Origin of the sequence: Dyella sp. GSA-30, from assembly GCF_027924605.1 — a bacterium.
GTDB lineage: Bacteria > Pseudomonadota > Gammaproteobacteria > Xanthomonadales > Rhodanobacteraceae > GSA-30.
Window position 1 is genome coordinate 346029 of sequence record NZ_AP027042.1, and the last position, 228364, is coordinate 574392.

The 228364-nt window shown below is 60.8% G+C and carries 222 protein-coding genes and 2 tRNA genes (2 of these 224 only partly in view); 114 read left to right on the plus strand and 110 right to left on the minus strand.

Going from position 1 to position 228364, the window contains the following annotated elements:
* Positions 1-178, minus strand: the 5' end (the start) of a protein-coding gene (gene ttcA, locus QMG46_RS01545) for a tRNA 2-thiocytidine(32) synthetase TtcA (protein WP_281850678.1). Its footprint begins 686 nt before the window's first position; the window shows 178 of its 864 coding nt (coding positions 1-178); the start codon lies at positions 176-178; its stop codon lies off the left edge, out of view.
* A gap of 106 nt (positions 179-284) precedes the next feature.
* Between ttcA and QMG46_RS01550 the strand changes: the two genes are divergently transcribed.
* Together QMG46_RS01550 and QMG46_RS01555 are read left to right on the plus strand one after the other, a co-directional pair.
* A complete protein-coding gene (locus tag QMG46_RS01550; protein ID WP_281850679.1) occupies positions 285-491 on the plus strand; it encodes a YdcH family protein in 207 nt (68 codons plus the stop codon).
* A 6-nt stretch (positions 492-497) separates the two neighbouring features.
* Positions 498-1100 (plus strand): GNAT family N-acetyltransferase, encoded by a 603-nt coding sequence (locus QMG46_RS01555; RefSeq protein WP_281850680.1) that lies wholly within the window; start codon positions 498-500, stop codon positions 1098-1100.
* 148 nt (positions 1101-1248) lie between these two features.
* Here the strand turns inward: QMG46_RS01555 and QMG46_RS01560 are convergent, their stop codons facing one another.
* The 4 genes from QMG46_RS01560 to QMG46_RS01575 are packed head-to-tail and all read right to left on the minus strand — an operon-like array spanning position 1249 to position 5074.
* A complete protein-coding gene (locus QMG46_RS01560) occupies positions 1249-2241 on the minus strand; it encodes an HlyD family secretion protein (RefSeq protein WP_281850681.1) in 993 nt (330 codons plus the stop codon).
* 10 nt (positions 2242-2251) lie between these two features.
* Positions 2252-2452 (minus strand): DUF1656 domain-containing protein, encoded by a 201-nt coding sequence (locus tag QMG46_RS01565; protein ID WP_281850682.1) that lies wholly within the window; start codon positions 2450-2452, stop codon positions 2252-2254.
* The gene (locus QMG46_RS01570; protein WP_281850683.1) at positions 2442-4574 is read right to left on the minus strand and encodes an FUSC family protein; all 2133 of its coding nucleotides are present in this window, start codon (positions 4572-4574) and stop codon (positions 2442-2444) included. The genes QMG46_RS01565 and QMG46_RS01570 overlap by 11 nt, the downstream gene beginning before the upstream one ends.
* 5 nt (positions 4575-4579) lie before the next feature.
* The gene (locus QMG46_RS01575) at positions 4580-5074 is read right to left on the minus strand and encodes a MarR family transcriptional regulator (RefSeq protein WP_281850684.1); all 495 of its coding nucleotides are present in this window, start codon (positions 5072-5074) and stop codon (positions 4580-4582) included.
* A gap of 222 nt (positions 5075-5296) precedes the next feature.
* On the opposite strand from QMG46_RS01575, the gene QMG46_RS01580 reads away from it, so the two are divergent.
* On the plus strand, positions 5297-5677 hold the full coding sequence (locus QMG46_RS01580; protein WP_281850685.1) for an HU family DNA-binding protein: 381 nt from the start codon (positions 5297-5299) through the stop codon (positions 5675-5677).
* Between the two features lie 89 nt (positions 5678-5766).
* Here the strand turns inward: QMG46_RS01580 and QMG46_RS01585 are convergent, their stop codons facing one another.
* Positions 5767-6183, minus strand: coding sequence for a DUF4156 domain-containing protein (locus tag QMG46_RS01585; protein ID WP_281850686.1), 417 nt, complete (start codon positions 6181-6183; stop codon positions 5767-5769).
* 111 nt (positions 6184-6294) lie between these two features.
* Complete coding sequence (locus tag QMG46_RS01590) at positions 6295-9156, minus strand: M16 family metallopeptidase (RefSeq protein WP_281850687.1); 2862 nt, start codon at positions 9154-9156, stop codon at positions 6295-6297.
* A gap of 275 nt (positions 9157-9431) precedes the next feature.
* On the opposite strand from QMG46_RS01590, the gene QMG46_RS01595 reads away from it, so the two are divergent.
* The 7 genes from QMG46_RS01595 (at position 9432) to QMG46_RS01625 (ending at position 14389) form a co-directional block, all read left to right on the plus strand.
* The gene (locus tag QMG46_RS01595; RefSeq protein ID WP_281850688.1) at positions 9432-9626 is read left to right on the plus strand and encodes a hypothetical protein; all 195 of its coding nucleotides are present in this window, start codon (positions 9432-9434) and stop codon (positions 9624-9626) included.
* A 42-nt stretch (positions 9627-9668) separates the two neighbouring features.
* Positions 9669-10133, plus strand: coding sequence for a tRNA (uridine(34)/cytosine(34)/5-carboxymethylaminomethyluridine(34)-2'-O)-methyltransferase TrmL (trmL, locus tag QMG46_RS01600; protein ID WP_281852789.1), 465 nt, complete (start codon positions 9669-9671; stop codon positions 10131-10133).
* A gap of 28 nt (positions 10134-10161) precedes the next feature.
* Complete coding sequence (locus QMG46_RS01605; protein WP_281850689.1) at positions 10162-10812, plus strand: ubiquinone biosynthesis accessory factor UbiJ; 651 nt, start codon at positions 10162-10164, stop codon at positions 10810-10812.
* Complete coding sequence (gene ubiB, locus QMG46_RS01610) at positions 10809-12461, plus strand: ubiquinone biosynthesis regulatory protein kinase UbiB (protein ID WP_281850690.1); 1653 nt, start codon at positions 10809-10811, stop codon at positions 12459-12461. Before QMG46_RS01605 ends, ubiB begins: the two co-directional genes overlap by 4 nt.
* 191 nt (positions 12462-12652) lie before the next feature.
* Positions 12653-13357, plus strand: coding sequence for a pseudouridine synthase (locus QMG46_RS01615; protein WP_281850691.1), 705 nt, complete (start codon positions 12653-12655; stop codon positions 13355-13357).
* A 10-nt stretch (positions 13358-13367) separates the two neighbouring features.
* Positions 13368-13790 carry an alternative ribosome rescue aminoacyl-tRNA hydrolase ArfB gene (gene arfB / locus QMG46_RS01620; protein ID WP_281850692.1) on the plus strand — a complete coding sequence of 141 codons (423 nt, stop codon included), beginning with the start codon at positions 13368-13370 and terminating at the stop codon, positions 13788-13790.
* Entirely contained in the window at positions 13787-14389 is a 603-nt protein-coding gene (locus tag QMG46_RS01625; RefSeq protein WP_281850693.1) for a 1-acyl-sn-glycerol-3-phosphate acyltransferase, read from the plus strand. Before arfB ends, QMG46_RS01625 begins: the two co-directional genes overlap by 4 nt.
* A 12-nt stretch (positions 14390-14401) precedes the next feature.
* Here QMG46_RS01625 and QMG46_RS01630 read toward each other — a convergent pair whose 3' ends face one another.
* Entirely contained in the window at positions 14402-15433 is a 1032-nt protein-coding gene (locus tag QMG46_RS01630; RefSeq protein WP_281850694.1) for a LysR family transcriptional regulator, read from the minus strand.
* 130 nt (positions 15434-15563) lie between these two features.
* Between QMG46_RS01630 and aceB the strand changes: the two genes are divergently transcribed.
* Positions 15564-17159: a malate synthase A gene (gene aceB, locus QMG46_RS01635; protein ID WP_281850695.1), complete on the plus strand. Its 1596-nt coding sequence runs from the start codon at positions 15564-15566 to the stop codon at positions 17157-17159.
* A 36-nt stretch (positions 17160-17195) separates the two neighbouring features.
* Positions 17196-18500 (plus strand): isocitrate lyase, encoded by a 1305-nt coding sequence (gene aceA, locus QMG46_RS01640; RefSeq protein ID WP_281850696.1) that lies wholly within the window; start codon positions 17196-17198, stop codon positions 18498-18500.
* A gap of 93 nt (positions 18501-18593) precedes the next feature.
* Here the strand turns inward: aceA and QMG46_RS01645 are convergent, their stop codons facing one another.
* The 3 genes from QMG46_RS01645 to QMG46_RS01655 all read right to left on the minus strand — a co-directional run bounded on the left by QMG46_RS01645 (position 18594) and on the right by QMG46_RS01655 (position 22891).
* Positions 18594-20405 (minus strand): cation:proton antiporter, encoded by a 1812-nt coding sequence (locus QMG46_RS01645; protein WP_281850697.1) that lies wholly within the window; start codon positions 20403-20405, stop codon positions 18594-18596.
* Positions 20406-20942: 537 nt separating this feature from the next.
* The gene (locus QMG46_RS01650; RefSeq protein WP_281850698.1) at positions 20943-22442 is read right to left on the minus strand and encodes a YifB family Mg chelatase-like AAA ATPase; all 1500 of its coding nucleotides are present in this window, start codon (positions 22440-22442) and stop codon (positions 20943-20945) included.
* A 200-nt stretch (positions 22443-22642) separates the two neighbouring features.
* Positions 22643-22891, minus strand: a complete 249-nt coding sequence (locus tag QMG46_RS01655) for an accessory factor UbiK family protein (RefSeq protein ID WP_281850699.1) — start codon at positions 22889-22891, stop codon at positions 22643-22645.
* A gap of 172 nt (positions 22892-23063) precedes the next feature.
* Between QMG46_RS01655 and glnK the strand changes: the two genes are divergently transcribed.
* On the plus strand, positions 23064-23402 hold the full coding sequence (glnK, locus tag QMG46_RS01660; protein ID WP_281850700.1) for a P-II family nitrogen regulator: 339 nt from the start codon (positions 23064-23066) through the stop codon (positions 23400-23402).
* On the opposite strand, the gene QMG46_RS01665 is transcribed toward glnK, so the two are convergent.
* Together QMG46_RS01665 and gpmA are read right to left on the minus strand one after the other, a co-directional pair.
* Positions 23399-23950, minus strand: coding sequence for a CcdC protein domain-containing protein (locus QMG46_RS01665; RefSeq protein ID WP_281850701.1), 552 nt, complete (start codon positions 23948-23950; stop codon positions 23399-23401). The two genes, glnK and QMG46_RS01665, sit on opposite strands and share 4 nt — an antisense overlap.
* 182 nt (positions 23951-24132) lie before the next feature.
* Entirely contained in the window at positions 24133-24879 is a 747-nt protein-coding gene (gene gpmA / locus QMG46_RS01670; protein WP_281850702.1) for a 2,3-diphosphoglycerate-dependent phosphoglycerate mutase, read from the minus strand.
* A 189-nt stretch (positions 24880-25068) separates the two neighbouring features.
* Here gpmA and QMG46_RS01675 point away from each other — a divergent pair, with 189 nt between their 5' ends.
* Positions 25069-25716 carry a DUF4097 family beta strand repeat-containing protein gene (locus QMG46_RS01675; RefSeq protein ID WP_281850703.1) on the plus strand — a complete coding sequence of 216 codons (648 nt, stop codon included), beginning with the start codon at positions 25069-25071 and terminating at the stop codon, positions 25714-25716.
* A gap of 40 nt (positions 25717-25756) precedes the next feature.
* Here the strand turns inward: QMG46_RS01675 and hemF are convergent, their stop codons facing one another.
* Positions 25757-26659, minus strand: coding sequence for an oxygen-dependent coproporphyrinogen oxidase (hemF, locus tag QMG46_RS01680; RefSeq protein ID WP_281850704.1), 903 nt, complete (start codon positions 26657-26659; stop codon positions 25757-25759).
* Positions 26660-26848: 189 nt separating this feature from the next.
* Here hemF and QMG46_RS01685 point away from each other — a divergent pair, with 189 nt between their 5' ends.
* Genes QMG46_RS01685 through QMG46_RS01695 form a run of 3 tightly spaced genes read left to right on the plus strand, consistent with a single transcriptional unit; the run spans position 26849 to position 29636 of the window.
* Complete coding sequence (locus QMG46_RS01685; RefSeq protein WP_281850705.1) at positions 26849-28054, plus strand: beta-ketoacyl-[acyl-carrier-protein] synthase family protein; 1206 nt, start codon at positions 26849-26851, stop codon at positions 28052-28054.
* Positions 28051-28851 carry a beta-ketoacyl synthase chain length factor gene (locus tag QMG46_RS01690; protein WP_281850706.1) on the plus strand — a complete coding sequence of 267 codons (801 nt, stop codon included), beginning with the start codon at positions 28051-28053 and terminating at the stop codon, positions 28849-28851. The genes QMG46_RS01685 and QMG46_RS01690 overlap by 4 nt, the downstream gene beginning before the upstream one ends.
* Positions 28848-29636 (plus strand): glycosyltransferase family 2 protein, encoded by a 789-nt coding sequence (locus tag QMG46_RS01695; protein WP_281850707.1) that lies wholly within the window; start codon positions 28848-28850, stop codon positions 29634-29636. The genes QMG46_RS01690 and QMG46_RS01695 overlap by 4 nt, the downstream gene beginning before the upstream one ends.
* Here QMG46_RS01695 and QMG46_RS01700 read toward each other — a convergent pair.
* Genes QMG46_RS01700 through QMG46_RS01715 form a run of 4 tightly spaced genes read right to left on the minus strand, consistent with a single transcriptional unit; the run spans position 29617 to position 31592 of the window.
* Entirely contained in the window at positions 29617-30057 is a 441-nt protein-coding gene (locus tag QMG46_RS01700) for a hotdog family protein (protein ID WP_281850708.1), read from the minus strand. The two genes, QMG46_RS01695 and QMG46_RS01700, sit on opposite strands and share 20 nt — an antisense overlap.
* Entirely contained in the window at positions 30050-31000 is a 951-nt protein-coding gene (locus tag QMG46_RS01705) for a lysophospholipid acyltransferase family protein (protein ID WP_281850709.1), read from the minus strand. The genes QMG46_RS01700 and QMG46_RS01705 overlap by 8 nt, the downstream gene beginning before the upstream one ends.
* Positions 30997-31299 (minus strand): ApeI family dehydratase, encoded by a 303-nt coding sequence (locus QMG46_RS01710; RefSeq protein WP_281850710.1) that lies wholly within the window; start codon positions 31297-31299, stop codon positions 30997-30999. The genes QMG46_RS01705 and QMG46_RS01710 overlap by 4 nt, the downstream gene beginning before the upstream one ends.
* Before the next feature lie 23 nt (positions 31300-31322).
* Entirely contained in the window at positions 31323-31592 is a 270-nt protein-coding gene (locus QMG46_RS01715) for an ApeE family acyl carrier protein (RefSeq protein WP_281850711.1), read from the minus strand.
* A gap of 524 nt (positions 31593-32116) precedes the next feature.
* On the opposite strand from QMG46_RS01715, the gene QMG46_RS01720 reads away from it, so the two are divergent.
* The 7 genes from QMG46_RS01720 (at position 32117) to QMG46_RS01750 (ending at position 48071) form a co-directional block, all read left to right on the plus strand.
* Complete coding sequence (locus QMG46_RS01720; RefSeq protein WP_281850712.1) at positions 32117-39064, plus strand: type I polyketide synthase; 6948 nt, start codon at positions 32117-32119, stop codon at positions 39062-39064.
* A complete protein-coding gene (locus QMG46_RS01725; protein ID WP_281850713.1) occupies positions 39064-43443 on the plus strand; it encodes a beta-ketoacyl synthase N-terminal-like domain-containing protein in 4380 nt (1459 codons plus the stop codon). Before QMG46_RS01720 ends, QMG46_RS01725 begins: the two co-directional genes overlap by 1 nt.
* A gap of 24 nt (positions 43444-43467) precedes the next feature.
* The gene (locus QMG46_RS01730) at positions 43468-43776 is read left to right on the plus strand and encodes a hypothetical protein (RefSeq protein ID WP_281850714.1); all 309 of its coding nucleotides are present in this window, start codon (positions 43468-43470) and stop codon (positions 43774-43776) included.
* Positions 43777-43778: 2 nt separating this feature from the next.
* The gene (locus QMG46_RS01735; protein WP_281850715.1) at positions 43779-44588 is read left to right on the plus strand and encodes an alpha/beta fold hydrolase; all 810 of its coding nucleotides are present in this window, start codon (positions 43779-43781) and stop codon (positions 44586-44588) included.
* The gene (locus QMG46_RS01740) at positions 44585-45772 is read left to right on the plus strand and encodes a glycosyltransferase (RefSeq protein ID WP_281850716.1); all 1188 of its coding nucleotides are present in this window, start codon (positions 44585-44587) and stop codon (positions 45770-45772) included. The genes QMG46_RS01735 and QMG46_RS01740 overlap by 4 nt, the downstream gene beginning before the upstream one ends.
* Positions 45762-46814 carry a class I SAM-dependent methyltransferase gene (locus QMG46_RS01745; RefSeq protein ID WP_281850717.1) on the plus strand — a complete coding sequence of 351 codons (1053 nt, stop codon included), beginning with the start codon at positions 45762-45764 and terminating at the stop codon, positions 46812-46814. The genes QMG46_RS01740 and QMG46_RS01745 overlap by 11 nt, the downstream gene beginning before the upstream one ends.
* A 204-nt stretch (positions 46815-47018) precedes the next feature.
* Positions 47019-48071, plus strand: coding sequence for a class I SAM-dependent methyltransferase (locus QMG46_RS01750; RefSeq protein WP_281850718.1), 1053 nt, complete (start codon positions 47019-47021; stop codon positions 48069-48071).
* A 12-nt stretch (positions 48072-48083) separates the two neighbouring features.
* Here QMG46_RS01750 and glmU read toward each other — a convergent pair whose 3' ends face one another.
* The 13 genes from glmU to queD all read right to left on the minus strand — a co-directional run bounded on the left by glmU (position 48084) and on the right by queD (position 58769).
* On the minus strand, positions 48084-49451 hold the full coding sequence (gene glmU / locus QMG46_RS01755) for a bifunctional UDP-N-acetylglucosamine diphosphorylase/glucosamine-1-phosphate N-acetyltransferase GlmU (protein ID WP_281850719.1): 1368 nt from the start codon (positions 49449-49451) through the stop codon (positions 48084-48086).
* A 49-nt stretch (positions 49452-49500) separates the two neighbouring features.
* Positions 49501-50013 (minus strand): energy transducer TonB, encoded by a 513-nt coding sequence (locus tag QMG46_RS01760; protein WP_281850720.1) that lies wholly within the window; start codon positions 50011-50013, stop codon positions 49501-49503.
* 336 nt (positions 50014-50349) lie between these two features.
* Positions 50350-50775 carry a F0F1 ATP synthase subunit epsilon gene (locus QMG46_RS01765; protein ID WP_281850721.1) on the minus strand — a complete coding sequence of 142 codons (426 nt, stop codon included), beginning with the start codon at positions 50773-50775 and terminating at the stop codon, positions 50350-50352.
* 84 nt (positions 50776-50859) lie between these two features.
* Complete coding sequence (gene atpD, locus QMG46_RS01770; protein ID WP_281850722.1) at positions 50860-52272, minus strand: F0F1 ATP synthase subunit beta; 1413 nt, start codon at positions 52270-52272, stop codon at positions 50860-50862.
* Between the two features lie 97 nt (positions 52273-52369).
* Positions 52370-53299 (minus strand): F0F1 ATP synthase subunit gamma, encoded by a 930-nt coding sequence (gene atpG, locus QMG46_RS01775; RefSeq protein ID WP_281850723.1) that lies wholly within the window; start codon positions 53297-53299, stop codon positions 52370-52372.
* Between the two features lie 105 nt (positions 53300-53404).
* Positions 53405-54955, minus strand: coding sequence for a F0F1 ATP synthase subunit alpha (gene atpA / locus QMG46_RS01780; RefSeq protein WP_281850724.1), 1551 nt, complete (start codon positions 54953-54955; stop codon positions 53405-53407).
* Positions 54956-55013: 58 nt separating this feature from the next.
* Positions 55014-55547 (minus strand): F0F1 ATP synthase subunit delta, encoded by a 534-nt coding sequence (locus tag QMG46_RS01785; RefSeq protein WP_281850725.1) that lies wholly within the window; start codon positions 55545-55547, stop codon positions 55014-55016.
* Positions 55548-55550: 3 nt separating this feature from the next.
* The gene (locus QMG46_RS01790) at positions 55551-56021 is read right to left on the minus strand and encodes a F0F1 ATP synthase subunit B (protein ID WP_281850726.1); all 471 of its coding nucleotides are present in this window, start codon (positions 56019-56021) and stop codon (positions 55551-55553) included.
* Between the two features lie 84 nt (positions 56022-56105).
* Positions 56106-56393 carry a F0F1 ATP synthase subunit C gene (gene atpE / locus QMG46_RS01795; protein WP_281850727.1) on the minus strand — a complete coding sequence of 96 codons (288 nt, stop codon included), beginning with the start codon at positions 56391-56393 and terminating at the stop codon, positions 56106-56108.
* A 61-nt stretch (positions 56394-56454) separates the two neighbouring features.
* Positions 56455-57288, minus strand: a complete 834-nt coding sequence (gene atpB / locus QMG46_RS01800; protein WP_281850728.1) for a F0F1 ATP synthase subunit A — start codon at positions 57286-57288, stop codon at positions 56455-56457.
* Positions 57289-57291: 3 nt separating this feature from the next.
* The gene (locus QMG46_RS01805; protein ID WP_281850729.1) at positions 57292-57657 is read right to left on the minus strand and encodes a hypothetical protein; all 366 of its coding nucleotides are present in this window, start codon (positions 57655-57657) and stop codon (positions 57292-57294) included.
* A 202-nt stretch (positions 57658-57859) separates the two neighbouring features.
* The gene (locus QMG46_RS01810; RefSeq protein ID WP_281850731.1) at positions 57860-58252 is read right to left on the minus strand and encodes a phasin family protein; all 393 of its coding nucleotides are present in this window, start codon (positions 58250-58252) and stop codon (positions 57860-57862) included.
* A gap of 154 nt (positions 58253-58406) precedes the next feature.
* Positions 58407-58769 (minus strand): 6-carboxytetrahydropterin synthase QueD, encoded by a 363-nt coding sequence (queD, locus tag QMG46_RS01815; RefSeq protein WP_281850733.1) that lies wholly within the window; start codon positions 58767-58769, stop codon positions 58407-58409.
* 101 nt (positions 58770-58870) lie between these two features.
* Here queD and QMG46_RS01820 point away from each other — a divergent pair, with 101 nt between their 5' ends.
* A complete protein-coding gene (locus QMG46_RS01820; RefSeq protein WP_281850734.1) occupies positions 58871-59239 on the plus strand; it encodes a DUF1090 domain-containing protein in 369 nt (122 codons plus the stop codon).
* Between the two features lie 66 nt (positions 59240-59305).
* Here the strand turns inward: QMG46_RS01820 and QMG46_RS01825 are convergent.
* Positions 59306-59382 (minus strand) — tRNA-Met (locus QMG46_RS01825).
* 175 nt (positions 59383-59557) lie between these two features.
* Between QMG46_RS01825 and QMG46_RS01830 the strand changes: the two genes are divergently transcribed.
* The 8 genes from QMG46_RS01830 (at position 59558) to ampE (ending at position 64625) form a co-directional block, all read left to right on the plus strand.
* Positions 59558-60121, plus strand: coding sequence for an RNA pyrophosphohydrolase (locus QMG46_RS01830; RefSeq protein WP_281850735.1), 564 nt, complete (start codon positions 59558-59560; stop codon positions 60119-60121).
* A 65-nt stretch (positions 60122-60186) separates the two neighbouring features.
* Positions 60187-60387, plus strand: a complete 201-nt coding sequence (locus QMG46_RS01835) for a (2Fe-2S)-binding protein (protein ID WP_281852790.1) — start codon at positions 60187-60189, stop codon at positions 60385-60387.
* 152 nt (positions 60388-60539) lie between these two features.
* Positions 60540-61010 (plus strand): bacterioferritin, encoded by a 471-nt coding sequence (bfr, locus tag QMG46_RS01840; protein ID WP_281850736.1) that lies wholly within the window; start codon positions 60540-60542, stop codon positions 61008-61010.
* A 117-nt stretch (positions 61011-61127) separates the two neighbouring features.
* On the plus strand, positions 61128-61883 hold the full coding sequence (locus QMG46_RS01845; protein WP_281850737.1) for a DUF6776 family protein: 756 nt from the start codon (positions 61128-61130) through the stop codon (positions 61881-61883).
* On the plus strand, positions 61870-62310 hold the full coding sequence (locus tag QMG46_RS01850; RefSeq protein WP_281850738.1) for a bactofilin family protein: 441 nt from the start codon (positions 61870-61872) through the stop codon (positions 62308-62310). Before QMG46_RS01845 ends, QMG46_RS01850 begins: the two co-directional genes overlap by 14 nt.
* 46 nt (positions 62311-62356) lie before the next feature.
* Positions 62357-62725 carry an iron-sulfur cluster insertion protein ErpA gene (gene erpA / locus QMG46_RS01855; protein ID WP_281852791.1) on the plus strand — a complete coding sequence of 123 codons (369 nt, stop codon included), beginning with the start codon at positions 62357-62359 and terminating at the stop codon, positions 62723-62725.
* A gap of 21 nt (positions 62726-62746) precedes the next feature.
* A complete protein-coding gene (gene nudC / locus QMG46_RS01860; RefSeq protein WP_281850739.1) occupies positions 62747-63691 on the plus strand; it encodes an NAD(+) diphosphatase in 945 nt (314 codons plus the stop codon).
* Positions 63692-63755: 64 nt separating this feature from the next.
* Positions 63756-64625 (plus strand): regulatory signaling modulator protein AmpE, encoded by an 870-nt coding sequence (ampE, locus tag QMG46_RS01865; protein WP_281850740.1) that lies wholly within the window; start codon positions 63756-63758, stop codon positions 64623-64625.
* A gap of 94 nt (positions 64626-64719) precedes the next feature.
* Here ampE and QMG46_RS01870 read toward each other — a convergent pair whose 3' ends face one another.
* From QMG46_RS01870 to QMG46_RS01905, 8 genes are all read right to left on the minus strand, one after another.
* Positions 64720-66582, minus strand: coding sequence for an MFS transporter (locus QMG46_RS01870; protein ID WP_281850741.1), 1863 nt, complete (start codon positions 66580-66582; stop codon positions 64720-64722).
* 79 nt (positions 66583-66661) lie between these two features.
* Positions 66662-67864 carry a lysozyme inhibitor LprI family protein gene (locus tag QMG46_RS01875; protein ID WP_281850742.1) on the minus strand — a complete coding sequence of 401 codons (1203 nt, stop codon included), beginning with the start codon at positions 67862-67864 and terminating at the stop codon, positions 66662-66664.
* 21 nt (positions 67865-67885) lie between these two features.
* The gene (gene purD / locus QMG46_RS01880; RefSeq protein WP_281850743.1) at positions 67886-69169 is read right to left on the minus strand and encodes a phosphoribosylamine--glycine ligase; all 1284 of its coding nucleotides are present in this window, start codon (positions 69167-69169) and stop codon (positions 67886-67888) included.
* A 242-nt stretch (positions 69170-69411) separates the two neighbouring features.
* Positions 69412-70782, minus strand: coding sequence for an AMP-binding protein (locus QMG46_RS01885; RefSeq protein WP_281850744.1), 1371 nt, complete (start codon positions 70780-70782; stop codon positions 69412-69414).
* Positions 70783-70826: 44 nt separating this feature from the next.
* On the minus strand, positions 70827-71399 hold the full coding sequence (locus QMG46_RS01890; protein ID WP_281850745.1) for an L-threonylcarbamoyladenylate synthase type 1 TsaC: 573 nt from the start codon (positions 71397-71399) through the stop codon (positions 70827-70829).
* Positions 71396-73918: a DNA topoisomerase I gene (locus tag QMG46_RS01895; RefSeq protein WP_281850746.1), complete on the minus strand. Its 2523-nt coding sequence runs from the start codon at positions 73916-73918 to the stop codon at positions 71396-71398. The genes QMG46_RS01890 and QMG46_RS01895 overlap by 4 nt, the downstream gene beginning before the upstream one ends.
* A 122-nt stretch (positions 73919-74040) precedes the next feature.
* Entirely contained in the window at positions 74041-75171 is a 1131-nt protein-coding gene (gene dprA, locus QMG46_RS01900) for a DNA-processing protein DprA (RefSeq protein ID WP_281850747.1), read from the minus strand.
* Positions 75172-75249: 78 nt separating this feature from the next.
* Complete coding sequence (locus tag QMG46_RS01905) at positions 75250-76392, minus strand: LysM peptidoglycan-binding domain-containing protein (protein ID WP_281850748.1); 1143 nt, start codon at positions 76390-76392, stop codon at positions 75250-75252.
* A gap of 189 nt (positions 76393-76581) precedes the next feature.
* Between QMG46_RS01905 and def the strand changes: the two genes are divergently transcribed.
* The 5 genes from def to QMG46_RS01930 all read left to right on the plus strand — a co-directional run bounded on the left by def (position 76582) and on the right by QMG46_RS01930 (position 82301).
* Positions 76582-77091 carry a peptide deformylase gene (def, locus tag QMG46_RS01910; protein ID WP_281850749.1) on the plus strand — a complete coding sequence of 170 codons (510 nt, stop codon included), beginning with the start codon at positions 76582-76584 and terminating at the stop codon, positions 77089-77091.
* Positions 77088-78014 (plus strand): methionyl-tRNA formyltransferase, encoded by a 927-nt coding sequence (fmt, locus tag QMG46_RS01915; RefSeq protein WP_281850750.1) that lies wholly within the window; start codon positions 77088-77090, stop codon positions 78012-78014. The genes def and fmt overlap by 4 nt, the downstream gene beginning before the upstream one ends.
* Complete coding sequence (rsmB, locus tag QMG46_RS01920) at positions 78011-79306, plus strand: 16S rRNA (cytosine(967)-C(5))-methyltransferase RsmB (RefSeq protein ID WP_281850751.1); 1296 nt, start codon at positions 78011-78013, stop codon at positions 79304-79306. Before fmt ends, rsmB begins: the two co-directional genes overlap by 4 nt.
* 252 nt (positions 79307-79558) lie before the next feature.
* Complete coding sequence (locus tag QMG46_RS01925) at positions 79559-81295, plus strand: ArnT family glycosyltransferase (protein WP_281850752.1); 1737 nt, start codon at positions 79559-79561, stop codon at positions 81293-81295.
* Positions 81282-82301 carry a glycosyltransferase gene (locus QMG46_RS01930; RefSeq protein WP_281850753.1) on the plus strand — a complete coding sequence of 340 codons (1020 nt, stop codon included), beginning with the start codon at positions 81282-81284 and terminating at the stop codon, positions 82299-82301. The genes QMG46_RS01925 and QMG46_RS01930 overlap by 14 nt, the downstream gene beginning before the upstream one ends.
* Before the next feature lie 81 nt (positions 82302-82382).
* Here the strand turns inward: QMG46_RS01930 and QMG46_RS01935 are convergent, their stop codons facing one another.
* From QMG46_RS01935 to QMG46_RS01950, 4 genes are read right to left on the minus strand one after another with little or no spacing between them, the layout of a single operon-like run.
* Positions 82383-83210 (minus strand): glycosyltransferase family 2 protein, encoded by an 828-nt coding sequence (locus QMG46_RS01935; RefSeq protein ID WP_281850754.1) that lies wholly within the window; start codon positions 83208-83210, stop codon positions 82383-82385.
* A 6-nt stretch (positions 83211-83216) separates the two neighbouring features.
* Positions 83217-84134 carry a glycosyltransferase family 2 protein gene (locus tag QMG46_RS01940; RefSeq protein WP_281850755.1) on the minus strand — a complete coding sequence of 306 codons (918 nt, stop codon included), beginning with the start codon at positions 84132-84134 and terminating at the stop codon, positions 83217-83219.
* A 1-nt stretch (position 84135) separates the two neighbouring features.
* Positions 84136-85074, minus strand: a complete 939-nt coding sequence (locus QMG46_RS01945) for a UDP-glucuronic acid decarboxylase family protein (protein WP_281850756.1) — start codon at positions 85072-85074, stop codon at positions 84136-84138.
* Positions 85075-85122: 48 nt separating this feature from the next.
* The gene (locus tag QMG46_RS01950; protein WP_281850757.1) at positions 85123-86409 is read right to left on the minus strand and encodes an O-antigen ligase family protein; all 1287 of its coding nucleotides are present in this window, start codon (positions 86407-86409) and stop codon (positions 85123-85125) included.
* A 175-nt stretch (positions 86410-86584) separates the two neighbouring features.
* On the opposite strand from QMG46_RS01950, the gene QMG46_RS01955 reads away from it, so the two are divergent.
* From QMG46_RS01955 to QMG46_RS01970, 4 genes are all read left to right on the plus strand, one after another.
* Positions 86585-87400, plus strand: a complete 816-nt coding sequence (locus QMG46_RS01955; protein ID WP_281850758.1) for a glycosyltransferase family 2 protein — start codon at positions 86585-86587, stop codon at positions 87398-87400.
* Positions 87400-88443 (plus strand): CDP-glycerol glycerophosphotransferase family protein, encoded by a 1044-nt coding sequence (locus QMG46_RS01960; protein WP_281850760.1) that lies wholly within the window; start codon positions 87400-87402, stop codon positions 88441-88443. The genes QMG46_RS01955 and QMG46_RS01960 overlap by 1 nt, the downstream gene beginning before the upstream one ends.
* A gap of 161 nt (positions 88444-88604) precedes the next feature.
* Complete coding sequence (locus QMG46_RS01965; RefSeq protein ID WP_281850761.1) at positions 88605-90332, plus strand: ArnT family glycosyltransferase; 1728 nt, start codon at positions 88605-88607, stop codon at positions 90330-90332.
* On the plus strand, positions 90329-90655 hold the full coding sequence (locus QMG46_RS01970; protein ID WP_281850762.1) for a hypothetical protein: 327 nt from the start codon (positions 90329-90331) through the stop codon (positions 90653-90655). Before QMG46_RS01965 ends, QMG46_RS01970 begins: the two co-directional genes overlap by 4 nt.
* A 181-nt stretch (positions 90656-90836) precedes the next feature.
* On the opposite strand, the gene QMG46_RS01975 is transcribed toward QMG46_RS01970, so the two are convergent.
* A complete protein-coding gene (locus QMG46_RS01975) occupies positions 90837-91715 on the minus strand; it encodes an LpxL/LpxP family acyltransferase (RefSeq protein WP_281850763.1) in 879 nt (292 codons plus the stop codon).
* A 96-nt stretch (positions 91716-91811) separates the two neighbouring features.
* Here QMG46_RS01975 and dtd point away from each other — a divergent pair, with 96 nt between their 5' ends.
* Both dtd and rpoD read left to right on the plus strand, forming a co-directional pair.
* The gene (dtd, locus tag QMG46_RS01980) at positions 91812-92252 is read left to right on the plus strand and encodes a D-aminoacyl-tRNA deacylase (protein WP_281850764.1); all 441 of its coding nucleotides are present in this window, start codon (positions 91812-91814) and stop codon (positions 92250-92252) included.
* A 164-nt stretch (positions 92253-92416) separates the two neighbouring features.
* The gene (gene rpoD, locus QMG46_RS01985; RefSeq protein WP_281850765.1) at positions 92417-94276 is read left to right on the plus strand and encodes an RNA polymerase sigma factor RpoD; all 1860 of its coding nucleotides are present in this window, start codon (positions 92417-92419) and stop codon (positions 94274-94276) included.
* Positions 94277-94498: 222 nt separating this feature from the next.
* Here the strand turns inward: rpoD and QMG46_RS01990 are convergent, their stop codons facing one another.
* Both QMG46_RS01990 and QMG46_RS01995 read right to left on the minus strand, forming a co-directional pair.
* Positions 94499-96493 (minus strand): SPFH domain-containing protein, encoded by a 1995-nt coding sequence (locus tag QMG46_RS01990; RefSeq protein ID WP_281850766.1) that lies wholly within the window; start codon positions 96491-96493, stop codon positions 94499-94501.
* Between the two features lie 198 nt (positions 96494-96691).
* The gene (locus tag QMG46_RS01995) at positions 96692-97219 is read right to left on the minus strand and encodes a YjfI family protein (RefSeq protein WP_281850767.1); all 528 of its coding nucleotides are present in this window, start codon (positions 97217-97219) and stop codon (positions 96692-96694) included.
* A 234-nt stretch (positions 97220-97453) separates the two neighbouring features.
* Here QMG46_RS01995 and QMG46_RS02000 point away from each other — a divergent pair, with 234 nt between their 5' ends.
* A complete protein-coding gene (locus QMG46_RS02000; protein ID WP_281850768.1) occupies positions 97454-97951 on the plus strand; it encodes a P-loop nucleotide/nucleoside kinase family protein in 498 nt (165 codons plus the stop codon).
* A 131-nt stretch (positions 97952-98082) separates the two neighbouring features.
* Positions 98083-98658, plus strand: a complete 576-nt coding sequence (locus tag QMG46_RS02005) for a hypothetical protein (RefSeq protein WP_281850769.1) — start codon at positions 98083-98085, stop codon at positions 98656-98658.
* A gap of 49 nt (positions 98659-98707) precedes the next feature.
* Here QMG46_RS02005 and QMG46_RS02010 read toward each other — a convergent pair whose 3' ends face one another.
* Complete coding sequence (locus tag QMG46_RS02010) at positions 98708-98884, minus strand: hypothetical protein (protein WP_281850770.1); 177 nt, start codon at positions 98882-98884, stop codon at positions 98708-98710.
* 43 nt (positions 98885-98927) lie between these two features.
* Positions 98928-99299, minus strand: coding sequence for a SnoaL-like domain-containing protein (locus QMG46_RS02015; RefSeq protein WP_281850771.1), 372 nt, complete (start codon positions 99297-99299; stop codon positions 98928-98930).
* A 140-nt stretch (positions 99300-99439) separates the two neighbouring features.
* On the opposite strand from QMG46_RS02015, the gene QMG46_RS02020 reads away from it, so the two are divergent.
* Positions 99440-99515, plus strand: a tRNA-Ile gene (locus QMG46_RS02020).
* Positions 99516-99624: 109 nt separating this feature from the next.
* A complete protein-coding gene (locus QMG46_RS02025) occupies positions 99625-99903 on the plus strand; it encodes a hypothetical protein (protein WP_281850772.1) in 279 nt (92 codons plus the stop codon).
* A gap of 102 nt (positions 99904-100005) precedes the next feature.
* On the opposite strand, the gene QMG46_RS02030 is transcribed toward QMG46_RS02025, so the two are convergent.
* Complete coding sequence (locus QMG46_RS02030) at positions 100006-101379, minus strand: NAD-dependent succinate-semialdehyde dehydrogenase (protein WP_281850773.1); 1374 nt, start codon at positions 101377-101379, stop codon at positions 100006-100008.
* Positions 101380-101680: 301 nt separating this feature from the next.
* Here QMG46_RS02030 and QMG46_RS02035 point away from each other — a divergent pair, with 301 nt between their 5' ends.
* Positions 101681-102628 (plus strand): GlxA family transcriptional regulator, encoded by a 948-nt coding sequence (locus QMG46_RS02035; RefSeq protein ID WP_281850774.1) that lies wholly within the window; start codon positions 101681-101683, stop codon positions 102626-102628.
* A gap of 69 nt (positions 102629-102697) precedes the next feature.
* On the opposite strand, the gene QMG46_RS02040 is transcribed toward QMG46_RS02035, so the two are convergent.
* On the minus strand, positions 102698-103306 hold the full coding sequence (locus QMG46_RS02040; protein ID WP_281850775.1) for a MarR family winged helix-turn-helix transcriptional regulator: 609 nt from the start codon (positions 103304-103306) through the stop codon (positions 102698-102700).
* Positions 103307-103442: 136 nt separating this feature from the next.
* On the opposite strand from QMG46_RS02040, the gene QMG46_RS02045 reads away from it, so the two are divergent.
* The 5 genes from QMG46_RS02045 to QMG46_RS02065 all read left to right on the plus strand — a co-directional run bounded on the left by QMG46_RS02045 (position 103443) and on the right by QMG46_RS02065 (position 106381).
* The gene (locus QMG46_RS02045; RefSeq protein WP_281850776.1) at positions 103443-103706 is read left to right on the plus strand and encodes an NAD(P)-binding domain-containing protein; all 264 of its coding nucleotides are present in this window, start codon (positions 103443-103445) and stop codon (positions 103704-103706) included.
* The gene (locus QMG46_RS02050) at positions 103652-104293 is read left to right on the plus strand and encodes an NAD(P)-dependent oxidoreductase (protein WP_281850777.1); all 642 of its coding nucleotides are present in this window, start codon (positions 103652-103654) and stop codon (positions 104291-104293) included. The genes QMG46_RS02045 and QMG46_RS02050 overlap by 55 nt, the downstream gene beginning before the upstream one ends.
* A gap of 188 nt (positions 104294-104481) precedes the next feature.
* The gene (locus tag QMG46_RS02055) at positions 104482-105234 is read left to right on the plus strand and encodes an SDR family NAD(P)-dependent oxidoreductase (RefSeq protein WP_281852792.1); all 753 of its coding nucleotides are present in this window, start codon (positions 104482-104484) and stop codon (positions 105232-105234) included.
* A gap of 96 nt (positions 105235-105330) precedes the next feature.
* Positions 105331-105771 (plus strand): nuclear transport factor 2 family protein, encoded by a 441-nt coding sequence (locus tag QMG46_RS02060; protein ID WP_281850778.1) that lies wholly within the window; start codon positions 105331-105333, stop codon positions 105769-105771.
* Positions 105772-105922: 151 nt separating this feature from the next.
* Positions 105923-106381 carry a tautomerase family protein gene (locus QMG46_RS02065; RefSeq protein WP_281850779.1) on the plus strand — a complete coding sequence of 153 codons (459 nt, stop codon included), beginning with the start codon at positions 105923-105925 and terminating at the stop codon, positions 106379-106381.
* 202 nt (positions 106382-106583) lie between these two features.
* On the opposite strand, the gene QMG46_RS02070 is transcribed toward QMG46_RS02065, so the two are convergent.
* Both QMG46_RS02070 and QMG46_RS02075 read right to left on the minus strand, forming a co-directional pair.
* Positions 106584-107450 carry a type 1 glutamine amidotransferase domain-containing protein gene (locus QMG46_RS02070; protein WP_281850780.1) on the minus strand — a complete coding sequence of 289 codons (867 nt, stop codon included), beginning with the start codon at positions 107448-107450 and terminating at the stop codon, positions 106584-106586.
* 30 nt (positions 107451-107480) lie between these two features.
* Positions 107481-108290 carry an SDR family NAD(P)-dependent oxidoreductase gene (locus QMG46_RS02075; RefSeq protein WP_281850781.1) on the minus strand — a complete coding sequence of 270 codons (810 nt, stop codon included), beginning with the start codon at positions 108288-108290 and terminating at the stop codon, positions 107481-107483.
* 600 nt (positions 108291-108890) lie between these two features.
* Between QMG46_RS02075 and QMG46_RS02080 the strand changes: the two genes are divergently transcribed.
* Positions 108891-109925, plus strand: coding sequence for a sulfite exporter TauE/SafE family protein (locus QMG46_RS02080; RefSeq protein ID WP_281850782.1), 1035 nt, complete (start codon positions 108891-108893; stop codon positions 109923-109925).
* Between the two features lie 19 nt (positions 109926-109944).
* Here the strand turns inward: QMG46_RS02080 and QMG46_RS02085 are convergent, their stop codons facing one another.
* Both QMG46_RS02085 and QMG46_RS02090 read right to left on the minus strand, forming a co-directional pair.
* Positions 109945-111339 (minus strand): PepSY-associated TM helix domain-containing protein, encoded by a 1395-nt coding sequence (locus tag QMG46_RS02085; RefSeq protein WP_281850783.1) that lies wholly within the window; start codon positions 111337-111339, stop codon positions 109945-109947.
* A 232-nt stretch (positions 111340-111571) separates the two neighbouring features.
* Positions 111572-111949 carry a DUF2946 domain-containing protein gene (locus QMG46_RS02090; RefSeq protein ID WP_281850784.1) on the minus strand — a complete coding sequence of 126 codons (378 nt, stop codon included), beginning with the start codon at positions 111947-111949 and terminating at the stop codon, positions 111572-111574.
* Positions 111950-112120: 171 nt separating this feature from the next.
* Here QMG46_RS02090 and QMG46_RS02095 point away from each other — a divergent pair, with 171 nt between their 5' ends.
* Positions 112121-112705 carry a DUF4124 domain-containing protein gene (locus QMG46_RS02095; RefSeq protein ID WP_281850785.1) on the plus strand — a complete coding sequence of 195 codons (585 nt, stop codon included), beginning with the start codon at positions 112121-112123 and terminating at the stop codon, positions 112703-112705.
* A gap of 42 nt (positions 112706-112747) precedes the next feature.
* A complete protein-coding gene (locus tag QMG46_RS02100) occupies positions 112748-113218 on the plus strand; it encodes a methyltransferase family protein (protein ID WP_281850786.1) in 471 nt (156 codons plus the stop codon).
* Between the two features lie 36 nt (positions 113219-113254).
* Here QMG46_RS02100 and QMG46_RS02105 read toward each other — a convergent pair whose 3' ends face one another.
* Positions 113255-114028: an SDR family NAD(P)-dependent oxidoreductase gene (locus QMG46_RS02105; protein ID WP_281850787.1), complete on the minus strand. Its 774-nt coding sequence runs from the start codon at positions 114026-114028 to the stop codon at positions 113255-113257.
* Here QMG46_RS02105 and QMG46_RS02110 point away from each other — a divergent pair.
* Together QMG46_RS02110 and QMG46_RS02115 are read left to right on the plus strand one after the other, a co-directional pair.
* Complete coding sequence (locus tag QMG46_RS02110; RefSeq protein WP_281850788.1) at positions 114019-115056, plus strand: LysR family transcriptional regulator; 1038 nt, start codon at positions 114019-114021, stop codon at positions 115054-115056. The two genes, QMG46_RS02105 and QMG46_RS02110, sit on opposite strands and share 10 nt — an antisense overlap.
* A 151-nt stretch (positions 115057-115207) precedes the next feature.
* Entirely contained in the window at positions 115208-115498 is a 291-nt protein-coding gene (locus QMG46_RS02115; RefSeq protein WP_281850789.1) for a YsaB family lipoprotein, read from the plus strand.
* An 83-nt stretch (positions 115499-115581) separates the two neighbouring features.
* Here QMG46_RS02115 and QMG46_RS02120 read toward each other — a convergent pair whose 3' ends face one another.
* From QMG46_RS02120 to QMG46_RS02135, 4 genes are all read right to left on the minus strand, one after another.
* A complete protein-coding gene (locus QMG46_RS02120; RefSeq protein WP_281850790.1) occupies positions 115582-116724 on the minus strand; it encodes an acyltransferase family protein in 1143 nt (380 codons plus the stop codon).
* 719 nt (positions 116725-117443) lie between these two features.
* Positions 117444-117911: a hypothetical protein gene (locus tag QMG46_RS02125; protein ID WP_281850791.1), complete on the minus strand. Its 468-nt coding sequence runs from the start codon at positions 117909-117911 to the stop codon at positions 117444-117446.
* Positions 117912-118004: 93 nt separating this feature from the next.
* On the minus strand, positions 118005-118538 hold the full coding sequence (locus QMG46_RS02130) for a hypothetical protein (protein WP_281850792.1): 534 nt from the start codon (positions 118536-118538) through the stop codon (positions 118005-118007).
* Positions 118539-118941: 403 nt separating this feature from the next.
* Entirely contained in the window at positions 118942-119508 is a 567-nt protein-coding gene (locus QMG46_RS02135) for a RebB family R body protein (protein WP_281850794.1), read from the minus strand.
* A 478-nt stretch (positions 119509-119986) separates the two neighbouring features.
* Between QMG46_RS02135 and QMG46_RS02140 the strand changes: the two genes are divergently transcribed.
* Positions 119987-120364 (plus strand): hypothetical protein, encoded by a 378-nt coding sequence (locus QMG46_RS02140; RefSeq protein ID WP_281850796.1) that lies wholly within the window; start codon positions 119987-119989, stop codon positions 120362-120364.
* 82 nt (positions 120365-120446) lie between these two features.
* Here QMG46_RS02140 and QMG46_RS02145 read toward each other — a convergent pair whose 3' ends face one another.
* Positions 120447-121616: a lactonase family protein gene (locus QMG46_RS02145; RefSeq protein ID WP_281850797.1), complete on the minus strand. Its 1170-nt coding sequence runs from the start codon at positions 121614-121616 to the stop codon at positions 120447-120449.
* Between the two features lie 319 nt (positions 121617-121935).
* Between QMG46_RS02145 and QMG46_RS02150 the strand changes: the two genes are divergently transcribed.
* Positions 121936-122271, plus strand: a complete 336-nt coding sequence (locus QMG46_RS02150; protein ID WP_281850798.1) for a hypothetical protein — start codon at positions 121936-121938, stop codon at positions 122269-122271.
* 127 nt (positions 122272-122398) lie between these two features.
* Here the strand turns inward: QMG46_RS02150 and QMG46_RS02155 are convergent, their stop codons facing one another.
* Both QMG46_RS02155 and QMG46_RS02160 read right to left on the minus strand, forming a co-directional pair.
* The gene (locus QMG46_RS02155; RefSeq protein ID WP_281850800.1) at positions 122399-122722 is read right to left on the minus strand and encodes an EF-hand domain-containing protein; all 324 of its coding nucleotides are present in this window, start codon (positions 122720-122722) and stop codon (positions 122399-122401) included.
* A 118-nt stretch (positions 122723-122840) separates the two neighbouring features.
* Positions 122841-123188: a hypothetical protein gene (locus tag QMG46_RS02160; RefSeq protein ID WP_281850801.1), complete on the minus strand. Its 348-nt coding sequence runs from the start codon at positions 123186-123188 to the stop codon at positions 122841-122843.
* 141 nt (positions 123189-123329) lie between these two features.
* Between QMG46_RS02160 and QMG46_RS02165 the strand changes: the two genes are divergently transcribed.
* On the plus strand, positions 123330-125324 hold the full coding sequence (locus QMG46_RS02165; protein ID WP_281850802.1) for a beta-L-arabinofuranosidase domain-containing protein: 1995 nt from the start codon (positions 123330-123332) through the stop codon (positions 125322-125324).
* 130 nt (positions 125325-125454) lie between these two features.
* Here the strand turns inward: QMG46_RS02165 and QMG46_RS02170 are convergent, their stop codons facing one another.
* Positions 125455-126324 carry an HNH endonuclease gene (locus QMG46_RS02170; RefSeq protein ID WP_281850803.1) on the minus strand — a complete coding sequence of 290 codons (870 nt, stop codon included), beginning with the start codon at positions 126322-126324 and terminating at the stop codon, positions 125455-125457.
* 294 nt (positions 126325-126618) lie between these two features.
* Between QMG46_RS02170 and QMG46_RS02175 the strand changes: the two genes are divergently transcribed.
* Complete coding sequence (locus QMG46_RS02175) at positions 126619-126873, plus strand: hypothetical protein (RefSeq protein WP_281850804.1); 255 nt, start codon at positions 126619-126621, stop codon at positions 126871-126873.
* A gap of 149 nt (positions 126874-127022) precedes the next feature.
* On the opposite strand, the gene QMG46_RS02180 is transcribed toward QMG46_RS02175, so the two are convergent.
* Together QMG46_RS02180 and QMG46_RS02185 are read right to left on the minus strand one after the other, a co-directional pair.
* Positions 127023-128516, minus strand: a complete 1494-nt coding sequence (locus QMG46_RS02180) for a glycosyl hydrolase family 28-related protein (protein WP_281850805.1) — start codon at positions 128514-128516, stop codon at positions 127023-127025.
* 210 nt (positions 128517-128726) lie between these two features.
* On the minus strand, positions 128727-129803 hold the full coding sequence (locus QMG46_RS02185) for a LacI family DNA-binding transcriptional regulator (protein ID WP_281850806.1): 1077 nt from the start codon (positions 129801-129803) through the stop codon (positions 128727-128729).
* Between the two features lie 342 nt (positions 129804-130145).
* Here QMG46_RS02185 and QMG46_RS02190 point away from each other — a divergent pair, with 342 nt between their 5' ends.
* From QMG46_RS02190 to QMG46_RS02225, 8 genes are read left to right on the plus strand one after another with little or no spacing between them, the layout of a single operon-like run.
* Positions 130146-131342 (plus strand): Gfo/Idh/MocA family protein, encoded by a 1197-nt coding sequence (locus QMG46_RS02190; RefSeq protein ID WP_281850807.1) that lies wholly within the window; start codon positions 130146-130148, stop codon positions 131340-131342.
* Positions 131339-132556 carry a nucleoside permease gene (locus tag QMG46_RS02195; RefSeq protein WP_281850808.1) on the plus strand — a complete coding sequence of 406 codons (1218 nt, stop codon included), beginning with the start codon at positions 131339-131341 and terminating at the stop codon, positions 132554-132556. Before QMG46_RS02190 ends, QMG46_RS02195 begins: the two co-directional genes overlap by 4 nt.
* A gap of 37 nt (positions 132557-132593) precedes the next feature.
* Complete coding sequence (locus QMG46_RS02200; RefSeq protein WP_281850809.1) at positions 132594-133481, plus strand: sugar phosphate isomerase/epimerase family protein; 888 nt, start codon at positions 132594-132596, stop codon at positions 133479-133481.
* Positions 133482-133500: 19 nt separating this feature from the next.
* Complete coding sequence (locus QMG46_RS02205; RefSeq protein ID WP_281850810.1) at positions 133501-135192, plus strand: GMC oxidoreductase; 1692 nt, start codon at positions 133501-133503, stop codon at positions 135190-135192.
* Positions 135193-135204: 12 nt separating this feature from the next.
* Positions 135205-135795: a gluconate 2-dehydrogenase subunit 3 family protein gene (locus tag QMG46_RS02210; RefSeq protein ID WP_281850811.1), complete on the plus strand. Its 591-nt coding sequence runs from the start codon at positions 135205-135207 to the stop codon at positions 135793-135795.
* A complete protein-coding gene (locus tag QMG46_RS02215; protein ID WP_281850812.1) occupies positions 135792-136847 on the plus strand; it encodes a sugar phosphate isomerase/epimerase family protein in 1056 nt (351 codons plus the stop codon). The genes QMG46_RS02210 and QMG46_RS02215 overlap by 4 nt, the downstream gene beginning before the upstream one ends.
* A 2-nt stretch (positions 136848-136849) precedes the next feature.
* Complete coding sequence (locus QMG46_RS02220; protein WP_281850813.1) at positions 136850-137755, plus strand: hydroxypyruvate isomerase family protein; 906 nt, start codon at positions 136850-136852, stop codon at positions 137753-137755.
* A 20-nt stretch (positions 137756-137775) separates the two neighbouring features.
* Positions 137776-138540, plus strand: a complete 765-nt coding sequence (locus QMG46_RS02225; protein ID WP_281850814.1) for a 3-keto-disaccharide hydrolase — start codon at positions 137776-137778, stop codon at positions 138538-138540.
* 214 nt (positions 138541-138754) lie between these two features.
* On the opposite strand, the gene QMG46_RS02230 is transcribed toward QMG46_RS02225, so the two are convergent.
* The 5 genes from QMG46_RS02230 to QMG46_RS02250 form a co-directional block, all read right to left on the minus strand.
* The gene (locus QMG46_RS02230; RefSeq protein ID WP_281850815.1) at positions 138755-141640 is read right to left on the minus strand and encodes a glycoside hydrolase family 38 N-terminal domain-containing protein; all 2886 of its coding nucleotides are present in this window, start codon (positions 141638-141640) and stop codon (positions 138755-138757) included.
* 124 nt (positions 141641-141764) lie between these two features.
* The gene (locus tag QMG46_RS02235) at positions 141765-143336 is read right to left on the minus strand and encodes a glycoside hydrolase family 30 protein (RefSeq protein WP_281850816.1); all 1572 of its coding nucleotides are present in this window, start codon (positions 143334-143336) and stop codon (positions 141765-141767) included.
* Between the two features lie 199 nt (positions 143337-143535).
* On the minus strand, positions 143536-144003 hold the full coding sequence (locus QMG46_RS02240) for a GNAT family N-acetyltransferase (protein WP_281850817.1): 468 nt from the start codon (positions 144001-144003) through the stop codon (positions 143536-143538).
* 80 nt (positions 144004-144083) lie between these two features.
* Positions 144084-144602 carry a cytochrome P460 family protein gene (locus QMG46_RS02245; RefSeq protein ID WP_281850818.1) on the minus strand — a complete coding sequence of 173 codons (519 nt, stop codon included), beginning with the start codon at positions 144600-144602 and terminating at the stop codon, positions 144084-144086.
* Positions 144603-144627: 25 nt separating this feature from the next.
* Positions 144628-145233, minus strand: a complete 606-nt coding sequence (locus QMG46_RS02250) for a TetR/AcrR family transcriptional regulator (RefSeq protein ID WP_281850819.1) — start codon at positions 145231-145233, stop codon at positions 144628-144630.
* 137 nt (positions 145234-145370) lie between these two features.
* Between QMG46_RS02250 and QMG46_RS02255 the strand changes: the two genes are divergently transcribed.
* Positions 145371-145907 carry a hypothetical protein gene (locus QMG46_RS02255; RefSeq protein ID WP_281850820.1) on the plus strand — a complete coding sequence of 179 codons (537 nt, stop codon included), beginning with the start codon at positions 145371-145373 and terminating at the stop codon, positions 145905-145907.
* A 257-nt stretch (positions 145908-146164) separates the two neighbouring features.
* Entirely contained in the window at positions 146165-146515 is a 351-nt protein-coding gene (locus tag QMG46_RS02260; protein WP_281850821.1) for a VOC family protein, read from the plus strand.
* Here QMG46_RS02260 and QMG46_RS02265 read toward each other — a convergent pair.
* The gene (locus QMG46_RS02265) at positions 146485-147420 is read right to left on the minus strand and encodes an alpha/beta fold hydrolase (RefSeq protein WP_281850822.1); all 936 of its coding nucleotides are present in this window, start codon (positions 147418-147420) and stop codon (positions 146485-146487) included. The two genes, QMG46_RS02260 and QMG46_RS02265, sit on opposite strands and share 31 nt — an antisense overlap.
* Positions 147421-147454: 34 nt before the next feature.
* Here QMG46_RS02265 and QMG46_RS02270 point away from each other — a divergent pair, with 34 nt between their 5' ends.
* The gene (locus QMG46_RS02270; RefSeq protein WP_281850823.1) at positions 147455-148021 is read left to right on the plus strand and encodes a DUF922 domain-containing protein; all 567 of its coding nucleotides are present in this window, start codon (positions 147455-147457) and stop codon (positions 148019-148021) included.
* Between the two features lie 96 nt (positions 148022-148117).
* On the opposite strand, the gene QMG46_RS02275 is transcribed toward QMG46_RS02270, so the two are convergent.
* Entirely contained in the window at positions 148118-149050 is a 933-nt protein-coding gene (locus QMG46_RS02275; RefSeq protein ID WP_281850824.1) for a bifunctional helix-turn-helix transcriptional regulator/GNAT family N-acetyltransferase, read from the minus strand.
* Between the two features lie 91 nt (positions 149051-149141).
* On the minus strand, positions 149142-150137 hold the full coding sequence (locus QMG46_RS02280; RefSeq protein WP_281850825.1) for an aldo/keto reductase: 996 nt from the start codon (positions 150135-150137) through the stop codon (positions 149142-149144).
* A 125-nt stretch (positions 150138-150262) separates the two neighbouring features.
* Here QMG46_RS02280 and QMG46_RS02285 point away from each other — a divergent pair, with 125 nt between their 5' ends.
* Complete coding sequence (locus QMG46_RS02285) at positions 150263-150844, plus strand: TetR/AcrR family transcriptional regulator (protein ID WP_281850826.1); 582 nt, start codon at positions 150263-150265, stop codon at positions 150842-150844.
* Here QMG46_RS02285 and QMG46_RS02290 read toward each other — a convergent pair.
* Positions 150841-151170, minus strand: a complete 330-nt coding sequence (locus QMG46_RS02290) for a zeta toxin family protein (protein WP_345781783.1) — start codon at positions 151168-151170, stop codon at positions 150841-150843. The two genes, QMG46_RS02285 and QMG46_RS02290, sit on opposite strands and share 4 nt — an antisense overlap.
* A gap of 170 nt (positions 151171-151340) precedes the next feature.
* Here QMG46_RS02290 and QMG46_RS02295 point away from each other — a divergent pair, with 170 nt between their 5' ends.
* The 9 genes from QMG46_RS02295 to QMG46_RS02335 all read left to right on the plus strand — a co-directional run bounded on the left by QMG46_RS02295 (position 151341) and on the right by QMG46_RS02335 (position 159966).
* Positions 151341-151757 carry a lysozyme inhibitor LprI family protein gene (locus QMG46_RS02295; protein ID WP_281850827.1) on the plus strand — a complete coding sequence of 139 codons (417 nt, stop codon included), beginning with the start codon at positions 151341-151343 and terminating at the stop codon, positions 151755-151757.
* A 143-nt stretch (positions 151758-151900) separates the two neighbouring features.
* Positions 151901-152233, plus strand: a complete 333-nt coding sequence (locus tag QMG46_RS02300; protein WP_281850828.1) for an autorepressor SdpR family transcription factor — start codon at positions 151901-151903, stop codon at positions 152231-152233.
* Complete coding sequence (locus QMG46_RS02305) at positions 152230-152658, plus strand: hypothetical protein (protein WP_281850829.1); 429 nt, start codon at positions 152230-152232, stop codon at positions 152656-152658. The genes QMG46_RS02300 and QMG46_RS02305 overlap by 4 nt, the downstream gene beginning before the upstream one ends.
* A 44-nt stretch (positions 152659-152702) precedes the next feature.
* Positions 152703-153131 (plus strand): HD domain-containing protein, encoded by a 429-nt coding sequence (locus QMG46_RS02310; RefSeq protein ID WP_281850830.1) that lies wholly within the window; start codon positions 152703-152705, stop codon positions 153129-153131.
* Between the two features lie 239 nt (positions 153132-153370).
* Complete coding sequence (locus tag QMG46_RS02315; RefSeq protein WP_281850831.1) at positions 153371-154792, plus strand: serine hydrolase domain-containing protein; 1422 nt, start codon at positions 153371-153373, stop codon at positions 154790-154792.
* Positions 154793-154864: 72 nt separating this feature from the next.
* Complete coding sequence (locus QMG46_RS02320; protein ID WP_281850832.1) at positions 154865-155233, plus strand: DUF6249 domain-containing protein; 369 nt, start codon at positions 154865-154867, stop codon at positions 155231-155233.
* Positions 155226-155798: an RNA polymerase sigma factor gene (locus tag QMG46_RS02325; RefSeq protein ID WP_281850833.1), complete on the plus strand. Its 573-nt coding sequence runs from the start codon at positions 155226-155228 to the stop codon at positions 155796-155798. The genes QMG46_RS02320 and QMG46_RS02325 overlap by 8 nt, the downstream gene beginning before the upstream one ends.
* Positions 155795-156118 carry a DUF5056 domain-containing protein gene (locus QMG46_RS02330; protein WP_281850834.1) on the plus strand — a complete coding sequence of 108 codons (324 nt, stop codon included), beginning with the start codon at positions 155795-155797 and terminating at the stop codon, positions 156116-156118. The genes QMG46_RS02325 and QMG46_RS02330 overlap by 4 nt, the downstream gene beginning before the upstream one ends.
* A 950-nt stretch (positions 156119-157068) precedes the next feature.
* Positions 157069-159966 carry an autotransporter domain-containing protein gene (locus QMG46_RS02335; RefSeq protein ID WP_281850835.1) on the plus strand — a complete coding sequence of 966 codons (2898 nt, stop codon included), beginning with the start codon at positions 157069-157071 and terminating at the stop codon, positions 159964-159966.
* Between the two features lie 79 nt (positions 159967-160045).
* On the opposite strand, the gene QMG46_RS02340 is transcribed toward QMG46_RS02335, so the two are convergent.
* Positions 160046-161206 (minus strand): 3-keto-alpha-glucoside-1,2-lyase-like domain-containing protein, encoded by a 1161-nt coding sequence (locus QMG46_RS02340; protein WP_281850836.1) that lies wholly within the window; start codon positions 161204-161206, stop codon positions 160046-160048.
* Between the two features lie 278 nt (positions 161207-161484).
* Here QMG46_RS02340 and QMG46_RS02345 point away from each other — a divergent pair, with 278 nt between their 5' ends.
* The 4 genes from QMG46_RS02345 to QMG46_RS02360 all read left to right on the plus strand — a co-directional run bounded on the left by QMG46_RS02345 (position 161485) and on the right by QMG46_RS02360 (position 165210).
* Entirely contained in the window at positions 161485-162021 is a 537-nt protein-coding gene (locus tag QMG46_RS02345) for a Cif family virulence factor (protein ID WP_281850837.1), read from the plus strand.
* 158 nt (positions 162022-162179) lie between these two features.
* Entirely contained in the window at positions 162180-163238 is a 1059-nt protein-coding gene (locus QMG46_RS02350) for a sensor histidine kinase (RefSeq protein ID WP_281850838.1), read from the plus strand.
* Positions 163231-164010 (plus strand): LytR/AlgR family response regulator transcription factor, encoded by a 780-nt coding sequence (locus tag QMG46_RS02355; RefSeq protein WP_281850839.1) that lies wholly within the window; start codon positions 163231-163233, stop codon positions 164008-164010. Before QMG46_RS02350 ends, QMG46_RS02355 begins: the two co-directional genes overlap by 8 nt.
* 150 nt (positions 164011-164160) lie before the next feature.
* The gene (locus QMG46_RS02360; RefSeq protein WP_281850840.1) at positions 164161-165210 is read left to right on the plus strand and encodes an alpha/beta fold hydrolase; all 1050 of its coding nucleotides are present in this window, start codon (positions 164161-164163) and stop codon (positions 165208-165210) included.
* Here the strand turns inward: QMG46_RS02360 and QMG46_RS02365 are convergent.
* Together QMG46_RS02365 and QMG46_RS02370 are read right to left on the minus strand one after the other, a co-directional pair.
* The gene (locus QMG46_RS02365) at positions 165201-166601 is read right to left on the minus strand and encodes a heavy metal sensor histidine kinase (RefSeq protein ID WP_281850841.1); all 1401 of its coding nucleotides are present in this window, start codon (positions 166599-166601) and stop codon (positions 165201-165203) included. The two genes, QMG46_RS02360 and QMG46_RS02365, sit on opposite strands and share 10 nt — an antisense overlap.
* A complete protein-coding gene (locus QMG46_RS02370) occupies positions 166601-167281 on the minus strand; it encodes a heavy metal response regulator transcription factor (RefSeq protein ID WP_281850842.1) in 681 nt (226 codons plus the stop codon). Before QMG46_RS02370 ends, QMG46_RS02365 begins: the two co-directional genes overlap by 1 nt.
* A gap of 146 nt (positions 167282-167427) precedes the next feature.
* Here QMG46_RS02370 and QMG46_RS02375 point away from each other — a divergent pair, with 146 nt between their 5' ends.
* The 4 genes from QMG46_RS02375 to QMG46_RS02390 all read left to right on the plus strand — a co-directional run bounded on the left by QMG46_RS02375 (position 167428) and on the right by QMG46_RS02390 (position 175813).
* Positions 167428-170622, plus strand: coding sequence for an efflux RND transporter permease subunit (locus QMG46_RS02375; RefSeq protein ID WP_281850843.1), 3195 nt, complete (start codon positions 167428-167430; stop codon positions 170620-170622).
* 13 nt (positions 170623-170635) lie between these two features.
* Complete coding sequence (locus QMG46_RS02380; RefSeq protein WP_281850845.1) at positions 170636-171799, plus strand: efflux RND transporter periplasmic adaptor subunit; 1164 nt, start codon at positions 170636-170638, stop codon at positions 171797-171799.
* Positions 171800-171816: 17 nt separating this feature from the next.
* A complete protein-coding gene (locus QMG46_RS02385; RefSeq protein WP_281850847.1) occupies positions 171817-173337 on the plus strand; it encodes an efflux transporter outer membrane subunit in 1521 nt (506 codons plus the stop codon).
* 100 nt (positions 173338-173437) lie between these two features.
* Complete coding sequence (locus tag QMG46_RS02390; RefSeq protein WP_281850848.1) at positions 173438-175813, plus strand: DNA polymerase II; 2376 nt, start codon at positions 173438-173440, stop codon at positions 175811-175813.
* Between the two features lie 25 nt (positions 175814-175838).
* Here the strand turns inward: QMG46_RS02390 and QMG46_RS02395 are convergent, their stop codons facing one another.
* Genes QMG46_RS02395 through kaiC form a run of 4 tightly spaced genes read right to left on the minus strand, consistent with a single transcriptional unit; the run spans position 175839 to position 180315 of the window.
* Positions 175839-177899, minus strand: coding sequence for a hybrid sensor histidine kinase/response regulator (locus tag QMG46_RS02395; protein ID WP_281850849.1), 2061 nt, complete (start codon positions 177897-177899; stop codon positions 175839-175841).
* Between the two features lie 39 nt (positions 177900-177938).
* The gene (locus tag QMG46_RS02400; protein WP_281850850.1) at positions 177939-178256 is read right to left on the minus strand and encodes a circadian clock KaiB family protein; all 318 of its coding nucleotides are present in this window, start codon (positions 178254-178256) and stop codon (positions 177939-177941) included.
* Positions 178253-178615, minus strand: coding sequence for a circadian clock KaiB family protein (locus tag QMG46_RS02405; RefSeq protein ID WP_281850851.1), 363 nt, complete (start codon positions 178613-178615; stop codon positions 178253-178255). Before QMG46_RS02405 ends, QMG46_RS02400 begins: the two co-directional genes overlap by 4 nt.
* Positions 178612-180315: a circadian clock protein KaiC gene (gene kaiC / locus QMG46_RS02410; protein ID WP_281850852.1), complete on the minus strand. Its 1704-nt coding sequence runs from the start codon at positions 180313-180315 to the stop codon at positions 178612-178614. The genes QMG46_RS02405 and kaiC overlap by 4 nt, the downstream gene beginning before the upstream one ends.
* A gap of 372 nt (positions 180316-180687) precedes the next feature.
* Between kaiC and QMG46_RS02415 the strand changes: the two genes are divergently transcribed.
* Positions 180688-183348, plus strand: coding sequence for an alpha-L-rhamnosidase (locus QMG46_RS02415; RefSeq protein WP_281850853.1), 2661 nt, complete (start codon positions 180688-180690; stop codon positions 183346-183348).
* 179 nt (positions 183349-183527) lie between these two features.
* Here the strand turns inward: QMG46_RS02415 and QMG46_RS02420 are convergent, their stop codons facing one another.
* Entirely contained in the window at positions 183528-184808 is a 1281-nt protein-coding gene (locus QMG46_RS02420; RefSeq protein WP_281850854.1) for an amino acid permease, read from the minus strand.
* On the minus strand, positions 184805-185929 hold the full coding sequence (locus QMG46_RS02425; RefSeq protein WP_281850855.1) for an aromatic ring-hydroxylating oxygenase subunit alpha: 1125 nt from the start codon (positions 185927-185929) through the stop codon (positions 184805-184807). The genes QMG46_RS02420 and QMG46_RS02425 overlap by 4 nt, the downstream gene beginning before the upstream one ends.
* 122 nt (positions 185930-186051) lie before the next feature.
* On the opposite strand from QMG46_RS02425, the gene QMG46_RS02430 reads away from it, so the two are divergent.
* Together QMG46_RS02430 and QMG46_RS02435 are read left to right on the plus strand one after the other, a co-directional pair.
* Complete coding sequence (locus QMG46_RS02430) at positions 186052-186612, plus strand: carboxymuconolactone decarboxylase family protein (RefSeq protein WP_281850856.1); 561 nt, start codon at positions 186052-186054, stop codon at positions 186610-186612.
* A 55-nt stretch (positions 186613-186667) separates the two neighbouring features.
* Positions 186668-187402: a helix-turn-helix domain-containing protein gene (locus QMG46_RS02435; RefSeq protein ID WP_281850857.1), complete on the plus strand. Its 735-nt coding sequence runs from the start codon at positions 186668-186670 to the stop codon at positions 187400-187402.
* A 243-nt stretch (positions 187403-187645) separates the two neighbouring features.
* On the opposite strand, the gene QMG46_RS02440 is transcribed toward QMG46_RS02435, so the two are convergent.
* Positions 187646-187936 carry a YciI family protein gene (locus QMG46_RS02440; protein WP_281850858.1) on the minus strand — a complete coding sequence of 97 codons (291 nt, stop codon included), beginning with the start codon at positions 187934-187936 and terminating at the stop codon, positions 187646-187648.
* A gap of 110 nt (positions 187937-188046) precedes the next feature.
* Between QMG46_RS02440 and QMG46_RS02445 the strand changes: the two genes are divergently transcribed.
* Positions 188047-189012: a GlxA family transcriptional regulator gene (locus QMG46_RS02445; RefSeq protein ID WP_281850859.1), complete on the plus strand. Its 966-nt coding sequence runs from the start codon at positions 188047-188049 to the stop codon at positions 189010-189012.
* 78 nt (positions 189013-189090) lie between these two features.
* A complete protein-coding gene (locus QMG46_RS02450) occupies positions 189091-189531 on the plus strand; it encodes an SRPBCC family protein (RefSeq protein ID WP_281850860.1) in 441 nt (146 codons plus the stop codon).
* Between the two features lie 73 nt (positions 189532-189604).
* On the opposite strand, the gene QMG46_RS02455 is transcribed toward QMG46_RS02450, so the two are convergent.
* Positions 189605-191842, minus strand: coding sequence for a CocE/NonD family hydrolase (locus QMG46_RS02455; RefSeq protein WP_281850862.1), 2238 nt, complete (start codon positions 191840-191842; stop codon positions 189605-189607).
* A 125-nt stretch (positions 191843-191967) separates the two neighbouring features.
* Entirely contained in the window at positions 191968-192849 is an 882-nt protein-coding gene (locus tag QMG46_RS02460; protein WP_281850863.1) for a LytR/AlgR family response regulator transcription factor, read from the minus strand.
* 176 nt (positions 192850-193025) lie between these two features.
* On the opposite strand from QMG46_RS02460, the gene QMG46_RS02465 reads away from it, so the two are divergent.
* Positions 193026-194984, plus strand: a complete 1959-nt coding sequence (locus tag QMG46_RS02465; RefSeq protein WP_281850864.1) for a M61 family metallopeptidase — start codon at positions 193026-193028, stop codon at positions 194982-194984.
* A gap of 165 nt (positions 194985-195149) precedes the next feature.
* Here QMG46_RS02465 and QMG46_RS02470 read toward each other — a convergent pair whose 3' ends face one another.
* Positions 195150-196751: a DUF4034 domain-containing protein gene (locus tag QMG46_RS02470; RefSeq protein ID WP_281850865.1), complete on the minus strand. Its 1602-nt coding sequence runs from the start codon at positions 196749-196751 to the stop codon at positions 195150-195152.
* Between the two features lie 173 nt (positions 196752-196924).
* On the opposite strand from QMG46_RS02470, the gene QMG46_RS02475 reads away from it, so the two are divergent.
* From QMG46_RS02475 to QMG46_RS02485, 3 genes are read left to right on the plus strand one after another with little or no spacing between them, the layout of a single operon-like run.
* Positions 196925-197710 (plus strand): DUF4349 domain-containing protein, encoded by a 786-nt coding sequence (locus QMG46_RS02475; protein ID WP_281850866.1) that lies wholly within the window; start codon positions 196925-196927, stop codon positions 197708-197710.
* A gap of 4 nt (positions 197711-197714) precedes the next feature.
* Positions 197715-198164 (plus strand): helix-turn-helix transcriptional regulator, encoded by a 450-nt coding sequence (locus QMG46_RS02480; protein ID WP_281850867.1) that lies wholly within the window; start codon positions 197715-197717, stop codon positions 198162-198164.
* A 35-nt stretch (positions 198165-198199) separates the two neighbouring features.
* Positions 198200-198610, plus strand: a complete 411-nt coding sequence (locus QMG46_RS02485) for a VOC family protein (RefSeq protein ID WP_281850868.1) — start codon at positions 198200-198202, stop codon at positions 198608-198610.
* 34 nt (positions 198611-198644) lie between these two features.
* Here the strand turns inward: QMG46_RS02485 and QMG46_RS02490 are convergent, their stop codons facing one another.
* The gene (locus tag QMG46_RS02490; RefSeq protein ID WP_281850869.1) at positions 198645-199388 is read right to left on the minus strand and encodes an SDR family oxidoreductase; all 744 of its coding nucleotides are present in this window, start codon (positions 199386-199388) and stop codon (positions 198645-198647) included.
* Positions 199389-199488: 100 nt separating this feature from the next.
* On the opposite strand from QMG46_RS02490, the gene QMG46_RS02495 reads away from it, so the two are divergent.
* The 3 genes from QMG46_RS02495 (at position 199489) to QMG46_RS02505 (ending at position 201522) form a co-directional block, all read left to right on the plus strand.
* Positions 199489-200397, plus strand: coding sequence for an AraC family transcriptional regulator (locus QMG46_RS02495; RefSeq protein ID WP_281850870.1), 909 nt, complete (start codon positions 199489-199491; stop codon positions 200395-200397).
* Positions 200398-200464: 67 nt separating this feature from the next.
* A complete protein-coding gene (locus QMG46_RS02500) occupies positions 200465-200968 on the plus strand; it encodes a hypothetical protein (RefSeq protein ID WP_281850871.1) in 504 nt (167 codons plus the stop codon).
* A 59-nt stretch (positions 200969-201027) separates the two neighbouring features.
* Complete coding sequence (locus tag QMG46_RS02505) at positions 201028-201522, plus strand: YcxB family protein (protein WP_281850872.1); 495 nt, start codon at positions 201028-201030, stop codon at positions 201520-201522.
* Positions 201523-201630: 108 nt separating this feature from the next.
* On the opposite strand, the gene QMG46_RS02510 is transcribed toward QMG46_RS02505, so the two are convergent.
* A complete protein-coding gene (locus QMG46_RS02510; protein WP_281850873.1) occupies positions 201631-201960 on the minus strand; it encodes a winged helix-turn-helix transcriptional regulator in 330 nt (109 codons plus the stop codon).
* 89 nt (positions 201961-202049) lie between these two features.
* Between QMG46_RS02510 and QMG46_RS02515 the strand changes: the two genes are divergently transcribed.
* Positions 202050-202358 (plus strand): antibiotic biosynthesis monooxygenase family protein, encoded by a 309-nt coding sequence (locus QMG46_RS02515; RefSeq protein WP_281850874.1) that lies wholly within the window; start codon positions 202050-202052, stop codon positions 202356-202358.
* A 156-nt stretch (positions 202359-202514) separates the two neighbouring features.
* Here QMG46_RS02515 and QMG46_RS02520 read toward each other — a convergent pair whose 3' ends face one another.
* The 4 genes from QMG46_RS02520 to QMG46_RS02535 are packed head-to-tail and all read right to left on the minus strand — an operon-like array spanning position 202515 to position 206520.
* Entirely contained in the window at positions 202515-203108 is a 594-nt protein-coding gene (locus QMG46_RS02520) for a DUF2894 domain-containing protein (RefSeq protein ID WP_281850876.1), read from the minus strand.
* A complete protein-coding gene (locus QMG46_RS02525) occupies positions 203101-203748 on the minus strand; it encodes an OmpA family protein (protein WP_281850877.1) in 648 nt (215 codons plus the stop codon). The genes QMG46_RS02520 and QMG46_RS02525 overlap by 8 nt, the downstream gene beginning before the upstream one ends.
* Positions 203745-205841: a DUF802 domain-containing protein gene (locus tag QMG46_RS02530; protein ID WP_281850878.1), complete on the minus strand. Its 2097-nt coding sequence runs from the start codon at positions 205839-205841 to the stop codon at positions 203745-203747. Before QMG46_RS02530 ends, QMG46_RS02525 begins: the two co-directional genes overlap by 4 nt.
* 10 nt (positions 205842-205851) lie before the next feature.
* Entirely contained in the window at positions 205852-206520 is a 669-nt protein-coding gene (locus tag QMG46_RS02535) for a DUF3348 domain-containing protein (protein WP_281852793.1), read from the minus strand.
* Positions 206521-206814: 294 nt separating this feature from the next.
* On the opposite strand from QMG46_RS02535, the gene QMG46_RS02540 reads away from it, so the two are divergent.
* Positions 206815-207282, plus strand: a complete 468-nt coding sequence (locus tag QMG46_RS02540) for a hypothetical protein (RefSeq protein ID WP_281850879.1) — start codon at positions 206815-206817, stop codon at positions 207280-207282.
* On the opposite strand, the gene QMG46_RS02545 is transcribed toward QMG46_RS02540, so the two are convergent.
* On the minus strand, positions 207269-208933 hold the full coding sequence (locus tag QMG46_RS02545; protein ID WP_281850880.1) for an MASE1 domain-containing protein: 1665 nt from the start codon (positions 208931-208933) through the stop codon (positions 207269-207271). The two genes, QMG46_RS02540 and QMG46_RS02545, sit on opposite strands and share 14 nt — an antisense overlap.
* A 236-nt stretch (positions 208934-209169) precedes the next feature.
* On the opposite strand from QMG46_RS02545, the gene mgrA reads away from it, so the two are divergent.
* Complete coding sequence (mgrA, locus tag QMG46_RS02550; RefSeq protein WP_281850881.1) at positions 209170-210201, plus strand: L-glyceraldehyde 3-phosphate reductase; 1032 nt, start codon at positions 209170-209172, stop codon at positions 210199-210201.
* A gap of 276 nt (positions 210202-210477) precedes the next feature.
* Here the strand turns inward: mgrA and QMG46_RS02555 are convergent, their stop codons facing one another.
* Positions 210478-211950, minus strand: coding sequence for an MFS transporter (locus QMG46_RS02555; protein ID WP_281850882.1), 1473 nt, complete (start codon positions 211948-211950; stop codon positions 210478-210480).
* Between the two features lie 63 nt (positions 211951-212013).
* Between QMG46_RS02555 and soxR the strand changes: the two genes are divergently transcribed.
* Positions 212014-212457 carry a redox-sensitive transcriptional activator SoxR gene (gene soxR / locus QMG46_RS02560; RefSeq protein ID WP_281850883.1) on the plus strand — a complete coding sequence of 148 codons (444 nt, stop codon included), beginning with the start codon at positions 212014-212016 and terminating at the stop codon, positions 212455-212457.
* 20 nt (positions 212458-212477) lie between these two features.
* Here soxR and QMG46_RS02565 read toward each other — a convergent pair whose 3' ends face one another.
* The 4 genes from QMG46_RS02565 to QMG46_RS02580 all read right to left on the minus strand — a co-directional run bounded on the left by QMG46_RS02565 (position 212478) and on the right by QMG46_RS02580 (position 214713).
* Positions 212478-213335 (minus strand): class I SAM-dependent methyltransferase, encoded by an 858-nt coding sequence (locus tag QMG46_RS02565; RefSeq protein WP_281850884.1) that lies wholly within the window; start codon positions 213333-213335, stop codon positions 212478-212480.
* 37 nt (positions 213336-213372) lie between these two features.
* Positions 213373-213726, minus strand: a complete 354-nt coding sequence (locus QMG46_RS02570; protein ID WP_281850885.1) for a hypothetical protein — start codon at positions 213724-213726, stop codon at positions 213373-213375.
* Between the two features lies 1 nt (position 213727).
* Positions 213728-213883: an RH3 domain-containing protein gene (locus QMG46_RS02575; protein WP_281850886.1), complete on the minus strand. Its 156-nt coding sequence runs from the start codon at positions 213881-213883 to the stop codon at positions 213728-213730.
* Between the two features lie 158 nt (positions 213884-214041).
* Positions 214042-214713: a glutathione S-transferase family protein gene (locus tag QMG46_RS02580; RefSeq protein ID WP_281850887.1), complete on the minus strand. Its 672-nt coding sequence runs from the start codon at positions 214711-214713 to the stop codon at positions 214042-214044.
* Positions 214714-214841: 128 nt separating this feature from the next.
* Here QMG46_RS02580 and QMG46_RS02585 point away from each other — a divergent pair, with 128 nt between their 5' ends.
* Complete coding sequence (locus QMG46_RS02585; protein WP_281850888.1) at positions 214842-215315, plus strand: Lrp/AsnC family transcriptional regulator; 474 nt, start codon at positions 214842-214844, stop codon at positions 215313-215315.
* A 54-nt stretch (positions 215316-215369) separates the two neighbouring features.
* Here the strand turns inward: QMG46_RS02585 and QMG46_RS02590 are convergent, their stop codons facing one another.
* The 4 genes from QMG46_RS02590 to QMG46_RS02605 form a co-directional block, all read right to left on the minus strand.
* Positions 215370-216080: an SDR family NAD(P)-dependent oxidoreductase gene (locus QMG46_RS02590; protein ID WP_281850889.1), complete on the minus strand. Its 711-nt coding sequence runs from the start codon at positions 216078-216080 to the stop codon at positions 215370-215372.
* 86 nt (positions 216081-216166) lie between these two features.
* Positions 216167-217138, minus strand: coding sequence for a LysR substrate-binding domain-containing protein (locus QMG46_RS02595; protein ID WP_281850890.1), 972 nt, complete (start codon positions 217136-217138; stop codon positions 216167-216169).
* A gap of 99 nt (positions 217139-217237) precedes the next feature.
* The gene (locus QMG46_RS02600) at positions 217238-217657 is read right to left on the minus strand and encodes a DUF1801 domain-containing protein (RefSeq protein WP_281850891.1); all 420 of its coding nucleotides are present in this window, start codon (positions 217655-217657) and stop codon (positions 217238-217240) included.
* 87 nt (positions 217658-217744) lie between these two features.
* Entirely contained in the window at positions 217745-218719 is a 975-nt protein-coding gene (locus tag QMG46_RS02605; protein ID WP_281850892.1) for an alpha/beta fold hydrolase, read from the minus strand.
* A gap of 133 nt (positions 218720-218852) precedes the next feature.
* Between QMG46_RS02605 and QMG46_RS02610 the strand changes: the two genes are divergently transcribed.
* Positions 218853-219716 (plus strand): AraC family transcriptional regulator, encoded by an 864-nt coding sequence (locus QMG46_RS02610; protein WP_281850893.1) that lies wholly within the window; start codon positions 218853-218855, stop codon positions 219714-219716.
* A 139-nt stretch (positions 219717-219855) separates the two neighbouring features.
* Here the strand turns inward: QMG46_RS02610 and QMG46_RS02615 are convergent, their stop codons facing one another.
* A complete protein-coding gene (locus QMG46_RS02615) occupies positions 219856-220473 on the minus strand; it encodes a CGNR zinc finger domain-containing protein (protein ID WP_281850894.1) in 618 nt (205 codons plus the stop codon).
* A gap of 156 nt (positions 220474-220629) precedes the next feature.
* Between QMG46_RS02615 and QMG46_RS02620 the strand changes: the two genes are divergently transcribed.
* The 3 genes from QMG46_RS02620 to QMG46_RS02630 all read left to right on the plus strand — a co-directional run bounded on the left by QMG46_RS02620 (position 220630) and on the right by QMG46_RS02630 (position 223070).
* Positions 220630-221322 (plus strand): alpha/beta fold hydrolase, encoded by a 693-nt coding sequence (locus tag QMG46_RS02620; RefSeq protein ID WP_281850895.1) that lies wholly within the window; start codon positions 220630-220632, stop codon positions 221320-221322.
* 101 nt (positions 221323-221423) lie between these two features.
* Complete coding sequence (locus QMG46_RS02625) at positions 221424-222278, plus strand: alpha/beta fold hydrolase (protein WP_281850897.1); 855 nt, start codon at positions 221424-221426, stop codon at positions 222276-222278.
* A gap of 21 nt (positions 222279-222299) precedes the next feature.
* Positions 222300-223070, plus strand: a complete 771-nt coding sequence (locus QMG46_RS02630; RefSeq protein ID WP_281850898.1) for an SDR family oxidoreductase — start codon at positions 222300-222302, stop codon at positions 223068-223070.
* An 11-nt stretch (positions 223071-223081) separates the two neighbouring features.
* Here the strand turns inward: QMG46_RS02630 and QMG46_RS02635 are convergent, their stop codons facing one another.
* From QMG46_RS02635 to QMG46_RS02655, 5 genes are all read right to left on the minus strand, one after another.
* Entirely contained in the window at positions 223082-224137 is a 1056-nt protein-coding gene (locus QMG46_RS02635) for an alpha/beta fold hydrolase (RefSeq protein ID WP_281850899.1), read from the minus strand.
* A 140-nt stretch (positions 224138-224277) separates the two neighbouring features.
* On the minus strand, positions 224278-225060 hold the full coding sequence (locus QMG46_RS02640; RefSeq protein WP_281850900.1) for a glutaminyl-peptide cyclotransferase: 783 nt from the start codon (positions 225058-225060) through the stop codon (positions 224278-224280).
* Between the two features lie 131 nt (positions 225061-225191).
* Positions 225192-225659, minus strand: coding sequence for an HPP family protein (locus QMG46_RS02645; protein WP_281850901.1), 468 nt, complete (start codon positions 225657-225659; stop codon positions 225192-225194).
* 66 nt (positions 225660-225725) lie between these two features.
* Complete coding sequence (locus QMG46_RS02650) at positions 225726-226886, minus strand: NAD-dependent formate dehydrogenase (RefSeq protein WP_281850902.1); 1161 nt, start codon at positions 226884-226886, stop codon at positions 225726-225728.
* Positions 226887-227030: 144 nt separating this feature from the next.
* Positions 227031-227960, minus strand: coding sequence for a LysR family transcriptional regulator (locus tag QMG46_RS02655; RefSeq protein WP_281850903.1), 930 nt, complete (start codon positions 227958-227960; stop codon positions 227031-227033).
* Between the two features lie 178 nt (positions 227961-228138).
* On the opposite strand from QMG46_RS02655, the gene QMG46_RS02660 reads away from it, so the two are divergent.
* On the plus strand, positions 228139-228364 hold the 5' portion of the coding sequence (locus QMG46_RS02660) for a GFA family protein (protein ID WP_281850904.1). It continues 200 nt past the right edge of the window; 226 of the gene's 426 nt are visible here — the first part of the coding sequence; the start codon lies at positions 228139-228141; its stop codon lies off the right edge, out of view.

The following is a 228364-nucleotide window of genomic DNA, read 5'->3' on the forward strand; positions in this document are numbered from 1 at the left end:
GCAGCAGGTCGAGCATCGTGTAGGAGTCCTTGCCACCGGACAGGCACACCATCACCTTGTCGCCGGCCTCGATCATGTTGAAGTCGGCGATCGCCTGGCCGACCTGATGACGCAGGCGCTTGGCGAGCTTGCCGGCCTCGTAGGCCTGCTTGCGAGAGGGTTCGGGCTGGGCGGACATGAAGGGAGGGAAGAGAAGGGACCTGCGGCTATTGTAACCGCCCCGGGGCCAGCCGGCTGGCGTACACTTGGGGTTCCGCCGCCGTTCCTTTAAGTGCCAAGTGCTCATGCCGGTTCAAGATCCCGCCCAAATCGCCCATCTCCTGGCCGAGCTGCGGATCGAGCACCGCGACCTGGACGCCGCCATCGAGCATATGGCCGCGGCCATCGGCCGCGACGAGCTGCAGCTGACGCGAATGAAAAAGCGCAAACTCTTGCTCAAGGACGCGATCGCGCGCCTGGAAAGCAAGCTCATTCCTGATCTGGACGCCTGAACCGGCATGCCCCTGCCCCTAGCCGTGCTGGAAGACGACCACGTCGCCCTCGAGCCGCTGCAACACGATCACATTCCGGGCCTGGAAGCGGCTGCTGCCGATGGCGAACTCTGGAACCTGTGGTTCACCAGTGCACCAGCACCCGGCAAGATGGGCCAATACGTAGACAAGGCCCTGGCCGGTCATCAGGCGGGATTGATGCTGCCGTTCGCGGTTCGCGAAAAGCGCAGCGGTGAAATCGTTGGCACCACGCGTTTCTATGACTATGTGGACGATCCGCGTCGCGTGGCCATCGGCTATACCTGGTATGCGAAACGTTGGCAGAAAAGCCACGTCAACACCGCCTGCAAACGCCTGTTGCTTAAGCACGCATTCGAAACGCTCGGCTGCGTGGCAGTGGAATTTCACACCGATCATCGCAACCAGGATTCGCAGCGCGCGATCGAACGGCTGGGCGCCGTGCGCGAAGGCGTGCTGCGCAACCACAAGCGCCGGCCTGATGGCTCACTACGCGATACGGTTTGCTACAGCATTCTCGATCGCGAATGGGCGGATGTGGAGAAGTGGCTGGGTTTGCGGCTTGGGCGGTTGATTGGCACGCGGCCTTAAAAGCCAAAAGCCCCCCTCACCCCAGCCCTCTCCCCCGGCAAAGCCAGGGGAGAGGGAGCAGGTTGCGCAAGTACGAAATACTGAAGTTCACCTCAGTCAACCCCCTCTCCCCTGGCTTTGCCGGGGGTGAGGGGGCTAGCAACTACCACTACCGCGGCTGCACCTCGATCGTCGCCGTCATCCCCGCCGCCAGCAATGTTCCTTCAGGCATGTGATCCGTATCGATCGCAATACGCACCGGAACGCGCTGCGCCAGACGCACCCAGTTAAATGTCGGATTGACCTTGGCCAGCAGATCGGTACCCGTGGGATTGTCCGCATCGGTGATGCCGCGGGCGACGCCGATGATCTTGCCATCCAGGCGCGTGCCACCGCTCATCAGCCGAATCTTCACCGGGTCGCCGATACGCAGGTGCGGAATCTTGGTTTCCTCGAAATAGCCGTAGATGTAATAACTGTGGCTATCGATAAGCGCCATGCGCGGACTGCCAGTGGCGGCGTAATCGCCGACGCGCACGTCCAGGTTGGTGACATAGCCATCGACCGGCGCGCGCACGGCGGTGCGCTCCAGGTTCAACGTAGCCAGATCCAGCGATACTTGCGCCTGCTCCACCGCCGCCTGCGCCTGCGCACGCGCCGCATTCGCCTGATTGCCACCGGCCTGCGCCTGCTGCCAGCTGGCCAGGGCGGAGTTGGCGGTAGATGCCGCATCGGCGCGGTCTTCCTTAGCGATCAGCTCGCCCAGTTTTTCGCGGCGATCGGATTGCTCCCGGCGCATCTGGAACTCCGCCTTGCGTGCCGCAGCAGCAGCGAGCGCCGCGTTGATATTGGCGCCGGCCGCACGCGCATTGGCTTCGGCCGACGCGAGGTTGGCCTGCGCCAGCGACACCGCATTGCGGTAACGCTCCTGGTCGATTTCCATCAGCAGGTCGCCCTTGTGTACGAAATCGTTGTCGTACACCGGCACCTTGGTCACCAGCCCCGACACATCGGGCGCGATCCGTACCACTTCCGCGCGCACGCGCCCGTCGCGCGTCCACGGCGAGTAGATGTAGTGCCGCCACAAGGCGTGACCGAGAAAGGCCGCCATGACGACCACCAGGGCCGTGATCGCAACGCGAAGTATGGATTGACTCTTCATGACACGCTCTTTAGGGAAGCAGCAAAAGGCCGGCAACGCCGAACAGGCAAACGAACAGGGCAACGCGAAACAGGGGTGGGTGCCAGACGTAGCGATAGAGACCGAAGCGACCGACGATCGCATCGATGATCCAAAGCAGCAGCAGACAACCGAGAAAGATTGGGAGCAGGCCGGGAATCAGCGCACCGCCGATAGCGATTTCACGAGGCATCGGGCATCTCCTTGGGCGTGATGTACACCGCCAATGCGGTTTCGTCGTCGCGCAGCGCGCCGCGCAATATATGCAGTTGCGCCAGGATGGCCGGGCAGCGGCTTTGTGCGGAGGATGGCACCTGCATGCCAGCATCGATCGCAAGCTCGACAGCGCGTTCGGCGCGACTCCACCGCGAAGCATCGGGTGCCAGATAAAGTTCGGCCACCCGCGCGACCGCGTCATCGACCGCGCTCTCCACGCGCTCGGGCAGATCGCCCTGCGCGGCAGCCTGGCGCAATTCGATCACCGCGCGCCCGCATTCGTGCACCGAAAAAGCCCACGCCAGCAGCTGACGCGATTCGTCCGAGCCGGGGCCGGTGTGCACGGTGATCTGCTGGAAAAGATCGCGATTGATGCTTTCGAAGCGATACAACAGGCCGTCCACGGGTGCGGTGGCGGCCAACACGACCTGACGGCGCAACTGCTGCAGCTGGCGACGGCGCTGCCACAGGCTGCCGGTTACCGCCGGCACGAATATGAAGGCAACGCCGGTCAAGCCCAGGCCCACCAGCTGCGAGATGCCATCGTTGATGAAACGCTCCGGGTCGTAGACCATCGGATTCTTCAACGCCAGGATGTAGACGAAGCCGAGCGTATAGCCCACACCCGTGCCCGGCAGCGTGTTGCGGGTCATCAGATAGGGGCCGATCAGCAACAACGGCGCGCTGGCTGCGATCAGCATCACAAAGCCGTCGCTGCCCGGCAGCAACCAGAAGGTCATGAAGAACGCGGCCAGCAGGCCCAACGCATAACCCACCCAGGTATACGACGTGGCCGCCAGCGGGTGCGCCGACGTTGCGTACAGTCCACTGAAGATCGTTGCCAGCAACATCGCCCCGGCACCGTACGTCCAACCGCTGATGATCCACATCGCGCTCAACGCGATCATGGTAAGAAACGTACGCAACACCGCCACCGAGGCGCCGGCATAGTCGTTGCCGCGATGAAATCCGGCGCGCTCGACGCTGCCGCGCTGGCGCTGCTCGCGCATCGAGGCATACAGCGCGCTGAACTCGCGCAGCTCTTCGGCGAAACGACGCAGCAGCAACTGTCCGGTATCGAATTCGAGCAGTGAAGTGGCGTCTTCGAAACGCGTACGCAACTGGGCCGCCAGCGGCGGAATGCGCGTTACGCTCGCCTGCAGGCGCGTGGCCAGAATCTCCGGCTGATGACGATCGCGTACTTCCGGCGACAACGCTTCGCCGATGGGCGCGTACAGCTCGATCAAAGCCTCGGCGACCGGCTGACGCCCATGACGCAGCATGCGGTTGATCAGGTGATGCAACGACTGAAAGCTGGTCGCCGCCGCCATGTAGCGCTGGTTGAGCAACTGCATGCGACCGCTGCGGGCGCGCGCTTCGGGATCTTCGAAGATCACGCTGGAACGCAGGTCCTCCAGTTCCACGGCCGCCCGAACGAAGCGCAGATGCGCGCGCTCCATGTCTTCGCGCGCGATCCCGCCAACCAGGCTGTCGCGTGCAAAATCGATGAAATGCGCAAAGTGTTCGGCAAGACGCTGGCGCAGGACGTTACGCAGACTACCCGGCCAGACGACGTCGCTGACCACGCCGGCCACGATGATCCCGAGCATCACCTCGCTCACGCGCATCACGGCCGAGTCGAATACCGTCAGCGGCGCATTGATCGCCGGCAGAGCGACGATCGCCGCCGTATAGCCAGCCAGCACGAAGCCATAGGACATGAAGTTGCGGTACAGCATGGCGCCACCGGCGCACAGGCCCACCCATAGCGAGAGGCTGAGCAGGAACAGTTCGCGCTGCTGCGGAAACAACCCCATCAAGACCAGACCGAACGTGCTGCCTGCGAGCGTACCGATCGCCCGATAGAAGCTTTTCGCCAGCACCATGCCGCTGTGCGGATGGATCACCAGCACCACGGTAATCATCGAGGTGGCCGGCGCCTCCAACTGCAGCCACATCGCCAGCCATGCGGCCAGATACATCGCCAGCAGCGCCTTGAACACGAACGCCCACGAACTGCGCTCGCCGGCAAGGAACTCCGGCAGCCATGGCCAGCGCCGGGTCCAGGCCGAGAGGTTTTCCTTGATGACCGCTGACATCCCGTTCAATCCCGTTCGAGCTGGACGAGGAATTTCTTCAGCAGACGCTCGAGCTGCGCCAGGTCGCGCGACTGCAAGCCCGTGGTCTGGCGTTCGAGCAGGGCGCAGATATCGGGCAAAAAGCTCTCGATCATCGCTACACCTTCGGCAGTCAGGGTCAGGGTGATCTTGCGGCGGTCTTCATCGCTGGCCGTGCGCTCGATCAGTCCCTTGTCGCAAAGTTCGTTGGTCAACCGTGTGATGTTGGCCGACTTCTCCCCGGCGGCATCGGCCAACTGTGATGGATTTAAGGTATACCCTTCCGTGCCGTACATCATCATCAGGATGTTGTATTCCGGATGGTTGATGCCCCAGGGACGCAGCACGGCATTGGCGTCGTCGTGAATGCGTTTGTGCAAATGCTTGATCAGGCGTACTACTACCGCAGGCTCGCGCGGAAAGGCCGGATGACGGCGGCAAGTAATGGCCAGGCGTTGTTCGGTTGCTTCGAAACTGCTCATCTGCGCATGCTCGATCAGGGCGTTTGGACGGCTAAAATTGTTACATATGTGTATTATCTATATATGAATGATATGCCCCCTCGGGCACTGCCGCAAGACCGTTCTCGGAAAAACGCCTTAACGTCGTGCAAAAAAGGGGTTTCTCAATACGCAAACTTCCCCTACATTTCGCACTGCCAACCGGCAAAACTGGTAACTACACAAACCACCACGGGGATATCCATGGCGAAGAAAGCAGCAACCAAGAAAGCGGCCCCGAAGGCCGCGGCCAAAGCTCCGGCCGCTCCGAAGCCGATCAAAGAAACCCTGAGCAAGTCGGGCCTGGTCGCCCACCTGGTCGAAGCCACCGGCGTTGTCTCCAAAGACGTGCGCGCCGTCCTGGCCGCGCTGGAAGGCGCCGTTGCAGGTTCCGTGCACAAGAAGGGCGCTGGCTCCTTCACCCTGCCGGGCCTGCTGAAGATCACCGCCATCAGCGTTCCGGCCAAGCCGAAGCGCAAGGGCATCAACCCGTTCACCAAGGAAGAGCAGTGGTTCGCCGCCAAGCCGGCCACCGTGAAGGTGAAGATCCGTCCGCTGAAGAAGCTCAAGGACGCAGCGGTCTAAGTCTTACGTCGCGCGCCTCTTCCTGGCGCGTGGCAACAAAAAAGGCGGCCTGAGGGCCGCCTTTTTTGTGTGTCGGATCGACGAACGACCTAACCGCCTTTCACCGGAAACGTCTGTGCCCCGCCCGCCGAGCCCGGCTGCTGCGGCTGACTCGCACCGGCGTCGCGACGACGCTCCTCGCCGACGGGACGCGCACCGCACGAATACGCACCCCAGGCCTGCGAACCATCCACCGGTTCGGCCAACGGCTTGATCGTGTCCGCATGCATGGTGGCCGCTTCGTTGCGTGCCAGCACTTCCAGCTCGTCACGTACCTTGATGTCATTGCGATTGACCGGACCGACATGGTCCTGCACCGACACCGTGACCTTGCCCAGATCGCGGCAGGAGGACACATCGCCGTGCCAGGCCGTGTGGACGTTCTTGGCCTCATCGGTCAGCGTGATGCCCCAGGTACAGGCACTGAGCGCAATGGTGGGAACGAGCAACAACAGGGTCTTGCGCATGGATAGCTCCGCGGTATCTGCCATGAAAAAAGCCGGGTAGTCGCCTACCCGGCCATCATCGTAGCGTGAGATGGTCCGTTCAGCCCAAGCGCGGCTGAACGGCACGCACGTTTACTTGCCCGCCACCGGCTTGCCGTCGGCGTCGATCACCTGCACGTCGCCCAGCTTCAGCGCGCGTACCGGCTGCTCGATCTTCTTCAGGTCGCCCACGATCACCCAGGTGATCGCCTGCGGCGTGACGATCTCCTTGATCGCCGCCTGGGCGGCCGGCTGGTGCACGGCTTCGATGTGCTGCTTGAGCGTCTGCACATAGTCGTCCGGACGATCGAACTGCACGATCTCCTCGACCGCACCCAGCACCGCACTGGTGGTTTCGAAGCTGCCCGGCAGGCCGCGGATGTCCGAGGACTTGATCTTGTCGACTTCCTCTTCGGTCAGCGGCTTGGCGCCGATGACCGCCACGGCTTCCTTGTAGACCTCGTTGGCCGACTCGGCGGTCTTGTCGGTCTGCACCGGGGCATACATCAGGAAGGGGCGCTGACCCACGGCATCCTGCATGAAGCTGAAAGCGCCATAGGCCCAACGCTTGTCTTCGCGCAGATTCATGTTCAGGCGTGAGGTGAAGCTGCCGCCGAACGCACCATTGGCCGTTTCGATCGCCTGGTTGTTCGCCGCCTTGGTCGACGGCGCCAGCAGACCGGCCAGGATGAGCGACTGCGGCGCATCCGGGCGATCGATCAGGAACACGCGTGGCTTGGCCTGCGCGGCGACGTGAGCGAGGTTCTTGGTCGGCTTGGCCGTGGCTGCCGGGGTCCAATCGCCGAATGCGGCATCGAGTTCCGGGATGATCTTGTCCAGCGTGGTGTCGCCGGCCACGATGATCTTCACGTTGTCCGGGCGCAGCCAGTTGCTGTGGAAGGCCTGCAGGTCCGCGCCCTGCATGGCGCCGATCGACGCCTCGGTGCCCGAGCCGGTAAACGGCACGCCGTACGGGTTGTCCGCGCCGTACAGCAGCGGCGGCAGGCTACGCAGGGCCAGGCCGGTCGGCTGGGTCTTTTCCTGCGCGATGCGCGCGAGCCACTGGCCACGAATGCGCTCGACGTCCTCGGCCTTGAACGCGGGATTGCGCACGATGTCGGCAAACAGCGACAGCGACGGCGTCAGCTGATCGTTCAAGGCATTGAGCGTGGCCGTGCAGGCATCGAGGCTGCAACCGACACCGGTCAATGCACCCAGGCGCTGCTTGCGCTTGGAGATTTCGACCGAGTCGAGATCCTTGGTGCTTTCGGCCATCAAGGCCGCGGTAAAAGCCGCCGTGCCGAGCTTGTTGCCGTGGTCGGCCGCGTAACCCGCGTCGAACAGCAATTCGATCTGGGTCACCGGAATCGTGTGCCGCTGGGCCAGGATCACTTCGATACCGTTCTTGAGCTTGCCGCGCTCCAGCTTGGGGAAGCTCAGGTCGGGGAACTGCTCGACCTGCGGCACGCCCTTGCTGCGATCGAGCTGGGTCTTGGCGACGGTGTATTCATGCTTGGCCGGCAGTTTCGCTTCCGGACGACCTGGAGCCGCTGCCAATTTGGAGACCTTGGCGTCCTCCTGATCGGGATTGAAGTCCTTGCCGGCGGGAAGCACGGTCAGATCGTAGTTGCCCTTGTTCAACCAATGATCCGCTGCTGTCTTGACGCTGGCGACGGTGGCATCGGCTACGCGCTGCAGATCTTTCTTGTAGGCGCCCGGGTCGCCGCGATACACCTGACCTTCGGCCAGGATCACCGCCTTGCCACCAAAGCCACCGACTTTTTCCAGGCCGCGCACGAAGCCCGCGCGTCCGGCCACCTTGGCGCGATCGAGTTCATCCTGGGTCGGACCTTCGGCGAGGAACTGCTTGAGCACCTCGTCGATCACCGCTTCGACCTTGGCCGGATCCACGCCCTGCTTCACGTCGGCCTGGATCTGGAACTGACTGCCCAGCGCAAACGCCGACACGTCCGCGGAAACACTGTCGACCAGCTTGTCCTGATAGACCAGGCGCTGGTACAGACGCGAGGTCTTGCCGCCACCCAAGGCGGCTGCGGCCAGATCGAGCTGGATCGCATCGTCCGTACCGAGCTGCGGCACTACCCAGGTGCGATAGATGCGCGGCTGCGCGACATGATCGTGCTGAATGCCATGCGTGCTCTTTTCCAGCGGCGTGATCCACGCCTGCTGACGCGGCACCGGCGGGCCAGCCGGAATATCGCCGAAATACTTCTCGGCCTTTTCCTTCGCCTGCGCCACCGTAATGTCGCCGGCCAGCACCAGGGTGGTATTGGCCGCGCCATAGTAATCGTGGAACCACTGCTTCACGTCACCGAGTGAGGCAGCGTTCAAATCATCCATCGAGCCGATCGTATCGTGGTGATACGGATGGTTGGCCGGATAGGTGTTGTAGAGAATGTTCTGATCGACACGGCCATACGGGCGGTTTTCGCCCTGGCGCTTTTCGTTCTGTACGACGCCGCGCTGCGTATCGAGCTCTTTCTGGCCGATCGCACCGAGCAGATGGCCCATGCGGTCGGACTCCATCCACAAGGCCATGTCCAGCGCCGTGGTCGGCACCGTCTCGAAATAATTGGTGCGGTCGAACCAGGTGGTGCCGTTCTGGTCGGTGGCACCGGCCAGCTCGAACGGCTGGAAGTAGGTGCCCTTGTGGTTTTCCGAGCCTGAGAACATCAGGTGCTCGAACAAATGCGCAAAACCGGTCTTGCCCTTGGGCTCGTCGCCCGAACCGACGTGATACCACACGCTCACTGCCACCACCGGCGCCTTGTGGTCTTCATGCACCACGACGGTCAGGCCATTGGGCAGGGTGAAACGGGTAAACGCGATATCGGGAATGGCCTGGCCGGCCGGGGCGGCTTGCAGCGGCGGCATCGCGCCCACGCCCAGCACCATCATTGCTCCCGCAGCCAGCAGGGCGAAAGGTCTTGCCATGACGAACCTCCTTTTCACTGAAGTGATTCCGTCGAGGCTAGTGGCGGGCCTGACGCCGTGCAAATGACCAATGGCAGGGTTGTCCGCCGCACGCTTTGAGTGTCCGCGCGGTTGTCCGGGCAAGACCGTCCGCTGTCCGCGGACAACTTGGGCGCAACCAGGTGACGCAGAAATAGTCCATTTAATCAACGATATAACTTCAATTTTCGGCTTGGCACGGCACTTGCCATATACCTCGTGCAAGACCTCATAACTTCAGCGAAGGAAGCAATGCCATGAAATTCGAAGCCTTGATGATGCGTAGCCTGTTCGTCGCTTGCATGCTGGTATGTGCCCTGGTGATGGGCGCGATGGTCAACGCCTCGCCCGACGCCGTGCGCCTGGCCGCCAATGGCAGCAACAAGCTGATCGCCCCGGCGGTGTGTGCCGTACACGATGGCGTGATTTGCCCGCTTGCCAGCAACGGCTGAGAAACTCAGCCGTTCGCGCGGCCGATGACCGATAATGGCCGCATGCTGCATGTCATTCTTTTCCGCCCTGAGATTCCACCCAACACCGGCAATGTGATTCGGCTGTGCGCCAACACCGGCGCCGCACTGCATCTGATCCGCCCGCTGGGCTTCGAACTCGATGATGCCCGCCTCAAGCGCGCCGGCCTGGACTATCACGAGTACGCGCAGCTGGCGGTGCACGACGACCTCGCCAGCTGCCTGCAAGCGATAGGCTCGCCCAGAGTGTTCGCCTTCTCCACGCGCGGCCGGGTTGCGCACGTCGAGGCAAACTATGCCGACGGCGATGCCTTCCTGTTCGGCTGTGAAACTGCCGGCCTGCCCGCCGACGTACTGGATGCAATCCCCGCCGAGCAACGCTTGCGCCTGCCGATGCGCCCCGATAGCCGCAGCCTCAATCTTTCCAATACCGTCGCTGTAGCGGTGTATGAGGCATGGCGCCAACTGGGGTTTGCCGGCGCAGGCTAAAGGCTCCCCTCGCCGCTACAATGGTCAAATGACCGATACCGCCCCACGCCCCTTGCTGCCGCGACCGCTGCGCGTACTCGCCGGCCGCGCGCTCGAAACGGCGCTCAACCACAGCTTGTCGCTCGATCCGGACAGCATGCAGCGACTGGCCGCGCTCGACGGCCGCAGCGTGCAGATCCATCTACGCGGCCCCGAACTGGCCATGACCGTCACCGTCGAGGGCGACCGCCTCAAGGTCGGGCCGGCGCGCGAAGACAGCCAGCTACGCGTGGCTGCGTCGCCCGGCAGCCTGCTTGCGATGGCATTGCGCCGCGGTGAAGACGGTATCGCACCGGGCAAGGTGGACATCGCCGGCGATGCCGATCTGGCGCGTCGACTGGAGAAACTCGCCAGCCAGTTCGCACCCGATTTCGAAGAAGCCTTCGCGCGTACTTTCGGCGACGTGCTCGGCGTGCCGCTGGCCAAGGCCGTCCGCAAGGGGTTGAGCCACGCGCGCATCAGCGCCAAACACCTCACCGAAGATGGCGCCGACTGGCTGCGTGACGAAACGCGCCTGGCCGTAGCGCCGGGTGAGGCGGAAGGTTTTCTCGACGGCGTCGATCTATTGCGCGAACGCAGCGAACGCCTGGAATCGCGGCTTGCACGCCTGGAACAAAAATTGAAAGGAACGCGCGCGTGACGCCTCTGAAAGTCGTACCGGGGCTGCTGCGCGTCGCCTCCGTGCTCTTGGCCTATCGACTGGACGAACTGGTCGACGCGGCACACCTGTTCCGCCCGCTGAAACTGCTACGACCCTTCGTCGGACGTCCACGTGTCGACGTGTCCAAGCTCCCGCGCGGCGAACGTTTGCGCCTGGCCATGACCGAGCTGGGCCCGATCTTCGTCAAGGCCGGCCAGGTATTGTCGACACGGCGCGATCTCGTTCCGGCCGACATCGCCGACGAACTGGCGCTGCTGCAGGACCAGGTACCGCCCTTCCCGGGCGGCGAAGCGCGCGCCATCGTCGAGCGCGAGCTGAAAGCTTCGGTCACGACGTTGTACAGCAGCTTCGACGAAACCGCACTGGCATCCGCGTCGATCGCGCAGGTGCACGCGGCGACCTTGCATGACGGTCGCGCGGTGGTGGTCAAGGTGCTGCGTCCCGGCATCGAGAAGAAAATCGCCCGTGACATCTCGTTGCTGCATTCGCTGGGCGAGCTGGCGCAGCGCTGGCACCCCAATGCGGACAAGATTCGCCCGCTCGACGTGGTCGCCGAAGTCGAAAAAATGCTGGCAAACGAGCTGGACCTGCAGCGCGAAGGCGCCAGCGCGAGCCTGCTGCGACGCAATTTTCAGAGCGGCGTGGACCTTTACGTCCCCGAGGTGCACTGGGATCTGACGACCTCCGGCGTATTGACGCTGGAGCGCGTGTACGGCGTCAGCGCGGACGACGTTGCCGCCATCGAAGCGGCCGGCATCGACCGTAAGGCACTCGCGGCCAAGGGCGTGCGCGTGTTTTACGAGCAGGTCTTCCGGGATAATTTTTTCCACGCCGATGCGCATCCCGGCAATATCTGGGTCGACGTGCAGCGCGTCGACGAGCCGCGCTTTATCGCGCTGGATTTCGGCATCATGGGTTCGTTGCCCGAAGCCGATCAGTATTGGCTGGCACAGAACTTCATTGCACTGTTCGAGCGCGATTACGCGCGTATCGCGCAGTTGCACGTCGATGCTGGCTGGATGCCCACCAGCGTGCGCCTGGACGAACTGGAAGCAGCTGTGCGCACGGTATGCGAGCCCTATTTCACCCGCCCGCTGTCGCAGATCTCGCTGGCCGAACTGGTCGTCAAATTGTTCCAGACCGCGCGCCGCTTCGAGCTCACCTTGCAGCCGCAGCTGATCCTGCTGCAAAAGACCCTGCTCAATATCGAAGGCGTCGGCCGCACGCTCGACCCGGATATCGATATCTGGTCCGTAGCGCATCCAGTGCTCAAGCGCATCCTGCGCCAGCGCTACAGCCCGTTGCGCACCTTACGCGATGTGCGCAAGCGCCTGCCCGAGTGGTTCCATGCCGCACCGCAATTCCCGGAGCTGATTCGCGATGCGCTGCGTCAGGTGGCGCGCGGTGATCAACAGCAGCGCGTCGATCCGCTGATGCTGACGCAGCAGGAGTTCGCTGCACGGATGCAGCGACGCACCGTGGCAAGCGCCATGCTCGGCGGCAGCCTGCTGATCGTTGCCTCGCTGCTTGCGCTTGGGGTTGGCGTCTATGGCATCTGGCCCGCCATCATCACCGGCATCGCTGGCATCGCCGCATTCATCGCAAGCTGGCCCCGCAAACAGCGATAACCTCTCGTCCCGTCGTCCCGGCGCAGGCCGGGACCCATTCCTCTGCCCTCGCTTGTCAGATAACTTTTGGCAAGCGGCCACATTGAGGAATGGATTCCGGCCTGCGCCGGAATGACGCATAGGAGATGAATTCTGAACCTTGCGCCTTACCACTCACTCCTCACTCCTCTTCACTCACAACTAAGACGCCCTTGCTCCAGATTCTCCACCAGGACGACGCCATCATCGCGGTCAACAAGCCCGCGGGCATGGCCGTGCATCGTTCGAAAATGGTCGGCAATGCCGATGTCTTTCTGATCGACGAACTGCGCGAGCAAGTCGGTGGCACGGTCTACCTGGCCCATCGCCTCGATCGCGCCACCAGCGGCGTGCTGCTGATTGCGCGCAGCAGCGAGGTCGCAGCCGCCCTAGGCGAGCAGTTCATGGGCCGCGATGTGCACAAGCAGTACCTGACCGTGGTCCGCGGCTGGCCCGAGCCCGAGCAAGGTATCGTCGACTATCCCCTGCCCGGCTCGCGCGACACCGGCCCGCGCCGCGATGCGCGCACGCGCTACCAGCGGCTGGCGACCACCGAGCAGGCCATCGCGCTTGGCCGCTATCCGCAGCAGCGCTACGCCCTGTTGCTGGCCGAGCCCGAGACCGGCCGCTTCCGGCAGATCCGCAAGCATCTGGCGCATATCCACCACCCGGTGATCGGCGACTGCCAGCACGGGCGCAGCGACCATAATCGCCTTTACAAGCAATATTTCAGCTGCCACCGGATGCTGCTGCACGCTTGGCGGTTGAGCTTTCGCCACCCCGTCAGCGGCGAGGCGATGCGGATCGACGCACCGCTGGATGCCGCCTTCGAGGGGCTGCTCGCGCGCTTCGGATGGGTTTTGCCAGCCTTAGGCTAAACTGCGCGTCATGCTTACCGTCAGCCGTTCCATCGTGCTGCCCGAAGCGGAGCTGGTCGAGCGCTTTTTGCGCGCCGACGGCCCCGGCGGCCAACACGTCAATCGCACGGAGAGCGCGGTGGAACTGCGCTTCGATGTGCAATCGTCCCCTTCGTTGCCCGACGAGGTCCGAGAGCGTCTGCTCGCACGCAACGATCGTCGCCTGACCTCCGAGGGTGTGCTGGTGATCCAGGCGCGCCGATTCCGCGACCAGGCCCGCAACCGCGACGATGCGCGCGAACGCCTGGTCGAAATCATTCGCGGCGTGCTGGTGCCGCCAAAAAAGCGCATTGCCACCAAGCCTAGCCGCGCCGCCAAGGAACGTCGCCTTGTCGGCAAACAGCAGCGCGGCAAGATCAAACAAACGCGTTCGCGCGATTGGAGTCGCGAATGAGTTCGTTGAACCTGCCCAAGCTGCCGCCGAACGCACCGCCGGTCAACAGCCGTTTCTGGCCGGCGGTAGCGCGCGGCATCTTGCGCCTTTCCGGCTGGCGACTGCACGGCGAACTGCCGGACCTGCCCAAGCTGATCGTCATCGGCGCGCCGCATTCGTCGTACTGGGATGGCTTCTGGGGCCTGGTGATGAAGATCGCCGCCGGCGTGAACATCGGCATCATGATCAAGCGCGAAGTCGTCGAAGGCCCGCTTGGCGTGATTCTCCGCCCGATCGGCATGATCCCGATCAACCGTGGCGCCGCCACCGACGTGGTCGGACAGATGGTCGAGCGCTTCGCCGCGCATGAAAAGATGTGGCTGGGCATTACGCCCGAGGGTACGCGCAAGCCGGTGAAGCGCTGGAAGAGCGGATTCATGCGCATCGCTCAGGATGCCCAGGTGCCCATCCTGCCGTTGTTCATCGACTATCCGAGCAAGAGCTTCACGCTCGGCACGCCGTTCTACACCACCGGCGACGCCGACGCCGATATGGCCGCGATCCAGGCGCAGTTCGCGCCCTACAAGGGCAAGTACCGCACGGCAGCTTTGGTGAAATAAACGGCCCTCCGCCTATCGTTCTGAATGCCCCGATTCATCGTAGTCGCGATGCGTCAGCAGACCGGGCCGGATGAGATCGATAAACGCACGCGCTTCGCCGCTCAGGTATTTGCCTTTGCGCATCACGACGCCATAGCTGCGCTGCGGAAAGTATTCGCGCATGTTGCGCACGGCTAGGCGGCTGCGATCGGCATCGGTGATGCAGATGCCGGTCACGATGGAAATGCCCAGGCCCATCGCGACGTATTCCTTGATCACTTCCCAACCGCCGACTTCGATGGCGACGTGGTACGGCACCTGCCGTTGCTGGAACACCAGATCGACCAGCCGATAGGTGGAAAGCCGCTGCGGCGGCAGGATCAGGCCGAACGGCGAGAGATCCTCCACGGTCACCCGCGACTTTTGCGCGAGCGGATGATCCAGCGGCGTAATCAGCATGGGGTCGTAGTGGTAGACCGGCGCCCAAGCGATATCGTGCGGTACATCGAGCATCGAGCCCACGGCAAAATCCGCTTCGTCAGCGCGCAGTAAAGCCATGCCGTCCTTGCCCGTGACGTTGGCCAGCTGCAGCTGCACGCCGGGGAACTGCTCCCGATAACGACGTACCCATTCCGGCAACAGGTATTGGATGGTCGAGCTGCCGGCGGCAATCGTAAGGCGCCCGGCGCCCAGGCCTTTGACCTTGGCCTGGAATTCCCGATCGAGATTCTCCCAGCCCTCGACCAGCGGGCGCGCCAGCTCGTAGAGCGCCTCACCGGCATCAGTCAGGTTGATACGACGACGGCTGCGTTCGAGTAGACGCGTGCCCAATTCGCGTTCCAGCGCCTGAAGTTGGAGGCTCACCGTGGGTTGAGACAGATAGAGCGCCTCCGCCGCGCGGGTCAGGGTGCCGAGCTTTACGGTGTAGACAAAGGCCCGCAGCTGCTTCTGCCGGTTGCCCTTGTAGTAGTACCGACCCGAGTCCTCGCTCTCGCGCGACGCGGCCTTTTCCGACCGCGGTAACCGTTTTGTAGCCTTGTTCAGCTTTTTTCGGACTGATTTCATGGATTAAATTCAGCCACTTGCAAGATACATTAAGAATCATAATAGCAAAAATTGAAACATTTGCTTTGTCAAAGCATGAGCGACTGACCTAGCTTGGGCCGCAACAGCAACCCAAGCGTGGAGACAGCTCATGGCAGTACCGAAGGAGCGCGTAGTGATCGAGGCGGCCCAGGTGGTGGGTCATATCCGGCCCGAACACGAGGCGATACTGACCCCGGCCGCCCTGGCCTTTCTGAGCCTGCTGCACCGCCGCTTCGATGCGCGCCGCCAGTACCTGCTGGCGCAGCGTCGCGAGCGTCAGGCGCGCTACGACGCGGGCCAGCTGCCGGATTTTCGCGACGACACCCGCACGATCCGTGAATCGAGCTGGCGCGTCGCCGCGATTCCGGCCGCGTTGCGCGACCGCCGGGTCGAAATCACCGGTCCGGTCGAGCGCAAGATGATCATCAATGCGCTCAACTCTGGCGCCAAGGTGTTCATGGCCGACTTCGAAGACTCGTCGGCACCGACCCTCGCCAACCAGCTCGATGGCCAGATCAACCTGCGCGACGCCGTTCGCAGCTCGATCGAGTTCACCTCACCCGACGGCAAGCTTTACCGCCTCAACGACAATCCCGCCGTCCTGATCGTGCGCCCGCGTGGCTGGCATCTGCCCGAGCGTCATCTGATCGTCGATGGCGTGCCGATGTCGGGCGCACTGGTGGACTTTGGCCTGTTCGCCTTCCACAACGCCCAGGAGCTCCACAAGCGCGAGCGCGGCCCGTATTTCTATCTGCCCAAGCTCGAAGCGATGGAAGAAGCGGCGCTCTGGAACGACGTGATGAGCCTGGCCGAGCAGGAGCTCGACCTGCCGGCGGACAGCATCAAGGCAACGGTGCTGATCGAAACCCTGCCTGCCGTATTCCAGATGCATGAAATCCTGCATGCGCTGCGTGGCCGCGCGGTCGGCCTCAATTGCGGGCGCTGGGATTACATCTTTTCCTACCTGAAGACATTCCGTGCCCACCGCGATCGCCTGCTGCCTGAGCGCGGACAAGTGCAGATGACGGTGCCCTTCTTGAAAGCGTATTCGGAACTGCTGATCCAGACTTGCCACCGCCGCGGCGCCTTCGCGATGGGTGGCATGGCGGCGCAGATTCCGATCAAGGGCGACGAAGCGGCCAATAACGCTGCCATGGAAAAGGTGCGCGCAGACAAGCTGCGCGAAGTACAGGCCGGCCACGACGGCACCTGGGTCGCACATCCCGCTCTCGTCGCCGTGGCGCAGGAGATTTTCGACAAGTACATGCCCTCGCCTAATCAGCTCAATGTCGAGCGGACCGATGTGAGCGTCACGCGCGACCAGCTTATCGCCCCCTGCGCCGGCTCGATCAGCCGCGCCGGTTTCGACAACAACGTGGACGTAGCCTTGCGCTATACCGCGGCATGGCTGGAAGGCCTCGGTTGCGTGCCGATCCATCATTTGATGGAAGACGCAGCCACTGCGGAAATCGCCCGCTCGCAGCTGTGGCAATGGCTGCACCACGGTGGCGTCGAATTCACCGATCACGCACCGATCAATTTTGTGCTGTTCGACCAGGCACTCGCTGCCCACACGCACAAATTGCGCGATAGCGACCTGCCCGGCGCACGACGCGCCGACGATGCGGCACGCCTGCTCACGGAACTGACTCATGCCGAGCAACTCGGCGACTTTCTCACCCTGCCCGCGTATGCGCAGCTGTAAGCGCATACGACCGACCTATCACCCGCGGAGTCCATCATGAAGACGCAACTGCCGACCGCCGATCAACTCTCGCTCGAATGGAAGAACAACCCGCGTTGGGCCGGTGTCCAGCGTCAATACAGTGCCGAGGATGTGGTGCGCCTGCGCGGTACCGTCGGCGTCGAGCATTCGCTCGCTCGCCGTGGCGCCGAGCGCCTTTGGAAATCACTGCATACGGAAGATTTCGTCAATGCGCTGGGTGCGCTGACCGGCAACCAGGCCATGCAGCAGGTGAAAGCCGGCTTGCAGGCGATCTATCTCAGCGGCTGGCAGGTGGCTGCCGATGCAAACGTCGCGGGTGAAATGTATCCCGACCAGTCGCTCTACCCGGCCAACTCCGTGCCGCTGGTGGTCAAGCGCATCAACAACACGCTGTTGCGCGCCGACCAGCTGCATCACGCCGAAGGCCTGGACGATACCGATTGGCTGGTGCCGATCGTGGCCGATGCCGAAGCCGGCTTCGGCGGCGTGCTCAACGCATTCGAGTTGATGAAGGCCATGATCGAAGCCGGCGCCGCCGGCGTGCACTTCGAAGATCAGCTCGCCTCGGTGAAGAAGTGCGGCCACATGGGCGGCAAGGTGCTGGTACCGACGCGCGAAGCGGTCGACAAGTTGAACGCGGCACGCCTGGCCGCCGATGTCTGCGGCGTGCCGACCCTGCTGGTCGCGCGTACCGATGCCGACGCGGCGGATCTGTTGACCTCCGATGTGGACGACAACGACAAGGCGTTCCTGACCGGCGAGCGCACGGTCGAGGGCTTCTTCCGCGTCAAGCCCGGCCTCGATCAGGCAATCAGCCGCGGTCTCGCGTACGCGCCTTATGCCGATCTGATCTGGTGCGAGACCAGCAAGCCGAACCTCGAAGAAGCCAGGAAGTTTGCCGAAGCGATTCATGCCAGGTATCCCGGCAAGATGCTGGCCTACAACTGCTCGCCGAGTTTCAACTGGAAGAAGAATCTGGACGACGCCACCATCGCCAAGTTCCAGAAGGAACTCGGCGCGATGGGCTACAAGTTCCAATTCATCACCCTGGCCGGCTTCCATAGTCTGAACTACGGCATGTTCGATCTGGCGCACGGCTATGCGCGCCGTCAGATGAGCGCTTTCGTCGAACTGCAGGAAAAGGAGTTCGCCGCCGCCGATCGTGGGTTCACCGCAGTCAAGCATCAACGCGAAGTGGGGACCGGGTATTTCGACGCGGTGACGCAAGCGATCCAGCAAGGCCAGTCGTCGACCACAGCATTGAAGGGCTCTACCGAAGAGGCGCAGTTCCAGGCACAGCGCCGCGCATCGGCAGCGTGAAGCATCATGGCTCCCTCTCCCCTGGCTCCGCCGGGGGAGAGGGCTGGGGTGAGGGGGCCGGGTGCTCGCGAAAACCTCACCTATGCATCCGAACTACACCGCGTCATCAGCAGCAGCGACAGCTTCCACCGGCGGCACCAGCGTAATCACCGTCCACCCTGCCTTCGGCTCAACCGGCCGCGACGCCGACGCAATACGCAAATCGCCCTTTTCGTCGACGCCAAACAGCGGCATCGTCTGCCCACCGTACTGCGCCACAAAATGCGACCAACCAAACGTCGCCGTGATCTTGGTCGACTTGGTACGCCATCCTTGTTGCAAGAGTTCGTCGAGCTTCCCGTGCGTCATCGCATCGGAGATCAACGCCGTTGCCACCGTCGCTTCGGCAGTCGCCGCTCGCCCGGCCGATTCTTCGTCACTCAGGTTCCGCAGCAAGAACACCTTGCTATGCCCGAACTCCTGTCGATAGTGCACGCTCACCAGCGAATTGCGCTCGCTATGCGTGGACATCGCCAGCAGGTGACCGATACCGGAAAGATCCAGATTGCGCTCGGCGTAGTGCGACGCCGGATTGCCATAGAAAGTGCTCAGCCCTTCCATCCGCGCGATGCGCACGTTGTTCCATTGATCGTCGGCAATCACCACGCGAAAACCCGCATCGGCCAGTGCCTTGGCAAGCACCCGCGCCACCCGGTCGGAACCGAATACGAGCACGCCACGCGGCTCGGGCTCGACCACCTTGAGCCACATGCCGAGCGTGCGTGATGTCGCACTCTGCAACACTACCGTGCCGATGATCAGGATAAACACCAGCGGCACCAGCGCATCGGCACCGGACATGTTGTCCAACTTGCTCAGACGCAATGCAAACAGCGCCGATACCGAGGCCGCCACGATGCCGCGAGGCGCCACCCAGGCAATCAACGCCCGCTCGCGCCAGGTCAACGAACTGCCCAGACTGGCAACAAAGACGGTCACCGGGCGCACGATCAGCTGCGCGATCAGGAATACAACGAAGCCGGCCCACAACATGCTCAATGACGGCCATTGCAAGCGCGCGGCCAACAGGATGAACAAGGTCGACACCAACAGCGTGGTGAGGTGTTCCTTGAAATCGAGAATGTCATCGATATGCACATGGCGCATATTGCCCAGCGCGATACCCATGATCGTCACCGCGAGCAGTCCCGATTCATGTGCGATCGCATTGGAGATGCTGAAAGCGAGCAGCACGGCAGCCAGAGCGCCGTAATTCTGCAGATATTCGGGAATCAGCTGACGACGCAGCAGCGTACCCAGTCCCCATGCAGCGAGCGCACCCAAGGCGGCACCGCAGATCACCGTGAAGAGGAAGACCCCGATCGTATGGCCCTGGCGATGCGAAACGATCGCCTCGTAGGCCAACACCGCAAACAACGCACCGAGCGGATCGATCACGATCCCTTCCCAGCGCAGCACGTTGGCGATACGCGAGTTCGGACGCACTGTGCGCAGCATCGGCGCAATCACGGTCGGCCCAGTGACGCAGGTCAGCGCACCGAACAGCAGCGAAATCTCCCAGCTCAAACCGGCGACGTAGTGGGCTGCGGCCGCAAGCATCAACAGGGCGACGATGGCGCCGTAACTGACCAAGCCACGCACCACGTGGCCGATGTCCGGCAATTCATGGAAGCGCAAGCTCAGACTGCCTTCGAACAGAATCAGCGCCACCGATAACGAGACGATCGGAAACAGCAGATCGCCCAGCAGCTTGTCCGGCTCCAACATGCCCGTCAGCGGGCCCAGAACGATACCCGCCAGCAATAGAAACAGAATCGCCGGGAGTTTGACGCGCCACGCCAACCATTGCGCGAGAAAGCCAATGCCAAGCATGCCCGCCAGCATCAAGCCGAGTTCGAGTGTCATTCGCGGTCCTTCACCACATCGAAACGAAGGGTTATCGGAGCACAGAACGACAGCATCGTGCCAACTATCTTGTCAGCCGCACTTGTTGTCTTTTAAGGATTGGGTCTTAAGGGGAAGGCCAATCCCCGGTATCGGGCGGGGGAGGGGGTTCCGATACCGGGGTGGCGGGGGCGATAGTCCATTAGAGAACTAGCCGGTGCAGATAATAGACCTCTAACCGGCGAAGTCAATACTCTCCGGTACATAAATTGATTAAGGAGTGATCAGGACCTGCTCGGGCTTCAGGCTACCCCTCAAAATTCAGGACGCCTCGCCCTTCCCTGGTCGTCATCCCGGCGCAGGCCGGGACCCAGTGACTGGGTGATGGGTTATCGCCAAAGCCAAAGAAGGCTCCACTCGATCGCGAAAACCGGAAATCGAAGCCACTGGGTCCCGGCCTGCGCCGGGATGACGATAGGGAAAGCCGAGATTACTCGGAGCTTCGTGACGTCACTGCCACCCAGCAAAGCCAGCCTGCCGCATGATCCAGCTACCAGCTTAAAACCGCCGGTACTGGAGCGCCTCGGCCAGATGACTGCGATCGAGCGCCGCCGCACCACCGTCCAGGTCGGCGATCGTGCGAGCGACCCGCAGGGTGCGATGGTAGGCGCGGGCCGACAGGCCCAGGCGCTCCAGCGCCGCATCGAACCAGCGCCTTTCGGCGGGCCCCAGGGCGCAGTCGCGCTCGAGTTCGCGGGTGCTTATTTCGGCATTCGGGCGCCCTGCCCGCATCAGCGCCTGATGCCGGGCCTTGAGAACACGTGCACGAACGGTCGCCGAGTCTTCGTCCTGCGCCGCACGCGGCGCACCGATCTCCGACACGGGCACGCGCGGCACCTCCACGGACAGGTCGATGCGGTCGAGCAGCGGACCGGAAACACGGTTGCGATAGCGCTGGATCTGATCCGGCGTACAGCGGCAGCGCTGGCGTGGATCGCCGGCATAGCCGCAGGGACAGGGATTCATCGCGGCGATCAGCTGAAACTGCGCCGGGAACGCCGACTGGCGTGATGCCCGGGAAATCATGATCTGTCCCGACTCCAGCGGCTCACGCAAGACATCGAGGACGTGCCGGGTAAATTCAGGCAGCTCGTCGAGGAACAGCACCCCGTTGTGAGCCAGCGAAATCTCTCCGGGACGCGGCTCCGAGCCGCCACCCACCAGTGCCACGGCCGATGCCGTATGGTGCGGCGAACGAAACGGCCGCCGGCGCCAGAATTTCGGATCGACCTGCTGCCCGGCTACCGAAAGTACCGCACAGGTTTCCAGCGCCTCCGACTCGGTCAGCGGCGGCAGAATGCTGGGTAAGCGCTCGGCGAGCATGGTCTTGCCGGTACCGGGAGGCCCGACCAGCAACAGGTGATGCCCACCCGTGGCGGTAATTTCCAATGCCCGGCGAGCCTGCAATTGCCCACGTACATCGGACAAGTCTGGCCCCAGATCGTCGCTGCCCCATTCCATCGCAGTGCTGGGCGTCGACAAGTCCTGTGCGCCATGCAGCCAGCCGCATACCTCGGCGAGCGTATCGGCAACGCGTACGTCGACTTCAGGGATGAGAGCAGCCTCGGAAGCATTGGCGCGCGGAACCACCACGCGACGGCCACGCGCCCGTGCCCGCAGCAGCGCCGGCAGCACACCCGATACCGCGCGCAAGTCGCCGGACAGGGCCAGCTCACCAAGAAATTCGCAGTCGTCCAGCTTCTCGCGCGGCACCTGTCCGCCAGCGGCCAGAATGCCCAGCGCAATGGCCAGGTCAAAACGGCCACCGTCCTTGGGTAACTCGGCCGGAGCCAGGTTTACCGTGACCCGTCGATTGGGATACTCAAAGGCCGCGCTCTGGATCGCCACACGCACGCGATCACGCGCCTCGCGTACGGCAGCCTCGGGCAAACCCACGATATGCGTTCCCGGCAGGCCGGCGGAAAGATGCACTTCGACCATCACCTGCGGCGCTGCAACCCCTTCCTGGGCGCGGCTCAATGTGACGGCAAGGCTCATGACGTGCGGGCGATCCCCGAAAGGCGTCGTAGCTCAGGGGACGACTTCGCTGCACCGTTTTGGCTGCGATCGCGCGACATCCCTGTAGCTCCTTCGCAACCTAGATAAAACAGCCGCCCCCGACCATTCTCGGGGTGAGGGTGACGATCGGGGGCGGCTCCCGGAAAGTGGGCTACCGCTCAAAGGACCCGATCAACGGATCACCCCTGGGCGCTAGCCTCCAATGCTGCAACGCGGCGTTCGAGCTCTTCCACCTTGGCACGTGTACGTGCCAATACCTGGCTTTGAACCTCAAACTCCTCGCGTGTGACTAGATCGAGGCGGCGCAATCCTTGTGCCAGGACATCGCTGAAATTGGCGCGCAAATCCTTATGCGCCTCTGCCAGTCCTGGCGGAACCAACGAAACAAGTCGCAGGGCAAGTAGGTCGATATCCCGCCTATCCATCATGGTAGGCACCTCGAGCTTGTCGACGAAAAGTGTAGGTGATCCTTAAAATGCCGCGCCATCAGCCCGCTCCGCTAGAAAATGTAGGAATTCTCCTACACAGTGCTGTCCAAGGCGACAATCGCCCTTCCGAAGGGCAAAATGCCCTGTTGTTGTCGATATCCGGGGAATACTCATGAAGCTGGTCGTGGCGGTCATCAAACCTTTCAAGCTGGACGATGTGCGCGAAGCGCTTGCCGAAGTCGGCGTGCAGGGCATCACCGTGACGGAGGTGAAAGGGTTTGGCCGACAGAAGGGCCATACCGAGCTCTACCGCGGTGCGGAGTACGTGGTGGACTTCCTGCCCAAGATCAAGCTCGAAGTGGCGGTCAGCGACGATCAGGTCGAGCGTGTAGTGGAGGCCATCCAGAACGCCGCGCGCACCGGCAAGATCGGCGACGGCAAGATCTTCGTCAGCGCCCTGGAGCAGGTGATCCGTATCCGTACCGGCGAGCTGGACAACGACGCCCTTTAGGATCCGGCGCCGTCCTGGGGTTTAATGCCTCGCGCTACCTGCTCCTGTTCGAAGCGCCGGTGATGGATCAGCAGGCCGGTGTAATACGCAATGTAGTAGCCGATCATCAGGCCGAACACGAGCAGGGTCAGCGGACTGTCGCCGAACTGCGGCGCATGAGGCGCCGCCGCGGCACCGGCCTGCGTGCCCAGTACCGTAAAGCGCCAGATCAGACGCCCCAGCAACAGCACGGTCAGCAACCCGCCAATCCAGGGATTGGGGATATACACATCCGCACCCGCCGCGTTGCGCTCGAAACGTGTCAGATTGAGGCCTAGCAAGCCCAATGCCGCACCTATCGCCACGCCGCCGAGCAGCCCTTCCAGCAAACGCAGATTGAGTGCGCCGAGCGCGGCGATCAATACGCCAGCCAGGGCAAGAAAGCCGATGCGCGCCGCCATCCGCTTGCGCTGGATCGGCTGCGGTCCAAAGGTCCGGCGTACTCGGCGCCACACCGCGAACACCATCAGCGGAGCCATGATCAGTGGCATTACCAGTTGCGGGGCCATCTTGGATCCTGCTTACGGAGTTAGAAGTGAGTGAAGAGGACTGAGGAGTGAGAGTTGAGCTGGTGAACGCTCGATCTCACACCCGGTGCACAGCCTAGGACCGAATCCAGCCTTGCGCCACTGACGTAAGACCTGGCCCGTACATGACGGCTGTCAGCCCACTCACTCCGCTCCACTCGCTCCTACGCCTTTGCCTTGCCCTGGTTGGCCACGGCGGCCATCTTGGCCTCGATCGCTGCGGCGTCGCCCAGGTAATAGTGCTTGATCGGCTTCAGCTCGGCGTCGAATTCATACACCAGCGGCACCCCGTTAGGGATGTTCAGCTCGACGATGTCGTCGTCGGAGATGTTGTCCAGGTATTTCACCAGCGCACGCAGCGAATTGCCGTGCGCGGCCACCACGACCTGCTTGCCCGCGCGGATCGTCGGCGCCAGCAGCTCATGCCAATACGGCAGCACGCGGGCGACCGTGTCCTTCAGGCATTCGGTATCTGGGATGTCTTTCGGATCGAGCGCAGCATAACGCGGGTCATGCACCGATTCGTTCTTTGCGCGCTCAAGCGGAGGCGGCGGGATATCGTAGCTGCGACGCCAGATCTTGACTTGGTCCTCTCCGTACTTCGCTGCTGTCTCGGCCTTGTTCAAACCGGTCAGGCCACCGTAGTGACGCTCGTTGAGGCGCCAGTCCGTCACGACCGGGATCCACATCTGATCCATCGCGTCCTGCACATGCCACAGCGTGCGTACCGCGCGCTTGAGCACTGAGGTGTGGGCGATATCGAAGCTGAAACCCGCCTCCTTGAGCAGCTTGCCGGCCTCTTGCGCCTCGGCAATACCCTGGGCAGTGAGATCGACATCGGCCCAACCGCTGAAGCGATTGTCTAGATTCCACTGGGATTGGCCGTGCCGGATGAGTACGAGTTTGTGCATGGGATGGGTCCGTAAGGTCGACGGCTCATGCCGTCCTTAAAGAGTGAAGGGTAAAGCGGAACGCCCCCAACGCACACCCCTGTTCCCTGTTCCCTGTTCCCCAGCCATCCATGTCATAGGTCATGCTAAACCCCGAGCCCGCAAGCGGCATCCTATGACTACCTCAAGACGCCGAAACCGGAGTTCATCATGCGCCGCACCCTGCTTGCCCTCGCCCTCTCTCTGTCCCTGGTCGCCACCGCCTATGCCGGCGACGACATCGACAAGGTCAATGGCTCGGTCAACGTTTCCTCGGGCCAACATGCCGGCAACGTCAGCACCGTCAACGGTGCGGTGAATATCGCCTCCGGCGCGACAGTCGAAAAGGCCAGTACGGTCAATGGCTCCATCGAGCTGGACGACCGGGCCACGGCCAACAAGGTCAGCACGGTCAATGGCGGCATCACCCTTGGCGCCGGGGTCAAGGTCTCCGGCGTGGTCGAAGCCACCAATGGCGCGATCGAACTGGGCAAGGGCGCCGAGGTGCTCGGTGGTGCCACCAACGTCAATGGCACGATCTCGCTCGACAAGTCGCACGTCGCCGGCGGTATCGAAACCGTCAATGGCGACATCACCGTGGGCGCCGATTCGCGCGTGGAAGGCGGCATCCTGGTGGACAAGCCCAGCGGCTGGCACTCCAACAGCAACCGCCGGCCGCATATCGTGATCGGCCCGCATGCCGTGGTGCAAGGCACGCTGGAATTTCGCCGCGAAGTCGAGCTCTATGTGAGCGACTCGGCGCAGATCGGCGCGGTCAAGGGCGCGACGCCGCAGAAGTTCAGCGGCGCCAATCCGTAAACAGCGAGGCCGGCATGCCAGGCATGCCGGCTTTACCGGATCAGACCCATTCGCGCGGCTTGAGATACTCGGCAAGCCGCGCTTCGGCCGAACCGGGCTCCGGCTGGTATGCATACTCGTAGCGGACACGTGGCGGCAGGCTCATCAGAATCGATTCGGTGCGACCGCCCGATTGCAGCCCGAACAAGGTTCCGCGGTCGTAGACCAGGTTGAACTCGACATAACGGCCACGGCGATATAGCTGAAATTCGCGTTCGCGTTCGCCATAGACCGTATCTCGACGGCGTTCGGCAATCGGGCTGTACGCATCAAGAAAGCCCTGGCCGACATCACGGATGAAAGCAAAACAGCGCTCGAAACCGCCTTCATTGAGATCGTCGAAAAACAGACCACCCACGCCGCGCGTCTCGTTGCGGTGCTTCAGGTAGAAGTATTCGTCGCACCAGCTCTTGTAGCGCGGGTAGACATCGTCGCCATAACGCGCGCACACATCCCGCGCCACGGTATGCCAATGCATCACGTCTTCATCGAAGGGATAGAACGGCGTCAGGTCGAAGCCGCCACCGAACCACCATACCGGCTCGACGCCCGGCTTGCTCGCCTCGAAGTAGCGCACATTGGCATGCGTTGTCGGCACATAGGGATTGCGCGGGTGCAGCACCAGCGATACCCCGGTGGCGATAAAACTGCCGCCGGCCAACTCGGGCCGGTGCGCGGTCGCGCTGGGCGGGAGCTTGTCGCCATGAACCCGCGAAAAATTGACGCCGGCCTGCTCGAACAGGGTGCCCTCGCGCAGCACGCGGGTACGTCCGCCACCGCCGGCCTCGCGCTTCCAGGCATCTTCGACAAAACGTTGGCCGCCATCGAGCTGCTCGACTGCCGCACAGATGCGGTCCTGCAGCTCGCGCAAAAAGGATTCGGCAAGGTCGGCTTGCTGACTCATGTCTGGCCTTAAGTCGTGGGGATCGGAAGGGAAGCTTAACAAGCCGCCCCCTGCCCGCCGATGCGGCGCGGCGTCGCGAGATGAAGCCGCATGCTGCCTGCCGTTCACGGTTTCTGAGCGAGGATACATGCAGGCTCAGCCATGTCACATAACCGACACACAAGCAGTCAAAGCACGCAGGCTTGCGTCATGCCCAACCCGATCCCTTCCCTCGCCGTCACCGCCTTCACTGTCACCTCGGCATTGGGACAAGGCCTGGAGGCGCATCGTGTTGCGCTTGGGGCAGGACGTAGCGGCCTGAAACCCAATGACTTCAGCAGCGAGCCGCTGGCCTGCTGGATCGGTCGGGTGGAGGGCATCGAGGCCACCGCCCTGCCCGAGCCATTGGCCGCCTGGGACTGTCGGAACAACCGACTTGCCTGGCTCGGCCTGAACCAGGACGACTTCACCGGCGCCGTACACGCCGCCCGGGAACGCTATGGCTCGGACCGGATCGCGCTGATCCTGGGCACCTCGACCGCCAGCATCGGCGCTACCGAGGAGGCCTACCGCCGACTCGATGCCCAGGGGCGCATTCCGGCCGATCTGCGTCGGCGCGAGATACATGTCCCGCATTCGTTAACCGGCTTTGTCGCCGCGGTCCTGGAGCTCAACGGCCCTACCCTGACGGTATCGACAGCCTGCTCGTCCAGCGCCAAGGCGTTCGCTCATGCCGAACGCATGATCCGCCTTGGCCTGGTCGACGCGGCGGTCGTCGGTGGGGTGGACACGTTGTGCGACAGCACGCTGTTCGGCTTCAACGCGCTGGAACTGATTTCGCCCGAACCATGCAAGCCTTTCGACCGCGCTCGGCGCGGCATCTCCATCGGCGAAGCGGCAGGTTTTGCATTACTGGAGCGCAGCGAAGCGGCCTCCGATGCGCCACGGCTGCTCGGCTATGGCGAGTCCAGCGACGCCCACCACATGTCGTCACCGCATCCGCAAGGACTGGGTGCCGAACTGGCGATGCGTGACGCCCTCGCGCGTGCAGGACTGGAGCCCACCCAGGTCGACTACATCAATCTGCATGGCACCGCCTCGATGAAGAACGATGAAGTCGAGGCACAGCTGGTTACACGCAGCTTCCCATCGACGACACGCGCCAGCTCGACCAAGGCGCTGACCGGACACACCCTGGGTGCGGCCGGAATTGTCGAAGCGGCCATCGCCTTGCTGGCGATGGCCGACGGTGCCGTGCCAGGCAATGCCGGCTGCGACGAGCCCGACGTGCATTGCGGCCCACAGTGGGCGCTACGCAATGAAAGGCAGCGCATCGATGTCGCGCTGAGCAACTCGTTCGGCTTTGGCGGCAATAACATCTGCCTGGCATTTGCCCGTGCGGAGCGCGCGCCGTGAGTGCGCTCCGCGTGCATGTCGATGGCGTAGGGCTTTGGGCCGCTCACTGGCCGCACTTCCACGCCTTGCGAGAACAACTCGCGGGGCAAACCGTTTCACCCGCCGAACGAACCCGGCCACCGGCTGAGCGTTTGCCAGCCAACGAACGGCGACGCGCACCCGAAAGCGTACTGCTGGCGATCGAAGTCGCCGGACAGGCCATCGACATGAGTGGTGCCGACCAGACGCAACTGGCCTGCGTTTTTGCATCGGCACACGGCGACCACGTCATCACCGATTACATGTGCTCCACCCTTGCGCGGGCACCGACCGAACTTTCACCGACACGCTTCCATAATTCCGTGCACAACGCCCCGGTCGGTTACTGGACGATCGCTATCGGCTGCCATGCGCCCTCTACAGCGATCTGTGCAGGCCACACCAGCTTTGGTGCCGCGTTGCTGGAGGCGGCCACACAGGTGCAGGCCGACCAGCGTCCGGCATTACTTGTATGCAGCGACATTGCCGGCAGTGGTGCATTGAACGAACTTACCGGCTGCCGACAGTCGTTTGGCTGCGCGCTGGTGCTGTCGCCGGAAAAAGGTAACCGCAGCGTCGCCAGTCTTCAGTTGCGCGTGACTGCCGGCGAAACGCCCGTCACGACAAGCCCTTCGGCCACTCTGCCGGAGTGGTATACCGATAACGCGAGCGCGCGTGCCTTGCCGCTTCTGACGCTTTTGGCCAGGGATGGCGGCCGCGCCGCGCTGGCGTTGGCGCCTGCTATGCATTTGGACGTCCATACGGAGATTATCCAATGAACGCTTCCGCTTCCCGTTGGTGCGTGCTGATTCCTTGCCTGAATGAAGAAGCCGCTATCGCCCGGGTCATCAACTCCGTGCTGGCTCTCAATTTGTCAGTGATCGTAGTGGACGACGGCTCCACCGATCGCACGATCGAGATCGTGCAACAACTGCCCGTCACGCTGTTGCGCCACACCCAACGCATGGGCAAGGGCGAAGCGCTGCGCACGGGCTTCCGCGAGGCATTGCGCCAAGGTTTCGAGGCCGTCGTCACCATGGATGGCGACGGCCAGCACCTGGCCGCGGATATCCCGCGCATCGTGAGGGCAGCCCAACGCTACCCGAACCATATCGTGGTCGGCGCACGCATGCTCGACCGCGAGCAGCAGCCCAAAGGACGCCGGTTTGCCAATGCCTTTGCCGACTGGGGTATTTCGTGGGCCTGCGCGCAACCGGTTGCCGACACGCAAAGCGGGCAGCGCTGGTATCCGCGCGCAGCGCTCGATCTCGTCGACCTGCCAGCGGAAAACTTTGTGTTCGAAGCGGCCATCCTGATCGCCGCTTCACGCCAGGAGCACCTGGGCGTCGTTTCCGTGCCGATCGCCTCGCGTTACGAAGGCGAGTTTCGACTCAGCCATTTCAGCCCGGTGCGCGACGTTACGCGCATCACGGTCTATACGGTGAAGCAGATACTTCACTACGGTGGCGTTCGCCGTGCCTACCGGCGCTCGCGCGAGACCCCGGTGATCGTGGGCGACGTGCCCAATGCGGTCTTTGGCAACGCTAAGGCTGCGGGTGGATAATCGCGACGCGACCGCTGGCCAGCTGTGCGCCGGCATGCTCGATAGAAAAACTGTATTGGGCGCCGCTTTCATCGGCGTATAGGCATTGCGCGGCGATATCCAGCATGCCGCCCAGCTCATCCAGGGTTTCGACGTTAAGCACAAACTCGCGCAGACTCACCAGACGCCCTGGCTTGACCGTTTCGATGCCACGCAAGCGCGCCAGCAGCGCACCGTGCACGGCTGTCGCCTGCGCACCATACTCAGCCAGATGCACCGCATGCAGCCCATGGATACCGCGCAGCGGATGATCTGCGTGCAGGTGACTGCTGCTGACTGCATGGATCGTGCTGTCGTCGAAGTGGCGCACCGCATCAAGCAGGCACATGCTGCCGGTATGCGGGATCAAATGTGCCCAATCGCTTTTCGCCAGGTCAGGCATCGGCATGTTCCGGGCGAGCGACCGAGATCATGGGCTCGTCGGCCACATCGTTTTGCCAGAAGTCGTGGAAGTTGAACCAGTTGTACGGCTCGGTCAACGCATAGTGTTCCAGCCGTGCGGCATAGCGAGCCATGAACGAGTCCAGTGCCTGTCCACGGCGGTCGCGCGGAATGTCGACGACATCGGCAAACTGCTCGAAGATCAGCTTGTAACGATTGCCGCCCTCATAGATCCCGAAACAAAGCACGACCGGCACTTTCAGCGTATGCGCCAGCAGCCAGGGGCCGATCGGAAAACCTGCCAGCTCACCCATGAAAGGGATGCGTCGCAACGTTTCGTTTTCACGCCCCCGGTCGGCCAACAAGGCCACCAGCGCTCCATCCCGGCAAGCCTCAGACGCAGCCAGTGTCACGGACGTACCGCCACGTGACGCGTCGATGACGCAGGCGCCGACCTGTGGCGCCAACTCTTCGAGCAGTTGCGTCATCTCCGGCGTCTTCTGCTTGTCGAGTACGACTCGCAGGGACAGACCGGGACGACGGGAGCTCAATGCGCGCAAGGCCTCGAAGCTCCCCTGATGCGAACCGATCAGAAGCACACCCCGCCCCTGGTCGATGTAGCTCTCCAACATGGAAACACCTTCGACCCGGATGTCGAACTCACGTTCGCCACGAGCAAGGAAAAAAATCCGGTCCAGCTGCGTAGCGCCGTAGTAACGCATGTGCCTGAACACTTCGGCAAACGTGGCCCGACGCTTGAATACCCGTGCCAGAAAATCGCGTGACGCCCGGCGTTCGGGGCCGCGGCGAAGCATGAAATAAAATGTAATCGGCCAGAGCAGCGCATGCACAAACGCTCGCCCACCGTGCAGTGCAACTGTGCGAATCAGCTTAAGGGCGGCCCTGCTACCGCCTTCAGGCCGGCTCTGCCAATGTTCGGTCATGCCACACCCTCGATAAGGCCACGTACGAGCGCCTGATCATCCAGGGTAACCACGAAACGAAACCGGGACGCGCCGCTTTCGCTAAGCGTCAACTCAGCTTGCTGGCTGGGCAACAAGGGCGCAACGAATTTGGCCTCGACCACTCGGGCAATGCGCATGCCGCGCCAGCTCTTCAATTCTTCGGCAACGCGTTCAAGAATGATCACGCCAGGCACAATCGGATGACCAGGAAAGTGCCCCGGCAAGCTCGGATGATCTTCGCCGACATGCAATGCTGCGCTATGGCTGACTGAATTCATGGCCTCACCGCCTCAGCGACTCGTCACGCGGTCCGATGCTGCTCGATATAATCGGACAAGTTGCGCAAGCTGGAGAAAATTCGGCCATTGTCCGGATTGTCCGAACGCAACTGAAACCCATAGCGCTTGGATACGGCCAGCGCTATTTCGAGCGCATCGATCGAGTCGAGCCCCAAATGGCCGCTGAACAGCGGAGCGTCCAGCTCGATCTGTTCAGGCGCCACCGACTCCAGGTTCAGGGCGTTGACGATCAAGGCGGCCAACTCATGCTGCGTCACATTTTGTCCGGTCATAGGTTACGCACCAAAGTCTGTTTTCCCCAGTCAAATTGACCGCCAAGTATATCGTGTCAACCGCCGCCGCAGGCGCGGGATGCGTAGGCATTATCCGCTGGGCAGGCTGAACCGTGGTAGGAAATTCGGCCACGGCAAACAGCTTGTGTTTAACCATGGCTATGGCGCTTTTCGCAGTACATGGTGAATGCGGTGCATACAAAAAGCACACGCCTTCTTGCTGTGGTTTTGCTCTTTTCTGCCGCCTTTCGAAAGCCATCCCCGGCAGGGCAAACTCCTTCCCACCCTTCCGCCAATGATTCGATCGCCTGGATGGGAGGCCTCCTCAACGACTGCCGAAGCACATCCGTGCCAACAGCGTTCGAGCGCCTTGCGCCTGCATCATGCCGCTTTCTCATACACAACAAACGAAAATATCCGCCAATTCAGCCGAGCCCGACACCTCCCTCGGCGCTAGTCCGCTACGCCCCATTTCCCGCACCGCTTAATGTGCTTTTCTACCCGCGGCATCAAGAAATGGAATCATGAGCACGGAAAACCGCTTTCAAGGACGAAGCGACATCGTTATCGGACTGACTCCGCTTGAGCAGCCCGACACTAATCTGACGTTGGCAATCTGCCGCACGGGCGCGATCGGCGTACTGGACCTGGGCACCGACCCCGCTGTCGCGGAAAAGGCCTTGATCGAACTACGTGACAACGCGACATCTGCCTTTGGCATACGCATCGGTAGAAACTTCCCACCAGCTGCCTATGACAGCCTGCTCGACACGCTGCCGCCAGATACGCTGGTTTTATTATCGGCAGATGCAGACACGGGCGTAAACATAGCCCGAAGTCGTAACCTTGCATTCGCGTGCGAAGTACGCGGTCTGCAGGAAGCGTTGAATGCGCAAGGTAGCGGCGCCATCGCGCTGATCGCACGCGGCGACGAATCCGGTGGCTGCAGTAGTCAATTGTCGACTTTTATCCTGCTGCAAACACTCGTTTCCAACGCAGACATCCACCTTCCAATCTGGGCGTGCGGCGGCATCGGTCTGCGCACGGCGGCAGCGGCCCTTGTGGCTGGTGCGGCGGGTGTCGTTCTGGACATCCAGCTCGCATTGCTCGAAGAGAGCCATGTCCCGCTCACTACCCGGCATTTGCTGGATCGCATCGATGGTGCGGAAACCACTCGCGAAGGTGAGTATCGGCTCATCAGGCCAAAGCGATCGACGTCCGGCACCTCCCTGATCGCCGGGCAAGACGCATATCTGGCAAGAATATTCGCGAGGCGTTTCGGCAACGTTCCACGAACGTTCGCCGCCTTCAGGAATATCAGGAGGCAGCTGCAGCTCGCCGAGCCGGGCAGGCCTTCCGGATTGTGCGAAACCCTTGGGACGCGGATTCCCGTTCTACAGGGCCCAATGACTCGAGTTAGCGATCAAGCCGCGTTCGCCTCGTCGGTCGCCGCAGCGGGAGCACTGCCTTTCGTCGCATTAGCCCTGCTGGACGGACCGGCGTCGCTCGAATTGTTGCGTCAGTGCCAGCAGCAGTTGGGCGATCAGCCATGGGGCGTGGGCATACTCGGTTTTGCCGACGAGGCGATACGCCAGGCTCAGTTGGACGCCATCGTACAGATTCGCCCCTCGCACGCCATTATTGCCGGCGGCAGGCCGGCACAAGCGCTCGCACTGGAGGCGCTTGGCATTACCACGTTCGTGCACGTTCCTTCCCCCGGTCTCCTTACCCAATTTCTCGACGCCGGCGTACGGCGATTCATCTTCGAAGGCGCCGAATGTGGCGGACATATCGGGCCTCGCAACAGTTTCCCGTTGTGGGAGTCGCAGCTCGACATCGTCGAGTCCCAACTTGCGCAAGAGCAAGGCAAGATCTCTGCGCCGATCGAACTGGTATTTGCGGGCGGGATCCACGACGCCGCTTCCGCATCAGCGGTGATGGCCATGACCGCCGGCATGGCAAACCAGCTCATACGCACCGGCATTCTCATGGGCACGGCATATCTTTTCACCGAGGAAGCCGTTCGCCATGGCGCGATTGGACAGCTATTTCAACAGCAGTTGCTGCTGGCGACAGGGACGCGACTGCTCGAAACCGCACCAGGACACGCTACGCGTTGTCTTTCGACCCCCTTTGTGGATGAATTTCAACGCTGCAAAAACACATGGCTCAAAGAAGGCAAGAACGAGCGCGACATCTGGAGCGCACTGGAGCAGCTCAATCTTGGACGCCTACGTCTGGCTAGTAAGGGGCTTCGACGTGAAGGAGGCTCATTGAAGCAGGCCGATGACGCTGCCCAACTCAGTGACGGCATGTTTATGGCAGGTGACATATCGCTGCTGCGAAGCAAAACCTCGACTCTTCACCAGCTTCACGAAGAAGTCACACGTCGCGCCACCGAATGGTTTTCGCAAAACATCGAACGCATGCGAGAGCCGGCGGTCGAGCATGCATCCGCCCCTGAGCCTTATAGGGTCGCCATTGTCGGCATCGCCTGCGCATTCGCGGGGAGCGAGAATGTAGGCGCGTTCTGGCAACGAATCATTGACGCGTCGCCCTCGTTCACCGATATACCTTCGTCGCGCTGGAACGCCGATCGCTACCATGGCAATCATGCCATATCGAGCGATCGCGTCGCCTCCAGGCGTGGCGCCTTCATCGATCCTGTTGAATTCGATGCGCTCAGCTATGGCATCCCGCCAGCCTCGATGGCAACGATCGAACCCATACAGCTCCTGAGCCTGGAAATGGCGCAGCGTGCGCTTGCCCATGCCGGCTATGGAAAAGGTGGCTTCGACCGGTCGCGCACCGCCGTGATATTCGGTGCCGAAGCCGGCAGCGAACTACGTGATGCACTCACACTGCGCGCGGTACTTCCCACCTATATCGACAGCGTGCCCGACCTTCTGCAGGAACAGTTGCCTCGATTCACCGAGGACACTTTCCCCGGAATGCTGTCAAACGTCATTGCAGGCCGGATCGCCAGCAGGTTGGATCTGGGTGGCGGGAACTTCACTGTGGATGCTGCCTGCGCCTCGTCGCTCGCCGCTCTCGACATGGCCTGCAAGGAACTGCGCCTCGGACATAGTGACATGGTCCTGTGCGGCGGCGCGGATCTTCATAACGGCATCAGCGATTACATGATGTTCAATTCGGCTGGCGCGCTCTCGCCCAGCGGCCGCTCCCTGCCTTTCGACGCCCATAGCGATGGCATCGTGCTCGGGGAAGGTATCGCCTGTCTCGTACTCAAGCGTGTAGAGGACGCTCAACGTGACGGTGACCGCATATACAGCGTCATTGAAGCGATTGGGTCGGCCAGCGATGGCAGAGGCAAAGGACTGACCGCTCCGCGGCCGGAAGGGCAACAAGCGGCACTACGTCGCGCCTATGCCCAGGCACAACGCAGCCCCGCTGAAGTCGGCCTTGTCGAAGCCCATGGCACCGGCACCGCCGTAGGTGATCGCACTGAATTGTCTTCACTATCACGGGTGCTCGATGACGCTTCCGCGGCGCCCGGTCACTGCGTACTCGGCTCGGTCAAATCCCTCATTGGGCACACCAAATGCGCAGCCGGCCTCGCTGGCATCATCAAGGCTTCACTGGCACTGCACACCGGCATCCGGCCACCAACGACTCATATCACCACCCCTAGCGCCGCATGGCCAAGTGAAGGTGCTCTACGTCTTCAAACTGTAGCGCAGCCGTGGCTGACCGGCGGCAAACAACGCGTTGCCGGCGTCAGTGCCTTTGGGTTCGGCGGCACGAACTTCCACACCGTGCTATCTAACGACGCTGTGATGGACGTCGACCCCTCGCTTGCGCATAGGCCATGCGAACTCATCCTGATCCGTGGCGCCTCACGGAACACGGCCAACAGCGTGATCGACCGATTGCTGGAGATGTTTGCAACGCAAGCACCGCTACCGGCGCTACACCAGGTCACCTCCGATGTGTTCGCTCAATCGGATCAATCTCAACCCGCACACTTTGCTTTCGTTGCAAGAGACATCCAGCACTTCACCTCACTATTGCGATCGGCGCGGGAAGGCCTTCCCATTGCCGGTGAGCTCTACATCCGCAATGAGAACGAGGCAGCGCCAGAAAAACTGGCATTCCTGTTTCCCGGCCAAGGTAGCCAGCGCCCCAATATGTTGCGCGAGCTGCCGACATTCATCCCCGGTCTTCGCAGATACCTGGCATCTGAGCCCGACATCGCAGATGCCTGGTTCACAGGCCACCCCTTCGATGACGATGCTCGGGCCAGACAGATCAACAGGCTCAAGGACACACGTGTAGCACAACCTGCGCTTGGCATCGCATCAATGATGGCAGCCAGAGCGCTTGAGGGGCTTGGCGTAACGCCCGATATGGCTGCCGGTCACTCCTACGGTGAGCTGGTGGCATTCTGGTCTGCGGGCGCCATCGACGAACACACCCTGCTCACCCTCAGCAAGCAACGTGCCCAATGCATCCATGACGCCATAGAAAGCGACCCGGGTGCCATGGCCGCCGTCGCTGCCTCCCCGGCAATCATCCTGCCGCTGCTTGCTGTGAGCGAAGCCACGTCAGATATCGTTTGCGCCAATCACAACGCCCCTGATCAGACGGTGATATCAGGGCCGACAACGGCCATCTCGGCTGCATGTGCGCTACTCAAAGCACAGGGCGTCGGCGTCAGGCCCCTTGCCGTTGCCTGTGCATTCCACAGTCCGATCGTCGCGAGCGCGAGTGCACCGTTTCGCGACCTCCTCGCCAAAGTTGCGTTCTCGCCGCTGCGTCACCAAGTCTGGTCGAATCGCCTCGCGACGCCCCATGCCATGGATGCATCCACGGCCGGGCAAGAGCTGGCTGCGCAAATTGCGCATCCCGTTCGCTTCGTGGACCAGATCCTTGCCATGCATGACGCTGGCGCACGGACCTTCATCGAAGTAGGCCCCGGAAATGTGCTTTGCGGCCTCACCCGCGCGATCCTCGGAGGTCGCAAATATCGTGCGTTGTCCATTGATCCGCATGGCGACGGAACACTGGCCGGCCTGCTGCAAACCGTGGCCGCGTTGGCCGTGGCTGGCGTTGCCATCAACGAAAGCTGGTTGCTTCAGGGCAGGACCTGTTCGCGGACACCTGAACGCGCTGGGTGTGACGCAAAATGGTTAGTCGATGGACATTTTGTTCGTACAGCCGACGGTATGCCGCTAGCCGGAGGGCTCAAGCCTACGGCCCCCATTCCAAGCCTGTGTTCCCCGGCGTCGCCGCGCACACAAGAGCTCTCGACAGATGTAGCGCTCATCGAGCAATTCATCCAAAGCACGAGCGATGCGATTGCATCGCAACGCGACGTGCTGCTTCAGCATCTTGGGAGCCGCCCCGAGGCCCCCAGGTCGGCGACGATCGACCAACCGATCGAGGCGGCGAGCGCAGGCCTGGCGCATGCGAAAAATACTCCCGAGAACGCTCTCGCAAAGCCCGTTCGAGCGGACACGTCCACGGATTCAATAGCAGAGATGATCACGCGCATCATCGCGGAGCGCACCGGCTATCCCACCGATGTTCTGACCAATGATCTCGATCTAGAAAGCGATCTCAGTATTGACTCGATAAAACGAGCGGAAATCGTCGGCCATGTTCTTCAGTCGCTCAAAGGCAGAGGAATGGCACAAGCAAATGACGTACATGTTGCCGATGCACTCGCTCAGGCGCGAACGATATCGGCAATGTGCGAAATAATTGCCATCGGTGATGATGCAAATACGATATCAATAGAAGAGCCTGTCGACATATCGCAGGCTGATGTACTCGAAACCGTCATTCAAGCCATCTGCGAAAGAACCGGTTACCCCTCTCATGCAGTGACCGCCGATCTTGATATCGAATCGGACCTCAGTATCGATTCCATCAAGCGAGCGGAAATCGCAGGCCATCTCGCCCAGGCATTTTCGATCACAACCGATACCGCGCGAGTCGATGCACTGACCGCTGCGCGCACACCATCGGCCATGGCTTCGGTACTCCAGCAAGGCGCGACACCGCAGCACACAGCAACAGATAAGACAGGCGCCTCGACTTTAGAAGGCATAGCACCAACCAGACTGATCGAGCGACTCGAGGCGATACCGGCGCTCGCTTCGGATGGTCGCCTTCACTGGCGCAATATGTATGTCGTATCGTCGCCTACCACTCTTCTGGAGGCCATTGCGCGCAGGACCAATGACGCAACGGTCTGCCTGGTACCGAACCCGCTCGCCACCGTCACGGCTGCGCATACCGCTGACTGGATCATCGATACAGGCTCACTTGCTCCGTCGGAATTCCCCGCACAATACGATACCTGGAAAGGGTATCTTGCCGCCGAGCCTCGGCGGCTGATAGCCATCTGTCGTAGTGACGATGCCGTACTTTGCGCCAGCCTTCGTGGATTTTTCCGCTGCGCCGCCAGGGAGTATCCCTCAACAACTATTCGTCTCGTCGAACTCGATGCCCAGGCTTCAGACGACTACGCAGCTAGCATAGCCTTGGCCGAATTATGCGATGACTCCGCGTTGCCGGTTGTCGTATATCAGGATAGCAGCCGGTTGACGCCCGTATTGGCCGAGAGTGCCCTTCCTCAAGGAGCCGGCGTATCCGAATCCAGAAACTCGACATGGTTGCTGATTGGCGGCGCCCGAGGCATTACCGGCCTGATGGCAAAACGCTTGGCGGCTGGCGTCTGCCGTATTGTGTTGGTTGGCAGAACTGACGACTGCGCCATCGAAGAAGACGAAAGCCTCATCAACTTCTCAAGCATCAACGCGCTACGCGGCGCAATTCTTGCGCACAAAATGGCCAACAATCCGCCAGAAGCTACCCGCATGGCCAAGGACATTCTAGCGCGTAGGGAGGTGCGTCAAACCATCGATGCTATCGAAGCTCTTGGCTGTCGTGTGAGTTACCACAAGCTGGATATCACTGAAGATGCCGGTATTGATACGTTGCTGGCTGATGTAGAACGCTTGCACGGCCCCATTCATGGAATCGTTCATGCTGCCGGTATCATCGAAGACCGCCTCATCGCCGACAAGGACAACGACTCCTTCAAACGCGTGTGGTCTGCCAAGATGGACGGTGCCAGGAAGCTGATACGCGCCTGCGAGAGACTGAAGCAAACACCCGATGTTCTGGTCATGTTCGGCAGCATTGCAGCCATGTTCGGCAATCGCGGCCAAAGCGACTACGCCGCGGCCAACAGCGCATTGGATGCTCTGACAAGGGAGTGCAGTCCACGTGTTGCCGCTCGCGTAATAACCATGCATTGGGGGCCCTGGGCCCCGCTCGGAGAGGGGCAAGGAGGCATGGTTTCTCCGGAACTGGCGAAACAATTTGCCGCGCAGGACATTGCGATGATCCAACCCGACGCCGGAGTGGATGCGTTCTTCGCAGAGATCAACATCTCTACAGAATGCAGATACTCGGTCGTCTATAGCGCAGGTAGCTGGTGATGCAAGCCCGGCCTCACGATCGTGACGTCGCCATTACGGGGATGGCGGCGCTATTTCCCGGTGCAAGCGATCTCTCCGAATTCTGGAGCAACATCGTCAACGGCGTCGACTCAACCGGCCCGGTTCCACCCGGGCGCTGGCTGCGTGGCGCCACAGATCTGGATGACACGCTGCTTGAGCTACCTCGATGCAGGCGGGGAGGCTTTATCTCCCCCATTCATATCGACCCGATCGTCTATGGGATAGCACCCAATGATCTCGACTATATCGAGCCCGACCAACTTATCGCCCTAAAATTGGCCGCTGACGCATTGATGGATGCCGGGCTCCCCCAGCAACGAACAGGCTCAGACCGTATCGGCGTCATTCTTGGGCGTGGCGGCTATCTTGCTCCCGGAGCAACTCGTTACGAACAAAAAGTCAAAAGTTCCCAACAGATAGTGCACGCTCTGCGAACATTTGCACCGGGTCTACCAGACTCAACTCTTATGCAGATGCGTGAAACCTTTCTCAGTGAGCTTGGGCATAGCGCCAGCGGATCCGTGATTGGCCTGGTTCCCAACCTGGCGGCCTCGCGCATCGCAAACCGCCTCAATCTGCACGGCCCCGCATATACGGTAGATGCGGCTTGCGCATCATCTCTGGTCGCTATCGACCAGGCAATCCGGCTTCTGCGAGAAAACACCTGCGATGTCGTCATCGCTGGCGGCATCCATCATTGTCATGATCTTTCCTTCTGGAAAATATTTGAAACGCTGGGCGCCCTGTCTTCCGCTCAAAGTATTCGGCCCTTTGATGCTCAAGCGGACGGCTTGCTCATTGGCGAGGGAACGGGCGTCATCGTACTGAGGCGCGCCATCGACGCCGCCAAGGAAGGCGACCGGATCTATGCAGTCATAAAAGGGAGCGCCGTATCCAGCGATGGCCGGGGTGCCAGCCTCATGAGCCCGCAACCCCAGGGCCAAATACGAGCCCTACGATCAGCCTGGTCCGATGCAGGCTGGGACCCACTCAACGAAGACAGTGTGGACCTTATCGAAGCTCACGGTACCGCCACACCATCTGGCGATGAGGCAGAACTGAGAACTCTGGCCGCGATCTTCGGACCTGCAGCAAACTCGCATGCGGTCCTGGGTTCGATCAAGTCCATGATCGGCCATGCCATGCCCGCAGCGGGTGTCGCCGCCGTCATCAAAACGGCACTTGCACTGTACTACGGAGTGTTCCCTCCCAGCCTTCACTGCCGGAAGCCAAATAAGCTGCTTTCGGAAACGCGATTCAAGGTGATCGAACAACAAATGCCCTGGATCGTGCACGGTAACCGGCAACATCGGCGGGCAGGTGTGAATGCATTTGGTTTTGGTGGAATAAACGCTCACCTGGTCATGCAATCGTGGGAATCCATTTGCACCGACACGCCTTTGGCACACCAACCCACCAGGGCCGCACCATCCAGGGTAACGATCTTTCAGGCCGCCACCAGGGAAAAACTTGAAGCAGCCCTGCAACAAGCATTGCACGGCGACATTCCACCGCCCGCTCCCCAAGGCAATGCCAGAGTTGCCATACTCGATCCTACGACCGAGCGCATTCGCGATGCTCTGGACGCCGTCATCCAGGGACGAACATGCCGTGGGCAGCAGAATGTCTGGCACTCGCCTGTGTCGCTGGCAGACGGGAACGGGCGACTCAAGACAGCATTCATTTTTCCTGGCCTGGATACTCATCTGCCAGTGAGCCCTGATGAAGTCGCTGCGTACTTCCGCTTGAATGCACCCGACATGACCGGTGTCGAGGCCAGCGATGTCTTGGCCCATGCACGCGTTGTCCTGGATACAGGTTTGCTCTTCAATGCCGCACTTCAGCGGCTGGATGTGCGCGCCGATGCAGTGGCGGGACACAGCATCGGAGAGCTCACCGCATTCACCGCCAGTGGCGGCCTATCAGACATAGAGGTGACACGGCGACTCTACTGCACTCGCAGCTTTACATTCCCATCGCTTGCCTATGTCGCGGTCAGCATGAGCATCGACGCGGTCAGGACCATGCTTGAGAGCGGTTCATGGGGAAATCTAGTCATATCCCACGAAAACGCCTCCAAGCAAACAACCGTATGCGGAACACGTGACGTCGCCGAGCTTTTTATCCGGGAGGTAAAAAAGCTTGGATATTTTGCGCAGATTCTTCCTTTTGTCTCGGGCCTGCACACTCCCATGTTCGAGTCACATGCCACAGCGTTTCTTGAAGGAATCGACAATTCGCAGATCAGAAAGACGCGATGCCCCATCTGGTCGGCAACAACAACAGCACGCTACCCTGACCGGCCCAAGGACATCATCGCTCTGATGCGGCAGCATCTTGTAGAGCCGGTGAGATTCTCCACCATGATTCGCGCCATGCACGAGGACGGATTCAGGGCTTTCGTGCAGGTTGGCATGGGGCAGCTTGCCGCACTCGTTGATGACACGCTTCGCGGCCTTCCACATATGACGACGTCTGCGGCAAGCCGTCGATACGGCGGCTTGGAACAATTGCAGCGTTTGCTTCTGGATATGTGGTCAAACGGGGCGCAGGTGAATCCGCTGGCATTCAACGTGCCTGATGCAGCGACACCGTCGTCGCTTCCTCTCGATCTCGATTCGGGTCTGATAAGCATCCATTCAAAGCCGGATTCTGCGGTGTATTCCGCCTTGAGCTCCGCCCAGGGTAATGGGATATCTCCCTTGACGCTCACAGCACCGGCGAAGGCGTTTGCGCAGATGCTCGATCGTGCAAAAGATGACCTGGCACAAGTAATAAGGGCGAATGAGCGATCCAACACTCGTAAGGCCGCTCCTCCTACGAGCATCCACGTTTCCATGGATGCCTTGCCCTTCCTGCGTGATCACTCTCTGGTAAAGCAAAGCGATGCCTGCTCTGAAGACGCAGAGCGATGGCCGGTCGTGCCTGGCACCTTGCTTATCGAATGGATGTGGCAGCACGCGGCAGTTATGCGAAATACCGAAAAAGTCATCGCTATCGAGGATATCCAGTTCAATCGATGGATGGAGGCCATTCCGTCCAAAGATATTCCTGTCGACGTCCAACACACATCGGCTGGCAAGGTCGCCGTCAAGCTCGGCGACTACTGCCAGGCTGTCTTCGTATTCGGCCATTCCTATATCGAGGCGCCGCAGTCACCCAGGCTTGCACAATGCGATCCCTGTGAGATGCCGGCAGCCGCGATATACGAAGATCGCTGGATGTTTCACGGCCCTTCCTTCAGAGGTATAGATCAGCTGGTTCACTGTGGCAATGACCATATCCTCGGAAGAATCCGGGTGCTCCCATTGCCCGGCGCGACGCTTGACAACATGGGCCAACTGCTTGGCTACCTCATCATGCTTCGCCTTGAAGATCGATCGTTGGCATTCCCTCACCGCATCGCGAAGATTGAGATACATAGTGATGCGCCATCTATCGGGTCGTTCGTCGACTGTCTGGTGCACTCGCTCACAGCCGACAAGTCGTCGGTGTATGCGGATATTCATGCAAGCGTCGGCACCGCACCATGGCTCACCATAAAGCGATGGACGGATCACCGCTTCAGTCTTGATTCGAAGCTCCGATCAAGCACCTATTTTCCTGAGCTTTATCCTGTTGCCACCATAAACGACGACGGCTGGTCCTGGCTGTCGGAGCACGGGTCGGATGCATCCAGTCGTGAAGTCCTGTCGCATTATCAGCTCGCAAAATCAGAGCGCGAGTACTACACGACACTGAAGACTCACCGTCAAAGACAATGGCTACTCGGCCGCATCGCAGCAAAGGATGCAGTCCGCGACCTGCTGTGGAAAGGCGGCGAACGCGATATCTATCCCGCGGAAATCATCATCAAGAATGATAGCGAAGGCGCGCCATTCCCCAAAGGCCAACATGGGCGGGTACTTCCGCCTCTACACCTCTCCATAGCCCATGTCGAAGGCCTTGCCGTCGCCCTATGCCGTACCCGGGAGTTCGCGCCTGGCGGTGTCGGTATCGATGTCGAGAAACTCAGGCCGGTCGATCAGGGGCTTGTAGCGTCAAGCCTGACCCCAACGGAGGCCGACATGATACGGCAATTGGCGAAGACCCCGGCTGATGCCGACCTTATGTTCTGGCGATTCTGGACGGCCAAGGAGGCCGTATCGAAGCTCGATGGACTTGGGCTTCGCTACCAATCTGGAGAGATCGTTGTGACGTCTTTCGACGAGACGATGCTTCAGCTATCACGCCGCAGGTCCCAAGGAATAGAGACTCGGCATTCCGTTGCACACCGTCTGCTTAGGTCAGATGAATCCAGCGATGCAGCGTTTGTCGTTTCCTGGACGATCGATACCGAAAATCTCCGAACTTCATAACGCACATCAAGGAGGATGAATCGCATGACAAAGACGTTCCAGCTTACCGCGAACGAGGAAGCGGTCTTCGCAGAGGTAGTAGACATATTGACGATGGTAACTTCCGACTACTGCGTGGACATTCCGCTTTTACCTGAAACAACCATTCAATCCGACCTGGATCTTGAGAGTTTCGATATCGTTCGCTTCGGCCTGGCCTTGAGCGATCGCTATGGCGAGAGCGTCAATATGGCGACTTATCTCTCGGAGACGGAGTTCGAACTTCTCCCAAAACTCACTCTTGGTGACATTACGCAGTACGTGGTACGGCAGATCCATTCGAAGGAAAGCTGACCATGCGAACTACCATCAATGGCTTAGGTATTAATGTTCTCGTATGTGATGCGGCTGGCGAGCGCGAAAAGGTCGCGAGCCATGCTCCTGTGGCCTTGGTGCTGCACGGCGGTTTGTCCGACAACCTGAGCTCCTACTATACGACCATAGCCTCGACGCTTATCGAGCTCGGCATGAATGTCGTTCTTTACGATCGCGCTGGGTATGGCCGCAGTGAATATCGCCCTGGCTGCTACAACCTCGAACGTATTTTTCTCGACATCGACGCCATTCTTGATGCTGTAGGCGTCGATAGAAAGGTACATGTCATAGGAAGCTCATATGGCGCTGGGCTGGCCGCGAGCTACGTTGCTCTTCGGCCAGAGAGGTCTGCTAGCCTGGCCCTCCTCGAAGGACAACCGATGACACCGGGATCGAGGGAAAGCTTCGCCAACTTTCTGCGCAATATGAGGCAGAACATTGACAAGGTCGTCGCTCACTACGAAGAGAACTCGGATCTTTCCAATAAGGTCATCGCTCGGATGCGTAGCATGCTCATGGATCGAACATACCTTGCCGATATTGAAGCAAGCGAATTACCGACACTGGGCCAGCTGCACGCCATTTCCGTGCCGACTCTGGGTATCTATGGCGCAGAAAGCACGCATGGTGCCTACGAAGGCACCATGGAATCGATCGGTCACCTACAGAATCTTCGGGTGGAAGTCATACCTCACGCCTCGCATTTCCTGTTGTATGAGGCATTACCCGCGCTGAAATCTCATCTTCGTGATTTTTATAAGGAGCCGAATGTTCTGGACTACGCGTCATGAACAAGCTGCTTTTTGTAGGCCCTCCCTTCGTCGGCCATCTCAGCCCGGCGCTCAGTCTGGCCATGGAACTGGCGGCCCGCGGCCATGAAATTAGATGGGTCGGCGACGAGAAACTGCTGAAAAAGCTAGGTTCGAAGTCGATGACTGTGTATGGATGCACGCTCGATTGGGTTGTCGACCGAGCGAATGAGCGCCTGGGTGAATTGCGTGGATCGGATGCGATCCTCTCGCTTTGGAAAACGTACCTGAGCATGGCCCAAGCCATGTATCCGCTTACCGTCGAAGCACTCGATGCCTTTCGGCCGGACCTCGTGCTTTCTGATCAGCAGACTTTCGCCGGCTCTCTGGCCGCTCGTGAAGCAGGCTATCGCTGGCTCACCCTGGCAACGACATCAGGAGAGATTGATCCAGGGCCACAAAGCCAGGCGAGCTTTCATCGATGGTTGATGAATGCGTTGGCGGAATTTGGAGCGGAACTGGGGCTTCGAGATGCCTCGGACCCACGCTTCTCTCCTTTCGGGACGCTGCTTTTCAGCAGTTGCGCCTTGACCGGGGCCCTGCCCACCCATCCGCAGATTGCGGGTGTCGGCTGTTCCATCAAACATCGTTCCGAGACAGCAGCATTTCCCTGGGAGAAACTGGATAGGCGGCGCAAGGTGCTGGTCTCACTGGGCACGCTTAACGACCTTGCTGGGAAATCCTTCCTGGAGGAAGCGTGGCTGGCTTGCCATGAGCGGCGAGAGACTATCCAAACGATATTGCTGGATCCGTCGGACAGCATGGAGCGCGTATCGGATGACGACATACTTGTCCTCAGGCGCGTTCCGCAGCTGGCGCTTCTGGAACACCTGGACGCAATCGTATGCCATGGCGGGCAGAACACGATATCGGAAGCGATCAGCCATGGCGTGCCGCTCGTCGTAGCTCCCATTCGTGATGATCAACCCATGAATGCTGCGCAGGTGGTCGACGCAGGGGTGGGGGTGCGTGTGCGCTTTGGCCGCCCCAGGGCCGCCGCCATAGGCGCGGCGATCGATCGGGTCCTTGGTGATCCGGCTTATCGTGCCGCCGCATTGGATATCCAGCCATCGATGGCCAACGGAACGGACCGGGCTGCAGATGCGGTCGAGCACTTCTTGCGATCAGGTGCCTTGCATAATGGAATGGATTCGCATGACTCGTGACATCGAACTGGCCCAACGCTATTACAAACAGTTTCGCTACGACGATCCTGCGCTCTTTCTGGAAGAGCGCAACGACTGCCCCTGGTGCAACAGCCTCGATATCACACGACACCTCGATTCCGTCGACCTGATCAAGCAAAAGCAGGGACGATTTGTATTGGATCGATGCCGCCATTGCCTGCATATTTTCCAGAACCCTCGCCTCAGCGAAGCCGGCCTGGGCTACTACTACCGCGACTTTTATGACGGCCTGGGCGCCACGAAGATGCGCAAGACATTTGCCGGAAGGCGTGGCACCTATCGGCGACGTGCTCGTGCCATTGCCGCTGTCGACCCGCATCCGGCGTTCTGGCTCGATGTAGGAACGGGCTATGGACATTTTTGTGAAACGGCACGTACCGTCTTTCCAGATACCCGTTTCCATGGCATCGACGCTTCTGAAGGTATCGACGACGGCTTGAAGACCGGCCGCATCCATGCAGCCTTCAAGGAATCGTTGGCCGTAATGAGTGCGCGATACCCGGAGTGCTACGACGTTATCAGCATGTATCACTATCTCGAGCACACAACGGATCCCAAGGCACAACTTCGACACGCGGCGGACCTCTTGAAGCCTGGGGGCCTTCTGGTCATCGAAGTTCCCAACACGCACTCACCGATGTCGCGTTGGCTGGGCCGTTACTGGCTGCCTTGGCTACAACCTCAGCACCTGCACTTCGTGCCCTCGCCCAATCTGGCAAGAGAAATGATCGCGTTGGGTCTCAGCATCGAGCACTGCGACAGTGGCGATCCTCACGACCCGCTCGACCTTACCGGAGCCCTCTTGCTGGCACTTCATGCGAAGCTGCCGAGGGAGAATGCTCCCTGGAGCTCGACATCCGCCGGCCGGATATCACTTTGTGTGCGGGCTGCAGCCTGGTTGCTGGCATTGCCCTTTCTGGCCATCGCCAGAGTCGTCGATCTTGTGTTGCTTGGCCCACTGTTGCGACTGAGCCAACGGGGAAACGCCTATCGACTGATAGCACGCAAACCCAAGGGGTAATGTCGTACCCGACAACTTGTTCTTCGTGGGTCGCATCCAACTCGATAACAAGATTTTCCTAGCACGCTGGAGGGTCAGCGCATCGGGGATACATCTCTGGCTATCACGGGTCCGGCACCGATCATCGCCTTTTCGCCCACTGTTACCGGTGCCATCAAGGCACTATTTTCTTGAGTGCGGGTCGCTTCCGCCGAAGGAGTCACTGTGACCGGATCGTCAACCAACAAAGCGCACGACAAACCATCGGCTGCCATGCCGCTATCGACGTTCTTTCTCCCCCGGCGCAACGACTGCCCCTGGTGCGCAAGCGTCGCACTGGCCGACCGCCTTCAGACGGCAGATCTTTTTCAGCGTAAAGACGGCTGTTTCATGCTCAGTTGCTGCAAGGTATGCGGGCATGTTTTTCAGAACCCGCAACTGTCTGGTCAAGGCCTGAGTCATTACTATCGCGACTTCTACGACGGAAATGGCGCAGATCGCATGCGCAAAATATTTGCGCGCAATGGAAAAATCTATCGCCATCGCGCACGCGCTGTCGCTTCCATCCAGGCTGGCCCAGCACTATGGCTTGATGTAGGTGCGGGTTATGGCCACTTCTGCGAAACAGCGCGCGAAGTTTTTTCGGACACGGAATTCCATGGTACGGATATGTCTTCGGGAATCGACGAGGCGTTTGAGGCTGGTCGAGTTCAGCGAGGTTTTCGTGAACCGCTGTCCGATTTAAGCCAGCGCGCAACCGGTAGCTACGATGTGGTCAGCATGTTCCATTATCTGGAACACACCACCGACCCCAAAGATGATCTTCGACAGGCAGCCAACCTGCTGAAGCGCGATGGCATTCTTGTCGTTGAAGTTCCCAATATACGTTGCCCGCTGTCCCGCTGGCTCGGTCGGTATTGGGTGGCATGGCTGCAGCCACAACACCTTCATTTCATCCCCGCGGACAACATGGTCAAAGAGCTCTCGCTCATGGGATTTCAAATTGAGCACTGCGACAGTTGCTCGCCTCATGATCCCGTCAATTTATCCGCCGCACTGCTTCTGTGGCTCAATCATCGGCTTCCCAACGATGGCGCACCGTGGCGCCAGACTCGTCCATCTCTGCTTTTCAGGCCTGTTCGCCAGATAACATTTCTGGTCGCAGCACCTTTGCTGGTGCTGGCCCGATGCTTGGACATATGGGTGGTCGAGCCGTTACTTAAGGCGACTGGGCAGAATATTGCCTACCGGGTGATTGCGCGAAAGGTAAGCCGATAACTAAAGAGACGCCTATTTCTTGACCGGTCGCGTCCAGCCCGCAAGTGTCGTCTGCCTCGCGCGTGCCAGGGTCAAACTGTCGGCGGGAGCGTCTCTCGTGATGGTCGAACCCGCGCCAATGGTCGCCATGGTTCCAATCGTCACCGGAGCGACCAACGCGCTGTTGGAGCCGATAAAGGCTCCATCTTCGATCCGCGTGACGAACTTGTTGATACCGTCGTAGTTACAGGTAATCGTGCCGGCACCGACGTTGACGCCGCGACCGATGATCGTGTCGCCGATATAGCTCAGATGATTGGCCTTGCTGTTTTCGCCGATGCTGGACTTCTTCACCTCGACAAAGTTGCCGACGTGGACGCCGGATGCCAGTTCGGTGCCAGGGCGCAAGCGCGCAAACGGACCGATCGTGCATGGCCCATGCGTCACCACACCCTCGATGTCGCAATGGGCCTGCACCACCGTACCGGCGGCGAGCTGCACGTTCTTGAGACGACAGAACGGGCCGACGCGGACGTTGTCGCCGAACTGGATGCTGCCTTCCAGTACGACATCGATATCCAGTTCCACGTCGCGGCCGGCGGTTACCGTGCCGCGTATATCCAACCGCATAGGATCGGCCATGCGTACGCCGTCTTCAGCCAGTGCACGTGCGGCGCGACGACGGTAGTGTGCTTCGAGCTCGGCCAACTGCCAGGGATTGTTGGCACCTGCCGCCTCAACCGGGTCATCACATTCCAGGCTGAATGCTGGCCGGTTCTCCCCTGCCGCCATGGCAAAGATATCGGTAAGGTAATACTCGCCCTGGGCGTTGTTGCGATCGAGCTTGTCGATCCAACGCTTGAGCGCAGCCGCCTCGACCGCGAGGATGCCTGTGTTGATCAGATTGACCGCGCGCTGGGTGTCATCGGCGTCCTTCTCCTCGACTACCGCACGCACCAGCCCATTCCCGTCGCGCAGCACGCGACCGTAGCCCTGCGGCTCAGTCAGCCGTGTAGTAAGCAGGCATAGCGTTTCGTTCGATTGCGCCAGGCGACGCAGCGTTTCGACGCGAGTCAACGGCACATCGCCATAGAGCACCAGCACGCGCGCAGCGTCCGGGATATCACGCAGCGCTTGCGCCACCGCATGGCCGGTGCCCAGGCGCTCAGCCTGCAAGGCCCAACGCAGATCGGGCTGGCTGTCGAATGCTCCACGCACCTGGTCGCCATTGTGGCCGTAGACGATGTGGATGGCGTTCGGCTGAAGCGCTCGTGCAGCCTCGATCACATGAGCCAGCAAAGGTCGCCCGGCCAGTGGCATCAGCACCTTGGCCAGCTTCGACTTCATCCGCTTGCCTTCGCCGGCGGCGAGGATAACGACATGCAGCGGGGCGTTGTTCATGGCGCTGACCTTGGCACGTTGCTGAGAGGGAGATAATGATAACGGACGATCATGCCTGCGCCGGGCGATCGGCCGTATGGGTTATGGCACGGCCGTCACGGCATTCGAAATGAAACGTATAACGTAGGCTGAAGGGCCTGGTTTCGCTGCCGGTTTCATGTTGCTCGCCGTTCGCATCGGCCGTCCAGTAGCGGATGGTCAGCGGATTGAACTGCCACTGTTTCGCCGCTTCGCGTGTCGCGGAGATAAACAATTTGTGCGCGGCGTCCGCCTGCGTTTCATCTGCTACGCGTACTTCGTCGACTTTGCCGTCGGTGTCGACGATCAACAGGGCGTCGACATCTACCGGCAGCATGCAACGTGGCAACAAGCTGGGCGGGTAAATCGGATCGACGCGCTGGAAGGGAGAACCTCCGCTGGCTACCTGCCCCATGGCGAGCTGGTAGTGGCGCGTGTCGTTGCTGCCGTTATTGATAGGCGCGCTGACGGACCTGTTCGGCGTTTGTGCGCAGGCACCTAGTAGCAGGGCGATGGCTGCGGCAAGAAGGGCCCTTGTTGTCACAGTGCTCTCTGTGGGGCGGGCGATCAGGATGCATGCGAGCCAGTGAGACTTGCAAGGCGCCCCCTCACCCCAGCCCTCTCCCCCGGCAGAGCCAGGGGAGAGGGAGCCAACTGAGTAGATCTTCGATGCTTCGGATTTCCCAAACCTGCCCCTTCTTCCCCGGCATAGCCAGGAGAGAGAGGGGCAACTGAGTAGATCCTCGATGTTTCGAATTTCCCAAACCTGCTCCCTCTCCCCTGGCTTCGCCGGGGGAGAGGGTTGGGGTGAGGGGGCGCTCTAAAAGCAAAACGCCGACACAAAGGCCGGCGTCTCGCAGACATCCATCGAACGACGCGCTCAGTGCTTGAGGTTCTTGCGCAGACGCTCCAGCGCCTGCAGCTGCGCCAACGCCAATGCCAGCTTGGCCTGGGCCTCGGCAATGTCTTCGGCATCCGTGCGGTTGGCCAGGGCGTCCTCGGCTTCTTTCTTGGCACGCTGGGCAGCGGCTTCGTCCAGATCGGAAGCGCGCACAGCGGTATCGGCCAGGACGGTCACGACCTGCGGTTGCACTTCCAGAATGCCGCCGGATACCCAGAACTGCTGGCGCTCGCCGTTGGTCAGCACCACATCGACGTGGCCCGGCTTCAGGCGCGTGATCAGCGGGGCGTGGCGGGGCGCGATACCCAGCTCACCCATTTCGCCGGTAGCGACGACCAGGGTCGCGTCACCGTGAAAGATCTCGGCTTCGGCGCTGACGATGTCGACTCGCAGGGTATGGCTCATGACGGTGTTCCAATACGTTCGATAAAGCGGCGGTGACGGTAAACCCGCTGATTCTTGATCAACGGGTCCAATCGCTCACCTCGATCAGGCTGCCTTCTTGGCGCCCATCTCTTCGGCTTTCTTGATCGCCTCGTCGATGCCGCCGACCATGTAGAACGCCTGCTCCGGCAGATGGTCCACGTCGCCGTCGACGATCATCTTGAAGCCGCGAATGGTTTCCTTCAGCGACACGTACTTGCCCGGCGAACCGGTGAACACTTCGGCCACATGGAAGGGCTGCGAGAAGAAACGCTCGCACTTACGTGCGCGCGCCACCACCTGGCGGTCTTCCTGCGACAGCTCGTCCATGCCCAGAATCGCGATGATGTCCTTGAGCTCCTTGTAACGCTGCAAGGTGCCCTGCACACGACGAGCAACGTCGTAATGCTCGTTGCCGATCACCAGCGGGTCGAGCTGGCGGCTGGTCGAAGCGAGCGGATCGACGGCCGGGTAGATACCCAGGCTGGCGATATCGCGCGACAGCGCCACGGTCGAATCCAGGTGAACGAAGGTGGTAGCGGGCGACGGATCGGTGTAATCGTCCGCCGGCACGTATACGGCCTGGATCGAAGTGATCGAACCGGTCTTGGTCGAGGTGATGCGCTCCTGCAGCACGCCCATTTCCTCGGCCAGCGTCGGCTGGTAACCCACCGCCGACGGCATACGGCCGAGCAGCGCGGATACTTCGGTACCGGCCAGCGTGTAGCGGTAGATGTTGTCGACGAACAGCAGCACGTCCTTGCCCTTGCCGCTCTCGTCCTTCTCGTCGCGGAAGTATTCGGCCATGGTCAGGCCGGTCAGCGCGACGCGCAGGCGGTTGCCCGGCGGCTCGTTCATCTGGCCGTAGACCATCGCGACCTTGTCCAGGACGTTGGAGTCCTTCATCTCGTGATAGAAGTCGTTACCTTCACGAGTACGCTCACCCACGCCGGCGAACACGGACAGACCCGAGTGCGCCTTGGCGATGTTATTGATGAGCTCCATCATGTTCACGGTCTTGCCCACGCCGGCGCCGCCGAACAGGCCGACCTTACCGCCCTTGGCGAACGGGCAAACGAGGTCGATGACCTTGATGCCGGTTTCCAGCAGATCGGTAGCCGCAGCCTGGTCAGCGTAGCTCGGCGCTTCGCGATGGATCACCCAGCGGTCCTGCTCGCCGATCGGGCCGGCTTCGTCGATCGGGTTGCCGAGCACGTCCATGATGCGGCCGAGCGTCGCCTTGCCGACCGGCACCTTGATTCCTTCGCCGGTGTTGCGCGCCACGAGGCCGCGCTTCAGGCCGTCGGTCGAGCCGAGCGCAATGGTACGCACGACGCCGTCGCCGAGGACCTGCTGGACTTCCAGCGTGATCGCCGTACCGTCGATCTTCAGCGCGTCGTAAACCTGCGGCACCTGATCGCGTGCGAATTCCACGTCGATAACCGCGCCGATGATCTGTACAACTTTGCCCTGACTCATGGATATGCTCCGAATGGATCTTTAAGGTTCTTTACAGCGCCACCGAGGCGTCGCTTGTTTAATGAATACGCGCGGCCACGTCCGTGGCCGCCCGTGGTTATACCGCCGCTGCGCCGCCGACGATTTCCGAAATTTCCTGGGTGATCGCGGCCTGGCGCGCCTTGTTGTAAATCAGCGTCAGTTCGCCGATCACCTTGTTCGCGTTGTCCGATGCGCTCTTCATCGCCACCATGCGCGCAGCGTGTTCGCTGGCGAGGTTTTCTAACACGCCCTGGTACACCACCGACTCGATGTAGCGACCCAGAACGTATTCCAGCACCGTGGCGGCATCTGGCTCGTAGATGTAGTCCCAGTCGTGCGACTGTTCGAGCTTGAGACCGGCCACCGGCCAGTTCGGCGTGTTCTGCTTGTCGCCTTCGGCAGCCTGCATTTCCGCAGCCACCAGCGGCAACGGAAGCAACGCGTCGACCGTCGGCTTCTGCGTCATGGTGTTGATGAAGTCGTTGTAGGCCAGGAAGACACGGTCGAGCTTGCCGTCCGTATAAGCGTCCAGCACCACCTTGATCACACCGATCAGCTGCTCCAGCTTGGGCTTGTCGCCCAGGTGGGTCACGCTGCCAATCAGATTGACGCCCTTGATGCGGCGGAAGAACTGCACTGCCTTCTGGCCGATCGCGAGCACATCGACTTCGACGCCCTTGGCCTGCCACTCGCGGATCGACGGGATCATGCGACGGAACAGGTTGGAGTTCAGGCCACCGCACAGGCCGCGATCGGTGGTGATCACCACATAAGCGACGCGCGCGGTCTTCTCGCGCTGCACCAGGAACGGATGGGTGAAGTCGGTGCTGGCCTGCGCAACGTGCGCAATCACCTTGCGCATCTGCCGCGCATAGGGCCGCGACGCCTTCATCATGTCCTGCGCCTTGCGGATCTTCGAGGCCGAGACCATTTCGAGCGCGCGCGTCACCTTGCGCATGTTCTGCGTGCTCTTGATCTTGGTTTTGATTTCGCGTCCGCTTGCCATTCTTTTCGCTCGCTATGCTCGCTTGGGAACAGGGATCGGAAAACGGGGAAAGGGGTAGCGCGCGGCGCTCTTGTTCCCCGTTCCCTGTTTCCTAATTCCCTGCTATTACCAACTACCGGTCTTCTTGTACTCGTCCAGCGAGGCCTTGAAGACACCTTCGATCTCGCCGTTCCAGTCACCCGTAGCGACGATCTTCTTCATCAGCTCTTCGTGGTTCTGGTGCATGAACGAGTGCAGGCCCTTTTCGAAGGGCAGCACCTTGTTCACCGGCAGGTCGTCGAGGTAGCCCTTTTCTGCGGCGTACACCGACAGCGCCAGTTCGGCGATCGACAGCGGCGCATACTGCGACTGCTTCATCAGCTCGGTCACGCGCTGGCCGCGATCCAGCTGGGCGCGGGTGGCCGGGTCCAGATCCGAGGCGAACTGCGCGAACGCAGCCAGCTCGCGGAACTGCGCCAGGGCCAGCTTCACGCCGCCGGAGAGCTTCTTGACGATCTTGGTCTGGGCGGCGCCACCGACGCGCGACACCGAGATACCGGCGTTCACGGCCGGACGGATGCCGGCGTTGAACAGGTCGGTTTCCAGGAAGATCTGACCGTCGGTGATCGAGATCACGTTGGTCGGCACGAATGCGGACACGTCACCGGCCTGCGTTTCGATGATCGGCAGCGCGGTCAGCGAACCGGTCTTGCCCTTTACCTCACCGTTGGTGAACTTCTCGACGTACTCCTCGGAGACGCGCGATGCGCGCTCGAGCAGACGCGAGTGGAGATAGAACACGTCGCCCGGATAGGCTTCGCGGCCCGGCGGACGCTTGAGCAGCAGCGAGATCTGGCGGTAGGCCACAGCCTGTTTGGACAGATCGTCATAGATGATCAGCGCGTCCTGGCCGCGGTCGCGGAAGTACTCGCCCATCGCGCAACCCGAATACGGTGCGATGTACTGCAGCGCGGCCGACTCGGACGCCGAAGCGACCACCACGATGGTGTTGGCCAGCGCGCCGTTCTCTTCGAGCTTGCGCACGACGGCAGCGATCGACGAACGCTTCTGGCCGATCGCGACGTAGATGCACTTAATGCCGGAATCTTTCTGGTTGATGATCGCGTCGATCGCCAGCGCGGTCTTGCCGGTCTGACGGTCGCCGATGATCAGCTCGCGCTGACCGCGGCCGATCGGGATCATCGAGTCGACCGACTTGTAACCGGTCTGCACCGGCTCGTCGACCGACTTACGCCAGATCACGCCCGGCGCGACTTTTTCGATCGCCGAGCTGAGCTTGGCGTTGAGCGGGCCCTTGCCGTCGATCGGGTTGCCGAGCGAATCGACCACGCGGCCGAGCAGTTCCGGACCGACCGGCACTTCGAGAATGCGGCCGGTGGTCTTGGCGGTGTCGCCTTCGCGCAGATGCTGGTATTCGCCCAGCACCACCGCGCCGACGGAGTCGCGCTCGAGGTTCAAAGCCAATGCAAACGAGTTGCCCGGCAGTTCGATCATTTCGCCCTGCATCACATCGGCCAGGCCGTGGATGCGCACGATGCCGTCGGACACGCTGATGATGGTGCCTTCGTTGCGGGCTTCCGCGCCGAGCTTGAACTGCTCGATACGGCTCTTGATCAGTTCACTGATCTCGGACGGGTTCAACGTAGTGCTGGACATAGGTCGTTATCCTTGGGTTCGCGCCGCTTTAACGGCACCCGATGATTTGAATCTGGTGTCAGTGCGCCAGCGCGCTGGCGAGCCGCTCAAGGCGGCCGCGCGCGGAGCCATCGATCACTTCGCTGCCGGTGTCGATCACCACGCCACCCAGCAGCGAGGCGTCGACCTGGGTTTCCAGTTCGATCTCGCGCTTGAAGCGGCGCTTCAGCGAGGTTTTCAGCTGTTCGGTCTGCGCGGTATCCAGGGCCATGGCGCTGGTGACTTTCACCAGCAGCTGCGACTCGGCTTCACGCTTGTAGGTCTCGTACAGTGCAGCCACTTCCGGCAACAACGACAGACGGCCGTTTTCGGCGAGTTCGCCGATAAACACGGCGAACGGCTTGTCGTTGCCCATGCCCTTTGGCAAGTGCAACTCAACCAGCTGCGCCGGCAGCACGCGCGGATCGTTGACGAGCTGGACCACGCGAGGGTCCTTTGCCACTTCAGCAGCAAAGGCCAACGCGTGCGACCACTCGTTGAACGCACCCGCCGACTGAGCGACTTCGAACGCGGCGCGTGCATACGGACGAGCTAGAGTGATTGCCTGGGCCATGGCTTAGATCTCGGCGGCGAGCTGGTCGAGCATCGCCTTGTGGGCCGACGGATCGATTTCGCGCTGCACGATCTTTTCCGCGCCCTGGATCGCCAGACGACCCACCCAGCCACGCAGCTCTTCGCGAGCACGCTGCTGCATGCTGACGATCTCGTCGGCGGCGGCAGCCTTCACGCGAGCGGCTTCGGCCAATGCATCGGCACGCGCCTTGTCGACGATCTGGTTGGCCTGCTGGGTTGCCTTGTCGACGATCTCGGATGCCTGCTGGCGAGCCTGCTTGATCTCCACCGCCGCTTTCGCGTCGGCATCCTTCAATTCGGCGCGCGCGCGCTCGGCAGCCGCCAGACCTTCGGCGACCTTCTTCTGACGCTCTTCAATCGCATGATTGAGCTGCGGCCAGATGAACTTGGTGGTGAACCAGACCAGGATGGCGAACGACACCATCTGGCCCAGGAAAGTCAGATTGATATTCATGACCTTTCCGATAACTCCGTAACGCGTGGGACCGCCGATCGTCGCGGCTCAATGCCGCGACGACAATTCGCGCCGACTAATGGATTAGTGGGCGAAATTGGCAATGACCTGGGCGGTCAGCGGGTTCGAGAAAGCGAACAGCAGCGCCACGGCCAGACCGATAATGAACGCAGCGTCGATCAGACCGGCGAGCAGGAACATACGGCCCTGCAGCAGCGGAACCAGTTCCGGCTGACGTGCGGCGGACTCGAGGAACTTCGAACCCATGATGGCGATGCCCAAGCAGGCACCCAGGGCGCCCAGACCGATGATGACGCCGATGGCGATCGCGGTCATGCCCTGCACATGGGAAATGAGTTCGGCGAGGTTCATAGTGTTCTCCTGATGAATCGGGGTTTTAGTTGAAGTTAGAGATGAAGCGAAAACGTGAGTCTTAGTGATGCTCGCGGGCAGTCGCGATGTAGACGATGGTGAGCATCATGAAAATAAAGGCCTGCAGCAGGATGATCAGGATATGGAAGATCGCCCATGCCGTGTTGAACAGCACGCCCGGCAGGAAACTGATCCAGCCGGCGAACAGACCGGCGATCAGCATGAACACCAGCTCGCCGCCGTACATGTTGCCGAACAGTCGCATCGCGAGCGACACCGGCTTAGACAGGTATTCGATCACGTTGAGCGCCAGGTTGAACGGCACCAGGATGATCTTGACCGCCAGGCTTTCCGCATGGAACGGCGCGGTGATCAGCTCCTTGCCGAAACCTAGCGTACCCTTGGCCTTCATTCCGTGCGCCAGCACGATGAAAAACACGCACAGGGCCAGACCCATGGTGGTGTTGATATCGGCCGTCGGCACCCAGCGGAAGAACGTGTGATGGGCCACTTCGGCACCGGCCACGGTCTGCACGGCAACACCCGGCAGGTCGAGCGGCAGCAGGTCCATCGTGTTCAGGAACACGACCCACATGAAGATCGACAAGGCCAGCGGGGTCACCGTACGGCGATCGCCGTGGAAGGTGTCCTTCACCTGGGTGTCGACGAACTCGACGATGATCTCGACGAAGGCCTGGCCCTTGGACGGCACGCCCGAGGTCGCCTTACGGGCCTTCAGCCAGAACCACAGGCAGAACACCGCGCCGAGCACGAAGGACACCACCAGCGAATCGAGGTGGATCTTCATGAACGCGCCATCACCCAGGCTCACCACGTTGTGGTGCAGGTGATGCTGGATGTATTCGGTTAGACCACCTTGCGGCTCGCTCGCCATCTCTTAACCCTTGAACCTGAACGCCAGCAGATTTATTGCGTACGCAGCCACCAGCCCCGTGATGGCGGCCAGTGGCGGCAGTTTGTATTGACCCAGGATGATGATCAGTCCCCCGATGATCGCCATCCATTTCAAAACCATGCCTACCAACAGGCGTCCCATCGTCATGCCGCCGCCACCCAATCCAGCGAAGGTCCGCGCTGCCAGCAGCGCAGTCCCCAGCGCCACGATGGCGGCGCCCGCAGCGCCCGCTATTGCATCGCGAAGCCCCTGCGTCAGGAAGGCGATTCCCACGAGAGCCGCCACGGCAAGCTGCAGCAAGACAATGCGCAGCGCGAGACGACGTCCGGAGGCAAGACTGTTGAGCACGTGTGTTTCCCGTACGGTTTCGCTGTAAGCGGCACCGCTCCGGCTATCGGGGCACGGTCCAATCCCAAAAAGTATATCAGCCGGGTCTTCAAACCGACAAGCCAAACCGGGTCGGAACTTATGTGCAAACGCAAGAAAAAACCGGACCCTTTGTCAGGGTCCGGTTTCTTGTATTGCCGGCTCGGAGCGCGTTGCGCCCGACTTACTTGCCGGCGGCAGCCTTCTTGACGGCAGCGACCGGAGCGGCCACGGCGTCATTGGCAGCCTGCTGCTGTTCCTGCACCAGCGCGTTCAGCGACTCGGCGGTCTTCTGCGTGACGGCGAAGATTTCCTGCGTCACGGCGACAGCGCGCTCGGCGTTCTGACGGCTCAGGTTGGCGCCCTTTTCCCACAGGGTGCGCAGGCCATCGGCGTCACGGGTTTCGAACACGTCGCTGAAGAACTCGGTAGTAGCCTGGGCGTGCTTTTCGAACGCGGCCAGCTGCAGCTCGGCGACCTTCTCCAGCCCCTTGAGGGCCAGCGACTGCGCCTTGAACGCGCTATCGGCCAGCTGCTTGGTGTAGGCAAAAATCTGGGTATTGAGTTGCTGCGTCATGACTTGAGTCCCTCGGCGGGAATTTGGGTAGTGATGCAAAGGCTAGCAACTGTTTTTGTGCAATGCAATATAATTTTTGTGAAGACGAGGGCTTTCAACGATTTGTACTACTATTTCAATAGCTTGACAATCGCTGAAACAATTTTGCAACGCGTCAAAAACTAGCCCTGCTGCAGCTCGCGCCCGACGTGCAGGTCTCATGGACCACCACCTTGTCCAGGCCTGGCAGCACCACCGACAGGCGCTGGAAGATCCAGCGCGCCAGCATCTCGCTGGTGGGATTTTCCAGACCCTCGATGTCGTTGAGGTAGTGATGATCGAGCTGGTCGTACAAAGGCGCGAAGGCCGATTTCACGTCCGCGAAATCCATCACCCAGCCCAGTCTGGGATCGGGCTCGCCCACGACGTGGATCTCGACCTTGAACGAATGGCCGTGCAGACGCGCGCACTTGTGCCCTTCGGGCACGTTCGGCAGACGGTGCGCCGCCTCGATGTGGAAGACTTTGAAGATATGCATCGCACTATTCTAACGCGCCCCGCCGGTATTGATCCGCTGCCGCTATGCTCGGGCAGCCGCCCAAGGCATGCGGGCGGCACAGACCATGGAGGCTCAAAAGCATGAAATACCTTCTTGTCCTGCCCCTCACCGTCCTGGCCTTTTCCGCTTTCGCGCAGTCGTCGCTGTGCGAGCAGAAACAGCAGGATATCCAGCGTCAGATCGACTATGCCCGCCAGCACGGCAACACGGCGCGTGTCGCCGGTCTCGAGAAGGCCGAGGCCGAAGTCGGCAGCGGCTGTACGGACGACAAGCTAAAAGCATCGCATGCAGCCAAGATCAGGGATCAACAGCATCAGGTCGACGAGCGCCAACGGGAACTCGATCAAGCGCGTCACAACGGCGAGAGCAGCAAGAAGATCGCCAAGCGGCAACGAAAGCTCGACGACGCGCAGCGCGAACTGAAAGAGCTGCAGTCAACGGCCTATTGATTCAGCCCGAATCCCGAACCGCAATAGCGGAAGGGAGTGGCATGCCGCGAGGTATTGCAGGGTAAATGGTGGCTAGAGGCGGGATCGAACCGCCGACCTCAGCATTATGAGTGCCGCGCTCTGACCAGCTGAGCTACCTAGCCACTGTACCTTGCGAGAGGCCGAATCTGGGCGATCCGGCCGGGGCGCGGCAGTTTAGTCGGATTGAACCCCTGGTTCAACCCTGTTGCTTGCCGCCGCTTCGGATGCTGTGGTTGAATCGACCACGGGTCAGACGCCATATATAAGTCACCGGCGCTCCGTACCCAAGGAGACGACATGATTGACGTTGATGGCTACCGCCCGAATGTGGGGATCGTTCTGCTCAATGCAGACGGCCGCCTGTTCTGGGCGCGCCGTGTCAATCGGGACGGCTGGCAATTCCCGCAAGGCGGCATGCGCAGCGACGAAACGCCGCTGGAAGCGATGTATCGCGAGCTTGAAGAAGAAACCGGCCTGACGCCTCAGCACGTCGAAGTACTGGGCAGCACACGCGGCTGGCTGCGCTACAAGCTGCCCCATCGCTACGTACGCCATCACCAGCACCCCACCTGCATCGGCCAGAAACAGGTCTGGTTCCTGCTGCGCCTGGTCGCCAGTGAAGAATCGCTGTGCCTCAATGCCTGCGAGAAGCCCGAGTTCGATATCTGGCGCTGGGTCGATTTCTGGTATCCGGCCGCCCACGTGGTGAACTTCAAGCGCCAGGTCTATGAGCGCGCCCTGCGCCAGTTCGCGCCGGTGGTGGAGACCCTGCTCAGCATCCACATCGGCAATCAGCCCCAGCAAGCCGAAGGGGACGAACTACCCTGCAACGAACCCAAGGGCGGACACGCCGCTGCCTGAACGGCCTCGACCGGCCGTCGATGAGTTTGTTGACAATCATTCGCATTCGCGTTCTTATACGCGTCATGTATATCTGTCTATGCAATGCCGTCACCGACCATGACATCCGCCGCGCCGCGGCCGATGGCGTGCAGAGTTTCGCCCAGTTGCAGGCCCGCACGGGCTGCTCGGATTGCTGCGGCTGCTGCGAGCAGGAAGCGCGCGCCACGCTGGACCGCGCCGTAGAGCAAGTGATGAACCAGCTGCCGATCGTCGCGATCGCCTGACGCTCTGCTTTGCTTCGTCAACAAGGCCGCGCCCAGAGCGCGGCCTTTGTGTTTTTGCGGCAGAAAACCATTTCCATTTGCGTTCCGCCATCGTCATACGCTTGTGCGTATAGTCCCCGGCTGTACCCGCTACCCCCGCTAGGAGACGTGCCATGAAAGGCGACGCCAAGGTCATCGAATTCCTCAATAAGGTGCTCTACAACGAGCTGACCGCGATCAACCAGTATTTCCTGCATTACCGCATGTTCAAGGACTGGGGTTACAGCGAGCTGGCCGAGCACGAGTACAAGGAATCGATCGAGGAAATGAAGCACGCCGATCATCTGATCGAGCGCATCCTGTTCCTCGACGGCCTGCCGAACCTGCAGCATCTGGGCAAGCTGCGCATTGGTGAAAACGCGCTGGAATGCATCCAGGGCGATCTGGATCTGGAAATCGCCGCGGTGAAGGATCTGCGCGAAGCGATTGCCTACAGCGAAGGCATTGCCGACTACGTCAGCCGCGACCTGTTCAAAGGCATCCTGCACGACGAAGAAGAGCATATCGACTGGCTTGAGACGCAACAGAGCCTGGTCAAGGACATCGGCGCCGAGCGCTACCTGCAGAGCAAGATCAGCAGCTGATCGAGGCATAGCCCTCAGGTGTGGACGGGCGCACAGCCCGTCCACAAACCGCCCCCTTTTTCTTGACGCTGGCATCACGTGGGGGCTATACCGGGTTTTTGCCCGGAACCATCCCGCATGGGTTCAAGACCGCCACCGCGCTTCGTGGTGCGACAGCACGACGACGCTTATCACCGTCGGCGCCTGCTGTGGCTGGCCGGTGGCTGGGCGGCAAGCCTCCTTGCAACCGGGCTGATCGTTGGCGCTTTGGCCAGCCGCAGTACGCCCGCTGCCGTCGACAAGCGCCAGGTGCGCGAACTGACCGCACAGAACGAAGACCTCAAGCAGCAGTTGGCCAATGCGCAGCGCGCACAGCAGGTCAACGACATCGCCGCGAAATCCGTGCAGGGCACCCTGGCCGAGCGCGAGGAAGAGATCAACGGCCTGCGCGCCGATCTCGGCTTTTATTCGCGCCTGATCGGCGGCGATGCGCAGCGTCAGGGGCTCAAGGTGCAGGAGCTGAAGGTCAAGCCGATGGCCGACTCGCCGCGCGCCTGGAACATCAACCTCAGCCTCACCCAAAGCGCCAAGCGCGGCGATGAGGTGACCGGCAAGCTGCTGATCAGCGTGGACGGCCTGCGCGGCGACAAGGTCGTCCAGCTCGACTGGCCCGCGCTGGGCGATGCCGCGCAAAAAGACGGCATGCCGTTCCGCTTCAAATATTTTCAACAATTGCATGCCACCGTAGTGCTGCCGGCCGACTTCAAGCCAACGCGTCTGCACGTAAAAGTTCAGCCCGATGACGATACCGCCATCAGCCGGGCCGTCAGCTGGACCGACGCGCTGGCCGGCAATCTGACTTCAGTACAGGGAGACAAAGATGCTCAACCGTAATAAGCGCAATGAGCGCCCCGCCCACACGCCCAGCAGCGATACCAGCCTGATTGCCCGCGGCACGGTCATTCGCGGCGACCTGCGCTTCAGCGGCGCGCTCCATCTGGATGGGCGTATCGAAGGCTCGGTGCTGGCCGAAAATGCGGAGGCGGTGTTCACCCTGAGCGAGCACGGCCAGGTACAAGGCGAAATCCGCGTGGCGCATGCGGTCATCAACGGCCACGTGCAGGGCGATATCCACGTGAGCGACCGCCTGGAGCTGGCGCCGGAGGCCCGCATCGTCGGCGACGTGCACTACCAGACGCTGGAAATGGCTGCCGGCGCCCAGGTGAACGGCCGCATCAGCCATCAGGGCACGGCCGAAGTCCGCCATCAGCTGTCCGCGCCCCAGAAAGAACACAAAGAAGAGGAACCGGCGCTGGCCTGATCGCGGTATGCTTGCCAAAGCCCCGCTTCAGCCCCATATCCAGCGCATGGAAACCCTCGTCTCTATTCCCGACTACCGCCAGGCGGTTGCCCCGTTGGTATTTACCGACGCGGCTGCGCGCAAGGTGCACGAGCTGATCCTCGAAGAAGGCAACCCGGAGCTCAAGCTCAGGGTGTACATCACCGGTGGGGGCTGTTCGGGCTTCCAGTACGGTTTTACCTTCGACGAAGCCCAGGCCGAAGACGACTTTGCGCTGGCTCGCGAGGGTGTGACCCTGCTGGTCGACCCGCTGTCGCTGCAATATCTCACCGGTGCCGAGATCGACTACTCCGAGAGTCTCAGCGGCTCGCAGTTCGTGATCCGCAACCCGAACGCCAAGACCACCTGCGGCTGCGGCTCGTCCTTCTCCACCTGATTGGGCCCGGCAAGGACTCCCATGACCCTGCCGCGTACCAACACCTTCGCCGGCCTCAGCCTGATCCTGGACCGTCTCGCCGAACGGCGCGACGAGCTTGACTGGGTGGCCGAACAGGCCGGCTCCGAGCACGCGCGTTACCTGTTGCTGGATGCACTCGGCGAAACCTATCTGTTGCCGGGCAACGAAGCCTTGCGCTGGCTCAACGCCGAGGAACGCAAACTGCTGGCCAACGTGCCGGCGAGCTTTCTCGGCTTCGCCCAGGATCGCCCGCATTTTCTGTTGACCGTCGAAGACGCCGATCTCGCCCGCGAGCTGGAAACACACCTCGGCGCGCGCCGACTGGGACTACGAGAAGCTGGCCTGCTGCTGCCATCGGACGAAGCAGGCTTGTTTGCCTACGCCAAAGGCCTGGCCCATTGGCAGCGTGAAACGCGCTTTTGTGCGTATTGCGGCTCGCCACTGGTCCTGGTTTCGTCCGGGCACCGCGCCCAATGCAGCAACGCTGCCTGCGGACGCATGCATTTCCCGCGCACCGACGCCGCGATCATCGTGATCGTCGAGCACGAGGGCGCGTGCCTGCTCGGCCGTCAGGTCGGCTGGCCAAAGGGGCGCTATTCGACCCTGGCCGGCTTTATCGAACCGGGCGAATCGCTCGAAGACGCCGTGCGCCGCGAAGTGGCCGAAGAATCGGGCGTCATTGTCGGCGAAGTGCACTACCACTCCTCGCAGCCGTGGCCGATGCCCGCTTCGCTGATGGTCGGCTTCACCGCCAAGGCGATCGATCCGACCATTCACCTGCGTGATCGCGAGCTGGAAGACGCGCGCTGGTTCACGCCGCAGCAGATCGTCGACGGCCTTGCCGATGGCAGCTTCGGCGTGCCGTCGCGCCTGTCCGTGTCGTATCAATTGCTGGCCAGCTGGCTGCGTCTGCGCGCCAATCTGGAACTGGACGCACTCATCTAAGCTCCGTGCCGCTTCAATGCGGCTGCGGCCTCGCTACAATGCGGCCAACAACGGAGAGTCATCGATGGCCGTCAGTTTGCTCACTGCCCTTCTCGCGCTTGGTCTGCTGCACTTCCTGCCGCAGCTGGCGCATTGGCGCGGCGCCGGCGGCCTACGCCGCTGGGTAACGCAGTTGAGCGACACCAGTGGTGCAGGTCGCATCATCATCACGTTGCTGGTTCCCCTGGTCGCCTGCCTGCTGATCCAGTGGCTGCTCAGCCTGCTGCCGTTCGGCGGTGTGCTGCGCCTGCTGTTTGCGCTGGTGGTGCTGCTGTACTGCATGGGACCCAATGCGTTCGAAGCGGATCTCGAAGCCATCCTGCGCGCGCCGGATCGTCCCAGCCGCGAGGCGGCCGCCCAGGTGCTCAGCGACGATGGCGACCCGGTCGCATGGAATGCCCCGGCGCTTGGCGAGGCGGTGGTTTACGCCGCGCTGCGTCGTCGCTTCGGCGTGCTGCTGTGGTTCTTTCTGCTCGGGCCAACCGGCGCCTTGCTTTATCACCTGGCCCAGACGTTGGGCCGCAATCGTTCGCTCGGCCTGGACGCCGATGCGCAGACCACCGCCTTTTCGCTCTCCAACGTACTCGACTGGCTGCCTGCGCAGCTGCTGGTGTTCACACTCGCCCTGGTGGGCCACTGGGATGCCGTGATCGGCGCGTGGAAGCGCTGGCATAACCAAGCCGCACCGGCGAGCTGGTATCGCGAAGGACCTGGGTTCCTGGGTGCCGCCGCGCGCGCGGATATCCTGATCGACATCGTCGCCGGGGATGGCTATGCGGAAGACCGCAGCGATCCGATTACCGAGCTGCTCCGATTGCGCGGTGCGCTGCTGCGTGCGTTGCTGGCATGGCTGAGCGTGGTGGCGTTGATCGTGTTGGCTGGGTGGATCAGCTAAGGCTCGCTTCGCATCGCTTCTTGCTTCCCCCTCACCCCAGCCCTCTCCCCTGGCTTTGCCGGGGGAGAGGGCTGGGGTGAGGGGGCGCTCTCGCTTACGCCATATCCCCACGCAATTCCCGCACTCGCGCTTCCAGCGCCGCCGCACTCGACTGCTCCGGCGAACGCACCGCATCGACCACCAGCTCGACGCGCGCACGAAACCGACGTGGCAGGCGCAGCTTGCGTCGACGACTCCACATGCTGCCCCACAATCCACGTAACGCCATCGGCACCACTGGTACGGGCCGACGCGCGAGAATCTTCTCCACGCCCGGCCGGAAGGTAGCGATCTGTCCATCACGGGTCAGGCCACCCTCGGGAAAGATGCACACCACTTCGCCATCGGCCAGGGCCGCATCGATCGCCTCGTAGGCCGCGTCGAGCACCGCCGGATCTTCCTTATAGCCGGCGATCGGAATCGCCTTGGCCGTGCGAAACACAAAGCGCAGCACCGGGATATTGAAGATCTTGTAATACATCACGAAACGCACCGGCCGACGCACGCTGCCCATCAGGATCAACGGATCCATGAAACTGATGTGGTTGCACACCAACAGCACCGCGCCTTCATCGGGGATCTTTTCCGCACCGTCGACGCGTGTGCGATACAAGGTGTTGGTCAGCGCCCAGGTGATGAAGCGCATGATGAATTCGGGAACCAGGGTAAAGATGTACACCGCCACGGCGATGTTCAGTAGCGCGGCCGCGAGGAAAATCTGCGGCGCCTCCAACCCCAGCATCGACAAGCCCAGACCAAACCCCGAGGCGATGCAGATCAATAGAGCATTGATGATGTTGTTGCCGGCAATGACCCGCGAGAGCTGTGCGCGTGGCGTGCGCGCCTGCACGAAGGCAAACAGCGGCACTACGTAGAAACCGGAAAACACCCCCAGCAAAGCAAGATCGAGCATGACCCGCCAATTGCCGGCGCCATGCATGAAGACCTGCCAGGTCAGGTTCTGCACCGGACTGATGCCATGCCGCGCGAAATAAAGATCGACGCCGAACACGGTCAGACCAAAAGCGCCGACCGGCACCAGACCGATCTCCACACGCTTGCCGGATAGGTGCTCGCACAACAGCGAGCCGATGCCGGTACCCAGCGAGAACAGCGTCAGAATCAGCGTATTGACCGAGCCGTCGCCGCCTAGCGTGTAATGCGTGTAGTTCGGTAGCTGTGCCACCAGCACGGTGCCGAAAAACCAGAACCAGGAAATGCCCAGCACCGCATTGAACACCGCACGATCGGCATGCGTGAGCTTGAGCACGCGCGCGGTTTCCGTCCATGGATTCCAGCTGAACTTCAACTCCGGTGCCGTGGCCGGTGCGGCCGGAATGCTGCGGCTGATCGTATAGCCGATCACCGCCACGCCAACCGTCAGCGCCGATGCGGCGATCGGTCCGTAGCCTGCAATCAGCATCAAGGCGCTACCGGCGATCATGCCGACCAGGATGGCCAGCTGCGTACCCATCTCGACCAGGCCGTTACCGCCGACCAGTTCTTCAGGCTTTAAAGCCTGCGGCAGGATCGCGTATTTGATCGGCCCGAACATGGTCGAATGCAGGCCCATCAGGAACAACACCACCAGCAACAGGCTGGTGTGATGGGTATAGAAGCCGAACGCCGCCAGCGCCATCGCGCCGATCTCGAACAGCTTGACGTAGCGGATGATGCGCGTCTTCTCGTACTTTTCCGCCAGTTGCCCAGCCATCGCGGAAAACAGGAAGAACGGCAGGATAAACAGCGCCGGCGCAAGGTTCGTATAGAGCCCGACCGTGTGCTCGTCCAGTCCCATCTGGAACGCCACCAGCATGACCATCGCATTGCGGAACGCGTTGTCGTTGAACGCCCCCAACGCCTGGGTCCAGAAGAACGGGGCAAAACGACGGCGGCCAAGCAGGGAGAACTGACTCATGCGGATCCTGGCGTGAGGCGGTGACGGTAGCCTAGCGTGAAAATGCTAAGAACGGATTTGCGATTCGTTATCTTTGCCGTCAATCGCCATTGTCGATGTTGTCGTCGATAAAGCTGGTGCGCTCGCCGACCCAGGCCTGGACGATGTTGTGCGCGGCCTTGTCGGCATCCGTGGCCGAAAAACCGCGCTGCGCAACCAGCCACTTTGCCGTTGCCTGGCGGGCCGGCCCCATGGCCGCCACGACTTCCGCACGCTCACTACTTGGCCACTGCTTGTCTTCGTACTGGCCCATCAACTCTTTTTCCGCATCGCCCGCTTCGTCCTTCGCCAGCGGCTTGAGAAAATCGCGCGGCGTGGTCGTCGCACGCAAATCCAGCACGCTCCAATTGACATAGCTGGCGTAGCGAATGGTGCCGGCGCCTTTATTGGCGCGCATCAGTGCCGATTCCATGGCTTTATCCATGCGCTTCCATGCCGCTTGATCGAACAGGCCGGCAGCGGGTTGGCAAACCGGCGCAAAGCTGTCGCGCGTCGATCCGTAAAGCGACCCGAAGGCCTTGTAGGCTGCATCGCCCCATCGTGCAAAAAGAAAGCAATGCACATAGGGGCGTTCGACATTCTGATCGTAGCCTTCACGTTCGATGATCATGCGCAACAAGGTCAACGAGGGTTTACCCCCTGCGGGATCCTTATCGTGCTCGACGTCCATGTAAACGCTTTTGGCAAACTCATCGTCGGAGAGGCCGGCCAAGGCAGCGTCGCGTCGGGTACGGGCCTCGCTGTCAGTGACGACAGCCTTGGGCTCGTAATCGTGCAGATACACCAGCCACGCCGATGCCAACGGGCCGTTGTACTGGCGCAGTTGCGTGGCCGCTGTCGCCGGATCGGCGGGAATGCCCGCAATGATGCGGTCCAGCGTGGCATTGGCCGCGTCACCAGAGGCATCGAGCTCTTTGTCGCGAGCGGCCAGCTTGGCCTGTAGACAGACCTTCAAACCTTCCGCAGCGCCTTTGCACCCATCACGACCGGCAAGCCATGTCCGTTGTGCCGCGCGAATATCGGCCACCTTCGAGGCGGCGCTTTCCGATAGCAAATGGCGATAGTGACCACTGATCTGCTCGTCGAGCACATTGAGCTTGGGGTCGTCGCAAATCGCATGCTCGACGTCGGTCGATGCTTTCTTGCAATCGAACGATGCGGCACGGGCGCCAGAGGTGATACCTAGCATCAGGCAAACAGCAACGATCGCCGTCCAGTGACGAGCCTGTTTCAACGCACGCATCCCTCCCCCCTGGTTGATTGATCAGTGTCGATGCAAGGCCCGATGCGCGATGTCGCGTCGAAAGAACGCACCATCGAAGCGGATTTTCGATGCTGCTGCATACGCATTTTCGCGTGCGGCAGCAATGTCCTTGCCCAGTGCGCAAACGGTAAGCACACGTCCGCCTGCGGTTACCGGCTGTCCCTTGTCATCGAGTTTGGTACCAGCGTGGAACACCTTGGTTTCCGGGCCGAACTCGGCACCGGCACCTTCGATCACATCGCCGCTATGTACCTTGCCCGGATAGCCACCGGCAGCCATCACGACGCCGAGCGACGGGCGCGGATCCCACTGCGCCTTGACGTCGTTCAGACGTCCATCCAGCGCCGCCTCGATCAGTTCGACGAAGTCGGACTTCAGCCGCAACATGATCGGCTGGGTTTCCGGGTCGCCGAAGCGCACGTTGAATTCGATGACCTTGGGTGCGCCGCTCTTGTCGATCATCAGGCCGGCATAGAGAAAACCCATGAATGGCGCGCCTTCGGACGCCATGCCACGCAGGGTCGGCTCGATCACTTCCTTGAGGATGCGCTTCTCGACCTCGGGCGTGACCACCGGCGCGGGCGAATACGCGCCCATGCCGCCGGTATTGGGGCCCAGGTCGCCGTCGTCGCGGCGCTTGTGGTCCTGGCTGCTGGCCATCGGCAACGCGTTCACGCCATCGCTCATCACGATGTAGCTGGCTTCTTCGCCTTCGAGGAATTCCTCGATCACCACGCGAGCCGAGGCATCGCCAAACGCGTGCGCGCCAAGCATGTCATGCAAGGCCAGCTCGGCATCGGCCAGCGTCAACGCAACTACCACGCCCTTGCCCGCCGCCAGGCCGTCGGCCTTGATGACGATCGGCGCGCCGTGCTGGCGCACATAGGCGAGCGCCGGATTGAGCTCGGTGAATACGGCGTAGCGCGCGGTGGGAATGTTGTGACGGAGCAGGAAATCCTTGGCGAAGGCCTTGCTGCCTTCCAGCTGCGCCGCGATGGCCCGCGGCCCGAAGATGCGCAGATTCGCCTTGCGGAAGCGATCGACCACGCCCGCCACGAGCGGTACTTCCGGACCGACCACGGTGAGCGCGATCTTTTCGTCCTTGGCCAGCTTGAGCAGACCGTCCAGATCGGTCACGGCCACGTCGGCATTGCGCAGGCCACGCTCGCGTGCCGTGCCGGCGTTGCCCGGGGCGACGATCACCTCGCTTACTCGCGGCGACTGCTTGAGCTTCCAAGCCAGCGCGTGTTCGCGCCCGCCGCTGCCGATGACGAGGATTTTCATGGGTGCTCCGGAACCTGGGGATTGCTGGGAATCGCCTATTGTAAAGGCTAGTGCTGGTCTGGGGCCTAAAAGCCCCCCTCACCCCAACCCTCTCCCCCGGCGAAGCCAGGGGAGAGGGGGCCGACCGAGGAAGTCCTCAGTGTTTCGTTTTTCCGCAACCTGCTCCCTCTCCCCTGGCTTCGCCGGGGGAGAGGGTTGGGGTGAGGGGGAAACAAGAGGCGAAGCGAAGCGAGCCTGCCGCTCTAATGCCCAAGCAACGCCAGCAACTCAGCCCGTGGCAACTTGCCCGTCTCATTGCGCGGCAACGCATCCACCAGCCGCAGCGGCCGCGGCAGAAACACCGGATCGACCGCACGGCGCAGCACATCGACAATCGCGTGCTCATCCAGCCCCGGCGCCACCGCCAGCGCAGCAATACGCCGCACACCGATCGCATCGGCCTCATCGAGCTGAAACACCACCCCATCGCGTACGCCCGGAATGGCCAGCAGGCGGCGAGTGAGATCACCTAGCGAAGCACGCTTGCCGGCGATTTCCAGCATGTCGGCATGACGCCCGCGCAGGCGGAAACGGCGGCCGTGATCCTCCAGCGCCACGATATCGGCCAGCGTCATCGGTTGATCCAGCTGGGGTGCCTCGACCTGGGTACCGTCGGGCTGGGGATGCAGCACGATGCCGTCGTAGAGACTCCACGCTTCATCCAGCGCAGCCCGGCGGGTCGCCAGGACGCAGGTTTCAGTGGAGCCGAAAACTTCACGCAGCGGGGCACCGAAGCTTTGTTCCGCGCGCGCGGCCAGCTCCGGCGGCATCGGTGCCGTGGCCGAGACGATAGCCGCCAGCTCCGGCAGCACCACACCGGATTCGACCAGGGCGCGCAGGTGCACCGGCGTGGTGATCAGCACGCGCGGCGCAGGTATCTCGCTCAGGGCCCGTGCCACGTCCAGCGGGAAAAAGGGCCTGCCCGCATGCACGGCGACATCGCCGAACAGCGGCAGCAGCACCGACATCTCCAGGCCATACATATGTTGCGGCGGTACGGTCGCGACCACGCCGAACCTCTCGCCAACCTGCTCCCGATACATCCGCAGGTTACCGCCGGTACTCGCATGGAACTGGCGCCAGGTCTTGGCATTCGCCTTGGGCGTGCCAGTCGAACCGGAGGTGTAATTGATCGCCACCACCTGCGCCACCGGAATGGCCGGTACGTCGAAAACCGAATCGACCGTTTCAACGTCTTCGAGCGCTGGCAACAACACATAGCCCTGCGGTGCCGGATCGAGCGCCTGCTCGCCCAGCGCATAACAGCCGGGATGGGCCGCCATCACGTCTTCTACCGCCTGGGGCGCACGCGACGACGGCAGCAGGTTGGTCTGGCCGCGTAGCACGATGGCGCAAAAGGCCACCAGAAACGCGTAACGGTCTTCGCAGAGATTGACTGCCGCTGTCGCCTCTGGAAGCGATCCCGCGACACGACGTACAGCGGCCAGAAAATGCGCTGCATCCACCGCCACGCCGTCATGCCAGGCCACGATGCGCAGCGCGTCGGCGACCGCCAGCAAGGGCAGCGTGGACGCAGCGTTTTCCTGCAAATAGGCGTCGTGGACGAGGGACAAGCGATGCTCCTGGTTTTCGGTCTGCGCGCCGAACGCCGCGCCCGTCAGGGCCGAATGATAACGCCACTCACCGCATCGCGAATAAGCGTAGGCGAGGCCTGACCGCCGACCGGAGCATCGACCAGCCCATCGAGCGCTTCGCCAAAATAGGCCTCGGCCTCGGCCGCCGTGCGTGCCGGCGGATGGCCATGCGGATTGGCGCTGGTCGAGACCAGTGCGCCGCCGAAAGCACGGCACAGCGCCGCGGTCGGCTCGTGCGCGGTCACGCGCAGGGCAATACCGGCATGGCCGCCGGCGATCCAGGCCGGTACCGCCGGGCTGCGCGGGAACACCCAGGTATAAGGACCCGGCCACTCGCCGCGAATACGATCGAGCGTGTCTTCGCAGATCTCGGCATTGTCGATGTAGTGTGCGATTTGCCGGAAATCCGCGGCGATCAACAAGACGCCCTGCGTCGCCGGCCGTTGCTTCAGGGCAAACAGCCGCTCGAACGCAGCGCGATCATGCGGATCGCAGCCCAGGCCATAAACCGCCTCGGTCGGATAGGCAATGACGCCGCCGCGACGCAATAGCGCCGCGGCCGCATCGACCTCATCGCGAGCGAAACGTGTGGTCACGCGTCGCTACGCACCGCGCTCTTCTTGGCCGCGGCCTTCTTGGTGGACGTTTTCTTGGCAGCTGTTTTCTTGCTTGCCGCGCTCTTGGAAGCCGTCTTCTTGGCAGCCGTTTTCTTGACTGTGGCCTTCTTGGCCGCCGGCTCCTTGGCCACCGCTTTCTTGGCTGCGGCTTTCTTTGCCGGCGCCTTCTTGGCCGCCTTCTTGGTGGCACCACGGCCCTTCTTTACCGGCGCCGCAGCGAGCAATTCGATGCATTGCGCTTCGGTCAGGTCCTTGGGCTCCTGATCCTTCGGTATGCGTGCGTTCTTTTCGCCGTCGGTGATGTAGGGGCCGTACCGACCATTGAGCACCTGTACGCCGTTGCCGAAATCCTTGATCACGCGGTTGGCGAGCATCTCCAGCTTTTCCTGCACGATCTGCAGCGCGCGCGGCAATTCGATGGTGTACGGATCGTCCTCGACTTTCAGCGAGGCATACGTGTTGCCCTGCTTTACGAAGGGTCCGAAACGGCCCACGCCCACGCTTACTTCATCGCCATTCTCGGCCTGCCCCAGCTTACGCGGCAGCTTGAACAGCTCGATCGCCTCTTCCAGCGAAATCGTGTGCATGCTCTGGCCGGGACGCAGGCTGGCGAACTGCAGCTTTTCGTCGGTGTCCTTGTCGCCGATCTGCGCATACGGTCCGTAGCGGCCCAGACGCACCGACACCGGCTTGCCGCTCTTGGGATCGTTGCCCAGCTCGCGCGCACCCGTAGCTTCGCTGCGATCGACCGACTCGGTCTTCTCGTCGACCTGCTGCTTGAACGGCTGCCAGAAGCGCTCCATCAGCGGCACCCAGGCTTCTTCGCCGCGACTTACCGCATCGAGCTCGTCTTCCAGGCGCGCGGTGAATTCGTAATCGACGTACTGGGTGAAATGCTGAGTCAGGAACTTGCCGACCGCGCGACCCACATCGCTGGGCTTGAAGCGACGGCTGTCCAGGAACACGTACTCGCGATTGAGCAGCACCTGGATGATGTTGGCGTAGGTCGACGGACGGCCGATGCCGTATTCCTCCAGCGCCTTGACCAGGCTCGCTTCGGAATAGCGCGGCGGCGGCTCGGTGAAATGCTGGTCGGCCAGGATGTCCTGCACCGCAATCTTTTCGCCCACCTTCAGCTTGGGCAGACGACGGCCTTCGTCTTCGTCCTCGGCGCTCTTCTGGTCGCGCCCTTCCTCGTACACGGCAAGGAAGCCCGGATCGATCACGGTCGTACCGGTGGAGCGGAACGAGGCGTCTTTTCCGGCGACGTTGGCGAGTGCGAACTCCACCGACACCGTGTTCAAGGTGGCATGGATCATCTGGCAGGCGACGGTGCGCTTCCAGATCAGTTCGTACAGCTTGCGCTGGTCGTCGTTCAAGAACGAAGACACCTCGCGCGGCGTGCGCATGGCCGAGGTCGGGCGAATGGCTTCATGCGCTTCCTGCGCGTTCTTGGACTTGGTCTTGTAGACCTGCACACCGTCTGGCAAGGCCTTGTTACCGAAGTCGCGCGCGATCAGCTGGCGCAGCTCGCCGGTCGCGTCGTCCGACAAGGCAGTGGAGTCGGTACGCATGTAGGTGATCAGACCGACATTGCCTTCGCTGCCGATCGACACGCCTTCGTACAGGCCCTGCGCGATCTTCATCGTGCGGCTGGTGGAGAAACCGAGCTTGCGCGCGGCTTCCTGTTGCAGCGTCGAGGTGGTGAACGGCGGCGCGGGACGGCGCTTGCGTTCCTTCGAGCCGATGTCGCTGACCGTCAGGTGGCCGGCGGCGGCCTGCTTCAACGCGTCGCGCGCGGCCAGCGCGTCGGCTTCGTTGGTCAGGTCGAACTGTTCGAATTTCTTGCCGTACAGCTTGGTCAGTTTGGCACTGAAATCGCCATCGGGATGGCGCAGACCGGCCTCGATGGTCCAGTACTCGCGCGCAATGAACGCTTCGATCTCTTCCTCGCGCTCGACGATCATGCGCAGCGCCGGGCTCTGCACGCGGCCGGCGGAGAGGCCGCGTTGCACCTTGCGCCACAACACCGGCGACAGGTTGAAGCCGACCAGGTAGTCGAGCGCACGACGCGCTTGCTGCGCATCGACCATGTCGTGCGACAGCTGGCGCGGCTGGGCCACGGCGGCCTTGATCGCCTTCGGGGTGATTTCGGAGAACACCACCCGATGCAGGTGCTTGCCCTTGGTCAGGCCGCGCTCTTTGAGGATCTCGCTGATATGCCAGGAGATCGCCTCGCCTTCGCGATCCAAGTCGGTCGCCAGATAGATGTCGTCGGCCAGCTTGGCGGCCTTGGCGATGGCGTCGACGTGTTTCTCGTTGCGCTCGATCACCTCGTAGGCCATGGCGAAGCCGTTGTCGGTGTCGACGGCGCCCTCCTTGGGTTTCAGGTCACGCACGTGACCGTAGGAGGCCAGGACCTGAAAGTCCTTGCCGAGATATTTGTTGATCGTCTTGGCCTTGGCGGGCGACTCGACGATAAGCAGGTTTTTCGCCATGTAACGGGTTTTCCGGAAACGGGCCACCGCCGTCCTGGACGGCGGGCTCTATATCTAGTGAGACCACGTCCGCTCGATGGCTGTCAAGCTGGATCGTGTGAAACCCCGGTAGGCGGTCACATTCAGCCAGCCTCGGGTAACCGCTGAAAGCGGTTACCGGCAAGGCTTTCGACCAAACCTTCCAGTTCGAGCATCAGCAACATGGATGACAGGGCGCTGGCGCTCTGTCCCGTGCGTCCGACCAGATCGTCCATGTCTGTCGGGTCGTACCCCAGCGCCTGCAGCAGCGCGCCGTAAGCCGGGTCGCCCCGCCAGCCGCTGACTACCACAGGTGAGCTGCCAGCTCGCTCCAGCCGTTCGTTCAGCTCCAGACCCAGCGCGCGGGCGGCTGGAGTCAGTATCTGAGTCACCTCGGTGGGCGTCTCAACCAGGCGTGCGCCATCGCGGATCAGCTTGTGGCAGCCTCGGGCGAGCGGATTATGAATGGAACCGGGGACGGCGAATACCTCCCGGGCCTGCTCGGCTGCCAGTCGGGCGGTAATCAGCGATCCCGAGCACAGGTCGGCTTCGATCACCAACGTGCCCAGCGAAAGCCCTGAAATGATGCGATTTCGTTGCGGGAAGTGCTCCGCCCGGGCGCTGGTACCGAGCGGAAACTCGCTCACGACAGCCCCTTGTGCGGCGATTTGGCACGCCAGCTCCCGGTGCTTTCGAGGATAGACCACGTCCAGGCCCGTACCGACGACCGCTACGGTCGGCAGATCGGCCGCCAGCGCCGCCGCATGGGCCGCGCCATCGACGCCGTCGGCCATGCCGCTGGTGATCACGAACCCGGCGCTACCGAGCGTCTGAGCGAAACGGCGTGCCGTGGCCAGACCGGCCGAGGTGGCGTTGCGCGACCCGACAATGGCCACCTGCGGATGCAGCAGCAGTTCGACGCGCCCTGCCACGAACAGTGCCGCCGGCGGCTTGTCGATGGTTTCCAGTTGCGGCGGAAAGTCCGCGTCGTCACAGCACAGCAAGCGATGGCCGGGCTCCGCCAGCCAGGCGCGATCGGACGCCAGCAAGGACGTATCGGGCTGCCGCAGCCAGGCTCGTGCCCGTGCGGCACCACGACCGCTCGCTTGCTGCTTCGCCTGCGCGAGCGCCGCCTGGATATCGCCACCGGCCGCCGTCAGCCATTCGCGTACAGCGGCCTGCCCGAAGCCCGGTGTACGCAGCAAAGTCAGCCATGCATCGATGTTGTCGCCCATCGCTGCAGTGTATGGGCGCCGCCCAAAAGACAACGGCGCGGGATGACCGCGCCGTTGTGTCGGAACAGACCGAAATCGTTATTGCGGCGCGACGAGGTGGTCGCGGATATGCACCGGCCGCAGCCCGTCCATGATCAGGCCGTAGCTGACGCGGTCGAACGTGCGGAACACCATCACGTGGCCGACGAACTCTTCCGGCAGGTCGACGCGATGGCCGGTACCACGGTCCCAGCTGTCGCTGCGCACGTCGTCGGCAATCGTTTCGCCCGGCTGGAAGATCGAGAAAGTCTGGCCGTTTTCCACGCCGTCCTTCGCACCGATCGACAAGGCCACGACCTGCGTCGGACCGGCGGCGTCGAGTGCATCGGCGCCGGAGAAGGCCAGGACGTGGGCGTTTTCAGGCACCGACTTGGGTGCATGCGGGTAGTAGTAGGCGTCGTACGGCTTGTCGTCGACCGGCATCAGGCGATCGCCCTTGCGGATTTCCTCGGTCGAGTTGAGCAGCAGCACGGTATCGGCATCGTGGCCCTTGCGCAGCACCTCGACTTCGCCGATCACGCTGACTTCGACACCCAGGTCCTTGCCGCGGCCGTAGTGGCCATCGTTGCGGAAGTCCTCGTGCCACGGGCCCTTGAACATGCTGACATCGCTGTCGATCACGTGGCTGACCATGTCGTCATCGTGGTTGTCGACCTTCTTGTCGGAACCGAAGTCGCGATAGACGTGGGTCGGACGCACGACCGCCCAATGCTGGCCGGGCTCGCTGTTGAGCTTGCGCACGTAGATGTTCTGGCCGACGGTGCCACGCAGGCGGGCTTCTTCGAAGCCGACCACGTAAGGCGCATCGTTGACCGCGTTGGAATCCATCACGCGCATGTCTTTCAGGAACGTCTGCAGCTGCGACAGCGGGATCGCCGGTACGGCGTCCTGCTCGGTGCGCACGCGCGGCTGAAGACTCAGACGCGGGCCATTGTTCATGAAGGACAGATTGAGCACGTCACCCGGGTAGATCAGGTGCGGGTTCTGAACCTGCGGATTGGCTTGCCAGATCTCCGGCCAGAGCCAGGGCTTGGACAGGAAGCGAGCGGAAATGGCCCACAGCGTGTCGCCACGGCGCACCGTATAGGTGTCCGGGTGATCGGCACGCAACTGCGCCCCCGCAGCGTACACGGCTACCGTGACCAGCATGCCGGCCAGCAGCCCAACGGACTTTCTTATCATAAACGGGAATCCCCCATCCCCCGATGCTCGGGCGAGTGTAACCGAACAACTTATGTCCGCAACTGGCACCAGTTGGCAAAATGGTCTGCCAGCCACGGGGTTATGGCCTTACAATGAGGCACATTCTAGATCGCGCGCAGGCTTGGTTTTCACCAATTCGCCCGCATTTTTGCGCGCAAAGGTGACCTTATGACGACGCTGACCATCCTTGAATTCCCCGACCCGCGGCTGCGCACCGTCGCCACGCCGGTCACCGTGTTCGACGCCGAGCTCAAGCAGTTCGTGGCCGACATGTTCGAAACCATGTACGCCGCCAACGGCGTGGGCCTGGCCGCTACCCAGGTCAACGTGCACCAGCGCGTGCTGGTGGCCGACATGAGCGACGACCGCAACGAGCCCATGGTACTGATCAACCCGGAAATCCTGGAAAAGGACGGCTCGCAGGTCTATCAGGAGGGCTGCCTGTCGTTCCCCGGCATCTATGCCGACGTGACCCGCGCGCTCAAGGTCAAGGTCAAGGCCAACGATGTCGACGGCAAAGAGGTGGTCATCGAGGTCGAAGGCCCGCTGGCCGTGTGCATCCAGCACGAAATGGACCATCTGGCCGGCAAGGTCTTCGTCGACTATCTCTCGCCGCTGAAGCGCTCGATGCTGCTCAAGCGGATGGACAAGCAGCGCAAGCAGGCAGCCAGCGCTTGAGGCTCGTTTTCGCTGGCACCCCCGAATTCTCCGTCCCCTGCCTTGAAGCCTGCCGCGCCAGCGGCGCCGACGTGGTGGCCGTCTACACCCAGCCGGACCGCCCGGCCGGCCGCGGCCGCAAGCTGACGCCCAGCCCGGTCAAAGAGGCCGCGCTGGCCGCCGGCATTCCGGTCGAGCAGCCCGAGTCGCTCAAATCCGCCGAGGTCCAGCAGACGCTGGCCGCCTATCGCGCTGATCTGATGGTGGTGGTGGCCTACGGCCTGATCCTGCCGCGCAAGGTTTTGGCCCTGCCGCGCCTGGGTTGCTGGAACGTGCACGCCAGCCTGCTGCCGCGCTGGCGTGGCGCCGCGCCGATCCAGCGCGCGATTCTTGCCGGCGACAGCGAAAGCGGCGTCGGCCTGATGCAGATGGAAGCCGGCCTCGACACCGGTCCCGTGCTGCTGGAGCGGCGCACGCCGATCGAGCGCCAGGACACCGGCGGCAGCCTGCATGATCGGCTTTCCACGTTGGGCGCTGACGTGCTGGCCGAAGGCCTGCGGCGTGTCATCGCCGGCGAAGCGCTGGTCGCTCGTGCGCAACCCGACGAAGGCGTGACCTACGCGCACAAGCTGGACAAGGCCGAGGCCCGGCTCGATTTCAGCCGCACCGCGCAGGAGCTCGAATATCAGGTCCGCGCCTTCGACCCCTGGCCGGTGGCCGAGGGCGAGATGGCCGGCGAGACGTTGCGCATCTGGTCGGCGCACGCCGTGGAGCAGGCGCATGACGCCATGCCCGGTACCGTGGTCGCTGCCGGTCGCGAAGGCATCGACATCGCGTGCGGCCAGAACATCCTGCGTGTCACTGCCGTGCAGCGTGCCGGCGGCAAGCGTATTACTGCCACCGACTATCTCAATGCGCGGCCCGAACTGCGCGGGACACGATGAACGACACACGCGCTCTTGCCGCCCAGGCGCTGGCCGATGTCGCCTTGCGCGGCGTCTCGCTGCGCGAAGTGATGGAACGCCAGGCGCCACGCCTGCCCGATTCGCGCGACCGCGCCCTGCTGATGGCGCTGGTGAGCGACGGCGCGCGCTGGTGGCTGCGTTTCGACGCGGCGCTCGATCGCCTGCTGGAGCGTTCGCTGCGCGAGAAAGAACCGCGCATCCACGCCCTGCTCGTGTTGGGGCTGGTGCAGCTGGAAATTCTGCAATTGCCGGCTTACGCCGCCGTTGCCGCCACCGTGCAAGCTGCCCGCGAGCTCAAGCGCCCGCAGCTGGCCGGCCTGGTCAATGCCGTATTGCGCCGCTGGCAGCGCGAACGCGAGCAACATCTGGCCGCACTCGATGCCCAGCCGCGCACGCGCCATGCGCATCCGGCGTGGCTTGCCAAGGCGATCGTCAACGACTGGCCGGACCAGGCCGACGCCGTCATGGCTGCCGACAACCGCGAGCCGCCGCTGATGCTTCGCGTCAACGCACGCCGCGCCACGCGCGATGCATTGATCGAACGCCTCCAGGCCGCCGGCTACGAAGCCCAAGCACACGATTGGCTGCGTGACGGCATCGTGCTGCCGCACAGCAGCGATGTGACGCGTATGCCGGGCTTTACCGAAGGCCTGTTTGCCGTACAAGACGGCTCGGCGCAAGTTGCCGCCGATCTGCTGGATGCGCGGAACGGCCAGCGCGTGCTCGATGCCTGCGCAGCACCGGGCGGCAAGGCCTGCCATGTGCTCGAACGTGCCGATGTCACGCTGACCGCGTTGGAGTTCGACGCGCATCGCGCCGAACGCATCACGCAGAACCTGGATCGCCTCGGCCTTTCCGCCCAGCTGGTCATCGGTGACGCCGGCAAGCCGGATGCGTGGTGGGACGGCCAGCCTTATGACCGCATCCTGATCGATGCGCCGTGCTCGGCGACTGGCGTGTTGCGCCGCCGGCCCGATGTACGGCTGCATCGTCGCGATACCGATATCGCTGCGTTGACCGCCCAGCAGCGGCGGATTCTCGATGGGTTGTGGCCGACGCTCGCCGTCGGTGGGCGATTGGTCTATGTCACCTGCTCGCTGTTGCGGGCGGAGAACGAAGCGGTGATCGAGGCGTGGCTCGGCGCACAGAAAGATGCGCATGTGGTGGCGTTCGAGTTACCGGTCGGGCAGCGGGCCGCGATCGGTTGGCAGGTGTTGGCGGGTGATGGCGATCTTGATGGGATGTATTACGCGGCGATCGAGAAGCGCTAGGCCTCGACTCGAAAACCTCAGTTTTTCCTATCGTCATCCCGGCGCAGGCCGGGATCTACTCCTCAGTCTTCGCCTGTCAGGAAACATATGGCAAGCATCCGCGCTTGAGGAGTGGATTCCGGCCTTCGCCGGAATGACGAGTAGGAGGTGGTTTTAGGGGCTCCCTGAAGTTGCTCAGCCCTAAGCCTCCACAAAGAGCTCCCCAGGCGCCTCCATGTACTATGCCGGCCTGAGACTCTCACGATCTTTCGCATGTACTCATCCACGCCAGCCACCTCCAACGATCGCCGCACCTTCTGGCTGATGCTGCTGTTCGCCATCGTCGTGATCGGTGCCGGAATCGGCTTGCGCGATCCCTGGCCGTCGGACGAACCGCGCTTCACGCTGGTCGCCAAGCACATGGTCGAGAGCGGCGACTGGCTGTTCCCGCATCGCGGCTCGGAGCTCTACTCCGACAAACCGCCGATGCTGATGTGGCTGGAAGCGGCCAGCTACCTGGTCGTGCGCAGCTGGCGTGTCGCCTTCCTGCTGCCGTCCCTGCTCGCCGCGCTGGGCAGCATGCTGCTGATCTACGACCTGGGTCGCCGTCTGTGGAACCGTCGCGTCGGCATGTATGCCGGCATGGCGCTGCTGATGTGTTTCCAGCTTGTCTACCAAGTCAAACGCGCGCAGATCGACCCCCTGGTGGTGTTCTTTATCACCGCGGCGAACTACGGCCTGCTGCGGCACATGCTGCTGGGACCGAACTGGCGCATGTACTGGTTCGGTTGTTTCTGCGCAGGGCTGGGCGTCATCACCAAGGGCGTCGGCGTGATCGCGCTACTCATGCTGATTCCCTATGCAGTGGCCGCGCGCTGGCGCTGGAGCGGCATGCCCGCGATGGGACCCGGCGCATGGTGGCGCTGGCTGCTCGGCCTGCTCGCGGTGTTGATTGCCATCGCGTTATGGCTGGTACCCATGCTGGTGACCGCGTACACGCGCGGCGGAGCCAATCCGGAGTATCTGGCGTACGTCAACGACATCCTGTTCCGCCAGACCGCGGGCCGCTATGCACATGCCTGGCATCACGTGCATTCGCCGGTCTATTACATCCCGATCCTGCTCTTGAGCTGGCTGCCTTTGTCGCTGACCTACCCCGGTACATGGCCGCGCTGGTGGCGCGCGCTCAAAGCCAAAGACGCGCGCATTCTGCTGCCGCTGGGATGGATCGTCTTGATGCTGCTGTTCTTCAGCGCATCGCCGGGCAAGCGCGACGTCTATATTCTTCCCGCTGTGCCGATGCTCGCGCTGATTACCGCGCCGTATCTAGACGAACTGCTGGCAACACGTTGGCTGCGCAGCCTGGGCTTGGCGTTTATCGGCCTGCTTGGCGCCGCCATGCTGCTGCTCGGCATCTACGCGCTGGCGGCGCACCCCAAGTTTGCGGTCGCCCTTGCGACATCGCGCGGTTTCGACGAAGGCGAAAATTCACTGTGGTGGATGTGCATCACCATCGGCGTGCTGCAGCTGTTGCTAGTGGCGATCTTCCGGCTCAAGCGTGCCGTCTGGGCCGTGATCGGCGGTGTTGCCGTACTGTGGCTGGTGTGGGGTTTCTGGGCGTCGCCGCTGCTCAACGATTCGAGTTCGTCCGCCGGCCTGATGCGCGATGTACGCAGCAAGCTCGGCCCGCAAGATGAGATCGGCCTGGTCGACTGGACCGAGCAGAACCTGCTGATGCTCGAACGCCCCGCCGTCGATTTCGGATTCAAGCAACCCACGCGCAAGCAATACAGCGCTGGTGTGCAGTGGCAGGCGCAGGCGCCGGCGACGCGCTGGCTGTTCGCGCAGGACGGCGCACTGGGCGACTGCGTGCTGCGCGACAAGGCGATCGATCTGGGCCACGCCAACCGTCGCCAGTGGTGGCTGTTCAAGGCCGACGCCGTGGTGCCGGGCTGCGTGCCGAGCCAGGACGATAATCTGCAGGTAGACCCGGACAATGCCGAGCAATAAGCGTTGCCAGCTGATCGCTCGCGACAATGGCGCAGGGCTCAGCCGTGACCTGCAGCGGCTCGCCGAAGCGCTGCGCGAAACCGGCCATACCGCGGACATGCTGGGATTACCGCATCGTGGCCGCTTCGCCGAATGGCTGACGCGCCTGAAACTGAAAGGCAAAAAACCGGCTTTCGACGTCAACGTGATGCTCGAACGCATCCGCCCCGAATTCATTCCTGCCGCCACATGCAACGTCGTCATACCCAACCCCGAATACTTCCGGCCGGAAGACCGTGCGGCGCTGGGCGCGATGGACGAGGTGTGGGTCAAGACGCGCCATGCCGCGCGCCTGTTCGATGCACTCGGTGCGAGGACACGCTTTATCGGCTTTGACAGCGAAGATCGCCTGCTGCCCGATGCACCAAAAAAGCAGGCGTTCTTTCACGGCCCGGGCAGAAGCGGCAACAAGGGCACAGCAGCCTTGCTGCAGCTTTGGGCGCGTCATCCCGAATGGCCGACGCTTACCGTGGTCTGGCGTCGCAAACGCGTGGACACCAGCGATATGCCGGCGAACGTCAGGCTGGTGCGCGAGCATCTGGACGATGAGGCCTATCGTCGGCTGCAGAACGAGCATCGCTTCCATTTATGTCCATCGCAGACCGAAGGCTATGGCCACTACATCGCCGAAGCGATGAGCTGTGGCGCCGTCGTGGTGACGCTGGATGCGGAGCCGATGAATGAGCTGGTGACCGATGAGCGTGGCGTGCTGGTTGCCGCGCATGCGGCGGGGGCACAGGATCTGGCGACGTTGTATGCGTTCGATGACGTGGCGATGGAGGCGGCGATCGAGCGGTGTCTTGGTATGGATGAGGTTGCGGTGGCTGCCTTGGGACAGGCTGCGCGGCGATGGTTCGAGGAGAATCGGGCTGGGTTTCCGGTGCGCTTGAATGAGGCGTTGTCCAAGCTCCAGAGCCCCCCTCACCCTAGCCCTCTCCCCCGGCAAAGCCAGGGGAGAGGGGACTGACTGAAGTAGCTTCAGAGTTTCGCGCTGTCGCTCCCTCTCCCCTGGCTCTGCTGGGGGAGAGGGCTGGGGTGAGGGGGGCTTTTACGCCCCAAACTCCCCAATGTGCCCATCCATCCCGCGCTCACAACGCGTAATCTTCTGCTCCACCGTTGCACGAAACAGCCGGTTGTTCGGCAGACTCATATCGTCCACATCCGGCTGTGCACGCGACGGATGCTCCAGATGCAACGCCAGCGCGCCCCACTTCAACTGTCGCCGCTTTACCCCGGCATTGCCCAGGCGTGCGGCCAACTCGCGATCTTCCGCGCCGTAACCTTCCATGCGCTCGTCAAAGCCGTTGACGCGCAATAGATCCTCGCGCCAGAAACTCATATTGCAGCTCATCACGCGGCCGCCATTGCGACCACGCGCCTTCCAGCGCGCCAGCGCCGGCTGACGAAACGCATACAGACGCTTGATGCCATCGAAGACATGGAAATCCGCCGGCGTCCACGGCGCAAACACCGGCTTGCCGCCGCCGAGCAAACGCGCTGTTTCCCGTTCGGTAGTCTTGATCCGGCCGCCCTGCAGAAAATAGCCCGGCTCGGCCAGCATCAGATGATCGGCGACAAAGTCGCGATGCAGCACCATGTCGCCATCGATCAGGATGATGTACTCGCCTTGCGAGGCGACGAATCCGCGATTGCGCGCCCGCGCCGCGCGAAAGCCCAGATCGTCTTGCCATACGTGACGTAGCGGCACGGGAAACGTCGCCGCAAACCCCGCGACGAGTTCCGCCGTTTCCGTGGTGGACCCGTCATCGGCGACGATGACTTCGCTCGGCAGCGTACGTTGCGCTGCAATGCTTTCCAGCACCCGTCGCAATGCCGCCGGCCAGTTATAGGTAAGTACGACGAGACTGGTCTTCATACGCGGTTATTTTTGCTTGCTGCGTGCGCCGCGCGACAAAATCGCGATCGCTCGCTCCAGCCGCTTCCACCACACCGCGGGGCCACGCAGTGCGATATCCGCATACATGCAGGCCTCCTTCCAGGTCGGCTGGCTGCGCGACTTGAACTCGTGCTTGACCAGGTCCAGGGCATGAATGTCCAGCTGCATGCGCTGCGCGTAGTAGTTGATCAGGCAGCGCGAGCGGAACTGGGCCAGGAATTCGCGTGCCTTCTTTTGATCGTGCCACCAGCCGTTGCGGCCGTGAATGCGGTAATCCACCTGCCCCGTCGGCAGAAAATATTTCTTCGCCCCCAGCACGCTGGCCCCAAACACCAGGCAGTTGTCGGCCGAGATACGCCACTGCGCGACAAACTCGGGCGGCAGGTCCAACACTCGCTCGGCCAGCCGGCGACGCAAGGCCAAGGCCGAGGTCGGTGCGCCATACCAGTGCGCGCGCACCCAGGTGCCCAGCACGGTGTAGCCAAGATCGGTGGCCCGTTCGGCGTAACCTTGCCGGCCGGATTCGTTGCCGATCAGTTGGACGTCGGAGAAGACGAAATCGATATCGTTGCGTGCGTCGAAAACCTCGCCGACCTGGCGCAGGTAATCCGGCCCCCAGCGATCGTCCGCATCGAGAAAGCACACGATGTCGCCCTTCGCCTTGGCCAACCCACGCTGGAAGGCGGTGAGCTGGCCGCCGTTCGGCCCAACCACCAGATTTACTCGCGCATCGTCGCCATAGTGCGCCTGCAGCAGGTCCACCGACTCGTCGGTGGAACCGTCATCCACGACGATCACTTCCAGCGGCGCGCGACTCTGCGCCAGCGCACCGTCGACCGCTTCGAGTACGAACTCGCGATAGTTGTAGTTGGTGACGACGACGGAGAACGTCAGCGCGGCCATGTTACTGGCCCAGCAATTGGCGGAAATAATTGATCGTTTCGCGCAGGCCGTCGTCGATATGCACCTTCGGTTCCCAGCCGAGCTTTTCCTTGGCCAGGGAAATATCCGGCTGGCGCTGGCGCGGATCATCCGACGGCAGCGGCTTGAAGATCAGCTTGGACTTGCCGCCGACCATCGCGATGACTTTTTCCGCCAGCTCGCGGATGGTGTGCTCGTGCGGATTGCCGATATTCACCGGGCCGACGAAATCGGGGCCCGTTTCCATCGTGCGAACCATTGCCTCGATCAGGTCGTCGACATAGCAGAAGCTGCGCGTCTGCTGGCCATCGCCGTAGATGGTGATGTCCTCGCCCTTGAGCGCCTGCACGATGAAGTTGCTCACCACGCGGCCGTCGTTGGGATGCATGCGCGGGCCGTAGGTGTTGAAGATACGCACCACCTTGATCTCCAGCGCATGCTGGCGGTGATAATCGAAGAACAGCGTTTCGGCGCAGCGCTTGCCTTCGTCGTAGCAGCTGCGGATGCCGATCGGATTGACCCGGCCCCAGTATTCTTCGCGCTGCGGGTGCACTTCCGGGTCGCCATAGACTTCGCTGGTCGACGCCTGAAGAATCCGCGCGCGCAGCCGCTTGGCCAGACCCAGCATGTTGATTGCGCCGTGCACGCTGGTCTTGGTGGTCTGCACCGGGTCGTGCTGGTAGTGCACCGGCGAGGCCGGGCAGGCCAGGTTGAAGATGCGGTCCACTTCCACATAGAGCGGAAAGGTGACGTCGTGGCGCATCAGCTCGAAGTAGCGATGGTCGAGCAGATGAACGATGTTCTGCTTGCTGCCCGTATAGAAATTGTCCAGGCACAGGACATCATGGCCATCGCGGATCAGTCGATCGCACAGATGCGATCCGAGAAAACCCGCACCACCGGTCACCAACACTCTGCTCATTCACCGTCCCCGTCGCCGCGCATCAGGCGCAGCGGGTTGTCGTTAGGTTCAACGGTGAATGATATCCGCCCTGCCTTCAGCGCGCTTGCGTAGCTCCAGGGCGATGGCCAGGGAGAACGGCAGCCAGACCAGGATCCAGCCTGGACGCGGACTATCGAGCAGCTGCGGCATATCGAGCTGCAGCACCACCGACGCGTAGATCCACAGGCCCAGCAGAATGCGCCCGCGCATCGTGTGCCGGAAGCGCCAGCCCTGCCAGCCGACCATCAACCACATCGCCACCGTCAGCAGCAGTCCGGGCAAGCCCAGCTCCAGCGTCACCTGGGTCAGCAAATTATGGCTGTGCGTATACGCCAGCCCGGCGACCCACAGCGTGATCGGCGTCCCTTGGCCCAGACCCAGCCAGGGCCGCTGTGCAATCTGTTGCAACGACGCTTCCAGCAGCTGCGGACGCAGCGACATGCCGCGCTCGGTCAGCAGATGCAAGGGCGCCGCGATGGCCAGCACGACCAGCAGGCCGGCCATGACCATCAACCACCGGCGCAGTCGCAGCGACTGCCAAAGCGGCGCCAGCACGACACAGATGCCCAGCGCCAGCCATACGCCTCGCGTATGCGTCAGACCGACAAAGGCCAGCAGCAGCGCGATCGCCACCCAGCGCAGGATCGACAGATGACGCGTACGCAGACGCAGCTGGGTCATCCAGATCGATACCGCACCCATCAAGGCGGCGGCGTAGTTGGTCGCGGCAATCGTGCCCTCGCCGGCAATGCGGTCGGACGAATCGGGTTGCAGCAGAAAAAGCACGCAATAAAAACCGGCGCATAGCGCCACGCCGATGCCGCCGATGAACAGCAGCATGCTTACGTAGTCCTCGGTATCGGAATCCCACAACTGCCAGGCCAGCACAAAGGTCATGACGCTGAGCAGACGCCCAAACTCGTCCCCCACATGCCTTAAGTGAGCCCAGGCCAACGACAACGTGGCCCAGGCCAGCATCACCAGGAACAGGCGAAACAGGGGCAGCGGCCATAGTTCGCGCCAAAGGCGGCCGCGCTGGGTGCAGGCCAGGCACAACGCCGGGAGATACATCAGCAGGATCAGGCTGCCCTGATAGATCTTGCCGGGGTTGAACGAAGCACCCGCCGGCATGACCACCATGCCAAGCAGCATCCACAGGATGCCCAGGCCCAGGAGGTAACGCCAGCTCTCACGCTGAGTTACAGCGGCCCGCCAGGACGCGAGCACCGAGGAACCACGCGAGGCCTCCAGACCGGCCCGCGCTTCCATCAACTCGCGCTGGCTTCCTTGCGGCGAAAGGACTTGCTCGCTCATTCCTGCAGACATTCCTGGCACCGGACCCCTGGCCGTTAAGTATCTCATTCAAGACGGTTAATTCGCAGCGAATACTGCGCGAGGAGACCTGAAAATCAGCCGACCGCGAAATCTTGCCATGCCGATTTAACGCACCAAATCACAAATTGGGTGACCTGCGGCTAGAATTCACGCCATGCCGAAGCTCCCGCTCACCCTCGTCGTCATTACCCACAACGAGGCAGAAAACATTGCCCGCTGCCTGGATAGCGTGCCATTTGCGGCCGAGAAACTCATTGTCGACAGCGGTAGCGAGGACGATACGGTCGCCGTCGCCCAGGCCCATGGCGCCCGGGTGGTGCATCAGGACTGGCTGGGATTCGGCCCCCAGCGCAACGCAGCGGCCACCCATAGCACTCACGACTGGATCCTCGCACTGGACGCCGACGAGTACCTTTCGCCGGAGCTGGCCGCCGAGCTGGCCGCGCAGCTACCCGGGATCATGGCCGGCGACAGCCCGGCCGTGGTCCTGCGCCGCAGCACCATCTACATGGGCCGGCCGATGCGCTGGTATCGCCCGGCCATGGGCGAAAAGATGGCACGGATCTACCACCGCGACCGCGCGCGCTGGGCTGATGTACGGGTGCACGAATCGCTGCGCTACGAAGGCCAGGCCCCGGTCATGCAGGCGCCGTTCAATCACGCCAACAATCCGACCCTGGTGCACAAGCAGCTCAAGGTGCTGCGCTACTCGGAGCTCAAATGCCTGGACTGGCTGGACAAGGGCAAACCCGTGCGCATGTGGCAGGCGCCGTTTGTTTTCTTCCTGGCCTTTATCAAGGACTATCTGCTCCGACTGGCCTTTCTCGATGGTTGGCGCGGTTTCATGATCGCGCAGACCGCCGCCAGCTATGCGCTTTATAAACGCATGCGCTACTACGAAATGCGGCATAACCCGGACTCCGTGCGCATGGCCAAGGCCGCCCTCACCCGCCACAAGATCGACCGCTGATGCCGGACTCCCAAAAAAAGCACTACTTGCTGTACGGCTCGGAGCGCTACGCGCTGGCGATCCTGCGCCCGATCCAGGAAGCGATCCGCGCACGCGGACACGAGGCTGCCTGGTTCTTCGACGGCCCGGGCGCCGAGGACCTGGTCGAGGGCGAGCGCCTGCTGACTGTGCAAGAGGTCCGCGCGTGGAGGCCGATCGCCTGCATCACCTCGTCCAACCATCTGCCGCACTTTTTCCCGGGCGTGAAGGTGGAAACCTTTCATGGCTTCGATGCCGGCAAGCCGCGACATATCTATATCCGTGGCTTTTTCGACCTGTACTGCACGACCGGCCCGCGCGACACCGCGCAGTTTCAGGCACTGGCCGACAAGCTCGGCCATTTCAGCGTGATCGAGACCGGCTGGCCCAAGATCGACCCTTTCATGAAAGAGATCGCCGGTGCCTTGCCGCCCGTGCGCCGGCCCCCGGTGATTCTCTATCACTCCACTTTTTCGCCGTCGTGGAGCGCCGCGGAAATCCTATATGACGAGGTCAAGCGCCTTTCGCGCGATGGCCTCTGGCGCTGGATCGTCACCTTCCATCCGAAGATGAACCCCGAAACCCGGGCGCGCTACAAGGCACTGCAGAACGAATACCTTCAGTTTGCCGAGAACGACAACATCCTCGAACTGTTCCCGCAGGTCGACATGATGTGCTCCGATACGTCCTCGGCGCTGAGCGAATTCCTGTTGACCGGCAAACCGGTGGTCACCTTCAAGAATCGCCGCCCCGGCCCGCAGTTGATCGATATCGACGATCCCGCGCAGTTCGAGCCGGCGATCGAGCGCGCGCTGGCACGTCCGCCGGAACTGATGCAGGCCATCGCCGATTTCGCCAACGCGATCCATCCCTACCGCGACGGGCATTCGAGCGAACGGGTGCTCGATGCCATCGATACGTTCATTGCCCGCGGCGGGCGCAATCGCCGGCGCAAGCCGGGGAACTGGTGGCGCAAGCTCAAATTGCGGCGCCGGATCGGGTATTGGGGACGCGCGGGCTATTGAAGGCCCGGTCACCCCAACCCGAACCCCACCCAAACAAAAAGCGCGCAAACACGCGCTAACTCACTGATCCCTTCACTCAACCTGCACGCTTCATCGCGCGTTGCAGGTATAACCCTCTCCGCTAGGGTTAAAATCCCGTCATCTCCAGGAAGAGTCTTACCGTGTCATCAAGCGCCTACAGTCGTACCGAACACCTGCGGGCCCTATGGCCCTGGCTGCCGCTATGGATTGTTATCGCGCTCATTGCCATGTTTTCACATGGCCCGATGCCGCTCTACTCCACCCGTACGCTGGCCGTCGCCTGGGAAATGTGGAACCAGCACCACTGGCTGGTGCCGCATATCAATGGCGCCCCGTACAGCGAGAAAGTGCCGCTGCTGTTCTGGATGATCCACGCCGGCTGGTTCGTGTTCGGCGTCAATGACGTATGGCCGCGTGTGCTCGAAGTGGCCTTCGGCGCGATCGAACTGATGCTGCTGGCCACGATGGCCCGCCGCCTGTTCCCGAACCGCGCCTGGGTGGCCAAGGCCGCGCCGTGGATGCTGATGGCGCTGAGCTACGCCTTCCTGTTCGGCCTGCAGATCATGTACGACGTGCTGCTTGCCGTATGGGCCTTGGCCGCACTGCTTTGCCTCACGCCCAAGGGCACACGACAGGAGCCGCGCTGGCTGCTGTTCGGCCTGTGCATCGGCCTGGGGCTGCTCACCAAGGGCCCGGTGATGCTGGTGCATGTCGTGTTCCCGTGGCTGCTCGGCCCGCTGTGGAGTACCTGGGCGAACGAAAACCGTAGCCGCTGGTATGGCCGTGGCGTGCTGTCGATTCTGCTTGGCGGCGTGATTCTGCTCGCCTGGGCGTTACCGGCCGGCTTCAGCGGCGGCGATGCCTATCGCCAGAGGCTGTTCTTTACCCAGACCGCCGGCCGCGTGGTCAACGGCCTGCAGCATGCCGAGCCGCTGCAGAGTCATGCGCGACCGGTGTGGTGGTATCTGCAGTGGATTCCGGTATTGATGTTCCCGCTCGCCGCATGGCCGCGTGCACTGGTTGCCCTGGGCGCGTTGCGCAAGCCACTGGAGCCGGGCCTGCGTTTCGCGCTGTGCTGGCTGATCCCGACCTTCATCGTGTTCTCGCTGATCAGCGGCAAGCAGTTGTACTACCCGCTGCCCGAGCTGGCCTGCGGCGCCCTGCTGCTTGCCGGCGCGATCGCCGTGCTGCGTGAAAAACATCCCGCACTGGCCACCAACGCCTGGCTGGGCACCTGGATTCTCGGCGTCGGCGGCCTGCTGCTGGCGGTGTTCCTGTTCGTGCTGCCCAACCTGGTCGCCAGCGATCGTCTGCATGGCGAGTGGTTCGATGGCGCCGCATCGCATAGCCGCGTCTTCAGCGTGGCCTTTGTGCTGCTTGGCGCCTTGCTGCTGCTTCGCGGTCGAGGCGAAACCCGTCGCCTCGCGGTCGCCGGCCTGATCGGCACGCTCGCGCTCAATTCGCTGTTTACGCTGACGCTGTGGCACAAGTACGACCTGCGCCCCGTGGCGCATCTGCTGGCGGCGGCCGATGCCGAGCATCGCGCCATCGCCTACGTCGGCAATTACGAAGGCCAGTTCCACTTCGAAGGTCGCCTGACCCAGCCCGTCCAGGAGCTGAAGGACGACACCGAAATACAGGCCTTTGCCACAGCCCATCCCGACGGCTTGATCGTCGTGCCGGTGGGCACGTTGAGCAGCAACGACCTGCGTTACCCGCTGCTGGTCCAGCCGTTCCGCTCGTCATGGCTGGTCACCTGGCCGGCCACGTCGCTGGCCGCGTTGCGTGCGGGCCATGCACCGACAGAGCCCAGCCAGCCGACCCAGGTCTACCAGGTCAACGATTGGCGCAACCGCACCCTGCCGTGAACGACACCCTGATCGCCAACCTGCGCACGCAGTGCGGCGGCCCGCGCGACGGTGCGCTACTGCGGTTTGCCTTGGGCAATGCGTTGTTGACCGCGGGCGATGCGGCGACGGCTGCCGAGGAACTGCACCGCGCCGTCGAGTTCGACGCCGGGTATACGGCTGCGTGGAAATTGCTTGGGAAGGCGGCGGCGGCGTTGGGTGATGCGGCCACTGCGGCAGACGCGTGGAAGCGAGGGATCGAGGCGGCGCAGAAGCACGGCGACAAGCAGGCCGAGAAGGAAATGACGGTGTTTCTGCGACGGCTGGATAAGCCGCAAGCCTGACGTGCGCGCCCTCCCCTAACTCGTCATTCCGGCGCAGGCCGGAACCCAGTGGGCTCAGTAATCGGTTTTCGCCGCTTCGTACAAAAAGCGTTTCGTGTGTCGCGATAAGCGATGCGCATCGCCACTAGATTCCGGCCTTCGCCGGAATGACGGGTAGGAAGGGTGTCGGTCGTAGTGGTGGTCAATAAGGACTAGGCCGATCACTCCGCGTATAGCGCTTGTAATGCCACTGATACTGCGTAAACGCCAACTCCACGCACTGCTCCACACCGCGGTTAAGCGCCGTGCAAGCCACCGCCAGGTCGCTATCGACCAACCCGTCCGGCGCAGGCACCAGGTGAATACGAAAACCCTCGCCACGCGGCAACCGCTCGGCAAACGCAAACAGCACCGTCGCACCGGTACGCGCAGCCAGACGCGGCAGCAACACCATCGTCTCCGCATCACGACCGAAGAACGGCGCCAGCTGACCCTCGCCTTCGCGCGGCTTCTGGTCCGGCAGGATTCCCACGGTGCCACCGGCCGCCAGACGTTTGTACAAAGTGCGCACGCCCGCGCCTTCGGCACGCACCTGCTCGGGCGCCAGCGCACCGCGTGCCTTGCGCAACAAGCCTTCGACCGCCTCGATGCGCGGCGGCCGATACAGGATCGCCATCGGCGTCTTGCGGCATAGCCAGTAATTGAGCAGTTCCCAGCAACCCAGGTGCGGTGCGGCGATGATCACGCCCTTGCCGCTGGCGAGCGCCGCGTCGAACACATCCTCGCCACGCACTTCGCGCACCAGTGCCAGCGCACGCATGGGGTCGCTGCCCCAGATCTTGGCGATCTCGGTCACCGATTTGCCGCTTTCGATCATCACATCGCGCAACAACGCTGCCCGCGCCTCGGCGCCAAGCTCGGGCCGCACGATGCGCAGGTTGGTCGCCGTATGCCGCACCATCCGCGCCTGCCGCCACATCGACACGTTGCCGATCCAGCCGCCGATGGCATGCAAGGTGCGCAGCGGCAGCAGGCCGAACAGGCGTAGCAGGAGGTAGAGAAGGTAGATATCGGGACGCATGCTTTATTCGAGAGGGGTTAACAGCGAGGAGCAAAGGCCAGATAGTACGCGACATGGCAATCCGATCGCCGCCCAACCCCCGCCTCTGAATTCAAAATGATTTCACTGATCCAACGCGTCCAATCCGCCCGCGTCGATGTCGAAGGCCGCACCTTCGGCGCCATCGGCCCCGGCCTGCTCGCACTTGTCGCCGTCCAGCCCGACGATGGCGAGGCACAAACCCGGCGCATGCTCGAACGCCTGCTTGGCTATCGCGTGTTCTCCGATGAGCAAGGCCGGATGAATCGCAGCCTCGCCGACACCGGCGGTGGTTTGTTGCTGGTCAGCCAGTTCACCCTGGCCGCCGACACGCGTTCGGGCATGCGGCCCAGCTTCACCAGCGCCGCATCGCCCGAGCATGGCCGCCGCTGGTTCGATCGACTGGTCGAATTGGCCCGCGTTGCGCATCCGGGGGTGGAAATCGGGCAGTTCGGTGCCCATATGGAAGTACATCTGGTCAACGACGGCCCGGTCACTTTCTGGCTCGATGTGCCTTAGCGACCCGCCGCTCCCAGACATCTCCCGGTTTCGACGAATTCAGCCGCAAGCGCTTGTTTGGCGCGATTTTTGCGTGCGGTCGTCGGGCGAACTTTCACTTGAAAACTGGTCAAAAAAGCGCCACATGGGTATACTGATCGGTTCCTGCATACGCGGCGGTGGGTATGAATAGTAAAGCTCCTGAGCAACAGTCTGAAATTAAAGCGCTGATCTCCAAAGGTCTGGAGCAGGGCTATCTGACTTACGCTGAGATCAACGATCACCTGCCTGACGACGTCGTCGATCCGGAGCAGATCGAAGACATCATGGCGGTGCTCAAGGGCGTTGGCATTGAAGTGCACGACGCCGCTCCGGATACCGACCCGCTCGCCGACAACGGCAGCAGCGCGACCGACGACGAAGCCGCCGCTGAAGAAGCGGTTGCGTTGCTGTCGGCTGTCGATTCGGAAGTGGGCCGCACCACCGACCCGGTGCGCATGTATATGCGCGAAATGGGTACGGTCGAGCTGCTGACCCGCGAAGGCGAAATCGCCATCGCCAAGCGCATCGAAGAAGGCCTGGGCCAGGTGCAGACCGCGCTGGCCAGCTTCCCGCTGACCATCCAGCTGCTGCTGGAAGAGTACGACCAGCATCTGGACGGCAAGCGCCGCCTCAGCGAAATCCTGGCCGGCTTTGCCGACCTGGAAGAAGCCGCCGATGCCGCGCAGGCCGCGGCCGCTGAAGAAGTGTCCGATGCCGACGTCGAGGTCGAAGACGAAGAAGACGACGCCACCGGTGCGACCGAGGACGAGGAAGCCGGCCCGACCGGTCCGGATCCGGAAGAGGTCAAGCGCCGCATGGAATTGCTGCGCGACTACTACGGCAAGTTCCAGAAGGCGGCCCCCAAGGCCACCGACATCACCGACAAGAAGATCGTCAAGCTGCGCGACCAGATGGCTGAGGAATTCCTCAAGCTGAAACTGCCGTCCGCGCTGATCGACGGTTTCGTGCGCAAGCTGCGCGAAGTGGTGGGCGACATCCGCCATCACGAGCGCGTGCTGATGGACATCTTCGTCAAGCACGTCAAGATGCCCAAGGCCGAGTTCATCAAGACCTTCCCCAGCAACGAGGGCAACCTCGAGTGGGCGAACGAGCTGGGCCGCAAGCGCCAGAAGTGGTCGCCGAACATCAAGACGCACAAAGAGGCGATCGACGCCGAGCAGGAAAAGCTCGCCTCGATCGAGCGTCAGCTGTTCCTGCCGCTGACCGACATCAAGGAAATCAACCGCACGATGTCCGTCGGTGAGGCCAAGGCCCGCCGCGCCAAGAAGGAAATGGTCGAGGCCAACCTGCGCCTGGTCATCTCGATCGCCAAGAAGTACACCAACCGCGGCCTGCAGTTCCTCGACCTGATCCAGGAAGGCAACATCGGCCTGATGAAGGCGGTGGACAAGTTCGAATACCGTCGCGGCTACAAGTTCTCGACCTATGCGACGTGGTGGATTCGTCAGGCCATCACCCGCTCGATCGCCGATCAGGCGCGCACCATCCGTATCCCGGTGCACATGATCGAAACGATCAACAAGTTGAACCGCATTTCCCGCCAGATGCTGCAGCAGTTCGGCCGTGAGCCGACGCCTGAAGAGCTGGCCAAGGAAATGGAGATGCCCGAGGACAAGATCCGCAAGGTGCTCAAGATCGCGAAGGAGCCGATCTCGATGGAAACCCCCATCGGCGACGACGAAGATTCGCACTTGGGCGATTTCATCGAGGACACCAACGCCAGCTCGCCAGTCGAGTCGGCCACGGAAACCGGCCTGATGGAAACCGTGCGCGACGTGCTCGCCGGCCTTACCCCGCGGGAAGCAAAGGTGCTGCGCATGCGCTTCGGTATCGACATGAACACTGATCACACGCTGGAAGAAGTCGGCAAGCAGTTCGACGTCACCCGCGAGCGCATCCGCCAGATCGAAGCCAAGGCCCTGCGCAAGCTGCGTCACCCGAGCCGCTCGGAACAGCTGCGTTCGTTCCTTGATATCGATTGATTGCGGTAACGCATCGAGATGTAGAAAAGCCCCGCTTTGGCGGGGCTTTTTTTATGGATCGGATCAAGAGCGCCCCTCACCCCAGCCCTCTCCCCCGGTAAAACCAGGGGAGAGGGAGCCTACCGAGGGAGCCTCAATGTCTCGCACTTGCCGTAACTTGCCCCCTCTCCCCTGGCTCCGCCGGGGGAGAGGGTTGGGGTGAGGGGGGCTCTTTAAGTCACCTCACCCCTGCGAACTCTGCAACGCCTTCGACCCATCAGCCATTCCCGCATCAGCCCGCTCAGCCAACAACGAACTAGCCAACTGAATCAGCGACGACAACCCATTCCCTGAAGCATCGCCACCACCCAGCGAGATCTTCGGCACGATAGCAATCTGCCCATCGCGAATCGCCTCGGCAAACTGCGCACCCAGCGTATTGATCAACTGCAACCGGGCACCCTCGCCCGTCAACGCCTGCGACTTTGCCTGAATGGCTTCGGCCTCGGCCTTACCCACCGCCGCAATCGCCGACGCACGACCATCACCCTCCGCAGTAAGACGACGACGCTCGGCATCCGCATCGATACCAATCACGTTCGCACGCTTGCTCGCTTCCACCACGTTCGCATCACCGACGTTCTTCTTGATCTCGATGTGGATCATCGAATTGGTCAGCTCGGCCTGGATATCCGTCTTGGCACGCGCCTCGCGCAACGAGCGTTCCTTCACCGCCGACTGCTCCTGCAACTCGAAGGTGGCCACCTGCTCGATCGCCACCTGACGATCGCGCAACTGATTCAACAACGTGTCGATACGCGCACCCGAGGCATTGCCGGCGCTTCCATGCGGCGTGCCGATCAGCACTTCCTGCAGCTCCAGGTTATACGCGGCAAAGCGTTCCATCATCTCCACGCTGGCCACCTGCTGGATATCCGCGCGGTTCTGGATCAACTGGATCAGCGTTTTCGTCTGGCCGATGTTCTTGAAGTACGCACTGACCATCGGATCGAGCGTCTGGTCGACCAAGCGTTTGATATCGCCGAAGCGCTGCACCACCAGCGGCGCCTTGCGGTAGTCGATATGCACTACCACCGACAGCGGCAGCAGCGGCTCGAACGCGTCCTTGGTAATCAACGACACCTCGGTCAGGTTCTCGTCGAACTTGTGCATGTTGGTTACTTCCGGCGTCCACTTCAGAATGAAGTTGGTCGTCGGCACCATCTGGATCTTGCCCGCATAGGTATTGAAGGCATACTTGCCCGGTAGCAACGGCTCCTTCCACACGCCGCGGCAAGCACTGTCGACCAGCTCACCGTGCGAATAACCCTCGCCCGAGCGGTCCGTGCCGGCCTTGCCGATATACGAAACCACCACGCCGACAAAGCCGACCGGCACCACCGTCTTGGGAATAAAGTCCACCGTCGCAAACAGGCGGTTGATGTAATACGTGCCCTCCACCAGCACCTGATGCTGACGACCGCGGTTACCGCCGGCACGCAGGAAGGCGTCGATGTTCTGGAAGTTGTTGTGGAAGGTCGCCTTGTCGGCCGGATCCTGGCCAACGCGCGGCGCGACGATTTCATCCGGCGGCAATACCGGGCCATCATGGACCGTCACGACGCCGAGCATGTCGTTGGCCGTGTCATCCGCATCCGCAGAAGCCTTTTCACGGCGTCCACCGATAATCACCGGCGAGAAACCACCGCGCTCTTTCAACACGCTGCCCATATGGTCGATCGTGCTGCGCTCCTCTTCGGACAACAGCAAACCATGCACACGCGAAGCGGTAATGATGGCGAACTGCGCCACGTTGAACGCATACGTACCTTCGCGAAGAATCGTGCGCTGCGGACCCTTCTGGCCACCCGCGCGCAGGAAAGCTGCAACGTCCTCGATACCGGCCTGTATCGTGCGGCCCAGCGCCTGGCCTTCCTCCAGATCGTGGCCGTCACGCGCAAACACATAACCGATCTCGCCCTGCGGAATGGTCACCAGGTCGACCTTGTGTACCCGATACTGGAACGGGAAAAAGTAATGCAGACCACCGCGCAACACCGTCGGCTGATAACCCACCTCACCATTGAGCGCGATCAATCCACGGCTGACCGACGCCGCACCCCATAACCGCTCGACCACGCCGACGCGGTCATTGGGGATGTAGACAATCACATTGGAAATAGCAACGAGCACGATCAGAACGACAACGGCAACTGCAATTGCAATGAGCCAAGTCATGGCTGAATGTCCTTAAAAATAAAAGGGCCCGGCGCAATACCGGGGAAGTAAAGCGGTGCATCCAAAAAAACTCGACAACGTCCAAATCTTTGTAGGAGCGACTTCAGTCGCGACGGCGGCATCGCAAAGCCGCCGTGCAAACGGTCATCGCCGCCACAGAAAGCAAAAAGGAATAGAGAAGAGGTGGTGTGTTTTTCCCTACCCGATCAGGTAAGAAAGCTCGCCCAACGCATCGATCGCGTTCTGACCCATCACATCGAGCTCCTCGATGATGTTCGCCAGCGGCGAATGCGCCGACAGCTGGCCAAAAAGAATGTACTGCGAGCCCACTAGTCCGACATTCGAGAGTGGCATGTTCGGCCCCAGGCGCAGGCACGCGTCGTTGAATCGCGCCGCATCTTTCACCGCGCGCTGTTCGCATAGCGCCGTCGTCATGCGAATCTCGTAATCGGTCACCACCAGGTGCACCGACTGGTCGCCGTAGCTGGCAAGCGAAAGCTCGATCGCCGCCGGCGTAGCCTGCAAGCGCACCCCGGACAATTGCCCGTGGTTGTTGGCGTGCTCATGCAACGCATCGAACAAGCGTTGCGTCGTCCACTTCTGGCTCATGGCCTGAAAATCCATACCCCCGATCAACTGATCGGTCCGCTCGTTGCGGTGATGCCGCAGGAACGCTTTCACCCGTTCCCGCTCGCCCTCGGTCATGTAGATCCTGGGGATCGTCATGCCCATCCGTGTCATCCGGTCACGAAACGCCTTCTGGCGCTTCGCTCCAGTACTGACTTGCTTCGTGGGTGGCATATTCGGACCTGTTCCGTCGCAGCAACGCCGTTAGGCGTAACGTTACGCGTAACTTACTCCTGGGGCTGGCTGCTACACAATCACATCTCGCGCCGGATAGGCAGCCTCTGGAAAACCATAGAGAATTCGAGCTCTTCCGAATGCGATGGCTCAATTCAGATGGCAAAAATTCACTTGGTCGAAGGCCCGGTTGGCGCCGGCAAGTCCACTTTTGTCGGCGAGCTGCGAAAGCAGTACGCGGCGCCCGGCTTTATTTTGGATGCCTGGTTCGTTCGGCTGTACAGCCCAGACCGTCCCGCTACGAACCTGATGGAATGGTACGTAACCAGGAAAGCGCGTTGCCTGGACCAGATCTGGGAAGCCGCCAAGGAAGTGCTCAACGCGGGCCATGACGTCGTCCTCGAACTCGGGCTGGTAGAGAAAGCCAGTCGCGAGCACTTCTACGCGCGGGTCACGGAAGCCGGTTACGAATTGACCATCTATCTGTTGGATGCTCCTCGGGACATTCGGCGCGAGCGCGTCCGCAGGCGCAATCTGGAAAAGGGCACGACATACGCCATGGACGTCCCTGACGCATTTTTCGAGATGGCTAGCGACCACTGGCAGCCCATGGACGATATCGAGCGTGACATGTACGACGTCCGCGTCATCTCCTGATCCATCGTCGCCCCGGCGAATGCCGGGGCCCAGCGCCCTTGCCGAATCCGGCCTGCCCGGCAGAATGCCACTTCTCCGACACCTCATTGCCCTCTCTCTCGAACAGCCTCTTTCCCATCAAGGGAGGCGGCATGAGGACGATCTTCTTAGGACCGCTCGCCCTGCTGCTGGCGTTATGCGGGGGACTGGTGGCGTATGACAGGCTGTACTTTCAGCCAGCCCTGACTCGCACCCGTACTCTGGTCAGCCAGCACCCGGCAAGCGACAGATCTCCACCGCAACTGTTCGTACAGCTGCTGATATTCACTACGCATGGCGATACGGTTCCTTATGCAACGCGTGTGCTGATGACGTCGGGCGATCCTGACGACAACGCCAAACCAATACAGATGTGGCAGGCTCGCTACGTCACGTGGAGTTTGTTGGTTGCCCTGCACACGTCGGAGTCAGAGCGCAACGCAACGATTGCATCGCTCGGCTTTCGCGCCGAACCGGAGCATGGACTCACCGATGTCGCCCAACATCGCTTCGGGAAGGAACCAGGGCAACTCTCTCGCCTACAAGTGGCCATGCTCGCGAAACTGCTTGTCTTGGGACCCAACGATCTCAATGAAGCCCAACTGGCAAACCACGCCACCCTTCTGCTTGACACTTTTGACCAGTCCACACCCCGCCGCCCCGCCGCACGCCGAGGCCCGACGCCTTGATCCCGGCATAAAAAAAGCCCGCTCAAGGCGGGCTTTTTTTTCGAATCGCTCAGTGGTGAACCACGCGATGATGCACAACGCGGCGATGATGCACCGGGTGATGCACCGGACGATGATGAACCACGCGGTGATGCACCGGATGGTGCACCGGCGGCTGCGCCATGACCGGCGCCGCCATCAAACCCAGACCCAACGCCAGACCCACACCCAATAGCAAACGCTTCATAGCGAACCTCCCTAATGACCCATCGGACCCCGTGCGCAAAAGCTTACTCCATGTCGTAGAAAAACTGCTCGCGATCGACCTTCCCGTTCTTCACGTGGTACAGGCAAATCTCCGCCATCTCCATACGACCGTGACCTTTCATCGTCACATCCATGGTCATCGACAGGGTGAACCAGTTGCCGGCAACGATAGCGTCACTAACCTGGATACCATGCATCTCTTCCACGCCCTCCTGGAAGGCCTCACCCTTCTTGTAGATCGCATCCAGCCCTTTGACATTGCCTAGCGCGCCCGGCGGCGCACCTTCCGGCTCCAGACTTTCCGCATCCTGTGCATAGAGCTCCTTCTGCGCCGCCTCGAACTGCCCGGCCCGACACAACTCCACCAACCGCTTGGCCACCGACTCGGTACTCATCGCCGTCACTCCACAGGTAGGGACCGTGAGCCTACGCCCCGAAAGATGACGAAACGATCAGCCACCCGACCCTCGACGCCCCCGCCCCGCCCCGCTAAGATTCCGGGTTCCCAGCCGCGCAATGCGGCCGCGCAAGCTAAGGGCCTATAGCTCAATGGTTAGAGCAGAGGACTCATAATCCTTTGGTTCCAGGTTCGAGTCCTGGTGGGCCCACCAAGTTTTCTACCAACGAACCTTGTTGTTCTCTAAAGCATAACTTGGCCGTTTTGGCCACTTTATGGTTGAAATAAAGCATAAAGTGGCCGAGCTGGCTCAGGTGGGCCCTATGGCGTTGGCCGCCTGCTCGTTGGGGAAAATAGACGTGGTAGACAGGTTCGCTTTCGACTCAATGTGGACAGCACCAATAGTGGCCGACCGCCGTCGCGGTATTGCCGATGGGATCGCCTTCGTTTTGAAGCGATGGTTGAATCCAATGGAAGCCGCTGAGCTCGCGCGCTATTTCTCTCCTGTCCTGCAAGGCATATCGGTCCAGGCACGCGATGGCGCAAGCCGAGAGCAACTAGAAAAGATTGCCGAACACGCAGTCGCGAGCCTGAGATCCTGATCTATCGGTATCCGCCAAACTATGCTTTCCATGCGCCGTCAATCTATGGTTTCCGCACCACATGGCGCCAGACGCGCCGGCACCATGCTCCCGTTGCTTCAATTACGGCTTTGCGACCAACACGAGTTTCTGGTTTACGAACTCCTTGATGCCGAGCTCGGAAAGCTCTCGACCGTAGCCTGAGCGCTTCACGCCGCCGAAAGGGAGTTCGGGTGCCGTGCTGGCGAAGGTGTTGATCCAGATGGCGCCGGTTTCGATGCGCGAGGCGAGTTTTGCGGCGCGATCAATGTCGCGAGAGAAGACGACGCCGGCCAGGCCGTAGAGCGAGTCGTTGGCGAGTTCAACGATCTCGTCATCGCTCCTGACGACATACACCTGCGCCACGGGGCCGAAGAACTCTTCGAAGTAGGCTGGGTTGTCGCGCGTGACGTTCGTCAAAATCGTCGGCTCAAAGAAGTAACCCGGCCGATCAATAACGGCGCCGCCGTAATGCAAGGTAGCGCCGTGCGATACCGCCGCTTTCACTTGCTTGGCAACGTTATCGCGCGCCGACTGTGAAGAAAGCGGACCAAGCGTGGTCGTTTCATCGAGAGGATCACCGATCGTCACAGCCTTGAACGCCGCCGTGAACTTCTCGAGAAAGGCACTGGCCACGCGTTCGTGCACGATGAAACGCTTCGCGCCAATGCACTCCTGACCTGCCACGTGGAGACGAGAGAACGTGCCAATGTCCACGGCCTTGTCGATATCGGCGTCCTCGAGGATCACGAACACATCGTTGCCGCCCATCTCGAGCGTGGATTTCTTGAGGTGCTTGCCCGCCTGCGCTGCAATCGCACTGCCGGCGCCTTCGGAACCGGTCATGGCGGCACCTTGTACGCGATGGTCCGCGATGATATTGCCGATCTGATCCGACGTCACAAATAAATTTGTCCATGCGCCTCGAGGTGCACCAGCTTCGGTTACGAGCGCTTCGAAGACACTGGCGCAGTGCGGCACGTTGCTGGCGTGTTTTGCAACGATGGGATTGCCCGCAGCCAGATTCGGCGCCAGCACACGCATGAGCTGATAGAGCGGGAAATTCCAGGGCTCAACGGCGACGAGGACGCCAATGGGATGATGTTCGATCCATGCATCGCCCAGTTCGGATGTGATCTTCACCGGCGCAAGGAAACGCGCGGCGTTGTCTGCGTAGTAGCGCGCGATCTGCGCCACCACCTGCACTTCGGCGCGGCTCTCAACGATGAGCTTGCCCATTTCTTCGGTGATGATGCGCGACAACGATTCGCTTCTCGCGTCGATCAGATCGGCGAGCTTGCGAAGCACATTCAGTCGCGGCTGGATGGCGCCTTTGGACCACTCCGATTTGTACAGCCGGTGCGCAGCGGCCAGTGCTTCTTCGATGTGCTGATCGGTGTGGTTGGGCCACGTCTTGATGACGTCGCCCGAGGTTGGGTTGATGGTTTGATAGGCCACGAAATGCTCCAAACGTTAGCGTGAGGGGATCCGCGGCGCGGTGCCGGTGTCGGTGCGCCGAGCGGATTTGCCGGGGGTAGGACGTCATGCCTGACAAAGCATCTCGTCCCAGGGAGGGCGGAACGCTTGATCCAGTAGGGCCATCCTAGAATCGGGCCGATATGGCCTCAATGACACAGATGCAATGATTTATGTCATGGCCAACGGGATCACTTTATCCTTCAGACACGCTTGATATACGGAATGGGCGTCATATTTAATCGGTATTCAATGATTTGAGACATCCCTCGCGGGGAACATCATGCACACCGTCGGCTTAGTCGTTTATCCCCATTTCCAATCGCTCGGCCTCGCTGTTGCGACCGTGTTTGAGTACGCGAACCTCATGCACGGCGAGCCTGCGTACGACCTGAAATTGATCTCGGAGCACGGGGGAGCCGTGATGTCTTCCCAGGGTTTCTCTGTCAATACCGTGCCGCTTGGCGACGGGGAATACGACACGCTGATCGTGACCGGCGACAACGAATGCCGCATGCCCTCGGCAAGCCTGCTTGATTACGTACGAGACGCACCCAATCATTCCCGACGCGTGGCCTCGGTGTGCACCGGTGCGTTCGTACTCGCAGAGGCCGGGCTGCTAGACGGAAAGCGAGCCACAACGCATTGGTTTCATGCGCGCAGTTTTGAAAGGCGCTATCCAAAGGTGCAGCTGGAAGAGGATCGGATTTTCGTTATCGACGGCCAGATATGGACGTCCGCCGGCATGAGCGCCGGCGTAGATCTGGCTCTTGCCATCATCGAGAAAGACATGGGCGTCGAAGTGGCTCGCATGGTGGCGCGCAAGCTGGTCATTTATCAGCGCCGTGGCGGCGGCCAGTCGCAGTTCTCTGCTTTGCTCGAACTCAACGCCAAATCCGATCGCGTGCAGATGGCACTCGCGTACGCGAAGGAAAATTTGGCCAGTGATCTTTCAGTTGAAGCACTCGCTGAAGCGGCGCGTCTGAGTCCACGACAGTTCAGCCGCGTATTTCGCGAAGAAACCGGACAGTCGCCAGCGAAAGCGATTGAGCGCCTGCGCGTGGAAGCGGCACGCATGATGATGGAAACAAGCCGTCTGCCGATCGAAGTGATCGCCCGAGAAACCGGTTTCGGTGACCGCGAACGGATGCGTCAGGCGTTTCTTCGCGCGTTCGGCCAATCGCCGCAATCCATTCAACGGGCGTCGGCCGCAGCTGAATTGGCCATCTAAATGGCTTGCGTCTAGCGGTAGCGAGCACTTGATGCGTATGGCGCGCCGCGGCGGGGAACGCCTGATGGCTTATCGCTTCGAAGCAGGCGTTTTCGCTTTGGCCTTGTTGTAGACGGCAAGAAATTCGTCGGACGCCACATGATCTGCGAGCGACCGCAACGTGGCAGCGGCATCAGTGCCCAGCACATCTTCAACGTGTTGATTCACGACGGACCAACGCGCATGAGCTTCACGCAAGGAGGCGGCACCGGCAGTCGTCAATGCGGCACGCTTCGTTCGTCCGTCCTGCTCGTCATGTTGCAACTCAACCAGCCCGTCGCGGACCAGTGGCCTGAGCGCGTGCGTAAGTGCAGAAATAAGTATGGCCAGTTTGAGCGCAAGCTCCTGCAGCGTGGGCGCTTGGCCGCTATTGGAAGTGGTTAGCCGATCAACCTCTGCCAACAGGCTCACCTGCGTTGCCTTCAAACCAACCGCCGCAAACGCCTCGTCATACAAGCCACCCAGGCGTCGGGAAGCGAGCCTCAGCGCGGTATTGGTGCATGCAGGGCCTTCGAGGAATTCGATCTCGTCCGCATGCGTCTTGCTCGGGGTTTTTCGGTTTACCGGGGGGTGATTCTTTCGCATACCCATAGAATGGTTGAGTGCTCGACTATTGACAAGTGCGGTCGTCCAGAGCATATACTTGAGCCCTCAATTAAATGAACGCGCCTGGGCTGGTGGCTCCCCATTGACCACAGGCGCTTCCCAGGCTCGAGGTCAGCGGCGTGGGCCGCCGTGCCTGTGAGCATCCCGTTTGAACGATGAGGTTCGAATCATGGCGAACGTGTCGGTACTTGGATTGGGCGCGATGGGTTCGCGTATGGCGGCGAATCTGGTCAACGCTGGTCATCAGGTGACGGTGTGGAACCGGAGCCAGCACGCCGTCAGTGGGCTCGTAGAGCATGGCGCGCACGCAGCAGCGACGCCGAAAGAAGCTGCCAGTGGCGCTGACTTCGTTATTGCGATGGTTCGCGACAACGACGCTTGTGGCTGGATCCTGACACCGGCGCGCTGCAGGGTTTGTCATCCGGCACGGTAGCCATCGAGAGTTCCACGTTGATGCCAAGCTGGATTGTCGAGCTGGGACAAGAACTGGCGGAGCGCGGTATCCCTTTTCTCGAAGCTCCCGTCGTTGGAAGCACGCCTCAAGCTGAGGCAGCGCAGCTGATTTATCTCGTGGGTGGCGACGAAGCGACGTTTACGCACACCGAAGCGTTACTCAAAGCCATGGGTTCATCGATTCACCACGTTGGCCAGCTGAGTAGCGGCGCGTTGGCAAAGCTTGCGACCAACACTTTGATGGGCATCCAGGTCACAGCCATCGCGGAGCTCATTGGCATGCTGAAACGCTCAGGCGCGGATGTGGCACGTGTACTGGATGTTGTCGCGTCGACGCCGGCGTGGAGCCCCGTTGCAGGTCGCGTGTCAGGGCTCATGCTGGCGGGAAACGTCACGCCGCAGTTCCCAATTGAACTTATCGAAAAAGATTTCAGCTACATGTTGCAAACCACCAAGGACGGATCAGCGGCGCCGACCATCGCTGCCGCCCGTGGCGTGTTCCGTGAGGCGATCGAACGCGGACACGGCTCGGACAACATGACAGGCGTCGTGAAGCTCTTCACCTAGCGAGCTTTGATGTAAGCGACAGCAGTGGCCGCTTGCTGACGATCAATCTCTCTCATCAATGGCTGAAAGGCGGCCGGGGTTCCGGCTGTTCAAAGAAAGCGTCATTGCGAGCATATAGTTGAGTGCTCAATTTATATTCTTGTCTAGCAAATCCCTTCCCCAAAACCATCGAAATATCGGAGAACACCATGTCACGACTTGCTGGAAAAATTGCCTTGATCACCGGCGGCAGCTCAGGTATCGGCCTCGCTGCTGCCAGAGCCTTTCTTGCTGAAGGCGCCGCCCGGGTTTACATCACGGGACGCCGAAGCGCAGAACTAAATGCGGCGGCCACCGCCCTTGGTGATCGCGTTATCGCCATACAAGGCGACGTGACCAACCAGGCGGATCTTGATCGCGTCATGGATCGTGTGGCATCGCAAGACGGAAAACTCGACATCGTCTTTGCGAACGCGGGTTTCGCTGCGCCTGCCGCGCTGGGCAGCCTGACGGACGATCACATCGACGGGTTGCTTGGCACCAACGTGAAAGGCGTGATCTGGACGGTGCAAAAGGCGTTGCCACTGATGCGTTCGGGCGGCTCGATCATCCTCACCTCGTCCATTGTCGGCAGCAAGGGTTTTGGTACGTGGAGCATCTACAGTGCCACCAAGGCCGCCGTGCGCTCGTTCGCCCGCACCTGGGCATCGGATCTTCGCGGTCAAAACATTCGCGTGAACGCGGTGAGTCCTGGAGTGATCGAAACACCTGCTTACGACAACATGTACGAATCGAAAGATCAGGCGCGTGGCTTCTTTGATTTCGCTGCAAGCATCACGCCGATGGCACGAACCGGTAGCGACGACGAAGTGGCGAAAGTGGTTGCCTTTCTTGCTTCTGATGACAGCAGCTTCGTCAACGCCAGCGAATTGTTCGTCGACGGCGGCATCGCCCAGATCTGATCGCCATTCCATTCTCCGCAACTGTTGCCGGGCTTCACGCCACCTCAGTGAAGAAGCTGGGGTGCGCGTGGCGGGTCCGCCAAAGAAGGTGACTGTATGCTGTCCGCACAAAACCTGCTGGAAGAATTCTTTGATTGCCTGAGCAAGCTCGATACCTCGGTGGATCGCTGCGTTGAGCTCTTTTCCGAGGACGGTGTTTGGGAGCTACCGTATTTTTCCAGCATTGGCATCGATCCTCAGTTTGCTGGGAAGGCGGCCATTCGTGGCGCACTTGAACTGCTGCGCTCGCGCTTCAGCGGGTTTACGTTTTCCAACATCCGTGTCTATGAGTTGAAGAACGACGCCGGCTTGTTCGCTGAATACCATTCCGACGCGTTCATCGACAGCACCACGCGCGTGTATGCGCAGGACTATGTCAGCCGTATCGTGGTGCAAGGTGGCCGTATCACGTTGCTGCGCGAGTATCTCAACATTATCTCCACCGCCCGGCTGCTATTACCCGGTGGGTTGGCTGGCGTCCCGGAGCCTCCGCTCTGACACATCGCCAGTCTGGCCCTATCGGAATGTGTTGCATGCCGCGTGACGACGACCAAGGCACTACCGACTTCACAGATCCGCAGAGACGAACACCCTGTGGGTTTTGCGTTTCTGACCATCTTCTGGCCACCTTTGACAACGAGGTTTCTCCATGCCGACCTATGTTTGTTCCGTGCCGCCCAAGCTCCTCACGCTTGCGCAGAAAAGCCAGATCGCACAGGCCATCAGTCGGCGGCATAGCGAAGCCACCGGCGCACCCTCTTTCTTTGTGCAGGTGGAAATCGAGGAAAGCGACAGCAATGTGCGCTTTCTCGGTGGCGCGCTATCGAACTCGCATATCTGGATACGAGGTGACATCCGCGCGGGGCGACCCGAGGCAACGCGTCGCGCGCTGATGCTTAGCATCATGCAAGATGTCAGCGATATCTCTGGGCTCGCCGCGCAGGATATCTGGATCTACCTGTGCAATCTCGAACCCACCGACATGGTGGAATTTGGTCACGTCTTGCCTTTACCGGGCGAAGAATCGGCGTGGTTCGGGGCGCTGCCCGAATCACTGCAGGCGTACATGATCGGTCTAGGTACGACCGGAAAAACCTTCGCGCTTTGAGATATTGGCACGCCGTAGCTGCCACTCGATATGGCGAATTGCGGCTCGACATCGCCGCGCGTTTGCCTGTCGTGCGGATGAGCGATACGTGATGCTTCATCGACTGCATAAGCAAGAAGTACGCTATCGTCTTGCGTGAAAACAGATGAAAAAAGCCGGGGCAGCACGCCCCGGCTCTTTCGGTCAAACGGTGTTGTGGTTTTTACTTGCGATGCGCCTTCAACTTGGCGACCAGGGTGTCACCAAATTCCGGTGCCGACATGGGTTGCTGGCCGGTGATCAACTCGCGGTCGACGATGACATTGCTGTGCCAGTTGGCGACCGTGTCGACGTGTGCGCCGGCTTCGGCAAGCGCGTTGACAGGATAGAACTGCACCGATCCACCCAAGCCAGCGGGGCCTTCCAGCTGCTGTTCTTCACCCGTGGAGAACACCGTGACGCGGTATCCCGCATACGGCCAGCCCTTGGCGAGCGAGTTGGCCTTGCCGTCGTTGGCGATCATGGAAGCGATGAAGGCATCCGGGTCGTTGAGTGCAGACAGCAGCACGATGGGGCCGTGGCAGATGATGCCGGTCGGGCGACCGGTGTCGTGGAAGCTGGTGAGGATCTTGCCGAGATTCTTGTCCTTCAGCAGGTCCACCATGGGCGCATGGCCGCCCGGAATAAACAGGCCGACGTAGCCGCCAGTACCTTCGGCTACTACCGAGGCGAGCGTCTTGGGATGCTTCAGCTGCGCAATACCTTGGGCGTACTTCAGCGCATCGGCACGAGCGGCATCGTCGCCGCCAAAAAACATCTTGTTGTTGGAGTTGGCATCCATCACCGGCTCATCGCCCCTCGGGTTGGCGATCACCGGCTCGTAGCCCGCTTCCAGCAGCTTGCGGAAGGGCACAACGAATTCGTTGAGGTAATAGCCGGTGGAGTAGCTCTTGCCGTCCTTCAAGTCCAGTTCGTGGGCGCTGGACATCACAACAAGAACCTTGCCTTTGGTTTGTGCCGCGGCGGTGGGTGACACCATGCCGGCTGTAGCGAGCGCGAGCACCGCAGCGCTCCATTTGAAAATGCTCATGATTGATTCCTCGATGGTTAGTTAGTTAATTCAAACGTTGATGTTTGCCGTCAGCGCGTAACGCGGTGCCGGTTTTGCATTGGAGAAACTTGAGGAGATGGCGCGACGCGCCTTTTCCCAGTCGAGCCATTCGTTGTTGTCGTGAAGGCTGGGAATGGTCACCAGCTCACCCATGTCCAGACCGGCCAGTGCGGCGTCGACCAGGTTTTCTGCGGACATGGTGCTTTGCGAGGTTTTCTGCGGCGCGTAGCCGGCCACATCCCAGAACTCGGTAGCCGTGGCCGCCGGCAGTACGGTCTGGATGCGCACGCCCTTGTTGGCAAGGTCACGTTGCAGCGCATGGCCAAAACTCAGCACGTAAGACTTCGATGCGCTGTAAACGCCGTTGAGGTTTTCCACGGCAATGGCAACAGCGGAACTGATGTTGACGATGGTGCCCGTACCCCTTGCGACAAAGCGCGGGGCGATGGCATAGGTGAGCCGAGTCAGCGCCGTGATGTTGAGCGAGATCATCGCCTCCATCTCATCGACGTTGTCCTGCAGCACCGAAGCAACGGAACCTATGCCCGCGTTGTTGACCAGCATGCTGATGCTGTCGTCGTCGCGCAGCGTCTTTTCGACGGCGGACAAACCGGCCTTGTCGTTGAGATCGGCGGCGATCACCTTCACGGCACGACCCGTGGCGGAAGTCAGGCGACCGGCAAGATCGTTGAGACGCTGGGCATTGCGGGCGACCAAAATCAGGTCATACCCCCGCCGGACGAGACGTTCGGCATAAATGGCACCAATGCCGGTGGAGGCGCCCGTGATAAGCGCAGTACCCTTGCTGGAGTGAGTCATGTCGTTTCTCTCAGGTTGGCCCGGCGACATGCCGGTGCTTGGACTGAATTCTGAGAACGACCGGCCATATCATCAATGTCGTACATGCAAGGATTTAGGACATTGGTGTCGGCGCCGGTTTGGGGCTCCCTTCGGGGCGCGGCAGGGCTCACCGCCATTCGACTTGGTCAGCGGGGAGCAGAGAGGACGAAGTTCTACGTCAGCGTGGTTCGGACGCCGAGCGGGGCGCGGGCAAAATCGCGTGCGGGATCTTTGGAGCTGAGAAGGCGCGGCCAGCTAATCTTCTGTAACGTCTGCTTTCGACCCAAAGCGGACCTTTCCACGCAACGATGAGGCCGCGCGATAAGGGGACGGGGGTAGTTAAATTCGCGTCTCTGTGATGCATTCCCGTTTAACTACCTCCTGCCCCTTTGCGCAAACTGCCGGGCAGCTCTTCAATCGAACACCGATGCCGTGAGAGTACCGGCACCACGCAGGCTCGTTACTTCTTACCCCGATCCACATCCGCCACACGAATCGTCATGATCCGAGTTCGGCGTGGTTAACGCCCGAGCCGATGCGATCATTTGATTTTGTAGTTGCTGTGCATGGATAGCGCCTATGGCTTTCTGGCTTCTGTTGTTGTTTCTATCGAGCATCGTCGCATTCACCATCAGCGCCATAAGCGGTGGCGGCGCGGGTTTGATGCTGTTGCCGATACTCCGCTTGGCGCTGCCCGCCGCACAGGTGCCCGCGGCACTGTCGATCGGTAGCACGGTCAGCTCCGCGTCTCGCATTGCGCTGTTCTTCGGCCACATTCATTGGCCCGTGGTGCGCTGGTTCGTCCCCGCGGCCATTCCCTGCGTCTGGCTCGGTGCCTGGTTGCTGACCTATGTGGAGCCGGCTTATCTCGAAGCGGTGCTCGGGCTTTTCCTGTTGGCCAACCTGCCGATGCTGCTGCGCTCCAAAGCAGCTTTGACTGCAACCACCGCATCGAAGCTGCCACGCTGGTTGCTGGCGCCGATCGGCGCCGCAGCGGGCTTTGTTTCCGGGCTGACAGGTGCGGTCGGCCTCATCTTCAATCGCTTTTATTTGCAGTACGGGCTGAGCAAAGAGCAGGTGATCGCCACCCGCGCCGCTAACGAAATCATTCTGCATCTGATCAAGCTGGTGCTGTATGGACTGTTCGGACTGTTGACGCCAGAAGTGTGGGCCATCGGCGGCAGCATCGGCGTGGCGGCCTTGCTCGCCACATGGATGGCGCGAAAGCTGCTGCCTTATCTGAGCGAATCGCTGTTCAAGCGCACCGGCTACGCGGCAATGGTGTTGTCGGGGGTATTGATGTGCGGCAACGCCGGTGCGGCCCTCGCTGATCGTCACCAGATCGCCCTGCAGACCAGCGGTACACGCCATGGTTTCCAGAGTCAGCTGGACTGGCAGGACGCGCGCATGACGCTGGAATTCAAATACAAGAAAGGCTTTGAATTCGAACAGGTCATCCCCTGGACCAGCCTCCCCGACGACCGCAAGGCGATGACCCTGGCCTGGATGGAAGCTGCCGATCGCGTCGTGGTCGAAGAGGTGCGCACCTTCAAAAAGCGCTCTTATGAGCTCTATGTTTATCGCGGCGACCAATTGAGTAAGCACAAGTTTTAACGCTTGAGCGAGACGAGCGCTACGACGATCCTCCTTCGGTGACGGCCAAGCCCAGGAAGTGCCGCGCTCCCGACCAGTGCCGCAACGCCACCCGTTCGACAATCAGCACGGTCAGCATCGAGGCGCCCAATAAGGGCAGGAAGATTCCCAGTAGCACCAAAAGGGCGACGAACACTCGGGGATGGCGGGCATCCGCATGCACCGGCGGGGCGCCAAGCACGCCATGAGGACGGCGGCGCCACCACATCACCACGGCACTAAGGCATGTCGTGATCAGCCCCAATGCCGTGAATGCGCTGAGGACCTGATTGAGTGGTGGGAACAGCGCGCCCTCATGGACGGCCACGCCGTAGCCAATCAAGCGATCTAATAACGGACGCTGGGCAAAATCTACGCGGCGGATGACCAAGCCGGATGACGGATCCAATGTCAGGTCGGCGCGTTGCGATCGATCGGCAGCATCGGAGCGTGCGGACCATTGCGTCTTCTTCATCGAGGGTGGTGCAATCAGCACCGGCGCGGCGATGTGCTGCGCGAGTACCGCCGGCAACACCCGATCCAAGACGGCCAGATCTACCGGGGTCGCATGCATATGCTCCATGCCTGCCATTCCGTGATGCATGGCGTGCTCGTCATCGGGTGGCGTGTTCTCGGCGGCAGCTTGCGCGCGTGCGTCGGCGCTGCCGATCGTCCAATCCTGCACCACGTGAGCATGTGTCCAGCTCTGGCGCGCATCCCGTAACAGACCACCCCAGGATTTCGCCCACGGCAAGCCCGACATCAACAGAAACAGTGCCAACAAGGACACCCACACGGCGGTAACGGCATGCAGGTCGCGCCAGAACACCCGACCGCGTTGGTTCAACCGCGGATAGAACACCCCAGCCAGTCGCCGACCACGCGGCCACCAGAGATAAAGGCCGGTGAGCAACATCAGAATCGTCCAGGAGGCGGCCAGCTCCACAACCATGGATCCGGCGCTGCCGAGCATCAGTTCGCCATGCAGATAGAAGATCACCCGCATAAACCGGTCGTTCTCGCTCACCACATGCAGCACACGCAACGAGGCCGGATCCACGTAGACACGGATGATCTCGCTGCCTCGACCGAGCAGCACCTGCGCAGCGGCCGTCGAAGAGCTGGGCACCTGATAAGCATTGAGCATGGTGCCTGGGACCGCTGCCAGCGCAGCAGCGACCTGAGCCGACGCCGGTTGCGCAGGCGCGTCGGCCACCTGGGCATAACGCTGTTCCAGCAAAGGCTCGATCTGAGGTTTGAACAAATAGATGAGCCCCGTACAGGCCAGCCACAGCACGAAGGGCAAACAGAAGAGACCGGCATAGAAATGCCAACGCCACAGCAGGCGATACCCACTCGACGAGGGGCGCATGGCGGCAAGAGCCGGAGTGTTCATGATCCCCTCCGAAGGGCATCGACTCGCATCGGACGAGAGCATCGCGGGAATACCTTGCACGCGTGTAGCGAAAGAGGAGCAAGGCCAATCAATATCAGCGCGGGAGCATGGCGCGCACGGGGATCAAACATGATCATCAAATCCGGAAGCCAGATGAAAAGCGAACGGCATGCAGCGCCGAAACCTCCGAAAGAGGTTCGACGTGACCGTCAAGGCATGTCAGGCGATGGGATCAGACGACCGGTGGGCCACGCGAGCGTTGGTCGAGCCACTCCGGGGCAGGCGCATGAGCGCCACGGAAGGCGATCGAGAAAGGAGCGGGGGGCAAGGGGAAGACAAGGAACGCCACGCCCGACGCCAGAGGCGGGCTGTGACCCATCAGGGTGCAGTAACTGCAGGCATCGCCGTCTGGCAAAACGGGATGCTCGGGCTCGCCAGGGTGCTGCGCATGAGCCGCGTGCTCGGGACAGTCGCTGACCAGGCCGGCAGCCTCATGGCCCTGCGACCACGCCACCCATGTACGGGAAACGGTGGGCGCAAAAACGATCAGGACCAGCGCGGTGAAGGCCAGCCATTTCACTAGAGCGTGTTGAGCCCGCTTATGGGTCACGACATCCCCGAACGGGCCAACTCTGGACCCAGGTCCAGACATCATGCCACGCCCTCGCCAGGTGGACAAAGCGCACGCCATGGCGAGATGTCACGGCCCGCCTGAGCATCCGCGCTGTGGCGCCGGATTGCTTGCTAGACTTCTTATCACTGCACGTATTGGGGGATGCGCATGCAAGCCAGGTTTTGGTCTCTCGTTCTTTTGGCCTTGATGGCCTCGGATGCGTGCGCGACGGATATCTACAAGTGCACCGGCAAGAACGGAACGGTTTCGTATGGGGATGCGCCCTGCCCTGGGCAGCAAGCGACCCTGTTGCACAAGGAGACGGCGTCAGAAGCCGCCAAAGCGAAACAGGAACGTATCTCCAATGCCCTCAATGGATTGCTCGAAACCGGCCATCTGGATGAAGCCAGATCCTTCGCCGCTGCAAATGGTGCTGACGCTCTCCTGCAAGAACGCATTGAAGCCAGGCGCAAGCGCGAGCAGGAAGAACACCAACAGGAAGTAACCAATGAGGCCGCGGCTCAACGTGCGCGCGCAGCGGCTGTGCAAAACCACGATCAAGTGTTGGCGCAGCAATTCCAGGCAGTGCTGCAGAAACAGGATGCCGAGGGAGAGCGCTATCGCGCCGCGCACTGGCAAGAGATGCGGGAAAAGGATCCTCTCAGGCTGGAGCGCGGCATAAACACGACGTACAACGCCGCCAAAAATCAGTGGTGCATGGTGGCCAATGACGGCTCTACGGTCTGTCATTGAGTTTGATCTGACCCGTTTGTTTTGGACGTACAAAAGGGCGCGATGATCACCGTTATCGCCAAAAGCATTCTGCACAACATCGGCGTTCTGCTGGTGTCGTTCCTGGTTGCCTACCTTGGCAGGGGTGCGGATGGACTCTTGGGCATAGCCTCTTTCTCCTCGACAGCTACGTGCATTGCAGGGTGTGTTCTCCTGGCCCTGGGGTTCTTCGTACGCACCTGGGCTGCGATCCATTTTTACCAGCACGGCTTGCGTGTGGTTTCGCTCGAGCCTCAAGCGATGCTCATCACTACCGGCCCCTACCGGTTTTCCCGAAATCCGCTTTATCTGGGCGGCAATGTATTCATGTTCGTTGGAGCAGCCCTGGCCCTTGGCTCCGTGATGGCCCTGGTCGTCACGGCTCTGCATCTTCCCTTGATAGACCGTTTCATCAGGCGCGAGGAAGTACAGCTGGAGCAAACGTTCGGCGAGGCGTTTGTAAACTACAAAAAGCGCACTCGCCGATGGTTATGAGCATGCTCAACAAGATGCTCTGACTGCTGCGACAAATCAGGCGATCGAATAACCGCCATCAACAAGCAGCCCATGCCCCGAGACAAATGAAGCGTCATCGGAAGCAAGGAATGCAACGACGTTGGCCACTTCCGCAGGAGAGCCAGCGCGACCAGGTACGGTCGATGCAGCAAATGCATCCTTCGCTTCCGCGCTCGGCCAGATGCGATCCTGGAATGGGGTGTCGATGATGCCCGGGTTTACCGCATTCACGCGGATCCCTTGCTTGAACAACTCGATCGACGCGGTCTTGATCAAGCCGAGCACCGCGTGCTTGCTGGCGATGTAGAGACCGGCGTTGGCAAAACCAATCACACCGCCCATCGAGGCGTTGTTGATGATGACGCCGCCGCCCTGCGCCAGCATGGCCTTGGCTTCATGCTTCATCGACCAGAACACACCACGCACATTGGCGTTGAAGATGGTGTCGTAAACCTCGTTGGACTGGTCGACGAAAGGTGTGAACTCGCCTTCGGTACCGGCGTTGTTGAAAGCGATATCGATACGGCCATAAGACTGAATAGTCCTGGCGACCAGGTCGATCACGTCCTCCTCCACGTTGATGTCGGCCACCACGGCAGTGGCTTCGTTTCCCTGGCGCTTGATCTCCTCGGCCAGGGCGTCGATTTCGGATTGGCGGCGGGCGCTCACGATGACCTTGGCGCCACGGCGCGCCAGCTCGATGGCTGCTGCCCGGCCGATTCCAGAACTGGCGCCGGTGACCAAGGCGACCTTTCCCGAGAGGGTTTTGTTTGCGATGGATGCGTTCATGGTTTATCTCCAGAATCAAAGGGTTGATGTCGAAGAACCGAGCCGGGATCAACCAGGCTTCTGTCCTTGGCCGCCATTCTGGTGACTTGAATTGCTGCGATAAAGTAAGCAATATTTCTTACTATGATGAGCTGCATTCACTAATGGAAAACACCGAGCTAAGCGAGCTCGCCGTCTTCGCAGCCGTTGCCCGACATCGAAGTTTTCGTCAGGCGGCGACGGAGCGAGGAACATCGGCGTCCGCCATCAGCCACTCGATTCGAAACCTCGAATCACGCGTGGGCGTGCGTCTCTTTCATCGCACAACGCGCAGCGTTTCGCTCACCGAAGCGGGCGAGATGCTTTTCTCCCGGCTCGAACCCGCATTGACGAATATGCACGCAGCCGTAGATCAGTTGAATTCGTTTCGAGCCACACCCTTTGGAACGATTCGCCTGAATGTTCCCAGCTCGCTCGCGCTCTACATACTTGGCGATGTCATACCGACGCTATTGGCAAACAACCCGGGGTTGAAGCTAGAGGTTGTCGCGACCGACTCGCTGGTGGATATCGTAGAGGGAGGGTTTGATGCGGGCATACGTCTTGGCGAAACGCTTTCCCAAGACATGATCGCCGTTCGTATCACATCGAAGTTTCGATTTACCGTGGTGGGATCGCCAGGCTACTTCCAGAGAAAACCGGCGCCGGTTACTCCGCACGATTTGCAGGAGCACGAATGCATTCGCTATGCCTTTCCTAGTGGAGCCATTTTTCATTGGGAATTCACCAAGGGAAGTGAATCCGTCCGGGTGGAAGTCGATGGTCCACTCACCGTCGATAGCCAGGAATTGATGGTGGCAGCCGCAACGCGTGGCGTCGGCCTTGCTTATGTCTGGGAAGATCGCGCCGCGCCCTATATCGCCGATGGCAGACTTCAATACTGCCTCGAAGATTGGTGCGGCACGGAGGAAAATCTCTTTCTCTATTTCCCCAGTCGAAAGCACCAATCCGCAGGGCTGAGAGCCCTCATCGACATGATGAAGGCCTAGAAACCCATAAAGCGCTGTTTCGTGGCTTAAAGTTATCCGATCCAGGCGCGTGAAACGCCCTATGCACGTGATTCATCCTGCCGCAAGGAATCGAAAGGCACACTCGCGCTGGCAATGATCCCGGCCTCGTGCCTCGTACGGAGATAAACCCATGCGCAACTCTGCCCTGTTCCTTGCTGCCTCCCTTGGGCTTGTCATGGCCTCGCACGCCCTCGCTTCCGATCGGCCCGATCCTGGCAAGCTGACGACCCACTGCCTGGATGCTGCAGCGAAAAAATTCGACGTGAAGAACGACTACATCCAACTCCAGCCGATTCAGGCCGCTGACGCCGGCTATTCGATTGCTGGTGTCGCCGATGCCGGCATGGACGGCAAGAAGAATTTCACCTGCCAGTTCGACAAGAAAGGCAAGTTGGCCAATCTCGTTCCCGAGAGCAAGTAAACCGGGACAGATGGCCGCGCGCACGGCGCGGCCATCTGTCGAGTGGCAGTGCCACAGGATCGCCCTGAGGCTTCAGAACGTTTCTAACTCTTGTACAAAGCGCTACCACGCATCGCCTCGGTTTCCAGCGAATGGGACGAAACGCCTCGCCCCAGAAACCATTGGCCAAACAGTCTCAGCGATGGCTTTTCCAGGAAATGGTAGCTGAGCAAAGCGATGCCCAGAGCGATCGCGATCATGGCTGCGGTGAGCCAAGTCGAACTCACCACGCCCACCCAACCGAGACGCGCAAATATCTCCGCCACCGCGGTGAACACCGCGAAGTGCCACAAGTAAATGGAGAATGACGCGTTGCCCAGGTATTGCAGCATACGGGGCATGATCCATCGCTGGGCAATTTCAAGCGCAATGATCTCGTAGATGAGGACCGCCGCCGGTATGCCCCAGCAGATCACGTGGAGACCATACGTACGCGAGATCGCCACCTGCACTCCCCAGTGCTCGACGCGGAGAGCGAATTCACTGGGCCTCATGAACCACGTGCCGATAGACAGCCAGATGACAGCGCCGACTAATAGCGCCGCATGGAACCGGTGGCCACCGCGTTCGACAAGTATCGCCACGGCGACGCCCAGCAGGAACTCCAGCACGATAGGGGCGAACACAAAATCCAGCGGCTTGCCCCAGGGGGACCACAAGTCCAACAGCGCCGCAGTCCCGACGATAGCGAACCAGATGGCCAGCCCTACCATCGCCCGCCTGGCGAACAAGAGCAGGCTAACCGCCGCTACCGCATAGAAGTAGACCTCGAAGGTCAGTGTCCAGGCGACGGGGACACGGTAGTTCGGCAGATTACCGACGAGCGCGAGCAACAAGGGCAGCCGCTCGGGCGGCGGCGTCATGGGCGCCGCCCACGCCACCCAAAGACACGATGCACCGAAGACGAACCAATAGAGCGGATAGATACGAATGATCCGCTTCATCGCGAAGGCATAGACCACCCGCCCCCTCCCCGCGGTATCCATGCTGGCGATCGATCGCTGCATCACCTGGTAGATGATGAAACCCGAGATCACGAAGAATATGTCCACGCCCATCGGCCCGAGGGACAGGAAGAACGGCCTGGCCCAGTGCGCGCGCATAGGCTCGAGGTTCTGAAAGCTATGGCACGAGATGACCAACAGCGCGGCGATCGCACGCATGCCCTGGATATTGCGGTAGCTCATGCCTCGTGATTTCCCTGGCCGCATGGAATGACTCAGGGTTAATACGGGTTTTCGCTCAGGGCGTTCAAAGTGAAGCTCATCTGTCTACGAATTGGGAGATAACAGGTTGCGAACCGTGTCGCCGCCCGAACAGATGGGGCCGGCCTCATCAACATCGGCCTGACCAATGTTCCAACCAACCCGGCCTCCCCCATGAAGGACTAGTTGCAACCAGTTATCGCCAAACGGGTGAGCTCTTCAACAACGCTGGCGACCACCGGGGCCTTCTCGTCAATCATCGAAATAGGGGTCCCCATCCAGGTAGAAGTCATACTTCTTGCTGAATCTGCGAAGGTTGCTCTCCACCGCGCCAATCGCGAGCTCCAAGGCCTGCAAACTGTCGCCGCCCGTTATTTCGTGCTCCCTTTCCGGGAGACCATGGAAACTCAAGATGCAGCTCGCGATGACCGAACTTTCGGATACCAAATATGGCTCACTGATACAAACTGTGACATCTTTTAGTGTCGAATCACCCTTGACCTTGTAAGTCAGTTGCCGAGTCGCGATTACGCGATGCGATGTTGAGCTCATCTCTAATCCAAACAGTGTTCAAAAAGGCTGCCAGCCGGGATGTCCCGCGCGCGCTCATAGCCGATGCTTTGGCCTCACTGACTGCATCGCCGCTTTTTCCAATCCCATGCCGCTCAAACGGGATTCGCTAGCCATACGATCACTGAGACTCACGATATCTCCAAGATGATCTTTCGCAGCGCCTCTCCATCCTCACTCGAAACCCTCATGGACAATTCAACATCGCCCGTATCCGTTTCCAAGACAACCCTTCTTTTTACATAGTCTCTGGACTTCGCCCTAAAGCGATGTTCTTTGACGACGACATCTGTAATAGATTCACGTTGTACTTTTTTGACATCGCCGAGCTTGAGCGGCCCCAGCATCTTCTGCACAACAACAACTTCAGGGCGCAGAAAGAGCATTTCCTTGGCAACTAGCTGCCAGACTATATATACGCCTCCACCCAAGAAATTCAGCATGAAAAATAAGCCCATGGCTGACGACGATTTCACTTCATGGCCTGGCGTTGGAATTTGCGCTGTGATCAATGTCAGCCAAGCGACCGTCACAGTGATGGAAACCCATCGCTGTGACGGTCGAACGACAACATTAAAGCCGTCATCGGATCGGATCACCCTGATTCCAGATACTCTTCTACCCATTTCCTGGCTGCCCAAGCTCTCGTTGTAAAGCCTTCGGATAGTTGACTGCCGTGGCGTGTGCCTCAATCAGTGAGCTTTGCCGAGACCATGACTGGCAACGTACTCGCACAGCACATCATCTTCGAAGGCGGCATTGCTGTCGCTGGGGACATAGATGACCAGCGGAAAACTCCCGCTGGCCGGCGTCGCCGCCGAGGTCGCGTGTACGGGTTGAGCGGCAATGGCCTGATAGCCGCTAAGCGGATTACTGCCCGCCCATCCATGGAGCTGACCCTCGATGACGCGCGGGATGATTGCTGATTCGTTTACGGGACCATCTTCGCTAGCGAGCAGCGCCAGATAGTCGCTGTACACCATCGGCTTACCGGCGGCACTAGCGGGATACCAAACCAGCACCTGCAAGGGACGCTCGTGCATGGCAGCGACGGAGAGTCCGGTTAGCGGATCGTGGCCATCGCCCCAGCTGCGGCTGCTATCGACCAGATGAACCACCTTGAAGCCGATCGCATGAGGCCCCCATGGCGCATCGAATTGCAATTGTCCTTGAGCGCAGACGCGCGAGGCGAACAGCAGCATGCACAACCATAGCCAGCGTGACATAAGCCTTCCTTGTCGCAGACATCAGAGGCGCGAGCGAACCTTGATCGGTCGAGCAAGCATGGGTCTGCTTCGCTTGCAGTTTGCTTTCCCCGACACATTGGCCGAATTGCGCCGTCCTACTCCGTGAAAAGTCTATCCATCTGTAACTAACTAATCTGTTGCACGAAATGTAAATCTTTGCTGATAGGACGGGACATTCAAGCCCACGTCGGGGGTTTCTCGGAACGCAGTTTTCATTAGCAATGCATCCGACGAGGTGCTTGCAGTACTCGGCCAGACGCTATCGAGACCCGCTCATTCGAGCGGGTTTCTTGCTATCCCAAAACACTTTCCACGCTCAGCCCCACCGCTCAGGTGCAGCCAAGTGTCACTTGAGTCAGCTAAGAGCTGCCCTTACGTTGCGCTAGAGCCCCTGGATCAACCCCAGAATTTTCTGATATTGCTCAAGTTGATCGGGTGCCTTGATCATGGCTGTCAACGCAGCCGCTATGGCTGCCTGCTTCACCATCGCCATGTTGTAATCCTGAGAGGCCATCTGCAATTCGCGTAAGGCGATGGCTACTGTGCTCATTATGATCCGTACCGCTTCAGACCATGAGCCAGCGCTCTCCAATCCGAGCTTGCTTGCCGATTCGACCGCTTGCGCGATGGCACCCATCGTAGCATCAGGCGCAGCTGTTGCCGCGAGCGCATTCGCTACGGCGGATACCTTGTCTCCATCTAACGGCATCGAACCATTCGGGTTGCCCATCGGCAGCAGAAGCATTGTTGCTTGCATTGTTGCCGATTGCGCCAGAATGTAACTCTGCTGCTGGGCATTGACGGCGCTTTGTACGGCGTTGGCCAGGGCATGTGCCACAGCCTGATAAATGGTCCCGAGTGCGTCGGCAGGCGTGTTGCCTGAAGGCTTGGTGTTGGTTGCCGTCACGGCATCGGTAATTTCATTGCTGGCAACTGGCGATATCGTCATAAGAGCCCCTGAGGTTAAGACAGCCGACTAAAATTTGTACCGTAATACACTTTTTCTAACTTATTTTCATCAAATAAGTAAACTACGGTCTTGGCTTTCCGGGCGTACGCTGCCCATGGAGCAGCGCTCATTTCCTGGGCATCCCGGATTCCTGTCATGTGTGTTTCGATCCGAAGCGGGCGCCGAAGCGATCTGACTAGAGGGTAGGTATGGCTGGCAAAGATGACGAGCGTCTTCGGACGGAATTACTACGCCTCAAATTCGGGATACTCGAAAAGTACGAGGGCCCAGACCCAGACTCAAGGAACATCAGGGATCTTCAACCGCCATTCTGCGATTTCTGCGCGAAGGCGCGTAATGAAGTTCAGGGGATGGTAGAAGGTAGAGGTGGGCACCTTCATATGTGCAACGAATGCGTGCTGGTGGCACATAAAATCCTTTTTTTCGACATCGATACCATCGATTCTCAGGAATAGAAATGAAGATATCAAAGATGCTCTTGATCTCCTTGCTCATCGCATCACAGCCAAGCATGGCCAGTGGGACACCTGACCCTGCAGAGCAAGCTGTTATCGTTCACTTTAATTATGGATCGACCGATCTCAAACCGCTCTTCGCACTGGAAGACAAACTCGAATCTGCCATCAAACAAGTCGGCGCTGGGGAGTTCGATGGCGACGAGGTCGCCGCGGATGGTCACGACGGTTATATCTATATGTACGGGCCAAGTGCGGACAAACTGCTCGATGCGATCAAACCTGTCCTTACATCCGCCCCATTTATGAAGAATGCCAAGGTGGTAAAGCGCTATGGGCCACCTGACGGAGCGACAAAGCAGACGGAGATCACTCTTTGATGTGAGATCCGGGCATGCATGAAAGCCCCACGCCATCCACTCGCGTGGCGTGAGGCTTGGCTCAGCTACTGTCTCGCCGGACTCAGAGCGCCAGACCTTGCATGCCGCTTGCTCCGGCGAAGACCGTCGTCTGGCCGACCTTGAATAGCTGACCTTCGGGCAAGATCAGATAGCTGTCCACGTCACCACCCAGGGAGTTGCCGACGTAGAGAAACAGCCCGTCTGGCGATACCTTCAAATCGGTAGGCGCCGCTCCGCTCTCCAACGTGGCTGCAACGCCGTTGCCGATCAGGGTGAGCGCGCCGTTCTCGCCGATGCGATACGCACTGATATCCCCTTTGCCCGCATTGGCGGTGAATGCATAGCGTCCCGACACTGCCAGCCAGCAAGCTGCGGCTTGTCCGTTGGCGATGTCGCTGGAGATCGCATGCAGTTGGCCATCGCGCGTCACGGAGTAAGAACTTGCTGCCGACCCTGCCGCTTCGCTGGTAATCAGGTGGCCACGCGCATCGAACGCAAAGCCAAACGGTTGTGGATCGTTCGATGGCGTGATGGCTGGGTCTTGAGCCAAATCGCCATGACGATCTACGGAAAACAGCTCAAACCAGCCCTTGGCAGAGGCATCCTTGACGGACACCGCCAACCATTGGCCATCGGGCGTCAACTGAAGTTGCGCTGGCGTCATCCCGACATTGGGCTGATTGCCCACCAGCGCCTGGTCCGTACCGATGACGCGGGTTTCGTTGGGCTCAGCCGTCAAATGTCCATTGGCGTTGAGTTCGAACACCGAAACGTTCGACGCGCCGGCCGAGTTCAACACATAAACCCGGTTTCCTCGCTGCGCCACGCTGACGGGATACGTGCCACCCGAGGCCCTTACATCGGTCAGGATCAACTGGCTGCCGCGGATAGCGAACACCGAAACCTGATTGCTGCCCGCGTTGGTGGCAAACAACCATCGACCGTCATCGCTTTTGATCAATGCATTCTGCGAACCAAGCGGATCAGGCGGCGGCGTAGTGGTACCCACACCTACGCCGGCACCACCAGTAGCCACTACCGCAACTTTATCGAGCCCGCCAAAGACGCTGCGCTTGAGCACCGCGACACTGTTGGCGTGAATATCGTTGGACATCACATAGACGTAAGGGGAATCCACACGCGGCAGCGCCGTAAATGATTGCGCATAGGCACTACCAGTCAAGCCGAGCGTGATCGCAACGCTGGCGGTAAGCAGTCGAAGGGATTGCATGGTCAGGTCTCCTTGGGCCAGGGGGGCCACATGAGACTTCGCCAACTATCTCGAGGTAGTTACCTCGCCGCTCCAGAAAGCCAAGAATCTCTGGTGTCGAATGAGTGTTTCCAGATAGAAACACTGTTATGTGACGTAACTCGCATTAAACCGGCCCGCCATAGGCGTGGTCACTTGCTCACGCCATCCGACATTTATGAAATGATGCTCGTTTCAACGGGCGACTTTAGGGGCTCTATCCTTGTCTTCACGCAGGGAATCTTTCGCACTGACTACTCACCGCTACAGGCGGCACCAAGAAATTGCTGGCGGTGGCTTCATGGTTTTTATGCTGACGATACCGGCAGTTTTTCTGCTGGACAAAAAATACATGCCAGCACTCATGATCGTCGCGCTGATAGGTTGGCTCACCGCCCTTGCCGCCGCTTTTACCGCGCCGTCGCTTCAATGCCCTGAATGCAATGAGTACATCAGCCGTACCAACGGCGACCATTGCCCGGCATGCGGCGATCAGCGCTTATCGGAACGCAGCTGGCTACGTGCCCGGGCATGCTCCAGTTGTGGGCAACAGCTGATCTATGGCAAAGGCGGGCGCCGCTTCAAGATCCGCTGCTGTATGCACTGTGGTACGCATCTGGATGCAAGAGGCCTGTAGAGCCGAGGGCTACATCGGGGACGTCCATCATCGATGAGGTCACATCCATTTTCTGAGCACCCGAAGACGCCCTCCACGGGTGCCCCCGATCTCTCCGCTACGCCGTGGACACAGACAGTGCGGCCTTTTAATGCCCAGCCGAAGAACTGGGCGGAGCTGCATGGCCACGCAATAAGTTGCTTTGGATAAAGGCACGTGTGTCTGCCTTGGTGACGTAACCTTTGTGGTCCGTATCGATTTCGTCAAAGTGCTTGGCTATTGCCGGCGTCGCTCCAGATTGCGCTTCTTCCCGGGTCAGCTTGCCATCGTGGTTTTTGTCGGCCACATCGAAGTTCTTCTCGATGCTCCTTACGCTATTGGTAAGTTGAGAAAGACCGGCTTGGGCGATCGACGCTGTGGACACTGCGCCAAGAACGGTACCAGTTACGATTGCGATTGCTAGACGACGCATGATGATCTCTCCGTTGGGAATAATCCCATCAAGGAATGCACGCAAGTGCGACACAGATCAGTTCATATGGCTCGCTTTGAATGTACTGGCTGAAAAGATCATCAGCCGCACTGTCCTGTTACTTGATTTGCTCGCGGACGACCACCCAGGGAGCGGCGATCAATGTGGTCACCAGCACAATGATCGCCAGGCGAAAAAGGCGACCGGAACTCTGTATGTCATAGCGCTTTGTCCACGCCCTGTGAAAGAGATCGACAGCGAACCAGGCACCGATTGCCGTCATCAGGGCGATGCAGATCGCTATCGCATCCGCGAGCCGTCGGCTACCAAAGAACGTGGTGGTGGTCTGCGCCAGCAATGCGCAGGCTGTCGAATAGGTAGCCACGTTTCCGGTGGTGCGCAGGAAATTAATGAACTCCTGCTGGAAATAGACTTTGAGATGGTTCGCTTGAGTGTCGTTTCGCATGGCGCGATCAAACCCCTTTGACCCGTTGGGCTTTTTTACATCAAAGCGCCGAAAAGAGAAACGTCCACATGGGGCCGAGGGGCTATAGTTGGCTATCAGTGACACGCTTCGACGACTAGCCTGGTAAGTGAGGTTTTCCGAATGCATGATTCGACTGCGCCTGGCCGCCGCAACTTTCTTCGAGCATCCGTACTCGGGGCAGTGACGTCATGGTTGCCGATGGAGGTGCTCGGTGCGGCAACGACTCCAGCCGCCGCCGTATTTCCGCCAGCGCCTCTCGCGCCGCAACCGTTTCAGCTGCTTCCCGCCGGCTCGATTCGCCCCTCGGGTTGGTTGCGTCGCCAGTTGGAAGTCCAGGCCGCAGGTCTCGGCGGCCGAGTGGACGAGACCTGGCCGGATCTAGGTCCCAACAGCGGATGGCTCGGCGGCAAGGGCGAGTCGTGGGAACGCGGCCCGTATTTTGTCGACGGCTTGCTGCCCCTGGCGTGGCAGCTCGATTCGCCCTCATTGAAGGCGAAGGCGCAGCGATTCATCGAGTGGACGCTCGAACATCCATGGCCCAACGGCATGTTCGGACCGAAAAGCAATGACGATTGGTGGCCGCGCATGGTCATGCTCAAGGCGCTGACGCAGTATCAGGAGCTGACGGGCGATGCGCGCGTGCTGCCCTTCATGACGCGCTACTTCCACTATCAGCTGGGCGCATTGCCGGAACGCCCGCTGCGCGATTGGGGCCGGATGCGCTGGCAAGACGAAGTGGCCTCCGTGCTCTGGCTGTATGCGCGTACGCAGGATCCAAAACTTCTTGAGCTGGCAGCATTGCTGAAGAAGCAGGGCTACGACTGGCAAGGCATGTACGCTGATTTTCCTTTCCGGGAAAAGACCGACGCGAAGTTGCTCGAAGCCAAGGGCGGCAAGGATGTCTTCATGGAGGACGACGGGCTGCAGGTACACGGCGTCAACGTCGCGCAGGCACTCAAGGCATCGCCGGTGTGGTCGTTGATCTCGCGCGACGCGAACGACCGCGCCGCCATCCATCACCAGCTCGCCATGCTCGACCGCTACCACGGCCTGGCCAATGGCATCTATTCCGCCGACGAGCATCTTGCCGGACGCAACCCATCGCAAGGCACCGAACTGTGCACGGTGGTGGAGGCGCTGTACTCGTTGGAGGTAGCGCTGGCGATCACCGGCGACGCCGCCCTGGGCGACCGGATCGAGCGTATCGCCTATAACGCATTACCGGGCGCCTTTACCGACGACATGTGGGCACACCAGTACGACCAGCAGCCCAACCAGGTGGAATGCAGCCTGCACCGCCGACCGTGGACGACCAACGGCCCCGAGGCAAACCTGTTCGGCCTCGATCCGCACTTTGGCTGCTGCACGGCCAACTTCCACCAAGGCTGGCCAAAGCTGACAGCAAGCTTGTGGATGGCCTGCGCGGACGGCGGCCTCGCCGCGACGGTCTACGCGCCCTGCCGCGTCAAAACGGTGGCGCGCGGAGTGTCCATCGAGATCGAACAAGACACCGACTATCCCTTCCGCAGCGACATCGCCATGACGATGCGGCCAGCATCCCCAGTGACGTTTCCTCTGCGTCTGCGCCTGCCAGCCTGGTGCCGCTCGCCATCATTGCGAATCAACGGCGAGCCGACGAAGGTGAACGCCGGAGAAGGCTTCCTTACGGTAGAACGTCAATGGACTGCGGGCGATACGATCCACTTGTCCTTTCCCGCCGAAGTCGTTACCGAAACGGGCTACAACGACTCGATAAGTTTCAGCCGCGGCCCGCTGGTGTTCTCGTTGCCGATTGGGGAAGCCTGGGTGAAGTGGCGCAAACGCGGTCTTACCAATGACTGGCAGGTGTACCCGACCTCACAGTGGAATTATGCCGTAAGTGCTGGCAGCGCCGTGGAGGAGCATCCGATCGGTGCGCTTCCTTTCGCTGGTGCGACACCGGCGGTGACGCTCACCGTGCAGGGGCGGCTTGTGGCATGGAAGGCGCAAGAGGGAGCCGCCGATCCTGTGCCCTTGAAGCCGGGGGTGGAGGATGAGCCGTACGCCACGTTGCGTCTGGTGCCTTACGCTGGTGCAAAGCTGCGCATCACTTCTTTTCCGGCGCTGACTTCTTGAAGTTGCTCTTGGAAATTTGACATTAGAGCTGTAGACAAAGCGGCGAGTGCGCGTTTGCTGTGCCTCCTAAAGCCCAAGCGTGGTAGCAGAGACATCCATCATTCGCTTGGGTGACATGCTCGACTCCAAACTATGGACGCTTCAAGATATTTGTCCTGTGGAACTTAAGATACTCGCGTTGCTTCTCGTTGAAGTTCGCCTTTTTCAAGGCGGGAAGATCTATACCCATGCGATCCAAAATCTCTTTTGGAAGATCTGAAGAACAAATCAGATTTCCGTTGTTCTCAAAAGAGATCCATCCTTGATCAAACAGATGGTCAACATGAGGAGCCAGCAACAAGCCATTGTTCCCATCCACCCGCTCTTCCCCTTTGTCACAGCGAGACCAGGGCTTGATGTGACTAGCTCGAAGAAATCGCAGATCCTCAATCCCCGTGACTCGACACCGCTTCTCGACACGAAGGACGTTGTCCCGAAAGAGCGATTGCTTCGTACGAACTTCTCTCACGGAAAGCATTGTGGTCATCTCGATGCCAAGATCCATCCACACCCGAGGCTCTGCGGATTGCTGCTCGGCAATTCGCTCATCGTCAGGAACACGATGAAGCAAGAACACGATCGCCTTTCTTAGAGCGCCTCTGGATGTCGAAGGGGCATCAACCGTCTCCGTATCGGCCAAGGCGTACTCGCCCAAATAGCGATAGGGCCGGCTCTTTCCAAGTGATTGAAAAAGCAGAAGGCGCTTTCCATTCTTTATGTGATCGCGTATCGCCAAGTTGCCTCGAACGAACTGCATATCACCGGCTTGACCCTCGCCGTAGAGATGGAAACCTCTCTCGTCTACGAAATCCTCATATCCATGAGCCTTCCCGGCCTCGCCGGTGAAGAGAAAGATGAATTCCGAGCCACTAGGCGTTGAAATACCACCCTGGGTCTGGCCGCCAAACACCTCATGGATGTCTAGTCGCCGGTTATAGAGAGCCCCGATCTCAAACCCCATACCTTTGCCTCAGAGTACCCCTGTACTACTCCGAGTGCCGCGCTAATGGAGATCAATATTGTTGATTTCCAAACACTTCCCTATTTCGCGCAGACTACCCCTAACTCTGAGCCACGAGTCCAAGTGGCCAAGACTTTATACGAATGGTTATGGATTCTACATGCCGCTATAGCTAATGCGATATCTTTCATGAAGGACACTTCAGAGCCGAGCTCATGAACAACGGAGATGAAATGTCGCTCCAGCCAACTCAACGCCCTAGCTACGGAAGCTACGTGATGGATCAGGTATCAGATGATCGATAAGAAACTTCAGCCAGTTGAGTGGGCTGCATTCATGTACGAACTTGAAGACGCCCGTGAGCACCTCGGGAGCTTGATAAAGGACATCGAACAGACCCCAGACTATGACGAAGGTGATCTTCGCATTGACCTTGGCCATGTGTACGCTCATCTCAACAGAGCTTGGCGACGAAGCTCGAATGCGCTAGCCGACGACGCCTGGGAATCGGCATCCCGATTCCCAGATGATCTGACGCCAATTGGTTGACATCCACCTTCGGCTAAAAGCGACTGCTAGAATTCAAGAAGGTCCAATGAACACCTATATACATCGCACAAGGACTCGGATTTGTTAATGATGCGCTTGAATCACCGTTCAAATGGACCAGTCCCCAATGAATTGGTCAGCGCGAATTTTTAGTGCCCGATCCACGTCCACGAAGGACTGGTGGAGTAAGTTACGCTGATCGAGTCGCCCGGCTCGAGATCGATCGCGCCATTTGCAACGCTAGACGGGATGGCCTGCCCATTGATCTGCAGGGCCGTGATGTTGCCTCCAGTCATGTATACGCTACACCGCACACCCAAGTTATTGGTTAGCGTGGCACCAGAGGGCGGCAACGCCGGGGTTCCAACTGCGAATGGATTGAAACCATATACGCCACGGTAGTAGCTGCCAACCGTGTTGTACGCACCGGAATACTTGTTGGTGCAATTGGTCACGCTGCCTCCGCTTATCCGTATGTGGTCGCCTCCGGCAAAAACAAAAGCGGTGCTACAACCATCGACTATGCAGTTGTTGAGCTCAATGTAGGATCCGCCGTTCAGAAAAAATCCAGCGCCACCGGAGAATCCAGACACCGTTGTTGCGTTGAACGTGACGAACTGACCTCCGGGGTACACTACAATAGGGTTCAGATTGGTGAAGCCGCCTCGGGGCGTAATTGTGCCACCGTTGTAAGTTACGTACTTTGCCTCAACAATTTGAATCGCAAGCACAGTGGGCTGGTCGATATCAACGCCGTTGAATTCGATAACCTCGGGGAAAGCAGCCACTCCGCTTCCCTGCTTGATCACGATTCCCTGGGCAGGGTATACCCCAATGCATTGAGAAAATTTGCAGCCCTGACAGTCGTTCTCAATCACAATAAAACTCGCGCTCGCTGCCCCACCATCCGTTAGATCGCCAGCAATGACTTGGCTGAAATAGCTAGTGATGCCCCGTCGCAGGTAGATCGCAGCAGGGTCCATGACAGTCGAAACACCGGTGCCGCTATTGGAAAAAAGCAAGCTATTGACAGTTAAGTGATAGATGTAATCCGTATCCACGGAAGACCAGAAGCGGAACGTGCCCGCAGGATTACTGCTGTATCCGCGACTTACTACATCTAGAATCTGATGGTGTTGTCCCCGATCTATAGTCATGCTCTGCGTACAGCCAGCAAACAGAACTCGCTCCACGCAAGTCATCTCGCAAAGCGTAAAGTGCATCCCAATCACATTGGATTTAGATGTTTGAATGCCAAGGTCACACACTGTGATGTTGGCATACGCAAATGAACTTTGGATGCAAGAGAAGACCGTGATACCGCTGACACCAACAACAATCGTTGCAGAGCCTCGCCCCGATCCTCGAACCGTTACACCAACCGGTATCGTGAATCCCGCGCTGACCAAATATTCCCCATCAGGGAAAAATACACATATCGGGTAAGCCTGCCCCGACGCATATGTGAAAGCCGCCGTGATGGCCGCGGTATCGTCGGCGGTGCCATTTCCAACAGCTCCAAACTGCTTAACGCTTATGTACGTCGATGTCGATTGTGTTTGAGCATTGGCTTTGGTAGATGTAATAGCTAATGTGCCGCCAACGACGAGCGGGAGCGCTCCAACAAATTCTCGTCTTTTCATGATGCCTTCCTCACTGTCAGACGCAACCCATGATTCATATTGGAAGCGCCAATGTTTGCGCGCCTTCAACTCGTACCGCTAGGCACGAAGCACATTTGTATCAATCTTGACTGCGTTCAACCGGCGCCCGACGCACAGATCGAACTCATTAACGACGATTCAAAGGCCGTCACCTCAATGAATCCGCTCCATGGTTACGCTGCTTCGTCATCAGCGCCCACCCGCTCGCGGCGCAGTCGACCCCCGTACCACCAAATCAGCCGACAACACCCGCTTCCGCGGCGGCACCTCCGGATCGTTCAGCAGCTCGATCAACATGGTCATCGCCTCCCGCCCCAGCGCATTCTTCGGCTGAGCGACAGTGGTCAACGGTGGCGAGGTATAGCGCGCAAAGCGAATGTCATCGAAGCCAACTACCGAGACATCCTCAGGCACACGCAGCCCGTGTGAGATCAACGCACGCATCGCACCGATCGCCATCTCGTCGTTGGAACAGAACACCGCACTGAACGACTGCCCCTGCGATAGGAACAGGTCAATGGCGCGCTCGCCCGCTTCGATCGAAAAGTCACCGACGGCAGTCAGTGCTGGGTTCGCGGGAATCTTCGCCCGCTGCAGAGCAAGCTGGTAACCCTGCTCCCGATCCACGCAGATCGGGCTCGACGATGGCCCGGCAATGAAGGCGATATCCCGATGCCCCAGCGTCACGAGATAGTCGACCGCAGCCCCCGCCGCGGCAACGTTGTCGATATAAACGCTGGAGATCTTTTTGTCCTTGACGTACTCGCACGCATTGACCACTGGCAGTCGCCCATCAATGGGGATAGCTGGGACGCGGTGGGACATGGTGATGATGCCGTCAGCTTGGCGGGCGGCGACCATGTCGGCGTAGGCTTGCTCGCGCACCAGGCTGCTCTGCGTTTCGCCCAATAGCACCGAATAGCCGTTCTCGTGCGCCACCTGCTCGATGCCGCGGATGACCTCCGAGAAGAACGGGTTGGCGATGTCGGGTAGCAAGGCGATGATCAGGCGCGTGCGCGCGGTGCGCAGGTTGCGCGCCAGTGCGTTGGGCGTGTAACCCAGGCGCTTGACGACTTCGTGGATGCGCTGGCGGGTCTCCTCGCTGACGATCTCGGGGCGCTGCAAGGCGCGTGAGACGGTTGCAACCGAAACTTTGGCAATGGCGGCAATTTCCTTGACCGTCCGGACACGCGCAGGCTGCGGCGCAGCATTCTTGTCCGCGCCCTTCGCACCTTGCCGTTTACGCTTGGATCCGTCCGTACTCACGCGCTCCTATCCCCTTTGTCGCCATTGTGCCTGGGACGATACCAGCCGGTAGCGTCCGAGAACGAGATGTCCTGGCGGTCACCTCGACCGATATTTGTGCAATGCAATGTAATGGATTACATGAAATCGTTGCGCCTGCCTTTGCGCATCTGTTACATACACTGCCACATTTCAAGCGCTCTACGACGAAATCGCCTGTGGCGCTGAAGCAAAATCCAAACCTGTGAAGCAGCGAACACCAGTGTTTATGCGGATGTAATCGAATACATTTTTGCGACAGCGGTAGCTCGGAGGGGAAATGGCAGGCCAGTCCATAACGACCAGCGCCAGGGTGGGGACCCGATGAAGAAGCTCGGCATGGGGCTCGTCGGCCCTGGCTTTATTGCCGCGCATCACCTCGATGCCGTGCGTCGCCTGGGCGACGTCGAGATCGTCGGTATCGCTGGCTCCAGCCTCGAATCCGCAAAAAAACGCGCGCGCGAACTCAACGCCGGGCGCGGCTACGCGAGTTACCAGGAACTGCTGGCCGACCCCACCGTGCAGGTGGTTCACAACACCACGCCCAACCACTTGCACCGTGAGGTTTCCCTGGCGGCACTACGTGCTGGCAAGCATGTCATCTCCGACAAGCCGCTTGCCAGCAGCACGGGCGAAGCGCGTGAACTGTACGAAGCCGCGCGCCAATCGGGTGTCGCGCACGTGGTCACCTTTAACTATCGCGGCTACCCGCTGGTGCAGCAGGCGCGCGCGATGATCGCCAAGGGCAAGGTCGGCCCGGCGGTGTTCGTGCATGGCTGTTATTTGCAGGATTGGTTGACCGACGAGCGCGCGTATTCGTGGCGTCTGGATCCCAAGCTGGGCGGCGCCAGTTCCGCGCTTGGCGATATCGGCTCGCACTGGTGCGATCTGGCCGAGCACGTGACCGGCGCGCGCATTACGGCCGTGCTGGCCGATCTGCATACGGCGGTGCCGGTTCGCGATGTCCCAGCCGCTTCGCCCAAGGCTTTTGCCGGCGCGGCCAAGTCGGCGCCACGGCGCAAGATCAAGATCACCAGCGAAGATGTGGCCAACGTGCTGCTGCGTTTCGACAACGGCGCGCGCGGTTGCGTCACCGTGGGTCAGGTGCTGCCCGGTCACAAGAACGACCTGCGCCTGGAAGTGAATGGGCGTCTGGCCTCGCTGGCGTGGCGACAGGAGCAGCCCAACGAACTGTGGATCGGCCACCACGCGCAGGCCAATACGGTGCTGACACGGGATCCCGCGCTGCTCGATCCCGCTGCGCGCGGCTATGCGCATCTGCCCGCGGGTCATCCGGAAGCCTGGGCGGATGCGTTCCGCAATCTGCTGGCCGATGCCTATGCGTGGATTCGGCGCGGCGGCACACCTGAAACCAAGCCGGTCGCGCTACCCACGTTCGCCGACGGCTATCGCAACAGCCTGCTGGTCGAGGCGATGCTCAAGAGCCATGCCGCTGGCGGTGTATGGCAGCACGTCGAAGACCTTCTCGAAACACCACGCACCAAGAGGAAACGCGGATGAAATGGCGCCTTAGATTGATGATGCTGTTCGAGTTCGCGATCTGGGGCGCGTGGTACGTCACGGTCGGCACCTGGCTAGGCCAGACGCTGCATTTCAATGGCAAGGAAATCGGCGCGGTCGCGGGCACTACCGCGATCGGCGCGATGATCTCGCCGCTGTTTGTCGGGCTGCTGGCCGACCGGCTGTTCGATACGCGCCGCGTGCTCGCGATATTGCACATCATCGGCGCCGTGCTGCTGGTGGTCGCCGCGCAACAGAGTTCGTTCGCAACCGTTTACGGTGCCCTGCTGGCCTATAGCCTCTGCTACATGCCGACGCTGGCACTGACCACCTCGCTCGCCATGCGGCATATCAAGGATCCGCAGGAAGAGTTCGGCGCGATTCGCGTGTTCGGCACCATCGGCTGGATCATCATGGGGCTGATCGTCGGTGCCTGGGGCGTGGAAGCGACCGCATCGCCCTTGCTCCTGGCCGCCGGGCTGTCGGTGCTGATGACAGTCTATTGCCTCACCCTGCCCGCTACGCCGCCGCTCGCACGCAATACGCGCTTCGAACTGCGTCATGCACTGCCGCTGGAATCCCTGCACCTGCTGCGCGACCGCTCGATGGCGGTGTTTGCGCTCGCCTCGTTCCTGATCTGTATCCCGCTCCAGTTCTACTACGCCTTCACCAACCTGTTCCTCAACGAAATCGGTGTGGTCAACGCCGCCGGCAAGATGACCGGTGGGCAGATGTCGGAGCTGTTCTGCATGCTGCTCATCCCCTGGTTCTTCCGCCGCCTGGGCGTGAAGTACATGCTCGCCGTCGGCATGCTGGCCTGGGTGGTGCGCTATACGATGTTTGCCTACGGTGCTCCCGGCAGTCTGATGTGGATGCTGTGGCTGGGCATCATCCTGCACGGCATCTGCTTCGACTTCTTCTTTGTGGTCGGCCAGATCTATATCGATCGCGAGGCACCTTCCGCCTTGCGCGCGGCAACGCAGGGGCTGATCACTTTTCTGACCTACGGTCTGGGCATGTTCGTCGGCTCGTGGCTGTCCGGCGTGGTGGTCGATACCTATGCGCGCACCAACGCGCAGGGTGCTGCGACACATGATTGGCACGCGATCTGGTTGATTGGTGGCGCTTGCGCGGCCTTCGTTCTGGTCTTGTTCGTGCTGCTATTTAAAGATCGCAAGGCGACGGCGGGGACCCCTGTCACCAGCGCCACGTGATTCGACACTCCACCTGCCCCTCAGGGAGAAACCGTTAATGATGACTCGCAGGCAGTTCCTGGCCCGTTCCGCGCTTTGTGGCACGGCGGCGTGGCTTACCCTTGGCACGCCGGGAAAGATCCTCGCCGCCAGCGCCAAGGGCAAGACGCTCGGCATCCAGCTCTATATGGTGCTGAAGGCTTACCAGGACGACCCCAACGGCACGCTCAAGACGCTCAAGTCGATCGGCTACACCGAGATCGAAGCCATCATCACCAGCACGGCCAAGACGCTGCGCGATCAGTTGAACGAAGCCGGCCTGCGCTGCCCCAGCATGCATTTCGACAGCCTGGGTTTCGACGCCGGCGTCGAAGCCGCGCACGTGCTCGGCACGCAGTACATCGTCAGCAGCATGCTGCCGTCGATCATGCAGAAAGAACTGGCCGCGCAGGGCAAGAGCGCGCCGGAGCCGACCTACTCGCTCGACGAGGCCAAGCGCACCGCGGAGTACGCCAACCGCCTGGGTGAAAAAGCCAAGCAGGCGGGTCTGCAATACGCGTATCACAACCACCATCTCGAATTTACCGACGTGGGCGGTGGGCAGACGTTCTACGACGTGCTGCTCAAGGAAACCGATCACAAGCTCGTGCAGTTCGAGCTCGACTGCGGTTGGGTGCACGCGGGCGGCAAGAACCCTGCCGATTACTTCAAGGCAAATCCTGGCCGCATCCCGCTGATGCACGCCAAGGATTTCCTGCCCGGCGGCGCCAAGGATTATCCGGGCGCGGAACTCGGCCGCGGCACGCTCGATTACAAACCGATCATGGCGGCGGCGGATACCTCTGGACTGAAGCATTGCTTCGTCGAGCAGGAAGGCCCCTTTAGCCGCATGAGCCAGCTCGACGCCGCGCGCGTCGATTACGCCTACCTGCGCCCGCTGCGCTGAACTGTCTTAAGGGAATCGCATGGAAAAGAACACATACGACGCCATCGTTGTCGGCACTGGCGTCAGTGGCGGCTGGGCCGCCAAGGAACTGACCGAGAAAGGGCTCAAGACCCTGGTGCTCGACCGTGGCCCCATGGTCAAGCATGGCGACTACCCCACCGCGATGAAGGCGCCGTGGGAGCTGCCGTACGCCGACGAGCCGACGCAGGAAGACATCGCGCGTCATCCCAAGCACACGCGCCCGTCGTTCTACGGTATTACGCAGTCCACCAAGCACTGGTTCGTCGACGACATCGACAACCCGTATGAAGAAACCCAGCCGTTCGACTGGTTCCGCGGCTATCACGTCGGTGGACGCTCGCTGATGTGGGGCCGGCAAAGCTATCGCTTCAGTGAGATGGACTTCGAGGCGAACGGCAAGGAAGGGGTCGGCGTGGACTGGCCCATCCGCTATAGCGACCTTGCTCCCTGGTACGACTACGTCGAGCATTTCATCGGCGTCAGCGGGTCGACCGAACATCTTGCGCAACTGCCGGACGGCCAGTTCCTCAAGCCCATGGAACTCAACTGCGTCGAGAAGGATTTCAAAGGCAAGCTGGACGACAAGTTCAAGCGCAAGCTCATCATCGGCCGCACCGCCAATCTCTCCGAGCCGCTCAAGCACGACAAGAGTCCGCAGCGTGGGCAATGCGAATATCGCAACCTGTGCATGCGCGGCTGTCCTTTCGGCGGCTATTTCAGCAGCAACTCGTCAACGCTTCCTTCCGCGGAGAGAACCGGCAACATGACGATCGTGACCAACGCGATTGTCTACGAAGTGATCTACGACAACGCCAAGGGCAAGGCGACCGGCGTGCGCGTGCTGGATGCGGAGACCGGTCATCAGACGGAATACTTCGCCCGCGTGATCTTTCTCAACGCGTCCACCTTCGGCACCACGCATATCCTGCTCAACTCGGTGTCGAGCCGCTTCCCGAACGGCTTCGGCAACGACAGCGGCGAAGTGGGCCACAACATCATGGACCATATTTTCGGCAACGGCGCGCGGGCGCTGGTCGAAGGCCATGAAGACCGCTACTACTCCGGGCGCCGGCCCAACGGTTTCTATATTCCACGCTACCGCAACGTCGGCGGTGACAAGCGCAACTACCTGCGCGGCTTCGGCTACCAGGGCGGTGCGAGCCGCAGCGACTGGACGCGGCTGGTCAACACGCCGGCGATCGGCGACGAACTCAAACATGCTGCCGAGAAGCCGGGCCCCTGGTGGGTATCGATGATGGGCTTTGGCGAAATGCTGCCCAATCACAAGAACATGGTGACCCTCGACCACAGCAAGAAGGACAAGTACGGCTTGCCCGTGCTCAACTTCGATGCGATACACAGGGAGAACGAGACCCTGATGACCAAGGAGATGCTCAGCGACGCCGTGGAGATGTTTACCGCTGCCGGCTATCGCGATGTGAGCACCTTCTCGATGCAGGCCAATGTCGGCGCCGGCATCCATGAAATGGGTACCGCACGCATGGGCCGCGACCCGAAGACCTCGGTGCTCAACGCGTGGAACCAGATGCACGCCTGCAAGAACGTCTTCATTACCGACGGCTCGGCCATGGCCTCATCCGCCTGCCAGAACCCCTCCCTGACTTACATGGCGCTGACCGCACGCGCGGCCAGCCACGCCGTGGAAGAACTCAAGCGCGGCAATATCTAAAGGAGACGCGCCATGAACCGTCGTGAATGGTTGAAAAGCATGTCCATGCTAGCCGTCGGCGCCTTTGCCGCGCCGTCGCTGCTGGCCGTGTTCGATGCGCACGCCGCATCGCAGAAACCGGGGGCAGCGCCTCGATTCTTCAGCCCGCCCCAAGGCAGCGTGATCGGCGGAGTGGCCGATATCATCATCCCGCGTACCGATACGCCGGGTGCGATCGATGCGGGCGTGCCGCTGTTTATCGATCAGATGTTCCATGACGTCTATACCAAGGCCGATCAGCAGCGTTATCTCACCGCGCTGGCTGCGTTCGACCAGGCGGGCGGCAAGCCGTTCATGCAGCTCGACGAGGCGAAGCGCAAGGCGCTGGTGACCAAGCTTCATAACGAAGCAATAAGCCATTCGAACCACACCACGTTGGCACCCGCTGCCGACTTCGTGCTGATGACCAAGAAGCTGACCATGCTGGGCTTCTTCATGTCCGAACCCGGCTGCACGCAGGTGCTGCAGTACGTCGCCGTGCCCGGTGGCTACAAGGCAGATATACCGCTGTCCGAAGCCGGCAACGGCAAGGCCTGGGCGGTTGAAACGGAATTGAAGATATGAAAACGCTCAAGGGTCCGGGCATCTTTCTTGCCCAGTACGCGGGAGATGAGGCACCGTTCAACACGCTCCCCGATATCGCGCGTTGGGCAGCGTCGCTCGGCTTTGTCGGCGTGCAGATCCCCAGCAACGATCATCGGATGTTCGATCTGGAGCAGGCAGCGGCGAGCAAGACGTATTGCGACGACATCGCGGGCATGCTGGCCGAACATGGGTTGGCGGTGACCGAGCTGTCCACGCATCTGCAAGGCCAACTAGTAGCCTCGCATCCTGCCTACGACCGCTTGTTCGACGGCTTCGCGCCCGCGGCATTGCGCGGCAACACGTCAGAACGCCAGGCTTGGGCCGTGCAACAGCTCAAGCTTGCAGCGAAGGCTAGCCAGCATCTCGGCCTGACCTCGCATGCCACTTTCTCCGGCGCGCTGGCCTGGCATCTGTTCTATCCGTGGCCGCAACGCCCCGCCGGGTTGATCGAGGAAGCGTTCGCGGAACTCGGCAAACGCTGGCGACCCATCCTCGATGCCTTCGATGAAGCCGGTGTCGATGTCTGTTATGAGCTGCATCCCGGTGAAGACTTGCACGACGGCGCGACCTTCGAGCGTTTTCTCGATGCCGTCGGTCAGCACCCGCGCGCCAACATCCTCTACGACCCCAGCCATATGGTCCTGCAGCAGATGGACTATCTGGAGTTCATCGACTTCTATCACGAGCGCATTCGCGCGTTCCATGTGAAGGATGCTGAGTTCCGCCCCAATGGGCGCGCGGGCGTCTATGGCGGTTACCAGAGCTGGATCGATCGCCCCGGCCGTTTCCGCTCACTGGGCGACGGGCAGATCGATTTCGGTGCGATCTTCAGCAAGATGGCGCAATACAGCTACCCAGGTTGGGCCGTGCTCGAATGGGAGTGCTGCATCAAGGATGCCCAGCAAGGCGCGAAGGAAGGCGCGGTGTTTATCCGCGACCACATCATCAAGGTTACCGAGCGCGCGTTCGACGATTTCGCCGCCACCGGCAGCGACCGCGCGTTCAATCGCGACATCCTGGGACTCACCTGACCATGACAACCACCTCTCCCGGCATCAGCCGCCGCACCGCGCTCGGCCGCATCGCAGCCGCTGCGGCGGCGGTCGGCGCCATGCCGTTGCTTGCTTCCGCCGATACCGTCGCCGGCAAACCCGCTCCCGAGAAAGCTGGGCCCGGTCGCCTCAAGCAGTCGTTGAGCCGCTGGACCTCCAAGGCGCCATTGCCTGAACTGTGCAAGCACCTCAAGTCTCTTGGCTTCGTTGGCGTCGATCTGCTGTATGCGGACGAATGGGCGACGGTGACCGACAATGGTCTGGCGGTAACGATGGGTTATCCCGCCAAGCGCGATAACTTCATCACGATGGGTTTCAACGACCCGGCCAATCACGCCGCGCTGTTGAAGGAACTGGAAGCGACAATTCCGTTGGCCAAGCGCGCCGGCCTGACCAACATGATCACCATGTTCGGCAACCGTAAGGATGGCATCGACGAGCGCCAGGCGATCGACAACTGCGTCGCCGGCCTCTCCAAGATCGAGCCGCTCGCCGCGGAGAACGGCGTCACCCTATGCGTGGAGCTGCTCAACAGCAAGGTCGACCACCACGGCTATCAGGGCGACAGCACGGCATTCGGCGTCGCGGTGATGAAGGGCATCAACTCGCCCAACGTCAAGCTGCTCTACGACATCTATCACATGCAGATCATGGAGGGTGACGTAATCCGCACCATCCGCGACAACATCCAATGGATCGGCCATTTTCACACCGGTGGCGTGCCGGGTCGCCATGAGATCGACGGCACCCAGGAGCTCAACTACCACGCCGTCGCCAAGGCGATCGCGGATCTGAATTTCCAGGGTTACATCGCGCACGAATTCATGCCGTCGCGATCGGACCCGTTCGATTCCTTTGCCGAGGCGTTCAAGATATGCACGGTATGACCTTTCATCGAGGAATGGCCTTGAAACAGAAAAGCGCTGTGGTCCTTACCCTTTTCGTTCTCGCATCGTCCGCATGGGCGCAGACCGATCCCAAGGCGACCGAGCAGTGGGAGCCCGAGCCCAAAGTCATCACGGCGGGCAAGCAGGACAGTGCGCCGCCATCGGACGCCGTCGTGTTGTTCGACGGTCGCGATCTCACGCAATGGGAAACATCCAAGGATCATTCGCCCGCACTGTGGAAAGTGCACGATGGTGTGGTGACTGTCGAGAAAGCCACGGGCAACATCCAGACCAAACAGCACTTCAAGAACTACCAGCTGCATCTGGAATGGCAGGTACCCACGGACATCACTGGCGAAGGCCAAGCGCGCGGCAACAGCGGCGTGTTCCTCGCCTCGACCGGGCCCGGCGACGAGGGCTACGAAGTTCAGATCATGGATTCGTTCAAGAACAAGACCTATGTCAACGGGCAGGCTGCCAGCATCTATAAACAGACCGCTCCCCTGGTTAATGCCATGCGCCCGCCGGGGGAATGGCAAACCTACGACATCGTCTGGACGGCACCGGTATTTGCCGCCGACGGCACGGTGAAGTCGCCGGGCTATGTGACGCTATTCCATAACGGCGTGCTGGTGCAGAACCATACCCAGCTTAGCGGCGAGACCTTTTATATCGGCAAGCCGAAGTACAAGCCGTATACCGACGCGGCGATCAAGCTGCAGGCGCATGGGGATCATTCGCAGCCGATTAGTTTTCGCAATATTTGGGTGCGACCGCTGGATTGATCGCGTCTTTGCATGATTGTGCGTTAAAAGAGCGCCCCCTCACCCCAACCCTCTCCCCCGGCGAAGCCAGGGGAGAGGGGGCCTACTGAGGGAACCTCAATGTTTCGCATTTGCGCAACCTAGCTCCCTCTCCCCTGGCTCTGCCGGGGGAGAGGGTCGGAGTGAGGGGGGCTTTTTTGTTAAGGCGAAAGATCCGCACGCGCGAACATAAACCTCAACCACTGCGCGCCGTCGTTCTCACCGTCACTAGCTCGCTCGCCACCATCGAAAACTCATTCGAAAGCGCTTCGAGCGATTGTTCTGCAAGATTGCTCCGTGTCGTCTTACCTACCCGCGCACCTTGCGACCATGTCATACGCGCGTTCGCCGTCTTGCCCGATGCATTGAATAGACGAACGATCCACGCCTTGCCGTCGTCACTTGGCTTGAACTCCTGAACCAGAATGTCCGAAGGCTCGACCTGCAATAGCGGTTCGTGGGAAATGGCCGTTTCCGTTGCGCCAACCACCACCAGCGGCTGGCTCAGGCCGGTGGCGAACCGGCTTGCTTCGGCAAAATCCGCACCTCGATGCGGCCTTAGTGCATAACGGAAGGTAACGGGACCTTCCTGCCAGGCGCGGTAATTGGTGCCCCAGTGATTGTTCATGACCCACGAAAAGAATGTCTGGGTCGGGTCCAGATGACGCATCCACACTTCAGGATTGGTCTGCGAATTCAGCTTCGTAGCGGTAATGCCGCCGACCTCGATAAGCGGTGCATCGAGTGTTACCCAGGTGACGCCAACGGACGCATTGGAAACATCGACCCAACGGCCTACCGGCATCCAGTTCTTGCACGAGCCCGGGAGTTGATCGAGTTCCGGCCGAACATGGGCGAAGGCGCCATCCACGGTCAGCTGCCCATCCGGTACGGCGAATGGAAAGGCGAACTGCAGGCTTTCCTTCAGGACCGGATGGCGGCCGTTCTTGTCCGCCGTCTTTGCATAGTCGGCACGCTGCTTGTCGACGGTGTTGTAAAGCTCCAGAAAGTCCTGATCGGCGGTAAGACGGATACGTCGTACAAGGCTCTTGCACAGCGGAGCGCTCGATGCCACACGCAAGGTGACAACCAACGGCCCGTGCTCCTCGACGGTAATCGTTGCGGCCCCGCTCTTGCCGAGATGCTGAACATCCTCACCTTGCAGCAGCACGAACTCGTTCAACGCCCATCCGGCCCGGCTGTCGACCAGATTTCCGTTGTCTCCATCCATCGTCAGCTCGGTGATGTCGCCGGAGACGGGATCCATGCGCGCGCGAAGCAAGCTATTGCGTAATTCACCATCTTGAAACACCACGGGTGATGACGGCGCGGCAGGCGATCCCGACGTCACCGTGAAGCGAGATGATCCGAACCCAGCAACCGAAGGAATCAGAACAGCCAGTTCGCCGCTCGACAAACGTTGCGAAGGCAGAGGATGGCCATGCGCATCGACGACACGATCGCCGGCTGTTGAAAGCGCAGGCGAGATCAGCACCACGCCGCCGCGCGTCCAGGAAGAAGTGTTGATGACATCAACGCTTTTCTGCCTCGCGCCGGCCTTCTTGTCCGCGAGCGCAAACAGCGCCTGCGACTTGCGCTCGCCCTCCAGCGCAAACTCACGTTTTACGCTCCATTGGTTGACCGTCATGGCGGCCTCCGGCTGCGTTACGCTCGCAGCCGCACCCCACGTGTGCTCGGAGTAGAGCAACACATCACGCCAGGCATCCTTGAAGGAAGCCGCTTTGTAGGCGTCAGGATGAGTCAGTGCAAGCAAGGTTGCCGCCTGCGTCAGGCGGTCCGCCGTGTTTCGGTTGATGGCCGTCTCAAGCGCGGAAGACGCCGCGCCATCTTCCCAATAAGGCGTCAGGTCGCCTTGCAGCTGCGGCAACTGCCCACCGTAGCGCCGTTCGAACGCCGCGAACGCTGTGCTCGTCGATGCGATCGTGAACTTTGGCCATTCATAGGTCTCGTTCCACGTGCGGACAAATTCCGCGATGCCGGGATCGGGTTCAGCGTTGTCGCCGTGTCCAGCCCAGCGGACGTAAGAGATATCGTAGGGAAAGCGGACCTCGTCCATGCGTTCCTGGTACGTGCCGACCCATTCGTCGTTCGCCGCCATGACATGCGACATGGCGTACCCGGTCCATGGGATCCAGAACAGCACTTTGTCCTTTCCGGATTTCGAGACCCACCAGAATGGCTTGTCCTGCAACGTGTCCATAAAGCGACCGATGCGATCGAAGTAGTTTGGCGCCGCGGAGAAATAGCGGATGCCCGCCTGGGCCATCGCGTCGACAGTGCCCCAGGTATAGCCGGGCACGTCGCTCATCATCGCCGAGTCGATCTTTATGCCGGTAGCATCGGACAGCTCGGTGCCATAGCGGAACAACTGCAACAGTTCCTCGGGCCGGCACAATCCTGTCAGCTCGTTTGCATACGACCCGTTGAGCGCGATCCACCCCTTGCGGACTGCATCAAGAAACTCGGCCTTCTCCGTCGCGGATTTGCGCTTCATATACAGGTCCGCGCCCCAGAGCACTTCGAGATTCCACACGAAGCGCGACCCTTCGGGATAGCCGGCTGTCTTGCGCGCCAGGTCGATGCCCAGCGCGATATTGCGCATCTGCCTTTCCTCGACATCGGCCTGCATCTCGGTATAACCCAGGTCATGATGAGAATGAGGCAGCACATAGACCTGCATCTTGCGAACGGGCCGCAACGCAACCGACTCATTGAGAACGGCACGGCCCAGACGGACAGAAACGGAGACGTTTGCAGGCTGAGACACGGGATCGACAAAAACGTCGAACGTCTGCTTGCCTGCGGCCAGCGATCGTCGATCCACCTCGACACCATCGATCGACGTGATCACCGCATCGTGCGCGGCGTCGGATTCGAGTGTGAGACGGATCGGTTGCCGTAGGCTCCCGGCGACACGCCGAAGGCCTCTGATGGGCTGGGCGATTTTCGCGACAGTCTTGTCAGAAGCTGCAGCTTCAGCGGCCGCCGAAATGAATGGCCGTCCAAACGCTACCGCACCGGAGAGCAGGGACATACCCTTGAGCAAGTCGCGACGATTCATACCGATTCCACCTCGCAAGGACATCGGAGTATCCCAACGAGGAGCGCATTTGTCACGATCTAAACCGGGCTTTTTTGGCATTCGTGCCAAAAGATTCCCGTCATGGCGCAACCAGCAGATGCGTCTAGTTCACTCCGTCGGCATCATCTGGCCGCTGCCTGCCCTTCAGCCACCAAAGCGCGCGCCGTATCACTCCGATGCCCTGATCCGGACTCCACACGAAGGTCACCACGCTTTGCGCTGGCACCGTGTACTCGAAGCGGTAGTTGTCGTCCGCGACAGACATGGGGTGCGCTTCCTTGTTGCTGTTCACCAGCACCAGCACGATCGAACCATCGACCGTATTCTGGAATGCCACATTGGCGATGCCCTTGTCGGTTTCGGTGGACCTCACTCGCAGGGCGCCGGGTAAAACAAAGCGGCTGAAATGCGCTATCGCGTAATAATAGTCGTTGCGGCTCACCGCTCCGGTACGCGAGTCGATGGTAACCATGCCTTTACAGGTGGCGCAGCCGCCAAAATGCGGACCGTAATTCTCGTCGAGCGCCAAGTTCCAGTAGATAACGCCACGGGCCCACTGCCTGATTCCGGCGATCAACAGATCGCGCGAAAACCACAGCAGCTCGCCGTGAACGCTCGACGCCCAATCGCCGCCGGAACACTCGGTGATATAGGTATCTTTTTGAGGAAACGCACGATGCAGTCGGCTCTGGGCATAGGGGCTGCCCTCATAGCAATGCCAGGCGACGCTGTCGATGTAACGCGCGGCATCCGGGTCGGACAACACGCTCGATGGCTGCTCGGGGTGGCTCCAGTTGTGGTCCCATTCCATGATGCGTGTCGCCGGCTTGCGGCTTGCCAGCCTGGGGCCGACGTATTGCGCGATCAGACGCGTCCGCTGCTCCGCCGTCATGCCCATGCCTGGATAGGTGAGCGGCACGAAGGCGGGTTCGTTCTGCAAGGTCAGCGCAAAGATCGGAATCCCATGGCTACGGTAAGCGTCGATGTACTTGACGAGGTAGTCCGCATAGACGCTTTCGTACTGTTCCAGCAGTGAGCCGCCAATAAGGTTCTCGTTGCTCTTCATCCATGCCGGTGCGCTCCATGATGTCGCGACGATGTGCAGCTGCGGGTCGATGGAAAGCACCTGGCGCACTGTCGGTATCACGTCGAGCAAGTTCGGCGCGACATTGAAATGCTCGAGCTGCAGGTCGGTCTGACCGGCGGGGACATCGTCCAGGGTGTAAGGCTGCAGCGAGAAATCCGAGGCGCCGATGGTCAGGCGCATCATGTTCAGGTCGATATTGGGCGGACGCCCATACAGCTCGTGCAGCAGCGCATCGCGCTGGAATGCATTGAGCTTGTTCTGGATCAGCCACGCTGACGAATCCGTCATCGCCGCTCCAAACCCCACCATGGCCTGATACGTCTTGTGGACATCGATAACCACGTCAGCGTCCGACGAGCCGCGTGCGCTCATTTCGATGTCGGGCTGCTGCATCAGTTTCAATCGGCGATCGGCCGTGCTCACCCACAGCTCGACCGTAGGCATTATGGGCCGGGCCGGTAGGGCGACCTTGGGCGCTGCCGCCAGCTGCCTGGAAGGCAAGGGGTAGAGTGCCGCCAAGGTGACCAGCACAAGGCCGGCGATAAGCGCGATGGTGATCCGACTGGAACCCGCCTCCTGTTCATCCATGGCGCGTGCGAAGCTCTTTGTCCATGAGGCGGTTCACTTGGATCACAACGTTCCTTGGCTCGTCAGAACGGATAACGGTGTCGATTTTCGAAGCAGGCCAGGCTCGCTCTTCCCGCCCCTGGGCGCGACCACGGCGCCACGGTTGCAGCATAGCGAACTTGACTCCGCTTCGGCCTTGATGGAAGCCTCGAATAGCCGTTCAGGGCAGGGGCGGTAGCGTCAGATGAAAGAACTGGTTGAAGTCACTGGCAACGTAGTCGCCGAAGGCATCGCCCTTGGCGAAACCAAAGCGCCGATACATGGCGATCGCAGGATCAAACGCTTCGCCAGAGCCGGTCTCCAGGCTGAGCCGCTCATAACCGCGCCGTGTCGCGATAGCGAGCACATGGTCAAGCAGCGCGGCAGCGACGCCCCTGCGCAAATGCTGCGGCGCCGTACGCATCGACTTGATCTCGCCATGGGCCGGAGAAAGCTCCCGCAGCGCGCCGCAGCCAAGCAGCTGTTCGCCGTCCCATGCGGTGAAAAACGAAATGTCCGGGCGCTTCAGGCCGGACAGATCCAGCGCATAGACGCTTCCCGGCGGGGAGTTTCCCTGCATGCTTCGAAGATGGAAGCCAAGCAGGTCAATGACGCGCAGGTCGTCCAGGTCGCCATCGGAAATGATCATGCGCAAGGCCTCGTGGCAGGCCGCACGTTTTTCGGTAAAGGATGCATCGGCAAGATCCGCTCGTCAGCGATGGCAATTCTTCAAGGCGAATAACGCGTAAAGAGAAAGTCGCGATCCTTCACCGGCACATGGCAGCCATAGCAAGCCTGGACATCCACATGCGTGGACTTGCCACCGCTGAACTGCGTGTAGCCCCAGCCACCGGTCGACGCATAGTCGTGCGAATTCTTGACCATGAACTGGACGTTCGTGGGGGTGCCCGCGACGAATGACTGGGCGCGGCCAAAGGCGCGATTATTTTCCTCCGACGGCACATAGCTCCATGCGATGCGGGCAATGATGGCGCCGTCCGGGAAGGGCAGTTTTCCTTCGCGATAGGCTTTGACGGCAATGTCGTTGCCGAGAATGGCGCGGATGTCGTTGAGCTTGCCTTCTTCGTGAGCTACGGAGATCAGCTTCCAGTCGCGATATCCGGAGGGGAGATTGCCTCCGAAGACCGAGGTGCTGTCGTAACTTTCGTCTGCTGCCCACGAGAGCATGGCGCCGCCGAGGCTTATCACGGCGGTGGCGGTCACAACGATGGCCTGGATAAGTTTCATGAACTGCCCTTCCCCTTGATCGATATCATCGACGTGCGCGAGATGCACCGCTTTTGTTCTTACCCGACGGCGCGAGCCTGTTCAACCCGTTCGCAACAATGTCGGCAAAGACTTGCGGATCGCCATAGGCACGCGCGGCGAGCATGGCGCCGTAGACCATCGCCATAAATACTTCTGCCTCCTGACGAGCCGAGCCTTGCAGCTCGAAGCGGCCCATCTGCGCGCCCCGCGTGAAGACGATTTCCAACCAGTTCGACAGGTCGCGGAAGTGCGCGCGCACATCGTTGGCAAGCTCGCTGGGCAACGTGGGCAGTTCGCTGGCGAGCATGCCCGCCACGCAGAACGGTGCCGACGCATCCGCGATGCACTTTTCCCAGTAGCCGGTGTACATGCGCAATTGCTCATCCGGATCGAAGGCGCCGCCCGCCAGCATGCGCGTCTGCTCGACGATCACCGCGCGGGACTGTTCGATCACCGCATGAGCCAGGTCGGACTTCGCCGGGAAGTGATGATGGATGCTGGCCTTGCGTACCTGTACCTCTTCGGCGACATCGGCATAGCTGAAGCCGTTGTAGCCCCGGGTCTGGATGAGGTGCCTGGCCGAGTCGATGAGTTTTTGCTGGGTCGTCATGGGTGCAATCCTACCACTTGGTAGGTAGTGGTGCAGGGGCCCTTCTCGGTCCGTTAATTCTGAGGTGTCAGTAGGATTTAGTTGACACGAGTATCTACCTACTAGTAGGTTGATGCCACTCTTACGGATACCTCCCCATGAACTCACTTCGAAACTTCTACTTTCTGCGCGCCGGTGTCGCCTTCGTCTGGGTCGCGCTCGCCTTCCTGTCTGCTTCCGCGCCGATGCCCGTCGCGGGCGTCTTGCTGGTGCTTTACCCGCTGTGGGATGCCGTAGCCAACGTCATCGACGCTCGACGCAACGGCGGTCTTCAAGCCAACCCCGGGCAGAAATTCAATGCGCTCACGAGCGTGATCACCGCAGTGTGCATGGCGATAGCCGTTACCCTGCGCGGCAACGCAGGAGGCGTGCTGGTGTTCGGTATCTGGGCGCTGCTGGCGGGGCTCTTTCAGCTGGCGGTGGGCATTCGGCGCCGCAAGCTCGGCGGCCAGGTTTTCATGATGATCAGCGGCGCACAGTCGGCCTTGGCCGGTGTCGTGTTCTGCATCCAGGCTTTTCATGTCGCGCCAGGTATCGCTCAGCTTGCACCGTATGCGGCGTTCGGTGGCGTGTATTTCCTGTTGTCGGGGCTTTGGCTTACTTTCAAGAAAAGCAGTGTTGCGCCTGCTCAGTGAGTAAACGAGTGGCTCGCGGCTGAAGCCTTGAGAACCTCACCGTTATCGTCATCCCGGCGCAGGCCGGGATCCATTCCTCAGTCCTCGCATGTCAGGCAGCAGGTGGCGAGCATCGGCGTTGAGGAATGGATTCCGGCCTGCGCCGGAATGACGGATAGGAAAGGTGTCAGATATCTCCTGAAGAATCATGGAGCACAGCATGCACCGCGCCGTGCAATAGATAACAATGACGCCTCGCCTCTCTTCCCGAGCCCGTCATGTCCCGCGCCGATCAACATCACCGCATCGATTACCTCGAGTTTGCCGTCGCTTCCATCGAGGCCGCAAAAGCCTTTTATGGCCAAGCGTTCAACTGGACATTCCAGGATTACGGCCCCGATTACTGCGAGTTTCGCGACGGCCGACTCACGGGTGGCTTTTACCATGGCACACCGCAGCCAGGTGGCGCGCTCGTCGTCCTGTACTCGAACGATCTCGATTCAACGCAAGCTGGCATCGAAGCCGCCGGTGGCCGCATCGTCCGTCCCACCTTCGACTTCCCGGGTGGACGACGCTTCCATTTCACAGATGCCGATGGCTACGAACTGGCGGTCTGGTCCGAGGCTTGAGCAAGCACCGATCGAAGGAACGATCTGACCACCCTTTCAAAACGCTCGGGTTGGTCATAAACAAGCCCATGGCCAGCATCTCGTATCTGCTCGACCTTGACGCGCGGGTTCAGGTCCTGCAGTTCTCTTGCCGTTTCCATGGACACAACGGCGCCGTTATCCCCAACGATCAGCAGGATCGGGACACTCAAGCTGCTCATTAACTGACGGTACTCAGGGTTGGGTGGCGTAAGCACGTCAAATGCGGCGATTCGAGTTTTCAATCTCGCCTCGACAACAAGTTCGACGACGTCGGGCGGGCGCCGCGGATGTCGAGCCCGCGCTTGCGCCAGTACATCGGCCTTGTCCGAACCCAGAAGTCGGCGATGCTGCTCGACGACATCGCTCGCATGGACTTCGCGCTGGCGCTCAGGGTGCAGAAACGTAGGGTCGGCAAGGACGACACCGCGAGTGGCCACTGTGCTTTGGCTCGCCACGACGGTCGCGGTCATACCGCCCATCGAATGTCCCAGCAAAAACGGATCGGCTAGTCCTAGCCCATGAATAAGCCCGACGACGTCGCTCGCATAGTCTTCGTAGCGATAGCCATGGAGCGGTGTGCTTGAACTCCCATGCCCCCTGGCGTCGGGCATCACAACGTCGTACTCATCTTCGAGCGCCCACGCCAAACGGCTCCAGCAAGCGCCGTCGCCGGTCAATCCATGGAGCAAAACCAAAGGAGGCTTCGACCCGCCGGTTCTCACGTAATGGATATCGACGCCGTTTGTTTTGCAAATGCCGGTCATCCAGCTCGTCACTGAAGAGCTCCACTCGAAGATGGTCTGTATCGTCAGGCCAGACAAGCTGATGACTGTAACCAATCCGGCATGGCCCGTCTCGTTGCTGTCGACCAGATTTGCGGGCAAGCTGGCTAGGTAGGCTTTTGATCCGGGGGATAGCTTGCGTAAAGCAATGTTTATGGCGGCAGCGATTTTCTGTTCGGGCTTGCACGCCACGGACGCGACAGAACCATTGACGATCCATACCTATGATGTACACGGGTCGACGGTAAACGAGATTGCGCGCGACCTGGACAGGAACAGTCCGCTCATTCTGCAGGGCCGTCGGATGCAAGGCGTAACCGAATGGAAGATTCAGACCGCCTATCGCTGGCGAATCGATGGAAGCCGCTGCGTGCTCGAGCAGTTCGACGCAACGCTGAAAGTCGACATGACGTTGCCCCACTGGGTTCAGCCCAAACGCCCTTCACCACAGCTCGTGCAGCAATGGGAGCGCTATATCGCTGCGCTAAGAACCCATGAGAATGGGCACTTTGAAATAGGCGAAGACGCACAACAGGAGATGTTGGCTCGCGCGAAATCCCTTGGCCCTGCAGCCGACTGCCAGATACTGGCCCAGCAGATCAACGATCTTATCGCTGCGGTCATCGATGCTCATCACAGGCTGGAGCTCGAGTACGACGACAAGACGAATCATGGCGAAACGCAAGGCGCGCATTTCCCTTAGATGCGGGGCTTATGTCGCTGATGCCCACCGTAAAAAGAGCCACCGCCAGCGTCCTCCCGCTCGTCCCTCCAGACAAAGCCATTGACCGAGGTCTGGTTAGAGATCCCGCATCCAGATCTGACCCACCAGATCGTGGCCAAAACTATGATGACGCTCCTCTTTGGCAAGCGTAAAGCCAGCCGCTTCGTAGATGCGACGCGCCGATGTCAGCACATCGTTGGTCCACAACATCATCTTGGCGTAACCGGCGGCCTTCGCGAATGCCAGGCATTCGTCGACAAGGCGTTTGCCGACGCCCAGGCCGCGGCCCTTCGGATCGACAAGCAGGCAACGTAGTTGAGCGACGGTGGGGTCGTCAGTATTGCGAACGATGAATACGCAACCTACTCGCTCGCCGTCCACTTCGGCGATCCAGCAACGTTCCGTTGCAGGATCGTGCCTGGTCGCAAACTGGGCGAACAGCGTGGCGACCAAGGCTTCGAAGTCTTCGTTCCAGCCGAATTGTTCGGTGTAGATCTGGCCGTGGCGTTCGATAGCCCAGCCGATGTCACCGGCGCGGTGCTGTCGGATGGTCACGCTGCCATGGCCGACTTCAGGCGACAGTGTGCGCTGGACGCCCTGCATCAGCAGCAACAGCCGCTCGCGTTGCGCCGGCGACAGCTTGGACAGTTGTTCGGCCGTGACCGCATGAGATTTTCGATCGAGTTGCCGAAAAGCTTTCTTCCCTTCCGGGGTGAGTGACAGAACGATCTGCCGGCCATCCTGGGCGGATGGCTCGCGATGAATGAGGCCCTGCGTGACGAAGTTCTGCACCATGCGGCTCAAATAACCCGCATCCAGGCCCAGGGTGTCGCCGATCTCGCGCGCCGTCACAGCCTTGCGGGTACCTAGCTCGAACAGGACGCGAGCCTGCGTCAACGAGAACGGGCTGGCCAGAAGACCTTCATCGAGAACCCCGATCTGCCGGGTATAAAACCGATTGAAGCTGCGAACGGCTTCAGCCTGGTCGCTCAGTAAATTTCCGGTCATGGCGCACCTCACGGGAGAGGCCCTATCTCACTCCATATAGTTGACTTAGTCAACTATATGGTAGCCGTGACCGGATCCCGCATCTCATCCTCTATTTGCCCGCGTCACCGCGGCGGTACTCGATGGTGACCTCGTCGAATTCGGCTTTGACCGATGCCGGCAAGGCATAGTCGGCGGCGGTCAATGTGTCGCGCAGTTGCTCCGCACGACTCGCGCCCAGAATGACCGAGGTGATCGCGGGGTTGGCGAGGTTCCAGGCGATCGCCAGTCTAGCCAGCGGTTCGCCGGTTTGAGCGGCGATATCGCGCAGCTTTGCGATGCTCTCGAACTCCCGCTGATGCCAATAGCGTTGCTGATACATGGCTCCGAACTGTCCGAGCTCGGCCGAAAAACGCCCTGTCTCGGGGCTGTCCTGCAACTGGTAGCGATCGGTCAGCAACCCACCCGCGAGCGGGTTGAATGGAATCACTGCAAGATGCTCTTCGGTAGCCAGCGGCAGCAGTTCGCGCTCGATCTCGCGAAACAGCAGGTTGTAACGGGGCTGCACCGAGACGTAACGCGCCAGTCGCAGCGCATCCTGGCGGCCAAGCGCACGCGCCAGCCGATAAGCCAGGAAATTCGATACGCCGATATAGCGCACCTTGCCGGAACGCACGATCGCATCGAGTGCTTCGATGGTTTCGTCGAGCGGCGTCGCTGCATCGTCCATGTGCAGTTGATAGAGGTCGATGTAATCGACCGCCAATCGCCGCAACGAGGCATCCACCGCGTCGAGCAGATGCTTGCGTGACGTGCCTTGATCCCAAGGCAATGGCCCCATGCCGCCGCCTGCCTTGGAGGCGAGAATGAAGCGGTTACGCTTACCCTTGAGCCAGCGCCCGGTGAACTCCTCGGAGCGGCCGCGCTCATCGAAACCGACGCCCGCCGGATACATGTCCGCGGTGTCGATGAAATTCACGCCCGCCTCGGCGGCCATGTCGAAGATCCGGAAGGACTCGGCCTCATCGGTCTGTTTGCCGAAGGTTCCTGTGCCCAGGCAAAGGCGCGAGACAGTCAGGCCGGTGCGGCCGAAGGATGTGTATTGCATGGCGGCTCTCAGGTGGGAATGGCGGGTCGTTGTCTTTATGTAACGATCGCTATATTAGGCCCGACCGGGCGACGTTGTATAGTGCTCACTATATTTATCAGACGGCAGCATTCCGGAGGCCGTATATGGCGCGAGAGCGGGTATTCGATATCGATCAGGCCACGGATGTGGCCATGCGGCTGTTCTGGCGCAACGGCTACGAGCTGACGTCGCTCGCCGATTTGACCCAGGCCATGGGCATAACGCCGCCGAGCTTCTACTTTGCGTTCAAGAGCAAGGAAGGTTTGTTCGAGCGCGTGCTGGATCACTACTGGAAGACCCGGCTGCTGTATGCCGAAGAAGCACTGACGCAACCGACGATACGCGGCGCCGTCGAGATGATGTTGTACCGGCTTGCCGATCTCTACACCGACCCGGACTATCCCGCGGGTTGTCTGGCAATGAACTGCGCGCTGCCGTGTGCCGACAGTGCCGTGCCGATCCGGCAAAAACTTTCCACGTTACGCGCCGGCCGACGCGCCAGGTTGCTCAAGCGGTTGGAACAGGCGCAGGCCGCGGGAGACCTGCGCGCCGATGAGGATGTCGACGCGCTAAGTCGCTTTGTATTGGCGATGGGCTGGGGTCTCGCGGTAGATGCGCAATCGGGCGCCAGCCGCGATGATCTCTACAGAACGGTGTCCACTGCACTGCGGGGATGGCCCAATTAGGTTGATACGGTACCCGACCTTATCAACTGATCGGGTAAGCGTTCGTCGACACCTAGCTCGCTTTCCAGGCGATGCGCTGCCATGGCGCGAACTTCGACGTCATAGCCATTCGCCTGGAGATGGTTGATAAGCGCGACAGCATGATCGCCGTTAGCCAGCGTGGTATCGACGATCAAATTTTTCTTTTGTTCTATTGCCGCCTCGCGCAGCTCTCCGGCCCACTGACTTGCGTCGGGATGTGTATGACCCGACCACGTGAGAGGATATTCGCTGCGAAGGCGCTTTGGCTCGTGTTGTCTCTGGAATTTTACTGCCAGCTGGCTCAAATAGCCTTGATCGCTTGTCGACAGCGTCCATGTGGAAACGCCCGGGAACGGGACATCCAGTATTCAATGGGGGGCACCCATTCTTAGGTGTCCTAAATCTCCTGCTCCCGAGCCGATGCAGGCACAATCTGCAACAGTTCGGTCACGCCTCAACGGCTCAGGGAGTGTCAGTGTTGTTTGCTACCGCTTTGCTGCTTTTAGCGTCGGAAGGTTCGATCCTGTCCAGGGATTCCGTTGTCTCGGTCATCAATGATTGCTGGAAGGGTCACGGCCACGCTGGCATGAGCGCTTGCGTTGAAGTCCGAGCCAGGGTGGCGCAGGCAAACCTGGGGCAGGCAGAAAAAGCAGCGAGCGAGGCTATCCGCGCATCCGCTGACGAGCGGAGCTTTCCGGAGTATCCGACAGAGGCGATGACGGCACTCCATCGCGCGTCCAGCGCTTTCTCGAAATACGTAGCCAGCGAATGCAGCTATGAAGCGGCCCTGGCCGCCAAAGGGAATGGCTCTGAGGATGTTCGGTCGGCATGTGTCGCGGTGCTCGACGAGGAGCGCGCCCAACTGATCAGGGCCGCTCTTAGTGTTCACTAGATATGATCGAATCTGCCGCGGACGCCCCAGAAGCACACGTGAACTCAGCCCTCAACGCCATGAAATCTTCGCACAGACAACGACTTAATCGATCGGCGAGATTTTACTTGACTCTAATTTAGATGTTTAGCTAAATATCAACAATGAACGCCGTCTTCAAAGCCCTGGCCGACCCTACCCGCCGCAGAGTGCTGGAGTTGCTGCGCCAGCGTCCGATGAGCGCGGGAGAGCTATCGGAGCATTTCGCGGTGTCGCGGCCAACCATGTCGGCGCATTTTGCGGTGCTGCGCGAGGCCGACCTGATCGAGGCCAACAAGATCGGCACGACCATCATTTATCAGTTGAAGTTGTCGGTGCTCGAAGACGCACTGCTGGGCTTTACCCAGCTGTTCGGCATCGGCACGGGAGAGCGCACGTCATCGGATGCCGCTGGCGTGGCCCAACCCAAACGAACCCGAAAAGGAGCCGACCCATGAGCGAGAAACTCCATCCGCGTGTCAGACAGGACATCCTCCTGGGTCTCAAACTCGGGGCGATCATGATTGGCGCTTCGCTGTTGCTCGCGCTGGCCCGCAGGCAAGGATGGATCGACGCCGCGCTGGTGATGCGTGGGTACAACGTCATCCTTGGTCTGGCCATGGCGGCCTACTGCAACCTCATCCCGAAGATGTATGGACCACCGCCCCGCTCTCTCCACCACGCGACATTGGCGCAGGCGGTGAGGCGCGTGAGCAGTTGGGCCATGACGCTGGCGTTTCTGGCATGGGCCGCGCTATGGGCCTTCGCGCCGCAGGAGTTCGCAAGGATTGCCTCCATGACTGCGGTCGGCGCAAGTATTGTTGTCTCGCTCGGCTATACGGTGTGGAAGTCCGCTGCATGCCGCGCGTCGAGGGGCCATTGAGACCCTTAGAGACAGGGTCACCTATTTGATTCAACGGAGAACACATGGCGACTCTTGAACGAGCCATAGCCATCGCTGCGGAAGCTCATGCTGGCCAGGTCGATAAAGCGGGGCAACCCTATATTCTTCACCCGCTTCGAGTGATGTTCCGAATGAACTCGACGACGGAGAGAATGGCCGCCGTGCTCCACGACGTGGTCGAGGACTCCGCCGTGACGCTGGAAGCCCTCAGGGCGGAGGGCTTCCAGCCGGAAGTCGTCTCGGCTGTCGATGCATTGACCAAGCGCCAGGGCGAATCCCGGCTCGATGCGGCACATCGGGCAAAGCTGGATCCCATGGCGCGCCTGGTAAAGCTTGCCGACAACGCGGAAAACATGGATCTGTCGCGGATACCCGAACCCACGGAACGCGACTACGCGAGGCTCGAAGAGTACAAACTGGTCCGATCGATTTTGCTTGGTGTATCGGACTAGGCTCGTTTCCACGGGTGTCGGTGGGCAAACACAGCACACTCATCCGCTCAAAATCGGCCACGCTGAATCCAATCGGAGGGGTCACTGCATCTAAGTGGTAGATACCGCCATGTCGGCCGGTGACCCACAGAGCGTCCTTCATGATCGACCGCTTCCCTATCGCAAGGATCGCGATCCACGCGTTCCGACGTGCTCCCGTTTACGCTTGTGCCGCACTGCTTTGTGCCACGTCCCCCTCCATGGCCGCGCAGTCCAATCATGCGCAACTACCTGATACCCCGGTGGGCAAACTCGCCGGCGAGTTGATCCGCCACATCAATGCAGACGGTCCCTCACGCATCCGGCAATGGGCGCCTGATGCCCTGTCGCCATCTATCGCCCCCGACGACAAGGCAACCTTTGTCACCAACCTGGTCTCGGCGGCGCGCGACAGCGGCGGCCTGGACATAATCGATGTGCGCACCGATCCGCATCAGCCGGGCATGCTTGAAGTCGCCGTCAAAGGACGTCGCAACGGGCAGGCGGGGCTATTCTGGCTAAACGCCGATACCGCGCACCCGGACCAACTCGCGCAGGCGATGCTGGTCCCGATGGACGATCCGCTTTACGACAACTGGCCCAAGGGACCGGTATCGCATGCGGAGTTGGGGAAACAGATACATGGCCTGCTGGACCGGCTGGTGAGCGTGTCCGACTTCTCCGGTTGTGTGACCGTGTTCGATGGGCGCGACACCGTGTTCGACGAGTGCCGCGGCCTTGCCGAACGCAGCTTCCATATGCCGGTTGATCACCAGACTAAGTTCCACATTGCTTCGACCGGCAAGATGTTCACCGCGGTGGCCATCGCGCAGCTGGTGGAGGCCGGCAAGCTGTCATGGGACGACACGCTGGCGACACGGGTTCCGGAATATCCCGACCAGGCTGTGGCGAAGAAAATCACCGTGTGGCAACTCCTGCACCATACCTCGGGCCTGGGCGATTTCATGGTGCCGGAGTATTTCGAGCACGCCGGACGCTACGTCAACCCGGTGGACTATCTGGAGCTCATCGCCCGCCAGCCCAGGCTGGGCGATCCGGGCAAGGAGCTGAGCTATAGCAACGCCGGCTACATTCTGCTCGGCCGCATCATCGAGAACGTTTCCGGTGAAAGTTACTTCGACTATATCCAGCATCATATTTTCGAACCCTCGCAGATGACATCCAGCGGCTTCGACAGCGGGGACGAAATTACGCCTGGGCTTGCCGTCGGCTACTACCACGATGATGGGATGTTCTCCCAAACGTGGAAGGCGAACTGGGCGCAGGGCATTTACAAAGGCAGTCCCGCAGGTGGCGGCTATTCCACCAATGCCGATCTGCTGCGGTTCGCCAAGGCCTTGCACGGAGGCAAGCTGGTCAATGCCACCACGTTGGCGAAGATGTTCGAGGACACCGTGCCAGCTGGCCCCGGCGCCATCGGCGCAGGCATCGACGAGCGGCTCTCGCACGGACGTTACATCCGTGGTCACCAGGGAGGCATCGAGGGCACCACTGCCAACCTGGAAATGGTCTGGGAAACGGGTGCGGCCGTCGCCTTGACCAGTAACGAGGGGCCGTCGCAACACTGGCTGCTTGTCGAGAAGATCGCCGACCTCCTTGCCGCCGAAGGCGCGAAAAACTGAGTTTCGGAAAGCGCCTGGCCCCATCATCCGTTACCAGGCCTACCGGTTCGATACATCCTCTGGAGCAAGACCATGGAATTCCTTTTCATTCCCTTTGTCGTGATGTCGGCCCCTGTGATCATCGTCCTGATCGTGTTGCGCTATCGCTACCTGCAGGCACAGGCGCGTTACCGCACGCTGATAGAACTGGCCGACAAGGGCGTCGAACTGTCGCCAGAACTTCTGCTGGAACCGCAAGGGTCGTCGGACGAGCGCAGACGAGGGCTGGTGCTGATCGGCGGCGGTCTGGGATTGATGGCGATGTTCCTGTCCTTGCCGGGCCAGCTCGATAACGGCCTGGGCATCGGCCACCTGTGGGGCATCGGCCTGCTACCGCTGATGATCGGCCTGGGTTACCTAACCAGTTGGTGGTTGAACCGGCGAGGAGATGCGCGTGGCTGATAGCGCCGCCGAGGCGCGTATCGACCAGGCGCTGGTGGCACGTATACGGCTCGACGGCGACCGTAGAGCTTTCGAGCAATTGGTGCGTCGACATCAAGGCATGATCCGCGCGCAGTTGCGTCGACTGCTGCACGGCGACGAGGCCGCGGCAGACGATCTTGCGCAGGAAACATTCATGCTGGCCTGGCGAAAGCTGGACCAGTTCCGCGGCGAAGCGCGCTTTTCCAGCTGGCTTTACCGCATTGCTTATACCTGTTTCCTGCAGACACGTCGGAGCCCCGTGCGCCACGACGGTGTCGACGACGAAACGATGGAGCAGCTGTCGGCGACGACAGGCGGTATGGATCTTCGACTCGACCTTGAACGCGCCATGCAGCGCTTGTCCGCCGCTGAGCAGGCGGTGCTGTTGCATTGCGTGCAGCTGGGTCTCAGCCATGAAGAAGCCGCCTATGTATTGGCGATGCCTCTGGGCACGGTAAAAACGCATGCCACGCGTGGCAAGGCAAAATTGAAGACATGGCTGGCGGCATGGCGTGATGCCGCCAGCACGGAGGAGGCCTTATGAACGAACCGCATGACGACGAGATCGAGGCGCTGTTGCGCCGGCAATTCGAGGGGCCAGTGGCGGACGATGGTTTCAGCGAACGGGTGATGCGCCATATACCGCCGCGTCGCCGACGCACTGCATGGCCGCTATGGCTGGGCGGGCTGGCGGGCGCGGCGACATGTTGGCTCAGCCTGACTGATGTGCCGATGCTTCAGATGGGCTGGAAGGATTGGCTGGCTGGAGAACTATCGGTACCCGCCATGGGCATGTTCCTGGCGATGGGCACCATGTCATTGCTCGCTTTGGGATGGAGCCTGGCAGAAAGTGGGAATCGTTGAGCTTTACTACGCGAAGCGCTCGGCAATTCCCTGACCTAAAAGCCATCTTATGGCGGGCGCCTATGAAACATAAAACACTCGGTCGCAAAAATGCGGCTCACATGAGCGGGCTTCGAAACGACAACAAGTGTCATATCCAGCAGCGTACTTGCGCTGCTCAGGAATCCCGATCAGCTTTTCCTGCTGCGTGAAAAACCTGAGTTGATGGACAACGCCGTTGAGGGGTTCCTGCGTTACGACGGCGCGCTACGCGTGGCTGCGCGCGTGGCCCTGGAAGACCTCGATATCAGCGGTACAACGATCCCCCCGCGGCGATTCGGTCATCTTCTTTTTGTCCGCAGCCAATCGGGACCCGGACGCGTTTCTCGATCCGAACCGCTTCGACGTTACCCGCAACGCAAAACACCATGTCGCATTTGCCCATGGCATTCATTACTGCCTGGGAGCACCAATGGCCAGGCTTGAAATTCAAAGCGCTATTTCAGCGCTGATTCGTCATGACTTCAGGCTCGTCCCTGGGACGATAAAATGCCGGGAAAGCGTGATATTCCGCTGTCTGGATCGCCTCCGTATAGCGTTTTACTAGTGCGCCTGTAGCGTAACGCGTGGGCCGATCTCGCAAGACGTGTGCCCACGCCAGCTCCATGGAAGAAGGCCCTACAAGGCCTCCTCTATCGTTGACTGCGATTGGAGCCTGCGTCCAAACAATGATTGCATGCCGCAAGAAAAAACGATCTTGCGCAGCGCTGGACGACTACCCGCTAATCTGAAAATATTACGTTGACGTCGATTTCCTGTGCCTGGATAAGGGCAGAGATCGAACGGCAACAGGGGACATTACGCATGATGACTGACCGACGGCCAAGCATGGCCGGTTGGGCGCGGCTGCATACGGAATTGCACCTGATGGACTCGGGTACCTACCGCACTCAATTCAGATGGAGCGATACATGCAGAGCCGCAATGCCCTTGCGCTTTCCATTACCGTTGCGCTCAGCGCGACTTTGACGGCATGTGGCGGTGGTGGCGGATCCAAATCGTCATCGCCCGCACCGTATGTAGCGCCAGCGCCCGCTCCAGCACCTGCACCGGCTCCCGCACCGGCTCCCGCACCTGCACCTGCACCTGCACCGGCTCCCGCACCTGCTCCGGCCCCTCCTCCTGGTCCACCGCCGCCGCCGCCCGCAGTGCTCTACAACCATCTCAACCCTATTAATGTTCCACCGGCGCGTTCCGAGAATCAGCACGGTACTGATCTGTTGGAAGGTCAGGGCGTCAAGGTCGGCATTCTCGACACCGGTGTGATCGAGACGAACCCGGCATTAGTCGGCCGTATCTACGGTTACAAGAACTACGTGGACGACGCCGATACCAGTACCGGCGACAAGATCGGGCACGGTACCGTTATTGCCCAGATTCTGGGCGGCACGCCAGACGTAGCACCGGACGGCCAATGGACGTTCCCGGGCGGTGTCGCTCCGCAGGTGCAGATGTATGTCGCCCGTGTTATCCGCGATTCTTCGACATCGACGGCACCTAACCGCATCGGTGAGGCAGTCAGCGACATGGTCAATGCCGGCATCCGGCTATTCAACATGTCCTATGGCGTCGACACTACGATCGACAAATTCGCTGGGCAGCAGAACGATCCGACATCGGCTGCCAGCATTACACACTCGCTCTACACGCCCATTATTCAACACGATGGTCTAGCAGTATTTGCTGCAGGCAACGACGGCGCCGCACAGCCACAGTTGGAGGGCGGCCTTCCTTCCCTGTTTCCTGACCTCAAAAACAATTGGATCACTGTCGTCAACGTTGCCACGGACAACAACGGGCACGTCATCGGCCTGGACAAGACGTCAAATGCTTGCGGCGTTGCCGAAATGTGGTGCCTATCGGCACCGGGACTTGCGTATGTTTCGCCGGTACCCGGCACCCAGTTCGCCAGCGGCGGAGCCGACGGCACCTCGAACTCGGCACCGCAGGTCACCGGTGTCGCGGCAATGGTCTGGCAGCAATTTCCATGGATGTCGGCAAGCAATGTTCAACAGACTATCCTCGGCACTGCCAATGCGCTGGGTGAGCAGGACATCTTTGGGTGGGGCTTGTTGAATGCAGGTGGTGCAGTCAATGGTCCAGGGGCGTTGAACTGGGGCGTCTTTATTGCCAACGTCCCTACCGGCTACACCTCGACTTTCAACAACGTGTTGATGGGTACGGGTGGGCTCGACAAGGAAGGAGGCGGCACCCTCATCCTCGGCGGGGAAATACTGTACAACGGAGCGACCACTGTTGGTGGTGGTGTGCTGCAGCTTTCCCAATGGGGCGGCATATCCAATGTCACGATCAACAGCGGTGGCACGTTGTCGGTGACGGTAGCCAACGTTCCCATCACGGGCAACATCGTCAACAGCGGAAAGTTGAGCACCGGGCTCGGATCGTTGCAGGTGAAGGGCGACTACACCGCAACATCGACGGCAATCACGGAAATTACGCCATATCAGATTCTCTCCGTGAACGGCACCGCTTCGCTGGATGGCACATTGTCAGTTACCCGCGGCAATCGCACCTATCTGTCCAGTGAGGTCGACCCGTTGATTACGGGCGTGCTTGTCCAGGGACAATTTGCGTCGCTCACGCTGGACTCCGTCTTCTCCAGCGGCGTCTTGAACTACGCTCCCAATAACGTATTCATCACCCTGACCCGGTCATCGGTTCCCACAGTAGCCTCTGTTGCCTTGCCCGTATCAGCTGTCAGCGCTCAAGAGACCGCTCAGCATGTCGAGCAGGCGCTGCATCAACTCGACGGTCAGGTTCAGGCCAAACCATCGGAGTCATCCGCATTCCTCGCGGCAGCCGGCCAGTTTGAATACGCACCCACGATACAAGCGGCGGCGCGATCGATCACCAGCCTCTCCGGTGAAATCCATGCATCGTCGCAGGCGCTGAACTTGCAGCAGGCAAATATCGTCAGCCGCACCATCGCCGACCGCCTGGCCGACCCGCTCTTCACTCCGGGTGGCGCATGGGTGCAGGCGACGGGAGCGGATGGCAATCTCGCGACGCCGGGATTCGCTGGCGCCAGCTACTCGGGCGGCGGCGCGGTCGCCGGTGTGGATACTGCCGTAAGTGAGAGTTCGGCGATAGGCGTGGCTTTCAGCTGGAATCGCATGACCTCGGACTACAACGGCGATATCGGGCGCAGCACGTCGAGAACGTCCGGCATATCGGTCTACGGACGCTGGGGTCTGGGTGACGCCTATCTTGCCGGTCGCATCGGTCAGGACTGGGTACGTTCGACCGTCGATCGCACGGCGTATCTGGGTTTGGACACCCAAAGTATCGGTACCAAGCGCGACGATAAGTTGAGTTCCGCCTATGCCGAAGCCGGCTACGCAATCAAGGCCGATCATTGGACGGTGACGCCATTCGGCTCGCTGGGTCTGAATCATCTCGACCGTGATGGCTTCACCGAACAGGGCGCTGGCGGGTTCGGCCTCACTGCCCGCAGTCAGACGCTCGACGAAAGCATCGGGCAATTGGGCAGCCGCTTCGGTTACAGCTGGTCGACATCTGCTGGCACCACGTCCCTGTCCGGGTACGCGCTATGGCAGCACCTGTTCGGTGGTCGCGACCTGGGCCTCAATGCTTCTTATGTCGGCGAGCCGACGGCAAACTTCGTCGTCGAGGGCATCAACCCGGTCAAGGACAGCGGCTGGGTCGGTATCGGCCTGACCTCTTCGCTGGGCCAGCATTGGTCGTGGTGGCTGAACTTCGATGCGCAAGTCGCTGGCAAGGGCAATACCGCGCGTGCGGCAACCGCCGGCGTGAAATTCAATTTCTGAGGCAGTGATGGGGCAGGTCCAACCGGTGGATCTGGCCCCATCTCCAGCAAACCAAGGCAGGCATCGCAAAGCCCTGATGCTACTTCTCCGTCGCCCCAGCGACTTGATCCATCCGCATGATGAAACCCCAGCCGTAACGCCCCCTCATGTCGGGCGTGTTGCCATCGATAGCGACGACGATGTCATTCGCACCTTTATGCAAGGGAAGATCGAAGCCGTCATTCTCCAATGACAGGCGACCATCAGGCGTTTTGCGGCCGCCTTTTACGTTGTAGCGGTTCTTGCCGGAAAATACGGGTTTGCCGTCTGCATAGACCCATATCTCGCGCAACCAGCCTACGGCCACATGCCGTACCTGTTCGCGATCGGACCGCACCGTGGTGCGAAGCCAGATCACTTGCGCGGGTGCCTGCTTGGGTGTCGGAGCGCGAAACCGGCTCAGGTTGACAAGGCCGCCGTAGTCGACCGTGACCGGCGACCAATGCGAGCCGGAAGACGGTATGTTCGATGGGCCGAGATGGTCCGTGGTTTCCATCGATACGGGATCGGTAGCTTGCCATCGAACGAGATAGCGGCGATCACCTTCGGCAGGGTCCACGGGAGTATTGGGATCGAGGCCATCCGTCACGCTTGGCGCAAGTGTGAGGTTCGCGTAATAAGCAGTGCCCTCGAATGCGATGGTTCCAGTACTTGCTTCGCCCTCCAGATGCACGACGCTTAGCGATGGCTCGGTGCGGCCGTTCACGTAGACGTTCATCCGCTTGCCGGAAATGACCAGCCGAATGTGATTCCATTCGTTTTCGCGAAAAGGCGCCGGCGCTTGATACTGCGGATAGACATCCCACAACACGCGGCCTTTGATGATGGGAACGTACTGCAGACAGTCCTGGGACGCGGGGCAGTCGGGGCTGACCCGGATATAGAGCATGTCGGCGGTGTCGCCATCCTTCTGGTGAAAACGAATGCCCGGAAATTCTTCGCCAACGGGCTTGATGTCGAACTCGATGGTGCCGTTGTCAAAGTGCTGGTCTTTCAACGCGACAAAGCCTTGCTCACTCTCGGAGGTCACCTGAAGGATGCCGTGCGGGAAGGCCTCCCTGGTGATGAATGTCGCGTTGCCGCTTGCCTGCCAATGGTCGGCTACCAATGGAATCGGCAAGGGCGTGACCGAAGATGCGCAAGCCGATGCCGTGCCCAGAATACCGAGCGCAAAGACGGGGCGAATGGAACGCTTTTGCATGGGGAGCTATCTCAGATTGAGTGCGCTCACCCTAGGGGCATATCCCTTCGGCGCGCGGCGGGATGATGCAAAGCGGATCAGATGCGTACCGAGACGGAAGATTCACCTTCCCAACAGATCTTTGCCGCCGCCATAAACAGCGGCCACACGTCCGACGCGACAAGCGACACTCTCCACCTGGGCGCCGATCTTTGACCGTTTGATGATGCCCCTGGGCCGGTTCGTAACATCCGCGCCCGCATCACCTTCAGGGAAATCTATTTTTACCTCGTTGTCATATGCACCTATCCAAAGAGGCATTTATGAAAAGAATCATTTTTATCGCGGCCGCTCTTTCGCTACTGGGCTTCAACGTCAACGCAATGGATCGATCCGGTGACGCCGCGCGTGCGACACCGCAGGATGTGACAGATATTCAGCATGTCATGGATGTCTTCCACCATGCCGTAACCACACATGACGGTGATGGCGTCTCCAGACTCTTTCTGGACCACGGCGACACGTGGGCAACCGTATTGTCCGATAAGGCGTTCGCCGCGGCGCGAGCGAAGAACCCCTCGGCACAGAAAATCCGCGTCAGCAGCTATAAGGATTTTGCGAGCTTCGTATCCGGCACAAAGTCGAATCTCGATCCGCGCCATACCGACGTCCGCATCATGAGTGACGGCGCGATAGCATCGGTCTACTTTCACTTCGACTTTGTTATCGACGGCAAATCGGAGAATCGCGGCGACGAAACATGGCAGCTGGTCAAGACGACGGACGGCTGGCGTATCGTTGCCATCATTTATTCCTCGAATCCCGGAGCGGCATGAACGAGCCATCGTCTCGTCGAATCCGTTAGCTTAGGTCGGATCGATACACCGGTGTAGGATGGCATGCGCGTTCGGCGAAACTGGTGAGGACGATGGTGCGTCACATTCGAAACCATGTTCCACGTATGGAGAACGCCCCGTATTCCAGGCTGCGCCTGATGCTTATCTCACTGCTGGTCTGGACGGCTGTCGGTGTAGTTTTCGCGGTGCCACGTTTTGCGTCGAACGCGGCATGGTGGCCCGTGTTGCGCACTTCGTTGGCGGAGTGGTGGGCGTGGGGACTGCTGGTTCCGGCGATCATTGCGGTGGATCGGCGTCTGCCCATCGCCGTAAGCAGCCTTGGAACACGGCTCGCCGTTCACATCGCTATCGGCATTCCAACCACTCTGGTGTACTGCTACGTTGCCGCCCTGTTCCGGGCGGCGATGGGTGTGCTCGCATGGCCTGACGCCATGGGCCTCGGTCCTTTGGATGAGACGCTGAAGGGCGGATTCCTGTGGAGTCTGCTGGTCTACCTGCTCGTGGTCGGCGGTTGGCAGGCCATGCAATACAGCCAGCACTATCTTGCTTCACAGTTGAGGCTCGAACGGATGGAGCGGAATTTTTCCGAGGCACGCTTGAATGTCCTGCGCATGCAGCTCGATCCGCACTTTCTTTTCAACGCGCTCAATACCATCTCGTCACTTGTCGTAAGCCAGCCCAAGCTGGCGCGTGGAATGATCGAGCAACTGGGCGATCTGCTGCGTCTTTCGCTGGAATCCGGGCGCCGACAGCAAGTGCGCTTAGGTGAGGAGCTCGAGTTTCTCGGTCATTACCTCGCCATCCAGAAGATGCGTTTTGGTGACAGCTTGCACGTCATCGTCGATGTTCCTGCGTCCACTCGCGACCTGATAGTGCCGGGACTGATTCTGCAACCGCTGGTCGAAAATGCGGTTCGCCATGGGCTGTCGCCTCGCCCGGGCGGCGGCACCGTCTGGGTGAAGGCATCGGTCGACGCTGCCACGCTGTACATCACTGTCGAGGACGATGGGGTCGGGCTTGGCGACAGCTGGACGGATGACGGCGCTGGATTGGGGCTGAGCGTCACCCGCGAACGTATTGCCATGCTTCATCCAGCGCACAATGCGAGCCTCCATATCGGCCCACGCGAAGGTGGCGGTGCGCGCGTTCGTGTCTCGATACCCATCCATACGGCAGAGGCGCTCAGCGATGCGTGAAGCAAGCGCTTATCGGATCCTTATCGTGGACGACGAGCTGCCGGCGCGTCAGCGTCTGCGCGAGTTGATGGAAAGCGATGCCGATGTTGGCGACATCATGGAGGCGGAGAATGGGCTCGATGCCGTCGAGGCGATCCTGCAAAAGCAACCCGATGTCGTTTTTCTGGACGTTCAAATGCCAGGGCTCGACGGGCTGGGCGTGATCGACACGATCGGCATCGAGCGCATGCCCGTAACGGTCTTTGTGACGGCCTTCGATCAGCACGCCGTGCGTGCGTTCGAATCGGCCGCCATCGACTATGTACTCAAACCCTACGGCGACGAGCGCATGGAGGCTGCGTTCACCCGTGCAAAGGCGCGCCTGGACGACAGACACCTGCGCGAGTTCGGCCAGAACGTGCTCCAACTGCTCGATAGCCGCCACCTGGACAAACCGTTTCTCGATCGCATCGTCATCCGGGAACGCGACAAGACCGATCTGATCCGGGTCGAATCGATCGACTGCATCGAAAGCGCGGGCGTCTACGTGGCATTGCACGTGGGGCGCGAGCGCATCATCCACCGCGCCGCCCTGGGCGAACTGGTCGCACGGCTCGATCCGCGCCGCTTCGTTCGCGTGCATCGCTCGACCGTGGTCAACATCGACAGCATCGTGCATCTGGAGCCAGCCACCCACGGTGAATTCGATCTCGTCCTGCGCGGGGGCCACCGCGTCCATGTCAGCCGCACCTTTCGGCCCTTGCTTGAGGCCCGGCTCGGGCAGTCGTTATAAGGCGGTCCGGCTTTTGTATCGGAATGTATCCGGGCTCGACCTTGGCACATTGCGATACCTTTTGATGCATCCCGTGACATATCCGGGATGCGCCGCCATGGTCTTCTATCCACACCAAACGACCCGATCGTTTACTTACTGGAGAGGACCATGCACAAGAAGACGAATCTCAGCGGCCGCAGTTTCCTGGCGGCTGCGACCATGGCGATACTGGCAACCCAGGTCGTGGCGGGCAGCCTGCATGCTCAATCCGCGCAGATGCAGCCGAGCCAGGCCACCATGCCGGCCCCCGTTTCCCAGGATGCCTTGGGCCCACTGAAGCATGTCCATGCTGGCGTGCTGGATGTCGCTTACGCGGAGTTGGGGCCGGCCGATGGCCCGGTCGTCATTCTTTTGCATGGATGGCCCTACGATATTCACAGCTATCAGGATGTCGCGCCGGCGTTGGCAGCGAAGGGCTACCGGGTGCTTGTCCCGTATGCGCGTGGCTACGGCGAGACCCGTTTCCTGTCCAAGAACACCATGCGAAACGCCGAACCTGCCGCACTGGCCAAGGACGTCATCGACTTCATGGACGCGCTCAACATCAAGCACGCGGTGCTGGGTGGCTTCGACTGGGGTGCGCGCTCGGCGGATATCGTCGCGGCGCTGTGGCCGGAACGGGTGAAGGCGCTGGTAAGCGTCAGCGGCTACCTGATTGGCAGCCAGGAGTCCGGCAAGGCGCCCTTGCCGCCCAAGGCCGAGTATCAGTGGTGGTATCAGTATTACTTCACCACCGAGCGCGGTCGGATCGGCTACGAGAAGAACCACCGTGATTTCGCCAAGCTGATCTGGCAGCTCGCCTCACCGAAGTGGAACTTCGATGACGCCACCTACGAACGCAGCGCTTCGGCACTCGACAACCCGGACCATGTCGCCATCACGATCCACAACTATCGCTGGCGGCTGGACCTGGCCAAGGGTGAAGCCAAATACGATGCACTGGAAAAGCGACTGGCCCAATTTCCGAAGATCTCCGTACCCACCATCACCCTGGAGGGTGACGCCAATGGCGCACCGCATCCGCAACCGGAGGTGTACGCCAAGCAATTCACCGGCAAGTATCAGTTTCGTCTGATCACCGGCGGTGTCGGCCATAACTTGCCGGAAGAAGCGCCGCAGGCGTTTACGCAGGCCGTGATCGACGCCGATCACCTTTGATGGGAGCTAGGGAACCAGAGCACAAACCGTGTGATTCCCTCTGGATGACTATCTACCGTGACGTTGCCACCATGGAGCTCCATGATGCTTCTCACGATAGATAGGCCCAGACCGGTAGAGTTCGCCGAATCGCTACGGGAACGATCCACCCGGTAGAAGCGGTCGAACAGCTTTTCCAGGTGCTCCTGCGCTATACCGGCCCCAGGGTTTTCCACCGTGACAGTCACCGCGCCATTCATATGCTCGGTAAAGAGCGTAATCGTCTGTCCCTGCGGGGTGTAACGCAGTGCATTGGATAGAAGATTTCCCACGGCTCGGCGAAATAGTTCGCGGTCCGCGCTGATGCTGGCTTGCCCCTGGATACGGATATTGATTCCGGCTTCCGAGGCGATGCCTTCGAAGTAATCGACGATCTGCTCCAGCTCGATGCCGATATCCAGGTGTACGCGCTGAAGGGCAAACTGGGGGTTGTCCGCACGCGCCAGGAACAGGACGCTTTCGATGGTCCGGCTCACCCGATCACATTCCTCGATATTGGAGGCAAGCAGCGCCTGGTATTCCGCGGGAGTACGCGCCCGAGTCAGCGCCACTTCGTTGGTGCCTCGCAGATTGCCGACCGGTGTACGCAGGTCGTGAGCGAGATCCACGGTGAACTGCCATACCCGGGCGAAGCCACCCTCAAGTCGATCCAGCATCTCGTTGAGCGCGCCGGAAAGGGCGTGGAATTCCGCAGGCGCATTACCGGCCGACAGGCGCGTATGAAGGCTCTGTGCGTTGATGGTGGCCGCATCGGTCGCCATGGAGCGCAAGGGCCGCAGCGCCCGGCGCACCAACAGATGACTGAGCACAATCGCCGCTATCATCCCGGCCAATAGCCGCATGGCCATATCCCGGCCATAACGTCGCAGCAGTGCCTCGCGATCGGCGAACGAGCGCGCCACCATAATCGTCACGTGGGCTCCATCGCGTACTTGCCCCGCCACCGCTATGCCATGTACGGGCAACCCATGATCGCCATACCACGTGTGTAACATGCCGGCGATGATGCGTTGCCCGATAGGAACCGCGCTCGGGAGATCCAGCGGGTACGCCGTCGGGTTGTAGTCAATGACAGTCTTGCCCGTGCCATCGACCATGCGCAACGCGTTGCTGGGGTCGCCAAGAACACTGACCACCATCCGATCCTGATGAGCCTTGAGGTCGTCAAGGGAATCCAGCTCGGCGACGAGCCGCCGAAGATGGCGCGCGGACAGCACCAGATTGGTTTCATCCTGTTCGTAAACGCGATGCTCGGCCGCCCGGTAGAGAAGCCATCCCACCAGGATGAAACACGTCGCGATGATGACCACGAAGGTGACCGTCAGGCGCGCACTGAGCGAAAGGCGATGCATCAGGCCCCCTCGTGCTCTTCGTCCAGCACGTAACCCATGCCCCGTACGGTATGGATGAGCTTGGTGTCGTGACCGTCATCGATCTTTACCCGCAAGCGTCGGATGGCGACTTCGACCACATTGGTATCGCTGTCGAAGTTCATGTCCCACACGTATGACGCGATCTGCGTACGGCTCAGCACTTCGCCACGCCGTCTCGCCAGCAACTGAAGCAAGGCGAACTCCTTGGGTGTCAGATCGATGCGCTGGCCATTGCGCTTCACCCGACGGCGTACGGCATCGATTTCAAGGTCGCCGATGTGGACATGTTCGATATCGCGTGGCGGGCCACGGCGCAGCAGGGTTCGGATGCGCGCCAACAGCTCGACAAACGCAAACGGCTTCACCAGGTAGTCGTCGCCGCCGAGCTCCAGCCCGCGGACACGCTCTTCCAGCTCATCGATGGCCGTAAGCAGCAGCACCGGCGTGTCTTTCTTCATACGGAGGCGGCGCAGAATTTCCCATCCGTCCATGCCCGGGAGCATGACGTCCAGAACTATCAGGTCATAGTCCTCCTCCAGCGCCTGATGCAGGCCGTCGATGCCGTTGGCCACCACATCCACCGTGAAGCCGGACTCCTCGAGTCCCTTCTTCAGGTACTCGCCGGCTTTCTTTTCATCTTCAATGACCAGCAGGCGCATGGGAACTCTCGCGGGGTGCCTGAACGCATCATACGCGCGACATCCCGGGGGCGTGATTACAGATTCGTCAGGAAGCTGTCAGGGGTGCGCAAGCGCCTGTTCTTTAGCCTTCCGCATGACCTGATCTGTGAAAGAGGGAGCCCGTTATGTGGATCGTCCAATTGGCGCTACGGCGACCCTATACCTTTATCGTGCTGGCGTTGCTGCTGGCCATCATCGGTCCGCTCATGGTGTTGCGGACGCCGACCGATATCTTCCCCAATATCAACATTCCCGTGTTGAGCATCGTATGGTCGTTCAACGGCTTTTCGGCCGACGACATGGCTAACCGCATTACCACGCCCTACGAGCGTGCATTGACGTCGGACGTCGACAATATCGAGCACGTGGAATCACAAACGGTCAACGGCGTCGCTGTGATCAAGGTGTATTTCCACGAGGGCGCGGACATCAATCGCGCCATTGCGGAGGCCTCCGCCAACGCGCAGTCCATCCTGCGCGTGCTTCCGCCGGGTACGCTGCCACCGCTGGTGATCTCGTACAACGCTTCCACGGTGCCGATCCTGCAGCTGGCGCTGTCCAGTCGTACGCTGCCCGAGCAGCAGCTGTATGACCTTGGCAACAATTTCATCCGCACCCAACTGGCCACCGTACAAGGCGCCGCTATTCCTCTGCCGTTCGGCGGCAAGGTGCGCCAGATCATGGTGGACATCGACCCGAAGGCATTGCAGGCCCATGGTCTGTCACCGCTGGATGTGGTCGACGCCGTGAACGCGCAGAACCTGATCCTGCCTGGCGGCACCGCCAAGATCGGTGCGCTCGAATACAACGTCAACCTCAATGGCAGCCCGACTTCCGTCGACGCACTCAACCTGATGCCGGTAAAGGCAACAGATGGCGGGGTTACCTATCTGCGTGATGTGGCGACGGTACGCGATGGTTTCGCGCCTCAAACCAATATCGTGCGGGTGGACGGCACGCGCTCCGCGCTACTGCAGGTGGAGAAGTCGGGCGACGCATCGACGCTCGACATCATTGCATCCGTCAAGGGACTGCTGCCGAAGATCGCCGCGGGGCTTCCCAAGGCGCTCGACATCAAACCGGTCTCCGATCAATCGGTATTCGTCAGCTCGGCCGTGCAGGGCGTGGTTCGCGAAGGTCTGCTTGCAGCGGGTCTGACGGCCATCATGATTCTTCTGTTCCTTGGCAGCTGGCGTTCCACGCTGATCATTGCCATCACCATCCCCCTGTCGGTGGCGACCTCGCTTATCGCGCTCTCCGCGCTCGGGCAGACCATCAACATCATGACCTTGGGCGGGCTGGCGCTGGCCGTGGGCATTCTTGTCGACGATGCCACCGTGGCCATCGAGGCGATCAGTCATCATCGGGACATGGGCAAGCCGCTGCACGACGCGATCATCGATGCATCGGCACAGATCGCGCTGCCCACCCTGGTGTCGACGTTGTCGATCTGCATCGTGTTCCTGCCGATGTTCCTGCTGTCCGGCGTAGCGCATTACCTTTTCGTGCCGCTAGCCGAGGCAGTAGTGTTTGCGATGCTGGCCTCGTACTTCTTTTCGCGCGCGCTCATTCCCACGCTGGCGATGTACATGCTTCGCAATGATCGTGTCGCAGGGGATGCCAGTCAGGGTCGATTTGGCTGGCTTCGCCGGTTCCAGCAACGTTTCGAGCACGGCTTCGAAAGCATTCATGCGCACTATCAGCAGATACTGCGGACCGTGCTCGCCCATCCGCGTCGTCTGGCGGCGGTGTTTGTGATCGTCTGCGGCGGCTCCCTGCTGCTGGTGCCATTCCTCGGCCGTGATTTCTTCCCAACCTTGGACACCGGTGAGATCCGTCTGCATATGCGAGCACACACCGGCACCCGTATCGAGCAGACGGCGCGCGTGGTCGATCTGGTGGAACAACGCATCCGAGCCATCATTCCGCCCCGGGAACTGGGCAGCGTGCTGGACAACATCGGCCTTCCGGTCAGTGGCATCAACATGACCTATGACTCCTCGTTACCCGTGGGCTCGGCGGATGCGGATATCCTGATTTCCCTCAATCCCGACCATCACCCCACAGCCGCGTACGCCACCGCGCTTCGCGACCATCTCAATCACGAGTTTCCGGGCGTGACGTTCTCATTCCTCCCGGCGGACATCATCAGCCAGACGCTGGACTTTGGCTTGCCTTCGCCCATCGATGTGCAGATCGTGGGCAACGACAAGGTCGGTAACCGCAAGGTCACCGAGGATCTGCTGGCCCAGCTGCGGCATGTCGACGGCCTGGTCGATCCGCGTATCCAGCAGCCGGACGATGCGCCGTCCATCAATGTCGATGTCGACCGTGTCAAGGCCCTCCAGGCCGGCTTTCAGCAGCGCGTTATCGCACAGAACCTGCTGATCGCGCTGTCCGGCAGCTCGCAGACATCGCCGAATTTCTGGCTGAACCCGAAAAACGGCGTGAGCTATCCGCTGATGACGGAAGCGCCTCAGTACACCATCGATTCGTTGCAGGCACTGAGCAATATCCCTCTGACGACAGACAACGGCAGCAAACAAGCGGAGCCTTCCATTCTCGGCTCACTGAGCACGCTTAGTCGCGCCTCGCAGGACGCCGTGGTTTCGCATTACAACGTGCAGCCCGTCATCGACATATTCGCTGGCGTCCAGGGACGCGACCTCGGTGCCGTGAGCGGTGATATCGATCGCCTCGTTGCCGCTGCAAGAGCGCATCTTCCCGCTGGCTCCAGTATTGCCGTGCGTGGCGAGGTGCAGACCATGCAGTCCTCCTTCAAAGGGCTGCTGCTTGGACTCACGTTCGCGGTTTTGCTGGTCTACGCGTTGATGGTGGTTAACTTCCAGTCGTGGACCGACCCACTCATCATCATCAGCGGGCTGCCGGGCGCATTGGCCGGCATGACCTGGATGCTGTTCGTCACCCGAACGACCATCAGCGTACCCGCGCTTACCGGTGCGATCATGTGTATCGGTATCGCCACGGCCAACAGCATTCTCGTGGTCAGCTTCGCGCGCGATCGTATTCATGAAGGTGCGACGCCGCTTCAAGCCGCCTTCGATGCCGGCGCCACCCGCTTCCGCCCGGTACTCATGACGGCGCTCGCCATGCTTATCGGCATGCTGCCGATGGCGTTGGGGCTGGGAGATGGCGGCGAGCAAAACGCGCCGCTGGGCCGTGTGGTGATCGGCGGCCTGATGTTCGGCACCGTGACCACGCTTGTCTTCGTTCCCGCGGTATTCGCCGCGGTACATACCTGGCTCGACCGTCGCCAGAAGTCCCTGCCCGCGCTTCCTTCCCCCCATTCGATGTCCTGACGGGAGAGATACCATGTCCGCATCTACACCGCTTTCCTCACCCTCTCATTCGCGACGCTACATCGCGGCCGCCATTGCTGCCGTATGCCTGGCACTGATCGCGGGCAGCTTGCCACGGCTGTCCGCGCACACGGCCGTCGTGCACCAGACAGAGGCACTCAGCGTGCCAACGGTAGCCGTTATCGCTCCCGATCATGCACCGCTACAACAGTCTCTGGTGCTGCCCGGCGACGTCGAAGCTTTCCAGGAAGCCAATATCTACGCGCGCACGAGCGGCTATCTCGGTCGCTGGCTGGTCGACATCGGCACGCACGTTCATAGCGCACAGCTGCTTGCCGAGATTGAATCGCCGGAGATTGATGCCGAGCTGGCGCAGGCTCGTGCGGATGCGGCGACAGCATCGGCCAATTATCAGATCGCCAAAGTGACCGCGGCGCGCTGGGAAGACATGCTCAAGAGCAATGCGGTCTCCCAGCAGTCCAGCGAGGAGAACGTGAGCACCATGAAGGCGAAGCAAGCCATGCTGGCGGCCGCGCAGGCAAACGTGAACCGATTGCAGCAACTGCAATCTTTCGAAAAGGTCTATGCCCCCTTTGACGGCGTCGTAACCACACGCAATGTCGATGTGGGTGCCCTGATCGATGCAGGCAACGGCGGCACGCCGGCAGCGCTGTTCAAACTGGCGGAGACCGACAAGCTACGTGTCTTCGTCAATGTACCGCAGGACAACGCCGCCGATGTGACGCTCGGCTCACGCGCCACCGTGACCCTGCCGCAGTACCCGGGCAGAACGTTCGTGGGCAGCGTGGCACGCACATCGGGCGCCATCGATCCGGTCAGCCGCACGCTGCGTGTCGAGATCGACATGGCCAATACGGATGGCTCCATTCCGCCTGGCGCGTACGCGCAGGTCACACTTGCGCTCACCGCCGCAACGGCCACGCTGTCATTGCCAGCCAATGCGCTTCTGTTTCGTCCTGCGGGTGTCGAGGTGGCCACGGTCGACAGCAAAGGCCGCGTGCAACTGATGCCGGTGACGCTGGGAAGGGACTTCGGTACGCGCGTCGACATCCAAACCGGCCTGCGCGGTGACGAACGGATCATCGTCAATCCGGGCGATGCCATCAGCGACGGGCAACCGGTAAGCATCAACCCGCATCCCACGAACGCGAACTGAGCGAAGGCGAAACACTTATGCGTACTCCACTCGTTCCACGCTGCGCTTACGCACTCATGGTCATTGTCGGGACCACCCTTGCCATGGGCTGCACGCCAGGGCCGGAGTATGTCCGGCCGTCGATCAAGGTGCCTGATCATTTCAAGGAAGCTGCGGCCCAGGTAACCGAAGCGCAGCGCGCCGCTCCCGGTTGGGTTCCGGCCCATCCGGCCGATGCGGCAAACCGCAGTGACTGGTGGACGCTGTTCGGCGACGACACGCTCGATCGCCTCGAAGCGCGCGTCGATGCGGGTAATCAGTCGATCGCCAGGAGCGTCGCCAATCTACGTGCCGCGAAGGCGCAGGCCAGGGAAGCGCGCGCGGCATACTATCCAACGATCACAGCCGGTATCGATGCCAATCGCAACCACACTTCGCAGAACGTCGTGGGACGCTCGCTCGCCGGAAAGACCGTGTCGGACTATGACGCCGGACTGGACGTGTCCTGGGAGCCGGATCTCTTCGACCGCATCGGCCATCAGGTTGACGCGGCCAAAGCACGCTTCCAGGCCAGCGAGGCCGACCTCGCATCGGTGCGGCTGGCCATGCACGCCGAACTTGCCATCGATTATGTGGATCTGCGAAGCGCCGACGCCGAGGCCGCTCTTCTTCAGCAGACGGTTGCCGACTACACGAAAGCGCGCGACCTTGTGCAGGTACGTTTTACCGGTGGCATTGCATCCGAGTCGGATCTGGCAGAGGCAGAAACGCAGTTGCAGGTAGCTAACGCGCAATGGGTGGACCTGGGCGAAAGTCGTGCGCACTACGAACATGCCATTGCCACGTTGATCGGCGTGCCACCCGCAGAGTTGACTATCTCCCCTTCTACGGCGGCGATCAGCCTTCCCTTCGTCCCGCCGGGCGTCCCGTCCACACTGCTGGAACGAAGGCCGGATATCGCCGCCGCGGAACGCCGGGTGGCCGCGGCCAATGCCGACGTCGGTGAGGCGACATCAGCATTCTTTCCGGATCTGCTGCTGTCTGCATCCGGTGGCGTAGAAGCATCCGGGATAGCCCAATGGGCTGCGCTTCCCAGTCGTTTCTGGGCCATTGGCCCGGCACTGGTCGGCACACTGTTCGACGGAGGGCGCCGCAAACAGGCGTTGCATCAGGCCGAGGCCAATGAAGATGGCGCCGCCGCCGACTATCGGCAAACCGTACTGTCGGCCTTCCAGGATGTGGAAGATAATCTCTCGTCAGTACATGTGCTTGCCGACGAAGCCGGCACCCAGCTGCATGCCGTCGACGCATCCGGTCGAGCCGAACAACTGTCACTCACCCGCTATAAGGCGGGGGCGACTGACTACCTGGAAGTCGTCAGCACCCAAAGCGTGAGCCTTGCCCAGCGGCGCGCCTACGTCGAGCTGTCACGGCGCCAATTGGAATCGGATATCCGTTTGATCAAGGCGATCGGTGGTGGCTGGCATGTCGACGACGCGTCGCATGTTTCCGGAACGCTTGCCCTGGGGGGACACGGGCCTGCCCCTTCGAGTCCATAGGTGGCCGCGCGCCGGAATAGCCACCTGGCAGCGGTGGCGTCGGCTGCTCACGCGACGACGCCGCACCGTCGAGGTGGTGCTACCTGGTTAAAATGGGCCGGTGAGCACACGTCATGAGAACGGCTACATCCTTACTCGCCACTGGCGCGACACAAAGGATGGCAGCGATATCGAGTTGTGGCTGGCGACCGAGTCGGGCGCCCGCCGCATACTTGTTACAGGTCAGCGAAACGTAGCGTTCGTTCGTGCAGCTGCGCGTACGCAAGTCGAGGCGCTGATCCGCAACGAGAGTGGCGTGGAGTTGGCGCCCTTGCCGATGAAAACGTTCGAGCAAGAGCCCGTCCTCGGGCTCTATACCCGGGGATATCGGGCCCTGCTCAAGCTGGAGAAACAGCTGGCCAAAGAAGGCATCGAGCTGCTTGAGGCCGATATCCGCCCCGACGATCGCTATCTGATGGAACGCTTTATCACGGCCAGCATCGTCATCGAGACGGAAGGTAGCGGCGATACGGCCACGCTGGTCAATCCGCGCCTGCGGCCGGGTGAAAGCTATCGTCCGGCACTGCGCCTGGTATCGCTGGATATCGAGACAAGCGCGCAAGGCGAGCTCTACTCCATTGCGCTCGAAGGGTGCGGGCAGCGGCAAGTCTTCATGCTCGGCCACCCCCATGATGGGGAGACGCCCGACCTGGATTTCGAGCTGACCTACTACGAAGAGCGCGCACAGCTTATCGTCGCGCTCAACAACTGGTTTCGCCATCACGACCCCGACGTCATCATCGGTTGGAACCTGATTCAGTTCGATCTTCGCCTGCTCCAGGCATGCGCGGACACATGTGGACTGATCCTGACGCTTGGACGTGGCGGTACGCCCATCGAGTGGCGAAACCATCAACGGCGCGAAGGCTACATTTTCGCGACCATCCCCGGCCGGCTGGCTATCGACGGCATCGAGGCACTGCGTTCGGCGCTCTGGAGCTTTCCCTCGTTCAGTCTCGAAACCGTCGCGCAGGAGTTGCTTGGCGAGGGCAAGGCCATCGAAGATCCGTACAGCCGGATGGCGGAAATCGAGCGTCGCTTCAATGAGGACAAGCCCGCCCTGGCCCGCTACAACCTGAAAGACTGTGAGCTGGTGACGCGCATCTTCGCCAAGACGAAGCTCATGGAATTCCTGCTTGAGCGAGCGAACGTCACCGGCTTGCAAGCCGATCGCATGGGCGGTTCGATCGCCGCCTTCAGTCACTTGTACTTGCCGCGCATGCATCGCGAAGGCTACGTGGCTCCCAATGCAGGTGCACGCACGGGCGAATCGTACCCGGGCGGCTTCGTCATGGAGTCTTGCCCGGGTATCTACGACTCCATCGTTGTCCTGGACTATAAAAGCCTTTATCCCTCGATCATCCGCACGTTCCTGGTCGATCCGATCGGCTTGGCCGAAGGCATGCTCGCCACCGATCCCAAGGCCACGATTCCGGGACCCAAAGGCACGCGCTTCTCGCGCAGCAAGCACTGCCTGCCGGGCCTGATCACCCAGCTATGGACCGGACGCGACAAGGCCAAGGCGGCAGGGAACGCGCCACTGTCGCAGGCGTTCAAGCTTCTGATGAATGCGTTCATCGGCGTGCTCGGCGCCGCGGGCGGAAAGTTCTTCGATCCCAAGCTGGTCTCTGCCGTGACGCTACGTGGCCATGAAATCATGCGGAAGACGCGCGCATGGGTCGAGGCGGAAGGCTACGAAGTGATCTATGGAGATACGGATTCGATCTTCATCTGGCTGGGAAAGCGCTATCCGGAAGCCGAAGCACTGGCCATCGCCGATCAACTGGTTGCCCACATCAATACGAAGTGGGCAGAGCAACTGAAGGCGTCATTGGATATCGATTGCTATCTGGAAATCGAATTCGATGCGCACTATCAGCGATTCTTCATGCCAACGATCCGCGGAAGCGATCAGGGTAGCAAGAAGCGTTACGCCGGCATGGTCTTGAATGACAATGGCCAGGAGGAACTGGTCTTTCGTGGCCTGGAAACAGTGCGAAGCGACTGGACGCCACTGGCCAAACGGTTTCAGCGGGAGCTTTTCGAAAAGATCTTCCGGGAGGAACCGTACGCGGATTTCATCAGGAACTATGTGGCCGACCTGCGCGCGGGAAAACTCAACGACCTGCTCACCTACCGAAAGCGGCTACGTGGAAAGCTCGATTCCTACGATCGGATCACCCCGCCCCAGGTCCGCGCCGCTCGCCTGGCCGATGAGCACAATGCCCGGCTTCGCCGTCCGTTGCAGTATCAGAATGGCGGATGGATCAACTATGTGATGACCGTCAATGGCCCGGAACCGCTGGAGGTATTGCGTTCGGCCGTCGACTACGACCACTACCTGCTTCATCAGTTGAGGCCTATCGCCGAGGCGATCCTCTCCCCGATAGGCGGCCGGTTCGATGTCTTGATATCGCAGCAGGCTGAGCTGTTCTAATGAGCTGCGTGCGAGGAACCCTGGTCTATGCGTCGTCTCGACGAATGACCGCGGCGACTGCCTCGGCCAGTTCCGCCGCGGTGTATGGCTTGCGCAAGCATCGAATCTCATTGAGCGCCTGTTCGGCGGTCAGGTGTTGCGCGGTATACCCCGAGCACAGTAATACCGGAATCAAGGGAAATTCGGCCCTGATCGACAGGGCAAGCTGTGCGCCATTCATGCCGCCGGGCATGATGACATCGCTGAAAACGAGATCGACGGCCGGGCCAGTCCGCAACATGCCCAGTGCACTTGGTGCGTTGTCGGCCTCTCTTACGGTGTAACCGAGGTCTTCCAGCATCGCATGCGCTACTTTTCGTACATCGTCGTCGTCTTCCACCAGGAGCACCAAACCCTGGCCCGTTGCAGCGACTTCGCGATCGGGCAAGGCGCCTGCGTTTAATGACTGATCTTCGGTACGGGGCAAATAGATACGCACGCTTGTACCGGCGCCCGGGGAGCTATCGATAGAGACAAACCCTCCCGACTGCTTGGCGAAACCGTAAACCTGGCTAAGTCCTAGACCGGTGCCATGGCCGACGCCCTTGGTAGTGAAGAACGGCTCGAAGACGCGTTCCACGATTTCCGGTGACATGCCGGTACCGGTATCGGTGACCTCGATGACCACATAGTCGCCCGGCTTGATGCCAGTGGGCACATGCGATCGAGCGTCCACATACTGCGGCCGCGTCGAGAGTGTCAGCGTGCCGCCGTTGGGCATGGCATCGCGTGCATTGATGGCGAGGTTGAGCATCGCCGTCTCGAGCTCGTGCGGATCGGTCAGGCAGTACCATGTCTGTGGCGCACGCCTGATTTCGATGCTGATCGTCTCGCCGATGGCACGATCCAGCAGGAGGCGGAACGTTTCGAGACGGTCATCGATGCACACCGGTTCGGCGTGAAGATCCTGATGCCGTGAAAAAGCAAGAAGCTGTCGATTGAGCTTTTCGCCACGGGACACGCCCAGCTTCGCCGCATTCAGGTGCTTTTGCGAGCGCTCGTCGCGCGGAACCCGGTCGGCAAGAAGTTCCAGACTCCCGCCAATGACCATCAGAAGATTGTTGAAGTCATGCGCAACGCCGCCAGTGAGTTGCCCGAGCGCTTCCATTTTCTGCGCGTGCCGCAATTGCTCGTCCATAAGACGGCGATCCGTGACATCGGAAACCACGCCTGCGATTCGCACGGCTTTTTCATCGCGGTAGTACGTTCGACCGATGACATGAACCCATCGGATCGCCCCATCGCTCGTTCGGCGGATACGTTTCTCGAAACTGATGTTTCCATACTTTTTTGCGGCGTCGAACGCTGCCGCGACATCCTGACGATCCTCCGCAAGGAAATAGTCCAAGGTAGCTTCGATACGCAATGGCGACAGCGCGTCGTGACGCCCGAATATCTCTTCGTAACGCGGCGAGCGCTGCAGGAATCCCGTGGCCAGGTCAAAGTCCCAATTACCCATCCCGGCTGCGTCGAGCGCGACAAACAGGCTTTCCTCCGCGCGACGGCGATCTTCGATCTCCTGGCCCAACCGGGCGTTGGCTACGGTCAGTTCATCGTTACGCTGGCGAACCAGGGTCTGATCGGTGAACACGGCGCACACCACGGTTGGTGCATCGTCGGCGACCGTTACGTTAGCGAATGACACCAGCACCGGAACGCGAGTCCCCCGCGTAGAGACCAGCGTCAGTTCCGTCCCGCTCGACGTACCCTGTTCGAGTAGCCTTGCAAAGACGCTGCGCTCACCGGGTGACAGGATGAGATCGATCTTGATGCCTATGATGTTTTCGCGAACGAAGCCCGCCAGGGTCGCGAAACGCTCATTGCAGTACAAGATGGTCCCATCCCGACTCAGCGTGACCGCACCCTCCTGCATCTTTTCCACCAGCACACGATAGGGCCGATCGGCGTTCTCTAGCGTGTAGACGCGTGTCCCTGACGGGCCTCCCACTACAACGGCATCGACTTCGCCCTGGCGAATGGCGTCGAGTGTTTCCTCCGCCTCTTGCAGGCGAGCACGAAGTTCAGCGATCAGGATTTCTTCGGACATACCATGGGAAAGTAGTTACGGGACCTTCATCGTAGGCATTCAGTCGTCGGTTCTGAGCGGAAGAATATTGAGCCCGGCGAGTACGCGCTCCTTGTCGGACAGGTCGCCAATGATGCGCCGGAGCGGCTCAGGCAGGATCTTCACAAGCGTAGGGGTAGCGATGACCTGCAGTTCTTTCGTCGCCTCCGGATCCTCATAGACATCAATGACTTCGAGGTCGTAACGTCCCTTCAGATTTTCGTCGCATATCTGCCGCATGTTCTGGATGGCACGGGCCGAACGCGGGGTAGACCCGGTAATGAACAGGCGAAGTTTGTAGCGTTCGGCTGTGTCGTCAAATGGCCCATCCGTATTCATGGCGATTGGAAATCCTTCGGGCGAATGTCGAGGCCAACGAGCAGACGCTCGGTATCGGCGAGATTGCCGATCACTCGCTTCAGTGGTGGCGGCAGTCGCCGCACAAGGGTGGGAAGCGCAACGATCTGATCGCCCGCAGCGAGTGTGGGGGTAACCAGTAGATCGATTACGTCTATGGTGTAGCGGCCAGCGAGATATTTCTCGCAGATATGCTTGAGGTTGGCTATCGCCGCCAGGGATTTTGGCGTTTGCCCGGCGACGTACAGGCGTAGATTGTAATGGCCGTTATCGTTGAACTCTCCCAGATCTTCCATTGCCTTATCCGGCGAGATTTCGCTGCTATCGGGCTTATTGCTCATGGCTTCATACCTCGCCGTGTGGCCATGCGGGACCGATCATCGGCATAGACGACTTCTTGCGCCTCTTCCTGTTCAATGCGTGTCTTCATTTCCGCCTCTTCGGTGTCGAGCTCGGCCTTGAGGTCGGCGATCTGGCGCTCGACTGACGCACGCTTTCGCGCCATCTCACGCCGACGTCGGGCTATGCCCTGAGCTCGCGTGTTGCTTGCGTCACGCTCACGTGCCTCCTGGGCCAGCCTGGCCGTGCCAGTCAGCACGCCCTCGGTACCGATATACGCGTCAACCAGTTCGATGCCGTTATCGGTGAGCTGGTATTCCCGCAGCTGCTTGGAGTGGTTCATGCCGCGCGATTTCAGCAGATAAAGCAGCCGGTTGCGCTCGCCGTTGGCTTCATGGTCCTTCAGCGAGATCCAGGTATCCATTAGCGAAGAAACGCTGCGCTCGCTTTCGTCCATCAGCTCGCCGGACGAAGACAGGCTGGTGAACACAGCGGTGATGCCTCGGGTCTTGCAGATATCTGCCAGCCTCACCAGGGTCGCATGAATTTCCAGCGAGGGTCCTCGAAACGCAGAGATCGGGTCCACGACCACCACTTGCGGAGCAAAGTCCTCGATGTCACGGTTCATGCGCGCAAGATGCATTTCGAAACCGAACAGGCTGGGCCGCGCTGCCTCGAAGCGCAGCAGGCCGGCATCAATATGTGGCTTGAGCTCGATACCTACCGAGCCCATGTTGCGGACGATCTGATCTTGTGACTCCTCGAACGCGAACAGCATGCAGCGTTCGCCCCGGTGGCATGCGGCGTTGATGAAAGCCGCGCCGAAGGTGGATTTCCCGGTGCCGGCAAGACCTGAAATAAGCACACTGGAGCCGCGAAAATAGCCCCCGCGTCCAAGCATCGCATCGAGCCCCGGCACGCCGGTCGAGACCGACTCACGCGAGATCTTGTGACCCAGGCCGGCCGACGTGATGGGCATGACGCTGATGCCGCGGTCGTCGATCAGGAAGGGATACTCATTGGTGCCGTGCGCCGAACCGCGATATTTGACGACACGAAGGCGGCGCGTCGTGATCTGCTCATCCACACGATTGTCGAGCAGGATGACACAATCGGAGACATATTCTTCGATGCCGTAGCGGGTCAGCTGCCCGTCGCCACGTTCGCCGGTAATGATGGCGGTGACGCCCTTGTCCTTCAGCCAGGCAAACAATCGCCTGAGCTCGGCGCGCAAGATACCTTTGTCGGTAAAGCCGGCAAACAGCGCCTCGACCGTATCGAGCACCACGCGCTTGGCACCGATCGCATCGATGGCGTGATTGAGCCGGACGAACAACCCCTCCAGGTCGTAATCTCCGCTTTCCTCGATCTCGGCGCGCTCGACGTGCACGTGGTCGATCACAATTTTCTTCGCCGCAACGAGGTCGGCAAGTCCATACCCCAGCGATGCGACGTTCTGCTCCAGGTCGACAGCGCGCTCTTCGAAACTCATGAAGACGCCGTTCTCTCCGTAATCCCTGGCGCCGTTAATCAGAAACGTGACCGCTAACAATGTCTTGCCGCAACCGGCCGCACCGCACAGCAGCGTGGGACGCCCGGCAGGCAATCCACCCAATGTGAGGTCGTCCAGACCGCGTATCCCGGTAAGCGTCTTGGCCAGGGCAATGGATTCGGCGTGGTTCGATATCTTTGGATCGTTCATGGGTTGGCATCTTTGAGCTGACAAGCTCTACAGTGATTGAGCGACCGCCCAACGCTGAGGATGAGGCGGTCAATAGGCCGTGAAGGCTTTGCAAAGTTCGCATGTCAAATTGGCCGGCACCGCGCCGCAATATCATGGCTTGCCGCGGTGTTGGATCGTCTCTGAATACCAGCTATCCATGTTGGGAGACGACCGTCCACAGACAGACGCCGGTTAGGTTGGCGGCAATAATGGTTAAATGCGCGTCGCGACCCACCTTATTCGTCGAGACTTCGACCCCAAGCGATTTTGATGCGTTTATTTCCTTGCCGCCGCGTTCTTGGACTCATCGGGCTGTGGATTTGCACGCTGCCTGTCCACGCGCAGAGTGGTTTGCAGCTTCAATCCCTTACCATCGACAGACAAACGCAACCGCTATCCATCGATGTCCCGTCGCCTTCCTTTGCCTGGGTGGTGGCTAATGCGCCGCGCGGCACGACACCCGGCGGTTATCGAATCGAAGTAGCGCGCAGCATGGCCGCGCTGGCTGCCGATCGTCCCGACCTATGGGACAGCGGCCTTGTAGCCGGCGATGCCTCTTTCGACGTCGCGTATAACGGGCCACCATTGACTCCGTCGAGTCGGTACTACTGGAAAGTGGTTGCGCACACGTCGGCAGGTAATGCGAGTGCTACATCCTGGTTCGAAACCGCACCGTCGCCACAGCAATGGTCCCGGGCACAATGGATCGGCAAGCCTCCGGGCGGCTCTTTGGCTGCGCCGCTGCTGCGACGCGTTTTAACCGTAAAGAACGGCCTCGAATCGGCACGCCTGTATGTCGCCGCAGGTGGCTACGCCAACGTGTCGATCAATGGAAAGCCCGCTAGCGATGCCGTTCTTTCGCCCGATTTCACGAATTACAACAAACGCGCGCTTTATCTTGCGCATGACGTAACGGCCCTGTTAAAGCCCGGCTCGGCCAATGCCATCGGCATCGAGCTTGGACGTGGTTACTACGGACTCACCAATCCGAATGTATGGCATTGGGAAAAGGCGCCATGGCACGGCGAGCCGCGCGTACGTGTACTTCTTAAATTATGTTACGTGGACGGTCGTTGCGAGTTCGAAGGAACTGATGCGCACTGGCGCATCCACGACGGCCCGACGGTACTTGACGATGTATACGGTGGCGAGACCTATGACGCGCGCCTCGAGCTACCTGGCTTCGACACGGTAGCTTTTGACGATCGAAACTGGCGCGCAGCCGCCGTATTGCCCGCACCAGAGGGCGTACTGCAGGCGCAGCGCGAACCGCCGGTGCGCGTAGCAGCAACGTTGCAGGCGACCACGATCACCAGGCTGCCCAGCGGTAGCTACGTGTTCGCTTTTCCGCGTGTCATCGCCGGCTGGGCCACGCTGGCCATGCAAGGAAAAGCCGGCGACACCATCGTTTTACACTATGGCGAAAAGCTATTGCCCGATGGCAGTGTGGACGACCGCGACGACCATCATTACTTCGGGCACGGCCTGCAGACGGATCGCATCACCCTGGCCGGTCGCGGTGTGGAGCACTGGCACTCGCGCTTTTCCTGGAAGGGATTTCGCTATGTACAAGTCGACGGTTGGCCTGGGTCCGCACCGTCGCTCAGCGCGATGACTGCACAAGTCGTGCATTCCGATGTTGCAGTCATCGGTCACTTCAGCAGCAGCCATCCGTTGCTCAACTGGATCCATACCGCCGCTGTCGATACCGTGCTGAATAATCTTTACGGCATACCCACCGATACGCCGATGTACGAGAAGAACGGCTGGACCGGCGACGGCATGCTCGGCGCAGATATGATGTTGCGCAATGTGGACGCCGATACGTTGCTGTCCAAGTGGGTGCGGGACATTGCCGATGCGCGCAATGCCGAGGGCGCGCCGCTACTGATCGCACCCAATCCGGGTTGGGGTGATGTACGCGCACCACCCTGGCATGCGGCGTATGTACTGGTTCCCTGGTCGCTGTATTGGCAACGCGGTGATCGGCACGTATTGGCCGAGCATGTCGATGGCATGGCGCGTTATGTCGACCTTGAGTTTGCACGCTCATCCGGCGGCATTGCCGATACCGAGCTTGGCGACTGGGTCAGTCCCAGCACGCCTGCCGATGGTGGTAACGCGCCGGAGGACAAACGTATCGCGGCAACCGCCTATCTCTATCGTATGGCCGAAACCATGGCGCAAATCGAGCGTGTGCTTGGCAACGACGACACGTCGCGCCATTTCGATGCGATGTCGGCGCAGGTACGGTCCGCCTTCAATCAGCAGTTCTTCGATCCGGCCCAGGGACTATATCGAGGACAAGGCGATGAGGGTGTGCGGCAAACCCACCAATTGCTTGCGCTGGATTTTGGCCTGGTTCCGGAAGCGCAACGCCGGCGAGTGGTCGATGCCCTGGTTCAAGCGGTGCATGCGCATGACAACCATCTGGACACCGGCGCACTCGGCAGCAAGCTGCTATTGCCGACGCTGACAGCCATGGGGCATGCCGACCTCGCGTGGATCGTTGCAACCCAGACGAGTTTCCCCAGCTGGGGTTATTGGCGGGAGAACGGTGCCACCAGCTTATGGGAGCACTGGAAACTGGATGCCCGCTCTCGAGGACATTACTTTCTGGGCAGTATCGACGATTGGCTATTTGGGGATGTAGCGGGTTTAAAGCCATTGGCGCCGGGATGGCAACGTATCGGCATATATCCCGCCCTTGTTCCATGGCTGGATCACGCTGAAGCAGACACCATGACGCCGTTTGGTCGTACTGCTGTGGCTTGGTCCCGCTCACGAGGGAAATTGCAACTCGACTTAGAGGTTCCCGTTGGCAGTACCGCTGAGGTACACCTGCCCAGGGTTGCTCCGGAAGGCGTGACGGAATCGGGGCAGTCTCTGTCGACATTGAAGTGGGTGCATGGATTGCACGCGTGCGGCACAGACACGTGTTTTGAGTTGGAGTCTGGCCAGTTTCGTTTTTCAGCTTGGACAGTCCGCAGCGCCGCCGCGGGTCGCGACTGAAGATGCCACTTAGAACCCTTCCCTATCCGTCGTCCCGGCGAAGGCCGGGACCCAGTGCCTTACGCCTCAGCGTGCAGAAGACACTGGGCCCCGGCCTTCGCCGGGGCGACGATGAAGACTGAGGTTTTGGAGGTTCCCTGAAATCGCGCCCACAAAAATTCGGCTGTTGCGGCCGCCGATCACTTCACGGCGTAACGCTGCCATAAATAGATAGGCAATCCAGCGAACAGCAGCACAGCGCCCCACAGCAAGGTCTCGGTCCCCGTACCGATTAACGCCCACAGACTGAAAGCTAGCGCGCCTAGTGCGACCACCCGCCGCCACATCCTGGCGCTGCTGTCGATACGCCACCATGCCAGCACGGTGACGAGATAGGGAACCAGCGTCGCCGCAGTGGATAGCAGGATCGTGAAGGTAAAGAGCGCCACCAACGTGCGGCTGTAATTGGAGACAATCAGCACGCTCGCGAGAATGCTGCTGATCAGCAGCCCCACCCACGGCGTATCGCGTTTATCCAGGCGAGCGAAGCAGGCTGGAAACAAGCCATCCTGTGCGGCAGCCAGCGACGTCTGCGCTTGCAGAAGCACCCATCCGTTGAGTGCGCCGAAGCACGAAACGGTCGCGGCGACACCGATCGCGATGCCCGCGGCGTCACCCCATACTCTCCTTGCCGCTTCGGCCATCGGCGCTGCCGATGCGTGCAGCACATCGGCTGGAAGCATGCCGACGACCACCGTACAGGCCAACATGGTGGCGAGCCCGGCGATGGTCATACCGTTAATGGTGGCACGCGGCACCGTGCGTTGCGGATCCTTGACGACGCCGGTTGGCACGGTGGCGGTTTCGAGGCCAAGAAACGCCCACAAGGTGAGTGCGGCAACGGATGAAGCCACGCTCACCAGGGGCAGTCCGCTGGAATTGAAAGGTACAAAGGCGCTCATGTGCACCCAGCCCAGTCCCAGCAAACCAAAGACCACCAGCGGCACCAGCTTGAGCAAGGTCGTTACGATGGCTGTACGGCCCGCTTCGCGCACGCCGGCCAAACTAATGAATGTGCAGATCCACAGCGCGCCTAATGCGCACAAGGCGCTGCGCAACGGAGTGAGCGTTGCTGCTGGCCACACAGAACCCAGGCTGCCGGCGAACGCAACGGCAATCGCCGCATTGGCTGACCATACGCAGACCCAGTAACTCCACGCCACGAGGAAACCGACACGGTCACCGAATGCTCGCCGTGCATAGGCATAGGCGCCGCCGTGGTTGGGAATGATCTGCGCCAGCCACGCATACACCAGCGCCAACATCAACGCGCCGCCCAAGCTGATTCCCCAACCGAGCAGACTGGCGGCGCCATAAGGCGCCAGTGCTGCCGGTAAAACAAACACGCCCGATCCGATAATGTTGCCGATGACCAGCGCGATCAGCATCCATTGCCCGAGCGACCGTTGGCTGTCGCTCATGCGTGGGCGAGCGAATCGCGGTAGGCGCGGCGCACCATTTCATGGAAATGGTGAACGGCGTTCTCGCGTAACGGATTCAACCGCCCGGCCTCGTACGAACCCGAAGCAAGCCCGCGTTGTACGTCTTCACAGATGGTGACGTCTTCGTCCTGCACTTCGTCGCTGAACGCAATGTCCTTCGCACGGCGAGCCTGTGCTTCCGGACTGCTGGCCGGCGTGTAATAGAAGTCGAACTCTACCCGGCAACGGTCGACACCCAGCGGAAGGACACGATTGGTCTGTAAACGGCCCGGCAGGATGTTGAGCATCGCATTGGGGTACAGGAAGTAATACAAGGCCTCGCCGCTACCGTAGAGATCGTCGCCGCTTTCCAGTGGACTGAACTGGAACGAATACCACTGGGCGGTTTCGGTGATATAGCTGCGATAGTCGAGCAGGCTGTTCAAGCCTGGATGAATATGCGGTACGTGATAACCCTCCAGGTAGTTATCCACGTAGACCTTCCAGTTACAGGCGACGTCATAGCTTTCACGATGATGAAACTCATAGTCGTGCAATGCGCGATGCGGCCCGAGTCGCGCATCGATGCCCGCGACGAATTCATCGAACGGCGGCGCTTCGCCTATGGCAACGAAAACCAGACCTTGCCATAGGTGTACGCGAACCTCGGGAAGGCGGATGTCCGCGGGATTGAAGTCCGGCGTGCGGCCCATTTCCGGCGCGCCACGCAGCACGCCGTCCAGGCCATAGGTCCAGCCGTGGTAACGGCAGCGCAGATTCTGTGCGCCCTTTCCATCGCAGTTGGCAATCGGACCCGCGCGATGCCTGCACACGTTATGGAAGGCGCGAATGGTCGCGGCGTCACTGCGCACGATCAGCAGGGGTAGCCCGGCGATCTCAGTCACCACATGGTCGCCAACGTTGAGCAGTTGCGATTGATGGCATACCAGTTGCCAGCTCCGCGCAAAGATCGCCGATGCGTCCAGCGCCGGCATGCGCGCATCGGTATAGAAACGGGCCGGCAAGGTCAGCGCGACATCGAGCTTTTGCGGAGCGAGCGTATCGGGGGAAAGCAACTCGGTCATGGCGGCATGTGGCGACGGTGATGGCCGAGTATTCATCGAACTGCGCTGCAGCATCAACGCCTGGTTATTACCTTTCAGGTAATTGGCTTGTCGAAGTCTCGCCCATAGGCTGCCTATACCGTCATCGATTCCGATGCGCTCATTCAAAGAGATCCCACATGTCAGCCTTTCCCATCCATACGATCCCATCCGCGCCTGAACCGTCCAAGCCGTCCCTTGAAGCGCTGCAGGGTGCGTTTGGCATCATCCCTAACATTGCCGGCGCCATGGCCACCTCCCCTGTCCTGATCGGCAGCTTGGTCGGGCTCTTCGGCAAGGTCCATGGCGGCAGCTTTTCCGAAGAGCAGATCCAGATCGTCCTGCTTACCAATGCCGTAACCAATGCCAGCGCCTGGGCGGTGGCATTTCATTCCTTCCTGGCCGTCAAAGAAGGCGTCGATGCGGCGGACGTCGAGGCCATTCGCGAACGACGGACGCCGTCAGCCGGAAAGAACGCTGCCCTTTCCACATTGGCGCGAACCCTTATCGAAAAGCGCGGGCATCTCGACGACCAGGATATGTCGACTTTCCTTGGCGCCGGCTTCGGCAGGGATCACCTTCTGGAAGTCATTGCCATCGTCGCCGCGTCCACAATCACCAACTACACTGGCAATGTCACCAAGCCACCGTTGGAGGATGCCTTTGAGGCATATCGTTGGCATGCGCAAAGAGCCGAATGAACTGGGACGTCTACTACGTCATTGGCGTGCAGTACGTGGCACCAGCCAGCTGGAGTTGGCGCTCGATGTCGACATCTCACAGCGACACTTGAGCTTTATCGAAAGCGGTCGAAGCGCGCCCAGTCGACAGACATTGACCGGCATTGTCCAGTCGCTGGATGTTCCGCTACGGGAGCGAAATGTGATCTTCCTGGCGGCGGGTTTCGCGCCGGTCTATTCGGAAGCGCCCTGGAATGCCACGGAAATGCAGGGCATTACTCGCGCGCTCGATCGGATGCTGCGCCAGCATGATCCGTTTCCCGCCATTGTCATGGACAGGTATTGGAACGTGCTGGCTAGCAATGATTCGTCGCCTCGTTTTTTCGGATCGTTCATCGACATGGCAGCGCGCACTGGACCGCGCAATATGCTGCATCTGATTTTCGATCCCGCCGGGATGCGGCCATTCGTCGTGGATTGGGAAACGGTGGCCAGAAGCCTTATCCAGCGCGTCTATCGTGAAGCGGTCGGGCGCGTTCTGGACGAAAACACCCAGGCTTTGCTCGATGAACTGTTTGCTTACCCAGGCGTCGATGCCTCGTGGCGGCTACACGGATCGGTCGGCTCCGACCCGAACCTGCCGATGATTCCCATGGGATTTAATAAAGACGGCAAGGTACTCAGTTATTTTTCGATGGTGACCAGTGTAGGGGCGCCGCAAAGCGTCGCGGCACAGGAGCTTCGGATCGAGTCGATGTTTCCTGCGGATGAGGAGACAGAGGTGTTTCATGAGAAGTGGATGTCGGCTTGATTCATTCCCCGCTATTGGTGGCCAACTTTGGATTATCCGAATAACCACCTACTCGTCATCCCGGCGCAGGCCGGGACCCAGTGACTTCGGTTCCCGGTTTTTGCGTTAGAGCAAATGCTTGATAACTCTCGCGACAACCGACCACAAAGTCACTGGGTCCCGGCCTGCGCCGGGATGACGATAGGAAAAACTGAGGTTATTCGGGCTGCCTTCTGGTGCGGCCGGGGCCGCCTCAACAAGGGCTTACTTGCCCTGAATCAACAACCCAAGCGGCAAAAGAGGACTGACCGGGATCAAGTCGTAGCTCATCAGGTTCGCAGCCACCAGCGGTAACGTCGCCAGCGTTGCCTTGGCTTGCTCAACCGATTCGGCATTCATGAGAAAGATGGGTCCTGCATTCTCACGGAACCAGAACTGCTCGATGTGACCGTCGAGATAGTGTTTGAGCGTGGCCGGGACTTCGCTCGGCAGATACTGCTGACGTTGTTCGGGCGTAAGCGGGGATTTCACGGAAGCGATAGCCATGACTTTCATTGGTGGTCTCCTCGTTGGATGAGCATTGCGATGTGCAACGAGGAGCAATCTAGTCTTCGTCCTGGCGAAGCGGTATCGTCGTAAATGACAACTTTAGGGTCATTTACGCCATGCGAATTTCCATCCTCGCGCTGGACGGCCTGTTCGATACAGGCCTGACCGTCGCCCTGGACGCCTTCGGGATCGCCAACAATTTTGCAGCTCGGCAATCAGGTGGCCCGGCGCCTTTCGAGGTATCGACCGTGGGGGTGCGTAAGAGCGTCCGGTCCGGTCACGGACTATCCGTGCCCGTGCAAGCCATCACACCCGCGCTGAAGCCGGACTGGGTAATCGTCCCGGCGCTCAATACAAGCACGCCGGAACGACTGGTTCCGGCGCTTGAGCGGCGGGACGTGTGTCAGGCCAAGACGCAGTTGTTGGCATGGCATGCCGAAGGCGCGCATATCGCCGCGTCCTGCATCGGATCGTTTCTTCTGGCGGAAACCGGACTGCTCGATCACCAGGAAGCGACGACCACCTGGTGGCTAGCTCCGCTGTTTCGACAGCGCTACCCGAACGTAGCTCTGGACGAGTCCCGCATGCTCGTGCCCTCGGGCAGGATGGTGACCGCCGGCGCGGCGATGGGACATCTCGATCTCGCCTTGTGGCTGGTACGCAAGGCCAGCCCGGAGCTGGCCGGACTGGTCTCACGTTATTTGCTTGCCGACATACGCTCTTCGCAAGCGCCCTACATCATCCCCAATCATCTGGCGCAGGCGGACCCACTCATTCTGCGCTTCGAAAAATGGGCGCGAGAGCATCTGAAGCAAGGATTCTCACTGCAGGAGGCCGCCAACGCGTTGGCAACGAGCGCTCGCACGCTGCAGCGCCGCTGCCAGACGGTACTCGGCAAGTCGCCACTGGATTATTTTCAGGACCTGCGCGTCGAGCGCGCGCGGTCGCTTGTTCAGAGCAGCAGCCTCGACCTCGAAGCGATTGCCGCCGAGGTGGGCTATGTCGACGGTGCCACATTGCGGACGCTCTTGCGTCAGCGCCTGGGGCGAGGGGTGCGGGAACTTCGTGCCGATCTGCGCTGATGGCCGTGTCGAAATTCGTCGTCTCCGTTCGTCGTAGTATCAGAGGGCTGTCCTCTACTCACTCAACGAGGAGGAATCATGGGTACCGTTCAGCTGCATCGCGTCCTTCGCACCACGCCGGAGCGCCTGTACAAGGCGTTCACCGACCCCGATGCCATGGTCAAGTGGCTGCCGCCGCACGGCTTCACTGCCAAGGTCCACCATATGGACGTGAAAGTGGGCGGCAGCTTCAAGATGTCGTTTACCAACTTCACGAGCGGCAAGAGCCACGCCTTCGGCGGCACCTATCTCGAGCTGAAGCCCGGTCAAGGGCTGCGCTATACCGACGTCTTCGACGATCCGAATCTCCCCGGCGAGATGGTGACCACCGTGACGCTGTCGAAGGTTGTCTGCGGCACCGATCTGAAGGTGGTGCAGGAAGGTATTCCCGATGCGATCCCGGTGGAAGCCTGCTATCTGGGTTGGCAGGAATCGCTTACGTTGCTGGCACAGTTGGTCGAGCCGGAAATTCCGGATTGAGTCCATCCAAACCGCGAAATCAGGTTCGCTTACGCTCCAGGAGATGGGCGAACCTGATCCACAACGTCGATAGCTAATGCTCTTGCACAAACTCGACGCTTCCACGGACACCCAGTTCAAGATAACTATCGGCGAGCCAACGAATGCGTAGTGGCACCCGGGCATCCGCAATCGACTCCGAGCTCACGTCACGCCCCGTACCGTAGTTGATCTGGATACCAGGGACTTTGGGCACGCCTATCACGGCAACGATCCGGCTCCCTGCGGTCAGCATCCGTGACGTCAGCATCTGACTCTGGAAGGTCAGGGTGCGCGGCTGACCCGGTTGGAGCAGTTGTCGGTGCGTGCGGTCCTGCATATAACTGACGCGGCCAAGATATGACGCAAGGTCGAGATACGTGCCATCTGGCTTCAACTCCATAAAGTTGACCGATAGATCAAAATCACGCTTGTTGGTAATGACCTGGAGCTTGCCTTGAAACAGGCCATCGACCTCCAACGGTTTCTCCAGCGGTTTTGTTTCGAACACCAGGGCATTGCGGACATCGAGCGCGCCCGTAGGCAGTTGAAAATCCACATCGCTACGATCGGCAAAGTCGACGACAAGTTGAGGTATAGCGCGGCTACCCGGGCTATCGCCGAACAGCCATCGATCGGCTTTGCGATCGCCTGTGAGATAGAGACGCTCACGGTGGGTAGCCATATCGGCAAGCGTCGGCACATGTCGCCAGGTCTCGGCGCCCATCACTTCGAAGTTGACCCGGTCGCTCAGCAAGGCCGGCAACGGCGAACCACGAAAGACGTGATCAAACCATTGCAGCCGTAAACCTTGAAGGTCGATCAATGCTGCCTTGTCGACCACGTAGCCATCGACCTTGGCCAGCACACCCGTTTGCATGGCGGTATGGTGATACGGGCCGATAATCATTCGGTCGTCTGCGGATGGACGGTACTTGAGATGTTCCTGAAAATAGTAGAGCGCGCCGACCATGCCACCGTCGTAGTAGCCGGTCTCGACGAATACCGGGATATCGATATCGGCAAACTCGCGCTCGTACGGTAACAAGCGTTGCCAATAACTATCGTAAGCCGGGTGCTGCAACCAGGTGTCGAAGACGGGATTGGGCTTGCCGTCGATCTCGTCCAGATCGCGATACGGGCGGCCGCTCGCGTACCATTTCTTCTGCAGCGCATTCCAGCGAGCGCGGTCGCCGTAGGTTGCATCGTCCAGGGCCTTGATGTCGGTAGTGTAGAACGGCCAGGGATAGATAAAACTCTGAAACACATTGCCCTGCATCGGGGTGTCGATGCCGGGGGCGTTGGTCGCATGGGTAGCGATGGCTTTCAATGCGGGCGGATGATGCTTGGCAGCGGCCCATTGGGTGAATCCGTTATAGCTGCCACTGAACATGCCGACGCGGCCATCGCACCAGGCTTGGCGCGCGAGCCATTCGATCACCGTCGCCGCGTCTTCGCCATCATGCACATAAGGCGTCACCGGGCCTGGGCTTCGACCTTTGCCCCGCGTATAGGCAACTACGCCCGCATAGCCATGGGCGGCCATCGTTACCGCGTCGCTCATGCTCCAATCGTCTTTCGCGTAAATCGTAAAGTTCAGCAAGGCGGTCAGCTTTGGCATACCCGCAGCGCGAGGCCGCACGACTATCGCAGCGATCTGCGCGCCATCGGGTGTCGGGATCAACACGCGGTCGTCGACCAGAAACCGGCGCCTTGTGTCGGCGTCGAGCAGTGACGCTGACGCAGGCATCAGGTAGCCCCACGCCATCGACGCCTCATGGGCGGCTATGAGATCCACGGCCGAAGGGCAGCGTTCCAGCGCCATGCCTTCGCAGGCTTTTTCCTGCCGCGACGCCTCCACGCGAAGACTGTCCAGGTTTTGGCTGTACCAGGGCAGGATGCTGGCTGCCTGGCTATCGGACAGGGCGCCATAGAGTTCGGCGAACGCTCGGGGCAAGGCTTCGGACGTCGTCGTTCCCGTCGCCTCATAAGCTTGGGACCGGGCATATATCCGCCACGGCACGATCGCAGGAACGAGCCTGGGTTCGTTCGATCGATATGCGGACTCGAGGCGATCGAGCGTCGCCTCCGCATCAGCGAAACGTCCGGCGGCAAGTTGAAGCCGGAAGCGTTTTGTCAGGTCGGCGGGGCTTTGAGCCGCAGCGTAAGCAGGGATCAAGTTGGCGGCGATGGCCGGGATGTCAGCCTGCTCGATCGGAGCACCCTGGGCACCGGCGGTCGCAGAAGCCGACAGACCCATGGCCAACAGGGCGGGTAGCGCGAAAACCCTCATACGATCCATTCCTCAGGGAAGCACTGCTCATCGAGCCAGGGGCGGCTCGGACAGCTGAATGATTCCCGGGAACGGAAAGCGACGGCCAAGAAATCGGCGAACGAACACTCGTGCGCGGCGAACGGTCAAATAACGCGGTCGCGAAACAATCGTGCCCCTGCCCGACTGGTCGAAATCGTCTGGCCGGTTTCCATATGCAGGAGCAGGCGCCCGCCACCGGCAGGCTCTGCCCTTGCGACACGATGAACATTGACGATCCAGGACCGGTGAACGCGAACGTACTTCGCCGGATCGAGCGACTTGGCAAACTCGGCCAGCGTCACGCGGACCAGATGCTTGCCGGAGAGCGTGCTCACTTCCGCGTAGTCGTCCGCGCCACCGATGCTTACCACGGTGTCCATATCGATCGGCCGGAGCTCATCGCCGATTCGGACGAAGTAACGGGAGAGCGCCACATCGGTCCGCGCCTCGGCGTCCTCGGTTGCTGTTTCCGGTGGCTGTTTGGCGATCAATGCATCGGATTGACCTCCTCTCGCCAGTTGTCGGGAATCGTCTGCCACGGGAGCCCGACCCCTTGCATCGGACACCCCCTGTTGGCCCTGCAAATAGGACACGGTCGCTATCAAGGCGTAGGTCGTGACGTTCTCAAGCGACTGCCAGCTCGCTCCACTGATCGAAAAAGGTTTCACCAGAAATCCGTTTGGCCCCTGGCCCTCGACCAGCCCCAGGAGAACGATCAGCAGCCCGTACGACAGGAAAACGAACGCCGCGCATAGCAACAGATGACCCAGCAACTGGATCGTCCCAGGCTTTCCGATCAGCCTGCGCAGGATAATGCGACGCACCAGGGCCCCGAAGATCACCACGGGCACTGTATTGGCCGCTCCGCCCAGAAGGCTCCCGCGCAAGTCGAGATTCAACGCCAGCCGCATGGTGATCGAATACGCCACAAAGATGCCGGCGACCGCCAACAGATCAAAAGTCCGCCGTCTCATCCACTTCTCCACCCCTACACCCGATCCGGAAACGAAGCGTGCAGGGTTATCGAGCCTGCTTCAAGGCTTCAACGGCGCGGTTTCATCCAGCCCCCAGACGATACGCAAGCATGACTATCTCCCTAGCCTCATCCCTGGGCTGTGGTGATAAGTTTGAAGATTGTCCCCCTCGCTTGTCGGAGCCCCTCATGTCCCCTGTCCCGTCCGTTGGTCGGTCGCCTGCCGCTTGTCGCAGGTTCTCGCGTCTTGCCCTGGCTGTCGCGGTCGCGCTCACTGCCGGCACCGCCGCTGCACAGCAGGCGTACACCGACGATGTACCGCCACCGCAGGATGCGCCATATGCCGGCACGGTGGGGCTTCATGTCGATGCCAGCGATACGCTGCAAGGCATTTTCCGCGTGCATGAAACGATCCCGGTAAAAGCCGGTGCGCTGACGCTGTTGTATCCGCAATGGATTCCGGGCGATCACTCGCCGACCGGTCCGATCGCCATGCTTGCCGGCCTCAAGCTCATGGCCAATGGCAAACCGCTCGCGTGGAAGCGCGATAAATACAACGTGTATGCCTTTCATCTCGATGTGCCCGCCGGCGTCTCCACGCTGGATGCAGAATTCCAGTACATGTCCGGTCGTACCGACAACGAAGGCTTCGAGATCACCGACCGCATGATGGATATGGAATGGAGCAAGGTGGCGCTCTATCCGGCCGGCTACTTTTCGCGCGGTATCACCTTCGCACCGAGCGTAACGCTACCGCACGGCTGGCAGCTCGGCACCGCATTGGAGATGGCTTCGCAGTCCGGCGATACCACCACCTTCAAACCGGTAACGCTCAACAACCTGGTCGATTCGCCGATCTACGCGGGCCAGTACTTCAAGCGCGTCGATCTCACGCCGGCCGGCGATGCGCCGGTGCATCTGGACATCGTCGCCGATGACCCGAAATACCTGGAGATGACGCCCGAGCAACTGACAGCGCATCGCGCCCTGGCGACGCAGGCGACCAAGCTGTTCGGTTCGCACCACTACGACCACTACGACTTCCTGTTCTCGCTGTCGGATCAACTGGCCGGCAACGGCACGGAGCATCACCAGTCCAGCGAAAACGGCCTGGGCGCCGACTACTTCACCGCCTGGGGCGACTCCGCGCCTGGCCGCGACCTGCTGGCGCACGAGTACACGCATTCGTGGAACGGCAAGTTCCGCCGCCCGGCCGATCTTTGGACGCCCAACTTCAATGTGCCGATGGGCGATTCGCTGCTATGGGTGTACGAGGGACAGACCGAATACTGGGGTTTCGTGTTGACCGCGCGCGCCGGCATGTGGACACCGCAGCAGTTCCGCGATGCGCTGGCCATGACGGCCGCCAACTACGAACGCAACCGCGAAGGGTTCCAGTGGCGCACATTGGAAGACACCACCAACGACGCGACCGCCGCACGCCGTTCCAGCCTGCCATACCGCAGCTGGCAGATGAGCGAGGACTATTACAGCGGCGGACAGATGATGTGGTTGGAGGTCGACGGCAAGCTACGCGCGCTGACGCACGGCAAGAGGTCGCTGGATGATTTCGCACGCGCGTTCTTTGGCGTCGAGAACGGCAGCTATGTCACCAAGACCTACACGTTCGACGACGTAGTGGCAGCGCTGGACGGCGTGGCCAAATACGATTGGGCGGGCTTCCTGCACGCGCACGTCGACACGGTCAATCCGCCGCTACAGGACGGCCTTGCCGCCACCGGCTGGAAACTTGTCTATACCGACAAGGAAAGCGAATACGAGAAGCAATACAACAGCCGACCGGCGTCGTCGCGCCATATCTACAACTTTGCCTGGTCGATCGGCTTGACGATGAACGACAAGGGCGAGGTCAACGACGTACGCTGGGATGGGCCCGCATTCAAGGCCGGTGTCAGTACCGGGGCCGCGCTGGTCGCGGTGAATGGCCAGACCTATTCGACCGATGTACTGAAGGATGCGATCGCGGCCGCCAAGAACAGCAAAGCGCCGATCCAGCTGTTGCTGAAGTACCAGGGCGGGTTCCGAACGGTGCCGGTGGATTATCACGAGGGCTTGAAGTACCCGCATCTGGTACGCGTCGATGGAACGCCTGATTATTTGAGCGAGATCATTGCTCCGCGGAAATAAGTTTTTGGGGGTTTCGAAAGCTCCCCTGTTCGTCGTCCCGGCGCAGGCCGGGACGACGAACAGGAGGTTATTCGAGACTTCCTTCAGTCGCGGCTGTGCACTCGAAGGCACAGCTGGTCGCGACTGAAGTCGCTCCTACATTGGCTTTGAAGTCATCCCGCTGCTTCAGTGCACCTGCCCGGCTTTCGAAGCCGTCTCCTGGCTCTTCAATACGAACGCCTCTCGCAGGAACCGCACGTGCGCCCGAATGCCGGGATCGTTTTCGAAGTGCTTGTCGAGATACTCCATCGTATCCTGCAAGCCCTGGCGTGGCTGATTCAGCTGGACGAATGCCCGAAGCAACCAACCTTCCGAGTTTTCCGGCGCATCCTTGATCAGCTGATCGGCCATGGCCCAGCTCTTGTCCCACTGCTGGAACCAGGCGCCATAAAGTTCGCCCAGCTTGTAACGGATCTCGTAATTGGCGGGGTCGCTGGCAATGATCTGCAGATAGTCGTTCTCCGCCTGTTTCGGCTCCGCCATCAACTCGTAGGCATCGCCAAGCGCTTTGAGCGTGTTTGCGTTCTTGTGCCATTTCGCAGAAAGCGTGGCCATCTCCTCCAATGCCCACGGTTTTTCGCGAAAGGTCACAAGATTGGGAGCGCGCTGCAACCGCACTCCGTCCGCCCACGGAGAGAAGCGAATGACTTCCGATTGATAGACCACTGCCAGATTCGCCATGTGCCGTTTGTTGGTCACGTTCGCGACACCGGAAAGAATCTCGCCGGCGGGCATATCGTCAAGCACCATCCGGTAGCTTTCCGAGTCTGCGCGCCCCTCACAATTGCAATCGGTAAGGTTCGCCGCATACGCCGCGGGAAGCGGCAGCAACAATTTCAGGAGCCCATTCTTCGACGCGTGCGCCTGCGCACGATCCACAATGCGCGACATCTCCTCGATGGAGCCGCCCCATTTGGGTTCGGCGCTCCAGACCATCTGCCCGTAGATCGCATAGTTTGTCGGCTCCACGGCAAGGCCGCGATTGGCCGCATCGGATATCGCAGCGTCGTCTCCCGTCAGCATCGCCATATCTATCAGCAACGAATAAGCGTGAGCAATGCGTGGATTCAGCTTGATTGCCTCGTCGAGATCAGCCTTACCTAGCGCCAACCATTTATCCATGGCGACGAAGTTCTCTCTTGGCGTATCGCTTACAACCTTTCCACCGCGCGCAATCCAGGCCATACCCAGATAGAAGCGACCGCTGGCGACGTAAGCGAACGCGCTCTTTGGCGATTGCTTTTTCCAGGCTTCGATCAATGCCCGCGTCTCGTTGGTCGAATCGGAGAAATTCCCAAAATAGATATGATCGAGCAACCCCGCCGATTCGGGATGTGTACGCTGTTTTTGCAACGCATCCTGCATGTAACGATCCAGTTCAGCGGCGCGCCCTTTCTCGATGAGCGACTTCATATCTTCGTAGCTCATGAACGACTGCATGTGGTACGCGCAGTAGGCGTGCGTCGCCGCGGGAGACCAATGGCTCCCCGGCGGATCGGGATAGGAAAGGCACCGCTGGAGAGGATCCTTGATGGCCTCCGCCTGTTTCGCTGCCTCAAGAAAGCGAATAACTGCATCGGGAGAAAAGAGCGACGCCTTTGGCGTGGCGCGCGCCGATGCGGCTCCATTAGCCGCCGTTCCAAAATCACCGCTTGCAAGGCTTGGCTGCATGGCTCCCATCACCCACATGGTCCCTGCCAGCGCAACTGCCTGGATCCTTGATCGCATGTCCTTTCCCCTGTGTCCCTGGACAGATAATAACCAGCATTAATATTGCATCTGAATAGAAGGAAATCAAAGTGACAATATCCCCCTCTGGCCGCTATGCAATGCGGGTGATCTCGGCCAAGATGACTATCGAACCGCAATTCGCACGTTGCGCGCCGCAATAGGGGGAATCCATGAAGCGTTGGCGTCTGCTATTGATCGCTGGCCTGGTGCTGCCTGCACTGGCCGCGTGCTCGAAGAAGCAAGAGGTCGCCCCGGGAAGTATCCCGGGGCAGACGTCCAAACCGGGAGCCATGCTCGCCTATGAGCACACCCTGTTTGTTCAGATGCCGTCCGCACAAATCTCCGGACATGTTTCCGCCGCGCGTGAAGCCTGCGATGCGAATCGCTTCGGCGCATGTACCGTACTTCGTATCACGCAGAGCGGCTCGGGTGCGGAACTGCTTGTTCGCATCGTGCCGTCGGGTGTCGAACCACTGACCAAACTGGCGGCCCAGGACGGCGTAGTTACATCACGCGAAAGCCGTGCCGAAGATCTCGCCGATGCCGTGCAGGACACCCAGCGCAAGCAGGCGCAGCTCGATGCCTATGCGGCGCATCTGGAGGAACTGGCCGCACGCAAGGATATCGGCGTGTCCGACCTGATCGCACTGGCCCGCGAACGCGCGCAGGTGCAGACCGAGCGCGAAGGTCTGCTCAACGATGCAGCCCAACAGAAACGGCGCATCGAAACCAATCTGCTCACCATCAAGTTCGGCGACTCGGACGTGGAAAGCCGCGAACATCGGCTCGCCGCATCGTTCACTGAATTGCTCGATCGACTCGTCGACGGTATCGGCGATGCTTTGTCGGCACTCGCTTATGGATTGCCGTTCCTGCTCTTGTTGCTGCCGGTATGCCTGGTATGGCTGTGGGCTTGGCGCAGGTTGACGGCACGCTGGCGTCGCCCGCGGAACTGAGCAGGTGAGCAACAAAGCCACCACGGCGCAGCACTTACGAGACCTCGCAAGGCTGCGCCGCGTGCGCGATCGGATCGACCGGGACTACGCGCAGCCACTCGACGTCGAGGCACTCGCGCGTGGCGTACATATGTCGGCCGGGCATCTGAGCCGCCAGTTCAAGCTCGCTTATGGCGAATCTCCGTACTCCTATCTGATGACGCGGCGCATCGAGCGTGCGATGGCCTTGCTTCGCCGCGGCGACCTCAGTGTCACCGACATCTGCTTCACGGTCGGCTGCGCGTCGCTGGGTACGTTCACCACACGCTTCACCGAACTGGTCGGCATGTCGCCCGGCACGTATCGGCGCCAGGAAGCGGACGCGACGGCAGGTATCCCGTCGTGCATGGCCAAGCAGGTAACGCGACCGGTCAGGAATCGAGAAGCGCCGCCTGATGGGTCGGACCTAGACTGATCGCCATGCACCTCACCACCACTGAGAGACACGTCATGGACATCACCATTCATTCGAGTTTCCTGCCGCAGAACGACCCGGACGCCGCTGTAGCCTTCTATCGGGATACCCTCGATTTCGAGGTTCGCAACGACATCGGCTATGGCGGAAAGCGCTGGATCACGGTTGGGCCGAAGGGCCAGCCCGCACTCTCCATCGTCCTGTATCCGCCGGACGCCAGCCCTGGCATCACCGACGACGAACGCCGCACCATTGCCGAGATGATGGCCAAGGGTACGTTCGGCATCGTCCTTCTGGCGACGACGGACCTCGAAGGCGCTTTCGAACAGCTGCAGGCCCGCGATGCCGATATCGTGCAGGAGCCAACCGATCAGCCGTACGGGGTTCGTGACTGCGCTGTTCGCGACCCCGCGGGCAATATGATTCGTATCCAGCAGCTGCGCTGAACCGGCTCGGGCACTGAGTCCCGATCTCCTGGACTTAGTGCGACTCGATCAAAGCCACCGCGTCGGCGCCAGCGGCCACGCGAAGCGGACACGACGGATCGTTCGCGGCCCGCCATACCGCTTCGGCGACATCCGACGCTCGCGTGACCGCGGACGATTGCGCCCATTGGGCGAAGACATTCTGCGCAAGGTCGGCATAGGCATCAGGGATGCCGCCTTGCATTCGCGGCTGCGCGTTTTCGCCGAAGCGCGTCTCCGGCGCCCGGCCCGGCAACACCAGGCGCACTCGAATGTTGAATGGTTGGAGCTCCAGCGCCAGCGACTCGGTAAAGGCGTTCACCGCCGCCTTGCTCGCGGTGTAGACGGAAAGCAGCGTGAGCGGCTTCAAGGTCACACTCGATGTGACGTTCACGACGACACCGGCGTTGCGTTGCCGAAATTGAGGCAGCACGGCTTGCGTCATCGCGATCGTGCCGAGCGTATTGGTTTCGAAGATCTCGCGGGCAGTGTCCATCGACACGCCTTCGAGGGCGCCCAGCAGGCCGATCCCTGCGTTGTTGACCAGGACGTCGATCGGCCCCGCGGCATCCACCGCCTGGCGGATGCTTTCAGGGTCGGTGACGTCGAGCGCGAGTGTGCGCAGATGCTCGGAACGCGGCAGGACGTCCGCGCGCGGCGTGCGCATCGTGGCGACGACTTTCCAATCGCGTTCGAGGAAGTATCGGGCGGTTTCGAGGCCAAAGCCGGACGAGCATCCGGTGATCAGGATGGTTTTCATGGGGACTCCAGAGAGGTGCGTTGCAGGCCCCAAACGATAGGGGGCGAAGGCCGGACTTGCTACAATCAGAAGTCCAAGTTTCATTTGCAGGAGTCCGGCCATGATCGACCCGCTAGCCGAGGTTGTCGCGCTGCTCCAGCCAGGCGCCCAATTCTCGAAAGTCGTCAGCGGCGCAGGCCCCTGGCGAGTTCGCCGCTCGGAAGCCGGGCAGCCTTTCTATTGCGTGATCCTCGACGGTTCCTGCCGCCTCGCGGTCGATGGGCACGCGCCGATCACACTCGAGCAAGGCGACTTTGCCCTGATCCCATCAGCGTACGGCTTCGCGATGTCCAGCCTCGACCTGGCGACTTCGGCAGAGCTCGATACCACGCCCGTCGAGCTGCTCCATGGCGAGTTCAGGCTCGGCATCTCGAACGTGCCGCACGACGTGCTATTGCTTCTGGGTCACTGCACCTTCGGTTCGCCGGATTCGGCATTGTTGGTTTCGCTCCTTCCGCAGCTCGTGCACGTTCGCGGCGAGAAAAGGCTGACCACCATCGTGCAACTTGTCGGAGAGGAATCCCGCGAGCGACGGCCCGCGCGTGATGGCATCCTGGCGCGTCTGCTCGAAGTGCTTCTCATCGAAGCCCTTCGCTCCACCACAGGAACCGCAGCATCGCCAGGCCTTGTGCGCGGGCTTGCCGACAACCGTCTCGCTGCTGCGATACGACAGATGCACGAACATCCGACCAAGCCCTGGACCGTCGCACAACTGGCGAAAGAGGCTGCGCTTTCCCGCTCGGCATTCTTCGAACGATTCAACCGCGCGGTGGGCGTGGCGCCGATGGAATATCTGCTCGCCTGGCGCATGGCGATGGCAAAGAACCTGTTGCGCCGGAGCGAAGGCGGCATCGCCGATATTGCGCAACGCGTCGGCTACAGTTCCGCCAGTACATTCAGCGTTGCTTTCACCCGGCATGTCGGGGTGCCGCCGACGACGTATGTGCGGGAGCAGACGGAATTGCAGTGACTTTAAGAGAAACGGGGGTAAAGAAGCACGGCGAAACCTCAACATCAGGACACAAAAAGGGGAAGACATGCTGGCTTTAGATGATCCACGGTGGGGTGAGCTTTCCCATGCTTATGGCAAGGCTTCGGATATTCCGGCCTTGTTACGCCAATTGGACAAACTTCCTTCGGCCGAGGCGGAACCATGGCACGCACTCTGGAGCGCTCTCGCACATCAGGGTGACGTCTATCCAGCTTCATTCGCAGCGGTCCCTCACGTGGTCGCGGCACTCGCGGATAATCCAACGACTGCCGACGCGACCTACTTTCAGTTTCCTGCCTGGGTCGAATGTTGCCGCTCCCGTCAGGGCATGCAGGTTCCAGAAGACTTACTCTGGGCATACCGATCCGCGCTATCGCGATTACCTGGACTGGTCGCCGAGGCCAGTAAGCGGCCATGGGATGACGGCTTCATGCGCTGCGCCCTCGCGGCTGTCGCGGCAGCGAAGGGGCAACCGATCATTGCCGAAGCAGTCATGGAACTCGATCAAGGCATTGCGGAAGAATTTCTCGAGTGGTTTCATAGTCGCTAGGGTGGGATATGTCCGCGATCTAAACGGATAGTTCCCAAGGACAGGGTCAGGGGCATTTAATGAATGACGTCATATCGGTCACCGCGAAACGAACCTTCGCTGGAAGCTTCATTGTCGTCACTCAGTTATGGTTTACCACTCCATCCGGATATCTGTCGATAGCGTTCATAACCGCGCTCATAGCCTACGTGTTCTATGACCAACGGTACCCATGGTTCGCTGTGATCGGGGGGCTTGTCTGGGTCGCATTCATGCTGCCCCTGATATTTGCCATCCAGGCATGGAAGATCAGGCAATGGTCTCGATCCACTGGACAGCCTGTCTTTTCATTTGACGAAGAGAGTGCCACATGCAAGAGCGGGCTCGTGGTGACTCGCGTTCCCTGGTCCGGGATCAAACAAATAAAGTTCACCAGGAAAACCTGCTTTTTCTATCTAACGAAACAAGCCGCGTGGTTCTTCGGACGCAACGAGCTTAGCAAGCAACAAGAATCCGCCATCCTCAGCTTTGCCCGGCGTTCGAATGTCAAGTTGACGGGTAAAGCTGCGACATGACCCCGGCTGCGATCCGATGCAGATCTCTTTCGCATAGCTGCCAAATTATTGGTAGACGACAGGCTTTATATCGTTGTGAGCTGATATCACAACGATCCAGCTAGCTCCCTAGCGCTGCGACCCCATCGCACCGTGCTCCTTGCCCCATTGAGCCAGCGCATTCAACGCCGGACGTAGTGTGCCGCCCAGCGTGGTCAGCGTGTAACCCATCGCATCACCGCCGGCATCGCCGCGCTCCACCATGCCGTCGCGATGCAGCTGCGTCAGTTGCTGGCTCAACACCTTGTGCGAGATGCCGATTAAGGTCGCCTGCAATTCACCGAAGCGCTTCGGGCCAGCACTAAGCTCCCACAGAATCGCCGGCTTCCATTTGCCAGCGATCGCGCTCAAGGCAAGCTCTACCGAACACACATAGGTGGTTGTCTCTTCCACGTCCATCGCCACTCCCGGTTACCGATTGGTGCGTATCGCGTTGATGGCTCACGCGTCATCATGCGGCCTTCCGCCCAGCGAAGAGCGCTCTACGCATGATCGTCGAATATATCCGCTATCGCCTGCCAGAGGCCGACTCGGCAGGCTTCGAACGTGACTACGCCTCTGCCGCCACTCATCTCGCCGCTAGTTCGTATTGCCTGGGTTACGAACTGACGCGCTGCATCGAGGAAGCGGGCGTATATATTCTGCGCATTCGCTGGACGTCGGCGAATGATCATATGCAGGGGTTTCGGCATAGTCCGCAGTTCCCGCCCTTTCTGGCCGCTATTCGACCGTATGTGAGCCGGATCGAGGAGATGCGTCATTACGAGGTGACGGCGGTTGCGAGTGAGGCTGTGTAAGTCAGGCTAACTTTGGGGAAACTCTCACCCTTTCCTATTCGTCGCCCCGGCGAAAGCCGGAGCCTAGTGACTTACGCTTCAACGTGCTGAAGGCGCTGGGTCCCGGCTTTCGCCGGGGCGACGATGAAAACTGATGTTGTTTGCGCCTTCTACGCTTTATTTTTTGCGCGCTCTCTTGGCGCTCACCGGCCGGGCAGCATCTTTAGCTGCCAGAGCGACGGTGTCATTCATCTGCTCCATCCATGACAAGGCGTCTGCATAGGATAGAAACTGCTGGAGATATCCGGGCGAAAGCTCGCGCATCAGCACGATCGATCGGTGCACGAGAGCGCTTGAGTTGAGCGGCCCGGCGTTTGTCGGCAAATGATCGAGCGCCTGCCGCAACTGGTTCTCGCTGCGGAGCTTGGACCAGATGTTTCGAAACGTGTCGAGCGCCGCCAGTTCCGGAAACGATGCGGCGCTGTGGCCGGTCATGTGCTCGACCAGGCTGCCCAGCGTCTCGCGAGCGGGCGCGGCCGGCGATGTCGATTTACCGGCTTTCCGTGCTTTGGCTTTTTTCAGATCGGCCGCATACGTGTCAAGCAACACGGCCAGTTTCTCGTCCAGCACACGCCGCACCTCGCCCTCATGACCGGCAGCGCGCTTCTCCAGCGCGTCCATGTAATGAAAGCGGATGGCATCCAGCCGATCGGCGCCTTGCTCGCGCCACGCGTCGATGGTTGCCCGGACGCCCATGCCGCGTTTACTCATGGGCATTTGTATCGGTTGCCGACGGCTTCGGAATGGGCGCGATTTCCACGCGCCGATTCTTCGCTCGCCCTTCGTCGTTGGCGTTGGAACTGACTGGCTGCTGTGAGCCAAATGCCGCGGCAAATACCGACGAGGCGGGGACGCCTTCGCCGATCAGTGCGCGCGTGACGGTCAATGCGCGTTGCGCCGAAAGCTCCCAGTTGTCGGCGAAATGGCGGTTGCCATCGTGCACTTGCTGGTCGTCGGTGAAGCCGCTCACCATCAGGATCTCGTCGCGGGACTTGAGGTAGTTGGAAAGCGGGCCCGCCAGGCTCTTCAGTACGTCCAGCCCTTCGGGTTGGAGCTGATCGGAGTTCAAGGCGAACAGCACGCTGCCGCGGATGCCGATGCGCCCATTGATCAGCGTCACACGGCCCTGCGCAAGCGGTGCCGCCAACGCCTGCTCCAGGGTCATGCGGCGTTGCGCTTCGGCCTGCCGCTGCTTGACCTCTTCGTCCAGCCGGTTGGAGAGTTGCAACTGCACGCCGATCACGCCGACAAGAATCAGCACGAACACGCCGAGCAACACCGACATCAGGTCGCCGAACGCGGCCCAGATCGGTGCTGTCGATTCGGTGTCGACTTCGATGTCGTCGCTCATGCCGGCTCGACGCCGGCGGAGGCGCGCTGATCGGCGAGTCGTTGCATGTCTTCGATAATCTGTTTCTGCGAAAGCATGCTCAGGTCGATCACTTCCTTCGCCTGCGCCACGTAGTACGCCAGCTGTTCGTCGCTACGGGCGAGCGATGCATCGAGCGCGGTGGCGACGTGCTGCAGGCGGTCCATCAAGCCGTCGTTCGACTTGCCCAGCTGCTGTACGGCCACGCCGAATGCCTCGCCCAGGCTCGCCACTTCGATCGCGCTACTGGTGACCTGGGCAGAGACCGCGCCGAGCTTGCCGGTTTCGGCCTCGATGTGATCGGTGAACCGTGTGCTGACACGATCGAGCAAATCAGCCGATGTGGTGACCAAGGCATCGACGGCGACTCGCTGCTCGGTGGACGCGTGGTTCACGGCATCGAGCAGGGTTTCGAGCGTCGCCAGCAGACGACTGCGTTCGTCCAGCATGGCGGTATCGCGAACCATACTGTCGGAGAGTTTCTGGCGCAGTTCGCCGACGACTTCGGCCGCCACCTTGGGCGCTTCCGATGCAGCCTCCACGAGGCGGGAAATTTCCGCGATGGTGTCGCGGGCGTGCGCCTGCGTCTGTGCCGAGATATCGTGGGCGGTGCTTGCAAGCGTGTCGCAGATCGCCTGCTGCCGGCTCGCCGCATGCTCGCCTGCCTGTTCCCAGTTTTTGCTCAACGCGCCGGTCATCGCGTCGAGCGTCGTTGCCCAGCTGGTGAGCCGCTCCTGGTCTCTGGATTCGAGCGTTGCCTGCAAGTCCGTATGCGACTGGTGCATCACGCGGACCAACGATGTCGCGTGCTCCTCGAAGGTTGTCCCGGCGGCGGCCATGGCCTGCTGATTGCGGGCAGCCAGGCCTTCGTTGACCGCTTCCTGCTGCGATAGCGCCCTGGTCCACGCATCCGCGACGCTGCCGACCGTCGCATCGAGATGGGCCGAAACATTTTCCAGCAGACCGGCCGAGCGCTGCTCGAAAGTCTCGGTGAAATGTTGATGCGAGCTACGCAGATCCTTGGCAAGCGCTTCGTTCGATCGCTCGTGCTGAGCCAGCGCGTTCTTCCAGATATCCGCTACCGTGGCGGTCGCCGTTTCGAAGCCCGTCGACAGATCTTGCAGTTGTTGCTTTACGGCTTGCGTGACAGTGTCGTGCAGTGATGCTGTTTCGCGTACGAGACCTGCCATCGTGGATTCGACGACCGGTTGCAGTACCGCGCCGGTCGCGCGCGCGCTTTCGGCAGCGCTCTCTTTCAGCGATTGGTCCACCGACGCGGCCAGCCGCGTATAGATGGACTCGGTCGTGGCATGAAGCGCTTGATGGCTGGCCAGCTGTCGCTCGCTCGTGGCCATGCTGTGCTGCTCGATGGTCGTCATCATCGTCTGTAGCCGATCGATCAGCGCGGGCATCAACTCGGTCTGCTGCTGCAGAAGTTTGAATGCCTGCTCACGCTGGTAGGCCTGCGAGTAGATGCGCAAAGTCGAGGCGATCTTCGCGTCCAGCAGCTGTACCGCCGCGAGCCGCTCGCGCCGGCAAAGCGCCGAGAGCAGACCGAGCATCGCCGAGCTGGCCACGCCTGCGATCGACGTGCCGAACGCAAAGCCCAGGCCCTTGACCGGTGCGGCGAGCGACCCACGGATCGCCTGCAGATCCGTCGCGCTTTCCAGTGCCATGCCAGTGCCCCGCAGCGTCGCCATCATGCCCAGCAACGTGCCGAGCATGCCCAGCAAGACCAACAAGCCCACCAGGTAAGGCGTCAGTGCCGGCGCCGGCAATGCCACGCGCTCACCCTCGGCGCGCAGACGCACTGCGTTGCGCAGGCTCGGATGCAAGCGGTCGAGCCATGCGCCGAGGCTGGACGGTGCCGCGGAAAGGTCCATCACGGCGTGCTGTAGCGTCGCTGTAGCCTCACGATACCGATACAGCTCGAGCGCGCCCGCCAGATAGCAGGCGCCGATCAATAAGGCGACGGCCGCACCGAGCGGATTGGAGCCCACATAGCCCACGCCGATCCAGCACACGGCGACAAAGCCGATCAAGAACACCGTGAGATTCAGAAGATTTCTAAACATGACTTCCCAGTTAGCTGGTGCGAAGCGCTGCAAGCAGGCCTTCGACCGGTTGAAAACGAACGTCCAGTTCGGCGAGCAACACGCTCTGCATGTCGTTGCGAAACACGTCCAGCCATGCGCCGGGCGTTGCGGTATCCAACGTCTGCTCGGCCTGGCGCAGGCGTTCGAAGTGCTCCCCGAGCAGCGCAGGCACGGTCGCCAGTAGCTGCTGCTCACGCGGACTCAGTGCGAGCTCCATGACGGCATCTACCTCAGCCAGACGCGCCATCTCCACCGATGTCTGCGCAAGCATGTCGCGCAGCCGGCCACGCAGATTGCCCGTAGCCGCCATCATGGCCCGCTGCCGGGTGAGGTAACGCTGGCGAAAAACCTTGTAATCGACCGCGGCACCAGCGAGCCCCACGTTACGGTCGCCAGCAATGGCCTGGACCAGCGCGCCATGCACGCGGGCACACTCCTCCTCCGCCGCACTATCGAAGATTGGCGCACCGGCATTCATCGCGGACGGCCCGCTGTCCAGCGCGGTGGACAGCGCAATGGCGTGGGCCCAGCTGAGCCATTGGCTGAGCCGGTCCGGCAGCGAGGGACTCGATTGTGGGGCGTCGACGTTCGCCAGACGAGCAAGCAAACGAATGAACGTCGGGCCACGGACAGTCGTCCGTTGAGGGTTCTGCACGATTGGGCTGGTCAAAAGACGACCATTTTATACGGTTATGGTGACCGCGCCTGCCGCAGACCCAGGGGCAATGGTCGGATCGATTAAGCCTGCATTCCGGCGGCATGCGCGTGCCAGACCCCCGGGACCCGGAGACATGGGTGTATCAGGCGCCACAAGCCATGCGTATCGTGAGCAGCCATAAGCCTTTCCGGCAAGGCGCGTAGAGCCAATCATCCTGGTCCATGACACATTTTGCCCTTCGGCAACGGTGATACATTCGATTGACTATCACGATAACCGAAGGGGAATACACCCATGTTGAAGAAAGCATTTGCCGTTCGGCCCGCCCTGTTCATCGGACTGATGGCCGTCACGCTGGCCGGCCCGGCGATGGCCCAGCAGCAACCCGCCTCCGGCCTGGGTAGCGCGTGGCCCGCCGACGCCCAGGATGTCAGCCGCACACCCGGGTTCCATGCCTATGCCTGGGTCAAGGGGGGCGTGAAATACGTGCAGATCAACGATAACGCCGGCAACGTCCTTGCCGCCTTCGCTACCGCGAACGGCACGTTCCTGCCGCTGCCCATGGGGCGTGAAGCGGCCAATCTGCAGACGCCGCAGGATGTTCCGGCCACGGCCGCATCGACGTCATCGCCCGGCGTCACGGTTTACCAGGACAGTTCCGTGAGCGTGACAGCCGCCACGCAATCCAACGGAACCACACTTCTGAAAGCCTCCACCTGCACCAACCCGGTGGAATGCAGCACGCACCTCAACGCAAAGTGAGGAACGCCGGGGTGGTGTTGGGTTGTTGATTCACACGCACCACCCTGGTCCGTTCCGGCGCAACGCCGGCCTCATACAACATCAGGCTGATCAGCTCCCCGTGCTCAGTCGTACGCACACGGACTTTTCCGTCGTAGAGCGCAACACGATCCTTGATGGCATCGATGCCCAGCCCGGTGGCTCCCAGACGATAAAGCAAGGGACCACCGTGGATGCGCTGCGCGGGGTCGCTGGCGAAGAGCGCATCCACCCGTACGACGACCCATCGCCGATCGCCGAACTGGCCGCCGCGAATCCGAACCGTCAGGTCACTGACGCCATGGCTTGCGCACAAGTGATTGACCGCCTCGTAAACGATGCGATGCAGCGCCAGTTGCAGGGATTTGGACAGCTGCTGGGTGTTGCCGTGGGCGTGCACCCAGTAACCGATGCGGTGGGTATCCAGCGCGCGGGCCACGCCGCCATGGCGGAGTGCGGCGACCAGTCCCTGTTCTCGCAATGTCACCGGATGCAGTCCGTCGACGACCTGGAACAGTTGCTCCCGGGACAGCGTTGTGCGGCGCCGTAATGCTCGCGTGTCCACTGCCGGCCAGAGCTGGCGCAGATGTTCGAACATCACCTCTTCGGTCTCGTGCACCGACTCGCTCACCAGCTCGATGGCTTGCGCAGCCTGACGAAACTGTTCCTCCGCCTGGGCCTGGATTCTCAGCGCCAGCTCGATCGATGGGTCGCTCGTGTGGGCTTGTTGTTTGTCCGCCCAATGCAGTGCCGCGATCCGACTTCCGAACAGCAACATCGAGCTGATCGCGAATGCCACGAAGACTTCCGACTGCAAGGTCGTCGTGTCGTAGTGCTTCTGCATCGTCAGCACGATGCAGAAGCTGGCGACGGTGCCGCCGATCGCGGCGCCATGCCAGCCATGACGAAGCGCGAGCGCGACGACCGGCAGGAACATCAACATCTGGGCGACCTGGCGAGAACCCTCGCTTCGGGCGTCCAGGCCGATCCACACAAGCAAGGCCAGGGCGGGCACCAGCAAGCCTGCGGTCTCCAGGACCAGACGGCATTGCATGACCTGCAAGAAGATCGCCCATGGGGTGCTGGCGCGTCTGGACCACCGGCTTCGAACCAGCAGCACCAGCGGCACGACGGTCAAAATGCCGAGAAAGTTACCCACGAACCAGCGCGAGATTTCGACGCCGTAATCGATCGCGGGCGCATTCGCCGGCAAAAGCGCCACGGAAAGCGCAGCCGCATTGGCCAGGGTCCACACCCCGGACACGACCAGGGTGCACGACAGGACAACACCCATCGGCACCTGCCCTTTTGCAGGCACCATCCCCAGGCGCTCCCGGCAGAACTTCACCGGCGGCATCGCCAGCGCGATAGGGGGCACCATCATGACGCTGGACCAAAGCCAGCCGAAGGTTTCCAGGCACGAGAGGCTGGTGTAACCCACCGGCACCAGCTCGCCCACGATCAGCGCGGGCCAGTAGCGGTAGGGGGTCAGCATCAACACGGATAACCGATAACCGGCAAACAGAACCCAGTGCGACCAGGAAAGCTGCCTGAGCAACGCATAGCCGAGCGCATAGGCGACAGCCACCGCCGCATGCTGTAGCCACACGTTCCCTCGTGAAAAACCACTCATTCGGCTACCCCTTCGAGATCGGACATCCCTAAGCACAACGGCGGTATGCGCAACAACGTCGACATCGCCTAATCATGCCCCCGAAACCTGGCGGAAACTGCGATGTCACACACGGAGTGAGGCCTCCGTGGAAAATGCTATCTCCCGATATTCCTATACCGGCGCGCCGTCCGCAAATGCCTCCCCTCGCCTAAACTTGGCCAATCCCCCACCCCCTATGCCTGGAGACCCGCCTCGTGCCTTACCAAGCCGCCCCCGACCGTTATGACCACGCCATGCCTTATCGCCGCTGCGGCAGGAGCGGCATCGATCTGCCGGCTATCTCGCTGGGTTTGTGGCAGAACTTCGGCGGCGCGGACGTCTTCGAGACCGGTCGTGCGATCTTGCGACGCGCATTCGACCGTGGCGTGACCCATTTCGACCTGGCCAACAACTACGGCCCGCCCTACGGTTCGGCGGAAGAAAATTTCGGTCGCGTCATGGCCGGCGACTTCGCGCCCTATCGTGACGAATTGATTATCTCGACCAAGGCAGGCTGGGATATGTGGCCTGGCCCTTATGGCGGCATCGGTGGCAGCCGGAAATACCTGATCGCCAGTCTCGACCAGTCGCTCAAGCGCATGGGGCTGGACTATGTGGACATTTTTTATTCACATCGCGTCGACGCCACCACGCCACTGGAAGAAACCATGGGCGCGCTTGCGCACCTGCATCGCCAGGGCAAGGCACTGTATGTCGGCATTTCCAGCTACTCGCCCGAGCTGACCCGCAAGGCGGCGGCCATCCTTGCCGAGGAGCGCGTACCGTTGTTTATCCATCAGCCGAATTATTCGATGCTCAATCGCTGGATCGAAAACGGCCTGCTCGACACGCTCGAAGACCTGGGCACCGGCTGCATCGCCTTCTCGCCACTGGCGCAGGGCATGCTTACGTCGAAATATCTCAACGGCGTTCCGGCCGATGCACGCGCGGCGCGCGGTGGTTCGCTCGGCAAGGACATGCTGAGCGAGGCCAATCTCCAGCACATTCGCGCATTGAATGCGCTGGCCGAACGTCGCGGGCAGACGCTTGCCCAAATGGCCATCGCCTGGACCTTGCGCGACCCGCGCGTCACCTCATCGCTGATCGGCGCACGCACGGTGGAGCAGCTCGACAATTCGCTCGATGCCGTCAAGCGGCTCGATTTTTCCGCCGATGAATTGGCTGAGATCGATAAGTACGCGACGGAAGGTGGCACCGACCTGTGGCGTGAGTCGGCTTCGTTGTAACAGGTTGTCTAGTTGGAGCGAGACTTCTGCCGGTAAGAAGCACCGTTGATAACGCTTGCATCGTGATGATGGACGACATCACGATGAAGGTTTCCCTATCGTCATCCCGGCGCAGGCCGGGACCCAGTGGCCTCGGTTCTTGTTTTTACGAGCGCACTCAGGGCTTTTCGCGAGAACCTCATGATGACGCCACTGGGTTCCGGCCTACGCCGGAATGACGAGTAGGAGGCTACTCGGGTTCCCTGGAGTCGCCCCTACACTTTCAGCAGAGCACAGCTAGTTTGTAGGAGCGACCTCAGTCGCGACCGTCCTTCGCGTCAGAGCAAGCCCAAGCACAGCCAACACGGCACTGAGCGAGAAAACCGCCAGATAGGCCATCGATGGCGCGTGCGACAGCAGCCGGGCAAAGATCGCCCCATCCAATGCCAGCACGCCGGCAACACCGAGTGCGTCGGCAAGCCTGAGCGCCGAACTGTTGTTGCCTACTTCGTCGGGTGCGCTGTAGGCCAGCAGCAAGACGGAAAGGCTGGGGTAGACCAATCCCATGCCGGCACCGGTCAGCGCCCACGCGACCAGCGCCCCGCCGATAGCGACAAGACTTGCTTGTTCCATGGGGTACGCATGTATGACCGCGATGGCCGTGCTCAAGATCAGCACGCCGGCAATCATCAGGCTCATGCCTTTGCGCAGCAGCCCGTTACGCGCCTGGGTTTGCTGGGTATTCCCCTGATACCACGAGCCCAGTGACCAGCCTAGCGCGCCAATCATCAACACCGCTCCCGCCCAGACCGGCGACAAGCCGTATTCGCGGGACAGCAACAAAGGAATGAACGCCTCTGTGCCAAAGAACACCGCACCGGCGATCGCACGTAACGCAATCACGCCGGCTACCCCGGGCCGGGCCCGCAGCGATCCTTTCGGCAACAGGCGTTGGGCCGATACAAACAACATGATCAGTGCAACCACCGTCAACAACGCATGACCATGCCCTGACGGTTCGCTGGCCAGATGCAGAAGACAGACGCCGATCGCCGCGCCGCAGGCCCAGGCGACGCGCGCATCGAACAGACGAGGTACGCCGGTCAGCGGCTTGCGACCAACCGATGCGAGCGAGCGCATGCCAGGACGCATCATCAGTGCAGCGGGCAGCGCCAACAAGGGAACCGCCAGAAAAACCCACCGCCAACCGACATGCTCGACGATGACGCCGGTCAAGGTGGGGCCGATCAGGGAAGGGATTACCCAGCCTGCCGAGAACGCGCCAAATATCTTCGGCTGCAATCGCTCCGGATACGTCCTGGCAGCGATGACGTAAAGCACGACCGATATGGCGCCCGACCCAACACCCTGCACGATACGGCCCCACAAGAACCAGGTCATGTCCTGCGCCCAGCCACTGACAAGTAATCCGGCCATGAACAGCGCAACGCCTATCCATAGCGGTGGTATCGGTCCGCGCACGTCACTCCAGCGTCCGGCCGCGACCATGCCGACGATGTTGGCGGCGAGCGCACCTGCAAAACTGAGCGTGTAAAGCGATACGCCGTCCAGAGCGGCGGCGACGGTCGGCATCGCGGTGGCTACGGCCAGGGATTCAAAAGCACCGAGCGCAACCAGAGCAACCATGCCGATGGTCGCGGCCCGATAACGTGGCGATAAAACGCTTTCGTCCCTGCTTACGCCATTCTTGGACGGGCTTCGCCTGTCCTGGGAACCCGTCGGCGAGACTTGTGCAACATCGATATCCATGCGGTTTGACTTCAAATGAGGGTTGTCTCAGGCTAAACCCTCAAGTTAACTTGAGGTCAAGCCATGCCCTCCTCCGAACTCAGCGTGGGTGAACTCGCCAGGCGAAGCGGCGTGGCCGTATCGGCGCTGCATTTCTACGAGTCACGCGGGTTGATCCGCAGCATGCGCAATGCCGGAAATCAGCGCCGCTACACGCGCGACGTGCTGCGGCGGATTGCCCTGATTCGCATCGCCCAGCGCGTTGGCCTTTCGCTACGGGACATTCAGGACGCGTTGGCTCAGCTGCCCGATTCGCGTACGCCCACACGCGCGGACTGGATACGTCTGTCACGTGCGTGGCGACACACGCTTGATGCACGCGTGGCTCAATTGCTGGCCTTGCGTGACCAGCTCAGCGACTGCATCGGCTGTGGCTGCCTTTCGTTGCAGCGTTGCAGGCTGAGCAATCCGGCCGATTGTCTTGCCGACAAAGGCAACGGCGCCTTGCGCTGGCCTGCCGACGAGTGACGCGTTACCCGCGTCTCTACTTAACTTACGGCGACCAGGAACGATTCGCCGTGAGCAGGCTTCAGACCATCGGCTCGATCGGCAAAATAGCGCTGGACCAGATCCGCAGTGGAGACGTGAGTGGCCTGCCGAAAACCCGCCTCGTTTGCCAGCGCCAGCATCTCCATCGGCTTGAAGAAGCTGAGAAAGGGCGTGCCGGCGGCACGTGCACGCTCATGTAGCGCCTGGTGCTGAGGACGCTCTTTCGCATCGATCAGGTCCAGCGGCAGCAGGAACGTCATGGCCAGCGTGGATGCCGGCGCAAGCTGGGCGACCTGTCGCAGCAATGCGATATTCGCGTCCCGCCGGAGGTACATGGAGACGCCTGTGGAAGCCACCACCGCCGGCTTGGACGGATCGAAGCCCGCACGCAGCAGTTCATTCCACCACGACTGCCCGGCCTCGAAATCGACCGATACCAGCTTCAGCCACTCAGGAATGCCGAACCCAAGCTCGGCAAGGCGACGCCGTTTCCATGCTTGCGGACCGGGCTGGTCGACTTCGAAAACGCGCATGCGCGAAGCAATCTCGACTCGACGCTGAGCGAATGTGTCCAGGCCCGCACCGAGAAGCACATACTGGCTGACGCCAAGACCGACCTGTTCCGTAACCAGGTCTTCGATGAAGCGCGCCCGGCCCACCACACCCGCCCGGTAACCCGCCGTCCCTGCAAGATTCATATCCGGACGCTGCCGCCAATCATTGAGTGGATCGATCAACCGAAGGCCAACGGTGTCTTCGAAGACATGCGGCGCAGCATCGGCCTCGACATGCATCGCACGCCATAGCGCAACGCGCGCGGCGGTGCCTTCCGGCTTCAGGTCTTGGTCGTCACTCATGGGGATCTTCTCAGCGATCGTGTTGCGATCTTCGGTATCAGAGGTTCGGCGGTAACGGGGCTTCTACCGCAAGCTGACGTCCATCGGGATCGTTCAACAACATCTGCAGCGCGGGCCAATGCTGTTTCTCAAAGGGCTGGGTTACCGTACCGCTGCGCGGCGGCGTGAATTGCTCCGCGTCGTCGATCGCAACGCCAAGCACGACTTGCAGCACGTGATCGCTCGGGCGCTCCGCCACAAAAATGTAGGGACCGCCGTGGGGATGACGCAGGCGACCGGAATGATGGTCGGTCTCGAATTCGAGTTCATAACCGAGGTCCTGCCAGAACGCGACGGTTTTGCCCCAGTTATGCGTTTCGATGAGGATGCCATCGATACCGTTGGTCTTCATGCTACCTCCGCTTTCGCTGTTGGGCGTCGAGATAAGCGCGCAATGCGGCGGCAACGATCGCCGATAGCGATTGCTCGGTTTCAACCGCGTGATGCTTCACCTCGCGAACCAGTTCGGTGGGCAAGTACACGTTGAATTGCTTGACGGTGTCTGCCATTCGCCGTGAAACCTTTGCTAGGATGCTAGCATCCTAGTTCGATATCATTGATAGCGCAAGGGTCGGTCGCCACTGAAGTCGCTCCTACAAATTCAGGCAAGCACGGCTAGCTTGTAGGAGCGACTTCAGTCGCGACCGCACCGACAAGAAACAATAAATCACGCCAGAGCCAAGGCATCGGATGCTCCTGATATCGGATAAGCAACCGGAGCCTCGTCGACCGTATCGCCCTCAAACGGCGTGGCCATCATCGATGGGCGCATACTCATCTGCCGATACCAGGACTGCAATCGCGGCCGCCCCACCTCGAAGTCGTAGACCTGCCGAAACGCTATCCAGCTCAATGCGGTAGCTAATGCGATGTCGCCGATATCGGGCTCCCTGTCCTGCTCGACCGTCGCTTCTAGAAAATCGCACGCTGCAACGATCTTTTGCCGATAGCCTTCACGCAGCGGAGCCCAGCGAACCGCCTCCGGGCGACGGTCGGTCTCCCAACGAACTGCGATACCGGCGTCGGCGATGCCCATGGCAACCGCCTGATTGCGAAGCGCTATGAAACGCTGCGCGGACGACGCCGGAAAGAGTTTTAGCCCTTGCTGCAAGCCATCCAGGTATTCGCAGATCACGCTGGAGTCGAACAGTACGGTCTGGTCGTCGCAGATCAGCACGGGCACCTTGCCCAATGGATTGAGCGCAAACACTTCCTCGTTCCGGAGCGTCGGGCTGGTTTCGTGGTGAATCACTTCCAATTGCCCGGCCAGCCCCATCTCATGGGCGGCGACCAGGACTTTGCGCGCATAGGGTGAATGCGACTGGTACAAGAGCTTCATGGATAACGCGTTCCAACTCGCTGCGGGGTATGGCCTATGCTAGGGAACCGTGACGCGGCTAGTCCGCGACTATTTACTCCAACACGCGATTTTCCCGCGACCTGAGCAGGCTGCACGCACAGATGCCCATGGACCTCGACAAACTTGACCGGCGTATCCTGGCCATCGTCCAGAACGACACGCGCCGCCCTGCCGAGCTGATCGGCGCCGAGATCGGCCTCTCTGCTTCGGCGGTGCAACGACGCATTGCCCGGATGCGCGAGGAAGCCATCATCACGGCCGAGGTTGCCGTGGTCGATCCCAAAAGCGTCGGTCATCCCCTGACCATGATCGTGGATGTCGAAGTCGAGCGGGAGCGGCCCGAGCTGCTGGCCAGTCTCAAGCAATGGATCGCCACCGAACCGCTGATCCAGGAAGCCTGGTACGTCACCGGCGCGGGCGACTATGTGCTCATCGTCGTCGCGCGCGATGTGGAAGATTTCGAAGCGGTGATGCAAAGAATGGTCACGCAGAACGCGAATGTCCGGCGTTTCCAGACGCGCGTGGCATTGGGCACACTCAAACGCGGGCTGCTGGTCCCCATGGACCCCTCGGCCGACTAGCTCCCGCGCAGCCGCGAGAGATCGGGGCGGGCAAGATGCCCACCCCGGGAGCGATCAATGACCCGCGCTCTGCCCGCCGTCGACATGCAGAATCTCGCCCGTGACAAATCCTGCGCCATCGAGATAAAGAATCGCATCCACGACATCGGACACCTCACCCATCCGACCGACCGGATGCAATCCCGCGAGCATGCCGTGAGTCTCCGGAGCATGCATCGGCGTCTTGATGACCCCCGGCGCCACGGCGTTCACCCGGATGCCGCGCTTGGCGTACTCGATGGCGAGCGACTTGGTCGCGGCGTTCAAGCCGCCTTTCGTGAGCGATGCCAGCACCGACGGAACGCCTTCGATGGCCTGTTCGGCAAGCGTCGTGGTGATGTTGACGATATGTCCGCTGCCCTGTTTCTCCATCTCCGCGATCGCCAACTGCGTGATATGGAAAAACCCATTGAGATTCACCGCAAGAATGCTTGCATAGTCTTCTTGGGAGTACGCGGTAAACGGTTTGGCGACGAAGACACCGGCGTTGTTCACCAAGGTATCGATACGGCCGAAACGCGACATCGCTTCGGAGACGATGCGCTCGGCAACAGCACGGTCGGAGATATCGCCCGCCACGGCGATGACATCGGGGTCACTCGACGGCTTGATCGAACGGGAATTGGCGATCACGCGGTAATTGCGATCGCGGAACGCCTTGACCACGCTTGCACCAATACCTTGCGATGCGCCGCTAACGATGGCGACTTTCTGTTGGCTAGTCATGATGTATCACTCCAAGAGGAAGGGGGCCCGACTCAGCGCCGGGACGTCCTCAATCTAGGAGCACGCTGCCGATTAGCGAATCCCCGCTATTCGGCAGACTTTCTTCCGCGCCGCGGTGGAATCGCCGGATCGGGGGCCATCTCGATCTCTCTGGCCCGGGATACGAATATCGTGCGCAGGCGCGGAAGCGCGAAGTCGACGAACGCACGCACCTTGGGCACCGCAAGGCGGCCGTACGGCGATACCAGATGCACCGGAATGAGCGCAGGTTCGGCGTCGGCCAGAACGATGCGAAGCAATCCTTGCTTGACCTCCTGTGCGACGTGATAGGAGAGCAGCCGCGACACGCCATACCCTTCGAGCGTCGACTCCACCGCGGCGCGCACGTTGTTGATCACCAGACGCGGCACCAGCGAGACGGAGCGCGGAACCGACGAACCCGCCAAGGGAGGAAAGCTCCATGACTCCTGCCCCATATGCGACATGGCGATGATCTGATGCTTGGCCAGGTCGGAAATCTCCGCAATCCGCGGATGCGTCGCCAGATAACGCGGCGATGCCACGACCACTCGCCGCACATCACCTACCCGATGCGCCACCAGCGTCGAGTCGGCCAGGTGCGTAATGCGCAACGCGAGGTCCATGCCTTCATCGATCAGATTGACCGGCCGCTCCAGCATATGCATCCGCACATTGACCGTCGGGTATTCGTCCATGAACGCGTCGACGATGGGGCGCAGTATCTCCACGCCGCTGAACACAGTGGAGGTAATCGTCAAGGTGCCTCTGGGCACGGATTTTTCGCCGGCGACATTCCTGTCTGCTTCTTCCAGATCCAGGAGTACCTTTCTACAGGCCAGGGCGTAGCGCTCGCCCGCCTCGCTCAGCTTGATCGATCGGGTGGTGCGGTGGAGCAGCGGCACGCCGACATGTGCCTCGAGAAACGCCACCGCCCTGCTTACCGCCGCCGCCGAACGCCCGGTTCGGCGGCTGGCGCCCGCGAGGCTGCCCTCATCGAGCGCCGCGATAAAGACCTTCATGGCATCAAGGCGATCCATGAAAGCCTCCTGTGAATGTGCGATGTGGACGTAGGGACATGTTGTCGATTGGACCACCACGCGGTACGCGCGTCGATAGCCTGGGCTGCCGCTACGGCTTCACGCCTTCTTGCTTTTCGTCGCTTTCGCTCGCACAGCCGCTGGCGCTTTCTTCTTCGACTTGCTCTGGTTGTAGGCAATGGCGGCCCGAATGAGCTTTTTCAGAGCGGCACTATCGACCTTGTCGCCTTCGAAGTAATCGATCGCTCGTCGCGCGTTGCCGTCGAGACCCGCGTTGAACAGTTTGTCGGGATCGGGAAGGCTTGCCCCATAGGAGAAGGTCAGCTTCACCTTGCCTTTGTGGGCATTGGCCACCGCGATGATGCCATCGCGATACCACACCGGGCTGCCCATCCATTTCCATTCCTCGACGATCTCCGGGTCGGCCGCAAGGATGCTCTTGCGGACGGCGGCGAATGTCTTGCCGCGCCAATCCTCGATACTCGCGATCAACTGGTCGATACGTTCGGATGGATTCATGGAATCTTTTCGCCTCGCATGCTGGCCCCGTGCCGATCGCGAGTATCGCCATTCATGCCTGACGTAACAAATGCAATGCAGCACCGCTCATCCAGGCACATTCCATAGTCGCCGAGCCTCTTCAGCAACCACGTCCGGCAGTTCCTCCGGGAAAAACAGCTTGGCTTGCTCGACCCGGCGAACGCCCAGCGAATGACCGAAGCTGCGGTCCAGATAGTCCGGACCGACCGGCGAGAAGATGGTGTCGCCCGTGCCCCATACGATGCGCGCAGGCACGGAACTACGCTTGAGCAATGGTCCGATGCCGATCAGCGGGTTGTGCTCCAGCCCGATGGTATAGGCCTGTACCAGCTCCCTGCGCCGCGGCGTGCTGATCAACGGCGGAAAGTAGTATTCGTTCGCCTCGTCGGTGGGATTCGTTGGATAGGTATAGAGATCCCGGTACTCCCGGCGTGCCCGATCCTTGTCTGCGATCCAGGGCGCTATAAGCCGCTCCGGCAGGGTCCCTGCGTGCGCCCATTCCAGCGTCTTTTTCAGTGCAGCCGGTGGGCTATCGGGTTCGGTGTCGCAATTGGCGAGCAGTATGCTGCGGACCCGGGCGGGATGCCGCACAAGTAACAGTTGCGCAGCCTGGCCGCCGCTATCGCTGGCAACGATGTCGACCTTGTCTATGGACAGCGCATCCAGGAAGCTCACCATCATCGCCACCTGCGCATCCGGCGTCACGCTCTGCCCCTGGGCCACCTCGGTATAACCCAGCCCCATCAGGTCCAACGCAATACAACGACGATGCGCCGACAGTCGTTCCAGCGCGCCACGCCACTGGAACCCGTTGAGAAGGTATCCGTGCACAAACAGCGCAGCGGCACCGTTGCCACGCTCCACATAGGCGATATCGCCAAACGGCGTTTTCGCATAGCGCCGCAACGCGCGGTAAGCTGCCGCGTTCATCGGTTGCGATGCATTTGCGCCCGGACTCGCATTCACACACGACCCATAGCCGCCCATGACCACACCGGCCAAGGTGACGCCGGTCAATGCCAGAAACTCTCTTCGTCTCATACCGGTTCTCCGGGCAACTCGTGTCACGGCAATATGGGTTGCCGGGCCAACGCTTCGCGCGCATAAAAGGCCGATAGCGGACACGGGCGGTTTTTTCCTTGCGCCACGCCGGAGGACATAGAAGAATCCGGCCATGAGCGACGGTTCCCCGCGCCACCCCGATACCACACCGCCCTCCCCGCCTGCGGTTGCGCCCGATGGCGGCCAGAAGCGCGCGCCGCTGGTCGATCTTGTGACGGTGCCGGTTCCTTCGGGATATATCGAGCCGCCGGTCGATGACCGCTTCCACACGTTCGACTATCACCTGGGCCAACCCGTTCAGGTGACTTGCCGCATGGACGGACAGGAACGGCACGGCCTTCAGATCCAGGGGCACTGCTCCATCGTGCCGGCAGGAACGGCGCATCGCTGGATGTTCGATCGACCCGCCGGCGCATTTCTGGTTCGCCTGTCACCGGCGTTCGTGCAGGAAACCGCCGATGCGATGAACCTAAAGCCGCACGTCGCCGAGCTCGCACCACGCATCCAGATGCGCGATGCACAGATCGAACGCATCGGCTGGATCATGCAGGCCGAGGACCAAGAGGGCTGCCCAACCGGACGGCTGTTCATGGACAGCCTCGCCACCGCACTGGCGGCGCGCATGGTCGCACTGCAGACACGCCGCGATGAGCCGCAGCCCAAGTCCGGGCGCGGTCTGCCGCCATGGCGGTTGCGCCGGGTGATCGAATACATCGAGGTGAACCTCGATCGGAATCTCGCGCTCGCCGAGCTTGCGGACGTTGCCGGTTTCAGCCTGTCGCACTTCAAGTCGCTGTTCAAGCAGGCGGCGGGGACACCGGTACATCGCTTCGTGCTAGAGCAGCGCGTGGAGCGTGCACGTGCGCTTTTGCTGCAGGGCGAAAAGAGCATGACCGAGATCGCCATGGAATGTGGCTTTGCCCACTCCAGTCATATGGCGCGCTGCATGCGCAATGTGTCGGGGCGTAGCGTCTAGCTTCGAAAAAGATCCCCGTTTCCATCGTCATCCCGGCGCAGGCCGGGATGACGAATAGGAGGGGTTCTCCTGGCCCCCTGGCGCCCGGTTCGAGACTGTATGGTCAAGCTCTCCCAGGCGAGGCTGCTCTAGCTGTGCATTACGCGGCAGGGAGCTTCTGACGAAGCCGGTGCGCCGCCTGTTTCGCACGATTGCCGCAGATCGCCATGCTGCACCAGCGGCGCGCATGCCCTCTCGTGTGATCGGCGAAAAGCAAGGTGCATGCAGGTCCCTCGCATGCTTTCACATGCGAGAAATCCTCTTCGCAAACCAATCGCGCCATGGCCTCGGCGATCGGCAGCAGCAAGGCATCGGGTGACGTCCAACGCCGCATCGGGGTCAGCGTGAATATCGACGACTCCCCCGCGACGATCTCCGTGTAGCGCTCATCGCGAGTCAACAGCTCGTTGATCGGCGCAAGTTCCATCAGGTCCGCCCCCGCCAGCGGGCGCCCCTTGTGCTCACGCACAAAAGCACGAAACCACTCACGAAGCGCCCTCGCTTGCCCTGCAAGTCGGTCGACTTCTCCAGGAATGGCCCGCTCACGTGCCGAACGAAGCACCTCTTCGGGCACCAGCTGCGCTTGCTGAAGCCAGCTCAACAGTCCCTCACCGTCTTCGAGCGTATCGACCTGTGTCTCCACCGGCGTGAAGACGGAATTGAGGAAGTCCAGTCCGAGCGAGTCGGCGAGGAAAAGGGCGGGCGTGGATGGGGTCATAGGGCGTCTCCTGCGGTTAAGAGTAACCGTCTAAAAGCATGTTGACAAGTTACGTCTGCCTGAGTAACCTCTCAAACAATATTTAGGCGGTTACGTAAATTTCAAGCCGCCAGCCCGCCCCTCCGTTGAGGCACTACCGCATAGGAACTGGCAGAAATGAACGCAAAAGCAGTAACCGTAGTTTTCGCCCACGGCGCCTGGGCAGACGAATCGAGCTGGACCAAGGTGACCGACCTGCTCCAGTCCAGAGGCATCAAGACAGTTACTTTAGCCTTACCGCTGTCTTCGTTGCCCGACGACGTGGCGGCGCTCGATGGCGCTCTTGAACGAGTCGATGGACCGGCGATCCTGGTCGGTCATGCCTATGCGGGCGCCGTTATCGCGTCGACGCAGAGCGACAAGGTGAAAGCACTCGTCTACGTCGCGGGCCTGGCACCGGACGAAGGCGAGACGGTGGCGGATGTGTTCTATCGCTACGAACACGACGACAAGGCGCCGGTTCTGGCGCCGGATGGCGACGGTTGGATCCGGTTGCCGGTGGAAGCTTTCGAAACGGCATTCGCGCAACACGCGACGGCCCAGGAGCTCAAGCTGCTGGCCGCATCCCAGCGGCCCATTTCGCCGGCCAGCATCACGGTTCCCGTCGGCGCGCCGCTGTGGAAGCGCGTACCCAGCTGGTACCTGGTGGCGCAACGCGATCACATGGTTCCCGAACAAACCCAGCGTTTCATGGCTGAACGCATGAACGCACACATCCGTGCCTATCCGGTCGACCACTTGCCGAGCGTGACGGCGCCTTCGCTGGTCGTGGACGTCATCGTCGACGCCATACAACACAGCGCAGCGTGAAGTCCGTACTCAATCCGAGGCTGCGTCATGACCTGTCGCCTCAAAAAAAAGTCACGTAACGCCAGCCATTCCATTTCAACTGCACCTATAGGAAAAGCGCCATGTCCACGATCCGCTATCGCCAGGTTCTTGTCGATGATTTCAATATTTTCTATCGCGAAGCCGGCACACCCGGAAAGCCGAAACTGTTGTTGCTTCATGGATTCCCGACTTCCAGCCATATGTTCCGCGATCTCATTCCCTTGCTGAGCGAGAACTTTCATATCGTCGCGCCGGATTTGCCGGGCTTTGGCCGATCGGACATGCCGTCGCGCGATAAATTCACCTACAGCTTCGACAACATCGCCAACGTGATCGACCGCTTTACCGAAGTCATCGGCTTTGATCACTTCGCCATCTATGTTTTCGATTACGGCGCACCGACCGGCTTCCGTATCGCCGTCAAGCATCCGGAGCGCATCACCGGCATCATTTCTCAGAATGGTAACGCCTATGAAGATGGCTTGAGTGACGGCTGGAGCCCCATGCGCGCCTACTGGGAGAACCCGTCAGACGCAAACCGCGAGGCACTGCGTGCGTTTCTGGCACCGGGGACCACACGCTGGCAGTACATCCATGGCGTCGCCGAAGAATCCCTGGTATCGCCCGACGGCATCGCGCTGGATAACTACTACCTCGCTCGCGAAGGCATGGACGATATCCAGCTGGATCTGTTCCTCGATTACCAGAGCAACCTGGCGCTCTATCCGACCTTCCAGGCTTATTTTCGCAAGCACCACCCGCGTTTCCTGGCGGTGTGGGGCAAGAACGATCCGTTCTTCCTGCCGCCGGGTGCCGAAGCGTTCAAGCGCGACATCCCGGATGCGCAGATTCGCTTCGTCGATACCGGGCATTTCGCTCTGGAGACGCATGCGAGCGAGATCGCGGATGCCATTCGCACCTTCTTTGCTGATTGATTGGAAATCCGGAGCACTGCCATGTCCAACTCAACTGCCATAGTCACCGGAGCCAGCCAGGGCATCGGTCAAGCCACGGCCATTCGCCTGGCCAAGGATTTCCGCCAAGTAGTGCTGGTTGCGAGAAATCGCGAACACCTGCTGGAGACGGCGAAAGCCGTTATCGCGCACGGCGCGGAACCCCTGGTTATCGATATCGACCTTGCAGAGAAGGCGGCTGCACGCGTCGTTGTCGAGACGACTTTGTCCGCATTCGGCCGCATCGACGCCCTGCTCAATATCGCCGGCGCCGTGCCGCAGATCGATCTATTCGAGATGACTGACGAGCAATGGGACGGTGGCATGGCACTCAAGCTGCACGGCGCACGACGCCTGACCATCGAAGCCTGGGAAGCACTCAAGAAGGCGGGTGGTTCGGTGGTGTTCACCTCCGGCAATTCGGCGATATTTCCGAAAGCCCCCTACGCCGCTGTCGGCACCATCAATGCAGCCATCGCCGCGTTGGCGAAAGCCTTTTCGGATCGAGGCATCTCCGACGGCGTGCAGGTCAACAGCGTGCTGCCCGGTCCGGTCATGACCGGCCGCCGCCGTTCCTATCTCGAACATTGGGCATCGCTGCATGACGTGACGATGGCCGAGGCGATGGATCGCTTTCCTCGCGAGGCAGGCATTGCCCGCTACGGCGGGCCGGAAGAGATCGCAGAACTCATGGCTTTTCTGGTGTCGCCTGCGGCGCGCTGGATGACCGGCACCATGCTTCGCATGGATGGCGGTGAGGTGAAGTCGGTTTAGCTGCGCAGCGGTCAAGGAGATTCCACGGCGCCCCTTTCCACGCCACGGGCCTGGTTCAGCACCTGCTGAATGGCATCGACAACCAGGTCCGGACGTTCTTGTTGTACGTAATGCCGGCTGGCAGCGATAACGAGTTGTCCACGGTTGGATTCGCTCGTCAGCTCGCGCATCTGAGCCATGTTCCATCGCAAGAAGCTTGCCTGCTCTCTACTGGGCTGGCCCTTGAAGGATGCCGACTTGAACCAATCGGCGGCGATCACGACAAAAGGCAGGTCGCCCATTGAATGACGGTGCTGTGCAATCAGTGCGCCATCGGTCGAGTCGCCCCGATCATCGATGGGGTAAAAAAGATGCTGCCTTTCCGAGAACAGGGTGGCCTGAAATATGGGGCGGGTTTCCATATGCCGGACGGCTTCGGCTAGCGCTTTTTCTTCGCCGGTGCTTTGGGGGTCAAGTTCGTCCAGGCAATGCATCGGATCGGGGCTGTCTTCACGGAGTTCACGGTTCGCCGCCGCTTCATAGCACCCGCGCAACTGCTGACCTCTCGCCAGATAACTTTCATACTGCCGCACATAATCAGGTGTCGAGGCTGGCACGAGACGTTGAGTGATGGTCGGGTCGACCAGGACAAGTCCGGCCAATCTGTTTAGGTGCTCGTACACAAAGAGCCGTGCATTCAATCCGCCACGCGAATGACCGACCAGGATGATGCGGTTGCCCAGATGCGCACTGTCCACCAGGGCGAGCAGATCGTCGACGGATGCTTGTGCGGTGGCGTTACGCTCTACAGTGTCGCTATAGAAATAGTTGGCGCGATCGTAGGAACAAGCTCGCGTCATTTTTGCCACGACGCCCTGCACCGAACGCCAGCTCAGCGTCCCGTCGCCCAGGCCCGAGTCAAACAAGACGGTTGGCGAGCCTTCGCCGATGCAATAGAGATTGAGCCGCCGCCCGGGCGAGACGGTAACCATCTGCTGAGGATGCAGATAGACCGATGCCGGGAGATCGTTCGGCCCAGGCGGCCGGCCAAAGGCAATCGATGTGACAAGCAGGCCGCTTGAAAGCAAAGCCCCGATCCAGACATTCCCTCTGCGCACTGGGGACACCCACTATCTGAAGACGACGCCATGAATGATGCTTGTCGTTCTCAGAAGGTTTAGTCCGTCACGTTTCAACTGCCCTGCGCCCCGCGACAGGAGATGTACTATCAATCTGGCTTCGGTGCCGTCAGCTTGATCTCATAGATAAGCGGCCAGCGTTTGCCGGTGACGAACAAACGATCGTGCGCAACGTCATAGGCGATGCCGTTGAGCACGTCATTACTCGGATCGATGGTTTCTTCCGGCTTTGGCCCGAGGCCGGTCAGATCGATCCAGCCGACAACCTTGCCGGTGACCGGATCGATGCGCGCAATGCGATGGGTCAGCCACACATTCGCATACAGCTGGCCTTTCACCCATTCCACTTCGTTGAGATTGCCGAGCGGTTGGCCGTTGGCGGTGACATCGATCTTTCCGGTTTGCTGCAGCGTCTCCGGATCGAGAATGCGAATGGTCGGCGTGCCGTCGCTCATGAAAATGCGATGGCCATTCTGGGTGAGCGCCCAGCCTTCGCCCGGATAGTCGAACTGCCCGACCGGCTTGAAACTGTCCAGATCGTAGATAAAGCCGTGGTGCGACTGCCAGGTGAGCTGTATCAGCTTGTTCTTCCAGGCAACGATGCCTTCGCCATAGTCGGACGTATCGAGATTGGCGCGCTGGATCACTTCGCCGGTCTGCGGATCCACCTTGCGGATGGATGAGTGATGTATCTCGCCGGTAGCCTCGTAGAAGTAGCCGTTCTGAAAGAACAGACCCTCGGTATAGGCGCCAGTGTCATGCGGATAGGTGTGCACCACCGTGTAGCCGTACACAGGGGTGGCGTCCTTTGCCTGCAGAAAACAACCGGCACACAGCGCGATAAGGGCGAACAGGGCAATGATTCGTTTCATGTCTCGATAGTCGCACGCAGCTCCTTGGCGGCTAACAATACCCATATCGAGGCCGATATCCCACTGATTGTTGGGAGGTTCGTTTCATTGTTCCCGACGATACCGAGGGAAAATCTTGCGATCGGGAAACGCTACGACCAGCGCAAGGGCCACCGTTTGCCGCCAACGTTATTGACGACCAGGGCAAGCGCCAGCAACAGGCCCACGCCGCACAATACGGGGGTAAACAGGAACAGCAGGCTTGCCTTGCCGCCCAGCATGATGACGATGGGATTCGCCCCGGCCGGCGGATGCACGGTTCGCGTCAACTCCATCAGGGCGACCACCAGACCAACGGCCAGACCCACACTCCAGATACTGCTGCCGGCAAGCCACAGCATGGCCAAGCCCACGGACGCGGTAAGCAGATGGCCGAACACAAGATTGCGTGGTTGCGCAAACGGGCTCTCGGGTGCGGCGAACAGCAGCACGCAGGATGCGCCAAACGGGGCGATCAGCACGGTCTGATGCAAACCTTGGCCCGCAAGGCCCAGCACGACAATTGCTGCCGTACCGCCGATGAGGCCACGTATCGCGAAGTTGAATTTGGGCACGGACACGCTTGCTGCCCCGGGGACCATCGCCCCGGGGTTCTTGTTGATTTCCGTCATGCGTGCGACAGCCGCTCAGGTGAGTTTGTAGGAGGCGGCGCCGGTGCCGGCGAGATTACCGCCGTCGACGATCAGGTACTCCGGGCGAATCGGCTTCTTCTCGAAGAAGTTCTGCAGGATTTCCAGCGTGCCTGCTGCGTAACGCGCCTGAGCGGAGAGCGAGGTGCCCGATACGTGCGGTGTCATGCCCTGATTGGGCATGCGGCGCCACGGGTGGTCGATCGGTGCCGGCTGCGGAAACCAGACATCACCGGCATAGCCGGCCAACTGGCCGGACTCCAGCGCGCGCACCACCGCATCGCGATCGCACAAAGCACCTCGCGCGGTATTGATGAGATACGCGCCACGCTTGACCAGGGCGAACATCTTGTCGTCGAACATGCCCTGCGTGGACGGATACAGTGGCGTCTGAAGGTTGATCACGTCGCAAACCTTGACCAACGACTCGGGTGTCTCGTGGAAGGTCGCATTCAGCTCCTTCTCGATCTCCGGCGAAAGGCGGTGCGGATCGTAGTAATGCAGGTGTACGTCGAAGGGTTTCATGCGGCGCAATACGGCCAGACCAATACGCCCGGCAGCGATCGTGCCGAAATGCATGCCTTCGACGTCGTAGCTGCGGCTGACGCAATCGGCAATATTCCAGCCGCCGTTGTTGGCGATCTGGTGAGATGGCAGGTAGTTGCGGACCAGGGACAGCACCATCATCACCACATGCTCGGCAACGCTGATGCTGTTGGAGAACGTGACTTCGGCGACGGTGAGACCATGTTCGGAGGCCGCCTTCAGGTCCACGTGGTCCGAACCGATGCCGGCGGTAATGGCGAGCTTGAGGTTCTTGGCCTTGGCGATACGCTCGGCGGTCAGGTAGGCCGGCCAGAACGGCTGCGATATGACGACATCAGCGGTCGGCAGGTGCTTGTCCAGCACCGAATCGGCACCCTCCTTGTCGCTGGTCACGATCAGTTCGTGGCCGTTGGCTTCCAGATACTTTCTGAGGCCCAGTTCGCCCGACACGCAGCCGATCAGTTCGCCGGGCTTGAAGCCGAGTTCGCCGGCGGGCGAAGGCACCGTCTGGCCATTGGGATAGCCCTTGATGACAGGAACATCATCGCGCGCATAAGCCGGCGGATAGCCGGTAACCGGATCGGGATACAGGACGCAAAGAACCTTGGCCATGAAACACTCCAGTGGTGGGTTAATGACGTGGTAGCCACGTTGCCCCAGCAGTCTGGATGCGCGTCTTCGACGACGGCCAATCGTTTGTCGGTATGCCGTGATAAGCGTTACTTATCTAGCCATGGCGCGGTGCAGCAGTTCTACTCAAGAGGCGAGCCAGGGGGCAGGCCTTTCAAGCACACCATCCAATCGTCCTTGCAAGTCCAGCTGCGGGGTCATATCCCACGCAGCGCCGACGACGGCGGGCGGTGTCTCCTGGCGCAGCCGCAACAAACTCATGGCAGATAGTTGCTGCGGTTCGAGCGGACGGATATTGATGCCGCTCGCCAGGAAGTAATCCGGCAGAGCACTGACTGGCGCGATGCTGCAAACCTCGCCTGTACGCACCTCTTCGTAAAGCACGCTCAAGGTATTGGTCTCGACCACGACGTTGGGCGCAACGCCTGCTTGCAGGAGTGCCGCGTCGACGATCTTGCGGTTCTGCATCTCGTGATTGAACAGGCACAGCGGAAGACGGGCAGCCTCCGCCCAGCTGTAAGAAGACTTGTTGGGCAGGCCGGCCTGGTCGCTGGACAACAGGACGAACCGCTCCGAATACAGCACGATGCCTTCTATGGCCGCATCGGAGCCATCCGCATAGGCAATGCCGAGATGAATTTCCTTGTTCTTCAAACGATGAAAAATATCGCGCGTGCTCAAGGAAAACACTTCCAGCGTAAGCTTCGGGATCGCACGGCGATATTCACTGGCCAGCATGGACACGGCGCGCAACGCCGAGGGCACGGTACCAATAGCCAGATGACCGCCGGCGACTAATTGCGCAAGCGCGGCTTCCTGGCGAAGGCCCTCCAGTGAGGCCAGCGTCTGCCGTGCCCACACCAGCACCCGCTCGCCCTCCGGCGTGAAACCCTGAAAACGACGATCGCGGAGAATGATCATGATCCCCAGCTCGCGTTCGAGCTGACGGATACCGGCCGACAATGCCGGCTGGGACACCCAGCAGCTTTCGGCGGCGTGCGCGAAATGCTTGTGTTCGGCTAGCGCGACGAGATAGTGGAGTTGCCTGACGAACATGGGATTCTCTGGCTGGGCGGGACGGTTACGATTCGAGAAACTTGCCAGGTGCTCGCAGGAGCGGTTTCAGCAGCGACCGGCGGTTGCGTCATGGCTTGTCGCGACTAACGGCAACCTCTCCTACTGGTCACCATCATGAACCTATAACCTTTTCAGAGAACCCGTCAACGGAGACATCATGAGCGACCTCATCGAAGGCGGCTGCCTGTGCGGCGCCATCCGTTATCGTGCTACGAGTGCGCCGATCGCGGCGACGCTCTGCCACTGCAAAAGCTGCCGCCTTGCGACCGGAGCACCCTCTGTCGCATGGGCCGTTTTCCGGAAGGAGGATTTCGTCTTTGTCTCGGGGCAGCCCAAGGAGTTTTCGTCATCGCCCGATGTGGTGCGTAGCTTCTGCGATACGT

Coding starts and splice junctions, on each gene's coding strand:
- QMG46_RS02260 (WP_281850821.1), top strand. CDS start 146,165: ATGTCCCGCGCCGATCAACATCACCGCATCGATTACCTCGAGTTTGCC.
- QMG46_RS01675 (WP_281850703.1), top strand. CDS start 25,069: ATGCGCCGCACCCTGCTTGCCCTCGCCCTCTCTCTGTCCCTGGTCGCC.
- QMG46_RS01630 (WP_281850694.1), bottom strand. CDS start 15,433: ATGAAATCAGTCCGAAAAAAGCTGAACAAGGCTACAAAACGGTTACCG.
- QMG46_RS02015 (WP_281850771.1), bottom strand. CDS start 99,299: ATGAGTACCGAGTCGGTGGCCAAGCGGTTGGTGGAGTTGTGTCGGGCC.
- QMG46_RS01745 (WP_281850717.1), top strand. CDS start 45,762: ATGACTCGTGACATCGAACTGGCCCAACGCTATTACAAACAGTTTCGC.
- QMG46_RS02060 (WP_281850778.1), top strand. CDS start 105,331: ATGCTGTCCGCACAAAACCTGCTGGAAGAATTCTTTGATTGCCTGAGC.
- QMG46_RS02235 (WP_281850816.1), bottom strand. CDS start 143,336: ATGGATGAACAGGAGGCGGGTTCCAGTCGGATCACCATCGCGCTTATC.
- QMG46_RS02470 (WP_281850865.1), bottom strand. CDS start 196,751: ATGCGATCAAGGATCCAGGCAGTTGCGCTGGCAGGGACCATGTGGGTG.
- QMG46_RS01735 (WP_281850715.1), top strand. CDS start 43,779: ATGCGAACTACCATCAATGGCTTAGGTATTAATGTTCTCGTATGTGAT.
- QMG46_RS02625 (WP_281850897.1), top strand. CDS start 221,424: ATGTCCACGATCCGCTATCGCCAGGTTCTTGTCGATGATTTCAATATT.
- QMG46_RS02565 (WP_281850884.1), bottom strand. CDS start 213,335: ATGAGTGACGACCAAGACCTGAAGCCGGAAGGCACCGCCGCGCGCGTT.
- QMG46_RS02595 (WP_281850890.1), bottom strand. CDS start 217,138: ATGGATCGCCTTGATGCCATGAAGGTCTTTATCGCGGCGCTCGATGAG.
- QMG46_RS02575 (WP_281850886.1), bottom strand. CDS start 213,883: ATGGCAGACACCGTCAAGCAATTCAACGTGTACTTGCCCACCGAACTG.
- QMG46_RS02180 (WP_281850805.1), bottom strand. CDS start 128,516: ATGAAAAGACGAGAATTTGTTGGAGCGCTCCCGCTCGTCGTTGGCGGC.
- QMG46_RS02640 (WP_281850900.1), bottom strand. CDS start 225,060: ATGAAACGAATCATTGCCCTGTTCGCCCTTATCGCGCTGTGTGCCGGT.
- QMG46_RS01565 (WP_281850682.1), bottom strand. CDS start 2,452: ATGCCTCGTGAAATCGCTATCGGCGGTGCGCTGATTCCCGGCCTGCTC.
- QMG46_RS01785 (WP_281850725.1), bottom strand. CDS start 55,547: ATGGCCCAGGCAATCACTCTAGCTCGTCCGTATGCACGCGCCGCGTTC.
- QMG46_RS02350 (WP_281850838.1), top strand. CDS start 162,180: ATGCTTATCTCACTGCTGGTCTGGACGGCTGTCGGTGTAGTTTTCGCG.
- QMG46_RS02105 (WP_281850787.1), bottom strand. CDS start 114,028: ATGAACGCATCCATCGCAAACAAAACCCTCTCGGGAAAGGTCGCCTTG.
- QMG46_RS02375 (WP_281850843.1), top strand. CDS start 167,428: ATGTGGATCGTCCAATTGGCGCTACGGCGACCCTATACCTTTATCGTG.
- QMG46_RS02145 (WP_281850797.1), bottom strand. CDS start 121,616: ATGCAATCCCTTCGACTGCTTACCGCCAGCGTTGCGATCACGCTCGGC.
- QMG46_RS02400 (WP_281850850.1), bottom strand. CDS start 178,256: ATGAATACGGATGGGCCATTTGACGACACAGCCGAACGCTACAAACTT.
- QMG46_RS02540 (WP_281850879.1), top strand. CDS start 206,815: ATGTTGAAGAAAGCATTTGCCGTTCGGCCCGCCCTGTTCATCGGACTG.
- atpG (WP_281850723.1), bottom strand. CDS start 53,299: ATGGCAAGCGGACGCGAAATCAAAACCAAGATCAAGAGCACGCAGAAC.
- QMG46_RS01720 (WP_281850712.1), top strand. CDS start 32,117: ATGAGCACGGAAAACCGCTTTCAAGGACGAAGCGACATCGTTATCGGA.
- QMG46_RS02355 (WP_281850839.1), top strand. CDS start 163,231: ATGCGTGAAGCAAGCGCTTATCGGATCCTTATCGTGGACGACGAGCTG.
- QMG46_RS02215 (WP_281850812.1), top strand. CDS start 135,792: ATGAAAACGCTCAAGGGTCCGGGCATCTTTCTTGCCCAGTACGCGGGA.
- QMG46_RS02370 (WP_281850842.1), bottom strand. CDS start 167,281: ATGCGCCTGCTGGTCATTGAAGATGAAAAGAAAGCCGGCGAGTACCTG.
- QMG46_RS01950 (WP_281850757.1), bottom strand. CDS start 86,409: ATGAGCGAGCAAGTCCTTTCGCCGCAAGGAAGCCAGCGCGAGTTGATG.
- QMG46_RS01695 (WP_281850707.1), top strand. CDS start 28,848: ATGAACGCTTCCGCTTCCCGTTGGTGCGTGCTGATTCCTTGCCTGAAT.
- QMG46_RS01650 (WP_281850698.1), bottom strand. CDS start 22,442: ATGAGCCTTGCCGTCACATTGAGCCGCGCCCAGGAAGGGGTTGCAGCG.
- purD (WP_281850743.1), bottom strand. CDS start 69,169: ATGAAAATCCTCGTCATCGGCAGCGGCGGGCGCGAACACGCGCTGGCT.
- QMG46_RS02140 (WP_281850796.1), top strand. CDS start 119,987: ATGAAGATATCAAAGATGCTCTTGATCTCCTTGCTCATCGCATCACAG.
- QMG46_RS02320 (WP_281850832.1), top strand. CDS start 154,865: ATGGAATTCCTTTTCATTCCCTTTGTCGTGATGTCGGCCCCTGTGATC.
- atpD (WP_281850722.1), bottom strand. CDS start 52,272: ATGAGTCAGGGCAAAGTTGTACAGATCATCGGCGCGGTTATCGACGTG.
- QMG46_RS02475 (WP_281850866.1), top strand. CDS start 196,925: ATGAAGCGTTGGCGTCTGCTATTGATCGCTGGCCTGGTGCTGCCTGCA.
- QMG46_RS02650 (WP_281850902.1), bottom strand. CDS start 226,886: ATGGCCAAGGTTCTTTGCGTCCTGTATCCCGATCCGGTTACCGGCTAT.
- QMG46_RS02360 (WP_281850840.1), top strand. CDS start 164,161: ATGCACAAGAAGACGAATCTCAGCGGCCGCAGTTTCCTGGCGGCTGCG.
- QMG46_RS02630 (WP_281850898.1), top strand. CDS start 222,300: ATGTCCAACTCAACTGCCATAGTCACCGGAGCCAGCCAGGGCATCGGT.
- QMG46_RS02195 (WP_281850808.1), top strand. CDS start 131,339: ATGAAATGGCGCCTTAGATTGATGATGCTGTTCGAGTTCGCGATCTGG.
- QMG46_RS02155 (WP_281850800.1), bottom strand. CDS start 122,722: ATGCGTCGTCTAGCAATCGCAATCGTAACTGGTACCGTTCTTGGCGCA.
- QMG46_RS01550 (WP_281850679.1), top strand. CDS start 285: ATGCCGGTTCAAGATCCCGCCCAAATCGCCCATCTCCTGGCCGAGCTG.
- QMG46_RS01645 (WP_281850697.1), bottom strand. CDS start 20,405: ATGACACTCGAACTCGGCTTGATGCTGGCGGGCATGCTTGGCATTGGC.
- QMG46_RS02305 (WP_281850829.1), top strand. CDS start 152,230: ATGAGCGAGAAACTCCATCCGCGTGTCAGACAGGACATCCTCCTGGGT.
- QMG46_RS02080 (WP_281850782.1), top strand. CDS start 108,891: ATGGCTTTCTGGCTTCTGTTGTTGTTTCTATCGAGCATCGTCGCATTC.
- QMG46_RS02160 (WP_281850801.1), bottom strand. CDS start 123,188: ATGCGAAACGACACTCAAGCGAACCATCTCAAAGTCTATTTCCAGCAG.
- QMG46_RS02570 (WP_281850885.1), bottom strand. CDS start 213,726: ATGAAGACCAACGGTATCGATGGCATCCTCATCGAAACGCATAACTGG.
- QMG46_RS01730 (WP_281850714.1), top strand. CDS start 43,468: ATGACAAAGACGTTCCAGCTTACCGCGAACGAGGAAGCGGTCTTCGCA.
- bfr (WP_281850736.1), top strand. CDS start 60,540: ATGAAAGGCGACGCCAAGGTCATCGAATTCCTCAATAAGGTGCTCTAC.
- QMG46_RS02620 (WP_281850895.1), top strand. CDS start 220,630: ATGAACGCAAAAGCAGTAACCGTAGTTTTCGCCCACGGCGCCTGGGCA.
- QMG46_RS02315 (WP_281850831.1), top strand. CDS start 153,371: ATGGCCGCGCAGTCCAATCATGCGCAACTACCTGATACCCCGGTGGGC.
- rsmB (WP_281850751.1), top strand. CDS start 78,011: ATGAACGACACACGCGCTCTTGCCGCCCAGGCGCTGGCCGATGTCGCC.
- QMG46_RS02580 (WP_281850887.1), bottom strand. CDS start 214,713: ATGAAGCTCTTGTACCAGTCGCATTCACCCTATGCGCGCAAAGTCCTG.
- QMG46_RS02425 (WP_281850855.1), bottom strand. CDS start 185,929: ATGAATACTCGGCCATCACCGTCGCCACATGCCGCCATGACCGAGTTG.
- erpA (WP_281852791.1), top strand. CDS start 62,357: ATGGAAACCCTCGTCTCTATTCCCGACTACCGCCAGGCGGTTGCCCCG.
- QMG46_RS02530 (WP_281850878.1), bottom strand. CDS start 205,841: ATGTTTAGAAATCTTCTGAATCTCACGGTGTTCTTGATCGGCTTTGTC.
- atpE (WP_281850727.1), bottom strand. CDS start 56,393: ATGAACCTCGCCGAACTCATTTCCCATGTGCAGGGCATGACCGCGATC.
- QMG46_RS01940 (WP_281850755.1), bottom strand. CDS start 84,134: ATGGCCGCGCTGACGTTCTCCGTCGTCGTCACCAACTACAACTATCGC.
- QMG46_RS01585 (WP_281850686.1), bottom strand. CDS start 6,183: ATGCGCAAGACCCTGTTGTTGCTCGTTCCCACCATTGCGCTCAGTGCC.
- QMG46_RS02340 (WP_281850836.1), bottom strand. CDS start 161,206: ATGCAAAAGCGTTCCATTCGCCCCGTCTTTGCGCTCGGTATTCTGGGC.
- QMG46_RS02040 (WP_281850775.1), bottom strand. CDS start 103,306: ATGCTCTGGACGACCGCACTTGTCAATAGTCGAGCACTCAACCATTCT.
- QMG46_RS02025 (WP_281850772.1), top strand. CDS start 99,625: ATGGCGTTGGCCGCCTGCTCGTTGGGGAAAATAGACGTGGTAGACAGG.
- QMG46_RS02055 (WP_281852792.1), top strand. CDS start 104,482: ATGTCACGACTTGCTGGAAAAATTGCCTTGATCACCGGCGGCAGCTCA.
- QMG46_RS02385 (WP_281850847.1), top strand. CDS start 171,817: ATGCGTACTCCACTCGTTCCACGCTGCGCTTACGCACTCATGGTCATT.
- QMG46_RS01605 (WP_281850689.1), top strand. CDS start 10,162: ATGACCGATACCGCCCCACGCCCCTTGCTGCCGCGACCGCTGCGCGTA.
- QMG46_RS01570 (WP_281850683.1), bottom strand. CDS start 4,574: ATGTCAGCGGTCATCAAGGAAAACCTCTCGGCCTGGACCCGGCGCTGG.
- QMG46_RS02600 (WP_281850891.1), bottom strand. CDS start 217,657: ATGAATCCATCCGAACGTATCGACCAGTTGATCGCGAGTATCGAGGAT.
- QMG46_RS02420 (WP_281850854.1), bottom strand. CDS start 184,808: ATGAGCGACAGCCAACGGTCGCTCGGGCAATGGATGCTGATCGCGCTG.
- QMG46_RS01875 (WP_281850742.1), bottom strand. CDS start 67,864: ATGCGTGCGTTGAAACAGGCTCGTCACTGGACGGCGATCGTTGCTGTT.
- QMG46_RS02485 (WP_281850868.1), top strand. CDS start 198,200: ATGGACATCACCATTCATTCGAGTTTCCTGCCGCAGAACGACCCGGAC.
- QMG46_RS01685 (WP_281850705.1), top strand. CDS start 26,849: ATGCCCAACCCGATCCCTTCCCTCGCCGTCACCGCCTTCACTGTCACC.
- QMG46_RS02130 (WP_281850792.1), bottom strand. CDS start 118,538: ATGTCACGCTGGCTATGGTTGTGCATGCTGCTGTTCGCCTCGCGCGTC.
- QMG46_RS02035 (WP_281850774.1), top strand. CDS start 101,681: ATGCACACCGTCGGCTTAGTCGTTTATCCCCATTTCCAATCGCTCGGC.
- QMG46_RS02280 (WP_281850825.1), bottom strand. CDS start 150,137: ATGCAATACACATCCTTCGGCCGCACCGGCCTGACTGTCTCGCGCCTT.
- hemF (WP_281850704.1), bottom strand. CDS start 26,659: ATGAGTCAGCAAGCCGACCTTGCCGAATCCTTTTTGCGCGAGCTGCAG.
- QMG46_RS01935 (WP_281850754.1), bottom strand. CDS start 83,210: ATGAAGACCAGTCTCGTCGTACTTACCTATAACTGGCCGGCGGCATTG.
- QMG46_RS02610 (WP_281850893.1), top strand. CDS start 218,853: ATGAGCGACGGTTCCCCGCGCCACCCCGATACCACACCGCCCTCCCCG.
- QMG46_RS02445 (WP_281850859.1), top strand. CDS start 188,047: ATGCGAATTTCCATCCTCGCGCTGGACGGCCTGTTCGATACAGGCCTG.
- QMG46_RS01905 (WP_281850748.1), bottom strand. CDS start 76,392: ATGATAAGAAAGTCCGTTGGGCTGCTGGCCGGCATGCTGGTCACGGTA.
- QMG46_RS02365 (WP_281850841.1), bottom strand. CDS start 166,601: ATGCATCGCCTTTCGCTCAGTGCGCGCCTGACGGTCACCTTCGTGGTC.
- QMG46_RS02150 (WP_281850798.1), top strand. CDS start 121,936: ATGGTTTTTATGCTGACGATACCGGCAGTTTTTCTGCTGGACAAAAAA.
- QMG46_RS01555 (WP_281850680.1), top strand. CDS start 498: ATGCCCCTGCCCCTAGCCGTGCTGGAAGACGACCACGTCGCCCTCGAG.
- QMG46_RS02175 (WP_281850804.1), top strand. CDS start 126,619: ATGATCGATAAGAAACTTCAGCCAGTTGAGTGGGCTGCATTCATGTAC.
- QMG46_RS01835 (WP_281852790.1), top strand. CDS start 60,187: ATGTATATCTGTCTATGCAATGCCGTCACCGACCATGACATCCGCCGC.
- aceA (WP_281850696.1), top strand. CDS start 17,196: ATGAAGACGCAACTGCCGACCGCCGATCAACTCTCGCTCGAATGGAAG.
- QMG46_RS01625 (WP_281850693.1), top strand. CDS start 13,787: ATGAGTTCGTTGAACCTGCCCAAGCTGCCGCCGAACGCACCGCCGGTC.
- QMG46_RS02590 (WP_281850889.1), bottom strand. CDS start 216,080: ATGACTAGCCAACAGAAAGTCGCCATCGTTAGCGGCGCATCGCAAGGT.
- QMG46_RS02430 (WP_281850856.1), top strand. CDS start 186,052: ATGTCAGCCTTTCCCATCCATACGATCCCATCCGCGCCTGAACCGTCC.
- kaiC (WP_281850852.1), bottom strand. CDS start 180,315: ATGAACGATCCAAAGATATCGAACCACGCCGAATCCATTGCCCTGGCC.
- QMG46_RS02075 (WP_281850781.1), bottom strand. CDS start 108,290: ATGACTCACTCCAGCAAGGGTACTGCGCTTATCACGGGCGCCTCCACC.
- QMG46_RS02545 (WP_281850880.1), bottom strand. CDS start 208,933: ATGAGTGGTTTTTCACGAGGGAACGTGTGGCTACAGCATGCGGCGGTG.
- QMG46_RS02495 (WP_281850870.1), top strand. CDS start 199,489: ATGATCGACCCGCTAGCCGAGGTTGTCGCGCTGCTCCAGCCAGGCGCC.
- QMG46_RS01765 (WP_281850721.1), bottom strand. CDS start 50,775: ATGAGCCATACCCTGCGAGTCGACATCGTCAGCGCCGAAGCCGAGATC.
- QMG46_RS01850 (WP_281850738.1), top strand. CDS start 61,870: ATGCTCAACCGTAATAAGCGCAATGAGCGCCCCGCCCACACGCCCAGC.
- QMG46_RS01830 (WP_281850735.1), top strand. CDS start 59,558: ATGATTGACGTTGATGGCTACCGCCCGAATGTGGGGATCGTTCTGCTC.
- QMG46_RS01895 (WP_281850746.1), bottom strand. CDS start 73,918: ATGGCGAAAAACCTGCTTATCGTCGAGTCGCCCGCCAAGGCCAAGACG.
- QMG46_RS01945 (WP_281850756.1), bottom strand. CDS start 85,074: ATGAGCAGAGTGTTGGTGACCGGTGGTGCGGGTTTTCTCGGATCGCAT.
- QMG46_RS02310 (WP_281850830.1), top strand. CDS start 152,703: ATGGCGACTCTTGAACGAGCCATAGCCATCGCTGCGGAAGCTCATGCT.
- QMG46_RS01925 (WP_281850752.1), top strand. CDS start 79,559: ATGTACTCATCCACGCCAGCCACCTCCAACGATCGCCGCACCTTCTGG.
- QMG46_RS02585 (WP_281850888.1), top strand. CDS start 214,842: ATGGACCTCGACAAACTTGACCGGCGTATCCTGGCCATCGTCCAGAAC.
- QMG46_RS01955 (WP_281850758.1), top strand. CDS start 86,585: ATGCCGAAGCTCCCGCTCACCCTCGTCGTCATTACCCACAACGAGGCA.
- rpoD (WP_281850765.1), top strand. CDS start 92,417: ATGAATAGTAAAGCTCCTGAGCAACAGTCTGAAATTAAAGCGCTGATC.
- queD (WP_281850733.1), bottom strand. CDS start 58,769: ATGCATATCTTCAAAGTCTTCCACATCGAGGCGGCGCACCGTCTGCCG.
- QMG46_RS02395 (WP_281850849.1), bottom strand. CDS start 177,899: ATGTCCGAAGAAATCCTGATCGCTGAACTTCGTGCTCGCCTGCAAGAG.
- QMG46_RS02380 (WP_281850845.1), top strand. CDS start 170,636: ATGTCCGCATCTACACCGCTTTCCTCACCCTCTCATTCGCGACGCTAC.
- glmU (WP_281850719.1), bottom strand. CDS start 49,451: ATGAACAACGCCCCGCTGCATGTCGTTATCCTCGCCGCCGGCGAAGGC.
- glnK (WP_281850700.1), top strand. CDS start 23,064: ATGAAGCTGGTCGTGGCGGTCATCAAACCTTTCAAGCTGGACGATGTG.
- QMG46_RS01655 (WP_281850699.1), bottom strand. CDS start 22,891: ATGATGGATAGGCGGGATATCGACCTACTTGCCCTGCGACTTGTTTCG.
- QMG46_RS01580 (WP_281850685.1), top strand. CDS start 5,297: ATGGCGAAGAAAGCAGCAACCAAGAAAGCGGCCCCGAAGGCCGCGGCC.
- atpA (WP_281850724.1), bottom strand. CDS start 54,955: ATGTCCAGCACTACGTTGAACCCGTCCGAGATCAGTGAACTGATCAAG.
- QMG46_RS02170 (WP_281850803.1), bottom strand. CDS start 126,324: ATGGGGTTTGAGATCGGGGCTCTCTATAACCGGCGACTAGACATCCAT.
- QMG46_RS02065 (WP_281850779.1), top strand. CDS start 105,923: ATGCCGACCTATGTTTGTTCCGTGCCGCCCAAGCTCCTCACGCTTGCG.
- QMG46_RS02220 (WP_281850813.1), top strand. CDS start 136,850: ATGACAACCACCTCTCCCGGCATCAGCCGCCGCACCGCGCTCGGCCGC.
- QMG46_RS02230 (WP_281850815.1), bottom strand. CDS start 141,640: ATGAATCGTCGCGACTTGCTCAAGGGTATGTCCCTGCTCTCCGGTGCG.
- dtd (WP_281850764.1), top strand. CDS start 91,812: ATGATTTCACTGATCCAACGCGTCCAATCCGCCCGCGTCGATGTCGAA.
- QMG46_RS01665 (WP_281850701.1), bottom strand. CDS start 23,950: ATGGCCCCGCAACTGGTAATGCCACTGATCATGGCTCCGCTGATGGTG.
- QMG46_RS02045 (WP_281850776.1), top strand. CDS start 103,443: ATGGCGAACGTGTCGGTACTTGGATTGGGCGCGATGGGTTCGCGTATG.
- QMG46_RS02010 (WP_281850770.1), bottom strand. CDS start 98,884: ATGAAGCGTTTGCTATTGGGTGTGGGTCTGGCGTTGGGTCTGGGTTTG.
- QMG46_RS02165 (WP_281850802.1), top strand. CDS start 123,330: ATGCATGATTCGACTGCGCCTGGCCGCCGCAACTTTCTTCGAGCATCC.
- QMG46_RS01705 (WP_281850709.1), bottom strand. CDS start 31,000: ATGACCGAACATTGGCAGAGCCGGCCTGAAGGCGGTAGCAGGGCCGCC.
- QMG46_RS02525 (WP_281850877.1), bottom strand. CDS start 203,748: ATGAGCGACGACATCGAAGTCGACACCGAATCGACAGCACCGATCTGG.
- QMG46_RS01870 (WP_281850741.1), bottom strand. CDS start 66,582: ATGAGTCAGTTCTCCCTGCTTGGCCGCCGTCGTTTTGCCCCGTTCTTC.
- QMG46_RS01930 (WP_281850753.1), top strand. CDS start 81,282: ATGCCGAGCAATAAGCGTTGCCAGCTGATCGCTCGCGACAATGGCGCA.
- arfB (WP_281850692.1), top strand. CDS start 13,368: ATGCTTACCGTCAGCCGTTCCATCGTGCTGCCCGAAGCGGAGCTGGTC.
- QMG46_RS02335 (WP_281850835.1), top strand. CDS start 157,069: ATGCAGAGCCGCAATGCCCTTGCGCTTTCCATTACCGTTGCGCTCAGC.
- gpmA (WP_281850702.1), bottom strand. CDS start 24,879: ATGCACAAACTCGTACTCATCCGGCACGGCCAATCCCAGTGGAATCTA.
- QMG46_RS01715 (WP_281850711.1), bottom strand. CDS start 31,592: ATGACCGGACAAAATGTGACGCAGCATGAGTTGGCCGCCTTGATCGTC.
- QMG46_RS02070 (WP_281850780.1), bottom strand. CDS start 107,450: ATGAGCATTTTCAAATGGAGCGCTGCGGTGCTCGCGCTCGCTACAGCC.
- QMG46_RS02555 (WP_281850882.1), bottom strand. CDS start 211,950: ATGGATATCGATGTTGCACAAGTCTCGCCGACGGGTTCCCAGGACAGG.
- dprA (WP_281850747.1), bottom strand. CDS start 75,171: ATGGGCGACAACATCGATGCATGGCTGACTTTGCTGCGTACACCGGGC.
- QMG46_RS02520 (WP_281850876.1), bottom strand. CDS start 203,108: ATGAGTAAACGCGGCATGGGCGTCCGGGCAACCATCGACGCGTGGCGC.
- QMG46_RS02115 (WP_281850789.1), top strand. CDS start 115,208: ATGCGCAACTCTGCCCTGTTCCTTGCTGCCTCCCTTGGGCTTGTCATG.
- QMG46_RS02490 (WP_281850869.1), bottom strand. CDS start 199,388: ATGAAAACCATCCTGATCACCGGATGCTCGTCCGGCTTTGGCCTCGAA.
- QMG46_RS02405 (WP_281850851.1), bottom strand. CDS start 178,615: ATGAGCAATAAGCCCGATAGCAGCGAAATCTCGCCGGATAAGGCAATG.
- QMG46_RS01700 (WP_281850708.1), bottom strand. CDS start 30,057: ATGCCTGACCTGGCGAAAAGCGATTGGGCACATTTGATCCCGCATACC.
- QMG46_RS02190 (WP_281850807.1), top strand. CDS start 130,146: ATGAAGAAGCTCGGCATGGGGCTCGTCGGCCCTGGCTTTATTGCCGCG.
- QMG46_RS02085 (WP_281850783.1), bottom strand. CDS start 111,339: ATGAACACTCCGGCTCTTGCCGCCATGCGCCCCTCGTCGAGTGGGTAT.
- atpB (WP_281850728.1), bottom strand. CDS start 57,288: ATGGCGAGCGAGCCGCAAGGTGGTCTAACCGAATACATCCAGCATCAC.
- QMG46_RS01960 (WP_281850760.1), top strand. CDS start 87,400: ATGCCGGACTCCCAAAAAAAGCACTACTTGCTGTACGGCTCGGAGCGC.
- QMG46_RS02110 (WP_281850788.1), top strand. CDS start 114,019: ATGCGTTCATGGTTTATCTCCAGAATCAAAGGGTTGATGTCGAAGAAC.
- QMG46_RS02615 (WP_281850894.1), bottom strand. CDS start 220,473: ATGACCCCATCCACGCCCGCCCTTTTCCTCGCCGACTCGCTCGGACTG.
- QMG46_RS01990 (WP_281850766.1), bottom strand. CDS start 96,493: ATGACTTGGCTCATTGCAATTGCAGTTGCCGTTGTCGTTCTGATCGTG.
- QMG46_RS02100 (WP_281850786.1), top strand. CDS start 112,748: ATGATCACCGTTATCGCCAAAAGCATTCTGCACAACATCGGCGTTCTG.
- QMG46_RS02465 (WP_281850864.1), top strand. CDS start 193,026: ATGTCCCCTGTCCCGTCCGTTGGTCGGTCGCCTGCCGCTTGTCGCAGG.
- soxR (WP_281850883.1), top strand. CDS start 212,014: ATGCCCTCCTCCGAACTCAGCGTGGGTGAACTCGCCAGGCGAAGCGGC.
- QMG46_RS02345 (WP_281850837.1), top strand. CDS start 161,485: ATGCACCTATCCAAAGAGGCATTTATGAAAAGAATCATTTTTATCGCG.
- QMG46_RS01595 (WP_281850688.1), top strand. CDS start 9,432: ATGAAATTCGAAGCCTTGATGATGCGTAGCCTGTTCGTCGCTTGCATG.
- QMG46_RS02250 (WP_281850819.1), bottom strand. CDS start 145,233: ATGACGACCCAGCAAAAACTCATCGACTCGGCCAGGCACCTCATCCAG.
- nudC (WP_281850739.1), top strand. CDS start 62,747: ATGACCCTGCCGCGTACCAACACCTTCGCCGGCCTCAGCCTGATCCTG.
- QMG46_RS02515 (WP_281850874.1), top strand. CDS start 202,050: ATGATCGTCGAATATATCCGCTATCGCCTGCCAGAGGCCGACTCGGCA.
- QMG46_RS02655 (WP_281850903.1), bottom strand. CDS start 227,960: ATGTTCGTCAGGCAACTCCACTATCTCGTCGCGCTAGCCGAACACAAG.
- QMG46_RS01995 (WP_281850767.1), bottom strand. CDS start 97,219: ATGACGATCCCCAGGATCTACATGACCGAGGGCGAGCGGGAACGGGTG.
- QMG46_RS02285 (WP_281850826.1), top strand. CDS start 150,263: ATGGCGCGAGAGCGGGTATTCGATATCGATCAGGCCACGGATGTGGCC.
- QMG46_RS02240 (WP_281850817.1), bottom strand. CDS start 144,003: ATGATCATTTCCGATGGCGACCTGGACGACCTGCGCGTCATTGACCTG.
- ampE (WP_281850740.1), top strand. CDS start 63,756: ATGGCCGTCAGTTTGCTCACTGCCCTTCTCGCGCTTGGTCTGCTGCAC.
- QMG46_RS02095 (WP_281850785.1), top strand. CDS start 112,121: ATGCAAGCCAGGTTTTGGTCTCTCGTTCTTTTGGCCTTGATGGCCTCG.
- QMG46_RS02330 (WP_281850834.1), top strand. CDS start 155,795: ATGAACGAACCGCATGACGACGAGATCGAGGCGCTGTTGCGCCGGCAA.
- QMG46_RS02455 (WP_281850862.1), bottom strand. CDS start 191,842: ATGAGGGTTTTCGCGCTACCCGCCCTGTTGGCCATGGGTCTGTCGGCT.
- QMG46_RS02200 (WP_281850809.1), top strand. CDS start 132,594: ATGATGACTCGCAGGCAGTTCCTGGCCCGTTCCGCGCTTTGTGGCACG.
- QMG46_RS02510 (WP_281850873.1), bottom strand. CDS start 201,960: ATGGACGTGGAAGAGACAACCACCTATGTGTGTTCGGTAGAGCTTGCC.
- QMG46_RS01975 (WP_281850763.1), bottom strand. CDS start 91,715: ATGCGTCCCGATATCTACCTTCTCTACCTCCTGCTACGCCTGTTCGGC.
- QMG46_RS01740 (WP_281850716.1), top strand. CDS start 44,585: ATGAACAAGCTGCTTTTTGTAGGCCCTCCCTTCGTCGGCCATCTCAGC.
- QMG46_RS02300 (WP_281850828.1), top strand. CDS start 151,901: ATGAACGCCGTCTTCAAAGCCCTGGCCGACCCTACCCGCCGCAGAGTG.
- trmL (WP_281852789.1), top strand. CDS start 9,669: ATGCTGCATGTCATTCTTTTCCGCCCTGAGATTCCACCCAACACCGGC.
- QMG46_RS02210 (WP_281850811.1), top strand. CDS start 135,205: ATGAACCGTCGTGAATGGTTGAAAAGCATGTCCATGCTAGCCGTCGGC.
- QMG46_RS02440 (WP_281850858.1), bottom strand. CDS start 187,936: ATGAAAGTCATGGCTATCGCTTCCGTGAAATCCCCGCTTACGCCCGAA.
- def (WP_281850749.1), top strand. CDS start 76,582: ATGACGACGCTGACCATCCTTGAATTCCCCGACCCGCGGCTGCGCACC.
- QMG46_RS01710 (WP_281850710.1), bottom strand. CDS start 31,299: ATGAATTCAGTCAGCCATAGCGCAGCATTGCATGTCGGCGAAGATCAT.
- QMG46_RS02005 (WP_281850769.1), top strand. CDS start 98,083: ATGAGGACGATCTTCTTAGGACCGCTCGCCCTGCTGCTGGCGTTATGC.
- QMG46_RS01590 (WP_281850687.1), bottom strand. CDS start 9,156: ATGGCAAGACCTTTCGCCCTGCTGGCTGCGGGAGCAATGATGGTGCTG.
- QMG46_RS01560 (WP_281850681.1), bottom strand. CDS start 2,241: ATGAAGAGTCAATCCATACTTCGCGTTGCGATCACGGCCCTGGTGGTC.
- QMG46_RS01790 (WP_281850726.1), bottom strand. CDS start 56,021: ATGAATATCAATCTGACTTTCCTGGGCCAGATGGTGTCGTTCGCCATC.
- QMG46_RS02605 (WP_281850892.1), bottom strand. CDS start 218,719: ATGAGACGAAGAGAGTTTCTGGCATTGACCGGCGTCACCTTGGCCGGT.
- QMG46_RS02450 (WP_281850860.1), top strand. CDS start 189,091: ATGGGTACCGTTCAGCTGCATCGCGTCCTTCGCACCACGCCGGAGCGC.
- aceB (WP_281850695.1), top strand. CDS start 15,564: ATGGCAGTACCGAAGGAGCGCGTAGTGATCGAGGCGGCCCAGGTGGTG.
- QMG46_RS02500 (WP_281850871.1), top strand. CDS start 200,465: ATGCTGGCTTTAGATGATCCACGGTGGGGTGAGCTTTCCCATGCTTAT.
- QMG46_RS02205 (WP_281850810.1), top strand. CDS start 133,501: ATGGAAAAGAACACATACGACGCCATCGTTGTCGGCACTGGCGTCAGT.
- QMG46_RS02135 (WP_281850794.1), bottom strand. CDS start 119,508: ATGACGATATCGCCAGTTGCCAGCAATGAAATTACCGATGCCGTGACG.
- QMG46_RS02000 (WP_281850768.1), top strand. CDS start 97,454: ATGGCAAAAATTCACTTGGTCGAAGGCCCGGTTGGCGCCGGCAAGTCC.
- QMG46_RS01575 (WP_281850684.1), bottom strand. CDS start 5,074: ATGAGCAGTTTCGAAGCAACCGAACAACGCCTGGCCATTACTTGCCGC.
- QMG46_RS02120 (WP_281850790.1), bottom strand. CDS start 116,724: ATGAGCTACCGCAATATCCAGGGCATGCGTGCGATCGCCGCGCTGTTG.
- QMG46_RS02275 (WP_281850824.1), bottom strand. CDS start 149,050: ATGACCGGAAATTTACTGAGCGACCAGGCTGAAGCCGTTCGCAGCTTC.
- QMG46_RS02255 (WP_281850820.1), top strand. CDS start 145,371: ATGAACTCACTTCGAAACTTCTACTTTCTGCGCGCCGGTGTCGCCTTC.
- QMG46_RS01810 (WP_281850731.1), bottom strand. CDS start 58,252: ATGACGCAGCAACTCAATACCCAGATTTTTGCCTACACCAAGCAGCTG.
- QMG46_RS01820 (WP_281850734.1), top strand. CDS start 58,871: ATGAAATACCTTCTTGTCCTGCCCCTCACCGTCCTGGCCTTTTCCGCT.
- QMG46_RS01725 (WP_281850713.1), top strand. CDS start 39,064: ATGCAAGCCCGGCCTCACGATCGTGACGTCGCCATTACGGGGATGGCG.
- QMG46_RS01845 (WP_281850737.1), top strand. CDS start 61,128: ATGGGTTCAAGACCGCCACCGCGCTTCGTGGTGCGACAGCACGACGAC.
- QMG46_RS02245 (WP_281850818.1), bottom strand. CDS start 144,602: ATGAAACTTATCCAGGCCATCGTTGTGACCGCCACCGCCGTGATAAGC.
- QMG46_RS02505 (WP_281850872.1), top strand. CDS start 201,028: ATGAATGACGTCATATCGGTCACCGCGAAACGAACCTTCGCTGGAAGC.